General features: G+C 59.0%; 229 protein-coding genes and 2 tRNA genes (1 of these 231 only partly in view). 112 read left to right on the forward strand and 119 right to left on the reverse strand.

The window, feature by feature from the left end:
• Window positions 1-180: 180 nt before the first annotated feature.
• Together msrQ and msrP are read right to left on the reverse strand one after the other, a co-directional pair.
• On the reverse strand, window positions 181-795 hold the full coding sequence (gene msrQ, locus ACR0JA_RS12850) for a protein-methionine-sulfoxide reductase heme-binding subunit MsrQ (protein ID WP_480575158.1): 615 nt from the start codon (window positions 793-795) through the stop codon (window positions 181-183).
• 4 nt (window positions 796-799) lie between these two features.
• Entirely contained in the window at window positions 800-1,702 is a 903-nt protein-coding gene (gene msrP / locus ACR0JA_RS12855) for a protein-methionine-sulfoxide reductase catalytic subunit MsrP (RefSeq protein WP_480575161.1), read from the reverse strand.
• Window positions 1,703-1,923: 221 nt separating this feature from the next.
• Here msrP and ACR0JA_RS12860 point away from each other — a divergent pair, with 221 nt between their 5' ends.
• Complete coding sequence (locus tag ACR0JA_RS12860) at window positions 1,924-2,739, forward strand: cyclase family protein (protein ID WP_480575164.1); 816 nt, start codon at window positions 1,924-1,926, stop codon at window positions 2,737-2,739.
• 189 nt (window positions 2,740-2,928) lie between these two features.
• Window positions 2,929-3,903: a hypothetical protein gene (locus tag ACR0JA_RS12865; RefSeq protein ID WP_480575167.1), complete on the forward strand. Its 975-nt coding sequence runs from the start codon at window positions 2,929-2,931 to the stop codon at window positions 3,901-3,903.
• Window positions 3,904-3,962: 59 nt separating this feature from the next.
• Here the strand turns inward: ACR0JA_RS12865 and clpB are convergent, their stop codons facing one another.
• Window positions 3,963-6,581, reverse strand: coding sequence for an ATP-dependent chaperone ClpB (gene clpB / locus ACR0JA_RS12870; RefSeq protein ID WP_480575169.1), 2,619 nt, complete (start codon window positions 6,579-6,581; stop codon window positions 3,963-3,965).
• A 276-nt stretch (window positions 6,582-6,857) separates the two neighbouring features.
• On the opposite strand from clpB, the gene ACR0JA_RS12875 reads away from it, so the two are divergent.
• Window positions 6,858-7,370 (forward strand): isopropylmalate isomerase, encoded by a 513-nt coding sequence (locus ACR0JA_RS12875; RefSeq protein ID WP_480575172.1) that lies wholly within the window; start codon window positions 6,858-6,860, stop codon window positions 7,368-7,370.
• Here ACR0JA_RS12875 and ACR0JA_RS12880 read toward each other — a convergent pair.
• Window positions 7,349-7,654, reverse strand: coding sequence for a hypothetical protein (locus ACR0JA_RS12880; RefSeq protein ID WP_480575175.1), 306 nt, complete (start codon window positions 7,652-7,654; stop codon window positions 7,349-7,351). The genes ACR0JA_RS12875 and ACR0JA_RS12880 overlap by 22 nt on opposite strands.
• Before the next feature lie 113 nt (window positions 7,655-7,767).
• Between ACR0JA_RS12880 and pyrF the strand changes: the two genes are divergently transcribed.
• Window positions 7,768-8,472: an orotidine-5'-phosphate decarboxylase gene (gene pyrF, locus ACR0JA_RS12885; protein ID WP_480575178.1), complete on the forward strand. Its 705-nt coding sequence runs from the start codon at window positions 7,768-7,770 to the stop codon at window positions 8,470-8,472.
• Between the two features lie 354 nt (window positions 8,473-8,826).
• The gene (locus ACR0JA_RS12890) at window positions 8,827-10,080 is read left to right on the forward strand and encodes a DNA polymerase IV (protein WP_480575180.1); all 1,254 of its coding nucleotides are present in this window, start codon (window positions 8,827-8,829) and stop codon (window positions 10,078-10,080) included.
• A 3-nt stretch (window positions 10,081-10,083) separates the two neighbouring features.
• Here the strand turns inward: ACR0JA_RS12890 and ACR0JA_RS12895 are convergent, their stop codons facing one another.
• A complete protein-coding gene (locus tag ACR0JA_RS12895) occupies window positions 10,084-10,944 on the reverse strand; it encodes an N-formylglutamate amidohydrolase (protein ID WP_480575183.1) in 861 nt (286 codons plus the stop codon).
• 147 nt (window positions 10,945-11,091) lie between these two features.
• On the opposite strand from ACR0JA_RS12895, the gene ACR0JA_RS12900 reads away from it, so the two are divergent.
• Both ACR0JA_RS12900 and ykgO read left to right on the forward strand, forming a co-directional pair.
• Window positions 11,092-11,166: transfer RNA gene (locus tag ACR0JA_RS12900), tRNA-Val, on the forward strand.
• A gap of 95 nt (window positions 11,167-11,261) precedes the next feature.
• The gene (ykgO, locus tag ACR0JA_RS12905) at window positions 11,262-11,387 is read left to right on the forward strand and encodes a type B 50S ribosomal protein L36 (protein ID WP_005648635.1); all 126 of its coding nucleotides are present in this window, start codon (window positions 11,262-11,264) and stop codon (window positions 11,385-11,387) included.
• 78 nt (window positions 11,388-11,465) lie between these two features.
• On the opposite strand, the gene ACR0JA_RS12910 is transcribed toward ykgO, so the two are convergent.
• Entirely contained in the window at window positions 11,466-11,789 is a 324-nt protein-coding gene (locus ACR0JA_RS12910; RefSeq protein WP_480575186.1) for a SemiSWEET transporter, read from the reverse strand.
• A 300-nt stretch (window positions 11,790-12,089) separates the two neighbouring features.
• Here ACR0JA_RS12910 and ACR0JA_RS12915 point away from each other — a divergent pair, with 300 nt between their 5' ends.
• From ACR0JA_RS12915 to ACR0JA_RS12925, 3 genes are all read left to right on the forward strand, one after another.
• On the forward strand, window positions 12,090-13,106 hold the full coding sequence (locus ACR0JA_RS12915; RefSeq protein WP_480575189.1) for a Fe(3+) ABC transporter substrate-binding protein: 1,017 nt from the start codon (window positions 12,090-12,092) through the stop codon (window positions 13,104-13,106).
• 120 nt (window positions 13,107-13,226) lie between these two features.
• Window positions 13,227-13,781: a helix-turn-helix domain-containing protein gene (locus tag ACR0JA_RS12920; protein ID WP_480575192.1), complete on the forward strand. Its 555-nt coding sequence runs from the start codon at window positions 13,227-13,229 to the stop codon at window positions 13,779-13,781.
• Window positions 13,778-14,323 (forward strand): N-acetyltransferase family protein, encoded by a 546-nt coding sequence (locus tag ACR0JA_RS12925; RefSeq protein WP_480575195.1) that lies wholly within the window; start codon window positions 13,778-13,780, stop codon window positions 14,321-14,323. Before ACR0JA_RS12920 ends, ACR0JA_RS12925 begins: the two co-directional genes overlap by 4 nt.
• Here ACR0JA_RS12925 and ACR0JA_RS12930 read toward each other — a convergent pair.
• On the reverse strand, window positions 14,320-14,574 hold the full coding sequence (locus ACR0JA_RS12930) for a BolA family protein (protein ID WP_480575198.1): 255 nt from the start codon (window positions 14,572-14,574) through the stop codon (window positions 14,320-14,322). The genes ACR0JA_RS12925 and ACR0JA_RS12930 overlap by 4 nt on opposite strands.
• Before the next feature lie 107 nt (window positions 14,575-14,681).
• Here ACR0JA_RS12930 and ACR0JA_RS12935 point away from each other — a divergent pair, with 107 nt between their 5' ends.
• Window positions 14,682-15,308: a J domain-containing protein gene (locus tag ACR0JA_RS12935; protein ID WP_480575201.1), complete on the forward strand. Its 627-nt coding sequence runs from the start codon at window positions 14,682-14,684 to the stop codon at window positions 15,306-15,308.
• A 53-nt stretch (window positions 15,309-15,361) separates the two neighbouring features.
• Here ACR0JA_RS12935 and ACR0JA_RS12940 read toward each other — a convergent pair whose 3' ends face one another.
• Window positions 15,362-15,874, reverse strand: coding sequence for a carboxymuconolactone decarboxylase family protein (locus ACR0JA_RS12940; RefSeq protein WP_480575203.1), 513 nt, complete (start codon window positions 15,872-15,874; stop codon window positions 15,362-15,364).
• A 344-nt stretch (window positions 15,875-16,218) separates the two neighbouring features.
• On the opposite strand from ACR0JA_RS12940, the gene cobS reads away from it, so the two are divergent.
• The 6 genes from cobS (at window position 16,219) to ACR0JA_RS12970 (ending at window position 24,302) form a co-directional block, all read left to right on the forward strand.
• On the forward strand, window positions 16,219-17,205 hold the full coding sequence (gene cobS, locus ACR0JA_RS12945; protein ID WP_480575206.1) for a cobaltochelatase subunit CobS: 987 nt from the start codon (window positions 16,219-16,221) through the stop codon (window positions 17,203-17,205).
• A gap of 434 nt (window positions 17,206-17,639) precedes the next feature.
• Entirely contained in the window at window positions 17,640-19,517 is a 1,878-nt protein-coding gene (gene cobT / locus ACR0JA_RS12950; RefSeq protein WP_480575209.1) for a cobaltochelatase subunit CobT, read from the forward strand.
• A 301-nt stretch (window positions 19,518-19,818) separates the two neighbouring features.
• Window positions 19,819-20,982: an alpha/beta hydrolase gene (locus ACR0JA_RS12955; protein WP_480575212.1), complete on the forward strand. Its 1,164-nt coding sequence runs from the start codon at window positions 19,819-19,821 to the stop codon at window positions 20,980-20,982.
• Between the two features lie 80 nt (window positions 20,983-21,062).
• Window positions 21,063-22,853 (forward strand): aminopeptidase P family protein, encoded by a 1,791-nt coding sequence (locus tag ACR0JA_RS12960; RefSeq protein WP_480575215.1) that lies wholly within the window; start codon window positions 21,063-21,065, stop codon window positions 22,851-22,853.
• A gap of 63 nt (window positions 22,854-22,916) precedes the next feature.
• A complete protein-coding gene (locus tag ACR0JA_RS12965) occupies window positions 22,917-23,261 on the forward strand; it encodes a DUF427 domain-containing protein (RefSeq protein WP_480575218.1) in 345 nt (114 codons plus the stop codon).
• 54 nt (window positions 23,262-23,315) lie between these two features.
• Window positions 23,316-24,302 carry a glycosyltransferase family 2 protein gene (locus ACR0JA_RS12970; RefSeq protein WP_480575221.1) on the forward strand — a complete coding sequence of 329 codons (987 nt, stop codon included), beginning with the start codon at window positions 23,316-23,318 and terminating at the stop codon, window positions 24,300-24,302.
• 35 nt (window positions 24,303-24,337) lie between these two features.
• Here the strand turns inward: ACR0JA_RS12970 and ACR0JA_RS12975 are convergent, their stop codons facing one another.
• From ACR0JA_RS12975 to ACR0JA_RS12985, 3 genes are read right to left on the reverse strand one after another with little or no spacing between them, the layout of a single operon-like run.
• Entirely contained in the window at window positions 24,338-24,721 is a 384-nt protein-coding gene (locus ACR0JA_RS12975; RefSeq protein WP_480575225.1) for a carboxymuconolactone decarboxylase family protein, read from the reverse strand.
• Entirely contained in the window at window positions 24,718-25,818 is a 1,101-nt protein-coding gene (locus tag ACR0JA_RS12980; protein WP_480575228.1) for an aromatic ring-hydroxylating oxygenase subunit alpha, read from the reverse strand. The genes ACR0JA_RS12975 and ACR0JA_RS12980 overlap by 4 nt, the downstream gene beginning before the upstream one ends.
• Window positions 25,815-26,702 (reverse strand): MurR/RpiR family transcriptional regulator, encoded by an 888-nt coding sequence (locus ACR0JA_RS12985; protein ID WP_480575231.1) that lies wholly within the window; start codon window positions 26,700-26,702, stop codon window positions 25,815-25,817. Before ACR0JA_RS12985 ends, ACR0JA_RS12980 begins: the two co-directional genes overlap by 4 nt.
• A gap of 65 nt (window positions 26,703-26,767) precedes the next feature.
• Here ACR0JA_RS12985 and ACR0JA_RS12990 point away from each other — a divergent pair, with 65 nt between their 5' ends.
• Genes ACR0JA_RS12990 through ACR0JA_RS13015 form a run of 6 tightly spaced genes read left to right on the forward strand, consistent with a single transcriptional unit; the run spans window position 26,768 to window position 34,357 of the window.
• Window positions 26,768-29,221 (forward strand): FAD-dependent oxidoreductase, encoded by a 2,454-nt coding sequence (locus ACR0JA_RS12990; protein ID WP_480575234.1) that lies wholly within the window; start codon window positions 26,768-26,770, stop codon window positions 29,219-29,221.
• Window positions 29,218-30,300 carry an alcohol dehydrogenase family protein gene (locus ACR0JA_RS12995; RefSeq protein WP_480575237.1) on the forward strand — a complete coding sequence of 361 codons (1,083 nt, stop codon included), beginning with the start codon at window positions 29,218-29,220 and terminating at the stop codon, window positions 30,298-30,300. Before ACR0JA_RS12990 ends, ACR0JA_RS12995 begins: the two co-directional genes overlap by 4 nt.
• A complete protein-coding gene (locus ACR0JA_RS13000; RefSeq protein ID WP_480575240.1) occupies window positions 30,297-30,875 on the forward strand; it encodes a dimethylsulfonioproprionate lyase family protein in 579 nt (192 codons plus the stop codon). The genes ACR0JA_RS12995 and ACR0JA_RS13000 overlap by 4 nt, the downstream gene beginning before the upstream one ends.
• Window positions 30,872-31,978: a mandelate racemase/muconate lactonizing enzyme family protein gene (locus ACR0JA_RS13005; protein ID WP_480575243.1), complete on the forward strand. Its 1,107-nt coding sequence runs from the start codon at window positions 30,872-30,874 to the stop codon at window positions 31,976-31,978. Before ACR0JA_RS13000 ends, ACR0JA_RS13005 begins: the two co-directional genes overlap by 4 nt.
• Window positions 31,975-33,078, forward strand: a complete 1,104-nt coding sequence (locus tag ACR0JA_RS13010; RefSeq protein WP_480575246.1) for a mandelate racemase/muconate lactonizing enzyme family protein — start codon at window positions 31,975-31,977, stop codon at window positions 33,076-33,078. The genes ACR0JA_RS13005 and ACR0JA_RS13010 overlap by 4 nt, the downstream gene beginning before the upstream one ends.
• A gap of 1 nt (window position 33,079) precedes the next feature.
• Window positions 33,080-34,357, forward strand: a complete 1,278-nt coding sequence (locus ACR0JA_RS13015) for an aspartate aminotransferase family protein (protein WP_480575249.1) — start codon at window positions 33,080-33,082, stop codon at window positions 34,355-34,357.
• 12 nt (window positions 34,358-34,369) lie between these two features.
• Here the strand turns inward: ACR0JA_RS13015 and ACR0JA_RS13020 are convergent, their stop codons facing one another.
• Window positions 34,370-34,906: a ZrgA family zinc uptake protein gene (locus tag ACR0JA_RS13020; RefSeq protein WP_480575252.1), complete on the reverse strand. Its 537-nt coding sequence runs from the start codon at window positions 34,904-34,906 to the stop codon at window positions 34,370-34,372.
• Between the two features lie 219 nt (window positions 34,907-35,125).
• On the opposite strand from ACR0JA_RS13020, the gene ACR0JA_RS13025 reads away from it, so the two are divergent.
• The 6 genes from ACR0JA_RS13025 to ACR0JA_RS13050 all read left to right on the forward strand — a co-directional run bounded on the left by ACR0JA_RS13025 (window position 35,126) and on the right by ACR0JA_RS13050 (window position 40,863).
• The gene (locus ACR0JA_RS13025; RefSeq protein ID WP_480575255.1) at window positions 35,126-36,394 is read left to right on the forward strand and encodes an imelysin family protein; all 1,269 of its coding nucleotides are present in this window, start codon (window positions 35,126-35,128) and stop codon (window positions 36,392-36,394) included.
• 128 nt (window positions 36,395-36,522) lie between these two features.
• Complete coding sequence (locus ACR0JA_RS13030) at window positions 36,523-36,816, forward strand: (2Fe-2S)-binding protein (RefSeq protein ID WP_480575258.1); 294 nt, start codon at window positions 36,523-36,525, stop codon at window positions 36,814-36,816.
• Window positions 36,764-37,249 (forward strand): bacterioferritin, encoded by a 486-nt coding sequence (gene bfr / locus ACR0JA_RS13035; RefSeq protein WP_480575261.1) that lies wholly within the window; start codon window positions 36,764-36,766, stop codon window positions 37,247-37,249. The genes ACR0JA_RS13030 and bfr overlap by 53 nt, the downstream gene beginning before the upstream one ends.
• A gap of 16 nt (window positions 37,250-37,265) precedes the next feature.
• A complete protein-coding gene (locus tag ACR0JA_RS13040) occupies window positions 37,266-38,756 on the forward strand; it encodes a di-heme oxidoreductase family protein (RefSeq protein ID WP_480575822.1) in 1,491 nt (496 codons plus the stop codon).
• A 3-nt stretch (window positions 38,757-38,759) separates the two neighbouring features.
• On the forward strand, window positions 38,760-39,770 hold the full coding sequence (locus ACR0JA_RS13045) for an imelysin family protein (protein WP_480575264.1): 1,011 nt from the start codon (window positions 38,760-38,762) through the stop codon (window positions 39,768-39,770).
• Window positions 39,771-39,774: 4 nt separating this feature from the next.
• Entirely contained in the window at window positions 39,775-40,863 is a 1,089-nt protein-coding gene (locus tag ACR0JA_RS13050; RefSeq protein WP_480575267.1) for a DUF1513 domain-containing protein, read from the forward strand.
• A 54-nt stretch (window positions 40,864-40,917) separates the two neighbouring features.
• Here the strand turns inward: ACR0JA_RS13050 and lptF are convergent, their stop codons facing one another.
• Both lptF and ACR0JA_RS13060 read right to left on the reverse strand, forming a co-directional pair.
• On the reverse strand, window positions 40,918-42,045 hold the full coding sequence (gene lptF / locus ACR0JA_RS13055) for an LPS export ABC transporter permease LptF (protein ID WP_480575270.1): 1,128 nt from the start codon (window positions 42,043-42,045) through the stop codon (window positions 40,918-40,920).
• Between the two features lie 995 nt (window positions 42,046-43,040).
• Window positions 43,041-43,116 (reverse strand) — tRNA-Trp (locus ACR0JA_RS13060).
• 144 nt (window positions 43,117-43,260) lie between these two features.
• Between ACR0JA_RS13060 and ACR0JA_RS13065 the strand changes: the two genes are divergently transcribed.
• Window positions 43,261-43,965: a lysophospholipid acyltransferase family protein gene (locus ACR0JA_RS13065; RefSeq protein ID WP_480575273.1), complete on the forward strand. Its 705-nt coding sequence runs from the start codon at window positions 43,261-43,263 to the stop codon at window positions 43,963-43,965.
• Window positions 43,966-44,035: 70 nt separating this feature from the next.
• On the opposite strand, the gene ACR0JA_RS13070 is transcribed toward ACR0JA_RS13065, so the two are convergent.
• A complete protein-coding gene (locus ACR0JA_RS13070; protein WP_480575276.1) occupies window positions 44,036-44,785 on the reverse strand; it encodes a transferrin-binding protein-like solute binding protein in 750 nt (249 codons plus the stop codon).
• 315 nt (window positions 44,786-45,100) lie between these two features.
• On the opposite strand from ACR0JA_RS13070, the gene ACR0JA_RS13075 reads away from it, so the two are divergent.
• The gene (locus ACR0JA_RS13075; protein ID WP_480575279.1) at window positions 45,101-46,351 is read left to right on the forward strand and encodes a surface lipoprotein assembly modifier; all 1,251 of its coding nucleotides are present in this window, start codon (window positions 45,101-45,103) and stop codon (window positions 46,349-46,351) included.
• Window positions 46,352-46,379: 28 nt separating this feature from the next.
• Here the strand turns inward: ACR0JA_RS13075 and ACR0JA_RS13080 are convergent, their stop codons facing one another.
• The 5 genes from ACR0JA_RS13080 to parC form a co-directional block, all read right to left on the reverse strand.
• Window positions 46,380-47,177 carry a hypothetical protein gene (locus tag ACR0JA_RS13080; protein ID WP_480575282.1) on the reverse strand — a complete coding sequence of 266 codons (798 nt, stop codon included), beginning with the start codon at window positions 47,175-47,177 and terminating at the stop codon, window positions 46,380-46,382.
• The gene (locus ACR0JA_RS13085) at window positions 47,174-48,433 is read right to left on the reverse strand and encodes a hypothetical protein (protein WP_480575285.1); all 1,260 of its coding nucleotides are present in this window, start codon (window positions 48,431-48,433) and stop codon (window positions 47,174-47,176) included. Before ACR0JA_RS13085 ends, ACR0JA_RS13080 begins: the two co-directional genes overlap by 4 nt.
• Window positions 48,434-48,636: 203 nt before the next feature.
• Window positions 48,637-49,812, reverse strand: a complete 1,176-nt coding sequence (tuf, locus tag ACR0JA_RS13090; RefSeq protein ID WP_480575288.1) for an elongation factor Tu — start codon at window positions 49,810-49,812, stop codon at window positions 48,637-48,639.
• Between the two features lie 113 nt (window positions 49,813-49,925).
• The gene (locus ACR0JA_RS13095; protein ID WP_480575291.1) at window positions 49,926-50,519 is read right to left on the reverse strand and encodes a hypothetical protein; all 594 of its coding nucleotides are present in this window, start codon (window positions 50,517-50,519) and stop codon (window positions 49,926-49,928) included.
• Window positions 50,520-50,616: 97 nt separating this feature from the next.
• Entirely contained in the window at window positions 50,617-52,965 is a 2,349-nt protein-coding gene (gene parC / locus ACR0JA_RS13100; protein WP_480575295.1) for a DNA topoisomerase IV subunit A, read from the reverse strand.
• Window positions 52,966-53,166: 201 nt separating this feature from the next.
• Here parC and ACR0JA_RS13105 point away from each other — a divergent pair, with 201 nt between their 5' ends.
• From ACR0JA_RS13105 to ACR0JA_RS13130, 6 genes are all read left to right on the forward strand, one after another.
• Complete coding sequence (locus ACR0JA_RS13105) at window positions 53,167-53,781, forward strand: SH3 domain-containing protein (RefSeq protein WP_480575298.1); 615 nt, start codon at window positions 53,167-53,169, stop codon at window positions 53,779-53,781.
• 69 nt (window positions 53,782-53,850) lie between these two features.
• Window positions 53,851-54,678, forward strand: a complete 828-nt coding sequence (locus ACR0JA_RS13110) for an SDR family NAD(P)-dependent oxidoreductase (protein ID WP_480575301.1) — start codon at window positions 53,851-53,853, stop codon at window positions 54,676-54,678.
• Between the two features lie 78 nt (window positions 54,679-54,756).
• Window positions 54,757-54,960: a twin transmembrane helix small protein gene (locus tag ACR0JA_RS13115; protein WP_480575304.1), complete on the forward strand. Its 204-nt coding sequence runs from the start codon at window positions 54,757-54,759 to the stop codon at window positions 54,958-54,960.
• Complete coding sequence (locus ACR0JA_RS13120) at window positions 54,961-55,533, forward strand: cob(I)yrinic acid a,c-diamide adenosyltransferase (protein ID WP_480575307.1); 573 nt, start codon at window positions 54,961-54,963, stop codon at window positions 55,531-55,533.
• A 183-nt stretch (window positions 55,534-55,716) separates the two neighbouring features.
• Window positions 55,717-56,475 carry an electron transfer flavoprotein subunit beta/FixA family protein gene (locus ACR0JA_RS13125; protein ID WP_480575310.1) on the forward strand — a complete coding sequence of 253 codons (759 nt, stop codon included), beginning with the start codon at window positions 55,717-55,719 and terminating at the stop codon, window positions 56,473-56,475.
• Window positions 56,475-57,404: an electron transfer flavoprotein subunit alpha/FixB family protein gene (locus ACR0JA_RS13130; protein ID WP_480575313.1), complete on the forward strand. Its 930-nt coding sequence runs from the start codon at window positions 56,475-56,477 to the stop codon at window positions 57,402-57,404. The genes ACR0JA_RS13125 and ACR0JA_RS13130 overlap by 1 nt, the downstream gene beginning before the upstream one ends.
• A 48-nt stretch (window positions 57,405-57,452) precedes the next feature.
• Here ACR0JA_RS13130 and ACR0JA_RS13135 read toward each other — a convergent pair whose 3' ends face one another.
• Window positions 57,453-58,253 (reverse strand): DUF6473 family protein, encoded by an 801-nt coding sequence (locus tag ACR0JA_RS13135; protein ID WP_480575316.1) that lies wholly within the window; start codon window positions 58,251-58,253, stop codon window positions 57,453-57,455.
• A gap of 178 nt (window positions 58,254-58,431) precedes the next feature.
• Between ACR0JA_RS13135 and ACR0JA_RS13140 the strand changes: the two genes are divergently transcribed.
• The gene (locus ACR0JA_RS13140; RefSeq protein ID WP_480575319.1) at window positions 58,432-59,307 is read left to right on the forward strand and encodes a 3-hydroxybutyryl-CoA dehydrogenase; all 876 of its coding nucleotides are present in this window, start codon (window positions 58,432-58,434) and stop codon (window positions 59,305-59,307) included.
• A gap of 56 nt (window positions 59,308-59,363) precedes the next feature.
• On the opposite strand, the gene ACR0JA_RS13145 is transcribed toward ACR0JA_RS13140, so the two are convergent.
• The 7 genes from ACR0JA_RS13145 to ACR0JA_RS13175 are packed head-to-tail and all read right to left on the reverse strand — an operon-like array spanning window position 59,364 to window position 64,780.
• The gene (locus ACR0JA_RS13145) at window positions 59,364-60,263 is read right to left on the reverse strand and encodes a lysophospholipid acyltransferase family protein (protein ID WP_480575322.1); all 900 of its coding nucleotides are present in this window, start codon (window positions 60,261-60,263) and stop codon (window positions 59,364-59,366) included.
• A 41-nt stretch (window positions 60,264-60,304) separates the two neighbouring features.
• Window positions 60,305-60,574, reverse strand: a complete 270-nt coding sequence (locus ACR0JA_RS13150; RefSeq protein ID WP_480575324.1) for an HPr family phosphocarrier protein — start codon at window positions 60,572-60,574, stop codon at window positions 60,305-60,307.
• A 16-nt stretch (window positions 60,575-60,590) separates the two neighbouring features.
• Window positions 60,591-60,983 (reverse strand): PTS sugar transporter subunit IIA, encoded by a 393-nt coding sequence (locus tag ACR0JA_RS13155; RefSeq protein WP_480575327.1) that lies wholly within the window; start codon window positions 60,981-60,983, stop codon window positions 60,591-60,593.
• Complete coding sequence (gene rapZ, locus ACR0JA_RS13160; RefSeq protein WP_480575331.1) at window positions 60,980-61,861, reverse strand: RNase adapter RapZ; 882 nt, start codon at window positions 61,859-61,861, stop codon at window positions 60,980-60,982. The genes ACR0JA_RS13155 and rapZ overlap by 4 nt, the downstream gene beginning before the upstream one ends.
• The gene (locus ACR0JA_RS13165) at window positions 61,858-62,328 is read right to left on the reverse strand and encodes an HPr kinase/phosphorylase (protein ID WP_480575334.1); all 471 of its coding nucleotides are present in this window, start codon (window positions 62,326-62,328) and stop codon (window positions 61,858-61,860) included. The genes rapZ and ACR0JA_RS13165 overlap by 4 nt, the downstream gene beginning before the upstream one ends.
• Window positions 62,329-62,332: 4 nt before the next feature.
• Window positions 62,333-64,042 carry an ATP-binding protein gene (locus ACR0JA_RS13170; RefSeq protein ID WP_480575337.1) on the reverse strand — a complete coding sequence of 570 codons (1,710 nt, stop codon included), beginning with the start codon at window positions 64,040-64,042 and terminating at the stop codon, window positions 62,333-62,335.
• Between the two features lie 33 nt (window positions 64,043-64,075).
• Window positions 64,076-64,780 (reverse strand): response regulator transcription factor, encoded by a 705-nt coding sequence (locus ACR0JA_RS13175; protein ID WP_480575340.1) that lies wholly within the window; start codon window positions 64,778-64,780, stop codon window positions 64,076-64,078.
• A gap of 348 nt (window positions 64,781-65,128) precedes the next feature.
• Between ACR0JA_RS13175 and ACR0JA_RS13180 the strand changes: the two genes are divergently transcribed.
• The 3 genes from ACR0JA_RS13180 to ACR0JA_RS13190 all read left to right on the forward strand — a co-directional run bounded on the left by ACR0JA_RS13180 (window position 65,129) and on the right by ACR0JA_RS13190 (window position 68,040).
• Window positions 65,129-66,727 carry a phosphoenolpyruvate carboxykinase gene (locus ACR0JA_RS13180; protein WP_480575344.1) on the forward strand — a complete coding sequence of 533 codons (1,599 nt, stop codon included), beginning with the start codon at window positions 65,129-65,131 and terminating at the stop codon, window positions 66,725-66,727.
• 453 nt (window positions 66,728-67,180) lie between these two features.
• Window positions 67,181-67,471, forward strand: a complete 291-nt coding sequence (locus ACR0JA_RS13185; protein WP_480575347.1) for a hypothetical protein — start codon at window positions 67,181-67,183, stop codon at window positions 67,469-67,471.
• Window positions 67,472-67,578: 107 nt separating this feature from the next.
• Window positions 67,579-68,040, forward strand: coding sequence for a hypothetical protein (locus ACR0JA_RS13190; RefSeq protein WP_480575350.1), 462 nt, complete (start codon window positions 67,579-67,581; stop codon window positions 68,038-68,040).
• 4 nt (window positions 68,041-68,044) lie between these two features.
• Here the strand turns inward: ACR0JA_RS13190 and ACR0JA_RS13195 are convergent, their stop codons facing one another.
• Window positions 68,045-68,809: a sulfite exporter TauE/SafE family protein gene (locus ACR0JA_RS13195; protein ID WP_480575353.1), complete on the reverse strand. Its 765-nt coding sequence runs from the start codon at window positions 68,807-68,809 to the stop codon at window positions 68,045-68,047.
• A 144-nt stretch (window positions 68,810-68,953) separates the two neighbouring features.
• Between ACR0JA_RS13195 and ACR0JA_RS13200 the strand changes: the two genes are divergently transcribed.
• The 3 genes from ACR0JA_RS13200 to ACR0JA_RS13210 all read left to right on the forward strand — a co-directional run bounded on the left by ACR0JA_RS13200 (window position 68,954) and on the right by ACR0JA_RS13210 (window position 71,793).
• Window positions 68,954-70,645, forward strand: a complete 1,692-nt coding sequence (locus ACR0JA_RS13200; RefSeq protein ID WP_480575356.1) for an acyl-CoA dehydrogenase family protein — start codon at window positions 68,954-68,956, stop codon at window positions 70,643-70,645.
• Window positions 70,646-70,804: 159 nt separating this feature from the next.
• A complete protein-coding gene (locus tag ACR0JA_RS13205) occupies window positions 70,805-71,359 on the forward strand; it encodes a hypothetical protein (RefSeq protein ID WP_480575359.1) in 555 nt (184 codons plus the stop codon).
• A 41-nt stretch (window positions 71,360-71,400) separates the two neighbouring features.
• On the forward strand, window positions 71,401-71,793 hold the full coding sequence (locus ACR0JA_RS13210) for an META domain-containing protein (RefSeq protein WP_480575362.1): 393 nt from the start codon (window positions 71,401-71,403) through the stop codon (window positions 71,791-71,793).
• Here ACR0JA_RS13210 and recO read toward each other — a convergent pair.
• Entirely contained in the window at window positions 71,777-72,502 is a 726-nt protein-coding gene (gene recO / locus ACR0JA_RS13215; RefSeq protein WP_480575364.1) for a DNA repair protein RecO, read from the reverse strand. The two genes, ACR0JA_RS13210 and recO, sit on opposite strands and share 17 nt — an antisense overlap.
• A 186-nt stretch (window positions 72,503-72,688) precedes the next feature.
• Between recO and ACR0JA_RS13220 the strand changes: the two genes are divergently transcribed.
• Both ACR0JA_RS13220 and ACR0JA_RS13225 read left to right on the forward strand, forming a co-directional pair.
• Window positions 72,689-73,459: an FkbM family methyltransferase gene (locus tag ACR0JA_RS13220; RefSeq protein WP_480575367.1), complete on the forward strand. Its 771-nt coding sequence runs from the start codon at window positions 72,689-72,691 to the stop codon at window positions 73,457-73,459.
• A 133-nt stretch (window positions 73,460-73,592) separates the two neighbouring features.
• Entirely contained in the window at window positions 73,593-73,898 is a 306-nt protein-coding gene (locus ACR0JA_RS13225; RefSeq protein WP_480575370.1) for a hypothetical protein, read from the forward strand.
• A 2-nt stretch (window positions 73,899-73,900) separates the two neighbouring features.
• Here ACR0JA_RS13225 and ACR0JA_RS13230 read toward each other — a convergent pair whose 3' ends face one another.
• Together ACR0JA_RS13230 and era are read right to left on the reverse strand one after the other, a co-directional pair.
• Entirely contained in the window at window positions 73,901-74,230 is a 330-nt protein-coding gene (locus ACR0JA_RS13230) for a DUF1491 family protein (RefSeq protein WP_480575373.1), read from the reverse strand.
• Window positions 74,227-75,135, reverse strand: a complete 909-nt coding sequence (gene era, locus ACR0JA_RS13235) for a GTPase Era (RefSeq protein ID WP_480575376.1) — start codon at window positions 75,133-75,135, stop codon at window positions 74,227-74,229. The genes ACR0JA_RS13230 and era overlap by 4 nt, the downstream gene beginning before the upstream one ends.
• A gap of 162 nt (window positions 75,136-75,297) precedes the next feature.
• Here era and ACR0JA_RS13240 point away from each other — a divergent pair, with 162 nt between their 5' ends.
• Window positions 75,298-76,674, forward strand: coding sequence for a multicopper oxidase family protein (locus ACR0JA_RS13240; protein WP_480575379.1), 1,377 nt, complete (start codon window positions 75,298-75,300; stop codon window positions 76,672-76,674).
• Between the two features lie 88 nt (window positions 76,675-76,762).
• Here the strand turns inward: ACR0JA_RS13240 and rnc are convergent, their stop codons facing one another.
• From rnc to folK, 13 genes are all read right to left on the reverse strand, one after another.
• Window positions 76,763-77,443 (reverse strand): ribonuclease III, encoded by a 681-nt coding sequence (gene rnc / locus ACR0JA_RS13245; protein WP_480575382.1) that lies wholly within the window; start codon window positions 77,441-77,443, stop codon window positions 76,763-76,765.
• On the reverse strand, window positions 77,440-78,279 hold the full coding sequence (gene lepB / locus ACR0JA_RS13250) for a signal peptidase I (protein WP_480575385.1): 840 nt from the start codon (window positions 78,277-78,279) through the stop codon (window positions 77,440-77,442). The genes rnc and lepB overlap by 4 nt, the downstream gene beginning before the upstream one ends.
• A gap of 61 nt (window positions 78,280-78,340) precedes the next feature.
• Window positions 78,341-78,760 carry a holo-ACP synthase gene (acpS, locus tag ACR0JA_RS13255; protein ID WP_480575388.1) on the reverse strand — a complete coding sequence of 140 codons (420 nt, stop codon included), beginning with the start codon at window positions 78,758-78,760 and terminating at the stop codon, window positions 78,341-78,343.
• Complete coding sequence (locus ACR0JA_RS13260; protein WP_480575825.1) at window positions 78,757-79,206, reverse strand: ABZJ_00895 family protein; 450 nt, start codon at window positions 79,204-79,206, stop codon at window positions 78,757-78,759. Before ACR0JA_RS13260 ends, acpS begins: the two co-directional genes overlap by 4 nt.
• A gap of 90 nt (window positions 79,207-79,296) precedes the next feature.
• Complete coding sequence (locus tag ACR0JA_RS13265; protein WP_480575390.1) at window positions 79,297-80,274, reverse strand: NADPH:quinone reductase; 978 nt, start codon at window positions 80,272-80,274, stop codon at window positions 79,297-79,299.
• 88 nt (window positions 80,275-80,362) lie between these two features.
• Complete coding sequence (locus ACR0JA_RS13270) at window positions 80,363-80,797, reverse strand: ABZJ_00895 family protein (protein ID WP_480575393.1); 435 nt, start codon at window positions 80,795-80,797, stop codon at window positions 80,363-80,365.
• A 63-nt stretch (window positions 80,798-80,860) separates the two neighbouring features.
• The gene (locus ACR0JA_RS13275) at window positions 80,861-81,484 is read right to left on the reverse strand and encodes a LysE family translocator (RefSeq protein ID WP_480575396.1); all 624 of its coding nucleotides are present in this window, start codon (window positions 81,482-81,484) and stop codon (window positions 80,861-80,863) included.
• Window positions 81,481-82,101: a LysE family translocator gene (locus ACR0JA_RS13280; protein WP_480575399.1), complete on the reverse strand. Its 621-nt coding sequence runs from the start codon at window positions 82,099-82,101 to the stop codon at window positions 81,481-81,483. The genes ACR0JA_RS13275 and ACR0JA_RS13280 overlap by 4 nt, the downstream gene beginning before the upstream one ends.
• Window positions 82,098-82,844, reverse strand: coding sequence for a pyridoxine 5'-phosphate synthase (locus ACR0JA_RS13285; RefSeq protein WP_480575402.1), 747 nt, complete (start codon window positions 82,842-82,844; stop codon window positions 82,098-82,100). Before ACR0JA_RS13285 ends, ACR0JA_RS13280 begins: the two co-directional genes overlap by 4 nt.
• Window positions 82,837-83,535, reverse strand: coding sequence for a DUF2062 domain-containing protein (locus ACR0JA_RS13290; protein ID WP_480575405.1), 699 nt, complete (start codon window positions 83,533-83,535; stop codon window positions 82,837-82,839). Before ACR0JA_RS13290 ends, ACR0JA_RS13285 begins: the two co-directional genes overlap by 8 nt.
• Before the next feature lie 16 nt (window positions 83,536-83,551).
• Complete coding sequence (locus ACR0JA_RS13295) at window positions 83,552-85,684, reverse strand: RelA/SpoT family protein (RefSeq protein ID WP_480575408.1); 2,133 nt, start codon at window positions 85,682-85,684, stop codon at window positions 83,552-83,554.
• A 26-nt stretch (window positions 85,685-85,710) separates the two neighbouring features.
• A complete protein-coding gene (rpoZ, locus tag ACR0JA_RS13300; protein WP_008758344.1) occupies window positions 85,711-86,064 on the reverse strand; it encodes a DNA-directed RNA polymerase subunit omega in 354 nt (117 codons plus the stop codon).
• 94 nt (window positions 86,065-86,158) lie between these two features.
• Window positions 86,159-86,740: a 2-amino-4-hydroxy-6-hydroxymethyldihydropteridine diphosphokinase gene (folK, locus tag ACR0JA_RS13305; RefSeq protein WP_480575411.1), complete on the reverse strand. Its 582-nt coding sequence runs from the start codon at window positions 86,738-86,740 to the stop codon at window positions 86,159-86,161.
• A gap of 124 nt (window positions 86,741-86,864) precedes the next feature.
• Between folK and ACR0JA_RS13310 the strand changes: the two genes are divergently transcribed.
• From ACR0JA_RS13310 to ACR0JA_RS13335, 6 genes are all read left to right on the forward strand, one after another.
• Window positions 86,865-87,440, forward strand: a complete 576-nt coding sequence (locus ACR0JA_RS13310; protein ID WP_039532761.1) for a LabA-like NYN domain-containing protein — start codon at window positions 86,865-86,867, stop codon at window positions 87,438-87,440.
• A gap of 196 nt (window positions 87,441-87,636) precedes the next feature.
• Entirely contained in the window at window positions 87,637-88,587 is a 951-nt protein-coding gene (gene ispH / locus ACR0JA_RS13315; protein ID WP_480575414.1) for a 4-hydroxy-3-methylbut-2-enyl diphosphate reductase, read from the forward strand.
• Window positions 88,584-89,174, forward strand: a complete 591-nt coding sequence (locus tag ACR0JA_RS13320; RefSeq protein WP_480575417.1) for a class I SAM-dependent DNA methyltransferase — start codon at window positions 88,584-88,586, stop codon at window positions 89,172-89,174. Before ispH ends, ACR0JA_RS13320 begins: the two co-directional genes overlap by 4 nt.
• On the forward strand, window positions 89,167-89,634 hold the full coding sequence (gene rnhA, locus ACR0JA_RS13325) for a ribonuclease HI (protein ID WP_480575420.1): 468 nt from the start codon (window positions 89,167-89,169) through the stop codon (window positions 89,632-89,634). Before ACR0JA_RS13320 ends, rnhA begins: the two co-directional genes overlap by 8 nt.
• The gene (locus tag ACR0JA_RS13330; protein WP_480575423.1) at window positions 89,631-90,254 is read left to right on the forward strand and encodes a trimeric intracellular cation channel family protein; all 624 of its coding nucleotides are present in this window, start codon (window positions 89,631-89,633) and stop codon (window positions 90,252-90,254) included. Before rnhA ends, ACR0JA_RS13330 begins: the two co-directional genes overlap by 4 nt.
• 55 nt (window positions 90,255-90,309) lie before the next feature.
• On the forward strand, window positions 90,310-90,912 hold the full coding sequence (locus ACR0JA_RS13335) for a COG3904 family protein (RefSeq protein ID WP_480575426.1): 603 nt from the start codon (window positions 90,310-90,312) through the stop codon (window positions 90,910-90,912).
• A gap of 9 nt (window positions 90,913-90,921) precedes the next feature.
• Here ACR0JA_RS13335 and ACR0JA_RS13340 read toward each other — a convergent pair whose 3' ends face one another.
• Genes ACR0JA_RS13340 through def (ACR0JA_RS13360) form a run of 5 tightly spaced genes read right to left on the reverse strand, consistent with a single transcriptional unit; the run spans window position 90,922 to window position 93,372 of the window.
• Window positions 90,922-91,158 (reverse strand): GlsB/YeaQ/YmgE family stress response membrane protein, encoded by a 237-nt coding sequence (locus tag ACR0JA_RS13340; RefSeq protein WP_480575429.1) that lies wholly within the window; start codon window positions 91,156-91,158, stop codon window positions 90,922-90,924.
• A gap of 1 nt (window position 91,159) precedes the next feature.
• The gene (locus ACR0JA_RS13345; RefSeq protein WP_480575432.1) at window positions 91,160-91,396 is read right to left on the reverse strand and encodes a hypothetical protein; all 237 of its coding nucleotides are present in this window, start codon (window positions 91,394-91,396) and stop codon (window positions 91,160-91,162) included.
• Between the two features lie 6 nt (window positions 91,397-91,402).
• A complete protein-coding gene (fmt, locus tag ACR0JA_RS13350) occupies window positions 91,403-92,317 on the reverse strand; it encodes a methionyl-tRNA formyltransferase (RefSeq protein ID WP_480575435.1) in 915 nt (304 codons plus the stop codon).
• A 45-nt stretch (window positions 92,318-92,362) separates the two neighbouring features.
• Complete coding sequence (gene def, locus ACR0JA_RS13355; RefSeq protein ID WP_480575438.1) at window positions 92,363-92,857, reverse strand: peptide deformylase; 495 nt, start codon at window positions 92,855-92,857, stop codon at window positions 92,363-92,365.
• Entirely contained in the window at window positions 92,854-93,372 is a 519-nt protein-coding gene (def, locus tag ACR0JA_RS13360; RefSeq protein ID WP_480575828.1) for a peptide deformylase, read from the reverse strand. Before def (ACR0JA_RS13360) ends, def (ACR0JA_RS13355) begins: the two co-directional genes overlap by 4 nt.
• Window positions 93,373-93,466: 94 nt before the next feature.
• Between def (ACR0JA_RS13360) and ACR0JA_RS13365 the strand changes: the two genes are divergently transcribed.
• Together ACR0JA_RS13365 and ACR0JA_RS13370 are read left to right on the forward strand one after the other, a co-directional pair.
• The gene (locus ACR0JA_RS13365; RefSeq protein WP_480575441.1) at window positions 93,467-94,639 is read left to right on the forward strand and encodes a MalY/PatB family protein; all 1,173 of its coding nucleotides are present in this window, start codon (window positions 93,467-93,469) and stop codon (window positions 94,637-94,639) included.
• Entirely contained in the window at window positions 94,636-95,169 is a 534-nt protein-coding gene (locus ACR0JA_RS13370) for a L,D-transpeptidase family protein (protein WP_480575444.1), read from the forward strand. Before ACR0JA_RS13365 ends, ACR0JA_RS13370 begins: the two co-directional genes overlap by 4 nt.
• Here ACR0JA_RS13370 and ACR0JA_RS13375 read toward each other — a convergent pair.
• The gene (locus ACR0JA_RS13375; protein ID WP_480575446.1) at window positions 95,166-95,519 is read right to left on the reverse strand and encodes a hypothetical protein; all 354 of its coding nucleotides are present in this window, start codon (window positions 95,517-95,519) and stop codon (window positions 95,166-95,168) included. The two genes, ACR0JA_RS13370 and ACR0JA_RS13375, sit on opposite strands and share 4 nt — an antisense overlap.
• A gap of 204 nt (window positions 95,520-95,723) precedes the next feature.
• On the opposite strand from ACR0JA_RS13375, the gene ACR0JA_RS13380 reads away from it, so the two are divergent.
• The gene (locus ACR0JA_RS13380; protein ID WP_480575449.1) at window positions 95,724-96,713 is read left to right on the forward strand and encodes a glutathione S-transferase family protein; all 990 of its coding nucleotides are present in this window, start codon (window positions 95,724-95,726) and stop codon (window positions 96,711-96,713) included.
• On the opposite strand, the gene ACR0JA_RS13385 is transcribed toward ACR0JA_RS13380, so the two are convergent.
• A complete protein-coding gene (locus ACR0JA_RS13385) occupies window positions 96,695-97,057 on the reverse strand; it encodes a response regulator transcription factor (RefSeq protein WP_480575452.1) in 363 nt (120 codons plus the stop codon). The genes ACR0JA_RS13380 and ACR0JA_RS13385 overlap by 19 nt on opposite strands.
• Before the next feature lie 183 nt (window positions 97,058-97,240).
• Here ACR0JA_RS13385 and cobD point away from each other — a divergent pair, with 183 nt between their 5' ends.
• The 4 genes from cobD (at window position 97,241) to ACR0JA_RS13405 (ending at window position 100,913) form a co-directional block, all read left to right on the forward strand.
• Complete coding sequence (cobD, locus tag ACR0JA_RS13390) at window positions 97,241-98,206, forward strand: threonine-phosphate decarboxylase CobD (protein ID WP_480575455.1); 966 nt, start codon at window positions 97,241-97,243, stop codon at window positions 98,204-98,206.
• Window positions 98,203-99,123, forward strand: a complete 921-nt coding sequence (gene cbiB, locus ACR0JA_RS13395; RefSeq protein ID WP_480575459.1) for an adenosylcobinamide-phosphate synthase CbiB — start codon at window positions 98,203-98,205, stop codon at window positions 99,121-99,123. Before cobD ends, cbiB begins: the two co-directional genes overlap by 4 nt.
• 11 nt (window positions 99,124-99,134) lie before the next feature.
• Window positions 99,135-100,298: a lytic murein transglycosylase gene (locus tag ACR0JA_RS13400; protein WP_480575462.1), complete on the forward strand. Its 1,164-nt coding sequence runs from the start codon at window positions 99,135-99,137 to the stop codon at window positions 100,296-100,298.
• Window positions 100,299-100,427: 129 nt separating this feature from the next.
• Complete coding sequence (locus ACR0JA_RS13405) at window positions 100,428-100,913, forward strand: LysM peptidoglycan-binding domain-containing protein (protein WP_480575465.1); 486 nt, start codon at window positions 100,428-100,430, stop codon at window positions 100,911-100,913.
• 32 nt (window positions 100,914-100,945) lie between these two features.
• Here the strand turns inward: ACR0JA_RS13405 and ACR0JA_RS13410 are convergent, their stop codons facing one another.
• From ACR0JA_RS13410 to ACR0JA_RS13430, 5 genes are all read right to left on the reverse strand, one after another.
• Window positions 100,946-101,743, reverse strand: coding sequence for a class II glutamine amidotransferase (locus tag ACR0JA_RS13410; RefSeq protein ID WP_480575468.1), 798 nt, complete (start codon window positions 101,741-101,743; stop codon window positions 100,946-100,948).
• 128 nt (window positions 101,744-101,871) lie between these two features.
• Window positions 101,872-102,222, reverse strand: coding sequence for a hypothetical protein (locus ACR0JA_RS13415; RefSeq protein ID WP_480575471.1), 351 nt, complete (start codon window positions 102,220-102,222; stop codon window positions 101,872-101,874).
• 54 nt (window positions 102,223-102,276) lie between these two features.
• The gene (locus ACR0JA_RS13420) at window positions 102,277-105,732 is read right to left on the reverse strand and encodes a chromosome segregation SMC family protein (protein WP_480575474.1); all 3,456 of its coding nucleotides are present in this window, start codon (window positions 105,730-105,732) and stop codon (window positions 102,277-102,279) included.
• Window positions 105,733-105,859: 127 nt separating this feature from the next.
• Window positions 105,860-106,246: a hypothetical protein gene (locus ACR0JA_RS13425; protein ID WP_480575476.1), complete on the reverse strand. Its 387-nt coding sequence runs from the start codon at window positions 106,244-106,246 to the stop codon at window positions 105,860-105,862.
• Window positions 106,247-106,289: 43 nt separating this feature from the next.
• Window positions 106,290-107,483: an aminotransferase-like domain-containing protein gene (locus tag ACR0JA_RS13430; RefSeq protein ID WP_480575479.1), complete on the reverse strand. Its 1,194-nt coding sequence runs from the start codon at window positions 107,481-107,483 to the stop codon at window positions 106,290-106,292.
• A gap of 159 nt (window positions 107,484-107,642) precedes the next feature.
• On the opposite strand from ACR0JA_RS13430, the gene ACR0JA_RS13435 reads away from it, so the two are divergent.
• Both ACR0JA_RS13435 and ACR0JA_RS13440 read left to right on the forward strand, forming a co-directional pair.
• On the forward strand, window positions 107,643-108,413 hold the full coding sequence (locus tag ACR0JA_RS13435; protein WP_480575482.1) for a FadR/GntR family transcriptional regulator: 771 nt from the start codon (window positions 107,643-107,645) through the stop codon (window positions 108,411-108,413).
• Window positions 108,414-108,950, forward strand: a complete 537-nt coding sequence (locus ACR0JA_RS13440; protein WP_480575485.1) for a metal-dependent hydrolase — start codon at window positions 108,414-108,416, stop codon at window positions 108,948-108,950.
• Window positions 108,951-108,967: 17 nt separating this feature from the next.
• Here ACR0JA_RS13440 and ACR0JA_RS13445 read toward each other — a convergent pair whose 3' ends face one another.
• The 6 genes from ACR0JA_RS13445 to ACR0JA_RS13470 form a co-directional block, all read right to left on the reverse strand.
• Window positions 108,968-109,528, reverse strand: coding sequence for a F0F1 ATP synthase subunit B (locus ACR0JA_RS13445; protein WP_480575488.1), 561 nt, complete (start codon window positions 109,526-109,528; stop codon window positions 108,968-108,970).
• Between the two features lie 5 nt (window positions 109,529-109,533).
• Window positions 109,534-110,085, reverse strand: a complete 552-nt coding sequence (locus ACR0JA_RS13450; protein WP_480575491.1) for a F0F1 ATP synthase subunit B' — start codon at window positions 110,083-110,085, stop codon at window positions 109,534-109,536.
• An 86-nt stretch (window positions 110,086-110,171) separates the two neighbouring features.
• Window positions 110,172-110,396: a F0F1 ATP synthase subunit C gene (locus tag ACR0JA_RS13455; protein ID WP_005981269.1), complete on the reverse strand. Its 225-nt coding sequence runs from the start codon at window positions 110,394-110,396 to the stop codon at window positions 110,172-110,174.
• Window positions 110,397-110,444: 48 nt separating this feature from the next.
• The gene (locus tag ACR0JA_RS13460; protein ID WP_170673622.1) at window positions 110,445-111,203 is read right to left on the reverse strand and encodes a F0F1 ATP synthase subunit A; all 759 of its coding nucleotides are present in this window, start codon (window positions 111,201-111,203) and stop codon (window positions 110,445-110,447) included.
• A gap of 2 nt (window positions 111,204-111,205) precedes the next feature.
• Window positions 111,206-111,538 carry an AtpZ/AtpI family protein gene (locus tag ACR0JA_RS13465; protein ID WP_170673619.1) on the reverse strand — a complete coding sequence of 111 codons (333 nt, stop codon included), beginning with the start codon at window positions 111,536-111,538 and terminating at the stop codon, window positions 111,206-111,208.
• A gap of 184 nt (window positions 111,539-111,722) precedes the next feature.
• The gene (locus tag ACR0JA_RS13470) at window positions 111,723-112,634 is read right to left on the reverse strand and encodes a DMT family transporter (protein ID WP_480575495.1); all 912 of its coding nucleotides are present in this window, start codon (window positions 112,632-112,634) and stop codon (window positions 111,723-111,725) included.
• 83 nt (window positions 112,635-112,717) lie between these two features.
• Here ACR0JA_RS13470 and ACR0JA_RS13475 point away from each other — a divergent pair, with 83 nt between their 5' ends.
• Window positions 112,718-113,053 carry an ArsR/SmtB family transcription factor gene (locus ACR0JA_RS13475; RefSeq protein ID WP_480575498.1) on the forward strand — a complete coding sequence of 112 codons (336 nt, stop codon included), beginning with the start codon at window positions 112,718-112,720 and terminating at the stop codon, window positions 113,051-113,053.
• Between the two features lie 2 nt (window positions 113,054-113,055).
• Here ACR0JA_RS13475 and ACR0JA_RS13480 read toward each other — a convergent pair whose 3' ends face one another.
• From ACR0JA_RS13480 to ACR0JA_RS13490, 3 genes are all read right to left on the reverse strand, one after another.
• Window positions 113,056-113,469, reverse strand: coding sequence for a universal stress protein (locus ACR0JA_RS13480; RefSeq protein ID WP_480575501.1), 414 nt, complete (start codon window positions 113,467-113,469; stop codon window positions 113,056-113,058).
• Between the two features lie 121 nt (window positions 113,470-113,590).
• On the reverse strand, window positions 113,591-114,505 hold the full coding sequence (locus ACR0JA_RS13485) for a DMT family transporter (protein WP_480575504.1): 915 nt from the start codon (window positions 114,503-114,505) through the stop codon (window positions 113,591-113,593).
• Complete coding sequence (locus tag ACR0JA_RS13490; protein ID WP_480575507.1) at window positions 114,502-115,380, reverse strand: LysR family transcriptional regulator; 879 nt, start codon at window positions 115,378-115,380, stop codon at window positions 114,502-114,504. The genes ACR0JA_RS13485 and ACR0JA_RS13490 overlap by 4 nt, the downstream gene beginning before the upstream one ends.
• A gap of 121 nt (window positions 115,381-115,501) precedes the next feature.
• Between ACR0JA_RS13490 and ACR0JA_RS13495 the strand changes: the two genes are divergently transcribed.
• Both ACR0JA_RS13495 and ACR0JA_RS13500 read left to right on the forward strand, forming a co-directional pair.
• Window positions 115,502-116,083, forward strand: coding sequence for an FMN-dependent NADH-azoreductase (locus ACR0JA_RS13495; RefSeq protein WP_480575510.1), 582 nt, complete (start codon window positions 115,502-115,504; stop codon window positions 116,081-116,083).
• A gap of 66 nt (window positions 116,084-116,149) precedes the next feature.
• Window positions 116,150-116,893, forward strand: a complete 744-nt coding sequence (locus ACR0JA_RS13500; RefSeq protein WP_480575513.1) for an aspartate/glutamate racemase family protein — start codon at window positions 116,150-116,152, stop codon at window positions 116,891-116,893.
• Window positions 116,894-116,959: 66 nt separating this feature from the next.
• Here ACR0JA_RS13500 and ACR0JA_RS13505 read toward each other — a convergent pair whose 3' ends face one another.
• Complete coding sequence (locus tag ACR0JA_RS13505; protein ID WP_480575516.1) at window positions 116,960-117,490, reverse strand: prolyl-tRNA synthetase associated domain-containing protein; 531 nt, start codon at window positions 117,488-117,490, stop codon at window positions 116,960-116,962.
• An 88-nt stretch (window positions 117,491-117,578) separates the two neighbouring features.
• Here ACR0JA_RS13505 and ACR0JA_RS13510 point away from each other — a divergent pair, with 88 nt between their 5' ends.
• Complete coding sequence (locus ACR0JA_RS13510; RefSeq protein ID WP_480575519.1) at window positions 117,579-118,094, forward strand: hypothetical protein; 516 nt, start codon at window positions 117,579-117,581, stop codon at window positions 118,092-118,094.
• 3 nt (window positions 118,095-118,097) lie between these two features.
• Here the strand turns inward: ACR0JA_RS13510 and ACR0JA_RS13515 are convergent, their stop codons facing one another.
• Window positions 118,098-118,985, reverse strand: coding sequence for a sulfotransferase domain-containing protein (locus ACR0JA_RS13515; RefSeq protein WP_480575521.1), 888 nt, complete (start codon window positions 118,983-118,985; stop codon window positions 118,098-118,100).
• Between the two features lie 303 nt (window positions 118,986-119,288).
• Between ACR0JA_RS13515 and ffh the strand changes: the two genes are divergently transcribed.
• From ffh to ACR0JA_RS13570, 11 genes are all read left to right on the forward strand, one after another.
• On the forward strand, window positions 119,289-120,794 hold the full coding sequence (gene ffh / locus ACR0JA_RS13520) for a signal recognition particle protein (protein WP_480575524.1): 1,506 nt from the start codon (window positions 119,289-119,291) through the stop codon (window positions 120,792-120,794).
• 41 nt (window positions 120,795-120,835) lie between these two features.
• Window positions 120,836-121,348 carry a GNAT family N-acetyltransferase gene (locus ACR0JA_RS13525; RefSeq protein WP_480575527.1) on the forward strand — a complete coding sequence of 171 codons (513 nt, stop codon included), beginning with the start codon at window positions 120,836-120,838 and terminating at the stop codon, window positions 121,346-121,348.
• Window positions 121,349-121,356: 8 nt separating this feature from the next.
• Window positions 121,357-121,896, forward strand: a complete 540-nt coding sequence (locus ACR0JA_RS13530) for a GNAT family N-acetyltransferase (protein ID WP_480575530.1) — start codon at window positions 121,357-121,359, stop codon at window positions 121,894-121,896.
• Window positions 121,893-122,432 (forward strand): GNAT family N-acetyltransferase, encoded by a 540-nt coding sequence (locus ACR0JA_RS13535; protein WP_480575533.1) that lies wholly within the window; start codon window positions 121,893-121,895, stop codon window positions 122,430-122,432. The genes ACR0JA_RS13530 and ACR0JA_RS13535 overlap by 4 nt, the downstream gene beginning before the upstream one ends.
• Window positions 122,429-122,725 carry a chorismate mutase gene (locus tag ACR0JA_RS13540; protein ID WP_039541590.1) on the forward strand — a complete coding sequence of 99 codons (297 nt, stop codon included), beginning with the start codon at window positions 122,429-122,431 and terminating at the stop codon, window positions 122,723-122,725. The genes ACR0JA_RS13535 and ACR0JA_RS13540 overlap by 4 nt, the downstream gene beginning before the upstream one ends.
• Before the next feature lie 42 nt (window positions 122,726-122,767).
• Complete coding sequence (rpsP, locus tag ACR0JA_RS13545) at window positions 122,768-123,157, forward strand: 30S ribosomal protein S16 (RefSeq protein ID WP_170694628.1); 390 nt, start codon at window positions 122,768-122,770, stop codon at window positions 123,155-123,157.
• 12 nt (window positions 123,158-123,169) lie between these two features.
• Entirely contained in the window at window positions 123,170-123,805 is a 636-nt protein-coding gene (gene bluB, locus ACR0JA_RS13550) for a 5,6-dimethylbenzimidazole synthase (RefSeq protein WP_480575537.1), read from the forward strand.
• A gap of 143 nt (window positions 123,806-123,948) precedes the next feature.
• Complete coding sequence (rimM, locus tag ACR0JA_RS13555; protein ID WP_480575540.1) at window positions 123,949-124,452, forward strand: ribosome maturation factor RimM; 504 nt, start codon at window positions 123,949-123,951, stop codon at window positions 124,450-124,452.
• Window positions 124,452-125,267, forward strand: coding sequence for a hypothetical protein (locus ACR0JA_RS13560; protein ID WP_480575543.1), 816 nt, complete (start codon window positions 124,452-124,454; stop codon window positions 125,265-125,267). The genes rimM and ACR0JA_RS13560 overlap by 1 nt, the downstream gene beginning before the upstream one ends.
• The gene (gene trmD / locus ACR0JA_RS13565; protein ID WP_480575546.1) at window positions 125,264-126,073 is read left to right on the forward strand and encodes a tRNA (guanosine(37)-N1)-methyltransferase TrmD; all 810 of its coding nucleotides are present in this window, start codon (window positions 125,264-125,266) and stop codon (window positions 126,071-126,073) included. Before ACR0JA_RS13560 ends, trmD begins: the two co-directional genes overlap by 4 nt.
• Window positions 126,074-126,209: 136 nt before the next feature.
• Entirely contained in the window at window positions 126,210-126,635 is a 426-nt protein-coding gene (locus ACR0JA_RS13570) for a hypothetical protein (protein WP_480575549.1), read from the forward strand.
• Here ACR0JA_RS13570 and ACR0JA_RS13575 read toward each other — a convergent pair.
• On the reverse strand, window positions 126,632-127,435 hold the full coding sequence (locus ACR0JA_RS13575) for a glycoside hydrolase family 25 protein (protein ID WP_480575552.1): 804 nt from the start codon (window positions 127,433-127,435) through the stop codon (window positions 126,632-126,634). The genes ACR0JA_RS13570 and ACR0JA_RS13575 overlap by 4 nt on opposite strands.
• A gap of 380 nt (window positions 127,436-127,815) precedes the next feature.
• Between ACR0JA_RS13575 and rplS the strand changes: the two genes are divergently transcribed.
• Both rplS and rpmE read left to right on the forward strand, forming a co-directional pair.
• The gene (rplS, locus tag ACR0JA_RS13580; RefSeq protein WP_480575832.1) at window positions 127,816-128,199 is read left to right on the forward strand and encodes a 50S ribosomal protein L19; all 384 of its coding nucleotides are present in this window, start codon (window positions 127,816-127,818) and stop codon (window positions 128,197-128,199) included.
• A gap of 11 nt (window positions 128,200-128,210) precedes the next feature.
• Complete coding sequence (rpmE, locus tag ACR0JA_RS13585) at window positions 128,211-128,432, forward strand: 50S ribosomal protein L31 (RefSeq protein ID WP_480575555.1); 222 nt, start codon at window positions 128,211-128,213, stop codon at window positions 128,430-128,432.
• A gap of 214 nt (window positions 128,433-128,646) precedes the next feature.
• Here the strand turns inward: rpmE and ACR0JA_RS13590 are convergent, their stop codons facing one another.
• Window positions 128,647-130,236: an MFS transporter gene (locus ACR0JA_RS13590; protein ID WP_480575558.1), complete on the reverse strand. Its 1,590-nt coding sequence runs from the start codon at window positions 130,234-130,236 to the stop codon at window positions 128,647-128,649.
• Window positions 130,237-130,392: 156 nt separating this feature from the next.
• Window positions 130,393-131,280 carry an AEC family transporter gene (locus tag ACR0JA_RS13595; RefSeq protein WP_480575561.1) on the reverse strand — a complete coding sequence of 296 codons (888 nt, stop codon included), beginning with the start codon at window positions 131,278-131,280 and terminating at the stop codon, window positions 130,393-130,395.
• A 214-nt stretch (window positions 131,281-131,494) separates the two neighbouring features.
• On the opposite strand from ACR0JA_RS13595, the gene ACR0JA_RS13600 reads away from it, so the two are divergent.
• Window positions 131,495-132,304, forward strand: coding sequence for a division plane positioning ATPase MipZ (locus ACR0JA_RS13600; protein WP_480575564.1), 810 nt, complete (start codon window positions 131,495-131,497; stop codon window positions 132,302-132,304).
• Window positions 132,305-132,328: 24 nt separating this feature from the next.
• On the opposite strand, the gene ACR0JA_RS13605 is transcribed toward ACR0JA_RS13600, so the two are convergent.
• Complete coding sequence (locus ACR0JA_RS13605; protein WP_480575568.1) at window positions 132,329-133,354, reverse strand: LacI family DNA-binding transcriptional regulator; 1,026 nt, start codon at window positions 133,352-133,354, stop codon at window positions 132,329-132,331.
• Between the two features lie 80 nt (window positions 133,355-133,434).
• Between ACR0JA_RS13605 and ACR0JA_RS13610 the strand changes: the two genes are divergently transcribed.
• Complete coding sequence (locus tag ACR0JA_RS13610; RefSeq protein WP_480575571.1) at window positions 133,435-134,616, forward strand: phytanoyl-CoA dioxygenase family protein; 1,182 nt, start codon at window positions 133,435-133,437, stop codon at window positions 134,614-134,616.
• 31 nt (window positions 134,617-134,647) lie between these two features.
• On the opposite strand, the gene ACR0JA_RS13615 is transcribed toward ACR0JA_RS13610, so the two are convergent.
• Both ACR0JA_RS13615 and ACR0JA_RS13620 read right to left on the reverse strand, forming a co-directional pair.
• Window positions 134,648-135,874, reverse strand: a complete 1,227-nt coding sequence (locus ACR0JA_RS13615; protein ID WP_480575575.1) for an adenylate/guanylate cyclase domain-containing protein — start codon at window positions 135,872-135,874, stop codon at window positions 134,648-134,650.
• Window positions 135,875-135,934: 60 nt separating this feature from the next.
• Window positions 135,935-136,387, reverse strand: coding sequence for a MarR family winged helix-turn-helix transcriptional regulator (locus ACR0JA_RS13620; RefSeq protein WP_480575578.1), 453 nt, complete (start codon window positions 136,385-136,387; stop codon window positions 135,935-135,937).
• 57 nt (window positions 136,388-136,444) lie between these two features.
• Here ACR0JA_RS13620 and hmgA point away from each other — a divergent pair, with 57 nt between their 5' ends.
• The 7 genes from hmgA (at window position 136,445) to ACR0JA_RS13655 (ending at window position 142,679) form a co-directional block, all read left to right on the forward strand.
• Window positions 136,445-137,800 (forward strand): homogentisate 1,2-dioxygenase, encoded by a 1,356-nt coding sequence (gene hmgA / locus ACR0JA_RS13625; RefSeq protein WP_480575581.1) that lies wholly within the window; start codon window positions 136,445-136,447, stop codon window positions 137,798-137,800.
• Window position 137,801: 1 nt separating this feature from the next.
• A complete protein-coding gene (locus ACR0JA_RS13630) occupies window positions 137,802-138,425 on the forward strand; it encodes a LysE family translocator (RefSeq protein WP_480575584.1) in 624 nt (207 codons plus the stop codon).
• A 33-nt stretch (window positions 138,426-138,458) separates the two neighbouring features.
• Window positions 138,459-139,715: a fumarylacetoacetase gene (fahA, locus tag ACR0JA_RS13635; RefSeq protein ID WP_480575586.1), complete on the forward strand. Its 1,257-nt coding sequence runs from the start codon at window positions 138,459-138,461 to the stop codon at window positions 139,713-139,715.
• Window positions 139,716-139,718: 3 nt separating this feature from the next.
• Entirely contained in the window at window positions 139,719-140,075 is a 357-nt protein-coding gene (locus tag ACR0JA_RS13640) for a VOC family protein (protein ID WP_480575589.1), read from the forward strand.
• A gap of 260 nt (window positions 140,076-140,335) precedes the next feature.
• Window positions 140,336-141,946 (forward strand): FAD-dependent oxidoreductase, encoded by a 1,611-nt coding sequence (locus tag ACR0JA_RS13645; RefSeq protein WP_480575592.1) that lies wholly within the window; start codon window positions 140,336-140,338, stop codon window positions 141,944-141,946.
• A 4-nt stretch (window positions 141,947-141,950) separates the two neighbouring features.
• Window positions 141,951-142,148 (forward strand): DUF2783 domain-containing protein, encoded by a 198-nt coding sequence (locus tag ACR0JA_RS13650; protein ID WP_480575595.1) that lies wholly within the window; start codon window positions 141,951-141,953, stop codon window positions 142,146-142,148.
• Between the two features lie 189 nt (window positions 142,149-142,337).
• Window positions 142,338-142,679: a DOPA 4,5-dioxygenase family protein gene (locus tag ACR0JA_RS13655; RefSeq protein ID WP_480575598.1), complete on the forward strand. Its 342-nt coding sequence runs from the start codon at window positions 142,338-142,340 to the stop codon at window positions 142,677-142,679.
• Here ACR0JA_RS13655 and ACR0JA_RS13660 read toward each other — a convergent pair.
• Entirely contained in the window at window positions 142,676-144,301 is a 1,626-nt protein-coding gene (locus ACR0JA_RS13660; protein ID WP_480575601.1) for an acyl-CoA synthetase, read from the reverse strand. The two genes, ACR0JA_RS13655 and ACR0JA_RS13660, sit on opposite strands and share 4 nt — an antisense overlap.
• 222 nt (window positions 144,302-144,523) lie before the next feature.
• Here ACR0JA_RS13660 and ACR0JA_RS13665 point away from each other — a divergent pair, with 222 nt between their 5' ends.
• Entirely contained in the window at window positions 144,524-145,915 is a 1,392-nt protein-coding gene (locus tag ACR0JA_RS13665; RefSeq protein ID WP_480575604.1) for an aminotransferase family protein, read from the forward strand.
• A 65-nt stretch (window positions 145,916-145,980) separates the two neighbouring features.
• On the opposite strand, the gene ACR0JA_RS13670 is transcribed toward ACR0JA_RS13665, so the two are convergent.
• From ACR0JA_RS13670 to ACR0JA_RS13680, 3 genes are all read right to left on the reverse strand, one after another.
• Entirely contained in the window at window positions 145,981-147,246 is a 1,266-nt protein-coding gene (locus tag ACR0JA_RS13670; RefSeq protein ID WP_480575607.1) for an ABC transporter permease, read from the reverse strand.
• Window positions 147,243-148,049 (reverse strand): taurine ABC transporter ATP-binding protein, encoded by an 807-nt coding sequence (locus tag ACR0JA_RS13675; protein WP_480575610.1) that lies wholly within the window; start codon window positions 148,047-148,049, stop codon window positions 147,243-147,245. The genes ACR0JA_RS13670 and ACR0JA_RS13675 overlap by 4 nt, the downstream gene beginning before the upstream one ends.
• A 78-nt stretch (window positions 148,050-148,127) precedes the next feature.
• Window positions 148,128-149,135, reverse strand: coding sequence for a taurine ABC transporter substrate-binding protein (locus ACR0JA_RS13680; protein WP_480575613.1), 1,008 nt, complete (start codon window positions 149,133-149,135; stop codon window positions 148,128-148,130).
• Window positions 149,136-149,314: 179 nt separating this feature from the next.
• Between ACR0JA_RS13680 and ACR0JA_RS13685 the strand changes: the two genes are divergently transcribed.
• From ACR0JA_RS13685 to ACR0JA_RS13710, 6 genes are all read left to right on the forward strand, one after another.
• Complete coding sequence (locus tag ACR0JA_RS13685) at window positions 149,315-150,304, forward strand: LysR family transcriptional regulator (protein WP_480575616.1); 990 nt, start codon at window positions 149,315-149,317, stop codon at window positions 150,302-150,304.
• A gap of 544 nt (window positions 150,305-150,848) precedes the next feature.
• A complete protein-coding gene (locus tag ACR0JA_RS13690; protein WP_480575619.1) occupies window positions 150,849-151,922 on the forward strand; it encodes a hypothetical protein in 1,074 nt (357 codons plus the stop codon).
• On the forward strand, window positions 151,922-152,488 hold the full coding sequence (locus tag ACR0JA_RS13695; RefSeq protein ID WP_480575835.1) for a serine O-acetyltransferase: 567 nt from the start codon (window positions 151,922-151,924) through the stop codon (window positions 152,486-152,488). The genes ACR0JA_RS13690 and ACR0JA_RS13695 overlap by 1 nt, the downstream gene beginning before the upstream one ends.
• Window positions 152,485-153,789: an alanine racemase gene (locus ACR0JA_RS13700; RefSeq protein ID WP_480575621.1), complete on the forward strand. Its 1,305-nt coding sequence runs from the start codon at window positions 152,485-152,487 to the stop codon at window positions 153,787-153,789. Before ACR0JA_RS13695 ends, ACR0JA_RS13700 begins: the two co-directional genes overlap by 4 nt.
• Window positions 153,790-153,800: 11 nt before the next feature.
• Window positions 153,801-155,273 (forward strand): class I adenylate-forming enzyme family protein, encoded by a 1,473-nt coding sequence (locus ACR0JA_RS13705; RefSeq protein WP_480575624.1) that lies wholly within the window; start codon window positions 153,801-153,803, stop codon window positions 155,271-155,273.
• Window positions 155,274-155,287: 14 nt separating this feature from the next.
• Window positions 155,288-155,533, forward strand: coding sequence for an acyl carrier protein (locus tag ACR0JA_RS13710; RefSeq protein WP_480575627.1), 246 nt, complete (start codon window positions 155,288-155,290; stop codon window positions 155,531-155,533).
• A gap of 162 nt (window positions 155,534-155,695) precedes the next feature.
• Here ACR0JA_RS13710 and ACR0JA_RS13715 read toward each other — a convergent pair whose 3' ends face one another.
• The 3 genes from ACR0JA_RS13715 to ACR0JA_RS13725 form a co-directional block, all read right to left on the reverse strand.
• Complete coding sequence (locus ACR0JA_RS13715; protein ID WP_480575630.1) at window positions 155,696-156,490, reverse strand: ATP-binding cassette domain-containing protein; 795 nt, start codon at window positions 156,488-156,490, stop codon at window positions 155,696-155,698.
• Window position 156,491: 1 nt separating this feature from the next.
• Entirely contained in the window at window positions 156,492-157,607 is a 1,116-nt protein-coding gene (locus ACR0JA_RS13720; RefSeq protein ID WP_480575633.1) for an ABC transporter permease, read from the reverse strand.
• A gap of 80 nt (window positions 157,608-157,687) precedes the next feature.
• Entirely contained in the window at window positions 157,688-158,632 is a 945-nt protein-coding gene (locus ACR0JA_RS13725) for a sugar ABC transporter substrate-binding protein (RefSeq protein WP_480575636.1), read from the reverse strand.
• A 180-nt stretch (window positions 158,633-158,812) separates the two neighbouring features.
• Here ACR0JA_RS13725 and ACR0JA_RS13730 point away from each other — a divergent pair, with 180 nt between their 5' ends.
• Window positions 158,813-159,826: a LacI family DNA-binding transcriptional regulator gene (locus ACR0JA_RS13730; RefSeq protein ID WP_480575638.1), complete on the forward strand. Its 1,014-nt coding sequence runs from the start codon at window positions 158,813-158,815 to the stop codon at window positions 159,824-159,826.
• Here the strand turns inward: ACR0JA_RS13730 and ACR0JA_RS13735 are convergent.
• From ACR0JA_RS13735 to ACR0JA_RS13745, 3 genes are read right to left on the reverse strand one after another with little or no spacing between them, the layout of a single operon-like run.
• Window positions 159,817-160,977: a Gfo/Idh/MocA family protein gene (locus tag ACR0JA_RS13735; protein ID WP_480575641.1), complete on the reverse strand. Its 1,161-nt coding sequence runs from the start codon at window positions 160,975-160,977 to the stop codon at window positions 159,817-159,819. The genes ACR0JA_RS13730 and ACR0JA_RS13735 overlap by 10 nt on opposite strands.
• Before the next feature lie 11 nt (window positions 160,978-160,988).
• Entirely contained in the window at window positions 160,989-161,882 is an 894-nt protein-coding gene (locus ACR0JA_RS13740) for a sugar phosphate isomerase/epimerase family protein (RefSeq protein WP_480575644.1), read from the reverse strand.
• Between the two features lie 12 nt (window positions 161,883-161,894).
• Complete coding sequence (locus ACR0JA_RS13745; RefSeq protein ID WP_480575647.1) at window positions 161,895-163,010, reverse strand: Gfo/Idh/MocA family protein; 1,116 nt, start codon at window positions 163,008-163,010, stop codon at window positions 161,895-161,897.
• 122 nt (window positions 163,011-163,132) lie between these two features.
• On the opposite strand from ACR0JA_RS13745, the gene iolD reads away from it, so the two are divergent.
• From iolD to ACR0JA_RS13770, 5 genes are all read left to right on the forward strand, one after another.
• Entirely contained in the window at window positions 163,133-165,004 is a 1,872-nt protein-coding gene (iolD, locus tag ACR0JA_RS13750; RefSeq protein ID WP_480575649.1) for a 3D-(3,5/4)-trihydroxycyclohexane-1,2-dione acylhydrolase (decyclizing), read from the forward strand.
• Window positions 165,004-165,984 carry a 5-dehydro-2-deoxygluconokinase gene (iolC, locus tag ACR0JA_RS13755; protein ID WP_480575652.1) on the forward strand — a complete coding sequence of 327 codons (981 nt, stop codon included), beginning with the start codon at window positions 165,004-165,006 and terminating at the stop codon, window positions 165,982-165,984. The genes iolD and iolC overlap by 1 nt, the downstream gene beginning before the upstream one ends.
• A gap of 11 nt (window positions 165,985-165,995) precedes the next feature.
• Window positions 165,996-166,835, forward strand: a complete 840-nt coding sequence (locus ACR0JA_RS13760) for a 5-deoxy-glucuronate isomerase (protein WP_480575655.1) — start codon at window positions 165,996-165,998, stop codon at window positions 166,833-166,835.
• The gene (locus ACR0JA_RS13765; protein WP_480575658.1) at window positions 166,832-167,671 is read left to right on the forward strand and encodes a class II fructose-bisphosphate aldolase; all 840 of its coding nucleotides are present in this window, start codon (window positions 166,832-166,834) and stop codon (window positions 167,669-167,671) included. The genes ACR0JA_RS13760 and ACR0JA_RS13765 overlap by 4 nt, the downstream gene beginning before the upstream one ends.
• Before the next feature lie 192 nt (window positions 167,672-167,863).
• A complete protein-coding gene (locus ACR0JA_RS13770; protein WP_480575661.1) occupies window positions 167,864-168,739 on the forward strand; it encodes a glycosyltransferase family A protein in 876 nt (291 codons plus the stop codon).
• A 574-nt stretch (window positions 168,740-169,313) separates the two neighbouring features.
• On the opposite strand, the gene ACR0JA_RS13775 is transcribed toward ACR0JA_RS13770, so the two are convergent.
• The 4 genes from ACR0JA_RS13775 to ACR0JA_RS13790 are packed head-to-tail and all read right to left on the reverse strand — an operon-like array spanning window position 169,314 to window position 176,906.
• On the reverse strand, window positions 169,314-170,630 hold the full coding sequence (locus tag ACR0JA_RS13775; RefSeq protein ID WP_480575663.1) for an aspartate aminotransferase family protein: 1,317 nt from the start codon (window positions 170,628-170,630) through the stop codon (window positions 169,314-169,316).
• The gene (locus tag ACR0JA_RS13780; RefSeq protein WP_480575666.1) at window positions 170,627-173,005 is read right to left on the reverse strand and encodes a GcvT family protein; all 2,379 of its coding nucleotides are present in this window, start codon (window positions 173,003-173,005) and stop codon (window positions 170,627-170,629) included. The genes ACR0JA_RS13775 and ACR0JA_RS13780 overlap by 4 nt, the downstream gene beginning before the upstream one ends.
• On the reverse strand, window positions 173,002-175,377 hold the full coding sequence (locus tag ACR0JA_RS13785; protein ID WP_480575669.1) for a GcvT family protein: 2,376 nt from the start codon (window positions 175,375-175,377) through the stop codon (window positions 173,002-173,004). The genes ACR0JA_RS13780 and ACR0JA_RS13785 overlap by 4 nt, the downstream gene beginning before the upstream one ends.
• The gene (locus ACR0JA_RS13790; RefSeq protein ID WP_480575672.1) at window positions 175,377-176,906 is read right to left on the reverse strand and encodes a trimethylamine methyltransferase family protein; all 1,530 of its coding nucleotides are present in this window, start codon (window positions 176,904-176,906) and stop codon (window positions 175,377-175,379) included. The genes ACR0JA_RS13785 and ACR0JA_RS13790 overlap by 1 nt, the downstream gene beginning before the upstream one ends.
• A 69-nt stretch (window positions 176,907-176,975) precedes the next feature.
• Here ACR0JA_RS13790 and ACR0JA_RS13795 point away from each other — a divergent pair, with 69 nt between their 5' ends.
• The gene (locus ACR0JA_RS13795; protein ID WP_480575675.1) at window positions 176,976-177,950 is read left to right on the forward strand and encodes a LysR family transcriptional regulator; all 975 of its coding nucleotides are present in this window, start codon (window positions 176,976-176,978) and stop codon (window positions 177,948-177,950) included.
• An 82-nt stretch (window positions 177,951-178,032) separates the two neighbouring features.
• On the opposite strand, the gene tuf (ACR0JA_RS13800) is transcribed toward ACR0JA_RS13795, so the two are convergent.
• Genes tuf (ACR0JA_RS13800) through rpsL form a run of 4 tightly spaced genes read right to left on the reverse strand, consistent with a single transcriptional unit; the run spans window position 178,033 to window position 182,262 of the window.
• Complete coding sequence (gene tuf, locus ACR0JA_RS13800) at window positions 178,033-179,208, reverse strand: elongation factor Tu (RefSeq protein ID WP_480575288.1); 1,176 nt, start codon at window positions 179,206-179,208, stop codon at window positions 178,033-178,035.
• 60 nt (window positions 179,209-179,268) lie between these two features.
• Window positions 179,269-181,386, reverse strand: a complete 2,118-nt coding sequence (gene fusA / locus ACR0JA_RS13805) for an elongation factor G (RefSeq protein WP_480575678.1) — start codon at window positions 181,384-181,386, stop codon at window positions 179,269-179,271.
• 18 nt (window positions 181,387-181,404) lie between these two features.
• A complete protein-coding gene (rpsG, locus tag ACR0JA_RS13810; RefSeq protein WP_170446863.1) occupies window positions 181,405-181,875 on the reverse strand; it encodes a 30S ribosomal protein S7 in 471 nt (156 codons plus the stop codon).
• Between the two features lie 15 nt (window positions 181,876-181,890).
• A complete protein-coding gene (gene rpsL, locus ACR0JA_RS13815; protein WP_005621086.1) occupies window positions 181,891-182,262 on the reverse strand; it encodes a 30S ribosomal protein S12 in 372 nt (123 codons plus the stop codon).
• Window positions 182,263-182,659: 397 nt separating this feature from the next.
• Here rpsL and ACR0JA_RS13820 point away from each other — a divergent pair, with 397 nt between their 5' ends.
• Complete coding sequence (locus ACR0JA_RS13820) at window positions 182,660-183,466, forward strand: putative rhamnosyl transferase (RefSeq protein WP_480575681.1); 807 nt, start codon at window positions 182,660-182,662, stop codon at window positions 183,464-183,466.
• Here the strand turns inward: ACR0JA_RS13820 and ACR0JA_RS13825 are convergent.
• On the reverse strand, window positions 183,451-184,320 hold the full coding sequence (locus tag ACR0JA_RS13825; RefSeq protein WP_480575684.1) for a DMT family transporter: 870 nt from the start codon (window positions 184,318-184,320) through the stop codon (window positions 183,451-183,453). The two genes, ACR0JA_RS13820 and ACR0JA_RS13825, sit on opposite strands and share 16 nt — an antisense overlap.
• 527 nt (window positions 184,321-184,847) lie before the next feature.
• Here ACR0JA_RS13825 and ACR0JA_RS13830 point away from each other — a divergent pair.
• Window positions 184,848-185,612, forward strand: a complete 765-nt coding sequence (locus ACR0JA_RS13830; RefSeq protein ID WP_480575687.1) for a caspase family protein — start codon at window positions 184,848-184,850, stop codon at window positions 185,610-185,612.
• A gap of 178 nt (window positions 185,613-185,790) precedes the next feature.
• On the opposite strand, the gene rpoC is transcribed toward ACR0JA_RS13830, so the two are convergent.
• The 7 genes from rpoC to rplK all read right to left on the reverse strand — a co-directional run bounded on the left by rpoC (window position 185,791) and on the right by rplK (window position 197,867).
• Complete coding sequence (gene rpoC / locus ACR0JA_RS13835; RefSeq protein ID WP_480575690.1) at window positions 185,791-190,032, reverse strand: DNA-directed RNA polymerase subunit beta'; 4,242 nt, start codon at window positions 190,030-190,032, stop codon at window positions 185,791-185,793.
• A gap of 50 nt (window positions 190,033-190,082) precedes the next feature.
• Entirely contained in the window at window positions 190,083-194,219 is a 4,137-nt protein-coding gene (rpoB, locus tag ACR0JA_RS13840; RefSeq protein WP_480575693.1) for a DNA-directed RNA polymerase subunit beta, read from the reverse strand.
• Between the two features lie 250 nt (window positions 194,220-194,469).
• On the reverse strand, window positions 194,470-194,844 hold the full coding sequence (gene rplL / locus ACR0JA_RS13845) for a 50S ribosomal protein L7/L12 (protein ID WP_010441182.1): 375 nt from the start codon (window positions 194,842-194,844) through the stop codon (window positions 194,470-194,472).
• A gap of 79 nt (window positions 194,845-194,923) precedes the next feature.
• Window positions 194,924-195,442, reverse strand: a complete 519-nt coding sequence (gene rplJ / locus ACR0JA_RS13850; RefSeq protein ID WP_170714638.1) for a 50S ribosomal protein L10 — start codon at window positions 195,440-195,442, stop codon at window positions 194,924-194,926.
• 342 nt (window positions 195,443-195,784) lie between these two features.
• The gene (locus tag ACR0JA_RS13855) at window positions 195,785-196,564 is read right to left on the reverse strand and encodes a methyltransferase domain-containing protein (protein ID WP_480575696.1); all 780 of its coding nucleotides are present in this window, start codon (window positions 196,562-196,564) and stop codon (window positions 195,785-195,787) included.
• A gap of 153 nt (window positions 196,565-196,717) precedes the next feature.
• A complete protein-coding gene (gene rplA / locus ACR0JA_RS13860; protein WP_010440987.1) occupies window positions 196,718-197,416 on the reverse strand; it encodes a 50S ribosomal protein L1 in 699 nt (232 codons plus the stop codon).
• Between the two features lies 1 nt (window position 197,417).
• Window positions 197,418-197,867 carry a 50S ribosomal protein L11 gene (gene rplK, locus ACR0JA_RS13865; RefSeq protein WP_113791694.1) on the reverse strand — a complete coding sequence of 150 codons (450 nt, stop codon included), beginning with the start codon at window positions 197,865-197,867 and terminating at the stop codon, window positions 197,418-197,420.
• 295 nt (window positions 197,868-198,162) lie between these two features.
• Between rplK and ACR0JA_RS13870 the strand changes: the two genes are divergently transcribed.
• The 3 genes from ACR0JA_RS13870 (at window position 198,163) to ACR0JA_RS13880 (ending at window position 201,873) form a co-directional block, all read left to right on the forward strand.
• Window positions 198,163-199,032, forward strand: coding sequence for an alpha/beta fold hydrolase (locus ACR0JA_RS13870; RefSeq protein ID WP_480575699.1), 870 nt, complete (start codon window positions 198,163-198,165; stop codon window positions 199,030-199,032).
• Between the two features lie 247 nt (window positions 199,033-199,279).
• Entirely contained in the window at window positions 199,280-200,554 is a 1,275-nt protein-coding gene (locus ACR0JA_RS13875; protein ID WP_480575702.1) for a peptidoglycan-binding domain-containing protein, read from the forward strand.
• 128 nt (window positions 200,555-200,682) lie between these two features.
• Entirely contained in the window at window positions 200,683-201,873 is a 1,191-nt protein-coding gene (locus ACR0JA_RS13880; protein ID WP_480575704.1) for an adenylate/guanylate cyclase domain-containing protein, read from the forward strand.
• Window positions 201,874-201,919: 46 nt separating this feature from the next.
• Here ACR0JA_RS13880 and nusG read toward each other — a convergent pair whose 3' ends face one another.
• From nusG to ACR0JA_RS13915, 7 genes are all read right to left on the reverse strand, one after another.
• Entirely contained in the window at window positions 201,920-202,453 is a 534-nt protein-coding gene (gene nusG / locus ACR0JA_RS13885) for a transcription termination/antitermination protein NusG (protein WP_480575707.1), read from the reverse strand.
• A gap of 198 nt (window positions 202,454-202,651) precedes the next feature.
• Entirely contained in the window at window positions 202,652-202,849 is a 198-nt protein-coding gene (gene secE, locus ACR0JA_RS13890) for a preprotein translocase subunit SecE (protein ID WP_170460241.1), read from the reverse strand.
• A 68-nt stretch (window positions 202,850-202,917) separates the two neighbouring features.
• Window positions 202,918-203,076 carry a cbb3-type cytochrome oxidase assembly protein CcoS gene (ccoS, locus tag ACR0JA_RS13895; protein ID WP_480575710.1) on the reverse strand — a complete coding sequence of 53 codons (159 nt, stop codon included), beginning with the start codon at window positions 203,074-203,076 and terminating at the stop codon, window positions 202,918-202,920.
• A 5-nt stretch (window positions 203,077-203,081) separates the two neighbouring features.
• Window positions 203,082-205,259 carry a heavy metal translocating P-type ATPase gene (locus tag ACR0JA_RS13900; protein ID WP_480575713.1) on the reverse strand — a complete coding sequence of 726 codons (2,178 nt, stop codon included), beginning with the start codon at window positions 205,257-205,259 and terminating at the stop codon, window positions 203,082-203,084.
• Window positions 205,260-205,263: 4 nt separating this feature from the next.
• The gene (locus ACR0JA_RS13905) at window positions 205,264-205,722 is read right to left on the reverse strand and encodes a FixH family protein (RefSeq protein ID WP_480575717.1); all 459 of its coding nucleotides are present in this window, start codon (window positions 205,720-205,722) and stop codon (window positions 205,264-205,266) included.
• A 2-nt stretch (window positions 205,723-205,724) separates the two neighbouring features.
• The gene (gene ccoG, locus ACR0JA_RS13910) at window positions 205,725-207,152 is read right to left on the reverse strand and encodes a cytochrome c oxidase accessory protein CcoG (protein WP_480575720.1); all 1,428 of its coding nucleotides are present in this window, start codon (window positions 207,150-207,152) and stop codon (window positions 205,725-205,727) included.
• Between the two features lie 102 nt (window positions 207,153-207,254).
• On the reverse strand, window positions 207,255-208,130 hold the full coding sequence (locus tag ACR0JA_RS13915; protein ID WP_480575723.1) for a LysR family transcriptional regulator: 876 nt from the start codon (window positions 208,128-208,130) through the stop codon (window positions 207,255-207,257).
• Between the two features lie 99 nt (window positions 208,131-208,229).
• Here ACR0JA_RS13915 and ACR0JA_RS13920 point away from each other — a divergent pair, with 99 nt between their 5' ends.
• Complete coding sequence (locus ACR0JA_RS13920; protein WP_480575725.1) at window positions 208,230-208,388, forward strand: hypothetical protein; 159 nt, start codon at window positions 208,230-208,232, stop codon at window positions 208,386-208,388.
• A 139-nt stretch (window positions 208,389-208,527) separates the two neighbouring features.
• On the opposite strand, the gene ccoP is transcribed toward ACR0JA_RS13920, so the two are convergent.
• Genes ccoP through ccoN form a run of 4 tightly spaced genes read right to left on the reverse strand, consistent with a single transcriptional unit; the run spans window position 208,528 to window position 211,935 of the window.
• A complete protein-coding gene (gene ccoP / locus ACR0JA_RS13925) occupies window positions 208,528-209,391 on the reverse strand; it encodes a cytochrome-c oxidase, cbb3-type subunit III (protein WP_480575728.1) in 864 nt (287 codons plus the stop codon).
• Entirely contained in the window at window positions 209,388-209,573 is a 186-nt protein-coding gene (locus ACR0JA_RS13930; RefSeq protein ID WP_480575731.1) for a cbb3-type cytochrome c oxidase subunit 3, read from the reverse strand. The genes ccoP and ACR0JA_RS13930 overlap by 4 nt, the downstream gene beginning before the upstream one ends.
• 11 nt (window positions 209,574-209,584) lie before the next feature.
• A complete protein-coding gene (ccoO, locus tag ACR0JA_RS13935) occupies window positions 209,585-210,313 on the reverse strand; it encodes a cytochrome-c oxidase, cbb3-type subunit II (protein ID WP_480575734.1) in 729 nt (242 codons plus the stop codon).
• A gap of 14 nt (window positions 210,314-210,327) precedes the next feature.
• Window positions 210,328-211,935, reverse strand: coding sequence for a cytochrome-c oxidase, cbb3-type subunit I (gene ccoN, locus ACR0JA_RS13940; protein ID WP_480575737.1), 1,608 nt, complete (start codon window positions 211,933-211,935; stop codon window positions 210,328-210,330).
• Window positions 211,936-212,131: 196 nt separating this feature from the next.
• Between ccoN and ACR0JA_RS13945 the strand changes: the two genes are divergently transcribed.
• The gene (locus ACR0JA_RS13945; protein ID WP_480575740.1) at window positions 212,132-212,971 is read left to right on the forward strand and encodes a universal stress protein; all 840 of its coding nucleotides are present in this window, start codon (window positions 212,132-212,134) and stop codon (window positions 212,969-212,971) included.
• Window positions 212,972-213,005: 34 nt separating this feature from the next.
• Here the strand turns inward: ACR0JA_RS13945 and ACR0JA_RS13950 are convergent, their stop codons facing one another.
• On the reverse strand, window positions 213,006-213,251 hold the full coding sequence (locus ACR0JA_RS13950; RefSeq protein WP_480575743.1) for a GlsB/YeaQ/YmgE family stress response membrane protein: 246 nt from the start codon (window positions 213,249-213,251) through the stop codon (window positions 213,006-213,008).
• A gap of 44 nt (window positions 213,252-213,295) precedes the next feature.
• On the reverse strand, window positions 213,296-214,039 hold the full coding sequence (gene fnrL / locus ACR0JA_RS13955; protein ID WP_480575746.1) for a transcriptional regulator FnrL: 744 nt from the start codon (window positions 214,037-214,039) through the stop codon (window positions 213,296-213,298).
• A gap of 61 nt (window positions 214,040-214,100) precedes the next feature.
• Between fnrL and hemN the strand changes: the two genes are divergently transcribed.
• Both hemN and ACR0JA_RS13965 read left to right on the forward strand, forming a co-directional pair.
• Complete coding sequence (gene hemN / locus ACR0JA_RS13960; protein ID WP_480575749.1) at window positions 214,101-215,456, forward strand: oxygen-independent coproporphyrinogen III oxidase; 1,356 nt, start codon at window positions 214,101-214,103, stop codon at window positions 215,454-215,456.
• 190 nt (window positions 215,457-215,646) lie between these two features.
• Window positions 215,647-217,575: an elongation factor G gene (locus ACR0JA_RS13965; RefSeq protein WP_480575752.1), complete on the forward strand. Its 1,929-nt coding sequence runs from the start codon at window positions 215,647-215,649 to the stop codon at window positions 217,573-217,575.
• Between the two features lie 20 nt (window positions 217,576-217,595).
• On the opposite strand, the gene ACR0JA_RS13970 is transcribed toward ACR0JA_RS13965, so the two are convergent.
• The 5 genes from ACR0JA_RS13970 to ACR0JA_RS13990 all read right to left on the reverse strand — a co-directional run bounded on the left by ACR0JA_RS13970 (window position 217,596) and on the right by ACR0JA_RS13990 (window position 223,995).
• On the reverse strand, window positions 217,596-219,173 hold the full coding sequence (locus ACR0JA_RS13970; protein ID WP_480575754.1) for an ABC transporter ATP-binding protein: 1,578 nt from the start codon (window positions 219,171-219,173) through the stop codon (window positions 217,596-217,598).
• A complete protein-coding gene (locus ACR0JA_RS13975; RefSeq protein WP_480575757.1) occupies window positions 219,170-220,276 on the reverse strand; it encodes an ABC transporter permease in 1,107 nt (368 codons plus the stop codon). The genes ACR0JA_RS13970 and ACR0JA_RS13975 overlap by 4 nt, the downstream gene beginning before the upstream one ends.
• Window positions 220,277-221,362, reverse strand: coding sequence for a microcin C ABC transporter permease YejB (locus tag ACR0JA_RS13980; protein WP_480575760.1), 1,086 nt, complete (start codon window positions 221,360-221,362; stop codon window positions 220,277-220,279).
• Window positions 221,363-221,368: 6 nt separating this feature from the next.
• A complete protein-coding gene (locus ACR0JA_RS13985; RefSeq protein WP_480575763.1) occupies window positions 221,369-223,309 on the reverse strand; it encodes an extracellular solute-binding protein in 1,941 nt (646 codons plus the stop codon).
• Between the two features lie 176 nt (window positions 223,310-223,485).
• Complete coding sequence (locus ACR0JA_RS13990; protein WP_480575766.1) at window positions 223,486-223,995, reverse strand: c-type cytochrome; 510 nt, start codon at window positions 223,993-223,995, stop codon at window positions 223,486-223,488.
• A gap of 120 nt (window positions 223,996-224,115) precedes the next feature.
• On the opposite strand from ACR0JA_RS13990, the gene ACR0JA_RS13995 reads away from it, so the two are divergent.
• Complete coding sequence (locus ACR0JA_RS13995) at window positions 224,116-224,949, forward strand: prephenate dehydratase (protein ID WP_480575769.1); 834 nt, start codon at window positions 224,116-224,118, stop codon at window positions 224,947-224,949.
• A gap of 12 nt (window positions 224,950-224,961) precedes the next feature.
• Here the strand turns inward: ACR0JA_RS13995 and ACR0JA_RS14000 are convergent, their stop codons facing one another.
• Window positions 224,962-225,378, reverse strand: the 3' portion of a protein-coding gene (locus ACR0JA_RS14000) for a chloramphenicol phosphotransferase CPT family protein (RefSeq protein WP_480575771.1). The gene runs 114 nt beyond the window's last position; only the last 417 of its 531 coding nucleotides appear in the window; the start codon falls outside the window, past its right edge; the stop codon is at window positions 224,962-224,964.

Raw genomic sequence — 225,378 nt, forward strand, 5'->3', positions numbered from 1 at the left:
TAACCCAAACCACGCGCAAGTGGAAAAAACACAAAAATACAAAAAAACAAACAAATCAATAAAATCTAAATTAAATCATAATGTTAGGGGGTCTTTGCACCAGAACTCACCCAAGCTACCAGGCGCGCATGAAGTGACCTGGTCTTTATTCACACACTTACCCACAGACTCGGCGTGCGATTACACAGAGTCGGCCTGCTTATGACGATTGATCAAGTTTGGGATCGGCAGGCGAAGCGCAAGAAGCAGAAGAATGAGGGCCAGATAAACCAGCGGCTCAATCTGAAACCCTTTCGCCAGCATGATGTAGTGAACCGCGCCCAGAATCGCCGCCGGGAAAACAAGTCGGTGCAACTTGCGCCAACGTGGACCAAGCTTGCGCACAGACCAGTTGTTCGACGTTGCGGCCAGAGGCAGTAACAGCAAAAAGGCGGCCATTCCGACAGTGATGTAAGGGCGCTTGAGGATATCGGCCCAAATCTGACTGAGAACCTGAACGTCAAGCACAAGCCAAACCAGCAGGTGCAAGCCGACATAGCTGAACGCAAGCACTCCGACGGCACGGCGAAACTTCATCAGGTTCAGGTTGGCGAACCGCCGCAAGGGCGTAATCGCCAGACCGAACACCAGAAGTTGCAGCGCAAGCTCACCGTACCTGTGCTCAAGCGCCTCGATCGGTTCGACGCCCAGCCCACCGGTCAGCCCGAGGTAAAACAGCCAGGGCGCCGGAAGCGCTCCTAACAGATAGACAGCCCAAACGGGCACCATGCGAAGGATATGATTCACTGCTTGCACGTTGTCAGTAGAATTTGGTCAGGTCCATGCCTTCGTACAGACTGGCGACCTCTTCTTCGTAGCCATTGAACATCAATGTGGGGACGCGTTTGGCAAACAGACCGCCGCCGATGCGCCGCTCGGACGCCTGCGACCAACGGGGGTGGTCCACAGTTGGGTTCACATTGCTGTAGAACCCGTATTCACCCGGAATGGACATGTTCCAGCTTGTCGGCGGTTCAACATCCGTCAGCGTAATGCGGACGATCGACTTGATCGACTTGAACCCGTATTTCCACGGCACCACCAGTCGCAGCGGTGCACCATTCTGGTTCGGGATCGGACGGTCATAAATCCCCGTTGCCATGATGGTCAGGGGATGCATCGCCTCATCCAGTCGCAGACCTTCGCGATACGGCCATTGCAGAACCGGGAACTGTACGCCCGGCATTTCATCCGGGCGAAGCGCGGTCTGAAAGGCCACATATTTCGCCCCTGCCTGCACGCCCGCCATATTCAGCAGATCGGCAAGCTCAAAGCCATTCCACGGAATCACCATCGACCACGCCTCGACACAGCGGAACCGGTAGATCCGCTCTTCAACGGTCATCTCGGCCTTCACATCCTGAAAGTCGTAATCGCCGGGACGATCGACCATACCGTCGATCTTGATGCTCCAGGGCTCGGTCGTCAGGGCGCCTGCGTATTTGGCTGGATCGTCCTTGCGGGTCCCGAACTCATAAAAGTTGTTGTAGGACGTGATCTCTTCCCATGTGTTCGGCTCAAGCGCCTCCTGTGCGGCACCCGGTCGTGCGATACCCGCCAACCCGACACCAGCCAGCCCGGCCATCACCTGCCGCCGGTTCAGGAACGCCGCCCTCGGGGTAACGTCGGCACGTGTCAAAGTGTTGGTCCAGCGATGCGCCATTTGGGTCTCCGTCCTGTATAAGCGTCGTATGTGACGTAGTGCTCTGATAGCACAGAGCCAAGGAAACAGGCGTCACGTTTGAGCGAAGTCGCTGTAACGTTCGCCTTTGCCTGGCCTCTATCGCACAAGATTGAGGCCAGAATGCCAAGATTGGGTATAGTGGTCAGGTCGCAGCCAGATCTGCGGACCACAAAAAATTTAGCCGACAGGGAGAAGCAAAAATGTGTGACATCTGTGTAATGAATGCCGTCAAAGACAAAATGTTGTCGCGGCGAAACTTCTTCAAGGCTGCCGCTGCCACAAGCGTGGCTGCTGCTGCAACCGGTGCGAGCGCCCCGGCGGCACTGGCAATGGGTCACGGCGGGGTCGAGGATATGACCCATACGCTCAGCTCCGATTTTCCGACTTGGGGAGGTGAGCCCGGTATCTCGGCCGAGCAGGCGTTCAACTTCGCCGAACACGGCTTTAACCTGTTCAACCTGACGATCAATGAACACACCGGAACGCATATAGATGCGCCGCTACACTTCTCGGCAGATGGGGCATCCGTGGACGAGATACCGGTGAACGATCTCGTTGCACCGCTGTGCGTGGTGGATATCGCCGCACGCGCGGCCGAGGAGGCCGACACGCGCGTCACTCCGGATGACCTGAAGGCGTGGATCGCCGCGAACGGAGACATACCGGACGGTGCCTGTGTTGCCATGCATTCTGGCTGGGCTGGCAAAACAGCAACGGATGAGTTCCGGAATTTCGATGGCGAAGCGCAGCACTATCCCGGCTTCCATGTCGAAGCGGCGCAAATGCTGATGGAAGAAACCGGCGCACGGTCGATCGCGGTGGATACGCTGTCACTGGATCACGGCATGTCCGCCGATTTCGCCACCCACTACGCTTGGCTGCCATCGGGCCGGTTTGGAATCGAGTGTCTGGCCGGGTTGGACCGTGTGCCAGCGTCCGGCGCAACACTGGTGATCGGCGCGCCCAAGCACAAAGGCGGCACCGGGGGACCAGCGCGGATTTTTGCGCTGGTATGATCCGAAAAAGTATTCGCGACATTGGCCCACCCTTTCGGTGGGCCTTTTGGTTCGCTAGACATCCTGCCGGGTCGGTCCGGAAATGACACAATACCGATCTGCTTTTGCCACCTTCTCAGGAAAGACTGGCATCGCGGAGGCTGCTTAATTATCCGGCTCGCACAAGAACAATGAATACAGGACAACCCATTGCTTTTTTCCCAAGCCATTCCTTTGTCATTTTCCATATTCTGGCGCCTTGCGATGGTGTTTCCCGTCATGCTGATCGGACTCACGCTCTATGCCTTTGTCGGATTTCTGGTGGGATTCCTGATTGGCCTTCTGATACCAGCGCTGACTTTTATCGTGGCGTTTCTGATCATCGCCTCTTCGACCGCAATTCCGGTGTTGCTTGGAACACGCTTCGGACTGCAGGCCGAGGGCATGCGGCCAAGCATCCGGGTTTGGGGGCTGGTCCTGCCAGCAATCATATATGGTGCGGTTCAGGGCGTCGGAATGACTGTGGTGTTCGGTCTGATGGCTGCGTTTTCGGCGGTGATGATTTCGCCCGAGGTTCTGCAGCTTAACCAGACCGCCGAACAGGCGTTGGGGTATCTGGAGTCCGCCTGGGCGATACCCGCGTTGCTGGCGCTGATCGCGGTGTTTCTGTCTATGTGCTCGATTCGGGCCAGTATGCTGGTTCCGATTGCGTCCGCCTCGATCGGGCGCGATCCGGACGGCATGACCTATACGCCGTTTCGGCATTTCCGCGCGTCGTTTGGCCCGCTCTTTGCGCTGACCATTCTCAGCTATGTTGGGGCGAGCATCCTGTGTTCCGTCCTGATTATTCTGACCTTCGCGTCCGGCGTGGCCCAAGACCTGGCAACCGAGCTGCAGGAATTCGTGAACATGACCAGAGGCACCGCCCCGATCCGGCCGCTCTGGTCGCTGATCGTACTCTACGTCATCTATGTCCTGATCGGGGTTTGGACTTTCAGCCTGCAATGCGCCGGTGGCGTCGTCGGGTATCTGCATCTGAAAAACAAAGCCGAATCCAAACAGCCGTTAATGTATGCCCAGCCCAAGCCGCAACCGACGCCGCCGCCCATCGAAAAATCCGGTCCGAAACTGTCGTCGGATGAGTTACGGGCACTGCGCAAGAGCCGCGAGTTTGGCGGCGTCTAGATAGCCAGACACAAAAAAAGCCCGCCAATTCGGCGGGCTTCTCGGTTTTGAGTCTCAGATCAATGCACCACAGCATCGTCCGGTCTTGGGCGTTCGGACGTGCCCAGTCGATCGCCGATGATCAACCCTTCGGCACCGGCTGTCACTGGAACGGTTTCACCGTCCTTGATCTCACCAGCCAGCAACGCTTCGGCCAGCGGGTTCTGCAAGGCGCGCTGGATCACGCGTTTCAGCGGACGCGCACCAAAGACCGGGTCATAGCCTTCGTTGGCCAGCCATTCCTTGGCACCATCGTCCAAAGCCAGATCGATCTTGCGCGCGGCCAGACGTTTCTGCAAACGCGCCATCTGGATATCGACGATGCCATCCATATCGGCCCGCTTGAGCCGGTCAAAGATGATGGTCTCGTCCAGACGGTTAAGGAATTCCGGCCGGAAGTGCGCCCGAACCGCATCCATCACATCGCGCCTTGCCTGCGCGCTGTCCGCGCCTTCTGGCAACTGGCTGAGCGCCTGAGACCCAAGGTTCGACGTCAGGATGATCAGCGTCTGCTTAAAGTCCACGGTGCGGCCTTGACCATCAGTCAGCACACCATCGTCCAGAACCTGCAACAGTACGTTGAACACATCCGGGTGCGCCTTTTCGACCTCGTCAAACAGCACGACCTGATAGGGCCTGCGCCGCACCGCTTCGGTCAACACACCACCTTCATCATAGCCGACATAGCCCGGAGGGGCACCGATCAGACGGGCAACAGCGTGTTTCTCCATGAACTCGGACATGTCGATGCGCACCATCGCGTTGTCGTCGTCGAACAGAAAGTTCGCCACGGCCTTGGTCAGTTCGGTCTTACCCACGCCGGTCGGCCCAAGGAACAGGAACGAACCCAGTGGACGACCTTCGTCGTTCAGACCGGCTCGCGCCCGACGCACGGCGTTGGCCACGGCGGTCACCGCCGCATCCTGACCGATCACGCGGGAATGCAGATCGTCTTCCATCCGCAGCAGCTTCTCGCGTTCGCCTTCCAGCATTTTCGAGGTCGGGATACCGGTCCAGCGTTCGACCACTGAAGCGATCTGTTCCGGACGCACCGTTTCCTCGGCCATCATTGCGTTGCTTTCGGCGTTCTCGGCCTCGGTCAGCTTTTTCTCAAGCTCAGGGATGACGCCATAGGACAGCTCACCAGCTTTGGCGAGGTTGCCTTCACGCTTGGCGATCTCCAGATCAGCGCGCGCTTTGTCGAGCTGTTCTTTCAGATCACGGGCACCGGCCAGCTTGTCGCGTTCGGCTTGCCATTGGGCGGTCATCTCGGCGGATTGCTCCTGCAGATCGGCCAGATCCTTTTGCAAGGTTTCCAGACGATCCTTGGAGGCCGCGTCGTCTTCCAGCTTCAAGGCCTCTTCCTCGATCTGCATCTGCAGGATCTGGCGATCCAACTGATCCAGTTCTTCGGGCTTGGAATCCACCTCCATCCGCAACCGCGACGCCGCCTCATCGACAAGGTCGATGGCTTTGTCGGGCAGGAAGCGGTCGGTGATATAGCGATGCGACAGCGTCGCCGCCGACACCAGCGCCGAGTCCGAGATGCGCACACCATGGTGCAACTCGTACTTTTCCTTGATGCCGCGCAAGATGCTGATCGTGTCCTCGACGGTCGGTTCAGCCACCACAACGGGCTGGAACCGGCGCGCAAGGGCCGCGTCTTTTTCGACGTATTTGCGGTACTCATCCAGCGTCGTCGCACCGATACAGTGCAACTCACCCCGGGCAAGCGCGGGCTTGATCAGGTTGGCAGCGTCCATCGCGCCGTCGGACTTCCCAGCCCCGACGAGCGTGTGCATCTCGTCGATGAACAGGATGATCTCACCAGCGGCCTCGGTGACCTCGGTCAGAACGGCCTTGAGTCGTTCTTCGAACTCACCACGGTATTTCGCACCGGCGATCAGTGCGCCCATGTCGAGCGCGAGAAGCTTTTTGTCTTTCAGCGATTCCGGCACGTCACCATTCACGATGCGCAAAGCCATGCCTTCGGCAATCGCGGTTTTACCGACGCCAGGTTCACCGATCAGAACAGGATTGTTCTTGGTGCGGCGCGACAGAACCTGCATCGAGCGGCGGATTTCCTCATCCCGCCCGATGATCGGATCGATCTTGCCCTCGGCTGCCGCCTCGGTCAGGTCACGCGCGTATTTCTTGAGGGCTTCATAACCCTCTTCCGCCGATGCGGTATCAGCGGTGCGACCCTTGCGGATATCATTGATCGCCTCGTTCAGTTTCTGCGCCGATACGGCACCGGCCTCCAACGCCTCTTTGGCTTTGGATTTAACCATGCACAACGCCATCAGAACGCGTTCGACCGGCACAAAGCTGTCACCTGCCTTGTTGGCAATCTTTGCGGCCTCATCCAGAACCTTGGCGGTCTGGCCGTCCATGTAAATCTGGCTCGCGTCGCCGCTGACCTTCGGGATTTTGCCCATAGCGGCGTCCAAAGCCTCGACCACGCGGCTTGGCGCGCCGCCAGCGCGCGTGATCAGATTGCTTGCCAGCCCCTGATCGTCATCCATCAATGCCTTGAGTATATGCGTAGGCTCCAGCCTCTGGTGCCCCTCGCGCAGCGCAATCGTCTGCGCCGCTTGCACGAAACCCCGTGCCCGCTCGGTGAACTTGTTCAAGTCCATAGTAATCTCCTTCTATAAGCGCCCCTTGGTGATGCGCCCGCTAGGCGGCACGCGTCGGTTTGGGCCTCACATTCAATTTGGGTAATATCGACGTGTATTCAAGGCCATCTCGTCACAATAACGCAGTCAATACTCTGCGCTTGCAAATCGAAGGTGAATTGCCTCAAATCAACGATACCGAACCGGTATTGAGAACGCCACGCAATGGTTTCGTTAAATGGTCTGCGCATCTGTGTTTCTGAGCAATGGTCGCCTACTATAGGTGACCCCAGCCTGATGGGATGGGTGACTGTCGCTGCTTACGGCATCACCGCAATTTTGTGTCTGGGCGCAATGCGCAAACCTGCAGACCTGGCGGTCAGATCGTTCTGGCTGATCCTGTCGCTGCTGTTACTGGCGCTGATGATCAACAAGCAGCTTGATCTGCAATCGGCGTTGACTGCCGCCGCGCGCTGCCTGTCGCAGATGCAAGGCTGGTACGAGGATCGACGTTCACTGCAGATCGGTTTCATTCTGGTTGTCGCGTTTAGCGGCATCTGGATCGCGATTGTCAGCCTTTGGCTACTGCGCAGACATCTGGGACAGATTGGGTTGGCGTTGCTCGGGCTTATTGCCCTCATATGCTTTGTGATGATCCGCGCCGCCGGGTTCCATAACGTCGACGCGTTGCTAAGCGCAGATTTTCTGTCCATTCGGATGAACTGGGTTTTGGAACTGTCCGGAGTTCTTCTCATTGCGATCAACGCCATTTTCATACTTGCCAAAAGTCAACGCCGCGCAACTGTATAAACGGTGTACCCCCCTGTTTCCGCCAGTTCCCGCGCCCCATACATATCGACGAGAGATCGCGCCGCGTCGCTGCCGGTCGGGCAGGAAACCAAGTCTGCCGCATCGTCCAGAAAGTTCACGGTAAACGCTGTTTCTCCGGTCAGTTGGCAATCGTCATCGGTTGCGCGATAGCCCCCTACGAAACGCAAATCATCGTTGGGTGGAGCAACCGCAGTGACCGCAGACTCGGATGGTGTTTCCTGACACGCGGCCAAACCAACGCAAAATAGAACAAGTTTTCTCATGTCGGTCCCCTTTGGCTAATCCGGTGACCATAGCACAGGACACGCGCTGCGCATGGACAGACCGGCCCGAACCCGTTAGGACGCAGACGTTTGCCAAAAAGGAGCTTGCCCCAATGTCCGATGACCGTCTGATCATTGCCCTTGATGTTCCCAACGCCCTGCAGGGTCTGGCCATGGCCGAGCGGCTGGGAGATACCGTGTCGTTCTACAAGATCGGCCTGGGCATGCTGACCGGCGGCGGGCTGGCATTGGCCAATGAGCTGAAACAGGATCACGGCAAGCGCATCTTTCTGGATATGAAACTGTTCGACATCGGTAACACTGTGGAAAACGCGGTGCGTGGGTTGGCGCAATTCGATCTCGATTTCCTGACGGTGCATGGCGATCCGCATGTGGTCCGCGCCGCAAAAGAGGGGGCCTCGGGCAAAGATCTAAAGATTCTTGCGGTGACAATCCTGACCTCGCTAAACCGGGATGATCTGGACGCCAGCCTGCTGAAAGCGGGCGATGTGCAGGACCTCGTGGTCGAGCGCGCCGCCAAAGCGCTGGACGCCGGAGCCGACGGTGTTATCGCCAGCCCGCAAGAGGCTGCGCTGATCCGCGCCCTTCCCCAGGCCCAGGGCCGTCTGATCGTGACACCGGGCGTACGCCCCGCAGGCACAGCGCTCGGAGACCAGAAACGGGTGGCCACCCCGGCCAGCGCGATCGGTGACGGCGCCGACCATATCGTCGTTGGACGTCCGATCTACCAGGCCGAAAACCCCAAAGCTGCGGCCGAGGCGGTTCTGGCCGAGCTAAATTCTCTGAAACTGAACTGACCCGGTTGACGTGTTTCTCCACCGTTTTTGGTGCAGAATGCGCTGCAACCAGTTGACGTAACGTCAATTTTCGGGTTGCCCGCGCCAATTTGTCCCTGTGCCTGAAAACACACATGCAAAAGTCGAGTTTTGACAATGTCGCGTTCAGGCTATCGCGGATGCGTTTTTTGAACGATTCTAGCCTTGATACACTCCCCAACGGACCGCTTCTTCCTGAGGTCCGTTACCTCTCCCCCGCGCAAAGCGGGGGTCTTCTTTTGGACATACACGAACGGACCGCAGGGCCTTTGATCACGCGTAAGGGGTGATATAAGAAGGGTTCCAAATCTACTGCCCCGCTGCAAGAGGATGTGGATGCCCGGTCTTTGCCGAGATTGCCTGACCTCTTTGACCGACGAACGGCGTTGCCCGTCCTGCGGCAGTCCCCGCGTGACTTCCCATCCTGAACTGTTCGACCTGAGCATCGCCCATATGGACTGCGACGCGTTTTACGCCTCGGTCGAAAAACGCGACAATCCCGAACTGGCTGACAAGCCGGTGATCATCGGCGGTGGCAAGCGCGGGGTCGTCTCGACCGCATGTTACGTCGCCCGCATCCGGGGCGTTCGGTCGGCGATGCCAATGTTCAAGGCGTTGCAACTGTGCCCCGACGCGGTCGTGATCAAGCCGCGCATGTCGGTTTATGCCGAAGCCTCGCGCGCGATTCGCGCGATGATGGACGAACTGACACCGGATGTGGAACCTCTGTCGCTAGACGAAGCCTTCATGGACCTGTCCGGAACCGCACGGCTGCATGGCGCTCCACCGGCGGCGATGCTTGCACGGCTGGTCAAGCGCATGAAAGATGAACTGGGTTTGACCGGCTCGATCGGGTTGAGCCACAACAAGTTCCTGGCCAAGGTCGCCTCGGATCTGGACAAACCACGCGGGTTTTCGGTGATCGGAAAGGCCGAGACGGCCTCGTTCCTGCACGACAAGGCGGTGCGCCTGATCTGGGGAATCGGCCCTGCGGCACAGGAATCGCTCGACCGGGCAGGTATTCGCACTTTCGCCGATCTGCTGCGCTGGGATCAGGAGGCGCTGACCGCACGGTTCGGCGCGATGGGGTACCGGCTCTGGCATCTGGCGCGAGGTCAGGACAAACGGCGCGTTTCGGCGCATGAGCCGATGAAGTCGATCAGCAACGAAACGACATTTTTCGAGGACACGGCCTGTATCGACATTCTGGATGGGCATATCTGGCGTCTGTCAGAAAAGGTCGCAGACCGGGCCAAGGCCAAGGGATTGGCCGGGCGCGTGGTGACGCTGAAGTTAAAGAAAGCCAACCACAAGATTATCACCCGGCGCGTTTCGCTGCGCGATGCAACCCAGATTGCAGATCGGATCTATCGCACTGCCCGCGGATTGTTCGATCAAGTCGGCGATCAGGGGCCCTATCGCCTGCTGGGTTGCGGCCTGTCCGATCTGTGCCCTGAAGACCAGGCGGACACATCCGGCGATCTGCTGGATCCGGGTGCCGCGCGGCGGTCACAGGCCGAGCGGGCAACGGATGCGATACGGAAACGGTTCGGAACTGATGCGATCGTAAAGGGCCGCGCGCTGCGCTGATCCTTATTCAGCCGCCAAACGGGCCGGAAGCGCACCGATCGCGGCGATCTCTGATACAACTTCGTCCAAAATCTCGCGGAAAGACTGGAAATTCTCATTGGGCGCGATCCGGTCTTCATCCATGTACAGGGATCGGTCGATCTCGATCTGGACCGCGTGCTGATAGCGACCGGGCCGCCCGTAGGTCTGCGTCACATAGGCACCGGCAAAGGGCGCATTTCGCGCGACATTCAGCCCTGCCGCTGCAAACGCTGCTTCGATCTGATCTACGATCACGCCAGACGCCGACGCGCCAAAGCGATCCCCCAGGACGATATCGGGCCGTCTTGCTTGTCCGCTGCTGGTGGTCGCCACCGCCTCGTGCGGCATCGAATGGCAATCGATCAGGATCGCCTGCCCGAATTTTTCATGTGATTCAGCCAGCAGGGATTTCAGACGCGTATGGTATGGCCGCCAGTAAGTGTCGATCCGCAGGCGCGCTTCATCCATCGTCAGTTTCCCGTGATAGATCGACCGTCCGTTGGCCACGACGCGGGGAATCACGCCCAGCCCCGAGGCCACACGCGGATTGTGCCCCTGTCGGCGCGCGCCTTGAATCAGCGCCGGGTCCATTTCGTCGGCGCTGCGATTGAGGTCCAGATAGGCGCGCGGCATCGCGGCTTTCAGAAAAGGGGCACCATATCGCGAAGCCCCGTCGAACAGTTGATCAACAAACGCGTCCTCCGAGGATCGAATCACATTGCGATTCAGGACCGAGCGCTTCAAGAACGCCTCGGGGTAGTCCCGACCGCTATGGGGCGACGCAAAAACCACGCAAGAACTGCGGTTTTCAGGTAAGTCCAGATCATAAGCGGCGGTCGGCATGAGCACTCCTTGTTCATGTTGAACATAGACTGGAAAATAGTTCTGCCAAACCCCTTGATCCCCCCAACGACTCCTTTTATAGAGCCCGTCACCGGCGCGGAGTTCCGCGCCCCATTTCGTTATGGGGCTGGGCACGCAAAGGTTCGTGGGCGGTTAGCTCAGCGGTAGAGCACTTCGTTGACATCGAAGGGGTCACAAGTTCGATCCTTGTACCGCCCACCATCGTATCACTGTTTCGGGTCTGACCCGGGGCACCCGCTAACCCAGGCGCTGGCCAGGTCTTTTTGATGAAGGCGCCGCAAAATGGAGACAGACCCATGAAGGTCAAGAACTCGCTCCGCTCGCTCAAGAACCGGCACCGTGACTGCCGTGTTGTGCGTCGCAAAGGCCGCGTCTACGTGATCAACAAGACGCAGCGCAAGTTCAAAGCTCGCCAGGGCTGAGAACTGCACATAGCTGTTTGAAAAAACCGCGCCTCCCGGCGCGGTTTTTTTCATGTCCGGTAATCATTTTGGCGACAGTCAGAATGTCATCCCTGCATGGATCAGGATTCCAACGACCATCAACAGGTTGAGGACCATCGAAATCCCGTTTCCCACATAGATGGGCAATTTGCCGACGACCAAACCGTATGTGAACCAAAGCAGCGATAGCCCCGCATAAAGTGACCAGGACAGCAGGGATTGTCCGGTCGCGTGCTGCGAATGGGTGAAGTACAGCTTTACAAGCTGCGGCAACGTCGCAAACGGTCCGACCACGCCGACAAACACCATGAACCCTTCGAACCGCGCCATCCAGTGACCCAGATTCGACTTTTCAAGCTTTTCGGCCAGTGATTCTGCCATTGCGTCTTTCCCTTAAATTCAGACCTTGTACCGAGGTCTGCCAGCACCTCGACGACAGTTTATCTTTTTTGCAGCCCTGTGCCAGTACTCCGCCAGAATCCACGCAGCCGAAGCGGTTAAGACCAAACTTTGTTGCGGTGCTGAACAAACAAGCCGCGCCCAAGACCGATCAAATCCTCTCACGTCGCGGATTTAGGCAGATTTATTTCATGGATTCACTTGCAAAGCGGCTCACTTCGGTTAATTGAGAAAAACAATCAGGTTTTCCCTGTATGACCACACTCAACATTGGGATACATCATGCTGAAGTCCACGAGCTGCATCGCCTCTGCCCTTTCTGCTCTGATCGCTACGTCGGCCATCGCTGAAGGCGAACTGAACCTCTATTCGTCGCGCCACTATGACACCGACGAAAACCTCTATGCGGAATTCGAAGAGGCCACAGGCATCACCATCAACCGCATCGAAGGCAAGGCAGACGAACTGATCGCAAGGATGGAGGCAGAGGGCGCGAACTCACCCGCAGACATTCTGCTGACAGTCGATACCTCGCGGCTGTCGCGCGCCAAGAATGCGGGCATCCTGCAATCGATCGACAGCGATGTGCTGGAAAAGCGCATCCCGGCCAACCTGCAAGACCTCGACAATCAATGGTTCGGCTTTTCCCAACGGGGACGCATCATTTTCTTCGACAAGGAAAACGTCACCAACCCGCCGACCACCTACGCCGATCTGGCCAAGCCCGAATACAAGGGCATGATATGCATTCGGTCGTCCAACAATACGTACAACCAGACTTTGCTGGCCTCGATCATCACGCATGAAGGGACTGAGGCTGCCAAGGCCTGGGCCGAAGGTATAGTCGCGAACATGGCCCGCGCACCGCAGGGCGGTGACACCGATCAGTTGCGCGGCATTGTGTCGGGCGAGTGCGAGATTGCGGTTTCGAACACCTATTATTTTGCCCGCGCGATCCGCAAAGACGTCAAAGGATTATCGGCTGAACGCGACAAAGTGGGTTTCGTGTTTCCCAATCAGGACAGCTATGGCGCGCATATGAACCTGTCCGGCGCGGGCGTTGCCGCCAACGCTCCGAACAAGGAAAACGCCATCCTGTTCCTGGAGTATCTGGCCAGCGATAGCGCGCAGAAATATTTCTCGGGCGGCAATGACGAATTCCCGGCGGTTGCAAGCGTCGAGGTCGCGGACTCGGTCAAACAGTTGGGCGAATTCAAGGCGGACGATGTCAATCTGTCTGAGGTGGCCAAGAACCTGCCAGAAGCGCAGATGATCTTTAACGAGGTCGGTTGGAAGTAAAGCAACCGCTCTCCGATAGGTGAAAGAGCGCGGCATTGCCTGCGCTCTTTTTTTTCGTTGCGGTGTAATGAAAAATAATAAAGATTGACCGTATCAGAGAAACTTTCCCGGATATGATCGGTGCTGGATACGCTTTCAAACCGCCTAGCAAACCGCCTCAGTGAGTTGAGGACTTCGCGCGCGTGGTCCCTTGACCAACTTGCCGAACACAGCGGCATTAGCCGCGCAACACTGTCGCGCATGGAAAAGGGTGAGGTCAGTCCAACTGCTGAAACGCTCGGGCGGTTATGCGCGGCATTCGGTCTTCCAATGTCGCGCCTGCTGATGATGGTCGAAGACAGTTTTGACCCCCGCGTCCCGTTCGAGCGGCAACCGGAATGGCGCGACCCTGAAACCGGGTTTACCCGCAGATCGGTCTCACCCCCGGCCGCCGGTTTAAGCGGCGAAGTCTTGGAAGGGCACCTGCCGCCGGGCACTGTCATCGCCTATGACGCGCCGCCCAAACCGGGGCAGGAACATCACCTGATCATGCTGGACGGCTCGCTGACACTGACGGTGGATGGCACACCGCATGACCTGACAGGGGGTGATTGCCTGCGGTATCACCTGTCCGGGCCGACCCGCTTTGAAACCAGCGCCACCCGGGGCGCCCGTTACATGTTGTTTCTGATATGATCACACGCCTGACCGACACTTCCTTTGACGCGGCGCTAGAGGATCTGACAGAAATTCTGTACGGCTGCGTTCATGCCGGCGCCAGCATCGGGTTCATCCTGCCTTTTTCCAGGGACGACGCGCGCGCCTATTGGCAAAACTCCGTCCGAAAGGGACTTCGGCGCGGCACGCTGGATTTATTCGTGGCCCGTCAGGACGGACGCGTTCTGGGAACCGTGCAACTGATACCGGCGCAAATGCCCAACCAACCGCATCGCGCGGACGTGGCCAAGCTGCTGGTTCACCCCGACGCGCGCCGCAAAGGGCTGGGTCGCGCGCTGATGGCAGCACTGCAATCGCGCGCGTTCGAACTGCGACGGACGACGCTGGTACTGGACACGCGCAGCACGGACCCGTCGCGCATCCTATACCAAAGCCTCGGTTTTCAAATTGCCGGAGAAATCCCGAATTATTGTCGAAACCCTTTCGACACTCGGTTGGAGCCGACGACTTTCATGTTCAAAGACCTGACCTCGGACCAAGAAGGCCCAGCCACTCCTTAGATGTCGATATCAAGAGCCAGCGCGTGAATGCGGGGGACCACATCGCCCAGCGCCGCATGGACCGCCCGGTGGCGGGCGATGCGGGATTGACCTTTGAACGCGTCCGAGCGGATACGGACGTTGAAATGGCTTTCTCCGCCCTCGCGAAACCCTGCATGCCCTCTGTGACTTTCGCTATCGTCCACGACCTCCAGCTCACGCGGGGTGAATGCCGCCTGAAGGCGGTTACGAATTTCGTCAGACATGGTCATTTTTTTGCCCTGCGACAAAATTTTTGCCGCTTCCCTCTTCTACTCTGTGTCCCTTACGTTAAACTGCTGCCTCCGAGTCGAAAAGACGCGTTCGCAGGAGCAGGCAAATGGAAAAATCAGACCCGTTTGGATTCGATATGTCCGTATCCAGCGCCAAGAAAAAGAAACCGCGTGGGCGGCGGGGCATGTCGGGCGCGTCCGAAACATCTGTGCGTATCTGCGACCATCCGGGCTGTGAAGAGCCGGGCAAATTCCGTGCGCCCAAGGCGCCGGATGTGCTGGATGACTTTTACTGGTTCTGCCAGCAGCACGTGCGCGAATATAACCAGAAGTGGAACTTCTTCGACGGCACGACCGAGGCCGAGTTGAACGCACAACGCTCGAAAGACAAGGTCTGGGAACGCGAGACCAAACCGATGGGCGACCCAGAAGCCCGCGCCTGGGCGCGTCTGGGCATCGAAGACCCGCATCAGGTCCTGGGCTCGAACAGCACGCAGAACAAAGGCCGCACCTCTGGTGGTGGTGGCCGTCGCCTGCCCCCCACCGAACGCCGCGCGATCGAGATTCTGGAAGCAAATGACAGCTGGTCCAAGGCCGAGGTGCGCAAGGCGTACAAAAAACTGATCAAGGTTCTACATCCTGACATGAACGGCGGCGATCGCTCACAGGAAGAACAGCTGCAAGAGGTCGTTTGGGCCTGGGATCAGATCAAGGACAGTCGGAATTTCAAGTAAGCAACGCAAAAGCGTGGGCGGCCGCCAATTGTGGCAACCCGCCCGGCAAACTGCTACGCGGACAGAACGTCCGCGGTATCCGCGTAAAACCGCTCAAGACTTTCCAAGGTCGGGGCGGAATCCATGGGACCCTCGGGAACATTGAGGCCCGCGGCCAGGACGATCGTGTTAACAAAATCAAAGATGCCGCACACCTCGACCACTTCGTACATCGCCCTTTCGCTCCACCCCGCATTGCGGGCGGCGTTGCTGGCAATGGCAATCTCATCACTATTCCTGCCCCGCAAGCTGAGCGCATAACCCAAAAGCGGCTGAATTCGCTCATTGGTGGTTTCGATCGGTCCAGAAAAGACTTCGGCGAACATCGTGTGATAGAAGGTGCAGTAAGGGGTAGTGTTGTGATGTGAAATGAACGCGGCAATGGCTTCACGCTCGCCGCGTGTCAACTCACCCTCAGCGCACATGATGCTATGGAGCAGACGGACCAGCATTTCTGAATTGCGTGGAAACAGCTTCAATACCTCGGTCAGATCACTGCCTGACGTCAGGCCAACAAAGTTTGTCATGTTAATTCAACCCTACTAAAATCGGTCCGCGCGGAGTTCCACCTGACCTTCCTTCATAGCAACCTAGTCGCCGAATTCTCAAATGTCACGAACTCCTCTTGGTCGAGTTTAGTTGTCGTTATGCAAGCTGGAATTGTGCAACGGTTCCGCTGTTTCTTTCGCACCCCACGCCCCAGTTCTGATCGGGAATCGCCGGTCGACGCCACGTGCGATAAGGCCAGTTTCAAAGAAAAACCGGCTCAGCTTTTCTGGTCGGCGTCTTTCCCTTGCCCTTACCCGCAATATGTTGCACCACACACGGGTTCAAACCCGGCAATTCGGGCCAATTGATAAGGACAAGGCGCATGGCTGACGGATCGATTGATATCAACGCAAAACCAACCGAGGAAATCTCGGTCCGTGAAGTGTTCGGCATTGATACCGACATGGCCATCAAGGGCTTTGCCGAACGCAGCGACCGTGTGCCGGTGATCGACCCGACCTACAAGTTCGACCCGGAAACCACGTTGGCTATTCTGGCGGGCTTTTCGCACAATCGCCGGGTGATGATCCAAGGTTATCACGGCACTGGAAAATCGACCCATATCGAACAGGTCGCGGCCCGCCTGAACTGGCCTGCCGTGCGCGTGAACCTCGACAGCCATATCAGCCGGATCGACCTGATCGGCAAGGATGCGATCAAGCTGCGCGACGGCAAGCAGGTGACCGAGTTCCACGAGGGCATTCTGCCCTGGGCGCTGCGCAACCCTGTTGCGATCGTCTTTGACGAATACGATGCCGGCCGGGCGGACGTGATGTTCGTGATCCAGCGCGTGTTGGAGCATGATGGCAAGCTGACGCTTCTGGACCAGAACGAGATCATCACGCCGAACCCGAACTTCCGCCTGTTCGCCACCGCGAACACGGTTGGACTGGGCGACACTACCGGCCTCTACCACGGCACGCAGCAGATCAACCAGGCACAGATGGACCGCTGGTCGCTGGTCTCGACGCTGAACTACCTCAGCCACGATGCCGAGACGATGATCGTTCTGTCGAAAGCGCCTCTGTACAACACCGCCGAGGGCCGCAAGACCGTCAGCCAGATGGTCACTGTTGCCGATCTGACCCGGACCGCTTTCATGAACGGCGACCTCAGCACCGTCATGAGCCCGCGGACCGTGATCAACTGGGCCCAAAACGCAGAGATTTTCCGCGACGTCGGCTATGCCTTCCGCCTGTCCTTCCTGAACAAATGCGACGAGTTGGAACGCCAAACCGTGGCCGAGTTCTATCAGCGTTGTTTTGACGAGGAACTGCCGGAAAGTGCTGCGAGCGTCAGCCTGGGATGATAAGGTACTCTTAGCCACTTGCTTCTGTTTGGCCTTGCTTGCCGGCCCGAATATGGGTTCCGCAAAAACGTCAAACCAGAATGGCTTTGAAAGCCTGCGTCCAATATCTGCTAGCCCGAAAGGTGAAGACGAAGACTTCGTGAACAAGAGGTGTCTAGCATTTCTTGAAGCGATTTTTATCTACCGCATTATTCTTTCGAATCCTTTCGTATTCCCAGAGGGTGCGGCGGATGGGACATTCGATTGGGCGTTGGACTTACGAATGAGTAAAGACCCAAGGGAAGCGTCTGATTTGAGTTTCACGCCCGAAATTTGGGAATACACAACCCAATACACGGAAGAGTTTGGTCCAGTGACATACCCTTCTCCGGTACCTAATAAAGGTCTATATAGTTCGGATAAAGCGACATGCCTGAAAAGGTTCGGAAACAGCGATGAGTAAACCAAACGACAACCCCGCCGACCCGTTCAAGAAGGCCTTGGCCGAGGCCACCAAAGTCATGGCCGACGACCCGGAACTGTCGGTTAGCTACACCGTCGACCCCTCGGGCCTGTCGGGCGAGTCGATGCGTCTGCCGCAGGTCTCTCGCCGCATGACGCGGGAAGAGGTTCTGCTGGCGCGCGGCACGGCGGATGCTTTGGCGTTGCAGCGCCGGTATCATGACGATGCGACCCATAATCGCTATGCGCCTCCGGGAGATATGGCCCGAGATCTCTACGAAGCAATGGAGACCGCGCGGTGCGAGGCGATGGGCGCGCGGGATATGCCCGGCACCGCGTCCAATATCGACGTCAAAATCGGGCACGAAGCGATCCGGCGTGGGTATGACCAGTGCAAACAGCCCGCCGATGCGCCGCTATCTGTGGCGGCGGGTTATTTGATCCGGCATCTGGCGACGGGGCGGGACATGCCACCGGCGGCAGAAAATGTCATGAACCTGTGGCGCGGCTTTATCGAGGAACAGGCAGGCGGCGCGCTGGAAAACCTTGATGAGGTGCTTTCGGATCAGGCCGAATTCGCCAAGTTCGCCCGGCAGATGATCAAGGATCTGGGCTATGGCGACCAGCTGGGCGACGACCCTGACGAGCTGGACGACGAGCAAGAGGACCAAGCCGAAGAAGACGCCGATGAACAGCCTGATCCCGACAGCACCGGCCAGGATGATCAGGACGAACAGGACGCCGACGCGACCCCGGAACAGACTCAGGAAGAACAGCAGGATCAGTCTCAGGCCCAGGTCTCGATGGACGAGATGGCCGAAGATGAGATGGGTGACGAGGCTGAAATGCCCGAAGGCGAGGCCCCTTTGGAGCCCCCTGCCCCGCCGCCTGCCTCCGAGGCGGACCCGGATTACAAGGTCTATCTGAACACCCATGACGAAGAGATTGCCGCCGAAGATTTGGCCGAACCGGCCGAGTTGGAACGGCTGCGCGCTTATCTGGATCAGCAACTTGAACCACTGAAGGGCGCGGTGAGCCGGTTGGCGAACAAGCTGCAGCGTCGCCTGCAGGCGCAGCAGAACCGGTCCTGGGAGTTCGACCGCGAGGAAGGCATTCTGGACGCAGGCCGTCTGGCGCGCGTGGTGGCGAACCCGACCACACCGTTGAGTTTCAAGGTCGAGAAAGACACCGAGTTTCGCGATACCGTGGTGACACTTCTGCTGGACAATTCGGGCTCGATGCGCGGTCGCCCGATTTCCATCGCTGCAATCTGTGCGGATGTTCTGGCGCGCACGCTGGAACGTTGCAACGTGAAGGTCGAAATTCTGGGCTTTACCACCCGGGCCTGGAAAGGCGGTCAGGCGCGTGAGGCGTGGCTGAACGCTGGCCGTCCACAGCAACCGGGGCGTCTGAATGACCTGCGCCACATCATCTACAAAGGGGCCGACGCCCCCTGGCGGCGCGCGCGTCCCAATCTGGGGCTGATGATGAAAGAGGGCTTGCTGAAGGAAAACATCGACGGTGAGGCATTGGAATGGGCGCATCGCCGGATGCTGGCCCGGCGCGAAGCCCGCAAGATCCTGATGGTGATCTCCGACGGTGCGCCGGTTGATGACTCAACGCTCAGCGTGAACCCGGCAAACTACCTGGAGAAGCACCTGCGCGACGTGATCGCCATGGTCGAAAAGCGTAAGGCGGTGGAACTGCTGGCCATTGGTATTGGGCATGACGTGACCCGATACTATGACCGCGCCGTGACGATCACCGATGTAGAACAACTGGCCGGTGCTATGACTGAGCAACTGGCGGCCCTGTTCGACAGCGACCCGCGCGCGCGGGCACGGGTCATGGGGATGAAGCGCGCCAGCTGAACAGTGCCCATCTCGTGCGAAACTCGGTGCGCTGAACGGAACGCTTCGGCTTGTGTTCGGTCCCGGCATTCGCTTGCGCCTGCCGCGACTGCGGCGATTGCGGGCGAAGTTTGTCGGGCGGATAGCGCAGTAGCGTCGTATCGAAAGGAAGCATCATTGTTGGGTCCTCCAAGGCTGATGTTCTGATCTTCCTTTGTCCGGGCAGGCTTCGCTTGAAGAACATCCTGTGAATTTACTTAGAAAACCCTGATTTTGGGTGGCCACCTTGCCGTGAGTGCGTTTGGCGGGTGATAGTCCTTGAATGCGTTACGTGTTTGCAGATTATGTTTTGGACACTGAGGGCCACGTGTTGCTTTGCAATAATGAGCCCGTGGATATCGAACCTCAGGTGTTCGATCTGTTGCATTTACTGGTCCGAAACCCCGGCAGGCTGATGAGCCGCGACGACATTGTCGCGGATGTCTGGAAGGGCCGGATCGTTTCGGAATCAACCATAAGCGCACGTATCGCATCGGCGCGCAAAGCAATCGGAGATAGCGGCAGGTCGCAAAAATTGATCCAGACAGTCGCGAGGCGCGGTCTGAAGTGGGTCGCCGAGGTATCGACGGAAGAGAGAGTTTCTTCTGAACCATCGGTGGCAGGACAACGCATACGGTATGCCCAAACCCCGGAAGGCCAGTCACTTGCCTATGCGGTAACAGGTTCGGGACCCAATGTTTTGCGCGGCGGGTATAACTCAACTGATCTTGAGGCCGAATGGAACACGCCATCGGAACGCCAATTGTTTGAGACACTTGGCGCACGCTTTTCCCTGTTGCGGTTTGACCCGATCGGATTTGGCCGCTCGGATCGGTCCCTGAAACGCTTCTCGTTCGATTCTTCTGCCGAAAACATGATCCTGGCAGCAGATAGCGCCGGTTTCGAACGGTTTGCGCTCTATTGCGAATCCGGCGGCGTGCTGGCGGCGATACGCGTTGCTGCCAGATACCCCGAGCGCGTGACACGGCTGGCAATTGTGGGCGGCTATGCCGAAGGGCGCGGGCGCCGGGAGCCAAACGTTGAATCGGACGCTCTGCGGTCAATGGCCGCCGAGGGCTGGAACGCGCCGGAAATCAGTTTCGTGTCCGCGATGATGCTTAGCTATTTTCCTGAAGGGCCGTTGGACGCAGTACATAACATGGCCCGAAACCTGCTCAGTGCCTGCTCTCAGGATGTGATGCTGCAGCTGCGCGATGCAATCCATCAGGAGTCGGTGCTTACGCTCTTGCCGCAGGTCCAGTGCCCAACCCTGGTGATCCATTCGCGGCACGACAATGTCCACCCGGTTTCCGAGGCACAGAAACTGGCCGCCGGAATTCCAAATGCCGAACTATTGGTGTTAGAGAGCGCAAACCATATTCCATTACCGGGCAACGCCGTTTGGGCCGAATTCGTCGACGCTCTGATCGGCTTTCTGGACGAATAGCGCGTCGCCCAATTCAAGTCTGGACATTTCAGGTTGCGCGCATCACCTTTTCGCCGATCACCCCGGATGATGAGGCCGCAATGTTCCAGTCTTTCGAAGTCACCGCCCGCCCGGAACAGGGGCCTCCGCGACTTGCCGCGCTGCGCGCCGAAATGGCGCGCGAAGGGCTGGACGGTTTCCTGATCCCCCGGGCGGATGCGCATCAGGGGGAATATGTGGCTCCGCGGGATGAGCGGCTGGCCTGGCTGACAGGTTTCACCGGATCAGCCGGATTTTGCGCCGCGCTGACCGATATCGCAGGCGTCTTCATAGATGGCCGCTACCGCACGCAGGTCAAAGCGCAGGTTGCCAAGGATTATACGCCCGTACCTTGGCCGGACATTGCTCTGGGCGCGTGGTTGAAGACGCATTTGCCCCAGGGCGGTAAAGTCGGTTTCGATCCCTGGCTGCATTCTGCCGGACAGATCGCGGCTGTTGAAAAGGACCTGAGCGGAAGCGGCGTCGAGCTGGTGCGCTATGAAAATCTGATCAATCGCATTTGGTCGGACCAGCCCGACCCTCCGATCAACCCTGTCAAAGCGCACCCAATTGAATTTGCCGGAGAAAGCGCTGAAAGCAAAATCTCGCGGCTGTCTGAAACTCTCAAACAAGCCGGACACAAGTCAGCGGTGATTACGCTGCCGGATTCGATCATGTGGCTGCTGAACATCCGCGGATCGGACATCGCCTATAACCCGGTCGCGCATGGTTTTGCCATTCTCGACGCCGACGGGACGGTTGATTTGTTCATGGCTGAGGAAAAACTGAAGGACCTGCCTCAACCGCTCGGGTCAACCGTGAATCTGCGCCCACCCGAGGGCTTCCTGGATGCCGTCGCAAAGCTGAGCGGCAGTGTTCAGGTCGACCTGGCCACCGTACCGCAGATTGTAGCGGACGCGTTGGGCGAGCGCATGGTCGATGACGGCGATCCCTGTGCGTTGCCCAAAGCGCGCAAAAACCCGGCCGAGATCGAAGGGACCGCGCAGGCGCATCTGCGCGATGCAGCGGCTGTTGTCGAACTGCTGAGCTGGCTGGATGCGCAGCCCCCGGGCAGTCTGACCGAAACGCAGGTTGTCACCCGGTTGGAGGAATGCCGCCGCCGCGATAACGCCTTGCAGGATATCTCGTTCGATACCATCGCAGGCACCGGACCAAACGGCGCGATCATGCATTACCGGGTGACCGACGAGACCGACAGCCGCCTGGAGAACGGTCAATTGCTGGTTCTGGACAGCGGCGGGCAATATCTTGACGGAACCACTGACATCACCCGCACCATCGCGATTGGAGAGGTCGGGGACGAGGAAAAAGCCTGTTTCACACGCGTTCTGAAAGGCATGATCGCGATGTCGATGCTGCGCTGGCCTGTTGGCCTGGCCGGGCGCGACATCGAATGTGTCGCGCGGTTGCCCCTTTGGCTTGCGGGTCAGGATTTCAACCACGGTGTCGGCCATGGGGTCGGAACCTATCTCAGTGTTCACGAAGGCCCTCAGCGCCTGTCCCGCGTCAGCCATGTGCCGTTGGAACCGGGTATGATCCTGTCAAACGAACCGGGCTATTATCGCGAGGGTGCGTTTGGCATCCGGCTGGAAAATCTGGTGGTGGTCGAGGACGCCCCTGCCCTGCCCGGCGGCGACGACGACCGCGCGATGCTGTGCTGGCGCACCCTAACTTATGTCCCGATTGATCGTCGGCTGATCGTGTTGGATATGCTGACGCCCGAAGAATGCGCCTGGCTGAACGCCTATCATCGCGACGTTGCGGAAAATATCCGCCCGAGGCTGGGCGAGGACGCGCAACTGTGGTTGGATGCCGCAACTGCGCCGGTCTGACGCCGGACTGTTACATATTTTGGGCAAAGAAATAGCCCTGACAAGACGAGGGAAGGAGCAGACATGACTGATCACATCACCATCCGCAAGGCACCGGGCAAATGGAGCGTTCGGTCCGGTGGCGCAATTCTGGGTGAGACGACGGGTGCCTTGGAACTGCTGGAAGGCGACAAGGCCCCGGTGATCTATTTCCCTCGCAGGGATATTGCCATGGCGTTTCTGGACCGCACTGACAAGATCACCCATTGCCCCGGTAAGGGCGACGCCGCGCATTTTTCGATCGTCAACAAATCTTCGGTGACCGAGAACGCAGTCTGGAGCTATGAAGACCCGATCCCGGCGGTCTCGGAGATCAAAGAGTACATGGCGTTTTATCCCACGGAGTCCATAAAGGTCGAGCAGCTCTGACCAGTAACTCTAACCGGTCGGTCAGGACATCCACGCTCAACCAAAGGAACGCATATGAAAGTCGGGCTGTTTTCGTCAGCTAAGAACGAAGGTCCCTTTTTGCTGGAATGGGTGGCCTATCATATGCTGGTCGGGTTCACGGATATTGTCATCTACAGCAACGATTCAACGGACGGGACAACGGAACTGCTGGATGCGCTTGATGAAAGCGGCGTTATCTCCCACGTTTTGCAGGATCTGAAGCCGGATCAGGCCCCTCAGAAGCAGGCTGCGGAGACGGCCTTTGATCACGCGGCGTTCAAAGATGCCGACTGGCTGATGTGGCTGGATACGGATGAGTTCCTTTATTGCCAGAATCCCGACAACAACGTGATCGAACTGATCCGAAAAATTGAACCGAGCTGCACGGGAATAACGGCCAATTGGCTGAATTTCGGTGACGGAGGCCATACGTCCTGGTCCGACGTTCCGGTCACGCAGAAATTCGTACGGCGCGGCAACCCGGACCACGTCAGCATGGTCCAGTTCAAGACCCTGTTCAAGAAGACCAACAAAATCCGGGGCTTCGGGTTACACCGCCCCTGGTTCATCTGGGGTTACCAACCCGAAGACGGGCTGTTTGTGAACGCCGAAGGTGAGGACATGAACGAGGGATTCTACCGTGCGGGAGGTCGACGGAAACACAGGTTGGGTGAATCTCCGCCCGAGTTGGTGGCCCATGATTGGGTCTCCGTCTGCCATTATGCGGTCAAGACGCGCGACAGCTTTGAAATCAAGAAGCAGCGCGGTCAAGGAACCAAGAAAATCGGGGCCGATAACCGATCCTCCAGATTTCGAGAGAGGTATTGGGACCTATTCAACCGAAACGAAGTTTATGACCCGCGAATGCTGGAACTTGCAGACAGGTTGCGGGAAAAAATGGACGAACTGCAGGCAATCCCTGTGATCGCCAAGGCTCATCAGGATTGCCTGCAACGATACCGTGAGAGCTTGGCGAACCTACCGACCGAAAAGGCAACCAGCGGGTCAAACCCCGAGTGAGGCCCGATTCACGTGTAGCGTGGTGGGCGCCGCGCTCAGCCGGTTTCCTCCAGCACTTTGCGGGCCACGCGAAAACACTCCAACGCCTGTGGCACGCCGCAATAGATGCCGATGACGTGGATAATGGCGCGGATTTCATCGCTGGTGACTCCGTTGTTGATTGCGCCCCGGCAATGGATCTCCCATTCGTGCATTTTTCCCAACGCACCGATCATCGACAGGTTCATCATTGACCGCGTTTTGGCGTCGATCACATCGTCACCCCAGCCAAAGCCCCAGCACCAGGCGGTCATCGCCTCTTGAAATGGGCGCGTGAAATCGTCGGCGGCGGCCAGGTTTTTTTCGACGTATGCCGCGCCCAGCGTCGCCTTGCGCTGCTCTAGTCCTTTCAAGAACAGGTCTTCGTCAAATGTGCTCATGTGCCGGTCCTTCCGAGTTGCTCGTCAACAGCCTCACGCATCCATTTTTGCAGATGCATAACGGGGTGTTCCGAATTTACCCCGCCCTTGGGATCAATCACCAACGGGCCGGGTCGATACCCGCGCGAATGTAGGCCGCGCTGCACGGATTCAACCAAGCGGATATCCTCTTCCACCGTGGTTGCGCGATCCTGCGCCGCCAATTGCCGTATCTTTGGATCATCCACGCCGCCGACTGAGTACCAGCCGCGCCAGACGACCACATGATCCGCATCCACCGCGCGCCAGTGATAGGTGTTCAGCACATTGCCCGGATAGACCTGAAACGAGAACATCGGCCAGAGGAACCAGCTGGAATATTCGTCGAAATGCTCAAAGCCCGACTGAATGTCGTAGGTCATGTTCTCAAGGCTCTGGCATTCGGTCGTGTGACGCAGGCACATGCCCTGAGGCTGGATGTCGTAGGTTTCCGGCCTGACCACACCATTCGCGAAAGTCGGGTGGTTGAGCGAGCAGTGGTAACATTCCGAGTAATTCTCGACCGACACCTTCCAGTTGCACAGTTCCGGTATCTCGACCCATTCCAGTGGCTTCAGATCGGCCCAGTTGGGCACCCATTCCTCAAGCTCGGCGCGGGCGCGAGGGAACCAATCGTCCATAGGTGCCGCGTCTGGGTCCAGATTGACGAACACAAAACCCAGAAACTCTTCGCTGCGGACTTCGTTCAGACAGACGGACGACTTGTCGAACCCTTCAACAGCCTTCAGGTTTGGCCCGGCGCGCAGCTCACCGGTCAGTTCATAGGTCCAGGCGTGGTAGGGGCAGACCACGACGCGCGTGGTGCCGGTCCCCTCGACCAACTGATGCGCACGGTGCTGACAGACATTGTAGAACACGCGGATCTCGTCATCGCGCCCTCGGATGGCAAACAGATCCTGCCCGGCGACTTCAAAAGCCACGTATGCACCCGGCTCGGCAAGTTCCGAGGCGTGGCAGCCGAACTGCCACGTGCGCGCCAGCAGGCCGTCTGTTTCCATGCGAAAGATGGCGGGATCAGTGTAATACCGGGCTGCGAGAGATTGAATGGGGGCTGTCACGAGTCCTCCGCGTGGTAAAGGCCAAGCTGATGGCGACGTTTGTGAAAGGTCTCGACCCGTTCGACGATCTCATCGCTGGCGACGGCGATCACGAAGGACAGCAGCGTTTCCAGCAGGGCAACTGTGCTGACCGAAGATGGGAAAAATTGTGGCGTGTCTGCTGAGATGACAAAGCCATGGTCAGCCGCGCGCAGGATCGGGCTGGCAGGGCTGTCAGAGAGGCCTACGACCTTCAACCCCTGCTCGCGCGCGACCTGCACGGCCTCGACCACCTCATTGCGATAAGGCTTGCAGGTCATGGCAATCAGTACGTCACGCTTGTCCGCCCATGCCAGATCATCGATCGGGTTTGATCCGGGGCGCGGGATCGCGTGGAACTGCACCATCCCGGTCGATGCCAGATAGACAAAGTTCCGCGCGTTCGAGTTGTTCACGCCCACGCCCAGCACGAACACATTGCGTGAGTTCCAGATGTCCTCAGCCGCTGCTTTCAACTGCTCGGACGAGATATTGGCAAAGGTTTCCTCGACATTGCGCAGGGCGTCCTGAACCATATCGGCATAAAGCCCGCCCATATTGCCGGACTTGCGAATGTCCTGAAGCCAGCGCGCGCGGTCGGGGAAATCAGCCTGACCGCGCCGGATTGCCTCGCGGAAGGGTACGCGGAAATCTTCATACCCTTCAAACCCCACCTGCCGCGCCATGCGGACGATGGTGTTGGGTTTCACATTCGCTGCTTCGGCGATTTCGCGCACGGTCGAAACCCCCACATCGCGCGGGTTTTCCAGCACATAGGTCGCGGCTTTGCGCGCCTCGGGCGTCAGCTCGGACAGTTCATCCGCCAGCCGTTCGAGAATCGTATTTGATACATTTGTCCCATTCATGATTGACGATGGTACTTTTGTTTGCTTACGCTGTCGAGACAAAATCGACTCAGAGGATTGATCCGATGGCATCTGATTTCCCGACCCACGCACGCGTGGTTATTGTGGGTGGCGGAGTGATGGGCGTGGGCCTTGCCTACCACCTTGGGCACGAAGGCTGGGGCGCAGACACTGTGCTGCTGGAAAAGGCCGAACTGACCAGCGGCAGCACATGGCACGCGGCGGGGCAGATCACCCATTCGACATCCAGCTTTGGTCTGGGCAAATGCGTCGATTACAATATCGGGCTCTATTCCGGTGCTTTAGAAGCCGAGACCGGGCAGGCCGTAACATGGCATGGCTGCGGCTCATTTCGGCTGGCCTATACCGAGGATGAGATGGACTGGCTGCGCCACACCCTGTCGGTGGGCCGCTCTCTGGGCTTCAACATAGACCTGGTCGGCCCGGATCGCGTGGCCGAGTTGCATCCGTTCTATAATCTGGATGGTGTGTTGGGCGCGTTGCACACGCCTGATGATGGTCATGTGGACCCAACCAATGTGACCATGGCAATGGCTGCAGGCGCCCGGCAGAAAGGCGTTCGCATCATCCGGCAGTGTCAGGCGACAAACATCACGCAGTCCGAAACCGGCGAATGGGTGGTCGAGACGCCAAATGGCACGATCACCTGCGAGCATGTGGTCAACGCGGGCGGCACCTATGCCCGGCAGATGGGCGAATGGTCGGGCCTGCAACTGCCGATGACGTCGATGACGCACCATTACTTCGTCACCGAACCAGTGCCTGAATTCGAGGCTCTGGACAAGGAACTGCCGGTGATCCGCGACGACAAGAAGGTGTCGGGCTATATCCGGATGGAACAAAAGCGCGGCCTGATCGGGATTTACGAGAAAGAAAACCCCAGTTCCGTCTGGCACGATCATTGCCCGTGGGATTACGAGAACTGGCTGTTCGATGCCGATTACGACCGGGTGATGCCGTGGCTCGAGGAAAGCCTGAACCGTATGCCGATCTTTGCGGAGCTGGGCATTCAGCGAGAGGTACACGGCGCGATCAGCCATCCGCCGGACGGCAACCCGCTGATCGGGCCTGCGCCGGGCGTGCGGAACTACTGGTGCTGCTGCGGTACGCAGATCGGGATCGGCTGGGGGCCGGGTCTGACGCGCGAACTGGCGCGTTGGATGGTGCATGGGGCCGCGGACATCTCGATGCGCGAATTTGATCCGCGCCGGTTTGGCAGCTATGCCACGAAGGACTGGCAGGTGATCAAGGCCGAGGAGGACTATTGCCTGCGTCACGAAATCCCCTTCCCGCATTTCAACCGGCTGGCAGGACGCCCCATCAAGCCGTCCCCATTACATGAATTGCTGAAATCCAAGGGTGCGGTGCATGAGGAAGTCTACGGCTTTGAACGCCCGCGCTGGTTCGCCCGCGATGGCGTGGCGCAGCAGGATCACTATTCCTTTCGCCGAACGCCAACCGACGACATGGTCGCGCACGAGGTCAAAGCGGTGCGCGAACGGGTTGGCATCATGGACGTCACAGCCTTCACCAAGGTCGAGGTCTCTGGCAAAGGTGCCTATGACCTGCTGGACCGTTTGACCGCGAACCGGATGCCGCAGAAGGATGGCTCGATTACGCTGACCCACATGTTGAACCGCAGGGGTCGGATCGAGTTGGAAACGACCATCGTGCGCATGGCGCAGGATCGATACTACCTCGTATGCGCCGCGTTTTTCGAACAGCGCCTTTTGGATCATCTGGCACAGCAGCGTAACGAAGAAGATGTCACGATCACCGCCCTTTCCGCCGATTGGTCGGCGCTGTCGCTGAACGGGCCGAGGTCGCGTGACGTCCTAGGCGCTTGCACCGATGCGGACCTCAGCAATGCCGGTTTCCGATGGCTCTCGGCCCAACAGATCAAGATCGCCGGGCATGATGTCTGGGCCTTCCGCATGTCCTATGCCGGTGAGCTTGGCTGGGAACTGCATATGCCCAACGCCGCTTGTGTGGACGTCTACAATGCACTCTGGACTGCAGGTGAGGCACATGGGATTGCCGATTACGGGAGCTTTGCCATGAATGCCATGCGGATGGAGAAAGGCTTTAAAGGGGCCGGAGAATTGACCAATGAGGTGACACTCGCCGAGGCCGACGTGCTGCGCTTTGCCAGAACCGACAAGGATTATCTGGGCAAGGACAAGACCCTGAACACCGACCTGCCGTGGGTCTGCGCCTATCTCGAAATCGAACCGGACGGAAAGGTCGACGGCCATGGCGGCGAGGCGGTGTTGTTCGAAGGTCGCGTTGTCGGCTCGACCGCGTCTGTCGCTTATGGCCACAGCGTCGGCAAAATCCTTGCATTCGCCTATATCAAACCCGAGGCTGCCGTTGCGGGGACCAAGCTGGAGGTCATCATCCACGGAACGCCGAGGGCCGCAAAGGTCCTGGCTGAACCGGCCTACGACCCCGAAAGCCGCCTGCCTCGAACCGACGCTGTCATGGAGCCTGCACAATGACATTACCCGAAACAATGAAGGCCATGGTTACGATGGGCCACGGCGATCTGGACCAGATGGTGTGGCATGAGGATTGGCCACGCCCGACCCCCGGACCGGATGAAGTCCTGATCCGCGTCAAAGCCTGTGGGTTGAACAACACTGATGTTAACACGCGGTCGGGCTGGTACTCGAAAACCGTCAGTGACGCGACAACCGGTGGCGCGTTCGAAACCGTGGGTCAGGATGATCCCACCTGGGGCGGCGCGCCTTTGGTTTTCCCGCGCATTCAGGGCGCCGATGTCTGCGGCGAAATCGTCGGCGTCGGGCAGAATGTCGATGCCTCTCGTGTCGGTGAACGGGTGATCACCGAAGGCTGGCTGCGCGACGCCGATGACCCGCTAAATAAGGACAAGACGGGCTATTTCGGTTCGGAACGCGATGGCGGGTTTGCGGAATTCACCACGACCCCCGCGCGCAACGCAATTGCCGTCAACTCGCCACTGTCGGATGCCGAGCTTGCGACTTTCTCCTGTTCGTACTCCACGGCTGAGGGCATGCTGACACGTGCGCGTGTAGCTGCCGCCGACACGGTGCTGGTCCCAGGTGCCTCCGGCGGTGTTGGCGGGGCTTTGGTGCAATTGGCGAAACGCCGTGGTGCGCGCGTTATTGCGATGGCATCGGAAGCCAAACACGACGATGTGGCCAAACTGAGCCCGGACCGGATCATCCCCCGCGCCCCGAAAGACCTGCGTCAGTTGCTGGCTGACGAAAAGGTAACCGTTGTCGCCGATGTGGTCGGCGGGCCGGCCTGGGGCGATCTGATCGACGTCCTTGAACGCGGTGGGCGCTATACCTGTTCAGGCGCGATTGCGGGACCTATGGTCGAGTTTGATCTGCGCACGTTTTACCTGCGCGATCTGACCTTCACCGGCTCTACCGTCATAGATCCGGAAGTTATGCGAAACCTTGTGAAATACATCGAAGCGGGGGAAATACAGCCTGTGCTGGCGGCGACATACCCGCTGGACCAGCTGCGCGAGGCGCAGGCCGCATTCATTGCCAAGCAACACACGGGCAATATCGTGGTGATCCCATGACGCTGGATGATGTTCTGGAAGCCGCTCGTCAATTGCATTCCGCGCATCCGGATCTGGCGGCTTTCGCGGACTGGCCCACGGATCTGTCGCATGGCGGGCTGGACCCGGAACCGATTCCGGCCGTGGACCAGATCCGCAATCTGGCACTCCTCGGGTCACGGTTGACGCAAGATATGGTTTCCGCGGTGACCAGCACGGCCGAACTGGCCCAATGGAAAACAACCTATACCGAAGAGGAGGTCGGCGCGGATTTCCTGTCTCGGTATGGGTATTACGAACTTCTTGGCCCGACCGGCCACTTCCATTCGAACCAGTTGCGCGGCTATATCGCCTATTGGGGCGCGGGGCTAAGTTATGACTGGCACAGCCATCAGGCAGAGGAGTTGTATCTGACCCTTGCCGGCAGCGCGCTGTTCAAAACCGATGGGCAAGAGGTATTCGTTGGCGCCGAGGAAACGCGCCATCACGAAAGCTGGCAAAGCCACGCGATGGTGACCGGTGACCAACCCATCCTGACCTTTGTGTTATGGCGCGGAGAAGGCATGGATGATCTACCCAGAATGGACGCCGCATGAAGATCACGCGCATCCGCATCTTCCAGACCGGCCTGCCCTATGTCGGCGGCGCATATGTTTGGGGGGCCGGAAACGCAATTGAAACCGCGACCGCCTCGGTTGTCGTGATCGATACGGATGCGGGTCTTCAGGGATGTGGCGAATTCACGCCCTGTGGCGAAAACTACATGGTTGCGCATTCGCAGGGGGTACCTGCAATGGCCCGGCTTGTTGCCCCGTCGCTGTTGGGTGAGGACCCCCGGCAAGTTGCGCGGATCGAGCAGATTTTGGACCATCTTGTGCAGGGGCATGGATACGCCAAGGCACCATTCGACGCTGCCTGTTGGGACATTCTCGGCCAAGCCTGCGATCAACCGGTTTGGATGTTGCTTGGTGGCCAACTGACGGACGGGGCCCCGATGTATCGGGTCGCGCCGCAAAAATCGACAGATGAAACCATCGCCGAAATGAACACCTACAGGGATCAGGGCTATCGCCAGTTCCAGATCAAGGTTGGCGGAGACTGGGCCAGCGATATCGACCGCATTCGCGATACCGTGCCGCTGCTGAATCCCGAAGAAAAGGCAATGGCCGACGCCAACCAGGGCTGGCGCGTAGATAACGCGATCCGAGTGGCACGGGCGACGCGCGATCTGGACTTCATTCTGGAACAGCCCTGCCGCACTTATGAGGAATGCCAGCAGGTGCGCCGCGTGGCCGAGCAGCCGATGAAGTTGGACGAGTGCGTGACGGGTATGCACATGGCACAAAGGATCGTCGCGGATCGCGGTGCCGAGATTTGCTGTCTGAAAATCTCGAACCTGGGCGGCATCAGCAAGGCCAGGCGTGTACGCGACTTTCTGGTCGAAAACCGGATTCCGGTCGTCAGCGAAGACACCTGGGGCGGCGAGATCACCAGTTCTGTGGTCGCTCACTTTGCCGCCTCGACCCCGTCGGAGTATTTGCAGAACACGACCGATCTGATGAACTATAACGCCCGGTCGACAGGCACCGGCGGGCCCGTTGCGCGAGATGGCAAACTCTTTGCGCCTGACGTTCCCGGGTTGGGGGTCAAACCGGATTTCGCCAGCCTCGGCGCCCCTGTTTTGGAGTATGCGCAGTGAAGATCAAACGCCTGACTCTGTGGTCGGTGGACCTGACCAGCCTGGAAACCTACTACATGGCCGAGGGTAAGACCTGCGACACCGTCGAATCCCATGTGCTGTGCCTTGAAACCGATACCGGATTTGTTGGATGGGGCGAGGTCTGCCCGATCCCGCGCTATCTGCCTGCCTTCGCCAAGGGCGTGCCCAGCGCGGTACGCGAGATGGCCGAAGGGTTGCTGGGTGCAAGCCCGCTGGGGGTCGATGCGCTCATGCGGTCGCTGGATGCGCTGCTGCCCGGGCATGCCTATGCCAAGTCGGTCGTCGATATGGCGCTGTGGGACCTGTTCGGGCGCGCGACTGACCTGCCGCTCTATGCTTTGCTAGGGGGGCGCACGCAGCAGGACATGCCCGTCTATCATTCGATCACCTGCATCGCGCCGGACGAGATGGCGCGGATCGCCGCCACGGCTTACCAAAGCGGTGTGCGGCAGTTCCAGGTCAAGCTGGGCACCGACGGCGATTGGCAGGCGGATGCCGAGCGTTTGGCGAAAGTGCGCGAAGCTGTCGGCCCCGGCCCCTTGGTCTACGGCGACTGGAACTGCGGTGCGTCGCGCCTGCACGCCACACGCACCGGGCGCGCCGTGGCGCATCTGGACATCATGCTGGAACAGCCCTGCAAGACGCTGGAAGACTGCGCCGCAGTTCGCCAAGCCACCGGCCTGCCGATGAAGATAGACGAAAACGCGCATGACATGGCCTCGCTGATGCGCGCGCATGAGTTGGGCTGTCTGGACGCGGTCGCGCTGAAGCTTTCCAAGTTTGGTGGCCTGTCGGCGATGCGTCGCGCCCGGGATCTGACGGTTCAACTGGGCGCTGAAATCTGTGCCGAATGCACCTGGGGCTCGGATATCGTCACTGCGGCGTCGCTGCATTTTGCCGCCTCGACCCCGCGAGGATCCTTGCTGAACACCTGTGATTTGTCCTCTTATGTGTCACCCCGCCTCTGCCCCGATGCGCCGAACCGTGAAAATGGCCGGATTGCGCCGCCTGAAGGGCCGGGGTTGGGTGTGACCCCAGACCCGGATATCCTTGGTTCCCCGATTTTGGAGATCGTGTGAGATGCTGAAAATCAATACCCAGTCCGAATGGATCGCCCGCGCACAAAAGGTTCTTCCCGCCGGAGGGTTCGGCAACTTCGACCCCGGTATCATCATTGCACGCGGCGAAGGCAGCCGCGTCTGGGACGAGGACGGGAATGAGTATATCGACTATCTGATCGGGTCGGGGCCGATGCTGCTGGGTCACGGCCACCCCGAGGTGATGGAGGCCGTGCTTGAACAGCTGCCCAAGGGCATGACCTTTTTTGCCAATAACAGCAAAGGTATCGAACTGGCCGAAGCCATCATCGAGGCCGTCCCGTGTTGTGAACAGGTGCGCTTCGTCGCTTCGGGTGGTGAGGCCGATATGTACGCGATCCGGCTGGCGCGCGCCTATACCGGGCGCGACAAGATCCTGAAGTTCGAAGGCGGGTATCACGGCATGTGCGCCGAAGCGCAGATGAGCCTTGCGCCTGCCAAACGGGTCAACTTCCCCCAGGCCGTGCCTGACAGCGCCGGAATCCCGCAGGGCGTTGCCGATCAGATGCTGATCGCACCCTATAACGATCTCGAGGCGGTTGCCGCCCTGCTTGCGGAAAACAAGGATGTGGCAGCGATCATCGTTGAACCCTTGCAACGGATCATCCCCCCTGAACCGGGCTATCTTCAGGGCCTGCGAGACCTTTGCGACCAGCACGGTGTTTTGCTGATCTTCGACGAAATCGTTACCGGATTCCGTTTGGCCTATGGCGGTGCGCAGGAACGCTATGGTGTGACACCGGACATCTGTACGCTGGGCAAGATCATCGGCGGAGGGTTCCCGCTCGCGGCCCTGGGCGCAAGCGCCGAGATCATGAAACATTTCGACAAGGATCAGGTCGGGGCCGACCATTGGCTGATGCAACTCGGCACCCTGTCCGGCAATCCCATCGCCGCTGCGGCCGGTCTGAAAACCATGGAGGTGCTGGCGCGCGACGGTACCTATGACCGTCTGCGATCGATTGGCCGCGCGTTACAGGACATGCAATCCAAGGCGCTGGACGAAGCAGGAATTGCGCACCGGATTTGCGGTGACGAAACGCTGTTCGATATCTATTTCACCCAGCAGCCTTGCCGCGACTATCGCAGCGCCATCCATGACGATCCCGCCCGGTCTGCGCGGTACAACGATGTTCTGCGGTCGAATGGGGTATTCAAGTCACCGGGCAAACTCTATCCCTCGCTTGCGATCACCGAGGCAGATCTTGCGCAGACGCGGTCTGCGGTCCAGCTTGCTGTAGAGGCATTGCGCGACACCTAGAGAAAGTCACGCTTACTGTTCGTCCTGAAGGATCAGCCGCGGGGCGTCGCGGACGACCTCGACGACGCGTTCGTCCGACCCCTTGGTCAGACGAACGGTCAGACGCCGGGCCATCTCGAACCGGTCAAAATAGGGAAACTCCATGACAGACGCAGCACTGATATCCTCGCACTGAACCACATAGTCGGCGTGGAACTCGGTGTGGGACTCTTCGGCTGCATCAGTCTGCTGCTGAAAGCCGTCACCGACCAAAGCGACATTGGCCGACACCGCGGCGCAGCCCGCCTCGGGCGGCAGCACAAACAGCTCAAGCGGTTTGGACAAGTCCGAAACAGCCGCCGCCACGCGCGCGCGATCAGCTTCGGTATCTGCGGCTTCTTCGAACCCCACGACATCCGCGCCGGGCACCTGCAACATCAGCGTGAACGCGGTTTCAGACATGTCGATGGATAAGCGCCCCGTTCCATGAGTATGCGCACCCGCTGACAGGGCCTGCTGCGCCATCACGGCGGATGGCAGGATACACAAGGCAATCACGGCACTCTTCATATACGCACCAATACTCGAACACATCTTGGTTAAGTCTAGTGCATTTGAGAATCCACGCAATGCGGAACCCTGCGCAGTTAGCCCCCTATATATGGGGGAGCAATTACCCGACAATAAAACTCAGGTTGACTTAACTGACAAATTCACTCAGATAACGGCATGCCCGTGCCCGCGCTGCCGCAGGCACGATTCCGGTTCCAACAGGAAAGATTAAAACTCATGACCAGATTTTTTGCAGCGACCAGCGCACTCACCCTGTGCATCGCCAGTGCCGCCGTCGCCGACGCCCCGTCCAAGGCCGATGTCATCGCAAACTATGCCAATATTGCCGAAGCCAAATATGATGACAGCCTGATTGCGGCGAAAACCCTGCAAGCAGCCGTCAACGCGCTGATCGATAACCCGTCAGACGCGACGCTCAACGCAGCCCGTGCAGCTTGGATCGCGGCGCGTGTGCCCTATCAACAGACCGAAGTATATCGCTTTGGCAACGCCATCGTCGACGATTGGGAAGGCAAAGTGAACGCGTGGCCGCTGGATGAAGGTCTGATCGACTATGTCGACGCCTCATACGGCGGGCCCAGCGATGAAAACGAATTTGCCGTTCTGAACGTGATCGCCAACCCCAGCTTTGACCTGTCGGGCGAAACCATTGACGCCATCGAAATCACTCCTGAGCTGCTGGCCGAAACTCTGCACGAGGCGGACGGGATCGAGGCCAATGTCGCCACCGGGTATCACGCGATCGAATTCCTTCTATGGGGTCAGGATCTGAACGGCCATGGTGCGGGCGCGGGCAATCGTCCGTGGACCGATTATGCGCAAGGGGACGACTGCACTGGCGGCAACTGCGACCGTCGCGCCCAGTACCTGAGCGCCGCGACCGATCTGTTGGTCAGCGATCTGGAGTGGATGGCAGACCAGTGGCAGGAAGGCGGTGAAGCACGCGCGGCACTGTCCGAAAACGAAGCCGCAGGCATCAGTGCCATGCTGACCGGCATGGGTTCGCTGTCCTATGGCGAGCAGGCCGGAGAACGCATGCGCCTGGGTCTGATGCTGAACGACCCCGAGGAAGAGCATGATTGCTTTGCCGACAACACCCATAACAGCCATTACTACGATGGTCTGGGCATTCAGAACGTTTATCTGGGCAGCTATACCCGCATCGACGGCACGCCAGTTTCGGGCGCATCGCTGTCTGATCTGGTGATCGCGGCAGACCCGACTCTGGATACCGAAATGAAGGCTAAGCTGGCCACCACCATGCAGGCTCTGGGTCGTCTTAAGTCGACCGCCGAAGCAGGCTTTGCCTATGACCAGATGCTGGAACGCGGCAATGCTGGCGGCGAAGCGCTGATCATGGGTGGCGTCGACGGTCTGGTTGACCAGACCAAGACGATCGAGCGGATCGTGACCACGCTGGAACTGGACCAGATCGAGTTCGAAGGCTCGGACAGCCTGGATAACCCCAACGCGGTATTCCACTAATTGGCCTAGGTGAAAGCGCTGGTTCCGGCGCTTTCGCCACCCTCCAACGCCGAATTATGTCTTCGCGCTGGACCCCAAACCAATAACCTACTATTTACGTAAGAAATATCAGAGCAGACTGAGTCGTCATGATCGTATGCCACTGCACCAATATCTCAGACCACGACATTCGCGCCGCAATCGACTGGATGCGGACTGCGGATCCGCAGACGATTATTACTCCGGGTAAGATCTACCATGCCCTTGGAAAATCAGCAGATTGTGGTAGCTGCATGCCACTGTTTCTAGACACGATGCGATCAGACGATAATCTTGAAGTCCCCATGCAGCTTCGGGCCCTACGCGCCGGAGCAACACAGGAGAATGCTGATGAAGGGCGATCCCAAAGTAATCGAATATCTCAACAAATCACTGCGGCATGAGCTGACAGCGGTTAGCCAGTACTGGTTGCACTACCGGCTGCAAGAGGATTGGGGCCTTGGCCATATGGCCAAGAAAAGCCGCGAGGAATCCATCGAAGAGATGGAGCATGCGGACAAACTGATCGAACGCATTATTTTCCTTGAGGGTCACCCAAACCTTCAGAAGCTTGACCCGTTGCGGATCGGCCAAACGCCGAAGGAAACACTCGAATGTGATCTGGCGGCCGAGATTGATGCCCGGGCCTTGTACAAGGAAGCACGGGAATACTGCCGCGAGGCAGGCGACTATGTCTCGATGGGGCTGTTCGAGAAATTGATGTCGGATGAAGAAAGCCATATCGATTTCCTAGAAACGCAGCTTGATCTGTATGAAAGGATTGGCGAAGCCAACTATGCCCAGCTCAACGCCTCGAAAATGGACGCCGAAGACTAGCGTTCACTTGCTTGCGGTGACCGCCCTTGCGGCCACCCCGTCCCTTGCGCATCAGCTTGCGGACCCGCACCTGAATACCCTTTCCCGTACCGACGAAGAACGCACCCGGATCGAGGCAGCAACCGCCGCACCTGATGATTTCTCGGTTGCGCAGAAATTCGAACAGCTTAGCGCCGGGGCCGCGACTGTGCGCGTGCGCAACGACGCGGATGCGTTTTCGCAACCGTCGGCCAATATCAGTTTTGAACAGGAATTGGACTTCCGGGTCGGCAACGGGTTGTTCAAGAAGATCTGGGTCTCTTCTCCGTCCTCGACCCTGGCCTCTGACGGGTTGGGCCCGTTGTATAACGCCCGATCCTGCCAGCGCTGCCATATCAAGGACGGACGTGGGCATACGCCGAACGGGCCGGACGACAACGCAATTTCGATGTTCCTGCGCGTCTCGGTTCCCGGCCTGCCAGACGATGCCCCGAGCGAAATCGCCGACTACATCGCGACCCGGCCTGAGCCAAACTATGGCAGCCAGATGCAGGATTTTGCGCTGGCAGGTCACCCAGCCGAATATCGTCTGGACATCAGCTATCAGGAAGTCCCGGTTGCGCTGTCGGGTGGAGAAACCGTGTCTCTCAGGCAGCCGACCTATGCCGCGACAGAGCTCGGGTATGGTCCGCTGCACCCCGACGCGATGCTGAGCCCACGCGTCGCGCCGCAAATGATTGGCCTTGGGCTGCTGGAATCGATCCCGGTCGACGACCTGCTGGCGCGGGCCGATCCGGATGATCTGGATGGCGACGGCATCTCGGGCCGGGCCAATATCGTCTGGTCGACCGAGTTCGATCAACCCATGATGGGGCGCTTCGGCCACAAGGCCGGGATGCCGACGGTGATGGAACAATCGGCTGCCGCTTTTGCGGGCGATATAGGCATATCGAACCCCTATTTCCCCGACCCGCACGGTGACTGCACCAAGGCTCAGTCCAACTGTGTTGACGCGCCGCATGGCGACAACGACGTGCGCGGCTTCGAGATTGATCAGACCGGTATGGAGCTTGTCGCCTTCTACAGCCGCAATCTGGGCGTCCCGGCCCGGCGCGACGTGGACGACCCGCAGGTTCTGCGCGGGAAAGAAGTGTTTCACTCCACGGGCTGCGCCTCTTGCCACACCCCGGCCCATGTCACGCACCGGATGCCCGACCGGCCCGAGCACAGTTTTCAGCTGATTTGGCCTTACACCGACTTGCTGCTGCATGACATGGGCGAAGGCCTTGCAGACAACCGCCCCGAAGCCCGCGCGACAGGCCGCGAATGGCGCACGCCTCCTTTGTGGGGAATTGGCCTGACTGAACGAGTCTCGGGCCATACTCAATTTTTGCACGACGGTCGCGCCCGTTCACTGCTTGAAGCCATTCTTTGGCACGGGGGCGAAGCACAAACTGCCCGGGATGCCGTTGTTGCCCTGCCAAAAGCCGACCGCGATGCCCTTGTTCGATTTCTGGAGAGCCTCTGAGCTATGCGTTATCTGAGTTTTGTTGCGGCATTGGCGCCGCCTCTTGTCGCCTTTGCCCAGGATCGCGCACCGATCCTGATTGATATCACCCAATCCCATATCCTGCCCGGCTATGCGCGCCTGGTTGAAAATACTCAGGTACTCAACGAAACGGCACGTGCGGAATGCACACCGGGCTCCGAGGCCTTGCGCGCCGCCTATGGGGACGCGTTCGACGATTGGATTTCGGTCAGCCACCTGCGGTTTGGCCCGTCCGAGGTCGATGACCGCGCCTTTTCGCTTGCCTTCTGGCCCGACACCAAAGGTTTTACGCCAAAGGCGCTTTCCAATCTGATCGCGGATGAAGATGCCGCCGTTCGGAACCCAAGCGCCTTTGCTGAAACCTCGGTCGCGGGCCGAGGTTTCTTTGCGCTGGAGCAAATGCTCTACGATCCCACGTTTGGCGATCAAGGCAGCGCCGAATACCGCTGTGCCCTGATCCGGGCCATCGCGGCGGATATTGACGTGAACGCCCGAGCCATCGGCGCGGATTGGCAGACCTACGCGCAGCACCTGACGCAACCGGGCGGCGACAGCCCCTATCGCTCGACGGATGAGGCGATGCAGGAGCTGTTCAAAGCACTATCGACGGGGCTGGAGTTCACCGCCGACACACGGATCGGTCGCCCGTTGGGCAGTTTCGACCGGCCGCGCCCCAAGCGGGCTGAAGCCCGCCGATCGGCCCGGTCATTGCGCCATGTCGAGCTATCCCTGATTGCGCTGCGCGAACTGGCCCTGGGGCTGTCCGTTGACCACCCCGAGATCCAGGGGGATTTCGAAGCTGCCTTTGATCGCGCCTCTAAACGGGCGCAGAGCTTGGATGATCCGGATTTCTCGGGCGTCTCTACCCCTCAGGGGCGGATTCGGGTCGAGGCTTTGCAACAGTCCACTTCGGACATTCGCCAGATTGCCACGACCCGGCTGGGTCCCGCTTTGGGGATCGGTGCAGGTTTCAATTCGCTGGATGGGGACTAGCGCGATGACCAGTCGTCGCCAGTTCCTGACCTGCCTTGCTGCGGCCAGTCTGAGCCCCGTTTCCGGATGGTCGGCGGTCGGTGCGCCGGATTTTCTGGCAGCGGCTCTTTTTCCGGACGGCTCATACCGGATGGTGGGCCTGACTGCAGCGGGTCAGATCACGTTTGCGCGGCCGTTGCCCGGCAGAGGTCACGCTGCCGCTGCGCATCCACATCACGCCCAAGCGGTCGCCTTTGCCCGCCGTCCCGGCACTTTTGCCCTGATCATCGACTGTGCGACCGGTGCCGAAATCGCGCGCCTCGAGGCACCACAAGGGCACCATTTTTATGGTCACGGAAGCTTCTCGGCCGATGGCACTCTGTTGTTTACAACAGAAAACCGCTTCGAGCGCGGCCAAGGGATGATCGGCATCTGGGACGTGGCCAAGGGGTATGCGCGGCTCGGGGAATTCTCTTCGGGCGGGATTGGTCCGCACGATTTGCTGTTGATGCCCGACGGTGCGTCGCTGGCGATTGCAAATGGCGGGATCGAAACTCACCCGGACTCTGGCCGATCCAAGTTGAACCTGCCGACCATGCGCCCCAACCTGATCTATTGCGACTTGACCGGGTCGGTGCTGGAACAGGTGGAGCTGTCTGGCCGATTGCACAAGAACTCCATCCGCCATCTGGCGGTGCGCAAGGACGGGTTGATCGCCTTTGCGATGCAGTGGCAAGGCAGCACGTCGCAACATCCGCCACTGCTAGGCCTGCACCGCCGTGGCAGCGTACCTGTTCTGCTGGCAGCGGGCAAGAAGGATCAGAGCATCCTTCAGGGCTATGCCGGAAGCGTCGCCTTTTCGCCGGACGGGCAGGCGGTCGCGATAACCTGCCCGCGCGGCAATGCCCTGCACAGGTTTGATGTCCAAAGCGGCGCATTCAAGGGTGCATTTGATCTGGAAGACGTCTGCGGGCTAGCGACCGGCCCGGCAGGGCTGGTTTATACCACTGGAACTGGTCAGGTCGGGCAACTGAGCGAGGCGCAAGCCAAGGTGACAGCCCTGACAGAATGCAAATGGGACAATCATCTGGTCCGGATAAACGCCAGTGGATAACAATCTATCTCGGGGACATCTGCCTGACCTGAAGTTTCTGAGCCTTGGCTGGCCTCAGGCCGGGGTCGCCGTTGCCCTGCGTTTTCGCAGCAAAGGCCGCCCGGCTATCATCAGAAACAGTGCAGACAGAACAATCCCAAGCACTGACGGAAGATACAGCAAGGACCAAAGCTTTGGATCCGCGATCACGACGGGCGAGATCATTCCGCGAAACCCTTCGAGTAACACCAGCAACGTGAAGGCGACAAATATCTGCGGCCAGAGGCCAAAGCGCGAGAAACTGCCCAGCATCAGGGCAGAATACCCGACAAGCGCCACCGCGATATTGATGGCTATCCAGGAAAACCGCTGATGCAGCTCGTCGACCAGTTCGCCCTCGGTATGTCTTTCCTCTTTGGTCACCTTGTCACGATTACTCAACAGTTCGGATGTCGGGATCGCCTCGAGGCTGCGTCGCCCCATCTTGGTGTCGTCGGTCATGTTCGAGATGTCATAAGTCGCGTCCTGAAACAAGGTTGACGACATCCGGTTACCGTTCCGATCCAATCGCAGCGCAATCCCGTCCACCATGACCAGATTGACGCCGCTACCAGAGTTCACCAGGTACGCTGTGGCGCTGGAGTAGCTGGCCGGGTTCTCATTGTCGCGCCCGTCGGAAACAAAGACCTCGTGCAGCGTGCCGTCCAGATCCACCCGCCCGATATAGACGGTCACGCCGGGCGTGGGATGCATAAATTCGCCTTCGTTCAACAACTGTGCGGTGACGTCGCCCGCGACCTCGGCTTGTCGCCGCTCAAGCTGATCCAGCGAGGCAGGGCGCAGGAAAACGCTGATAACCGCCATCATAAGACCGGCGCAAAGGCCAAAGGCAAAAACCGCGCGCCCAAGCCGCCAAGGGCTGGATCCCGTCGCCAACATCACTGTCAGTTCACTTTCGCGGCTCAACCGGTTGGTTGCGTAAACCGCCGCTGCAAACACGGCCATTGGCATCACCGTGCGGATCAGCGTCGGCAGGGTCAGGGCCGTGAACTCCAGAAACACCAGCGCCGACTGACCGCCGCTGATCACCCGATCAAACAGGCTGACGGAACGAGTGATCCAGAAAACGCCAACCAGGACAAGCGTGAAGAAACCGAACAGGATCAGCAGTTGCCGCAGGAAATACCCATCGAATCGCGACATGTGACCTCTTTTCCGGCGGCTTGTGACGTGCGGCGACTTTAGGCCATTCAAAAGGCGGGGGAAACCGCGAATAGCACGGAAGCTGTCGTGTAACGCGCGTCAGGCATTGCCGCAGTGACACTCGGCAACCAACGCGCTTGATCTTCGCTTTTGTTGAAAAGGTAGGCGCACTAGGGCAGCGCGGACAAGGCGCTTGAGTTTCAGCGCGACAGGCTTGCTCAGGCGCCCGAAATCAACACGCTTGCGGCACCAATGAATCCGGCCACCGCGACAGAGCTTGCCGCCAATATGACTACGATTTCAAAAATGCTGAGTTTCATCTTGATCCCCGCTCGATTGGTTCGAACGGCATAGAACAACTTCTTTGCGCCGCAAACCGGGGTATTGCTTACGTAGCGGAAACTTGCTGCGAGGATGGCGTGTATTCGCGCAAATACTGCATTGCAGAACTCATGACCGCCTGCCCGTGCGAATTTGATGCTTGACCTGTTGCAGGTCTGCACTCCCATGGCACATCACCGACCTCGACGGGGTTACTTTCCCCCGCGACCTCGGCCCCGAGCCAGCCCCTGCCGTGAGTCTCGCAGGCCGCGCAGCATTTTCGGGGAATCAGCAGCGACGACCCCTGTTTCGCGTCAAACCTATGCCTAGTGGAGCCGGCTTAGATGTCTTCCAAAATGTGAGCGCCGCGCCAAAGGACAACATGACCTAGTTTTCGAACACCTTCGATGCCGAATTCTTGGACGAGATTGCCCTGACAATTCCGCCATGGCGTCCTGCAACCAGAACCCATTCAACGCTCTCTCGATCACCGCTTATGCTTTCTTCTCGGCCGGGGGTGCGGATGTCTCGGCCAGCAGCTTTGCCATCCACATAAAGTTACGCAGCCAATTGCTCTTGCTTGCGCCGACCGATTTGTGGTGCCTCACCAAAAGCTGCACATAACTCATTCGCTGCAAAGCGCTGTGTAACTGGCCAAACCTTTTTTGGAAGACTGGCAGGGGCAGCAGGGTTCGAACCCGCGACCTACGGTTTTGGAGACCGTCGCTCTACCAACTGAGCTATACCCCTGTGGTGCGCCCTCAGATATGCCAGCCGCGCAGCGGACTCAAGAGGCTTTTTTCAGAATCGGTCGCGCGGCGCAAAAGGACAAAACCATTGCGCCCGACGTCAGGTTCAGTAAGACATGCCTCGCCCGGTACAAAGGACAAAGCAGTGAGCCTCCGCAAGAAAATCGCCGACAGCGAAGCCGTTCTGAACTGGGTTGCCCGCCGCATCGCGTCCTATATTCGAATGGTGAATCGCAACACGCGTTGGCAGCGGATCGGGTATGAAGAGTTGGACCGGCTGGTCGAACAGGGCGAGCCAATCATTGTCGTCCTGTGGCATCAGCGCCTGGCGCAATCGCCGTATTTCTTTCCGTTGGAAAAGGGGCGTATCTGTTCGATTACCTCTTCGGCGCGCGCTGGCAGCATGGTGGGACGGGTACAACGCCTGTTTGGGATGGACACGATCGCCATGGCCAGCAAAAAGCGCCACGTGGCGCTGTCGCGCGAAGTGCTGGGCAAGATGAAGCAGGGGATATCGATCGGCATCGCCGCCGACGGACCGCGCGGGCCTGAGCGTGTGCTCTCGACGGTACCGCTGGTCTGGGCCCGTGCCTCGGGCAAGCGCGTGTTCGGGATTACCTTTTCCGCCCGCCATGGCCGCGAAGCCGGGACTTGGGATCGCCTGTTGATGCCACGCCCCTGGCGAAACCAAGGCGTCTTTCTATGCCGCGAATGGACCGAAACAGTTCCGCGTAAGGCCAGCGAGGACCAGACCGAAAGCCTGCGGCTTAGCCTTGAACAGCATATGAATGAAATCACGGCTGAGGCAGACGAGATGGTCGGGCGCGCGCCCTGGAAGCCCAAGAGCTAAACCTGGGCAAAACGAAAAGCCCCGCCATCGAAAAACGGCAGGGCCTAGGTTTTAAGTTCCGAGCCGGGCGTCAGTCTGCACCAAAGGACCCGATGTGGCTAACTCCACCCGCACCAGCCGCCTGAAATGTCCCGCCAACTTCTTCGGCATTCGGCCCGTAGAATCTGCCGTCTGCGGTGCCGCTGGTCCCGGTGCCAGCGATGTTGGCGCGGAAGGTATTTCCAGAAACATCGCCAGATCCTGAAAAGTCCAGGTTGGCCGCGTTTACGTTGGTGCCATCGGACAGCCGGGAAGCCACGGTGCCCGAGCTGGTGATTGTTGCGGTGCGGAAATTGGTTGTAACGTCGACTTCGGACGCGGTCAGATAACCATTCCCATCAGCAAGAATTGCAACGCCTGTGCTAACGCCTTCATAGCTTGCGTTCCGACCGGTCGGGATGTCGCTGGAACTCGTGCGATACCCGTAGGACCCGGCACCAGCAACTGCGACCGCCCGGTTGCGGTCTTCAAGCCAGATACCAAAAGTCTGGTGTTCAAACCGCGTTCTCGATGGATCGACCAATACCGCAGCATCGTTCAAATCCGGGGACTCGAACGCTAAAAGGACACCGCTGGAACTGCGAGTCAGTGAATCGCCTGAAGTTGAATCCAACGAAACACCCGATCCCGGCGCTCTGAAACGGGTTGCTACGATATCGCCGTCTTCGGTTGTCATTCTAAGAGTTGACGATTGCCGACTGGAAATGTTGGTCACGGTAGCACCGGTCACTTCGGCGGTGACTGCCTGCCCATCCAATTCGAGCGTTCCGTTTCGTGGCAAAGTGATCTCGCCAGTGGCGTTACTGCCGCCTCCCGAGGAGCCTCCGCTGCTGCTTGAACTACACGCACTTAATGAAAATCCAGTTATCAATGTAACGGCTAAAAGACTTATTTTCGTCGACATATCCCCTCCGACTGGTTTGAAATTCCAAGCCAAATTAATATTTGGCAAAGCGCGCACAAGTTAATTCCGAAATACAATCTGAGCGTGTCCGATCTGCCACATTGAACGCACTGCACAGCAGCGCTCTGTTCAATCCCAGAAACTCCACCTAAGAACGGCATTCATTGACCTGTTAAGCTTGGTGTACCCGCATTGTTTCGAATTCTGCTTCTGATTGCCTGCCTAATGGCGGCCTCCACATTTGGTCACAATGCATCGGCCCAAACCGAAATTGTCGCCAATCCCGAAACATCCGAACAGAGAATCGAGACCGTCTTTCTAAGCGGTTTGCGGGACATGCAGCTTGGGAACACGGATGCCGCGATCGAAAAGTTTTCGTCAATCCTTGCAGCAAACCCCAACCTTGTCCGCGTCCGGCTAGAACTTGGCCTTGCCTACTATCGCGCGCGACAATGGAACCGCGCGCGGAACGAGTTTTTCACCGCCCTGTCCGGTGATTTGCCTGATCCTGTTCGCGCCAAGGTTCTTGGTCTGATCCGCGATATCGACGCCCGTCGCGGGTTCGAATGGGATCTCAGCATCGGACTGACCGACGTAGGCGACCAAAGGGACTATGACACGGATGAGATTATTCTTGATTTCTCGGGCCTTAACCTGCCGTTTGTGTTGAACCGCGAGAAATCGAATGAGCTTGGCGTGCGCGTCACAGGATCTGCCAATTTTCGCAAGCCGCTGAACTGGAAACTGTTCGGTGCCGACACCGCCGCCTATGCCTCGGCATCGTTCGATGTGACCGAGGCCCGGACATCCCGATACGACGACTATATCTTCGGGGCGCGGTTCGGGGTGCGGGCATTTACACAGAACACGACAGCCTCTTTTGGTCCGCTCGTCTCGACCCGCCTGCTGGGCGGCAATGTTTATGAAAACCGGGTCGCGCTTCAGGCGGCAGTGGAACGGCGCAACCGGACCGGCGGTTCAATCTTTGCTCTGGTCAGCGGGACGAAACTGCACAACCCGACCTCAAGCCAGTTGGATGGGCACGAGTTTGACGCCGAGATCGGGTTGCGGCGCTCGTTTGGCGGCAAAGGGCTGATCGGCGCGAGTTTCTTCTACGAGGACAAGTCCACCGACGACAATTTCGAGAATTTCATACGCCAGCGTTTTACAATCTTTGGGCAAGTGGACATTCGCGGAGGCTTTACCCTCAGACCCGCCATATTCGCTGAGCACAAGAAATACAAAACCCCCAGCGTTTTGTTTACCGGCAACCCAAACGAGGACACCTGGGGCGCGAACCTAAGGGTCGAAAAGAACGATCTGTTCTTTGGAAATGGCTTTTCACCTTTCCTGATGCTCACTTACAAACGCACAAAATCCGGGATCGATGCGTTCAGCTATGCCGAATCCGGATTTGAGCTGGGCGTGGAAAGGCGATTTTAGCGACGAGGGCACACCGAATGGCCCGCGCCTAGTTCAACATGTGGTCGACAATCGCGTCCACCTCGGACTGAAGTGAGTCGCGCCGGTACTGAGTGCTGTCCGCAAAGACGCCAAAGCTTGCCGACGCCCTAAGCGTTTCGAATTCTCCGCGCTGACTGCTATCCAGCCGGACCGCCGAAACAGCGCAGTTCCCCACCAATTCTCGCAGCGCGGAGCAGATCTCCAAGGCGCGCCCAAAGGCGATGGCCCGGTTTTCCGGCGTGTTCCGCAAGTCGTGCTTATTGATAAGCTGCGCCCTAACCGACACAAGTTTGCCGTTGCTGACTGCCGAAGGATCTCCCAACTCATAACTTGGGACATAGTGCAATTGGCCTTTCAGCCGCGCCATACCGTCACGAGAAATGGTCGCGGTCGTTCCCGAAACATCGCATTTGACACCGAGGTGCTGCAGGACTTCGGGGCAGTATGCGATCAGTGTCCGGGGCGCGCGCGCACTGGCGTATAGCTCTCGGAACTCCGGGTCCGGCAACGCCTCGCCCGGTTGCATCAAATCCTCAAACGGCATTTCCACCGCATAAGATACGTAACGGTCGCGCGTCAGTTCGGTCGGGTTGAACATGCGGTTCAGGTTCTTGTTGCGCTTTAACCAAGCGATCAGGGGCGGTCCCTCGGTCAACTCGCCCAGAGCTTTGAAACCTTCGTCGTCACCGGCCTGAGCACGCGCCATTTCCCGGCTTATCTGGTAACCCCAATACATCGTCGGAAGGTACCAAACGGCCAACAACGCCAGAATCGCCAAAGTCAACGCGGTCCCGATTATTCTCATTGTTCGGCCCTCTCTTGCGGCGCGGGATCCAGCAGTCCGGGATCGCCGCCGACGGCGGCTGCCAACAACGCGTGATGTGCATTCTCGAACGCGTCATCGCCGATGACGGCAAAGTCGTTCTGGGAAACATAAGCATCGCGTCCAGCGAGACCGGCGTACTGGATCCTTTGCTCGGGAACCTCGCCCACCAGAACATGGGCCGCACTATGGGGGGCTATGACGTTGGTCGCAGCGGAAACACCCATTGTCGGTTCGTACCAGTCACCAAACGCCCGGTAGCCGGTATTGAAGCTGTAAATCTGGTTCTTGTAGAGGTCATTGCCATCATTGGCGTAGACTTGCGCAGGCCAATGTGGCTGCGGTTCGCGCCAGGGAGCTACCATACAGGGTTGCGGTTCATCATTTGCGCCAAATTCGAAATTGGTCACAAAGTCGCTGATTCTGATGGCTTCGAATGAAACGTCCGTTTCCGGAACGGCAAGCCCCGAATTCTCTCCAATCATCGCAACATGTGCCACCGTAACGCCCTGAGCCAGTTGCAGGTTCCAGATAACGTTCTGGCGAAAGCTTTGAAGAACCAGATAAACTGGTGCCGATGTGTCGGTGACAAAGACGTCTACTGCGAACATCCGCCCCCTGGCGCGGGAATCCAGCAAATAGGCCTTCGACGATGACGTCACCGCCTCGACATGATCCTCAAGTGCGTGTGCAATCGCCTCATTGGAAAAGACATGGGTTGTGGTGGGCAAGGTGCCCGTTTCCATCCGTACGTTGTAGACGACTTCGTCTGACCTGGGCTTTCTGAATGTACAGGTGTCGTTGACCAGAAAGGGTTTCAAAGACTGAGGGGCGCCAGGCTGGATGGTCGCGTCAAACCCATCTGCGATATCCGACACCGTCAATTCTCGGAGATCAACTGTTGCAACCCCAGGGCTTGGAATCACCCAGCCCTGATCCGTGATCTGCCTTGCGATCTCGGGTTGCTTGGCCTCTGCGACCGGCACGGGCGCATCGGTGGTTGAGGTCAGTTGCAACTGCGAACGGAAATTTTTCAGCTCCTTCAGCGCAAAAAATCCGCCAGCGCCTGCCGCAACGATCAACACCATCCAAATCGCGGCGTTTCGCGCACCCTGCCCTTTTGGGCGAGGCATCGGGTCATCCGGCTGGGTTTGGTGAGCCTGAGACGTGCCACCATGCTTTTCCTGAATACGTTGAATGCGCGCGGAAAAATCTTGTTTCTGCTTCGAATCGGTCATTATTTTTCTCTTCAAACGAAGTGGAACCTATGCGATCCAAACAACTTTGACGAGAAAGCTCAGTGCCGAAACTATTGTGTTTTCCGGACTTTGTTGCAGGAAATCCCGAGCTATCCCAAGCCACGCCACAGCCAAGACGCCATGCAACAAAAAAAGGGCACCCGTTGGGGTGCCCTTTCTGTCGCGTCATTCGCGGGTGCGAATTATTCGATGATTTTCGACACAACGCCGGCGCCGACGGTGCGGCCGCCTTCGCGGATCGCGAAACGCAGGCCGTTTTCCATCGCGATCGGTGCGATCAGCTCAACGCCGAACGACACGTTGTCGCCGGGCATGACCATCTCGGTGCCTTCGGCCAGGGTCACGGTGCCGGTCACGTCCGTGGTGCGGAAGTAGAACTGCGGACGGTAGTTCGCGAAGAACGGGGTGTGACGACCGCCTTCTTCCTTGGTCAGGATATAGGCTTCGGCTTCGAACTTGGTGTGCGGGGTAACCGAACCCGGCTTACACAGAACCTGGCCACGCTCAACGCCGTCACGATCCACACCACGCAGCAGGGCGCCGATGTTGTCGCCTGCTTCACCGCGGTCCAGCAGCTTGCGGAACATCTCAACACCGGTGCAGGTGGTTTTGCTGGTGTCGCGGATGCCGACGATTTCGATCTCGTCGCCAACGTTGATCACGCCACGCTCGACACGGCCGGTCACAACGGTACCACGGCCCGAGATCGAGAACACGTCTTCGATCGGCATCAGGAACGGCTGGTCAACAGCACGCTCGGGGGTGTCGATGTAGTCATCAACAGCCGCCATCAGTTCCTTGATCTTCTCTTCGCCGATTTCCGGGTTGTTGCCTTCCATCGCGGCCAGAGCCGATCCTGCGATGATCGGAATATCGTCGCCGGGGTATTCGTAGCTGGACAGCAGTTCGCGAACTTCCATCTCAACCAGTTCCAGCAGCTCTTCGTCGTCAACCTGATCCACTTTGTTCAGGAACACGACCATCTTCGGGATGCCAACCTGGCGGCCCAGCAGGATGTGCTCACGCGTCTGCGGCATCGGGCCGTCAGCAGCGTTCACAACCAGGATCGCGCCGTCCATCTGAGCGGCACCGGTGATCATGTTCTTGACGTAGTCGGCGTGGCCGGGGCAGTCAACGTGTGCGTAGTGGCGGTTGTCGGTCTCGTATTCCACGTGGGCGGTCGAGATGGTGATGCCGCGCGCTTTCTCTTCCGGCGCACCGTCAATCTGGTCATACGCTTTGAAGTCACCAAAATACTTGGTGATCGCTGCGGTCAGCGTCGTCTTGCCGTGGTCAACGTGGCCAATCGTGCCGATGTTGACGTGCGGTTTTGTACGCTCAAACTTTTCCTTTGCCATTCCTCAGGCGCCCTTTTGCGATTTGGGGGACCCTTGGTCCCGTGGTTACATCTGCGCGCGCGAGATATTTGGTTCAAAGGTGAAAATCAAGCACATCCTGCGTGAAAAGCAGGTTAGGACGCCGGATTTTGCGTGACAGTGCCAGAATCGAGCGGCTGGATCAGGTCCGGACGGCGATCAAACCAACCGTTGTCCTTATGCTCTTCTGCCAACCATTCCTCGACCCGGTCGGCAACTTTCAATGCAAGCCCATTCATTTGCTCTTCTCTGGTGCGCGAATGGCCTGATCCGGCCAAGGCGCTTTCACCCGTTGTGTCTTCGAGAACCTGAAACTGCTTTTTCTTGGCTACGAATTCCTTTTTGCCAACGTCATAGACATTGACCAGAACGATTGCGGTGCTTTTCGGATTATAGATCACAGGGATACCCGGCGGTGCCAGCATGTAGCCTTCGAGGCTGATGCCAATGTCGTATTCTTGCGCTCCCTCGTAGCGGCCCAGCCGAATATCGACCGCATTCTGGATCGCATCTTCCCATTCCTTGGGTGTCGCATCTCGGGAAACGGGTCCCTGTTTGGCTTTTTCGGCGAAGGCATAGTTCACGCGAAGTTTGAACTCGCCCAGGCTTTCGGGCTCCTCGTAAACCTGCGTTTGCGTACACGCGCCCATCAGGGCCAGTCCGGTGATCAGGGTCAGAATGCGCAACATGTCTCTCGTCTCGATAGGCCGTTTTGCTTTGATCTAGCGCACCAAGGCGTCTTGTGCCAAGGCGCATCGGCGAAATTCCACTTTCCCGGCGGCGCGATCACGAGAATTTATAGTCGCGCGGGAAGCCGTAGGGCGGCTTTTTCCCGACGCTTGCGCGTTTGGACAGCCATTGGGACATGTCCGCCTCGTGCCGCGTCTTGTCACCACCCATGGACCATTTCAGGCCTTCTTCCCAGTTGAAGGTCGTGATGTCGGACAGACCGCCATCCAGTTCCAGCGTCCCCTGCCGCCCGCGCGCCATGTTGTATTTCTGAAGGCGCACACCCTTGCCGCGCGTCATCTCGGGCAGTTCTTCCGCCGGGAAAACAAGGAACTTGCCGTTCTGCGACACCACGGCGACATGGTCGCCCTCGACCGGTTTGCAGATCATCGCTGTTTCATCACCTTTGACGTTCAGCACCTGTTTGCCGTTGCGGGTCTGCGCCAGCACGTCATCTTCGGGCACCATGAATCCGTTGCCCGCGTCCGAGGCCACCAGCAGCTTGCGCCCCGGCTTGTGGATCAGAATGTCGATGATCTGCGCCTCGTTCGGCAGATCGACCATCAGGCGCAGCGGTTCACCCATGCCTCGCCCCCCGGGCAGGTTGGCAGCGCTGACAGTGTAGAATCGTCCGTTCGAGGCAAACACCAGCAACCGGTCGGTGGTTTCTGCGTGGAAGATGAAACGCGGGCCGTCGCCGTCCTTGAACTTCAGCTCTCTCTTCAGGTCGATATGGCCCGTCATGGCGCGAATCCAGCCCATCTGAGAGCAGACGACTGTGATCGGCTCCTTGTCGATCATAGCCTCAAGAGGCACTTCTTCGACCTGCCCGGCCTCGGCGAACTGTGTCCGGCGCGCGCCGCCCTCGTAGTCTTTGCCGAAGGTCTTCTTGGTCTCTTTCAGCTGCTCAGCGATCTTGGCCCATTGCAGGGCAGGATCGGCCAGCAGGTCTTCGAGGTTGGCGCGTTCCAGCATCAGTTCATCGCGTTCGCGGACCAGTTCCATCTCTTCGAGACGGCGCAGGCTGCGCAGGCGCATGTTGAGGATGGCGTCGACCTGAACCTCGGACAGTTCGCCCTCGCCCGGTTTGGGCGAGACGTAGTCGGTTTCATCTGTCGCGCGCACGTGGTCGATACCCCAATCCTCGCGCATCAGCGCGGCTTTGGGGTCATCATCGTAACGGATAATATCGATGACGCGGTCGAGGTTCAGGAAGGCAACGATAAAGCCTTCCAAAACTTCCAAGCGATGGTCGATCTTGCCCAGACGGTGACGTGACCGGCGCAGCAGCACCTCTTGCCGGTGGTCGAGGAAGGCGCGCAGCACTTCCTTCATCGAGCAGACCTTGGGTGTTACACCGTCGATCAACACGTTCATGTTCAGGCTGAACCGCACCTCAAGGTCCGAGTTGCGATAGAGCATGCCCATCAGCACCTCGGGGTCCACATTCTTGGACCGCGGCTCAAGGATAAGGCGGATGTCGTCGGCAGATTCGTCGCGCACATCGGCGAGGATCGGGATTTTCTTGGTCTGGATCAGCTCGGCGATCTTTTCGATCAGCTTAGATTTCTGAACCTGATAGGGAATCTGGGTGACGATGATCTGCCATTGACCTCGGCCCAGGTCCTCGACTTCGTATTTGCAGCGCAGCCGGAACGACCCGCGACCTGTGCGATAGGCCTGTGCGATGTTCTCGGGCGGTTCAACGATGACACCACCCGTTGGGAAGTCGGGGCCGGGCACATAATTGAGCAACGTGTCGTCGCGCGCATCGGGCGTTTTGATCAGATGCAAACAGGCGTCACACAGCTCGGCAATATTATGCGGCGGGATATTCGTCGCCATCCCCACCGCAATACCACTGGCACCATTGGCCAGCAGGTTCGGAAACTGGGCAGGCAGCACAACCGGCTCGGTCAGCGTGCCATCATAGTTGTCGCGAAAATCAACAGCGTCTTCGTTCAGACCCTCTAACAGCGCTTCGGCCACGATAGTCATCCGCGCCTCGGTATATCGCGAGGCCGCCGGGTTATCGCCGTCGATATTGCCAAAATTGCCCTGCCCATCGACCAGCGGGTAGCGGACGTTGAAGTCTTGAGCCAGACGCGCCATCGCGTCGTAAATCGCGGCGTCGCCATGCGGGTGGTAGTTACCCATCACGTCGCCGGAAATCTTGGCAGACTTCCGGAAGCCTCCGGTTGCGCTGAGTCGCAGCTCGCGCATGGCATAGAGGATTCGCCGGTGCACCGGCTTCAGCCCGTCGCGCGCGTCCGGCAGGGCGCGGTGCATGATGGTGGACAGCGCATAGGTCAGATAGCGCTCACCAATTGCGCGGCGCAGCGGTTCGGCTACCTCGCCCCCACCTTCGGGAGCCTCCATATTGGGGTCGTCGATCGTGTCGTTCATATATGATGTGATACGACGCAAGAGCGCGCGGGTAAAGCAATCGCCGCATATTTTGCTGGGGACAAGTCGCGCTTTTTGCAACAGGGGGACGCAAGTCCCCGTTTTCCCCGGTTTTTCGACTCGTTGCCCAAATTATGCTAAGATTTCCACGATTGAATTGCTGCCAGATTTAGTTGTTACGATTGACCCGGGGGGAGCGCCATGACGCGCCTTATTGTTATTACTTTCGCTGCACTTGGATGGACATTCTACGTCATGAGCGGCGGGCCCGATTTTGAGCCGCGCGGTGAGCGCGCGTCACAACCGGACCGTGTGGCGTCCATTTCGAAACCCGAACCCGTACCTGCCGACAGGGCGCAAGATCTTGTGACCAATGTCGCCGTGCGTGCGGTTCCTGTACGCGTCACACCCGAACCGGTGGCCTCCACTCAGGAAGTTGTTGCTGTCGCGGATGAGGTCGAAGCAAATTCTTTGTCCGGGTTTTCCACTTTCGCCAATCAGGGCGCCAATCTGACGCTGGCATCGCTTGAGGATGGTGCGACCGGGCTTCGTCAGGTTGCTGCCACCACCCAAACCGACGCCGCACCGGAACCGGCCCTGCCGGAACCGGAAAAGGACATTCGTGAAATCTCGGGCACACGCGTGAACATGCGCGATGGACCGGGAACAATCTATCCGATTATTGCAAAGGTCACGCTTGGCCAAAAGGTCGAGGTCCTCAGCGAATCGGGAACCGGCTGGCTGCGCCTGCGCGTGTTGCCTGCGCAACAGATCGGATGGGTTTCGGCCTCGCTGGTCCGCAAATCCTCATTTTGACGCGTCTGTATCATTGCCCTGACCGGGTACGCACCCTAGCAATAAGCCGGGGACAGATACGGAAACGCGATGCAAAAAACGATTCTCATCACCGGCTGCTCGTCGGGCATAGGGCTTGACGCTGCACACGGTATGCGTGCGCGGGGATGGCGTGTCTTTGCATCGTGCCGCCAGCAACGCGATTGCGACCGGCTGCGCGCCCAGGGGTTCGAAAGCCCTCTGATCGACTACACCGACGCGGGCACCATCACCTCGGGTCTGGCACAAGTGCTTGAGGCCACGGGCGGCACGCTGGACGCTTTGTTCAACAATGGTGCCCATGGCATGCCCGGTGCGCTCGAGGATGTTCCCACGGAAGGTTTGCGCCTGATCTTTGAAGCCAATGTCTTTGGCTGGCACGAACTGACGCGCCAGGTGATTCCCGTCATGCGGGCGCAGGGGCATGGGCGAATTGTCCAGAACTCGTCGGTTCTCGGCCTGGTCGCCTTTCCCTGGCGCGGGGCCTACGTGGCGACAAAATATGCAATCGAGGGTCTGACGGACACGTTGAGGCTGGAACTGCGCGACACCGATATCAAGGTCATCCTGATCGAGCCCGGACCGATCACCAGCAAGATTCGCGAGAACTCGATCCCCATGTTTGAACGCTTCATCGATTGGCAAAACTCGGCGCTGCGTCAGAAATACGAGAAGACGTTGCTCAAACGGCTCTACGAATCCTCCGGGCCCGACAAGTTTGAGTTACCGGCCTCGGCGGTGACAGAAAAGCTGGCGCATGCGGTGGGCGCAAAACGTCCGCGGGCGCGCTATTACGTGACGACGCCAACCTATATTGCCGGATACCTGCGCCGTATTTTGCCGACCCGGTCAATCGACCGCATCCTGTCGGATATCTGAGACGAAATTAACCGTTCGCTTTTGGGTCCTTTGGGGCTAGATGAGAGCCAGCGAAACAAAAACATGGACGGTATAGTCATGGACCTGTTGATGGTCGTCCTGCTGTTAGCCATGGCGGCTGTGGTCGTCGTGCTTGCAATTGGCATCTCCAATTTCGGCAAACCCGGTACGGATGCCGCGATGAAAAGCAACAAGATGATGCGCCTGCGTATCCTGTTTCAGTTCATTGCCGTGGTGCTGATCGTGCTCTACGTCTGGCTGCGCGGACAAGGGGTGCAATAGATGGTCGTTCTCAACAAAATCTACACGCGCACCGGTGATGACGGCAAAACCGCACTGGGCAATGGCGAACGCGTCGCCAAATATTCCGGCCGTGTGACGGCCTATGGCACGGTGGACGAGTTGAACGCCTTTGTCGGTGTTGCCCGCACCCAGGCGACCGGCGATGTCGAGGCCGCGCTGGCCCGTATCCAGAACGATCTGTTCGACCTTGGTGCCGATTTTTGCCGTCCGGACATGGATAAGGACGCCGAAGCCGATTATCCGCCGCTGCGGATCGTATCCGCGCAGATCGACCGGCTTGAGGCCGAGATCGATGTGATGAACGACACTTTAGAACCTTTGCGCAGCTTTATCCTGCCCGGCGGGTCTCCGCTGGCGGCGCAATTACATGTCTGCCGGACCGTTTCGCGCCGGGCCGAGCGGCTGGCGGTGGAACTGACCAACATGGAGCCCGTAAACGATGTGGCGGTGAAATACCTCAACCGTCTCAGCGACTGGTTCTTTGTTGCCGCCCGATGCGCCAACAACGACGGGCGCGACGACGTGTTATGGGTTCCGGGTGCGAACCGCTGAACCCCGCCTCTGCAGCCAATTTTTCCCAATGACTCAGGCGAAAAACGCGAAACGCGACGTCTCAACGACATGACGTGACGATTTTGCCCTGTTGCGGCCCGGATTGAGTCGCTATTGAAACCTCCGAGAGCATTGGTGGAGTCGCTTCGCGGCTTACCGTTTTTTTGAGGAGAAAGCGCCAAAATGAAGGTACTCGTGCCTGTAAAGCGCGTGATTGACTACAATGTGAAGGTTCGCGTCAAAGCGGACGGTAGCGGTGTTGATCTCGCCAATGTGAAAATGTCGATGAACCCGTTCGACGAGATTGCCGTGGAAGAGGCGATCCGCCTGAAAGAGGCTGGCAAGGCTGACGAAGTCGTTGCCGTTTCGATCGGCGTCAAGCAGGCGCAGGAAACCCTGCGCACCGCGCTGGCAATGGGTGCCGACCGTGCGATTCTGGTCGTCGCCGCCGATGACGTCCACACCGATATCGAGCCTCTGGCCGTTGCGAAAATCCTGGCCAAAGTGGTCGAGGAAGAACAGCCAGGCATCGTCCTGTGCGGCAAGCAGGCCATCGACAACGACATGAACGCGACTGGTCAGATGCTTTCGGCCCTGCTGGGCTGGTCGCAAGGCACCTTTGCGTCCGAGCTGGACATCGAAGGCGACAGCGCCAAGATCACCCGCGAAGTTGATGGCGGTCTGCAGACCATCAGCGTCAAGATGCCGACCATCGTGACCGTTGACCTGCGCCTGAACGAGCCGCGCTATGCGTCGCTGCCCAACATCATGAAGGCGAAGAAAAAGCCGCTGGATGAGAAAACCGCCGCCGATTACGGCGTCGACGTCACCCCGCGTCTGGAGATTGTCAAAACCGATGAACCGCCTGCACGCGCTGCCGGTATCGTGGTGGGCTCGGTCGACGAGCTGGTCGAGAAACTCAAAGAAGCGGGGGCTGTATAATGGCTGTTCTTCTTCTCGCAGAGGTTAACAATGGCGAGCTGTCGCTGGACGCCACCGCCAAGGCCGTCAATGCCGCGAAGGCTCTGGGCGATGTGACCGTTCTGGCAGCTGGTGGCTCGGCCGCCGCTGCCGGTGAGGCCGCCGCCAAGATCGAAGGTGTGTCCAAGGTTCTGGTGGCCGAGGATGCGTCGCTGGGCCACCGCCTGGCGGAATCGACCGCCGCGTTGATCGTGTCGCTGGCCGATGGGTACGAACACATCGTGGCCCCTGCGACCACCGACGCCAAGAACGTCATGCCGCGCGTTGCCGCGCTGCTGGACGTGATGGTGATCTCGGATGCATCCGGCGTTGTTGACGGCTCGACCTTCGAGCGTCCGATCTACGCGGGCAACGCGATCCAAACCGTAAAATCGAACGACGCCAAAAAGGTCGTCACCCTGCGGACCGCCAGCTTTGACGCGGCGGGCGAAGGCGGTTCGGCACCGGTTGAAACCGTTGCTGTTCCAGGTTCCGAAGGTCTGTCGTCGTGGGTCGAGGACAAGGTGGCCGAAAGCGACCGTCCGGAACTGACATCGGCGGGCGTTGTTGTTTCGGGCGGCCGCGGTGTCGGCTCGGAAGAGGACTTTGCCCTGATCGAAAAGCTGGCCGACAAGCTGGGCGCAGCTGTTGGCGCATCGCGTGCCGCAGTCGACTCGGGCTATGCCCCGAACGACTGGCAGGTGGGTCAGACCGGCAAGGTTGTGGCCCCGGACCTGTATGTCGCTGTCGGCATCTCGGGCGCGATCCAGCACCTGGCGGGTATGAAGGACTCGAAGGTCATTGTTGCGATCAACAAGGACGAAGAAGCGCCGATCTTCCAGGTCGCAGACTTCGGACTGGTCGCCGACCTGTTCCAGGCGGTGCCAGAACTGACAGAAAAACTCGGCTAAGACCTTTCGGCAAGAACCTTCCAAAAGGCCCGCAATGCGGGCCTTTTTTCATTCCAAATTCTGAATGGCGGACGACAGGGTATCGGCGATCTTTTGATGTGTTGCCGGACCCAACATATGTTCCGCCAACGGCTGCTGGAGCGTTCCGAACAGAACATCTTCCAGTTCATTGGATTCGCCCGCTACGCGCACGTTCAATCGGATCGTGTTGGCACAATGTGGGTGCAAGGCGTCCAGCATCGCGGAGTCGATCTGTGCGGGGTCAAAATACCCATCGCTATCAGGATTTCGTTCCACGCTCAGCCAAAGCAAAATGACCGGCGACGTGATGGAGTTCAGAAAGCTACTAAGTTTTTGGGTCCACCCCTTGCGCAACTCTTGCATGACCGTTGAAAATCGCCTTTCCGACACGCTGTGCAAACGCTTCAGCAAATGCCGAACAAAGTGAATTTCGGTAAAGTCCACTTCCGGAAAGAGCGACCTCAGGTCATGCGTCGGGGCAACAAACCTGTCATTTCGGCGCGCGTGCACACGATAGAACCGGTTGTTCTGCCCTGCGATATCCGGCAACTGCAGCACATACAAATTGGCCTCGTTCGCCAGATCCCGAAGACCCATGTCACGACAAAGCGCCTCGACTCCGCAAAACAGGCTGCCAAGGCTCAGGCACCGCTTGCTCAGGCGCTCCTCTAGACGGGCCGCATAGGGCGCCTCGACAAAACGGCCAAATGTCTCCTCACCCCCAATGCAGGCAATAAAGGGCCGCTCTGGCGTTTGGTGCGGTCCGCGAAACCACAGGTCAGATTGACCATACCGGCAAAACGACTCGGCAGCGCTTACCGCTGTCATGGATTGATAGCTCATCACTCACACACAGATATTTTCACCCAATCGTCACTTTGCCGCCCAAGGTCTTACGAAAACCCTAATGCGCGCATTTGAAGCGAATTTGACGGGCTTGATCCCCTTGCCGACTGCCTTGAAACGCCGATAAGGTCGGCACAATCAACAGCAAAGGCAGCTGAGTATGGACGTAAAATCTGTCGGAGTAATCGGGGCGGGTCAGATGGGCAACGGAATTGCCCATGTCATGGCACTGGCGGAATATGACGTTCTGCTGACCGACGTCAGTCAGGACGCCCTGAGCAGCGCCTTGTCGACGATTGAGGCTAACCTGTCCCGGCAGGCAGCGCGTGGAAAGATCTCCGATGATGCCGTGAAGGCAGCATTGGGTCGGATCAACACCACCCTAAACCTACCGGATCTTGGCCAGACCGATCTGGTGATCGAAGCCGCGACCGAACGTGAGACGGTGAAACAGGCGATTTTCGAGGACCTTCAACCGCATCTGCAACCCCATACGATCCTGACGTCGAACACCTCGTCGATCTCGATCACGCGGTTGGCAAGCCGAACGGACCGGCCCGAGCGGTTCATGGGGTTCCACTTCATGAACCCGGTTCCGGTAATGCAACTGGTCGAATTGATTCGCGGTATTGCGACCGATGAAGAGACCTTCAAGTCCTGCAAGGCCGTGGTGGACCGGCTTGGCAAAACCGCGGCTAGTGCCGAAGATTTTCCCGCTTTTATCGTCAACCGGATTCTGATGCCGATGATCAACGAAGCGGTCTACACGCTGTACGAAGGTGTTGGAAACGTTCAATCGATCGATCAGTCGATGAAACTGGGTGCGAACCATCCGATGGGGCCCTTGGAATTGGCCGACTTCATCGGGCTGGATACCTGCCTTGCGATCATGAACGTGCTGCATGATGGGTTGGCAGATACCAAATACCGGCCCTGCCCATTGTTGACGAAATACGTCGAAGCCGGGTGGCTGGGTCGCAAGACCGACCGTGGATTTTATGATTATCGCGGCGAAGTCCCAGTTCCGACGCGATGAATGTGAGGGGGCTAACCCCCTCACCCCAGAATATTGTTGCCCGATGAAGAGGCGGATCAGGGTTTCGGCGATTGACCCAGCGCCATCGTGTGTTTTCTGAGCCAGGCCATAAAGCCGCGCGGGTCGCGTTCCAGCAGCGCCATATCCTCAGCCGAGATCGGATCGCCAATCACCGGACCTAGCGGTTTGTTGCATGAACGCACGATTTCATGCAGCAGCAGTCCCTGGCGCAAGATCGGCGACAGACGGTTGGCGATCTGGTACCAGCGCGAATTGCTGCCGGGGAAAAAGATCGGCACCACCTGCGCACCGGACCGGCGGATCATCTTGGCGGTGAATACGTTCCATTCCCTCTCCTGCGCCGGGCCGAACCAGTCGTCGGACGACATCACCACGCCCGAGGGGAACAGGGCGACAACGCCTCCATCCTTGAGGTGATCCATGGATTTTCCGCGCATTTCCAGCATCTTGGCTTGCGCCTCGGGGTCGTGCGGAAAGGGGACCGGGATCATGAAAGAGGTTGCAGCCTCATCCAGACCAGTCAGCACCGAACGGGTGAGAATGCGATAGTCGCTGCGCACGCGACCGATCAGTTCGGCCAGGATCATGCCGTCGACCATACCGTGCGGATGGTTGGCGACAACAACCACCGGGCCGTCCTTGGGGATGCGCGCGATCTGCTCGGCAGGTGTGGTGAGGTCGATGCCCATGATACTGAGCGCCCCACCCCAGAACTTCTGGCCGCGATACTGTTCATTTTGCTTTTCAAACTTGTTGACCATCCGCAATATGGTCAGCTTGCCTGTCAGCCACTCGATCGCGCGGATCGCGTTTGCGGTCCAGGCATCGTCGAACGAGTTCGCGTAGGTCAGCGTTCTGCGGTCATAGATCTCACCCTGTTCAGGTGTATCGCCCGCTATGGGACCTGTCTTGGTATCGTGCGTGGTTTCCGCCAATTCCTGGTCTTCCCATCCTTCGTATCGCGGCGATTTCGGGCCTAGTAACCCTCTCCAAACTTGTCATTGACCAGGGTTTCCAAAGCTTCTGCCAACGCCTCAGCATCCGGGCCGGACGTCTCGACGTCAATAGTGGTTCCGCGCGACGCTGCCAACATCAAAAGGCCCATAATACTGTCGCCTGATGCAGAAAGGCCCTCACGCGAGACTTCGGCACGTGCATCGAATCCTTCAACCACCTCGACCAGCTTGGCCGACGCGCGGGCGTGCAAACCCTTTTCGTTGATTATTTTCAAGCTTTTGTTGGCCATATTCAAATATTCCAGTTCAATCCAATGTCACATTCTGCGCATTGATGTATTTTCGTCCAGCCTCGAGTGCGAGACGCACCGCCTCGGGCACCGGCAGGTGGCGGCTTTTGGCCAATTTGATCAGCATCGGAAGGTTGGCACCATACAGGATTCGCCGATCCTGTGGCGCGCAGGCACGCAGGCTCAGGTTGGACGGGCTGCCGCCGAACAGGTCCGTCACCACGACAACCCCGTCGCCCACGTCCACCTCATCGGCGACGCGACATATTTCTGACTGCTTTTCCTCGCGGTTGTGATCTGCTTCGATCGGTACGGCGACCAGTCCCGGCTGCTTGCCGACCACATGCTGCGTGGCAGACAGGTATTCCTGCGCCAATCCCCCATGTGCAACGATTACGATCCCGATCAATCCGGCCTCACATTCAACGCGCGTCGTTCCATTTCGCGGTGCCTAATTGCCACCTGCTGACCCCCTTCCGCAAGGGCCTTTGCAACCGCCTCTGCGACAGCAACCGATCTGTGTTGCCCTCCGGTACATCCGAAGGCCACCGAAAGGTGGGCTTTACCTTCGGCTCGAAACGCAGGCAGCAACGCAACCAGCAGGTCCACGACCCGGTCAAAGAAGACGGAATAGTTCCTGTCGGCCTCAATATAGGACGCAACATCTTGGTTTCGACCGTCTTCGTCACGCAGGTCCGCACGCCAGTAGGGGTTAGCCAGAAACCGGCAATCGAACACCATATCCAGCCCACGCGGCAAGCCGCGCTTGTACGAGAAGGACTCGACCGAAACCGCCAGATGCCGTCCACTTTTTGGGGCAAACCAGCGATCTACTTCCGCGCGCAACTGGTGGACGTTCAGGGCACTGGTGTCGATCAGCGTGTCCGCAATCTCGCGAATCGGTTGCAGCTGCTCCTTTTCGCGCGCGATGCCGGTCGCGGGGCTGGCATCGGCCGCGACGGGGTGCCGACGACGGGTTTCCGAAAAACGGCGCAGCAGCACGTCGTCGTTGCAGTCCAGATACAGGATCGTCAGATCGACCTGTTCCATGCGGCCAAGCCGGGCAGCCAGTTCGATAAACCCGATGGTCGAGAAGTCGCGGTTGCGTGCGTCGATGCCCAACGCCATCGGCTGAGCCGAGGCAGAGCTGTCCAGAAGTCGCATCAACAAACCCATCGGCAGGTTGTCGATGGCCTCGAACCCCAGATCTTCGAGCACGTGGATCGCAGTGGAGCGGCCTGCGCCGGATGGGCCAGTTACCAGTACGATACGCTGTTGCGGGCTCATGTGTTTGGCCATTCCGGATTCACGCGTCCCATTTTCGCGAGTTGAATCAAAGCTGCTGCCAAGTTGGGCACACCTGCGCCGCGAAGCAAGGGAACAGATTGCCTCAGAACCAGAATGTCTGCCGGATCAGGCAGGCGCGCGGCTTCCTTTTGGTCAAGGTCTATCGCAAAAGTCACCGGCGTCGGTCCGACAGGTGACGCCCGCAACAACCCTATCCCGCGCGCTTCGATCAACCCGTAGATCGGTGGTACAGCATCTGCGATGACCTGCTCATTCTGCATGCTCAAAGCGACCCGGTCATCCGAGACCAGATCGGCCCCCAGCGCCATCATCTGCAAGGCCAGCGCGGATTTGCCCGCGCCCGAGGTCCCGAGGATCAGAACGCCTCGGCCTTCGACAGCAACGCAGCTTGCGTGGATACAAGCCTGCGTGTGGCCTGCTATGTCTGACAGTGTTTTTACGCTCATACGCCTAGATCGGAAGTCCGACGACAAACCGCGCGCCCAGCGGGTCCGACGTGATGTCAGCTTCGGTCGGACGGATATTTTCGGCCCAGATCACGCCGCCATGCGCTTCGACAATCTGTTTAGAGATGGCCAGGCCAAGGCCCGAGTTATTGCCAAAATGCTCTTCGGGGCGTTGCGAGTAGAACCGTTTGAATACTTTGGTCAGTGCCTGATCCGGGATGCCTGGGCCGGTATCCTCGACCACCACCAGGACGCGGTTGTCGCGTTGGCGCACCCAGACGCGGATGGCATCGTTTTCCTCGCAGAAGGAAATCGCGTTGGTGATCAGGTTTACGAACACCTGCGCCAGTCTCGCTTCGAGGCCGTTGATCACGATCGGGCCTTTCGGCAAGTCGGTGATATAGTCGATCCCCTTCGACCGCGCATCTTCGCCCAGAAACTGGCCGATATTGTTCAGCAGGTTCAGAAGATCAAAGGGTTGCTCTTGCTCTTTGACGAGTTCCGCGTCCAAGCGTGAAGCATTCGAGATATCGCTGACCAGTCGATCCAACCGGCGCACATCATGTTCAATGACACCCAGCAACTTTTCACGCTGGTCGTCGCGTTTGACCATCCGCAGGGTGCCCACGGCAGATTGCAAGCTGGCCAGCGGGTTCTTGATCTCATGCGCCACATCCGCCGCGAACTGCTCGTTCGCATCAATGCGGTTGTACAACGCCGTCACCATGCCTCGCAAAGCTCTGCTGAGGCGACCGATCTCATCCGGGCGCGCGCTGAGGTCGGGAATGCGAATTCGGCCGGGATTGACCCCCGCACCGCGATCCTTGCCCATCTCGGCGGCTGAGGCCAGATCGGCCAGCGGGTTGGCAATGGTCGAGGCCAGAACCAGGCTCAGCCCGATCGATACCAGCAGAGCTACGACGAACATTTGCAGGATGCGCTCCTGTTCCTGGCGCGCCAGCGCGTCGACCTCGCCCGCCGGGCCCGCCATGGCCACCGCCCCAACGGGATCACTGTCCAGAATGATCGGGGCCACGGCGACGATCACTGTGGCCCCGGTGTCGTCCTGAACCGCCTGGACAGTCAAACCTCCGCCAAGGGCCTGAGGTACCATGTCCTGCACCCGTTGCGCCAGCGTGGGCGCAGCTTCGGTAGAATTACCGCTGAAGATCGATGACACGCCGTTCCAAACTGCCGTCAGCGCATCGCTGATCAGCGTACCGCCACCCTGAACGTCGCTGTCAGAGCGCAAAAGGCTTGGCAGGTCCGACAAGGGGGACGCGCCGCGGGTCCAACCGATCAAAGTGCCCGATCCGTCATAGACAAACACCTCGCCACCTTCCGGCAAGCTCAGGCCGGACAAGGTATCCCGCACGTCCAGACCGCCGGCACCAACAACGCCGGGCTGGCGCAGCTGGGTCTCAAAGACGTTGCTGACAAGCTGGGCATCACCGATCAGGTTTTTGGCCGTCTGCTGAACCCGTTCCTTACGCGTATCGTCCAGGTACAAAAGTCCAGCCACCAGAAGGACCAGCGCGATGACGTTGAAGGTGATGATTCTGCGCGCCAAGGGCGAGCCGCGCAGCGAAAACAGGCTGCGCCGCGATCTTTCTTCGCGCAGCTCGGCGGAATCGGGGTCCTGTGGGATAACCCAATCGTCCCCCAATACGACGTCGCCGTCGCGAAGTTCAGTGTCTTGTTCGGTATCTCGCACGAGACCCCTATTACCACTTAAAGACGGTCGCGCCTATTCTTCGTTATACCGGTAACCGATGCCGTAAAGCGTCTCGATCGCCGAAAACTCGGGGTCAGCGGCACGCATCTTCTTGCGCAGGCGCTTGATGTGGCTGTCGATGGTCCGGTCGTCCACATAGACCTGATCGTCATAGGCCACATCCATCAACTGATCGCGGCTTTTGACGAAGCCCGGACGCTGTGCCAGCGCCTGAAGCAACAGGAACTCGGTGACAGTCAGCGAGACATCGTTGCCTTTCCAAGTCACTGCATGGCGCAGAGGGTCCATGCGAAGCTCGCCGCGCTCCATCACCTTTGCGTCACCCGTGCTGGCACTGGAAACGTCACCTTCTGTGGCTTCCTGTCGGCGCAGCAATGCACGGATGCGCTCGACCAGCAGACGCTGCGAGAACGGTTTCTTGACATAGTCGTCCGCGCCCATGCGCAGGCCCAGAACCTCGTCGATCTCATCGTCCTTTGAGGTTAGGAAAATCACCGGCATCTGGGTTTTCTGCCGCAGTCTCTGCAACAGGTCCATGCCGTCCATCCGGGGCATCTTGATATCCAGAACAGCCATGTCCGGCAGCTTTTTGTTGAACGCGTCCAGCGCGGCCTGTCCGTCGTTGTAGGTTTCGACCTCAAAGCCTTCGGCCTCGAGCGTCATGGATACTGACGTCAGAATGTTTCTATCGTCATCCACCAGTGCAATCTTCGACATCGGGTTCACCCCTATTCCTGCTCACATACGCAATAATACGCTTTTTTATGCGGTATTGTTGGCGATTTTGAGGCGCCGAATCAATCCGTAACTACGAATCGTGCCATTGTTGCGGCAGTTCTGCGGCAAAAATGCCTTGTCGCTCGCAAATTGTTGCCCGCTTTTTCGACAGGAATTTTCTGGTGGCGCTAAACTTTGCCTTGGTTGCGCTAACTGCGCCAAACCGTCCTGTTCATGCCCCAAATGACCATGATAAGAGGCCTCTGTCCGCCGGAATTCCCCGGCATGATTGCCCCAAGAGCGCATCTTGGCCCAACAGCCGTCGCGCCGCCACAGGAGAAGACACACATGACATCTGGACGGGTTAACCCGCAATTCCGCCTCGAAGATCAGGGCATCGAGGGTCTGGGACATGTCTATTACAACTTCATGGAACCAGCGCTGATTGAAGAGGCGTTGAAGCGCGGCGAGGGAACCCTGGGCAATGGCGGTGCCTTTCTGGTCACCACCGGCAAATTCACGGGCAGGTCGCCCAAGGACAAGCACGTCGTCAAGACCGACAGCGTGGCCGACAGCATCTGGTGGGAAAACAACGCCGCGATGAGCCCCGAAGGCTTTGACGCGCTTTACCAGGACATACTGGCCCATATGAAAGGCCGCGATTATTTTGTTCAGGATCTCGTCGGCGGGGCCGATCCGGCCTATTCCATCAACGTGCGTATGGTCACCGAACTGGCCTGGCACAACCTGTTCATCCGCCACCTGCTGCGCCGTCCGGATCGCGAGGATCTGGACGAATTCACCGCAGATTTCACGATCATCAATTGCCCCAGCTTCAAGGCCGATCCAGCCAAGCACAACTGCCACAGTGAAACGGTGATCGCGCTGAACTTTGACCGCAAGCTGATCCTGATCGGCGGAACCGAGTATGCGGGCGAGAACAAGAAGTCCGTCTTCACCCTGCTGAACTACATGCTGCCGGAAAAGGGCGTCATGCCGATGCACTGCTCGGCAAACCATGCCGTCGGCAACCCGGTCGACACTGCCGTTTTCTTTGGCCTGTCAGGTACCGGCAAGACCACCCTTTCGGCGGATCCGTCCCGGATTCTGATCGGCGACGACGAACATGGCTGGTCTGATCGCGGCACCTTCAACTTTGAAGGCGGTTGTTATGCCAAGACGATCAACCTGAATGCCGAGGCCGAGCCGGAAATCTACGCCACAACCAGCAAATTCGGCACCGTGATCGAGAACATGGTTTTTGATCCGGAAACCAAGGAACTGGATTTTGACGATGACTCGCTGACCGCCAACATGCGCTGCGCGTATCCGCTGGAGTACATCTCGAACGCATCCAGCACCGCGCTGGGCGGGCATCCGAAGAACATCATCATGCTGACCTGCGATGCGTTCGGCGTACTGCCCCCAATCGCGCGCCTGACCCCGGCGCAGGCGATGTATCACTTCCTGTCCGGCTTCACCTCGAAGGTGGCAGGCACCGAACGCGGTGTGACCGAGCCGCAGCCGACATTCTCGACCTGCTTTGGCGCGCCCTTCATGCCGCGTCGCCCCGAGGCGTATGGCAATCTGTTGCGGGACAAGATCGCGCAGCATGGTGCGACCTGCTGGCTGGTCAATACCGGCTGGACCGGCGGCGCCTATGGCGTTGGCAGTCGGATGCCTATCAAGGCCACCCGCGGTCTGCTGACTGCGGCGCTCGAGGGGTCGTTGGCAGATGCGGAATTCCGGAAGGACGCGAATTTCGGCTTTGATGTGCCGGTCTCGGTTCCCGGCGTTGCCGAAGTTCTGCTGGACCCGCGCCGCACCTGGGATGATCAGGCTGCGTTTGACAGACAAGCCGAAAAGCTGGTGCAAATGTTCTCGGAGAATTTCGAGCAATACCTGCCCTTCATCGACGAAGACATCAAAGCCGTCGCCATCGGGTAAGCGCCACAGGACAGATTGCCAAAAACGGCCAGCGGATACCCTGCTGGCCTTTTTTTGTCTCGGTCTGGACTATTTCGGGCTAGCAGATCTGCGCCGAAAGGCGCTGGCACGGCCTTGAAACAGAGGCAGCAATGGATGCCTTGTACTCGCAACCATGGGTTGAAACACAGACTCGTGTGGACAAACGCGTTGCCCAAATCACCAGATTAGGATATCTCGGGAAGTCGAAATGACAAAAATTGCCCGGCGCATAAACGCCGGGCTTTGACTGAAAATACCTTTGGGCAGCTCGAGGCGAAACCACTCACACGCGTTCTTACGGGCTACCTAATTGATAAGGAAGACTACTAGAAGGGGAATTGGTGTCAATATGATACCTAACGGCAAGCGGATTGGTTTGCCGTCATATCGCCGAAACTACCCGGCAATTGGCACCACTGAGATGGGTATGTAATGACTGAGATTTCAAAACTAACCGAATTGCGTAAACTGATGCAAAGCATGGAGCGTACGCTGGGGCTCGAAGAACTCTCTCCGGTTGAGCGCGACATCTATTACGCCGCCGAGGAGCTTTCAAAAACCGACCACGAAGTTCGCACTTTTGGTCTGATTGAGCATACGCTGGTGTCAAGCGTCTCTCGTCCGACCTTTTTCCGCGCCCTGAAATCGCTGGTGCAAAAGGGATATATGTCGCAAAGCGGCAGTGCCAATCGGGGACGGTATATCGTACATGCCCCCAAGTAGCGCGTATCAGGCGTAGACGCGCCGTGCAGTTGAAAGGTTGGGCCCTTGATACGGCACTGGCATCGTCTGCGTATGTCGCGGCGTCGATATTGACATTTGAAGTGCTGATGCCGCTTCAAAACGTGTTCTTCCCAGAATACCCCAGTCATGCAAGCCTGCTATTTCTGCCCCACGGCGTGCGGGTTCTCGCAGCGTGGCTGTTGGGGTGGCGTGCGATCATTGCCTTACTGCCGGGTGTCTTTCTGGTCTTTGCAATGGTCGGAGGCTGGGACGTCTTCCTGCCCAACCGACTGCTGGCAATTGGCATCGCCGTAACAACGGTTCCTGCCGTTTTCTATGCCTGCAAATGGGCTGGCTGGGATCTGTTCCCCGATCCCGCGCGCAAACCCTGCTGGCTGTGCATCATGGGTGTCGGCATTGTAACGTCATTTCTGGTCTCGGCCCTGACGAACATGGCATTCGGAAGCTCGACAGTGGAATATATCGCCTTTCTGATCGGCGACATATCGGGCCTGTTCTTTCTGATGCTCGGACTGCACTACACGTTCCGCGTCCTCGACAGGCGCTGATCCCTCAGCCCAGCATACCGCGCCGTACCAGATTCAGCCCCGCGATCAGCAGGACCACCAAGGTTAGTTTGCGGAAGGCCGCCTGATCTATGCGGTCCTGCAACTGCATACCGCACCACATACCCACCATGGCCGGAAGAACCAGTCCGGCCGAGAATATGGCGGTTTCCGTCCGCAAGATACCCGACCCCAGATGCGCCGCACCAAGCGCCAACGCGCCCAGCCCATAAATGACGCCCTGCACCCTCATCTGAACCCGTTTCGGCGTGTTCAGCGCTGTCAGATAGGCAACGGTGGGTGGCCCCCAGACGCCTGACACACCGCCGATGAACCCAGCCACTGCGCCAAAAGCGGCTTCGACCCGGGCCGATGGCTTATGCAGGGACAGCTTTAATCCCAAAAGCTGGATCAGGGCAAAGAACGAAACAGGTATCCCGATCATCAACAGAAAGCCGGAGGCAGGCAGAATGCTCACCAGTTGCGCCGCTGCCAACAGACACACAAGGCCGACCAATAGAAACACCCGAAACTGCTTGATCGAATCCATTGCGGCAGGTGCGCCTTCACGCAATGCCTGTATCCCGTTTGTCGCCAGTGTGGGCAGGATCAGCCCTGCCAGCGCCAGATCAGGCGACAAGAACATGCTGAGACCCGAGACCGTAATCATCGGCATCCCGAACCCAACCATTCCTTTGATCCATCCGGCGACAAATGCAACCGATAGCGCAAAGAACAGATCGTTCGGAGACAGAAACGAGAACAGTGACATGCCCCTTCATATCACTGGGAAAATTCTCTGCACTGCCAAAATCATCGCGTAATTTTCGAACTTTTTGCCTGCTTTTGGCGCATTTTTGTTGCGCTGCACGTGCAGCATGATATGACCGGACCGACTTTTAGAAGGACCTGATTCATGGCCCATGATGGACAAGATGTGACCAATATGACGCAAACAGCAGTTCTGCCTGATCTCCTCGACCTGACGGGCAAAGCCGTGCCTGCCGTCGAAGCTGTGTTTGACCGTGCCCGCGAATCCGTACGGGCGATGGTCACCAGCGATGGCCGGATATCGGGGGCGCTGGTCGAGGCCCATCAGACAGCAGCACATGGACTGGCGTGGTTTGCGACCTATCACCAGTCTCTGCAGCAGATGCAGCGCTGGGCCGAGGCATTGTCTTCCGAAGGTAAATTCGGAGAGATTGAGCAGCTTTTGCACCAGATCGCCTTTGGTGAATACCTGCATCAGGTTGCAGGCGGCATCCCGATGAACCAGGGCGAGGTTGTGCGCTTGCAGGATCTGGGTCTGGGTTGGGACGCCCTTTCGGGCTTCCAATGCGCCGAGGTTCAGACCTTGATGGCGCAGGCCAATTCTCAGGCCGCGCGGACGCGATTGGTTGAACTGATGCAGGATCAGGCCGGTGCCACCATGTTCGGCGCATCGGGCCTGGACGAAGAGCTTGAGATGATCCGCGACCAGTTCCGCCGTTATGCACAGGAAAAGGTTGAACCAAACGCCCATGAGTGGCACCTGAAAGACGAGCTGATCCCCATCAAGATCATCGAAGAACTGGCTGAGATGGGCGTCTTTGGCCTGACCATCCCCGAAGAATTCGGCGGTTTTGGTCTATCCAAAGCTTCGATGTGTGTCGTCTCGGAAGAACTGTCCCGTGGTTATATTGGTGTCGGTTCGCTGGGCACCCGCTCAGAGATCGCCGCCGAACTGATCATTGCGGGCGGTACGGATGAGCAAAAAGCCAACTGGTTGCCAAAGCTCGCCAGCGCCGAGATTCTGCCAACGGCCGTGTTCACCGAACCCAACACCGGATCGGACCTGGGCAGCCTGCGCACCCGCGCGGTCAAGGACGAGAACGGCGATTATCAGATCACCGGCAACAAAACTTGGATCACCCATGCGGCCCGTACCCATGTGATGACCCTGCTGGCGCGTACCAATCCCGACACCACCGATCACCGGGGCCTGTCGATGTTCCTGGCGGAAAAAACGCCCGGCACCGACGAAAACCCCTTCCCCACGCCCGGCATGACTGGCGGCGAGATCGAGGTTCTGGGCTATCGCGGCATGAAGGAATACGAGCTTGGCTTTGACGGCTTCCAGGTCAAGGGTGAGAACTTGCTGGGCGGAGAAGAAGGCAAAGGCTTCAAGCAGCTGATGGAGACCTTCGAATCCGCCCGCATCCAGACCGCCGCCCGCGCCATTGGTGTGGCGCAATGCGCGTTGGATATCGCCATGCAATATGCGCAGGACCGCAAACAATTCGGCAAGTCTCTGATCAACTTCCCGCGCGTTTCGGGCAAGCTGGCGATGATGGCGGTCGAGATCATGATCGCGCGGCAGCTGACTTATTTCTCGGCCTGGGAAAAGGATCATGGGCAACGCTGCGACCTTGAGGCAGGTATGGCCAAACTTCTGGGTGCCCGCGTGGCCTGGGCTGCGGCCGATAATGGCTTGCAAATCCATGGCGGCAATGGCTTTGCGCTGGAATATAAAATCAGCCGCGTTCTGTGCGATGCGCGCATTCTGAACATTTTCGAAGGGGCTGCCGAAATTCAGGCACAGGTCATCGCGCGACGTCTGCTCGGGTGACCGTTTCGGCATTCCTGTTTCCCCAACTGACCCGGTCCAGCGCCGGGTCTCTTTTCTTGTCGCTGGCGGATATGATCCGCCCGGGCGCAAACTTCCCCTTTGATCTCGGGCGGGAACCCGGTTAAGGCACCCTGCGCGTCGAAACCAAGGGCAGCCGGAATGACCAGACGACTATTCGTATTGTGGGCGATCCTGACCGCCCTTGCCCTCGGTGGCTGCGCCACCTCGGTGCCCACCGCCAGCCAGACCGAGATCGACGATCTGGCCCGGGCGATCCAGGCCCTTGGGCCGGATGTCGACCCGGCTGAGGCGCGCCGGGCCGCCACCATCGCCTATCAGCATTCCGAACAATTGGCGCGGGTCTGGAACGTCACCGACGCGGCCATTATCCACAATGCCAAAGTCATCAACGGCTTTCGGGAGTTTGGCCTATGCAATGACTGGGCCCAGGCCATGACCACGCGCTTGCGGCAGGAAAACTTCCGCACTCTGGATTTGCATTGGGCCACCTCTCCGCCGACAGCACTGCGGATCATCCACCATTCGGCTCTGATCAGCGCCAAAGGGGATTCGATGTATGACGGCATCATCCTTGACCCCTGGCGCAACAGCGGTGCGCTGTTCTGGGCGCCGGTACGCGAAGACACAAAGTACAACTGGCGCCCGCGACTGGATGTGCGGGCAGAGCTGCTGAGCGGCGAGAACCCCTATTGATACCGGTTTTGTCCGACACGTTGTTGCGCTAAGTCCCAACCATGCTACGCCTGATCCTGACGCTGCCCCTACTGACCCTGTTGCAATGCAACAAGGATGAAACCGTCGCGGCCTATGGCGCCGCGGACCAGATCTGGGCGTTGCAGGAAATCGACGGACAGCCCTATGAGGCCCGTGCCCTGTTGCAGTTCTCCGAAGAAGGCAAGATCGCTGGAAACGCCCCCTGCAACACCTATAGCGGTACGCTGAACGCGCCCTATCCGTGGTTCGAGATCCAGAACCTGACCGCAACCCGCGCCGCCTGCGCCGGGCTTGAGGCCGAAGGGTTTTTCTTTGCCGCCCTCATGACCATGACCCAATCCGAAGTTTCAGGCGGTGTCCTGATCCTGCGCAATGATGACGGACACGAGATGGTGTTCAAAGCCCACGAGTAAACCGTTCGACAAACCGCGCCCTCGCCTCGGGCAGTGGCGTGTGGCCCAGCGAAGGTGCGACCCGGTGATGTAGAAAATAACCGGTGGTGTGCAGCGCCTGCGCAATTTCGGTATCCGGCGCCTGCCCTTCGCCCCGCAGACAGGGTGGTAATGGTAGCAACTTATCCGCCCACTCCCCGGCCCCTTCGGCGCTGACCGCACGTCCGGTTCTGGGCGAGACATAAATCAGACCGGTCTGCGCGCCGGTCACAGCGCAAGTGGCCAGATCGAGGCCGAAACCCAGCTCCTCCAGCAGCGCCAATTCCCACCGCATATAGGCCAGCGGCCAGACCTCATCCTGCCCCAGCAGGTCCATCAACTGTTCGGTCTGCTTGTAGATCGCCGGATGTGGCTCGCGTTCGGGTAGGCAGAATGACAGCAGCGCCACCACAGCGTTCAACCCGGCCAGCGCCAGCTTCCCGGAAAACGCAGCCGCCGCGCGTGACCGCAGTGGCTCGACCTGAAAGGTTCCAAGATGTTCTTCCAGCCGCGCATGCCATGACACATCCAGTTGCGCGCCCGGTTGCAACAGGGGGGCAACCTTGCGACTGGCGCCGCCACGCACAATCCCGGAATGCCGTCCGTGGCCTTCGGTGAACACCTCAATGATCGCCGCAGCCTCGCCATGCCGTCGGGTGCTCAGCAATATGCCGTGATCGCGCCAGTCCATTCTCAGCTTTACCAGATTTCTCCGCACACCTTGATCTGAATGGCGACGGTGACGCAAGAACAGATACCGACATGCCGCGCGTTGCTTGACCCCAAAGCGACATGTTCAAGAAATTGGTTTCCCAAACCTGCGGACCTGCTAAGAGTTCCCTATTCATCGACGTGTGACAGAACGAGACAAGACCGTATGGAATGGCCCCATGACATGCTCAGGCAGATTTGCAATGACAGGGACACACCCAGGAAGATCAGGCGGCTCATACGGCAAAACCTGAAGCCAACCGAGGTCGACTATAAAGGGTGCCGGATGCTGGTGCATCCCTCGGACAACCATACCGAATTCATGATCTGGCGAAAAGGACGCACGCAGGAAGAACGCGCCCTGTCTCACATCCTGAGTGGCCTGAAAGACCGCCCAATCGTCGCCTATGACATCGGGGCAAATGCGGGCGTTTACAGTCTGCGGATTGCCGCGATTGCTGGTTCCGGCTCGGTCATTCATGCGTTCGAGCCGAACCCGGTCATGCGCGACAGGTTCGAAAAGAACATCAGCCTGAATGCGTACGAGAACATCCAAGTCCATCCCTATGCGATTTCCGACAGCGAGGGAGAGCTGGATCTCTATGTGCCGGTCGGTCGAAATCTGGGCGAGGCCAGCCTGAACGAGCCGGTCAAAGGGGCGACGCCGACCCGGGTCCAAGTGCGCAAGCTAACCGATTTTCTGCCATCAGACCCAGACACTGCGGTGGACTTCGTGAAGGTTGATGTCGAAGGATTGGAAGATCGGGTTCTAACACCCTTGTTGACCGAGACCGCAGCTACGCAACTGCCCAAATCTCTGTTTTTCGAAGTCGAGCACAGCAACGTCTGGGCTTCCGACCTCGAAGGGTTGTTGGCCGATGTAGGCTATGTGCTGGACGCTAAGTTCGGACGCAATTCTCTGTATCGTTTGCACTAAGGCTAACCACAAGAAACTCCATTTCATAAGTGGCTGGAACGGCGGCCCGGCGGCCCGTTCACAGTCAACCCTTGCCTTGACAAAGGACGGTCAGACTACCTTAATTAACACAATAGTTAAATAGGAGGATCTCATGCGCGGAATTACCATCACCTACAGTTACGAAGGCGACGAGGCCGACTGGCAGGCGACCACCAGTGCCTTCATTGCAGCCATCGATGCCGACCCAGAGGCAAAAGGAAAATTCGCTTATCAGGTTGCAACCGCCGATGACGGCAAGTCCCGGTTCCATTGGGGTCGCTGGGACAGCGCAGAAACTCTGACACATGTACAGTCCCAGCCCTATTTCAAAACATTTGCCGCCAAGGTGCGCGAATTTGCAGGTGGCAACCCCAGCGCGACGGGGCATGACGTCAACGGGAAAACCGGTGGCTGGTAGGGCTAGTCCAACCCTTCTTCACCCAGCAAATGCCGCCCTTGCCTGTCCTCGACCTCGATCACCCAGAGGTCGGGGTCAAAGCCGCGCTGGCGCTGGATAGCTACATCCACGTCCGCCTCTGATCCGCTGGACAACTCGATCCACTTGCGCTCACCACTCATCAAGTCAAAGCTGCGCTGAAAGGCAACCGCCTGCCCGTCCAATGTGTTCAATTTAACCAGTACTGCGCCTGCCGTGTCATCTCCGTGCGCCACAATAAAAGCCGGGATTTCCTGAAATCGCAGCCGCGCCAGATAGGCTTGGACCCAGAATTCGGCCGTCAGACGGGTCATGCGTTGCCGTCTTTGAAGTCCAGACCCATTTCCGAATAACGTTCGGATTCCTCAAGCCAGTTGGGCCGCACCTTGACCTGCAGGAACAGGTGGACCTTGCGGTCTAGAAACTCCTCCAGCTCAGCGCGGGCGGCCTGGCTGACCGCCTTGATTGTCTCACCGCGCTTTCCCAGAACGATGCCCTTGTGGCCGTCACGCATGACATAGATGACCTGATCAATCTTGGCCGAGCCATCCTTGCGCTCTTCCCAGTTTTCCGTCTCGACCGTCAGTTGATAAGGCAATTCCTGATGCAGGCGCAGGGTCAGCTTTTCTCGCGTCATCTCTGCCGCGATCATGCGCAGTGGCAGGTCGGCGATCTGGTCCTCGGGATAGAGCCAAGGGCCTTCCGGCAGTTCCGAAGCGAGCCAGTTGCGCAGATCGTCGACGCCGTGGCCTTTTTCGGCTGAGATCATGAAGGTTTCGGCAAAAGGATAACGCGCATTCAGATCGCTAGTCAGCGCAAGCAGTTTCTCGGACGGCACCTTGTCGATCTTGTTGATCGCCAGCGCGATGGTGCGACCTTGCCCGATCTCTGCCAACCCTTCGAGAATACGTTCCACGCCCTCGGTGATGCCGCGATGCGCTTCGACCATCAGCACGACCACATCGGCATCCGCAGCCCCGCCCCAGGCAGCAGCAACCATCGCACGATCAAGACGGCGGCGCGGTTTGAACAGGCCCGGTGTATCGACAAAGACCAGCTGCGCATCGCCTTCCATGGCGACGCCGCGAATGCGCGCACGGGTGGTCTGCACCTTATGGGTCACGATCGAGACCTTAGCCCCGACCATGCGGTTCAGAAGGGTGGATTTGCCCGCGTTGGGCTCTCCGATCAGGGCGATAAATCCGGCGCGTGTGGTCATGTATCCTGCGATCCTGTTTGCAAGTGCGCATCCCTATAGCAGAATGCCCAGCCGGACCAGAGGGATTTGTCGCATTGCCGCCATGCGCCGGCCGTGAGAAAATTGTGACCGGAGCCAAGCCAATTCCAGCCCGGCTGCATTCCCATCCAGATGAGGTTTGACATGAAACGCCGCGAGTTTCTTATGGGCAGCGCTGCCACCGCCGGAGCGTTGGGATTGGGCGGGTTCGGCTTGGCCAATGGCGCGCAGGCGCTGACGATACAATCGGCTGAATTCGTGCTGCGCGATCAGGCCACAACCGGCATGGTCAGCCTGTCGCCAAACGCACCTCCGCCGGTTCTTTACGGGCGGCAGGGCGAGGAGATGCGTCTGGCGGTGCGAAACACTTTGCCTGACTATACGGCCATGCATTGGCACGGGTTGCGTATCGACAATGCGATGGACGGGGTTCCCTATCTGACGCAGATGCCGATCGGAGAAGGCGAGGTGTTTTCTTACGCATTCACCCCACCTGATGCTGGTACATACTGGTACCATCCGCATTGCATGACGATGGACCAGATGGCTCATGGCTTGACCGGCGTCATGGTGATTGCCGAGGCGGAAGACCCCGGCTTTGACAGCGAACAGATCATCAACTTGCGCGATTTTCGGTTGGGTGAAGATGACGCGCTTCTGCCCGCTTACACCCCGCGTGGTGCCGCGCGCGCCGGGACATTCGGCAATGTGCACACAGCAAACTGGCTGAGTGCTCCGGTCTACGATCACGACGCTGGCAGTCTGGTAAGGCTGCGCGTGGTCAACACCGACACAACGCGCATCTACAAACTGCATCTTGAGGCCGCCAAAGCGAAAATTCTGGCCTGGGACGGTCATCCGGTCGAGATCGATATGCCCATGCCCAGCGCCGATGCGCCGCTACTGATTGGGCCGGGCCAACGCGTGGATTTCGCTGTGGCCTTGCCTGTTATCGAAGGTCAGCGCATTGAGTTGATGGCCAAACTGCCCGGTCAACCGGTCCGACCCATGGCAGCACTACGCGCCACCGGGTCAAATCTGTCCCGCGACTTGCGCGACCTTCGACCATTGTCGCTGAATCCTGTCACCAAACCAGATCTGACAAATGCGGAGCTTCACGAGTTCGTCTTTGGCTGGACCCCGGAAGGTGGTCAACCAAACAACGGGTTCTGCGGCTCGCTCGGTTATAACTTCTGGTCGATCAATCGCAAACCGTGGCCTGGGGACGCCGCTAAAGGCGTCGGCCCTCTTGCAACGTTGAAACAGGGCAAAAGCTATGTCCTGCTCCTGCGCAACGAGTCCCCCAACTTGCACCCGATCCACCTGCACGGGTTGGCCTTTGTTCCGCTGCGGTCGAATCTGCGCAAACTTCCTCCGTTGATCACCGATACGATGCTGTTGCTGAAAGACGAGGTGGCCGAGATTGCCCTGGTCGCCGACAATCCGGGCGACTGGGCATTTCACTGCCATGTGATCGAGCATCAGAAAACCGGGCTGACCGGATTTATCCGCGTCGTTTAGGTGACGAATTGGCCGCGCTAATCCGACCGAGGAACGTCAGCCCCCTCGCCCCTTATATTTTGGCCAGAGGAAGCGCGAAACCGGGCGATTAAGACGGCAACCTGTCCAACAACGCTTTGGCGGCGGCTTGTTCCGCCTGCCGCTTGGACCCGGCGGTCGCTTGTGCCTCGGTTCCGTCCTGTAGGCGGGCAGCGATGGTGAAAACCGGCGCGTGATCCGGACCGCTGCGCTTGATTTCGACATAGGCGGGCGGTTTTTGCCCCCGTGCCTGCGCCCATTCCTGAAGCGAGGTTTTGGCGTCCCGCGCGTCGGCTTCAACATTGTGGATGCGGTTGCCCCACAGATGAAGAATGACGTCGCGCGCCGCCTCAAACCCGGCATCGCGATAGATCGCGGCAATCACCGCCTCCATCGCGTCGCCCAACAGGGCTTGTTTGCGGCGGCCGCCTGACAGCATTTCCGACCGGCCCAGCTTCAGAACGGCACCCAGGTCGATCTGACGAGCCACATCGGCACAGGCCTCTTTCCGCACCAACGCGTTAAAGCGCGGGGCCAGCTGTCCTTCGGAGGCTGTCTTGTCGGCTTCTAGCAGCGCGGTGGCCATCACCAGTCCCAGCACGCGGTCACCCAGAAACTCAAGCCGTTGGTTGTCGGGCCGGGTCGGCGAGGAAACAGAACCGTGGGTCAAGGCGCGCAGCAGCAGTTCCGGGCTGTTGAATACATACCCCAACCGGTGCTGGAACGCCATTATTTCGGCTGAAAACTTCAATTGACCGCCTTGAAGAACCGGTCGCCGCGCCATGTCCAGAAATACAGCATGGATCGGCCCGCAGACGAGAACATGATGCGATCCGCGCGACCGATCAGGTTTTCGTATGGCACGTAACCCACACCCCCGACAGATTGCGGCAGACGGCTGTCGGCCGAGTTGTCGCGGTTGTCGCCCATGAAGAAATAGTGCCCTTCGGGGACGACATAGACGCCAGTATTGTCCGAGCCCTGATTGCCAATATTGAGGACTTCATAGGATACGCCATTGGGCATCGTTTCGATATAGCGCGACTTCTCACAGGTGCCGCCAAATCCAACCGCTCCGTTTTCGCAGCGCGGACGCAGACCCTGAGGTCCCTGTGGCTCGGCGGCCTCGGTAAACTTGCCATCGGGTTCCTGTGGAAGCGCGGTGCCGTTCAGGATCACGGTACCGTCGCGCACCTGGATACGGTCGCCGGGCAGCCCGATCAGGCGCTTGATGTAATCCCGACCCGTCACCGGGTGGCGGAAGACGATGACATCGCCGCGTTCGGGATCGCCGCCCCAAATGCGGGTATCCCCGTCACCCTGCATCCAGCCACAGATGTCTTCGGCATCAATGTTCAGGCCGACGCTGGGGATGATCAGGCTGGGGCACGAGGCATAGGAGTAGCCATAGGCCATCTTATTGACGAATAGGAAATCACCGATCAGAAGCGTGGGCTTCATTGAGCCGGACGGAATCCAGAACGGCTGAAAGAACAGTGTTCGAAACACGCCCGCGATCAGCAGCGCATAGACGATGGTTTTGATCGTCTCCCAGACACCACTTCCTGATTTGGCTTCTTCGGCCATACTGCTCTCTCCAGCTCACTCTCGTCTTTGGGGTGCTACATGCGGGGCCGGTGGGGGCAAGTCAAGGCTGCGCGGGCGCTTCTTGAAGCGGGCGCGCCTCGATCAGCACAATGGCCTGTGCCCAGGGGTGATCGTCGGTCAGCGTGACGTGAATGATCGCCTCATGCCCCGGAGGCGTCATCTGGGCAAGTCGCTCTGCCGCCCAACCTGTCACATGCATCACCGGCTGACCGGTGCGCAGATTGGTGACGGACATATCCTTCCACGCGATGCCCATCCGCAGGCCGGTGCCCAGCGCCTTGGAACATGCCTCTTTCGCGGCCCAGCGCTTGGCATATGTACCTGCGGTGTCGTGCCGTCGTTCGGCCTTGCGCTGTTCGATATCGGTAAAGACGCGATTGCGAAACCGGTCGCCAAACCGGTCCAGCGTACCTTGGATACGGTCGATATTCGCGAGGTCGGTTCCGATGCCGAGGATCATGCGGTGTTCTCTGTTTTGGCGCGTCTTGCCAAGGCCTTGAGTTCTATCTTTGCGCTGGTCGGGAATAGTACTGCATTTGATACCAACGCCACAGCGGTCAGGAATGTCATCAATCCAACGATATGACCATGCATATGCCATCCTACGAGATGACGCATGTAAATTGGCCCGATGCCGGTCAGCGCCAAAAGCAAGTAGGCAACATAATTTATGACAAAGAATATGAGTGTCGACAGAAATGCGAAGGCCACCAATTCGCGCCAGTTCGGCATGCGCCCGAAGGCACGCGCAGCGATGCGTCCGGCAACGGCCGCCGCCAATAGTGCCGACGCAACGGGAATCCCGGCATTCGTGAGATCAACGCCCGCAAATTCTCTGAGTACGACCAAAGCAACTGGAAGCAGCATTCGGATCACAACCAGCCATATTGTATAGCGCCAAAGCATCGTTCCAATCACAGAGGCTTCCTTTCAAACTTCCGTGGCAGGGCCAAGCTCTCCAAGCCTGAACGGTAGTGCCCGGCTAGTCGGAGCAAATCAAACCTCCAGCACCACCGTACCCAGCTTTTGCCCCGCCTCAACCATCTGATGCGCGGCGACGGCGTCCTCAAGGCCACCGGCCGAGACGACCGCGTGGCTGAGCGCGCCCTGTTCCAGCCATGCGCCCAGTTGGGCCTCGCCTGCTCGGCGTGCGGCAGCGTCCAACATGTAGACGATTAGCATATGCAGCCGGATGTTCTTGAACATGAAACCATAGAAATCCAGTTCTGGCCGCATTTGCGAGGCTGAGGCATAGCTCGCGATGGTGCCGCCGGGTCGGATCAGCGACAACGAGGCGCTTTGATTGGCGGCGAAATCAACCTCGACGATCCGATCCACACCCGCGCCTTGGGTCAGGTCCATCACCGCTTGGGTCACGTCTTGTGTGCGATAGTTGATCCACTCGGACGCGCCGGAATGGGCGGCTTTTTCCTTGGAACTGACGGTGGTGATCACCCGCGCGCCACCCAGGGCTGCCATCTGGCAAGCATAGCGCCCGACAGTGCCCGCGCCACCAGTGACAAGGACGGTTTTGTCGGTGATCGGGCCATCGTTGTAAAGCGCGGCCCAGGCGGTCATGGCCGGTATGCCGAAACAGGCACCTTCGGCAAAGCTGGTGGTGTCGGGCAGGTGAACGGCCTGTTCGGAGGGCAGCGCGATATATTCCGCCCCGGTTCCGAAGGCGCGCTGCCATTGGCCATTCCAGATCCAGACCCGCTGGCCGACACGTGCCGGATCGACTCCCGACCCAACAGCTTCGATGACACCGGTCCCGTCGGAATGCGGCGTCACGACCGGGTAAGGCATGACCGCACCTGGCCGCGCGCCAGCCCTCAACTTGACGTCCGACGGATTGATACCACTTGCATGGACACGCACCAGTACCTCGCCCGGGCCGGGGTCGGGCGTGGGCAGTTCGATGAGTTCCAGCACATCCGATGCGTGACCAAAACTTCGATATGCTATGGCTTTCATTGTTCCCTCTCTATGCCTCTCTGACCGCGGGCAAACAACAGGCTGCCATGTCGCGAAAATCTGGGCGGCTGCCAGACCCTCTTCGCTTTTACCGGCTCACGCGTCGTAGTCTTTTCATGGCCCCTCGGGCGCCAGACCAAACGAACACGCGGCACATCAGGATTGCAAGGGCCAGCATCGTTCCGAAACCAACAGCCAAGAAAGTCATAGGGACCCCAGCGACGATCTCTGCCGAGCCGGGTATCACCAGAAACGCAACCACCGACAGTCCGCAACCGATAAGCATGCCGACGACTCCCATGATCAGCGCGGCAAACCACATTTCACCACCGCTAGGCATTGCGCCGAAGCTCTCTACGTATTTCTTACCCTCATTTATTGCACCGGCGAGAAATGGCACGAAGGGGATGAAACTGCTGAAGAGGTTGATCTTGAAAACGGCCTCAATCGCGAACAGGGCCAACGGAACCGCGATACTTGTCGCCAGAAACACCAGTGAAAACCTAAGGCTGCTTGCGCCCATCTCATTGTTTCCTTTCAATAAATTCGCTCAAATATTTAGTGCCAAGTCTTTTCTATTTCGCTCTTAGCCAAGACGCACGGTAAGAATCTTGTAGCTCGCCACGCCGAAGAACCCAGCAAATGCAAAGTCGAACCAGCGCCGCGCGCGGCGGTAGGCGGCAACCATTTTCTCTGACGAGAACAGAAACGCGTAGCCGATGAAGATTATCAGCGATCCGGCATAAAGCAGTCCGAAATACCCCAACAGCATGGTCAGGCTGGCGTCATTTGGTGCGACGATCGCGTAGATGGAGCCCCAGCTCAGGATCGCCTTAGGGTTGGTCAGGTGAATGGCCGCGCCTTTGGCAAAGATCGACGGCAGCGAGCCTTTGACCGGGTTGCCCAGCGCAACCTCATCCGAGGACATGGCGCGACGCAGGGCCTTCAGTGCCAGCCAGCCCAGATAGGCGACGCCGACATATCGGATCACTTCGAACACCCAGACATTGGCCAGCATGATCGCCGACAGGCCCAGCGCTGCCGCGATTCCCCAGGCGGCAGACCCCGCGCAAATGCCCAACGCAAAGGCCAGCCCAGCCGTGCGGCCCTCGTTCATGGCAGTTCCCGCGATGCCCATTGTGGCAGGACCCGGAGAGCCCCCGGCCATCAGCCATGCGATCCAGATGGCAACGAAACCCGAGGTGATCATCGCGCAAAGGCCGATCTGATCAGGCCGAGACCGGCGACCGCGAACAAACCGGCGACAACGCCATCAATCCAGCGGCGAAACCGGCGGTATCCGGCCATCATACCGCTGACTGAAAACAGCATCGAATAGAGAAAGTTGTTGATAAAACCCGCGAGGATGCACACGGCGGTGGCGGCGGCAACGGCAATCAAGCCGTCATCCGGGCCAAGGCCAACCGACAGGGCTGCCATCCATGCGATCACCGATTTCGGGTTGGACAGGTTGAGGATCAGCCCACGCAAGAACCACCTGCCCCTGGCGGGTACTGAGACTTTGTCGGCGTCTGATCGCATCGCGGAACGACCGGATTGCCACGCCAGCCAAAGCAGATAGAGGCCACCAAGCATCTTGAGCACCATGAGCACGTAAAGGGAACTTTGCAGCACCGCCCCCATTCCGCTGGCGGCAACCAAACCCCAGAATACCAAACCGCAGGACAAGCCTGCTCCGTAGATGAGGCTGGTCTTGCGCCCAAAGCTCATCGCAACTGCTGCGTTGGAGATATTTGCAGGCCCGGGCGAAACTGCAACCACAAAGAAGGCAAGCGCGGTGACTGCAAGAGATGTCAGGTCGATCATGCCCGTGCCGCATCCATCAAGCGACGCATTTCCTGAATTGCCGGGGTGAGGCCCAGAAAGATCGACTCGCCAATCAGGAAATGACCAATGTTCAGCTCTTTCACCTCGGGGAACGCTGCAACAGGTTGCACCGTGTCATAGGTCAGCCCGTGGCCCGCGTGCACTTCGAGGCCAAGCGAGTGGGCATAGTTGGACATGGCACGCAGAGCCTCCAGTTCCTGTGCGGCATCTTCCATGCGGCCTTCGGCATGGGCGTCGCAATAAGCGCCGGTGTGTAATTCGATCACCTCGGCCCCGATCCGATGGGCGGCTTCGATCTGGCGCTGGTCTGCGGCGATGAAGATCGACACGCGGCATCCGACCTCCCGCAGTGGCGCGATGAAATGCGCCAGCTTGTTTTCTTCGCGCGCAACTTCCAGCCCGCCTTCGGTCGTGCGCTCCTCGCGCTTTTCGGGGACAATGCAGACCGCGTGCGGCTTGTGGCACAGGGCTATTTTCTGCATCTCTTCGGTTGCGGCCATCTCAAAATTCAGCGGAACTGACAGGACTTCCATCAGCCCGTCGATATCGGCATCCGAGATATGACGGCGGTCTTCGCGAAGATGCGCGGTAATGCCATCCGCACCCGCCTCTTCCGCCAGTTTGGCGGCGCGCAAAGGATCGGGATAGGCCCCACCCCGCGCATTGCGCACCGTCGCCACGTGGTCGATATTCACACCCAGACGCAGATAAGTGTCAGACATCCTTCGAATCCTTCATATGGTCTTGGGCCGAGCCTAATTCGTTTACCACCGAAACGGCAGTCTCTGACTGTGCCAATCGCTTGATTTCTTCGAATTTCGCTTTGATCCTGGCCCGGCGTCGTTTTTGATAGGTTCGGATCACGGGCAGGCTGAGATAGGCACAAATGATCCCCGCCACGATCCCTGGCAGCACCCCGCCAATCATATAGGGAAAGAACACTTCGTCATAAAACACCTCAAGCCCGTGCCAGTCGGCCACGCGGTCGGTGAACATAGCCAGAAAGTTGTTCTTCAGATCCCCGATCGCGTCTGCAAACTTGCCCATAAGCCCGTGGGTGTCGCCCTCTTTGAACGTGGTACCCAACAGGAAATGCCCGGTTTGCAAACTGATCACGCCGATGGGCACATAGGTCAGCGGGTTACCGAAGAACGTCCCCGAAAGCGAAGCCAGGATGTTGCCGTTGAAAAGTCGGGCAAGGACGGCGGCCACGACGAAGTGCAGGCCGTAAAAGGGCGTGAAGGCGGCAAAGACCCCGGCGCCGATACCGCGTGCAATACGTTCCGGAGTGTCCGGCAGCCGACGTACGCGGTGTTTGACGTAATGAAAGGCCCGGGTCCATCCCCCGCGAGGATAAACCAATTCTGAGGCGATCTGGACAGGCGAGCGTCGATCTCGGCGCTTGAAAACCACTCCTGATCACCCCTTCTCAGCTTGCCGCAACCGTGGGCCTCGCCCGGTCCCGATACCTTTCAACCGCAGCGACATCGCTTTCCGCCTCAAGCATCAGCATCAGCGAATGCAACTGTTCAAGGTCGCGCAGTTCGACGCTGATCTGCAAACGGTAAAAGTCCGGTTTACGGTCAACGAATTCAAGGTTCGAGATATTGGCCTTTTTCTCGCCGATCAATGTGCAAATACGCCCCAGCACACCGGCATCGTTGCCGATGGTCAGGTCCAGCGTCGCGCCGTAAACCGCAGGGTGCGTGCCAGAGTGCCAATGCAGATCGACCCAGCGTTCGGGCTCTTCTTCGAATTCGGACAGGCGGTCACAGTCGATGGCATGCACCACCACGCCCTTGCCGCGATAGGTGATGCCAACGATGCGCTCACCCGGCAGCGGTTGGCAGCACGGGGCGCGATCAAAGCTTTGGCCCGGTTCCAGACCAATGACCGCGCGACGCATCGGGATGGCATCGCCTTCGTCTTTCGCGAGTTCGGGGTAAACAGCGTTCACCACATCATGCGCCGTCAGTTCGGCGCTGCCCAGACGGGCAAGCAACTCTTGCTGATCCTTCAGGCGCAGGTGTTTGGCCGCCGTATCCAGGGCCTTATCGGTGGCCTTGCGGCCAACGTTTTCGAACCCGGCGCGGGCCAGCTCTTTGCCCAGCTTGATGAACCGTTTGCGGTCAACTTCGCGCAGAGCACGGCGGATCGCAGTGCGGGCCTTGCCGGTGACTGCAATCTCAAGCCATGTCACCTGCGGTGTCTGGCCATCCGCGGTGATCACATCGACCGACTGTCCGTTTTTCAGCCGCGTCCACAGAGGGACGCGGATTCCATCCACCTTGGCCCCCACGCAGGCATGGCCGATGCGGGTATGGATGGCATAGGCGAAATCGATCGGCGTAGCCCCGCGCGGCAATTTCACCACATCGCCTTTGGGGGTGAAACAGAACACCTGGTCGGAATACATCTCCAGCTTGACGGCTTCGAGGAAGTCTTCGTGATCATCCTCGCTGTCGAACTGTTCGGTCAGGTTGGCGATCCACTTGGCGGGGTCCACCGCAAAGGGGTTTTCCGAGCGCACACCGTCCCGATAGGACCAATGCGCCGCAACGCCGGTTTCGGCCACGTCATGCATCTGGCGGGTGCGGATCTGAACCTCGACCCGTTTACCGTCACGGCCCGAGACCGTGGTGTGGATCGAGCGATAGCCGTTCGATTTCGGCTGGCTGATATAATCCTTGAACCGCCCCGGCACCGCGCGCCAGCGCTGGTGAATCGCACCGAGGGTGCGATAGCAGTCTTCTTCGGTCCGGGTGATGATGCGGAAACCGTAGATGTCGGACAGGCGCGAAAAGCCCTGATCCTTTTCCTGCATCTTGCGCCAGATCGAGTAAGGTTTCTTGGCACGGCCAAAAACCTCGGCCTCAATGCCAGCTTTCTCAAGTTCATGCCGCATGTCGCCGGTGATCCGGTGGATCACATCGCCGGTTTCGCGTTGCAGGGTGATAAAGCGGCGGATGATCGACTGGCGGCCTTCGGGGTTCAGGACGCGGAAAGCGAGGTCTTCCAACTCTTCACGCATCCATTGCATACCCATCCGGCCCGCAAGCGGCGCATATATGTCCATTGTCTCGCGCGCTTTGACCGCCTGTTTCTCGGGCCGCATCGCCTTGATGGTGCGCATATTGTGCAGACGGTCGGCCAGTTTGACCAGAATGACCCGCAGATCCTTGGACATCGCCATGAACAGCTTGCGGAAGTTCTCGGCCTGTTTCGTCTCGCGGCTGGACAGCTGCAGATTGGTCAGCTTGGTGACGCCATCGACCAGCTTGGCGACCTCTTCCCCGAACAGCTCGGACACCTTGCCGTAATTGGCTTTGGTGTCTTCGATCGTGTCGTGCAGCAAAGCGGTAATGATCGTCGCATCATCCAGACGCTGTTCGGTCAGGATGGCGGCAACGGCAACAGGATGGGTAAAATAAGGCTCGCCCGAGTGGCGGAACTGCCCCTCATGCATCTGCTGCCCGAACTCATAGGCTCGGGCGATGCGCTCGGCATTTGTCTTGGGGTTGTAGTTGCGGACCAGCGCAATCAGGTCGTCTGCAGAAATCATCCGGTCCGCACCTTCGTCGTTGGGGCTTACCCCTGGCCCTGAGCCTCCATCAGCGCGCGCAGGAGCTTTTCTTCGGACATGTCGTCATCGGCAGGCTTGTCCGATTCGGCACCCATCAACAGCGCCATCTGATCTTCTTCAGGCTCATCAACCTCGATCTGAGTTTGGTTGGCCTCGATCAGACGTTCGCGCAAATCGTCCGCGCCCTGCGTCTCGTCGGCGATTTCGCGCAGCGAAACAACGGGGTTCTTGTCATTGTCGCGGTCCACGGTGATCGACGCACCCGCGGAAATCTCGCGCGCCCGGTGGGCGGCAAGCATCACCAGTTCGAACCGGTTCGGAACCTTGTCTACACAGTCTTCGACCGTAACGCGGGCCATGGGGCGCTCTCCGTATTTGAATCCGTGACAGGAAAACGATTATCTAAGCCCGTTTCGCTGCCTTGACAAGCAGGAAATGCAGCAAATGCGCGTATCAAACAGGTGTAACCGCGGCGATATCCGCGTCAGGCAAATCGGTCAGCATCTCGCGCACGGTTTTGCGCAGCACCGGATGCTGCCAGTCGGCTGCCACGTCGGCCATCGGAACCAGGACAAAGGCGCGGTCCTGCATGCGAGGATGTGGCAGAATCAGCTGATCCGGGGCCTGCTGCGCCTGCGCCTGCGCGGGCAAGGTGCGCCAACGGTCATATTCGGCCCGATCCGGCAGCACGACATCGTCCCAGCACACCAAATCCAGATCCAGCGTGCGCATGCCCCAGCGCTGCACACGCTCGCGCCCGAAATCCCGCTCGATCCGGTGAAGAATTTCCAGAATGTCCGCCGGGGACTTGGGTGTTTCAATCAACACCGCAGCGTTGACGTAATCCGGACCAGCACCGGCGGGAAAGCATGGCGTGGCAAAAAAACGGCTTTGCGTGCGAATCACCAAACCAGCGTCGCGCAGCGCAATTAGCGACTGCTCAAGCGTCACCTTGGGACTGTTTCCTCTCAGACTGAGATTTGCTCCCAGCGCGATAACTGCTTTTGCGCATGTTTTTTCCAAATTTGACCCCACATTCCATACACAGCATACTTGCCATAAAGGCCAGAACACTTATTTTGTAGTCACCATTGCTCCGACTTATTTTTCACACTCACGAATGCACAGGTGCAGTGGTTTATACCGGAAGGGACTATTTATGTTTTATAAGGACGAACGGCTAGCGCTGTTCATCGACGGCTCGAATCTTTATGCAGCCGCAAAAGCACTTGGGTTTGATATAGACTACAAGCTGCTGCGTCAGGAATTCATGCGCCGGGGGAAGTTGCTTAGGGCTTTCTATTACACAGCGCTACTGGAAAATGACGAGTATTCTCCGATCCGCCCATTGGTTGATTGGCTGCATTACAACGGCTTCACCATGGTCACGAAACCGGCCAAGGAATACACCGACAGCATGGGGCGTCGGAAAGTTAAAGGAAATATGGACATCGAACTGACGGTAGATGCCATGGAACTGGCACCGCGCGTCGATCATATCGTGCTGTTCTCGGGCGATGGGGATTTCCGCCCGCTGATTGCCAGCCTGCAACGTCAGGGCGTCCGCGTTTCGGTTGTCTCGACCATTCGCAGCCAGCCGCCGATGATCTCGGACGAACTGCGCCGTCAGGCCGACAACTTCATCGAACTGGAAGACCTGCGCGACGTTATCGGCCGCCCTCCGCGTGAGATGCCGGCCGAAACCCGCAGCGTTATGGCAGCGGGCGGCAAGTAAACCTGCGTCGATTGCAACAGATTTGATGGGCAAATAGCGGCCAGATTCCGGGGAGAATCTGGCCGCCTTGTTTTAACGATGACTGCGTTCTCAAATACCGGTTTTGTACCAACCGTCTATGTCAGTTAAATGACACTGTCTGATCACTGGACCCGCGTCCGCAAAAGCCTTACCTGTCCCTGTTAAGGAGACAGCCATGACCAAGCCCCCACTCACCCTGTATCTCGCCGCCCCGCGCGGGTTCTGCGCTGGTGTCGACCGCGCCATCAAGATCGTCGAGATGGCGTTGCAGAAATGGGGCGCGCCGGTCTATGTGCGTCACGAGATCGTCCACAACAAATTCGTGGTGGACAGGTTGCGGGCCAAAGGTGCGGTCTTTGTCGAAGAATTAGACGAATGCCCCGATGACCGCCCGGTGATTTTCTCTGCCCACGGTGTCCCCAGATCCGTCCCGGCGACAGCAGCGCAGCGCGAGATGATCTATGTCGATGCCACCTGCCCGCTGGTGTCCAAGGTCCATGTCGAGGCCCAGCGCCACGCGGATGCCGGGCTGCAGATGATCATGATCGGGCATAAGGGTCACCCCGAAACCATCGGCACGATGGGTCAATTGCCCGATGGCGAGGTGCTGCTTGTGGAAACGGTCGACGATGTGGCCAGCGTTCAGGTGCGTAACCCGGATAAGCTGGCATTTGTTACGCAGACCACGCTCTCGGTCGACGACACCAAGGACATAATCGCCGCGCTCGAAGCACGGTTTCCCGCCATCGTCGGCCCGCACAAGGAAGACATCTGTTATGCGACGACCAACCGGCAAGAGGCGGTGAAGGCCGTCGCCCCGATGTCGGATGCCCTGCTGGTGGTTGGCGCGCCCAACTCTTCGAACTCGCGCCGCTTGGTCGAGGTCGCCTCGCGCGCAGGGTGCAATTATGCGCAACTGGTGCAGCGCGCGACCGATATCGATTGGCGTTCGCTGCAAGGGATATCCAGCATCGCCATCACCGCCGGGGCGTCGGCCCCCGAAGTGCTGGTCAACGAGGTGATCAATGCGTTTCGCGACCACTTCGACGTCACTGTCGAAATGGTCGAAACCGCGGTTGAGAACGTCGAATTCAAGGTACCCCGCGTATTGAGGCAACCCGCATGACACAAGATCAACGTACGATCGACGCCTACACCGCGCGCGTGGCGCAGTATCTGGAAGTACCCATGCCCCCGGAACAATCAGAGGCGCGACAAGACTTTGCCGACGCCGTCGGCACGGGTGGTTACGTGCTGGATCTGGGCTCTGGCCCCGGATCCGACAGCAGTTTCCTGATGCGTCAGGGGTTGAAAGTCCGGGCGTTGGACGCCACCCCGGCCTTTGTCGAACATGCACGAGACAACGGCGTAGACGCGCATCTGGGCACTTTCGACGATCTGACCGAAGCGGGTGAATACAATGGGGTCTATGCCAGCTTCTCGCTACTGCACGCACCGCGTGCCGATTTTCCGCGCCATCTGGCCGCAATTCACCGAGCCCTGAAACCGGGTGGTCTGCTTTTTCTGGGTATGAAACTGGGAACCGGCGAACACCGCGACGCGCTGGATCGCTACTACACCTATTATTCCCAATCCGAGATCGAGGATGCACTGACCGCAGCCGGTTTCACGATCGACCGTCATGTCAAGGGTGTGGGCGCGGGGCTGGCCGGGTCCTATGACGGGTTCATTCTGGTCTTCGCCCATGCCTGACCTCTACGCCTATACCGACGGTGCCTGTTCCGGCAATCCCGGCCCGGGAGGCTGGGGCGTGCTGCTGCGCGCGATGGACGGGGACACCGTCCTGAAAGAGCGCGCGTTGCAGGGCGGCGAGGCCGAAACAACCAATAACCGCATGGAATTGCTGGCCGCTATCAGCGCATTGGAAACACTGGATCGGTCGTCGAAAATCACCATCGTCACCGACAGCGCCTATGTCAAAAACGGGGTCACTGGCTGGATCTTCGGGTGGAAACGGAACGGCTGGAAAACCTCGAACAAAAAACCCGTCAAGAATGTCGATCTCTGGCAACGGCTGGATGAGGCACAAACCCGCCATGATGTGACCTGGGAATGGGTCAAGGGCCATGCGGGCCACCCGGAAAACGAACGCGCGGACGAACTGGCGCGGGCGGGCATGGCACCCTTCAAACCCAAGAAGGCCCAGGCGTGATCTGGCTTGATGTTCTGGACTATGCCTCGGTTCTGGTTTTTGCCCTGACCGGCGCGCTGGTCGCCAGCCGGGCGCAGCTTGATCTGGTCGGGTTCGCGTTCATGGCCTGCCTGACCGCAGTCGGAGGCGGAACTGCCCGCGACCTGCTGCTGGACCGACACCCGGTCTTCTGGGTCGATCAGCCAGCCTATATCCTGATCGCCTGCGCCGCCGCTGTTCTGGTGTTCTTTACCGCGCATCTAGTGGAAAGCCGGTACAACTGGCTGATCTGGCTCGACAGCTTCGCCCTGTCCATCGCCGCCGCCGCCGGAAGCGGCGCGGCGCTGTCTGTCGGGCAAACGGGTGTGATCATCGTTCTGATGGGGGTCACGACCGGCTGTCTGGGCGGTTTGATGCGGGATGTGGTCTGTAACGAGGTGCCTCTGGTTCTGAAGCAGGGCGAGCTGTATGTTTCCTGCGCCTTTGCCGGATCGTTAAGCGCGGTCGTGACCAATCAACTGGGGTTCGAGGTTCTGCCTGCTCTGGCGCTATGTGCCATTGTGTGCTGGGCGCTCAGGGCCGGGTCATTGCTGTTTGGTTGGAAATTGCCGGTCTACAAGGCGCGTCCGCCGCGCCGGTAGACGGAAACCGCAATCATTGGTATCACTTTGCGATCAACGTTTTGCGAGGCGTCCGATGAAACACCGCATTCCTTTCCTTGTAATTGGCCTGTCCCTGCTGACTGCTTGCGCCGAGCAATACACGCCTGTCAGCTTTGTGGCCGAGGGCGATCAGATCATCGCAAACGGAACGATCGACCACACCACCTTGCAATCATTCCTCGAGGTCACGTCCGACAATCCCGATGCCAAGACACTGGTGTTGCAGAATATCGAAGGCTCGGTCGACGACGATGCCAATGTCGTGTTCAGTCGCGTTGTACATGTCAAAGGGTTTGATACCGTGGTTCCCTCGGACGGGCTGGTCGCCTCGGGCGGGACCGACCTGTTTCTGGCAGGCAACCAGCGGGTTCTGAACCCCGGTGCCTGTGTCGGCGTCCACAGTTGGAGTGGATCAGGTATTGTTGCAACCGAACTGGATGCGACCGACCCCGAGCATGGCAGGTATCTGGAGTATTTCCGCGATATCGGTGTCGAGGACGAGTTCTATTGGTTCACCCTCGCCGCCGCCCCAGCGGATGACATGCATTGGATGACCGCAACCGAAGCGGATCAGTTCGACATGACAACGCGTGGATCGCCACAACTGGGGACCGCGGCTGTTTGCGATGAACGATAATACGGCGCGTTACCGGCGTATGTAGGTCTGCCAGATCCAGATCACCAAAAGCGCGCCAAGCACCGCGCCGACAAAGCCTGACAGCCAGCCCATAACCGCCAGCAACGTGCGTAGGACCAATCCACCGACAAGGGCACCAACGATGCCGATCAGCATGGTGGTCGGGATATCTGCCTCGATCCGCATCAAGCGGGTGGCCAGAAACCCGGCAGCGGCACCAATGATGATCAGTGCGATCACGGACATCCTATTTCCTCCAATGTGTCGGAACGATGATCAGCGCGCCGATCGATGAGATCACCGCATTCAGACCCGGTGCGCCAAAGCTGATGCCAAACATGATACGGACGAAATAGAACAGAAACGCGCCACCAACGCAGATGATGATGGATTGCAGATACCCGTTATGGGTAAATCCCGTCTTTTCGGACAGGTAACCGACGATCCCGGCGATGACGACGGTGCCCATCAGGATCATGAACATAAGGCGTTACTCCACAGACAAGCGACTGCCGGCCGGAATGGGCCAGCCCCGCAGAAAGGTTGCCTTATCCTGCGCGCCTTTGCCTGCCCGTTGCAAGCGTAACAGGTCAACCGCCCCTTCGCCGCAGGCCACAGTCAAGGCGTCGTCCAGAACTTCGCCCGGCGCGCCCTGTCCTTCCGCCATGCGCGAGGCCAGCAGCTTGATGCGCTCGCCAGTTAGTTCGGTCCAGGCGCCGGGAAAGGGTGAAAGGCCACGGATTTGCCGGTCAACCTCGGCGGCGGGGCGCGACCAATCGATCCGCGCCTCGGCCTTGTCGATCTTGGCGGCATAAGTGACGCCGTGCTCGGGCTGAGGCGTTGGCACCAGTTCCAGCAAGCGGTCCAGCGCCCGGACGATCAAGTCTGCTCCCATTCCTGACAGGCGGTCGTGCAGCTGCGCTGTGGTCTCTTCGATCCCGATTTCAGTCGCCTGACGCATCAAAACCGGCCCGGTGTCCAGCCCGGCTTCCATCTGCATGATGCAAACTCCGGTCTCCGCGTCACCTGACATGATTGCCCGATGGATGGGCGCGGCCCCACGCCAACGCGGCAGCAGGCTGGCGTGAATGTTCAGACAACCTTGAGCGGGCGCATCCAGAATGGCTTGTGGCAGGATCAGGCCATAGGCCACGACCACCGCGACATCAGCGTTCAGGGCAGCAAATCTTTGTTGTTCGTCCGGCGATTTCAGCGAGACCGGATAGCAAACCGGAAGACCCAGCGCCTCGGCCCGTGCATGAACTGGCGTCGGCCGCTCTTTCTTGCCGCGACCGGCCGGGCGCGGAGGCTGGCAGTAGACTGCGGCAATCTCGTGCCCGGCATCGACCAGCGCGTCCAGCACCGGCACCGAAAAATCGGGGGTTCCCATGAAGATGATACGCATTTGCGGCTCCGGCTGGGGGTGCCGGGCTGAAGCCCGGCCTACGGATCAGGGTTGCTTTCTGGCTTTGCGCAGCAGCATGTCGCGTTTGACCTTGCTGAGCCGGTCGAAATACATCCGCCCGTTCAGGTGATCGATCTGGTGCTGCACGCTGGTCGCTTCGATCCCGACAAAGTCCCGGCGATCGATCATGCCGTGCGCGTTCAGAAACTTTACCGTCACCGCGCGCGGGCGTTTCACCTTGGCCGAGACACCCGGCAGGTTCGGGCTGGCCTCGTCATGCTCGCGCAGCTCGACCGAGGCGTGCAGGATTTCCGGATTGGCCAGACGCACCGCCTTGCCCCGTTGGGTCGAGCCATCAACGACCGCCAGCCGCAGCATGACGCCGATCTGCGTCGCGGCAAGGCCAACGCCCGGCATCGCCTCCATCGTGTCGATCATATCGTTCCAGATGGCGCGGATATCGTCGGTGATTTCGGTGACGTCTTCAGCCTTTGTCCGCAGGCGCTTGTCTGGCCAGGACAGGCAGGTGCGCACGGTCATGTGCGGGCCTTCTCGCGCTTGAGCTTCTGCATCTTGCGCGTGATCATCTGGCGTTTCAGCGGCTTGAGGTAATCGATGAACAGCTTGCCGTTCAGGTGATCGATCTCATGCTGAACACAGGTGGCCCACAGCCCGTCAAACGTCTCTTGCTGCGCGTTCCCGTCGCGATCCACCCAAGCCACATCCACCACTTTGGGGCGCGTCACCTCGGCATATTGCTCGGGGATCGACAGGCAGCCTTCCTCATAGACGTTGGTTTCGTCCGACGAGGCGATGATTTCGGGGTTGAACATGATCAGCGGGCGTGGTGCCTGCCCTTCTTCCTTGATGCAATCCACAACGATCAGCCGGTCAAGCACCCCGACCTGCGGGGCGGCAAGGCCGATACCCGGCGCGTCATACATGGTCTCAAGCATGTCGTCGGCCAGCTCACGCAGCGCGTCCGACAGGTCAGCCACCGGGGCACAAACCTTTTTCAGCCGAGGGTCGGGATGGATCAGAATATTGCGTTTCATGAGGCTGATGTATGACATCGCGCAGCGCACCGCAACGGCCCCCTTGCACCCGCCGCAATTGTGGCTAGCTTTCAGCGCGACAGATGGAGACGACATGACGTTCAACGAACAGATCGACCGCCGAGGCACCCAAAGTTCAAAATGGGACAAGATGGAAAAGCTGTATGGCGTCTCGCCCACGGACGGGCTGGCCATGTGGACGGCAGACTCGGATTACCCGACGGCCCCTTGCGTAATCGACGCGGTGCGGCAGGCGGCAGATCATGGCGTGTTCGGCTATTCCTGGATGCACCCGAACTATCTGAACGCGATCCAGTGGTGGATGAAGACCCGCCACAACTGGGAGATCGACACCGATTGGATTCTGACCTCGCAAGGGTTGGGCAACGCGATTGCCCTGTGTCTGGATGTCTGGAGCGAACCGGGCGACGGCGTGGTGATCTTTACACCTGTCTACCACGAGTTCGCCCACAAGGTGAACAAATCGGGCCGCCGCGTGGTCGAATGCCCGTTGATGCGCGACGGCGACACGTATGCGCTTGATCTGGAAGACGCGCAATCACGGCTGGACGGATCCGAGAAGATGTTGCTGTGGTGCTCGCCCCAGAACCCCTCGGGCCGGGTCTGGACGACCGAGGAACTGCGCGCGGTCGCGGCCTTCGCCGACCGTAACGGGCTGATCCTGGTGTCGGATGAGATTCACCATGATCTCGTTTATCCGGGCAATACCTTCGTACCGATGGATATCGCTGCCCCTGATGCGCGACCCTGGACCGTTACGCTTACGGCGGCCTCCAAGACGTTCAATATCGCTGGTCAGCGCACCGGGAATATGATCATTCCCGAACCCAAGCTGCGCGAAGCCATGCGGCACCGGATACAAACACTGGACTATGACCCCAGCGCACTGGGTGTGGCGATGATCACCGCCGCCTACAGTCCGGAAGGTGCCGACTGGGTCGATGCGCAAATTGCGCATCTGGACGGCAATCGCAAAATGTTCGACGCCACGATCGCAGAAATTCCCGGCCTGTGGTCGATGCCCTTGCAGGCCACCTATCTGGCTTGGGTCGACTTTTCCGGAACCGGAATGAACCACGCCGAATTCGTGCGTCGCCTGCGCGAGGATGCCCGCATTGCAACCTCTCCAGGCCCCGGGTTTGGAGCGGGCGGTGAGATGTTTGAGCGCTTTAACCTGGCCACGCAACGCAACAAGGTCGAAGACGCCTGCGACAGGCTAAAGCGCGCCTTCAGCGACCTGCAATGATCTTGCGGCGGATTGCGCTGATCGGTTTGATCTTGGCGATGGGTCTGGCGGGCTGGTTCGGCTGGCACCGGTATGGCCCGCGGCCGCCTGCGCCGCCGATGGCAACCGAGGCCGATCGCATTGATCACATCCTGATCGAAAAAGCCGCCCGCCGTCTGACAGCCACCCGCAACGGCGCGGTGGTCATGCAGGCCGACATTGCACTTGGATTCGAGCCAGAGGGTGACAAGATGCGCGAAGGCGATGGCAAAACGCCCGAGGGTCTTTTCACCATCAACCGACGCAATCCGCAAAGTGCGTTTCACCTGTCTCTGGGGATCGACTATCCGCAATCCGATGATCTGGCGCGGGCGCAGACTGGCGGCTATGACCCCGGTGGGGATATCTTCATCCACGGTCAGCCAAATGGCGTAGCGGGGGTTACTTTGCCCGGCGATTGGACGCTTGGTTGTATCGCGATTTCGAACGCTGAAATGGTCCACCTGTGGCGCCTTGCAGACAATGGTACGACGGTCGAAATCAGGCCCTAGTCCTCGTATCCCAGCAATGCGATCGGAGCATCTGGCGGGCGGTAGAAGTCCAGCGGAGCCTTGTCGGCAGCAGCGGTGCTGCGCTTGAAATCGTATTTCATTTCGCTGGCGTCTTCTTCGGCTGCGACGATCAGGCATTGGTACAGATGGTTTGCGCCATCGAAAATATCGACAAGGCCACGCAGTCGCGGTGTTTCAGCAGCCTCAACCGCAAAGCCGTCACGCCACAATCTGAGAATTTTAAAGCTATTGTCGCCCATTTCGACACGCAGACGACTCGCTTTCTTGAGCGTAGCGATTCGCGCTGCATCCAATTCAGCGCGTATTTCCCTTGAAACATAAGTACTCATCAAACAAACCTCCCACCGGTTCCCCTCTATTTTGAACCTATAATCGTAAAATTCCAGTGAACCGCGTCACATGGCCCCAGATTCAAGGCGATCTGCCGGCCAGACGGGCCTGTGCATCGACGCAGGGACCATGCGCGCACTGGCCCGTAGGCAGCAGAACCGTCCCGTCCTATCTTTACCTCAAGCAAAGACGGAGGAACCGAAATGGGGCTGCTGGTAGACGGCACATGGCACGACACCTGGTATGACACCAAATCCACCGGCGGGGCCTTCAAACGCTCGGCCGCGCAATTTCGCAACTGGCTGACAGCTGACGGCGGCCCCGGCCCTTCGGGCAAGGGCGGATTCACGGCGGAAAGCGGACGCTATCACCTTTATGTCAGCCACGCCTGCCCCTGGGCCCATCGCACGTTGATCTTTCGGGAACTCAAGGGGCTGACAGATCACATCTCGGTCTCGGTCGTGCATCCCGACATGCTGGACAAGGGGTGGACCTTCGAAACCGATGACAGGGGTGCCACCGGCGATACCCTTTACGGTCTGCAATTTGCGCATCAGGTCTATACCAAGGCCGATCCAACCTATTCGGGCCGCGTCACGGTGCCCATTCTGTGGGACAAGCAGCAGCAGACGATTGTTTCGAACGAAAGTTCGGAAATCATCCGTATGTTCAATTCGGCCTTCGACGGGATCACGGGCAATACAGATGACTACTGGCCCGCGCCGATGCGCGACGAAATCGAAGAGGTCAACGCCCGCATCTATTCCGACGTCAACAACGGGGTCTACAAATCCGGCTTTGCCACCACGCAAGAGGCCTATGACAGCGCGGTCGGCCCGCTCTTCGACACGTTGGACTGGCTAGATGATCGGCTGGCAACAAACCGTTACCTTATGGGCGATCGCGTGACCGAGGCTGATTGGCGGTTGTTCACCACGCTGATCCGGTTCGATCCGGTCTATCACCTGCATTTCAAATGCAACCGCCGACGGCTGATCGACTATCCGAACCTATGGGCCTATACGCGAGAGCTGTATCAATGGCCGGGCGTTGCCCAGTCGGTTAACATGGATCACATCGTGCGGCATTACCACTACAGCCACGAAAGCATCAATCCGCACCGGATTATCCCGACAAACCCGGCGCTTGATTACGCCGAGCCGCACCGGCGCGATCAGCGACCCGCCGCGTAATGTTCTACCATCGCCGCCAGGTCTTCTGGCGGCGTACCGCTTTGCACATAGGCACAGGCATTGGGGCTGTGCGCAAAGATCGACCCGTCCGAGAAGAACGTGGTGTTGGTAACAAAGATCACCCGCGCCTCGGGTCGGCGATAGCTGGCAAAATCCGCCACAGCCAAGGCGCTGCCGGTTTCCAGAACCAGATCCAGCACAATGATATCAAAGGCCGTCCCGTACAGCGCAAGAATCGCCGCTTCCTGGCCAGCAACCAAGGTGACCTCGGCGCCTTGCCGTTCCAGATGCCTTTGCCAGACCCGACCAAGGTCGGGGTTACTCTCAACTATCAGAACTTTCATTTGCAACAACCTCGGCACTTGATAGAGTGAGTGGTGCCGACCCCCGTATTCCGTGATCCCCCGATTTCCTTAACAAAGTGTTAACGCTGACTGGCGGGTGCCCCGATCACGCGGATTTGCTTGTGTAACCGGCATAAATCCGCTTGAACCGGGCAAATCACGGCGAATCCGGCAGAGGGGCCAATGGCTGATCCGACAGAAAACCTGAATCCGCGCGCCACCCGCGACCATGGTGGCGGGCTGGATGCGGCCATTCGCACGTATGGCGGGGCTCGCGCGGACTGGATTGATTTGTCGACCGGCATCAATCCGCATCCTTTTGGCATTACCGGTTTGCAGCCCTCGGATTGGACCGAACTGCCCGACCACGGCGCGTTCGAGCGGTTGACCGATGCGGCCAGATCCTTCTGGTCCGTACCTGCCAGTGCCTCGATCCTGCCCGCGCCCGGGGCCTCGGCGGTTATTGCCCGCATGCCCTCTCTCGCCGCGCCGGGCCGGGTTCAGATCACAATGCCCACCTATAACGAACACGCTGCCGCCTTTTCGGCACAAGGTTGGACGGTCACCGATAGCGGCCCGGTTGAGGCCCGCGTCATCGTAAACCCCAACAACCCAGATGGTCGTTTTTGGCAGGCGCAGGACGCCGACGCGCCGTTGACCGTGATCGACGAAAGCTTTTGCGATGTCACACCAGACGCCTCTCTGATTCATCTGGCTGAGCGCCCCGGCGTGATCGTGCTGAAGAGCTTCGGCAAATTCTGGGGTCTGGCCGGTTTGCGGCTGGGCTTTGCCATTGGACAACCTGATCTGATCGGACGCTTGAATAATCTGACCGGACCCTGGGCCGTGTCCGGACCAGCGCTGCGGGTTGGAGAACGCGCCTTGCAAGACAACGAATGGGCACAAGCCACACGGTCGAGGCTTGCCGGTGACGCTGACCGGCTGGATCGACTGGTTACGGCCAAAGGGGCGCAACTGGTTGGCGGAACAACCCTGTTCCGCCTGTACCGTGTCGATGATGCCCTCGCGTGGCAGGATCGTCTGGCCCGCGCCCATATCTGGAGCCGCATCTTCCCCTATTCCACCACATACCTGCGTCTGGGCCTGCCCCCAATGGCCGGATGGGACCGGCTAGAGGCCGCCCTGTGAGTACGCCATTATTGCTGATCTGCGCCATGTGCCTGGACGCGGCCCTGGGGGAACCGAACTGGCTATGGTCTCGCGTCCGCCACCCAGCGGTGGTGACCGGAAATGCGATTGGCTGGCTGGATACCCGCCTGAACACCGGCCCAAACCGGCGCGCCAAAGGTGTTCTGGTGCTGGTCGTGCTTGTTGCTGCCGCAGTTTTTCTGGGTTGGCTCCTGTCGCTGCTTGGGCCCGTTGTTGAAGTCATCGTTTGCGCCATTCTGCTGGCCCAGAAGTCTCTGGTTTCGCATGTCCGCGAAGTTGCAGACGGTTTGCGAGCGTCCTTGCCCCAAGGCCGCGCCAGGGTTTCCATGATCGTCTCGCGCGACACACGCGACATGACGCAGGCGCAAGTCGCCCGGTCCGCCATCGAAAGCGCCGCCGAGAATCTCAGCGACGGGGTCATTGCACCCGCCTTCTGGTTTCTGGTCGCGGGCCTGCCGGGGCTGCTGATCTACAAGGCGGTCAACACTGCCGACAGCATGATCGGTTACCGAAACGAGACTTATCGAGAGTTCGGCTGGGCCTCGGCCCGGTTTGACGATCTGCTGAACCTGATCCCTGCCCGGCTAACCTGTCTGATGATCGTGGCGCTGTCGGGCCAATGGGCCCGCTGGTCCGAGATGATGGCAGATGCCCGCCGCCATATTTCCCCGAACGCGGGCTGGCCCGAGGCCGCAATGTCGCGCGCCCTGAACGTCGCGCTGGCAGGTCCACGCAGCTATGACGGGCAGGTCCGTGATCTGGCCTGGGTCAATGGCGACGCCCCCCGTGAAATTGGCGCGCCAGAGGTTTTCCGCGTATGCGACATGCTTTGGCGCGTCTGGGGGCTTGCGCTTGGGCTCGTCTCGGTGTGGGTTGGGCTCAACTTTATTCTTTGACGGACCCGACCATGCGTATTCTTTCCGGCCTTGCGGCTGCCGCCTTGCTTGCCTCACCCGCCTTCTCTGAATGTGGGGGCGGTTTCAATTCCTTCGTCAAAGGTCTGAAAGCCGAGGCCGTGCAGAAGGGGATGGACAAATCCACCGTCAATGCGTTCTTCAAAGGTGTCCAGCAGGACGGCGCTGCGCTGAAAGCCGACCGCGCACAGGGCGTGTTCCAGAAACCGTTCATCGAGTTTTCGCGCCGTCTGATCTCGCAAAACCGTATCGACCGTGGCAAGGCCATGTCGCAAAAATACGATGCCGTGTTCGATCGGATCGAGCGGGAATACGGCGTTTCACGCGGAGTTCTTCTGGCTTTCTGGGCATTCGAAACCGACTATGGCGCAGTACAGGGCGACTTCAACACCCGCAACGCGCTGGTGACGCTGGCTCATGATTGCCGCCGTCCGGACCTGTTCCGACCGCAGGTCTTCGCAGCCATCGAGCTCTACAGCCAAGGCAACTTCGATCCTGCCCGCACGACCGGGGCCTGGGCCGGGGAAATCGGCATGGTGCAAATGCTGCCGCAGGATATTCTGGACAACGGCGTCGATGGCGATGGCGATGGTACGGTGTCGCTGAAAACCTCGGCCCCGGACGCGCTGGTGTCCGGGGGCAAGATGCTGTCGCATCTGGGCTGGCAACCGGGTCAGCCCTGGTTGCAAGAGGTTAACGTGCCTGCGCAGATGGACTGGTCCCTGTCTGGCCCGGGCAAACCACGCCCGATCTCGGATTGGCAGGCAATGGGCGTTCAGGCACGCAGCGGATCGCTTGCCGATCTTCCCGCATCGCTGATCCTGCCGCAGGGGCACAAGGGCCCCGCATTTCTGGCCTACCCGAATTTCGACGTCTATTTCGAATGGAACCAGAGCTTTGTCTATGTCCTGACCGCTGCCTATTTCGGCACCCGGCTTGAAGGGGGCCAAATCTACAACGCGGGCAACCCCGCACCGGGCCTGTCCGGCGCCCAGATGAAACAGCTGCAAAGCAAGCTGCAAGCGCGCGGGCATGACGTCGGCAAGATCGACGGCATTCTGGGGGCCGGAACGCGGGCAGCAGTTCAGGCAGAACAGGTGCGGCTGGGCCTGCCCGCCGATGCCTGGCCAACGGCGGAACTGTTGAACCAACTCTAGGCAAACACCGTCTCGCTCCACTGACCGGTGGTTCCGAGCAGCGGTGACCGGCTGATTTCCACCAGCGCGATTTGGTCCGTTGGCCTAAACAGGTTATGAATTCCTCATTCAATCCGAAGGAGTTCATCCATGAATATCGAGATACTTCAGCCCAAACCCTTCGATCTTGTTGGCCAAACAATCATGATTGCCGGTAATGCGGTTGGCTTCGAGGGTCATCTTTCGCTCTCGGTCACCGAAGGCCATGTGGAGTTCAGTGGCGCCGCAAGTGCCGGGGCCATCGCGCTGCGCCAGTTTCAGGCGACGCTCGAGATTCCGGCGAACCCGAATTTTCAACTCGACCGTCTGTTTGTAACGGTTACGGACGACAGCGCCGGTGGTGAAGGGACAATTCCGACCGTGCATGTTCCGGTCTTTTTCGGACCGCGGATTTTGCCGGGATATGTCGGGTACCGGAACTATACGGTAGCACCTGGCGATACGCTGACTTCGATCTCGGTGTCGCAATACGGCAATCCGGGGCAAGTCTCGGTTATTCAACGCGCAAATGCGCATTTTATCAGCGATCCGAATGTAATCTTCCCGGGGCAGGAGTTGCGTATCCCAATCGTTTAAGCGATTGGACGTCGCAAAACCAGATAGCTGACCTAGGCTACCTCGGTCCGAGCAACCGCCAGTTCGGGCTCGAATGCGTGGGTTCTGATGCCTGTTCCCTCGGTCGCGATCGCGGTGTTCGGTTGAATTTCAACCCAGTCCTCGCTGTCGCCGTCCAGTGGTTCGGACGAGATGATGATACCGTCTTTGCAGCGTCGGTAATGCAAGCTGGGTGCGTATCGGTCCGACGCATACCGCGCCGCATATATGCGCGCTCCATCCGACCAACAGGCCGCAAACCGAAGATACGGAAGTACGCCACGCCGTCTTGAAACCGCCTCCACGCGCGCGACCGCCCGGGCCATGGCACCGATCGGATCGGCATCCAGCCCTTCGCCGTGAGCAATCAGAAAAATCGCCTCACTCTCGGTTGCGCCAAACCGCTGCCCGTACAAACCTGCTGGGATCATCCCGTCCAGTTCTTGTCGGATCAGGTCATGTCCCCCGGCTTGTCCGTTGTGCATGAAACTCCACTTGCCGACCCCAAAAGGGTGACAATTGTTGCGCGAGGTGGCCGTCCCGGTTGAAGCCCGAACATGGGCAAGGAAAAGCCGCGATCTGGTGTGATGCGCCAGTTGCTTCAGGTTTGCATCCGACCAGGCCGGGTGCGTGTCTTTGTAAAAACAAGGTGTCTCGCGATCAGAATACCAAGCCAGCCCAAAGCCGTCAGCATTGATCGGTGTCTTTCCGATCAGCGCGTTACGGCTTTGGATGATCAGAGATTGCTCTTGTTCCAGCACCAATTCGTCAAGATACCGCTGACTGCCTACCCAGGCCAAAAACCGACACATCTGCCCGCCCAATATTGCTCTACCGATGTGTGTATATCAGCGATCGGTGGATAATTTGGCCCTGATTTTCCTCGCGTTTCGAGCATTATTCGATCAAATGACCTGAATTTCAGCTCTTTTTCGCTCATCTACTCCGGTCGCACTGGATACCGATGACCCTTTTGGTCGATCAGAATCAGCCGCTCGCCACTGCGCACATAGAGATCACAGCGGCTGAACCCGTTGCGATAGGCGATGCAGACGCTGCCATCCTCGGCAATGGAATAGGTGCCAAAGGCGGATTCCCCGCTGGCGTAGGTATAGGAATAGGCCCCTCCGGCCGAGTATTTGGATTGTCCGTCATCGTAGAAGGTCAACGTGCGGCCAGCCAGCTCGGCCAGCTCTTCCGGGCTAAGCGGGACGTCGCCGGGTTTGGTGGGCCAGTCGGCAGCCCAGGCCGGACTGACGGACAACAGCGCAATGATCAGATACCGGGTCATGCTGCTACCTTAGCCCGACGGGTCGTCACAGTGTCATAACGTTGCAGTGAAGGGTCAGGCGACCATCTGCTCGGCCTTTTTCAAGTCGACCGAAACCAGTTGGCTGACGCCTTGTTCCTGCATGGTCACACCGAACAGCCGATCCATCCGCGCCATCGTTACCGCATGGTGGGTGATGATCAGGAACCGCGTGTCGGTCTGGCGGCACATCTCGTCCAGAAGGTCACAGAACCGGGTGACGTTGGCGTCGTCCAGCGGTGCATCGACCTCGTCCAGCACACAGATCGGCGCGGGATTGGCGAGGAAAACGCCAAAGATCAGCGCGGTTGCCGTCAGGGTCTGCTCACCGCCCGACAACAGGCTGAGGGTCGAGAGTTTCTTGCCCGGCGGTTGGCACATGATCTCGAGGCCAGCATCCAACGGATCGTCGCTTTCGACCATCACCAGATTGGCCTCACCGCCACCGAACAGGTGCTTGAACAGCATCGCGAAGTTCGAGTTCACCTGTTCGAACGCGGTCAGCAGACGCTCGCGCCCCTCTCGGTTGAGGCTCGCAATACCGCTGCGCAGCGCCTTGATCGCCTCTTCCAGGTCGCCCTTTTCACCGTTCAGCGTGTCGAATTCTTCCTGAACTTCCTTGCTGTCTTCCTCGGCCCGCAGGTTTACCGCACCCATCGCATCGCGCTGGCGCTTGTGGCGGTTCACTTCGGCCTCAAGCGCATCGGCAGCGGGCATCTGATCGGGGTTCGTGTCCAATTGGTTCAGCAGCTGGTTCGGGGTCAGTTGCTGATCCTCAGCGATACGCTCTGCCGCAGCGACAACGCTTTCCTTGGCCGCGTCACAGCGCGCCTCAGCCGCCGCGCGGCTTTCGCGCGCTTCCGAGGCCAGGCGTTCAGCCTCGCGCTCGGCCAGAACGACCTCACGCTGCTGGGTTTCGGCTTCGGCCAGCTTGTCGGCGGCTTCGGCGCGGCGGGCTTCGGCTGTTTCGATCAGTTCGTTCAGTTCCTCGCGGGCCTCGGCGATCTCGCCGGGGGCGGCCATTGCCTCGCCCAGCTCCTCTTCCGAGCTTTCCTTGCGCTCGGCGAGTTCTGCAATCCGCTTTTCCGCCGTTTCAAGACGGTGTTTCCAGCCGCTGAGGTCCTTCGTCACTTCCTGCGAGCGGCGGGTGCGCGCCTCGCCCTCACGGCGCAATTCATCATGGGTCGAACGGTGGGTCAGCATCGTGATCCGCGCCGCCTCGACCGTCTGTTTGATGTCTTCGACCTGCGCGCGTGCACTGTCTAGGTCGCCAAGTCCAGTCAACGCGCTTTCGGCCTCGCGCAATTGCGCACGAGCAGACATCGCGTCTTCCTTGTGGCGGTCGACGGCAAGAGACAGCGTCTCCAGCTTGCCTTCGGCCAAGTTGCGATCTGCCTCTGCCCGGCTGAGCATCCGCGCGGTTTCTGCCATCCGCTGATCAGCGGCGCGTCGGGCTTCACGTGCGCGGCGGTCGGCTTCGGTGACATCGGCCAATTGCTGCGACAGCGCCTCATGCGCGGCGCGCGCACCATCGGCCTGCGCCTCAATCCGGGTCAGTTCCTGCTTGAGCGCTTCCAGCTTGTTGAGCTGCTCCAGGCGCAGCGCTGCCGCACTTGGCGCATCTTCGGCCCAGGCCCGGAACCCGTCCCAGCGCCACAGGTCGCCTGATCGCGACACCAACCGCTGCCCGGGCTTCAAGGCAGCTTGCAACCGTGCGCCCTGATCCGCGTCGATCAACCCGATTTGCGCAATCCGACGGCTAAGGCGATCCGGTCCCGAGACATGCAGCGCCAACGGCTCGGCCCCGTCGGGCAGCGGCTGGTCGCTGTCGTAGCCTGCAACCTGTACCCATCCCGAAGGCCCGTCGCCCTCGACCAGCGGCGCGCGCAGATCGTCAGCAAGGGCCGCCCCCAGTGCCTTTTCATAGCCCGGGGCCACCCGCAGCAGATCCAGCACCTGGCCGCCTTCGGCGGTATCACGTTCAACCAGTTTGGCGAGTGCTGCGGTTTCGGCCCGGATGGCCCCCAGCTCACCTTCAGCCTCAGAGCGTTGTGCCCTTGCTTCGGCCTCGCGCGCCTGCGTTTCATTGCGCAGTTCGTCAGCGGCAGCCAGCGCTTCCTCGGCGGCCTCGGCGGCTTCGCGGGCTTCTTCCTCGCCCTCTTGCGCGGTCTCGAACGCCTCACTGGCGCGCGTCAGGGCCGACTTGGCTTCATCCACCGCAGCGCGCGCTTTTTCCTCTTCGTTTTCCGAGCGCGTCAGAGTCTTGCGACTGTCCTCGACCAGTCGCTGCGCCGATTGGTGGCGGGCGACAAGCCGCGCCATGTCCTCGGTTTCCTGCGACAGATGATCTTCGCGATCCTGCAAGACCGACGCGGCCTCGCGCGCGACCTCGGCGGCCTCGGTCAGTTTTTCGTCGTGACCCTCTGCAGCCTTGGCCAACTCACGGGCTTCCCATTCCAACCGCTCGATCATCTCGCCGGCATCGCGATTCAAACCGGATTCGCGTTCGATATCGTTGCCCAGCTGCTGAATGCGGTTGGTCAGTGTTTCGATCGTTTGCCGCGCGCGGGTTTCCTGATCGGAAAGCTGGTCGCGCTGCACCTGCTGACGTTGCAAAACGGCGGCGGCGATAGCCTCTTCCTCGCGCAGGGGCGGCAGGGTTTCTTCGATCTCGGCACGCTTTGCCGCGGCGGCGCGTGCGTCTGCCTCGGCGCGCGCGGCTTCGGCCAACCGCTCGCGCAATTTATCTTCGGCCTGTTGGCGGGCCATGTCGGCCTCTTTCCAACGACGATACAGCAGCATCCCTTCGGCCTGCCGCAGTTGCTCGCCAATCTCGCGATAGCGGGCGGCCTGACGGGCCTGGCGGGCCAGTTGCGCCAATTGACCGCCCAACTGCTCCAGCACGTCATCAACACGGGTCAGGTTGGACTCGGTGCCTTTCAGCTTCAACTCGGCCTCATGCCGCCGCTGATAGAGACCCGAGATACCGGCCGCCTCTTCCAGAATCCGGCGACGGGCGCGGGGTTTGGCATTGATCAGCTCGGCGATACGGTTCTGCCCCACCAGAGCAGGCGAATGCGCCCCGGTCGAGGCATCCGCGAACAGCATCTGAACATCGCGGGCGCGGACGTCCTTGCCGTTGGTCTTGTAGGCACTGCCCACGTCGCGCGTAATGCGGCGGACGATCTCAAGCTGGTCGCTGTCGTTGAAGCCCGAAGGTGCCAATCGTTCCGAGTTATCCATGGTCAGGACCACTTCGGCAAAGTTGCGCGCGGGCCGGGTGGCGGCACCCGCAAAGATCACATCCTCCATCGCGCCGCCGCGCATGGATTTGGGCCGATTTTCACCCATCACCCAACGCAACGCTTCCAGCAGGTTGGACTTGCCGCACCCATTCGGCCCCACCACACCGGTCAACCCGTCCGCGATGATCAGATCGGTCGGGTCAACAAAGCTTTTGAAGCCGGTCAGTTTGAGTTTGCTAAAGCGCAATGGCGGCGGGTCCCGTGATTCCTATACCCTCAAGTCTGCGCAACCGAGGGGCGGGGTGTCAACGTGATTGCGCAGGATATGGGAGATCGCGCCGAGTTATCCACAATATCTTGCAAAAACCCGCCACTCAATACGGTGAACATTCAAACACCGCGTAGTCGGATCCGCCGTAGTTTATGCATTCGTAATTCGGACGAGAGATAACGGCCAGCAACAGACGCTCTCCCATCTCCTGATCGCAGCCTAATACCCCAACGGTCACCGCTGCATCGCCCAAAACATCTATGATGGGGCAGCCCGAAACCTGCGCCATTGCCAGGGCCGCGCGGTCACGGATCGGCCCCAGACGCGGGGCGTATTGTGTGTTGATCCGCACAGCCTCGGCCAAATCCCCGCGCACGCGAACGTCGAATACGCTGCCGTTGACCGCCACCCGCGTCGCGGGCAGGCCCTGAAAATGGGGCGTTCCCGCCGAACAGGCGGCGAGCAACAGAAGGCAAGCCAAGCGTATCATGCCGCAGCTTTGCCGCAGAATGGTTAACATAACCTTTCGGCTGTCAGGCGCGCAGTACTGCACCCAGTCGGCGGACGCCTTCCTCAATGGTTTCTTCATCCGAGTTGGAGAAGCTGAGCCGGATGGTGTTTGCCCCGGTATCGTCAGGGAAAAAGGCCTGCCCGGGCACAAAGGCCAGCTTGACCGTCTCAAGCGCACGCGCCAGCAGATCGGCCCCGTTGGTGCCTTTAGGCAAGGTGACCCAGACGAACATGCCACCTTCGGGCTTGGTCCAATGAACACCTTTGGGCATATGCCGATCCAGTGCCGCAAGCATCGCGTCGCGTCGGGCACCATAAGCAGCACGCAACCTTGGAATATGCGTTTCGAAACAGGTTTGCGCCACCTGATGCACTGCCATTTGGTTGATCGTCGCCGAATGCAGATCCGCCGCCTGCTTGACCAGCACCAGTTGCGAGATCACAGGTTTACGCGCAACGACCCAACCGACCCTCAGACCGGGTGAAAGTGTCTTTGAGAAACTGCCGCAATAGATCGTCCGGCAACCTTCAATGGACCCCTTGCGGGCCTGCTCCAGCGCAAGGATTGGCGGGATCGGCTCTCCATCATAGCGCAGGGCTTGATAGGCGCCATCTTCGATCACGGCGCAGTCCAGATCTTCGGCAAGATCGAGCAGAGCCTCCCTGCCCCGCCGATCCACGGTCTCGCCTGTTGGGTTGGCGAAATCGGCGGAGAGATAGGCGAATTTGATCGGACTGCCTGCGGCGGCGGCCCGGTACTCCGCAGCTCCGCGGTTGCCGTTGACGCTCAGCTGATCAAATCGCGGCTCATAGGCGTCAAACGCATTGAGCGCGCCCAGATAGGTGGGCCAACCGACCAGAGCCGTATCGCCTGGGGACAGAAACAGTTTGCCCAGATAGTCCAGCGCCTGCTGCGAGCCGGACGTGATCAGGATGTTGTCGATGTCGCACTCGACCCCAATGCTGTGCATATGGTCGACCAGCCACGCGCGCAAAGGCTCAAAGCCTTCGCTGGTGGAATATTGCAGCGCTTGCGACTTCTGTTCCGAGCCGAGCGCATTCTGAAACGCCTCGGCAAATGCCTGTGCGGGAAACAGCGCCGGATCGGGAATGCCGCCCGCAAAGGAAATGATCCCGGGCTTGCCCAACAGCTTCAGCAACTCACGAATTTCCGAGGCTTTCATCCGCGATGCCCGCGTGGCGTATAGCTGATCCATTGGCTGCTCCTCTACTTGCCCGGATTTGCAGGCAGGCTAAGGGCGCGCGAATTAAAGTCAACAATGCTGACCTAATGTTTCAGCGAATGTGATTGCGGTTTCTTGAATGGGGGATGGATACGTGGTCATATTAACTGACCAATTTCATGACGAGCTGCGATGCCTTTCCACAAAGTCCAGACCCAGAAACTGTCCAGCGCTGTGGTCAGCCAGATCGAACTGCTGATCTTGCGGGGCATCCTGCGCCCTGGCGAACGTCTGCCCCCCGAGCGGGAACTGGCCGAGCGGCTGGGCGTGTCCCGCCCATCCCTGCGCGAGGCAATCTCGGACCTTCAGGATCAAGGGTTGCTGACCGCCAAGGCCGGATCGGGCATCTATGTGGCCGAGGTATTGGGTTCGGCCTTTTCACCTGCGCTGATCCGGCTGTTCGGCAGGCATGACGAGGCGGTGTCCGACTATCTTTCCTTTCGGCGCGACCTGGAAGGGTTGGCCGCAGAACGCGCCGCGCGACTTGGATCGGACAGTGATCTGAAGGTAGTGCAGGCCATCTTCGACAAGATGGAGGCCGCACACAAACGCAACGCCACCGAGGACGAGGCCCATCTGGACGCGCAGTTTCACATGGCGATCATCGAGGCCAGCCATAACGTCGTCATGCTGCACATGATGCGATCCATGTTTGATCTGCTCAGACAGGGCGTCTTCTACAACCGGCAGATCATGTTCCAGCAGCGCACCACGCGCGACGCCATTCTCGATCAGCACCGAGCCATCAATTCCGCCCTACAGGCGCGCGACCGCAAAGCGGCCCGGCAAGCGATCGATAAGCACCTCAGCTTTGTCGAGCGCTGCATGGCCGATCATCAGAAGGCCCGGCGCAACGAAGAGATCGCGCAGCAGCGGTTAAAGCATGAAACGGGGCAACTCTGAATGTTCATCGGCCATCTACCCGGCGCTTACCTGATCTTTCGCGCGGCAACCCCCAGCCTCGGCAAACTCGCCCTCACGGCAGCATTGATCGGTTCCGTGGCACCGGATGTTGATATTTTGTGGTTCTATCTGATCGACAATCGGGGACACCACCATCATTCCTACCTGACACATCGTCCGATCATCTGGGCGGGCTTCCTGGTGGTCGGATTGTTACTCCGGCATTGGGCTCCCAAATGGGGAACCGCGATACAGTTCTTCGGGATCGGCGGACTGGTTCATCTGGTTCTGGATTCGATCACCGGGCAAGTCGCCTGGCTATGGCCGATCTCGGATACCACCTATCCATTGGTCACGGTGCAACCCACGCATTCACACTGGATATTGTCTTTCCTCAATCACTGGACCTTCAAGGTCGAGATCGCGATTGCGGTGGTCGCCTTGATTGTTTTGTTCATTGGATGGCGCCGATCTAGCAAAAGGTACCTGAGCCTGCGAAACAAAAAACCCGAGGGCCTACGACCCCCGGGTTCTTAGATCATATGATCCGGCAATCAGTGCAGCTTTTCGCCCACATCGGAAATTGCCGCGTCAATCAGCTTGTTGGCGTGGGCCGCCGTCATCTGTTTGGCCAGCACAGCGTTTGCTGCTGAAACCGCAACGGTCACAGCCTGATCGCGCACTTCTTTCACCGCCGAAGCTTCAGCCGACGCGATCTGATCCTGTGCAGCCGCCAGACGGCGTGCGATGGACTTTTCCAGATCAACTTTGGCCTGCTCAGCCGCAAGCGCGGCATCGTCTTTGGCTGCAGCGACGATGGCATCAGCCTGTGTCTGCACTTCGCGCTGCTTGCGCTCGTACGATGCCAGCAGGCTGCGCGCTTCTTCGTGCAACGCGCGGGCTTCGTCGAGTTCCGACTTGATGCCTTCGGCGCGGTTGTCCAAAGCGCCACCGATCATGCCGGGGACCTTGAAGTAGAATAGGACCGCGATGAATACGATGAAGCCTAGCGTGACAACAAAGTCGGTATTTCCAAGCGAGAAGAACGGCCCGCTTGCGGCCAGCGCGGGGCTGGCTGCGCCGACGGTCAGGATAAGAGCAAGAGTGTTCCGCATGTCACTTATCCTTTCATCTGCGCGTCGACGGCACTGTCGATGGCTTTGGCATCCGCCTCGCCGCCGAGTGCGGTGACCAGTTCAGCCGCCGTATCCTTGGCAACCACTTGAATGCTTTCCAGCGCACCGGCACGAATTTCGGCAATTGCCTTTTCCGATTCAGCCGCTTTTGCAGCGATTTCCGCGTCCGCCTTGGCAATTGCGTCATCCAGACCGGACTGGATTTCCGCGCGGGCTTCCGCTGCGATACGCTGTGCCTCAGACCGGGCATCGGCCAGCGCCTTGTTATAGGCCTCTTCGGCCTCGACCGCCTTGGCCTTCAGATCTTCGGCCGCAGCCAGGTCATTTGTAATGGTCCCTTGACGTTCAGCCAGGATTGCCGCGATGCGCGGCAAGGCCACGCGGGACAGGACCAGAAAGATGACGACCAGCGTGATGACCAGCCAGAAAATCTGGTTGGGGAACCAATCGAAGCAGAGCTGCGGCATCCCGATCGCCGACCCATAAGAGTCAACGCAGGTGCCAGCTACCTCTTCTGTAAGGGGTTCAGTCGCCATGATATCCTCCGTCGGAAACTTGTCTTTACAACAGGTGGGCCACTATGGCTTGGACCCACCTGCGCGTAAGGATCAGGTTCCGCAGATTATACGGCGAACATCAGCAGCAGCGAGACCAGGAATGCAAAGATGCCCAGCGCTTCTGCGAATGCGATACCGATGAAGAGGGTTGCGGTCTGCGAAGCAGCCGCCGAAGGGTTGCGCAGGGCGCCGGCCAGGAAGTTGCCTGCAACGTTGCCCACCCCGATTGCGGCTGCGCCGGAACCGATTGCTGCCAGGCCTGCGCCGATGTGTGCGAGATCGCCTTCCATGATGTTTCTCCTTACGAATTGGAAGTTTCGATGTTGGGTGTTCGGACCTTAGTGCGACGGATGCAGCGCATCTTTCAGATAAACACAGGTCAGAATGGTGAATACGTAGGCCTGGATAAAAGACACGAGGACCTCAAGGCCATACATTGCGGTAATCGCCAGAACGGACACGGGCGAGATCGCGGCAATCGCGGCAAAGCCCGCGAACACCTTGATCACGGCGTGGCCAGCCATGACGTTACCGGCAAGACGAATGGAGTGGCTGACGGGGCGCACAAAGTACGAGATCAGCTCGATAATCGCCAGAACCGGGCGCAGCGCCATCGGTGCGCTGGAGACCCAGAACAGGCCCAGGAAGCCAGCGCCGTTCTTGACGAAACCCAGAACGGTCACGGTCAGGAACACGGCCAATGCCAGCGGGATGGTCACGGCGAAATGCGATGTGGTGGTAAAGGACATGGGCAGCATGCCCAGGAAGTTCGCACAGACGATGAACATGAACAGGGTCATGACATAGGGGAAGTATTTGACGCCTTCCTTGCCGCAGATGTCTTCCAACATCTTGTAGATGAAGCCATAGGCCAGCTCGGCCACCGACTGCATCCGGGTCGGAACAATCGCGCGCTTTGAGGTGCTGAGAACCAGCAGAGCAAAGATCGCCGCAATCGCCAGAAACAGCCACAGGGTCACGTTGGTGGGCGTGTACCATGCAATCGCACCGTCGCCGAACAACGGCTTGACGATGAACTGGTCCATCGGGTGGAATACCAGGCTGCTGCCTTCTGCTGCGGTGGTCTCGGTCGCCACGTTCAGTCCCTCTCGTCCTTCTCGGCCGCGCTTGCAGCCGCTTGTTTCTCTTGAACCTCTTTCGCGCTGCGGAGCATAACCTTCACGCCCGCGACAAGGCCCAGCAATGTGAACAGCACCAGAAAGATCGGGATCGTCCCGAGCAGGCTGTCCAGCCCGTATCCGATGCCAAATCCGATCCCCAGACCGGATACCATTTCGATGACCATCCTCCAGGCAAGCTCGCCCCCGGACACGTCAGCATCTGCGCGGGGCTTGGGCGCTTTGGCCTTTTTCGCCGCTTCGATCTTGGCCTCAAGCTGCGCCATACGCTGCTTTTGGTCGTCATCGGTCACGGGCGCTTCCCTCGCACAGTCTTGGGTAGGGTGCTAAGGGGCAAGGGGCGCAGAGTCAACGGGGTTGAGGTCGCACTTATGGTGCGGTTAGGACTATGATTTTTATGATAAAAATTTCAGACGGTCGGAGTTGCGGCGATGTGCGGGGATGGCAGATCAAGCGAATTGGGTTGAATCCGTATATTCAACCTTTTGGTTGATCTTTGTTCCCCCTGTCCTCTTGCCAGCGTCTGACGATGCGCCCATCGATCAACAGCAGGCCCACGAAAATAGCCGCCATGCCCAGCAGATGCTCGGGCAGCAGAACCTCGTCCAGAACCCAAGCACCCAGTACCAACGCCGACACCGGGGCGATCAGGGTCGGGGTCGACATATTGGTCGGCCCTGCCTTGGGCAGCAGCCAGTAAAAGACGATGAACGCCGCCGAAGTCAGGACAAATCCAATCATAAGAAGTGAGGCCCAGGTCTCGGCCCGGGTGATATGCGGCAGCCCGTCCTGCCACAACGCCAGCGGCGCAATCGCCAGCGTTGCGCCTGTCATGGCCAGCGCCACCAGAACCACCGGCTGCATATCCCGGAATGCACGGGCGAAGTTGAGAGAGAAGGCATAGCAGACCGGTGCGAGCAGGATGAGCAGAACAGCCCAGAACTCGGACGTCGCCCCCGATTGCAAAAGCGGCAAGGATAACACGACGATACCCGCAAATCCGCAGATCACGCCGAGTGATTTGAGCAGCGTGGCCCGCTCGCCCCCGGGCCAGAAATGCGCGACGATGACGGCAAAGGCCGGTGTTGTGGCGTTCACGATCCCGGCGACACCCGCTCCGATATGCTGCTGGCCCAGCGCGTAAAACGCAAATGGCCCCGCGTAGCTGAGCGCGCCAAAGCCCAACAGCCCCGCGGCCCGGCCCAGGGTCAGATGGACAGGCAGACGTCGACCCAGCACGTAGATCCAGCACCCGAGCGCCCCGAAGCCAACGCGGCCCATCGAAACAGACAGCGGCCCAAGCTCCCGCAGCAAAATTGCGTTGAACATGAAAGACATGCCCCAACCGATGCCGAGGATGCAGATCACCATCCAGTATTTCAGCGGCATCGTCACGCCCCTTGCCAGTTTCGGCGCAGCATGGCGTGGGTACGGAAATTGTCAAACCGGTTCCTGCGTATTAGGAAAGAGCCATGTCCAACGACCTCGACACCGTGTTCGCGGCCCTCGCCGACCCCACCCGCCGCGCCATCCTTGCGATGCTGCTTGAGGATGACATGGCCGTCACAGATGTGGCCGAACCGTTCGAGATGTCTCTGGCAGCGATCTCGAAACATCTGGTTATACTGACAAGGGCCGGGCTGATCTCTCAGGAAAAGCGTGGGCGGGTAAAGTGGTGCAAGCTGGAACCCGACGCCCTGCGGGCGGCATCGGTGTGGATGCAGGGGTTTGGACAGTTCGAGCCGGTCAATCTGGACGCGTTCGAGCGGTTCCTGGAAACCGAGTTGCCATCCCCGGACGAAGCCTGAGCCTATCTGACAACAAAGACCGAGACTTTGGCGTGTTTGGCCAGATAGCCCGCATGGCTCGAGAAAATGTGGTCCGTTATGCGCGGCGCATGTGTTCCGACCACGATCAGATCCGCACCGATCTCCTCGGCGGCGCGTGTCAGATCGCCATCCACCTCTGCGGCTACATCGACCGAATGGATGTTTCGGACGGCAACCTCTGCGCCGCTGCTTGCAGCAATTTCATCGCCAACCTCGTGCAATTTCGCCGCGACGGCAGAATCTGAATATGTGATGTCACCGCCTTGCGTTCCGGTGACGCTGACAATTGTGATTTTCGCCTTTTGCCACGCGGCCATCTTTGCCGCGACATCCATCGCTTTCCGAATTTCTGGCGGCAGATGGATATCGACCGGGATCATTATGTGATTGAACATGGCTCTCTCCTCCTGACTGCAAGGCTAATACATTCAGGAATTGGAAACTTTGATCTGCCTCATGATCCAGGCACCCACCAAGAGGGTGTCGACAGCGATTCTGCTCCGCCGAATTCGAAAGTCATTCGGTCAGTGAAGCGGGCTCGGTCGGCACTGGCTCTTCAGATTTCAACAGCAGTATCAACGCAACCGCCGTCAAAACGACGCCGACTAGCACCATCGCAGGCGGGGCCGGACGCCCCAGCGCTATTTCCCACAGGATAACCCAGCTGGGGATCAGGTAGGTATACGCCATCACCTTTGCCGAGGGCAGACGCAAGGCCGCGAACTGCACCAGCACAAAGCTGGCTGCCGTGGCGAAAACCGCCAGATACAGCAGACTGATCCAGACGATTGGGGCCAGGTTTGCCCAATCGGTATTGCGAATGTCGGACCAGCCAACGATCGTGACGATCACGCACCCGGCCACAAGCGTTCCAAACGCAAACACGACAGCCGACTCACCACGATTCAGCTTGCGGACCATTGGCGTATAAATCGCATGCATAAGGCAGCCCCAGAAGTATACGATCTCGCCCTGTCCGACCTCAAAGGCACGAAAGGCAAGCCAATCCGCGCGAAAGATCACCCACAAAGCTCCGGCAGCGCCGACTGTCAGCGCCAAAGCCATGCGCGGCGTCGTGACCTGGCGCAGCAACAGCCAGCCGGCAATCGCAGACATGACCGGGGTCAACGTGAACACGGCAGACGTGCTGACCGGGTCGGCAGTCTTCAGACCATAAAACATCAGCACGAAATACGCCGAGAACAGCGCGCCCAGCACCAAATAACGCCAGGGGGCCTGCGCCGCGCTGCGCGGCAAGCCGGTGGTGACCACCGCCGCAACACCGATGATTACAGCGGCGATAAAGAACCGCCCTGCGGTGATGGCCATAGGCGCGATCTGATTGGCCACGATGGACCCCAACGAGAAACTGCCGGCCACCAACACCGAAAAAATTATCATGGCCAGATGGCCACGGGCGTGCGGCGTCACGGGTTCCAGCCTTTGGATTGTTCCTTGAGAAATGACAGGAAAGCCTGAACCTTGGTCGTGCGATGCAGGTCCACATGCGTCACAAGCCAAAGCTTGCCGAACCACTCGGGCAAGGGATCGATGATCTCGACCAGATCAGGATCGCGTGTGGCCTCCTGCCGCGTCAGAAAGCCGATCCCGGCCCCGGCCAGAACTGCCTCGCGCATGCAGAAGTTGTTGGTGCAGCGGAATGCGATGGCCGTGTCAGGCACATTCGCTCGCAACCAGCGGGAAAACGGGGCCCGGCTGTTTTCGTCATCGGTGCCGACGAACAGATGATCGGCAAACTCGTCGATGCTTTTGGGCTTGCCGCGCCGCTTGATGTACGAGGTGCTGGCATAGAGCCCGATCTCTTGCTGTATGAAGGGCTGAACAACATTGTCAGGTTGATCCGGTGCTGCACCTGCCCGAAGGGCCACATGCGCCTCACCATATTCGAGCCTGAAAAGACGATCCCCGGTCAGGTATCGCACGATCAAACCGGGATGCATGCTTTGGAATTCCGACAAGACGGGCACAACCAACGGCGCCAGAGAAGCCAGTGATGTCACGACCAACTCGCCCGCGACATCGTCGCCGCGCCCTTTCATGCGGCCCACGAGCTGATTGAACTGATCCTCGGTCGCCTGCGCCACCCGCAAAAGATCCTCACCCGCATCGGTAGCGGTATAGCCACGGGCGTGGCGTTGAAACAGCTTCACGCCCAACCTTGCCTCGATCGCGTCGATGTGGCGAATAACCGTTGCGTGGTGCACGCCCAGAACCTCTGCCGCGCCACTGACAGTTCCCATTCGGGCCACCTGATAGGCGGTGCGCACTTCATCCCAATTGTCCATTGCATCTCTTTCACTGTGCAAATTCTAACAATGCCTGTTGGTATATCCGAGTTTTGTTCACATTCGCAATATTCATATTGGAAGCAGGAACAGACTCACACGGAACAAAGGAAACCTTCTCATGACCAAAACCATCCTGCATATCGACGCCTCGGCCCGTCGAGCCGGCTCTGCCACACGCGAGTTGTCGGATCGTATCGTCAAACACCTTGGCGCATCACGCATCATCCGTCGCGATCTGGCATCGCCCCTGCCGCTGCTGACCGAAGACTGGATCAACGCCAATTTCACCCCTGCAGACCAGCGGGACGAAGTTCAACGCGATCGGCTGTCCTTGTCGGACGAGCTGGTTCAGGAACTGCAGCATGCCGATACGATTGTCATTGGCCTACCAATCTACAACTTCTCGGTCCCTGCCGCGTTCAAGGCATGGATCGACCTTGTCGCCCGTGTCGGAATGACATTTGCTTACTCAGAAGCTGGCCCCAAAGGCTTGCTGGAGGGCAAACGCGCCGTTCTTGCCATCGCCTCGGGCGGTACCGCCGTTGGATCGGAAATCGACTTTGCAACCAACTACGCCAAACATGTTCTGGGATTCATCGGCATTACCGATGTTGATGTTGTCGCCGCCGACCAGATGGCTCTGGACGCCGAAGGCGCGCTGAGCAAAGCACAAAAAGCGGTGTCCCAGCTGGCCGCCTGATTGACCTGCACCCGCTGAAACGTTCAGTCTGTACTGAAACTGGTTTGGACAGGCTGGACGTTTTCGATGAAGAAAATTGGAATTCTGGGCGGTGTGGGTTGGGCCTCGACCGTCGACTATTATCGGGCAATCGCCGAAAGTGCGGGGCACTATTTCGCCGAACGCGGTCACGGCTCGCCGCTGCCCATTCCCCCGATGACAATCGAATCCGTCACCCAGGCCAGAACCCGCGCCCTGCGCGGCGTGGCTGGTGACGAGGCCAGCTGGGCCGATTTCGACGCTGTGTTCCGCGACGCGCTATTAAACTTAGAAAACGCAGGATGCGATTTCGGTATCATCGCGTCCAATACGCCACACGCGCGCCTACATGCGATCCGCCAGGGCGTTTCCTTGCCGATCCTCAGCATCTTTGACGCAACCGCAGAGGCAACGGCCAGCACCCATGCCTCAACGGCTCTGGTCCTTGGCACAAGCGTAACGATGCAAGCCACCAATTATGCCGACCGGCTTGCGGACGAGGGTATCCGCGCAAATGAACGCCTTCCCGAAAGCGAGATCGCCGAGATGCAGGCGATGATCGACAGCGATTTCTATGGCGGCGCGTCCGAGAAAGCGCGCGACCGGCTTTTGTCTTTCTGCAACAAACACGCCGCGCCCGGCACCGCGATCCTCTTGGCGTGTACCGAACTTCCGCTGGCTTTCCCTGACCATCTGGACGACCCGGTGTTCGAGTCCCAAGGTCATCTGTTCATCAACCCTTCCGCCGCTCATGTGGCTGCCGCGCTGAAACAGGCACTCGCAGAGCCATAAAGCGCCCGCCCCTTCTTCTGTTCAAAAATACCTCCGTCGGAGACACGCGCCGCAAGGCGCGTTCATTTATGCCAACCAGCTGACCTCGCACCCGATCCGGTCTAAAAACGCGATCAAATCAGAACGCGCCAAGGCCACGGTCCGATCATTGACCAGCGGGTGCATGTAGATCACATCCGCCTGCTGGGCCGCAGTGTCCATGAAGAACCGCACATCGTTCTGCACCCCGTTGATCATTGCCAACGGGCTGACCGCGCCTGGGCGAATGCCGAGGTTCTGCATCAGCCGGTCTGCCGAGCCGAAGGAAAGGTTCCCGATCCCCAGCTCTGTGCCCAGCGCCTTGAGGTCGATCTCGCGGCTTTGTTCCAGCGTCACCAGATAATTCCGCTTTTTCTTGTCCCGCAGATACAGGTTCTTGAGCCGCAGCGCGTTTTCGCCTGGGACCATGAACTGATCCTCCACCGCCTTGGACTCCTCGACGGTGCGCAATGGCACATGGGTGTGCAGGCGATAAGCCAACCCCCATTCGTCCAGTTGCGCCAACAGCGCATCCGAGCTGAGCGGTAACGTATCCTGAAAGGCGGATGATGCGTCCATGAGAACCTCCTGTGTGTCGCGCTCATCGCGCAACGGGCGCGCAAATTCAAGCCACGACAGGCGCGGTATTCGGTGCTAGCGTGCCGTCATGAAAGTCACGCGCAATACCCCGAACCAACTGATCCTGTCCGACACGCCGTGGTTCATCGGCATCATGCTGGTTTTCTTCATTCTGGCCTTCGTCGGAGCGGGGCTGTTTCTGGCCAGCGAGGGTGGCGAGGGTATTTGGTTTGGTATCTTCTTCGCTCTCTTTGGTGGCGGGATCGGGGTCGGAGCGTTCTGCGCATTTGTCCGGCGCGTACAGGTCATACTGGACCGCAGCAAAGGCAGCATCGTAATCCGCAGGCAATCGGTCTTTGGCTATGACGTGGTCGAACATGATCTGTCGAATCTGTCCCATGCCGAGATCGAAAGCACAGTATCGCGCAGCGACAAAGGCTCATCGACCCTCTATCGCCCTGTCCTGATACTGGATGAAGGTATGAGCGCCGGGCGGCATCCGATCGTCGAGGCATTTTCGAACGGACGCGGGGCACATGAATTGGTCGATGCGGTCAATGGCTGGCTTCCTGCCCGACAGGACAAAGCCCAGATACAAGCCTGACGATCACAATATCCGACCATGTTCCAGCCAGCCCCTTTCGGTCGGTGTCACCATCGCCGAAAAGCAAGCGTCATATCGAGCCATGTCTTCGGTGGTCAGCTTGCCCTCCCACTTGTTGCTGGTACCCGACGCGAAGAAATTCGCATAATCCTGAAACGCACTTTTGAACCCGGGGGCCCGTGACGCGCGCCGCGCGTTTTCCTTCATCGAGCTAAAGCTTCCGGCCTCTGCGATATCTTCAATCAATGCTGGCTCGATCTCGGTCTCCATAATCCCGGCGAGCCGCGCCACCTGCCCCGGCAGATCGCGGCTAAGTTCGGCGTAATGCAGGAAATGGATATTAGGAAGGTGCCGATACTCCCAGAACGATCGGTAGTGATGGACAAATGAGGCCAGCGTCAGATCGTCGGTGCCTTTGGATGATGATGGTCGGTCAAGGAACATCGCGAAGGCTTCTGACATGTCCTCGGGGAACAGGTAATCCAGCCAGTCATCCTTCATGTTCGCTACGTGGCTGCGCATCGAGAAATGCACGTCAATCGGATGCCTATGGACCACAAGATAGGTTGCGTCTGGCGAATACGTGATCCCGTCGAGAGGTGTGTGGGTTTTGATGCACCGCCTGTGCGTCTGTGCGACCAGCAACTTGTACTGCTTTTCCCGGTCTCGGAATCCACAATCCAACCAGGGCGAGACCTGATTGTCGTACACCCCAGGATCGGCAGTTTTGGTGATCAACATACGCACCAGGGTCTGCGTCCATGTGGTTCCGCATTTGGGCGGCGTACAGACAAAGATGTCTTCCGGGCGAACATCAAAACAGGACCAGATGTCGGTGTTCGTGACTTCACCAACATAGTCGTCGTTGCGCTGCGGCAATGGCTGACTCATGACCAATCTCCAAACCTGACCCCGATCTCAGGACGCTACACCACCCGGCCTTTTGCTCAAAGCGCCTGCCTTGACTCATGGGACCCGTCAGCGTAGATGACGCCCAAACATCCGGAAGAGACCATCCTTCCGGTCCCTTGAGTCATTCAGGGATCGCCCCCCACCAGCGAGTTTCGCCCGTGGGGGCAATGCCATTTGGCATTACCCCCACGTCTAATTCAGTGGGAGGGGGCAATTGTGAATTTAACCGGTGTTTCTTATCTGAGAAGTGCCACCAGATAACCGGCTAAGGAGGCCGAAGGCATGTTTGAAAATCTATCCGAACGCCTCTCTGGCGTCTTTGACCGGCTGACCAAACAAGGCGCGCTGTCCGAAGAGGACGTCAAGACCGCCCTGCGCGAAGTCCGGGTTGCTCTGCTTGAGGCCGACGTCTCGCTGCCGGTTGCCCGCGAGTTCGTCAAGAAGGTGCAGGAACAGGCGACCGGCCAAGCTGTCACCAAATCGATCACCCCCGGTCAGCAGGTTGTCAAAATCGTGCATGACGCGCTGGTTGATACCCTGCGTGGCGAGGATGACCCCGGCGCGCTGAAGATCGACAACCCGCCTGCCCCGATCCTGATGGTCGGTTTGCAGGGCTCGGGGAAGACGACCACCACCGGTAAACTGGCCAAGCGCTTGAAAGAGAAAGAGGGCAAGAAGGTCCTGATGGCCTCGCTGGACGTCTATCGCCCGGCGGCGATGGACCAGCTGGCGGTTCTGGGCACGCAGGTCGGCGTCGATACGCTGCCGATCGTTCCCGGCCAGAAACCTGTCGATATCGCCAAGCGTGCCAAGCAGCAGGCAACGCTGGGCGGCTATGACGTCTATATGCTCGACACCGCGGGCCGTCTGCACATTGACGAAGTCCTGATGGACGAGGTCGAGCAGGTCCGCAATGTCGTTGACCCGCGCGAAACCCTGCTGGTCGTCGACGGCCTGACCGGTCAGGTCGCCGTTGAAGTGGCCGAGGAGTTCGACGCCAAGGTCGGCATTTCCGGCGTGGTCCTGACCCGGATGGACGGTGACGGGCGCGGCGGTGCGGCGCTATCGATGCGTGCCGTCACTGGCAAGCCCATCCGCTTTGTCGGTCTGGGCGAGAAGATGGACGCGCTTGAGACCTTCGAGCCGGACCGGATCGCCGGTCGTATTCTGGGCATGGGCGACATCGTTGCTCTGGTCGAAAAGGCCCAGGAAACGATGGAGATGGAACAGACCGAGCGCATGATGAAGCGCATGGTCAAAGGTCAGTTCAATATGAACGACCTGAAAATGCAGCTGGAGCAGATGATCCAGATGGGTGGCATGCAGGGCATGATGGGCATGATGCCGGGCATGGGCAAGATGGCCAAGCAGATGGATCAGGCCGGGCTGGACGACAAGATCCTGCGTCAGCAGATCGCCATGATTCAGTCGATGACCAAACGCGAACGCGCCAACCCGCAGTTGCTGCAGGCCAGCCGCAAGAAACGCATCGCGGCAGGTTCGGGCATGGAAGTCAGCGACCTCAACAAGCTGCTCAAGATGCACCGGCAGATGTCGGACATGATGAAAAAGATGGGCAAGATGGGCAAAGGCAAGATGCTGAAACAGGCGATGAAGGGCATGTTCGGCAAAGGCGGCCCCTCGCCCGAGGAAATGGCCGCAGGCATGGACCCCAAGGCGCTGGAACAAGCCGCAAAGGCGATGGGCGGCAAGATGCCCGGCATGCCCGGAATGGGCGGCGGCATGGCGCTGCCTCCGGGTCTGAGCGGATTCGGGAAGAAAAAGTGACGCCAGCACGCTGCACCCAGCCCCCGTCCGGAAAGGCGGCGATGGCAGCAGCGCAGTATCGCGCGGCCCTGCCGGTCATTGAGACCCGGCGGCTGGTCTTGCGTGCGCCCACTCTGGACGACCTGCCGGTATGGACGTCGATCTGCAAGGACAGCTTTGGCGATACCGAACAGGACGCCTGGACCGAGTTTTCCTATTATACATCCGGCTGGCTTTTGCACGGTCACGGTCTGTTTGCGGTCACTCTGGCTGAGGGTGGCGAAACCGTTGGGTTCGTCATTCTGGGGCTGGAATGGGACGATCACGAGCCCGAGCTGGGATATTTGTTCAGCGCCCAGCATCGCTTGAAGGGTTACGCCACCGAAGCCTGCGCCGCCGTGCGTGACTTTGGCTTCGAATTGCTTGGGTCTGGCCAGTTCGTAAGCTATGTGTCGAAATCCAACACGCGCTCAAACGCTCTGGCTCAACGCCTGGGTGCGTCGCGCGATACTGTCGCCGAATCCGCGTTTGGTCCGGACCAGCATGTCTGGCGCTACAACGAGGCGCCGTCATGAATCTCGCGATGTCCATCCCAACCCTTGAGACCGAACGCCTGATCATGCGCGCACCGTCCGAGGCTGATTTCGACGCAGAAGCCGAGTTCTTCGCCAGCGACGCCTCGCATTTCGTAGGCGGGCCAAAGCGCCCGGACGAGACCTGGCGCGCGATTGCAATGCTGCTGGGGCATTGGGCGATGCGTGGTTATGGGTTCTGGGGGGTCGAGGAGAAAGATACCGGAACGTATGTCGGGCGTGTAGGTCTCTGGTTCCCGCACAGCTGGCCCGAGCCGGAAATCGGCTGGACCCTTATGAACCACGCAACCGGCAAAGGCTATGCGACCGAGGCTGCACTGGCAGCGCGTGCCCACGCTTATGACGTGCTAGGCTGGGAAACCGCAATATCGCTAATTGATCCGGAAAATCTGGGCAGCAAAGCCGTTGCTGAACGGTTGGGTGCCCGGTTCGATTACACCTACGAACACCCCGCATTCGGAACGATGCACGTCTGGCGGCACCCGGCGCCAAGCGATTTGGTGAATGGCGGGATGGAGGCCTATGCATGACCTCGTTCACGATCCCCACTGTCGAAACCGACCGCCTGATCCTGCGCGCGCCGCATCTGGACGATCTGCCCGCGATGACCGCGTTCTTCGCGACCAAGCGCAGCCATATGGTGGGTGGACCTAAAGACGCCCTTGAAAGCTGGAACTCATTGTCAAACCGGTTGGGTCATTGGGCGCTGCGCGGCTATGGCCTGTGGCACTTGACCGAGAAATCCAGCGGCGCGTTTGTCGGTTGGGCCGGCATGATCTACGTTCCCGGCTGGGCTGAACCCGAACTCGGCTGGACGCTGATGGAAGAAGCCGAAGGCAGGGGTCTGGGGTCCGAGGCCGCCGCCGCCGCACGTGACTATGCAGCCCGGCATCAGGGTTTGAATGGGGTGATTTCGTACATCGCCCATGCAAACGATCGCTCGCGCGCGTTAGCAAAGCGCATTGGCGCAACGCTCGAACTTGAGAATGCCGAGCTGTTGGGAAAACACGCCCAGATCTGGCGCCACCCGCAGATCGACTTGACCACCGAAAGGACCGGCCAATGACCAACCCCGTGACCCAGGCCGCCGCGCTGTTGAAAGACCACCGCGAAAGCATCGACCGGCTGGACGCGATCCTTGTCTACACGCTGGGCGAGCGGTTCAAGCACACGCAGGCTGTGGGCAAACTCAAGGCCGCACACGACCTTCCCCCGTCCGATCCCTCGCGCGAGGCCGCGCAGATCGCACGGTTAGAAGACCTGGCGAAAGAGGCCGATCTGGACCCCGATTTCGCCAAGGCTTTCCTGAACTTCATCATTCAGGAAGTCATCCGACACCATAAGAAACACCAGAACTAAACCGGCACCACGCCGGATACGCCATTCAAAGGAGATACCACCATGGCAATGAAAATTCGTCTCGCCCGCGGCGGCTCGAAAAAACGCCCCTTCTATCGCATTGTTGCGGCTGACAGCCGTATGCCCCGCGATGGCCGTTTCATCGAGAAACTGGGCACCTACAACCCGCTGCTGCCGAAAGACAGCGAAGAGCGCGTGAAAATGAACATGGAGCGCATCCAGTACTGGCTGGATCAGGGCGCTCAGCCGACCGACCGTATCGCGCGCATGCTGGAAGCTGCTGGCGCACGCGACAAGGCCGAGCGTAACAACCCCAACAAGGGTACCCCGGGCAAGAAAGCTCAGGAACGCGCGGAAGAGAAAGCGGCCAAGGCTGCTGAAGCTACTGAGGCGGCGGCTGCACCGGCTGAAGAAGCTGCGGCAGAAGAATAAGCAGGCGGGCGCGTGCGGGATCAGACTTTTTCCGACGATTTTCGCACGCAGTTCGATCTGTTGATGCGGCTCCGGCGCGATGTGCGCCGGTTTCGCACCGACCCTGTGGACGAGGCAGTGCTGACGCGCTGCCTCGACGCGTTTCGACTGGCCCCATCGGTAGGGCTGAGCGAACCCTGGCGCGTGATCCGCGTCGAAAGTGAGGCCGCGCGCGACGCGGCACTGAAAAATTTCCAAACCGCAAACGAGCAGGCGCTGGCCGGATATTCCGGCAACAGGGCGCAGCTGTACAGCCAGTTGAAATTGTCGGGCATGCAAGAGGCCCCGGTTCAGCTCGCCGTGTTCTGCGATGATGCCACCGATAAGGGACAGGGTCTGGGTGCGGGCACCATGCCCGAGATGCGGCGCTATTCGGTCGTCTCGGCCATCACCCTATTCTGGCTGGCGCTCCGGGCCGAAGGGTTGGGGCTGGGCTGGGTGTCCATTCTGGACCCCGCTCAATTGGTGCGGGATCTGAGCGCACCGGACGACTGGCACCTGATCGGCTATTTCTGTGTTGGTTGGCCCGAAGACCTGTCAGACACGCCAGAACTGGAACAGGCAGGTTGGGAAAACCGCAACGACACTCTGACAATCGAGGTGCGATAGGCGGATGTTCGGGCTAATTCGACTTCCCATCCTGTTGCTGATCGCCTTTATTGTCGGCGTGTTCTTTGAACGTTCAAATCAACGCGAAGCGTGCGAGGCACGCGGGCAATGGCAAGATGGGCTATGTGTGACGGATGAGCCAAATGAGTGATCTGATCTGCGTCGGCAGCATTGCAGGCTCTTACGGCGTGCGTGGCGAAGTTCGTCTGAAAAGCTTTTGCGCCGTGCCCGAAGATATCGAATCCTACTCGCCCCTGACTGACGAGAAGGGCAGCGAACGCTACCCTGTGGTCCTGACCCGCCCGATCAAGAACGGCTTCGCGGCGCGGCTGGGGGGTATTGAGACCAAAGAAGAGGCTGACGCCATCAATGGCCTGCGCCTCTATGCGCGGCGCGATCAACTGCCGTCTTTGCCCGATGACGAGTTTTATCACACCGACCTGATCGGGCTTGAGGTTTACGACACTGGCGGCACGCTGTTGGGCCGGGTGAAAGCGGTACAAAATCATGGCGCGGCGGATTTGCTGGAACTCCATGGGCCCGGGCTGAAATCAACCGTTCTGCTGCCCTTCACGCTTGAAGTTGTGCCAACGGTCGATCTGGAACAGCGTCGCATCGTCGCCGACCCGCCTGAGGGCCTGATGTAATGCGAAAGGTGTTGCTGCATCTGGGTCTTCACAAGACCGGCACGACGGCAGCGCAGTCCTTTCTGTACGAAAACCGCCAGCTCATCTGGCGGCATCATGCGCTTGTCCTGCCCTTTCGGACCCGAAAACTGGGCCTGTCGGATGCGGCAACCCGGTACTCGGTCTATGGCACGCACAGTACGCTGACCGAATTTGCCAACCGTACACGCAACCTGCTGGCAGATCTCGATTTCGGTGAAAAGCGTGGACTGATCCTGAGCGAAGAGAACTTCTCGGGCCTTCGACCCAGCCGCAATGTGGCCGTAGGCTACGAGGCTGCGCCCGAGTTGGCGGCCTGTCTGGTCAGCCTGATCCGCAACCGGTTTGTGGACGAAGAGCTCGACATCACGCTGTATTATTCTCTGCGGCGGCGGACCGAGTGGTTGCGCAGCCTTTGGGCTCATGACCTGCAACGCAGCCGGCTGTTGCAGGATTTCGACGCGTTTCAGACCCGGATGCGCTCCGTCCCATCGCCCGAAGACGCCGTCGAGGCGATCCGCGATCGCCTGCCAAACGTGCAGGTCCGGTCTGAATGGCTGCACGACCTGCAACAACATCCGCTTGGACCGGGCGCGCCCTTTGCCGCGTTTCTGGACCAGCCGGACCCTGAAGCGCAGGAATTGGTCAGGCCCATACGCAGGAATTCGGCCCTGCCCGTTGAGGCGTTGGCCGAGATATTGGCGTTGAACCGATCCAATCTGGACGAACCCGAATTGATCCGGCAAAAGCGTGCCCTTGTTCAATCTGCCCGGAAAGACCCGATCGGCATCACATGACAGACCAACCCGGAAAATCACACGGCCGCAAGGCGATCCGCCCGACGCTGAAACCGCGCGAGTTGATGACCCCGACACCCGATCTGCATGGTGTCTGGAAGGCCAAGGTCATCACGCTGTTTCCTTCGGCCTTTCCCGGCGTCTTGGGCGAGAGCCTGACCGGTAAGGCGCTTCAGGACGGGTTGTGGCAGTTGGAAACCGTCGACCTGCGGCCGTTCGGTATCGGCAAGCACCGCAATGTTGATGACACGCCCGCAGGTGGCGGCGCAGGAATGGTTTTGCGCGCGGATGTTCTGGGCGAGGCCATCGAACACACGATGGCAGGTGTTCGCGGCAATTGGCCCTTGATCTATCTCAGCCCGCGCGGGCGGCCCATGAACCAGCAGATGATGCAAAACCTGGCGCGTTGCGATGGTATGACCCTGCTGTGCGGTCGGTTCGAAGGTGTTGATGAGCGCGTGCTGGACCATTACGGCGTTCAGGAAGTCTCGCTGGGCGATTTCGTCATGACTGGCGGCGAGATTGCAGCGCAGGCGCTAATCGACGCCACGGTGCGACTGATCCCCGGTGTCTTGGGCAATCAGGCATCAGCGGAAGACGAGAGCTTTTCTTCCGGACTTTTGGAGCATCCGCAATATACGCGGCCCGCTGACTGGAAAGGGCGCGCGATACCAGAAGTCCTGATGTCGGGCCATCATGGGCGCATCGCGGAATGGCGACACGAAATGTCCGAACAGATCACCCGTGAACGGCGGCCGGATCTGTGGGAATCCTACGTGAACGCACGCGACAAAGCAGCGGACTGACCCAGTTTCGTGTGGCCGACAAGTCGCATGTTGAGGCTTTCTGATCGCACCGCTTGAAGCTGATCGTTTCCGAAAATACTCGTCTATTAGATGTTGCCGTGGGCAATTTGAGTATCAACGCATAACAGGCTGCAAAATGAAAAAAATCTTGTGCTTGGCAGTGCTTGCCGTTTCGGCGTGCACCACCAAACCCCTTGGAATGTCGGTGCCTACCCAGGCTGGCCACAATCTGCACTCGGCCCGCGTTGCGGTTCAGTCTTGCTCGACCGAGGCGGATATCGGCGGCGACAGCGCAGTGATCGGTGCCTACGCAACCGGCATCCTTCTGACGACGCCACTGATCGGTGCCATCGTCGGTTACAACACAAAGGACTCGGTGCGCGCGCAGGGCGAGATCGACCAGGTCGACCGCTGTATGACCCGGCAGGGCTTTGAGCGCCGCAATCTGACGGATGGCGAGCAGTTCTGGCTGAACGATGCCCACGGAGAAGAGCGTGTCAGAAGGCTGGATCACCTTGTTGGTGGCGGCACGATTGAATCCTATGGTGCGCCAAGGGCCTAAGAGGCCCCGGCCTTCCATCGCGCCCAAATCTCGGGCGAGCCGTTAAAGGTGTTGATGTCAACTTTCCCCTGCACGCCCGGCACCAAACCGGTGCCGGTATATTGCCAGAAGCGCCAGACGGTTCGGGGGTAGACCTCGCGCGGATGACCCGCGACCGAGCGCAGCCAGAATTCGGTTTTCGGCAAACGACCGATATCAGTATCCTCGAAGAAATCGACCGTCGTGTAGACAATCGGTCGACGACCGTAATGGCGCTCAAGAATGTCCAGGAACCGCTGCGCCTCGGCCCGGATTGTTCGGCCATCCGGGCGTAAAGTGCAGGTTTTGGAATGCGGCGTCCATTCCATGTCCAGAACATGTGGCAGATCTGCCCCCCTGGGCACGTTCTGGATGAACCACCGCGCCTGCTCGGCGGCCGGTCGGCAGAAATAGTAATAGTGGTATGCTGCCCAAGGCACCCCCGCCGCCTGCGCGCCCCGGCGATGTTCTTCGAACAGCGGGTCGGAAAAGTCGCCGCCTTCGGTGGCTTTGATGAAGGCAAAGCTGACCCCCGACGCCTTGGCCTTGCGCCAGTCGATCGGACCCTGCCAGCGCGACACGTCCAGCCCATGGACCGGGTAGAGCCCGGGATGCCGCCCCTCCCACTCATGCGGGTCCGCGTCTCCGAAATCGGGATAGATCACCGATGGCGCGGTTGCATCGGCGAACGCCAGCGGATCAACGGCCTGCGGTTGCGGCCCGCGCCGCCCGCAGGACACCAGCGCAATGGCCAAAAGGGCCAGCAACATAGCTTTGTGCATCATCTGTTCCTGTATCTGAAATCTGCTCTTGTAATTGCTCTCAGAATGCCTGATTGGCGGCGCAAGGCAACGGTGCAATTTTCAGACGGCAAAAACCCACCATCAGGCACCGATGTTATTGGCAAATTGGGCTTGATCCCTGTCCGTAAATTCCTTAAACGAGCGCAATCCGGTGCCGCACAGTGCGACTCCGGTGTTTTGGTTTGCATCATGGCGAGACGCCAGGCTTTCTTCTGCAGGGGCGCGGCATGTCAGACCGGACCAAAGGAACATTCGATCTGACCTCTGGCGGGCTGCACGCAGGACCCGGTGAAGACCAAGAGCTCTCAGGCCGTGCCCAAACTTCGTGGACCAACCACGAGCAGATAGGAGTAACTGCGATGGACCTGATCGCACAGCTTGAGGCGGAACAGATTGTCGCCCTGGGGAAAGACATTCCCGATTTCAAAGCCGGAGACACCATCCGTGTCGGCTTTAAAGTGACCGAAGGGTCACGTACCCGCGTGCAGAACTACGAAGGCGTCTGCATCGCGCGCAAAGGTGGCAGCGGCATCGCCGGTTCGTTCACCGTTCGCAAGATTTCGTTTGGCGAAGGCGTGGAGCGTGTGTTCCCCCTGCATTCGACCAACATCGACAGCATCACCGTTGTCCGCCGTGGCCGCGTCCGTCGCGCCAAACTGTACTATCTGCGCTCGCGCCGCGGTAAATCCGCACGTATCGCAGAGGTTACCAACTACAAGCCCAAAGCTGGCGCCGAAGCGTAAGGAACGGAAAGATGAAAAAAGACATCCATCCCGATTATCACGTCATCGACGTCAAAATGACCGATGGCACCGTTGTGCAGATGAAATCCACCTGGGGTGCCGAAGGCGACCAGCTGGCTCTGGAAATCGACCCCTCGGTGCACCCTGCGTGGACCGGTGGTTCGTCGCGTCTGATGGACACTGGCGGCCGCGTGTCGAAGTTCAAAAAGAAATACGAAGGCCTGGGTTTCTGATCCTGAACCCTTCGAATTGGAAAAGCCGCCCACCGGGGCGGCTTTTTTCTTGGCTGGGGGCTCTTGTGCAAACCGCGCCACACGAACTTGGCAGGCGGTTTGAAACCGGGGCTTTTGCTCAGCGGCCAATTAAACCAGCTTCGCCGTTTTTGCCCGATCAAATTGCATCGGCCTAGACCCTGCCCTTGAGGCTAAACCAACCGCAACTCAAGCCTTATTTCCGTGTCAGTTTTGCGGCCTCATGCAGCGGCGGAACAGGTCCGCGCAGCAGGAATAGCGACAACACCATCGCGGTCAGCGCGGCCAACGCCCCGACCAGCATGGCGCTGTCAAAGGCGTTGTCTTGCAAATCGCGCAACGCCTGTGCCAAGGCGGCCCCGGATTGCGGATCAAGTTCGGCGATCAAACCCTGAATCTGGCTGGGCGTTCCATGTGTCAGCGCATGGGCCAGATCCTCGCGCTGCGTTGATCCGTCTGGCAACGCAGCAATCACTTCGGACAAGCCAGCGCGGATGGTTCGGGATTCAGCGACACCTCCAACAACTGCGCCAATGGTTGCCCCAAAGTACAGGAAGGCGTTGATGACGCCCGAGCCCTGCCCCATATGCTCTTCCGGCAACAGGCGCAGGCCCAGCCTTGGCAGCAAAGAAAACCCGATGCCCAGCCCGATCCCGACGATCACCAGTTTCCACCAGAATTCCGCATAGCCCGTGGTCGACGTTGTCGTTGTCAGCAGCAAAAGGCCGCAACCCATGAACCCCATACCCAACAGCACAGGCCATCTGAAGCTGTACGGCGCCAGAAAGCGCGGTGCGGTGACCGACACCACAAACATGCTGAGGCTCAATGGCATGATCGCGGCACCGGCGGTCACAGACGAATAGCCGAACGCATCAGGCGACTGCACGAAGGTGTTGAAATAGACAAAGAAGCAGAACAGCGTGAAGCCGGTAAAGAACATTCCGGCCGCCGCCATAAAGTACCGTGGGTGGCGGAAATATCGCAATTCGATCAACGGATCATCGCTGCGGCGCGCGGTGATCACCAACGCGACGGCTGCGATGGCCGATGTTCCCAAGGGCACAAGCGTCAGCGCACTGCCCCATCCCTTGCTTTCTCCATTGCTCAGCGCAAAAGACAGCGGCCCCAGTAGCAGAACCAGCGCGATTGCCCCCGGAAGGTCGAATTCGGCGCCGCTTTGGCGCGTGTCCGGCACATAGCCACGTTTATGCACGCGCAACCCGATCACAAAGGCGATCACCAACAGCGCAATGTCGGTCGCGAACACGCCGCGCCAGCTGAGGTAATGCGCGAACGAACCGCCAACAATAGGGCCGACCCCGATGGCAAGCCCGACGATGGCGCCCCAGGCACCGGTGACGCCAGCCCGTTTTTCCTCGGGCGTAGCGGCGGTCAGCAAGGACAGCGAGGTTCCGAACAACGCAGCCGCCCCCGCACCCTGCGCACCGCGACCGATCAAAAGCATCGCCGTGTCCTGCGACAACAGGACCGAAGTCGAGCCGATGGCAAAGACGATCATTCCAAAGAAAAAGACACCCATCTTGCCGGTTATGTCGCCCAACCGGCTGACAATGGTGACCAGCGCCGCACTGACCACGGTGTAGATCGCCATCACCCATTGCAACCCTGAAGGGGTCAGGTCGAACTCGGCCTTGAGATTTGGCAGAATGGTCGCGACCGCAGTTGTGTTGAACCCGACCACCATCATGCAGATTGCAGTCATCGCCAGGACAACTCTGGCCCCTTTCATGTCGGATGTATCTTTGGCGCTTGCTGTTGACATCACCTCACCTTCGGAAGCGTTTTGCGTTCCTTGATCTGAATGAACCCCGGCACTGCTTGTCGTCGCCAAGTGTCCCTTTCGCGTAACATATAGACGACGCAGCAAATTTTGTCGCCGTCATCTGGCGCAGAGCGATCAAAAATCACGCGCAGCACCTCAAATCCAGAAGGTCAAAGCCAACGGCAACACTACAACCGTCGCCAGGGTCGAGACCAGAATGAACCCCGCCACATCCGGTCCGTATTCCGGCACGTGCTGGTCGATGAACAGATAGGTCGCCACTGATGACGGCATCAGGCAGCACAGGATCAATGCGCCCCGCTCTGCACCGGTGAACCCGAACAGCCACACAAGTACGCTGGCGATGACAAGCGCCATGACAAGGTGCAAAGCGGTCAACAGCACGGCCCGCCCAAGGCTGCTTATACGCAAGCTTGCCAAGGTGTGGCCGAGCGTCAGCAACATCAGCGGGATCGACAGGCCACCTAGGATATCAAAAGACTTGGCAATCGGCTGCGGCAGGCTCTGCCCCGTGGCCATAAGGATCAGCGACAGGATCACCGCATAGATGATCGGCGAGGTTGCCAGCTTTCTGGCCGAGAATGAACCTGCCGGGATCCACATCCCCAACGTGAAAATGCTGATCAGAACAACCACCACGAATGCCATCGTATAGGCCATTCCAGCGTCGCCCAGCGCCAGCAATGTGATTGGCAGTCCGATATTGCCCACATTGCCATGCATCAACGGCGTCAGGAATGCGCGAACCGGTAAGCGCAGCGCTTTAAGGGCCGCGAATCCGAGCACCCCGAATCCTGCAACGGCCAGCGCAGCAGCGCTCATCATGTCCAAAAAGGTCCCGACCGCCAGATTGGTTGTGGATAAGTGCGAGATGATCAAGGTCGGGTAACCGACCTTCGACACGATGCCGCCAATCACCTTGTTGTCGAAGGGGGCCTTGGTCACGGCCAGGCAGTATCCGACGCCTGCACAGATCAAAACCGGCAGTACCACGTTCAGAACATTGAGAAACAAGTGATCCACGTAACGCCTTTCCGTTGCCTGCGCTCAGACTGAGCGGTCGTCTCGAATTTGACAACCGCCGGATTTCGGCACTAGCTGCACCGCAAAACCCCGGGCCGCAAAGGTGGATATTGCCACAATCGTAGGCTCAGAGTTCTTCCCTTCCCACCCGACACAACATATAGTGGGTCGCAACAACGTGTGGGGAAGCACGGCGGGACTTGGGAATACAGGCATGGCACATATCATCGTAGTGGGGAACGAAAAGGGCGGCGCGGGAAAATCGACCGTTTCAATGCATGTTGCAACCGCACTGGCGCGTCTGGGCCACAAGGTCAGCACGCTGGATCTGGACTTGCGCCAGCGCAGCCTGGGCCGGTATTTCGAGAATCGCGGGAACTTTCTGAATGGCTCTGAGGTTGCGCTTCCCAGCCCCCGCCACCATGACCTGCCCGAAATCGACGCCAGCAAGCTGGGGCCGGGTGAAAACATCTATGATCACCGCCTGTCTGCCGCCGTGGCCGAACTGGAAAGCGACAGCGACTTTATCCTGATTGACTGCCCGGGATCACACACGCGCCTGAGCCAAGTGGCGCATTCCCTGGCCGACACGTTGATCACCCCGCTGAACGACAGTTTCATCGATTTCGACCTGCTGGCACGGATCGACACAAAGGGTGAGAAAATTCTGGGCCCGTCGGTATATTCCGAGATGGTCTGGAACGCGCGGCAGTTGCGCGCTCAGGCCGGACTGAAACCCATCGATTGGGTCGTTGTGCGCAACCGGGTCGGTACCCAGCGCATGGTCAACAAGGAAAAGATGCAACGCGCCATCGAGATGCTGTCGCAACGCATCGGCTTCCGCGTGGCCTCGGGCTTTTCCGAGCGAGTCATTTTCCGCGAACTCTTCCCGCGTGGCCTGACCCTGCTGGACCTCAAAGATATCGGGGTCAAGCAGCTTAACATCTCGAACATCGCGGCGCGTCAGGAACTGCGCGATATGATGAAAGAGCTGAGCCTGCCGGGCGTTGAAATCGATTTTTGATCTGAACAAACACCTTCAGACACATCACCTTTGGGGCGGGACATTTTCTGGTGTCAGCACCTGAACCGTCGAGATCGGTGTTTCTATTTGGCTGGATGAAAGTTGATGAAACTCTAGGAAAGCGTCAAAGGCGTTTCTTATGTCCAGCTTCAGATCGTGATGCAGAACAAAGTCCAGCTGCTGCCTTCGGATCAGTTCCCGATTTTCCTGATCAAGATCGTGGGCCACGTAGACTTCCGGCCTAAGCCCGTTGTCATCAAGCGCTTTCAAGATTGATCGGTTGCCACCGCCCATCGAATAAACGGCGCGCAGATCAAGCGCGCTGTTTAACGCGGTCGACAAGACTCTGGAGGTTTCAAAATCGACGCCACTGCCGCCTTGTACCGAAACAATACGCAAACGCGGACACTGGACTGACAAGGCGTCGACAAAGGCTGTCTCTCGCTCTTCTTCTCCGAGAAAGCGTTCATGGCTGCGCGTGGCCAAGACAGCTCCAGACACGTCGCCAACTGACTTGGCAACAAGGTACGCCGCCGTGCGTCCCGCGCCAGCGTTGTCCAATCCGGTATATGCTACCCGGTCGGTTTCGCAGATATCGGTCACCAATGTGACTACGGGAATGCTGGCCGCCGACAGTCGGTTCACCATCGCTCTGATCTTCGGGGTGTCCCGCGCCTTCAGGCACACGCCTTGGCTGCCGCGTTTCAAGATACGCTGCAAGGCACCAACAACTTCGTCTTCTTCCATAATTTCCTGCTGCAGAAACCGAGGGCGGCAAACCGCGATTCCGATCTGAGGAAGAATTGCTTCTGCTGCGGCTTTCACTTCGCTGCTAAATCGGCGCGGTGCTTCCACGACAAAATCAAAAAACAGGCGTCTCCCTCGGGCGGCAAGTTGAGCTTCTTGTGCAATCAACTCATTGACCGCCGCTGTCACCCGCAGCTTTGTCTGCGGACTTACATGCGCCCGGTTGTTGAGGACACGGTCAACCGTTGCGGTCCCCAACCCGGCCTGTCTGGCAATTTCTTTAATTGGAAAACGATGTGTCATTTGATGTGTTTCTGATGTGTTTTTGCGCTCAAATCAATCGGTGTACCGCTATTCTGATCGTAACCGAGGAAGGAGCCGCCATGGATAGCACCAACTGCAACAATATTCGCTACTATGACCCAGAGGCCTGCGATCTCAGCGAATTCGCAACACTTATAGACCAGCGCGTTGCGCCTGAATCCGTTCCCCATGCTGCTGCGATCGAAAAGAACGTGCCGATCTATCATGTGGAGGACATTCAACCCTTGTTGAATGACCCTTCTAAACGCCGAGCCATTCTGGGTGAATGGGCGCAGGTTTTTCAAACAGGGGCCGGGGTTATTGCCCTCAAGGGTGCCTACGCAGATACGAGCGTGATCGATGAGGCGACCTCAATTTTTGAGGACGTCATCGCCAAAGAGAAATCGGCCGCGCTGGGCGGCGGTGATCATTTTGCAGCGTCCGGAGCAAATGACCGGATCTGGAACTCACTCCAAAAATTGTGCGAGTTCGCACCGGGCGTCTATATGCGCTACTTCGCCAACACCTCGATCGCAGCGGTTTGCGAGGCATGGCTTGGCCCCAACTACCAGATGACGGCGCAGGTCAATCTGGTTCATCCCGGTGGTGCAGCGCAGCAAGCGCATCGCGACTATCATCTGGGATTTCAGACCGCCGCGATCAGCGCCAGCTATCCAACCCATGTGCACGACCTGTCGCCTGCATTGACCCTGCAGGGTGCGATTGCGCATTGCGATATGCCGGTCGAAAGCGGGCCGACAAAACTGCTGCCATTTTCACAAGCCTACAAACCGGGATACGCAGCGTGGCGGCGCGATGATTTTCGCGTTAAATTCGAAGAGAACTGCGTTCAGATCCCGTTACAGAAAGGCGATGCTGTTTTCTTTAACCCGGCGCTGTTTCACGCTGCCGGTGCCAACACGACGACGGACGTGCACCGAATGGCGAACTTGTTGCAAGTATCCTCGGCCTTTGGGCGCGCCATGGAATCCATTGATCGGGATGCAATGTGCAGGTTGATTTACCCGCAACTGGTCCAGGCGCAGAGCGACGGTTCTCTCAGCCCTGCCGAAACCAGCGCCGCCATTGCTGCAACCGCCGAAGGGTATTCGTTTCCGACGAATCTGGACCGCGATCCCCCAAAGGACGGATTGGCGCCCGAGACACAGGCGGCGTTCATGCATCGTGCATTGGCCGAAAACATGAGCCCATCAGAACTGGCCGTCCATCTGGATGAGATGAAGGTGCGGCAATCGCCCTGATGCCGCTTTGCCCTGCATCGGTTATCCAGTTTCAGGTGTAGACCGTGAACAACTCTTTCGGCTCAGCCACACCGCGCAGCATATATCGGCCAACCGATACCAGATCATGCGCACAAGGCCGCGCCGCGCGGGCCACGTCATCGGACAACAGGATGCGCTGTCCCAGCGAACGGTGCATCCCGGCGATCCGCGCGGCCTGGTTTACGGCCGGGCCGATGACTGTAAAGTCCAGTCGGCTTTCAGCACCGATATTGCCGTAAAGGATCTCTCCGGCGTGCAGGGCAAGAGTATAGTTAGTCACCCGCTGCCCCTCTGCCGTGCGCCGTGCGTTCAACTCGGACATACTGTCCTGTAAAGCTGCAACAGCATCCAACGCTGCACGGGCGTCGGCGTCGATCTCGCCTACGTCAAAGATGGCCATCAGACCATCGCCCATGAATTTCAGGATGCTTCCGTCGAATTTGTGAACAACTTCCACGGCAACCGCCAGATAATCGTTCAGCATGTCGATGATCTCGGCCCCGGGAAGCTCTTCTGAAAGGCCGGTGAAGCCTTCGAGGTCAAAGTTCCAGATGACAGCGTCGATCTGCTGCAAAGAGCCGCGCCGGATTTCGCCGGACAGGACGCGCTGACCGGCATCGCGGCCCAGATAGACGCGCATCAGGTCGCGGGCGATGGTTTCGCCGGTTGCTGATTTCAGCGCCAGGCCCAGATGCGGCAGCGCGCTGTTGATCAGGTCTAGATCCGCGTCCTGAAACCCCGCGGGTGCATTGCTTGTCCAGGACATCAGCACGCCATCTATGCGCTTGTTGGCGCCCGTATGGTCAGGCCGTGACGGGGCGTTGAAATGAACACCGGTCGCGTAATACTCGGTGGCACCGATTTCCCGTAATTCGTTGATCATGGGGTAACGGCTGGGCGTATTCTGATCCACGATCCGTTCATGCACCACATCCAAGCCGTCGTTCAGGATGGCGTATAACGGGCTGAGCCGCCATTGATCGCTTGGCGTCTCGGTATAGTCAAAGGTCACAAACTCTCCGCCGCGCCCTGTGTACCAGCTGTACCCGGTGCCACCATAGGCGGGATGCAAGGCGGGCTGGGCCGCGTGGAACCGCATCAGCGGCACCTCCAACTCCAGCAATTTATTGCAATAGCCGTCCAGCAGATCCTGCTCGCCCGCACCTTCAAGGCCGCGTGTCACCAGCCAGTCGATAAGCTCGTATGATTTTGCCGCGTTGGGGTCCGAGGCCATCATGTCACTTTCCTGTGTCGTTCCATGACCCATCTGGGGGTTCGCACCGGCAAATACCAGTGGTCATTCAAATCCAGCCAACCGCCTCAGCATCATGCGCAACAAGGCCGCCTCACCCGTTGTGAACTGTGCCGCAAGTCGGGCATCGTATTTCTCGGCGATCGGTCGAAGCTGGCGATAGGCGGTCTGGCCCGCAGGCGTCAGAGACAGGTGTTCGACCCGCCTGTCGCTTTCGTCCCGATTTCGCCTGAGGAACCGGCGCTGTTCCAGTTTGGCGACTGCGCGGCTGATCTTGGTCTTGTGGACCTTGGCCCGCAGGCCAATTTCCTTGGCTGTCATCTCGCCATAATTTCCCAAGTGAAACAGCACGCGCCATTCTGTGCGCAGCATCCCATAGCGATTCTTGTAAAGCTGCTGAAACTCCAGCGAACTGGCCTCCGCCGCCTGATTTAACAGGAAAGGCAGGAAATCCTGCAGATCAAAGTCATCTTTTTTGTCGTTACCGGGCTTTGTCATCCTTGTTAGTTACAAAATCAACTATTATTCGACAAGTAGCAAAGAGAGGAAAGTGTCATGAACCGCCCCACTACTCCGCATCAATTGACGCAGGCAGCAACGCCTGTTGGTACGCAAGCCGGCTACATGCCCGGCTTTGGCAACGATTTCGAAACCGAAGCGCTGCCGGACGCCCTGCCGCAAGGCATGAACAGCCCGCAAAAGTGCAACTACGGCCTTTACGGCGAACAGCTGAGCGGCACGGCGTTCACCGCCCAGCACCCCGAGCGAACGTGGTGCTATCGCATCCGCCCTTCGGTGAAACACTCGCACCGGTATGAAAAGATCGACCTGCCCTATTGGAAATCAGCGCCCTGTGTCGATCCGGATGTCATCAGCCTGGGCCAGTATCGCTGGGACCCGGTGCCTTATTCCGACAGCGGCCTGACATGGCTGACCGGCATGCGCACAATGACCACGGCCGGTGACGTCAACACGCAGGTCGGCATGGCCAGCCATGTCTATCTGGTCACCGAGTCGATGACGGATGACTATTTCTTCTCGGCCGATTCCGAATTGCTGGTTGTCCCGCAAGAAGGTCGGCTGCGCTTTGCCACCGAGCTTGGGATCATTGATCTCGAGCCGAAAGAAATCGCGATTCTGCCGCGCGGGCTGCTGTACCGTGTCGAGGTTCTGGAAGGACCTGCACGCGGGTTTGTCTGCGAGAATTATGGCCAGAAGTTCGAGCTTCCCGGTCGCGGACCGATTGGTGCGAACTGCATGGCCAACCCCCGCGACTTCAAGGCACCCGTGGCGGCGTTCGAGGACCGCGAGGCCCCCTCGACCGTCACGATTAAATGGTGCGGCCATTTCCATACGACAAAGATCGGGCACAGCCCGCTGGACGTGGTGGCATGGCACGGCAACTATGCGCCCTACAAATACGACCTGCGTACCTACTGCCCGGTCGGCGCCATTCTGTTCGATCACCCCGATCCGTCCATTTTCACTGTCCTCACCGCACCATCCGGGCAGCCGGGCACTGCGAATATCGACTTCGTCCTGTTCCGCGAACGCTGGATGGTGATGGAGGACACTTTCCGCCCGCCGTGGTATCACAAGAACATCATGTCCGAGCTGATGGGGAACATTTACGGCCAGTATGACGCCAAGCCGCAGGGCTTTGTGCCGGGCGGAATGAGCCTGCACAACATGATGCTGCCCCATGGGCCTGACAAGGAAGCGTTCGAGAAAGCCTCGAATTCAAACCTTGGCCCGGACAAGCTTGAAAACACCATGTCCTTCATGTTCGAAACCCGCTTTCCGCAACATCTGACCGCGTTCGCCGCAGACGAAGCGCCATTGCAAGATGACTACATCGACTGCTGGTCGGATATCGAAAAGAAGTTCGACGGCACGCCCGGAAAGAAATGACATGAGCGCGGATACCTGGATCACCTATGTTGTGACGGTCCTGGTACTGATGAGCACGCCCGGGCCAAGCCAGTTGCTGATGCTGTCGAACTCGGCTGCAAATGGTCTTGGGCGTGGCCTGTTCACCGCCGCCGGAGACCTGACTGCAAACCTCTTGCAGATGTTGGCTGCAGGTCTCGGGCTGGCCGCATTGATTGCGACCTCGGGCATCGCGCTTTCGGTCATCAAGTGGCTTGGCGTTGCTTATCTGGTGTTTCTTGGCGCTCGGACCCTCATTCGGGCCGAGCGCAAAACAACAGATGTCGCCACGACCGCCAGCCGCAAGGCGCTTTGGCTGCAAGGATTCATCACATCGGCCGCCAACCCGAAGGCCGTTGTGTTCTTTGCGGCCCTGTTTCCGCTGTTCATCGACGGCGCGTTGCCGTTCTGGCCGCAATTCGCCATCCTTTCGGCCACCTATCTGATCATGGATGGCCTGTTCCTGACCGCCTATGGCGGCTGCGCCAGTTGGCTGGCGACGCGGCTGAAAGGCCCGGCGCGGCTTTGGCTGGACCGGATCGGTGGCAGTTTCATGATCCTGGCCGCGATCCTGCTGGGGCTAAAATCCATTCGACCGGTATCGTAACCGGAAATCTCTGAGACACATGAAGGACAAGTAATGACTTTGAAAACATCCTGGGTGACCTCGGCCAATGACGCCAACCACCCGTTCCCGCTGAACAACCTGCCCTACGGGGTGTTTTCGACCGAAGACAGCGACCCCCGCTGCGGTGTCGCGATCGGCGACATGATCCTGGACGTATCGGCAGCCGAAGCCGAAGGGCTGATCTCGCTGGCCGACGAGCCGCTGTTCGACCTGCCATTCTGGAATCCGCTGATGGAGGAAGGTCCCGCGGTCTGGGCTGCGCTGCGAGACCGGCTGACCTCGCTTCTGTCCGAAGGGTCAGACGAGCAGGCAGCGGTCGAGCCGTTTCTGGTGGCACAAAGCGACGCGGACATGCACATGCCGTTTGCGGTCAGCGAATACACCGATTTTTATGCGGGCCGAAACCACGCCTTCAACGTGGGCACAATGTTTCGCGGTCCCGAAAACGCGCTGCCGCCGAACTGGCTGCACATCCCGATCGGCTATAATGGGCGCGCATCCTCGGTCGTGGTCTCGGGCACGGATATTCGCCGCCCCTGGGGCCAGCTGAAATCTCCGGATCAGGACAAGCCCGCATTTCTGCCCAGCCGTCGTTTCGATATCGAACTTGAAATGGGTGCCATCGTCGGGACGCCGTCGGACGGCCCGATCACGGTGCAGGAGGCGGATGACAACATCTTTGGCTATGTCCTGCTGAACGATTGGTCGGCCCGCGATATTCAGGCTTGGGAGTACCAGCCGCTGGGGCCATTCCAGGCCAAGGCGACCGCCACCTCGATCAGCCCGTGGATCGTGACCAAAGCCGCGCTGGAGCCGTTCCGCTGCGATGCGCCCGCGCGCGAGCATGAGTTGCTGGATCACCTCAAGGATTGCGGACCGATGCTGTATGATATCGACCTTTCGGTCACCATGGCGCCCGAAGGCAAAGCAGCAACGACCATTACCGAAACCAACTACAACCGGATGTACTATTCGGCAGCTCAGCAACTTGCGCACCATACCACATCGGGTTGTGCGATGAATGCAGGCGACCTGCTGGGATCCGGAACCATATCCGGCCCGACCAAACCGGAACGCGGATCGTTGCTGGAACTCAGCTGGGGCGGGAAAGAGCCTCTGACGCTGGACACCGGTGAAACCCGCAGCTTCATCGAAGATGGTGACACGCTGACCCTATCCGGGACTGCCAAGGGCGACGGTTACACGATCGGCTTCGGCGATTGCGTGGGCGCTGTGCTGCCTGCACTAAGCGATCCCTACGCCCGCTAGCCGTTGTTCGGCATCGACCATATCCAGATCGCAATCCCGCAAGGCGGTGAGGCCGCCGCGCGGGCCTTCTGGGTCGATGCACTGAGGCTTGCCGAGTTACCAAAGCCTGCACCCTTGCGCGCACGCGGCGGTCTGTGGTTGTCGCTGGGTCAGTGCGAATTGCATCTGGGCGTTGAGAAAGAGTTCTTCCCAGCGCGCAAAGCGCATCCGGGTTTCGCTGTCGATGATCTGGATGCGGTCGCGGCACAGATCGAAAACTACGGCCAGACCTTGCGCTGGGATACAACACTGAAGGACCGCCGCAGGTTCTTCACCGAAGACCCGTTCGGAAATCGGCTGGAGTTCCTGCAAAGGAACTGAACCAGCCAAGGCACCCGCCTCTCGGGGTGCCCGCGGGCGCGGAATATTTGTCCTGTCGAAGTGCAAGAAAGCCTCAGGCGCAGATGCCCGAAGGCTCGGAATGCCAGCATGGGTCAGTGTAACAATGGATTTCCCGCCCGAACTTGATCCAGATCGTTTTCCACCTGGCAAGACAATGAGACGATGGGCCAGAACTTCTGGCGATACGCGCCGAAGACTCGTTGCGGTGCGCCCATGCACCTGTGAAGAGGAGAAAGCCTGTGAACAAGATTTTCGAAGTTCCTCTCTATGCCTATCAGTCCAGTCCGGATCAAACGGCCTCGACACCCGCACGCCATAAGGTGATCGTTGTCGGTGCAGGTCCCGTCGGGCTTGCGGCGGCCATCGACTTGGCCCAGCAAGGGATCGAGGTGGTCGTGCTGGATGACAATGACAAGGTCAGTTTTGGCAGCCGCGCCATCTGCTTCGCCAAACGCCCTTTGGAAATTCTCGATCGATTGGGATGTGGCCAGGAAATGGTCGACAAAGGCGTTCTCTGGAACAAGGGCCAGGTGTTTTTCGACGACCGCAAGGTCTATGACTTCGATCTTCAGCCCGAGACAGGTGATCAACGCCCGGCCTTTATCAACTTGCAGCAATACTATCTGGAACAATATCTGGTCGAGCGGATCCGTGCCCTGCAAGACGAAGGCGCGCCCATCGAGATACGAGGACGCAACAAGGTCGAAGCCGTTGGTACCCACCCCGATCATGTCAGGCTGGAAGTGGAAACGCCCGAAGGTTCGTACATTGTCGAGGCTGACTGGGTCATTGCCTGCGACGGCGCCAATTCCCCAATGCGCACAATGATGGGCAAGGATTTCGTCGGGCGCGTGTTCGAGGACAACTTTCTGATCGCCGATGTCCGCATGGAGGCCGATTTCCCGTCCGAGCGCTGGTTCTGGTTCGATCCGCCGTTCAACAAGGGTCAGTCCGCCCTGTTGCACAAGCAGCCTGACGGGGTCTGGCGGATCGATCTGCAACTGGGTTGGGATATCGACAAGGAACGCGAAAAGCGCCCCGAGAACGTGATCCCGCGCCTCAAGGCAATGCTGGGCGATGATGTGTCGTTCGAACTGGACTGGGTCAGCATCTACACATTCCAGTGCCGCCGGATGGAACAGTTCCGTCATGGCCGCGTGATCTTTGCCGGCGACAGCGCCCATCAGGTCAGTCCTTTTGGCGCGCGCGGCGCGAACTCGGGCCTGCAGGACACCGACAATCTGTGCTGGAAGCTGAAGATGGTGCTGGATGGAAAAGCACCGGACAGCCTGTTGGACAGTTACGATATCGAACGGATTCACGGTGCCGACGAGAACATCCTGAACTCCACAAGATCCACCGATTTCATCACGCCGAAATCGCAAATGTCGCGCGTCATGCGCGATGCGGTTCTGGACCTGAGCGAACACTACGACTTTGCCCGTCCGATGGTAAATTCAGGTCGGCTCAGCACGCCCTGCACATATGACGGCTCGCCCCTGAACTCGGCCGATGGGCTGAATGGTCCGTCCATCACGCGGCCGGGTTCGGCATGTCCGGATGCTTCGCTTGGGGATACCTATTTGCTGCCAAAGCTGGCAAACCGGTTCACTTTGTTGACTATCGACACCGACGCTCCGGACGAAATCGAAGTGGATGGCGTTCCGGTCAAGCGGCTGGCGTTGTCGGTCAAGGACGACCCTTCACTGACGTTGAAACGCCGGTATCTGGGGGATGCCACAAGCGCCGTGTATCTGATCCGTCCCGATCAGCACGTCGCTGCCCGGCGCGACACATACGAAGAGAACGCCTTTCGGCAAGCCGTTCGCCGCGCCACAGGAAAGGAGTAAGCAAATGGACGATCTGATCCTTTCGCCCAACTTTGATGACGCCGACGACTTCTACGCCGATCTTCTTGAGGCGCATGAAGGTTTGGACAAATCCGAAAGCGACGCGCTGAACGCGCGGTTGATCTTGGTGTTGGCCAACCATATCGGCGACAAAGGCGTTCTGAAACAGGCGCTGAAAGCCGCAGCGCGAACCAAAGGGTAAGGCGGCAAAGTCCCGGCGCGCGGGCTATCCCAAAACGCCGGGCATTTCCCGCTTGCGCGCTGATTTTCGGTCCTGGCAAGGCATCGCACGAGCAGCCAAAGCAGCCGGCGCACAGATGGTGTTCACCTGCGTGGGTGTGACAAAGCCACAAGGCGCATTAAGGTCATTCAAAGACCAACGGAGGCCCACATGCCCGAGATCACCGGCTATCACGCCCATGTCTATTTCGACGCAGATACGCAGGACACCGCGCAGCGGCTTTGCGAAAACGCCGCGCGTTTGTTTCCCGTCCAGATGGGTCGATTGCACGCCCGCAATGTCGGGCCGCACCCGCGCTGGAGCTGTCAGCTAGGGTTTGCGCCAGATGCGTTTGAAAAAGTCATCCCCTGGCTGATGCTGAACCGGCAGGGGCTGACCGTGTTTACCCACCCCGAAACCGGAGACCACCTGGCGGACCACCGGGACCATGCCATCTGGATGGGCGAATTGCTGGAGCTTGACCTGTCGATCTTTGACAAGGCGGACGCCTAAAGCGCCCTTGCCTGATCCCGCAGTTTGAATTTCTGTATTTTCCCGGTCGAGGTCTTTGGCAAGGCCCCGAACACAACGGTTTTGGGCGCTTTGAAATGGGCCATGTTATCGCGGCAAAAGGCGATGATATCGGCCTCGGTTGCGGTTCCGTCCGGCTTCAACTCGACAAAGGCGCAGGGCGTTTCACCCCATTTGTCATCCGGGCGGGCGACCACGGCGGCCTCCATCACGGCGGGGTGTTTGTAAAGAATATCCTCAACCTCTACGGATGAGATATTCTCACCCCCCGAAATGATGATGTCCTTGGACCGGTCTTTCAGGGCGATATAGCCATCCGGGTGCATCACACCCAGATCACCCGAAGCAAACCAACCTCCGTTGAACGCCTTGTCCGTCGCCTCGGCGTTCTTGAGGTAACCTTTCATCACCACGTTACCCTGCATGAAAATTTCACCCATTGTCTCGCCATCCGCCGGAACCGGCTCCAGCGTTTCGGGATCTGCCACCATCAGCCCCGACAGCGCGGAATAGCGCACCCCTTGCCGAACCTTCAGCGCCGCGCGATCCCCGGCCGCTCTGTCGTTCCATTCGTCTTTCCAGGCGCAGACTACCGATGGACCGTAGGTTTCGGTCAGCCCATAAACATGCGTGACCTCGATCCCCATCCCTTCCATCTTTTCAATCACCGCAGCCGGTGGTGGTGCGCCGGCGGTCATCACTTTGATCTCGTGATCGAAATCCTTGAGTGCATCGGGCGCGTTGGCCAGCATGTTCAGAACAATCGGAGCGCCACAGAAATGGGTCACCTTTTCGTCCCGGAAAGCGGCGTAGATCGGCTCCGCGCGTACGGCCCTTAGACAGACCGAGACCCCGGCATTTGCCGCCATCGCCCAGGGAAAACACCAGCCGTTGCAATGAAACATCGGCAGGGTCCAGAGGTAGACCGCGTGTTTTGGCATGTTCCAGTCCAGAAGGTCCGACTGCGCATTCAGCGCGGCCCCGCGATGGTGATAGACAACCCCTTTCGGATTGCCGGTTGTGCCAGAGGTGTAGTTCAGCGTAATCGCATCCCATTCGTCGGCGGGCAACGACCAGGCAAAATCCGGGTCTCCTTCGGCCAAAAGCGCGTCATAGGTCAGTGCCCCCAGCCTTTCACCACCTTCAAAGCTGGGATCTTCGATATCGATGATCAGCAGGTCGTGATCCACATGCGGCAGGGCCTCTTTCACCACTTCGGAAAACTCGGGGTCGACCAGCAACACCTTGGCTTCTGCATGGTTCAGAATGAATGCGATGATCGGCGCATCGAGCCGCGTGTTGATGGCGTTCAGAACCGCCCCGGCCATGGGCACTCCAAAATGAGCCTCGTACATTTCGGGGATGTTGGCAGCGATGATCGACACGGTATCACCTGCGCCCACGCCGCGCGCCGACAAGGCTCCGGCCAGTTGACGGCAGCGGGTGTAAGTTTCAGCCCAGCTGTAGCGGCGCGCGCCATAGACCACAGCCGGATAGTCAGGATAAACCTGCGCCGTGCGTTCGATGAAGCTCAGCGGTGACAACGCCGCATAATTTGCAGCGTTTTTTTCCAAATGGCGTTCGTAGATATTGGATGCTGTCATCTGCCGATCCTCCCCGATCCCGACAGGCGCGACTTGATCACAAAGTTTGCGATCTGACAAATCCGTAGAAATACGCCACGTTGCGAGTCTGGCGATACCCTATCATGGAATCTGGCCCTATTGTCGCACTGTCATTCGCGGTGATCTGAGGTCTTAGACATTCATGCTGGCGTGAGGCAGACCTCACGTTGGGAACATCGCATCTGACTGAAAGGACATGTCATGGACGGCACGTTCAACGAAAACGATCTATCGCGTGTGGTCGAGGCCGATCGCGCCCATATCTGGCACCACCTGATCCAGCACAAACCCTTTGAAACCAATGATCCGCGCATCATTGTCGAGGGCAAGGGCATGCGCGTCTGGGACCAGAACGGCAAAGAGCATCTGGATGCTGTGTCCGGCGGTGTCTGGACGGTCAATGTCGGCTATGGTCGCGAATCGATCTGCAAGGCGGTTTACGACCAGCTGATGAAGCTGTGCTATTTCGCAAACTCCGCGGGCTCGATCCCCGGTGCGATCTTTGCGGAAAAGCTGATCGAAAAGATGCCGGGCATGAGCCGGGTCTATTACACAAACTCTGGTTCGGAAGCGAACGAGAAGGTGTTCAAGATGGTTCGCCAGATCGCGCATAAGCGCTATGGCGGCAAGAAGACCAAGATTCTGTACCGCGACCGCGACTATCACGGCTCGACTCTGGCGACGATGTCGGCAGGCGGTCAGGACGAACGCACCGCGCAATATGGTCCTTTCGCGCCCGATTTCATCCGTGTTCCGCACTGCATGGAATATCGCAAGCACGAATTGGACGGTGCACCTGTCGAGAATTTTGGCGTCTGGGCCGCTGATCAGATCGAAGAGGTGATCCTGCGCGAAAGTCCCGAGACTGTCGGTGCCCTGTGCCTTGAGCCTGTGACCGCAGGCGGCGGCGTGATCGAAGCACCCGAAGGATATTGGGAACGCGTGCAGGAGATTTGCAAAAAGTACGATGTCCTGCTGCATATCGACGAGGTCGTCTGCGGCGTGGGTCGTACCGGCACCTGGTTCGGCTATCAGCAATACGGCATCAAACCGGACTTCGTGACCATGGCCAAAGGCGTGGCCTCGGGCTATGCGGCGATTGCCGTTATGGTCACCACCGAGGAAGTCTTTGACATGTTCAAGGACGACGCCTCGGACCCGCTGAACTACTTCCGTGACATCTCGACCTTTGGTGGCTGCACCGCCGGTCCGGCTGCCGCGATCGAGAACATGCGGATCATCGAAGATGAGAACCTGCTGCAGAACTGCACCGACATGGGTGATCGCATGATGGGTAACCTGCATGCGCTGATGGAGAAGCACAATGTGATCGGCGACGTACGCGGCAAAGGCCTGTTCCTGGGCGCGGAACTGGTCTCTGACCGCGCCACCAAAGAGCCGATGGACGAGAAAAAGGTTCAGGCGGTTGTTGCCGATTGCATGGCGCAGGGCGTCATCATTGGTGCCACCAACCGCTCGATCCCAAGCCGCAACAATACGCTGTGCTTCTCGCCTGCGCTGATTGCCTCTGCGGACGACATCGACCAGATCACCGATGCGGTTGACGGCGCGCTGGGACGTGTTTTCGGTTAAGCTGAAACCTTAGTCTTTCTGAACAAAAAACCCCGGGCACTGCCCGGGGTTTTCCGTTTCCGCAATCAGCTGCGGCCTTTCCAGGGGACCAGCCAGTTCTCGGCCTTGCGCATCAGGATATCGATGCCATAGCCGATGATGCCGATCATCACGATCCCCATGATCACGATATCTGTCAGCTGGAACTTGGACGCCGCGATGATCATCATCCCGGCACCCTTTTGCGCCGCGACCAGTTCCGCCGCAACAACAGTGCCCCAGCACACGCCCATGGCCACACGCGCACCGGTGAAGATTTCCGGTAGCGAGTTTGGAACGATCACGTGACGCATAATCTGCCATTTCGACGCGCCAAGCGAATAGGCCGCGTGGATCTTCGAGATATTCACGCCCGAAACCCCGGCCCGCGCCGCAATTGTCATAATCCAAAGCGCCGCCAGGAACAGCAGAACGATCTTGCCGGTCTCCCAGATGCCGAACCAGATGATGACCAGCGGGATCAGCGCCAGCGGTGGTACTGGCCGCATGAACTCGACAATCGGGTCGAACCAGCCGCGGAACCAACCCGACAGGCCCATGGCATAGCCAAGCGGAATGCCGACAATCGCGCCGGCGACAAAGCCTGCGATCACCCGCAGCAGCGACCACCCCAAATGTTGCCAGAGCGAGAAGTTCTGATAGCCCTCGCTGGCGATTTCAAAGAACCGGGCAACAACCGTCTCGGGCGCGGGTAGCCAGATGGGGTTCATCTGCAGACCCTGCTTGGGTGTAAAGCTGATCGCGCCTTTGCCAGTCAGCGATACCGCGCCATCGCCCGTGTCCACGGTATCTTCCGGCCCAATCGCGGTGCCGTTGATTGCGATGATCTTGGCGCCTTCCTTGCGGGTCACCTCGTCATTCTTGTCAAACAGAATGGTCGAAGACCGGCCAGCAGGTGCGGCAAAAGCCACGTCCTTGGCAAACCCGGCTCCGGGCTCGACCTCGAAGCTTTCTGCTTCTTCACCAAAGGCCGGGACACGAACAAACACGGTCGCGTCGTCGGTGCTGCCATCCGGGTGCTCGAGCGTGTAGGTGAACTGAGTTTCACCCACAAACGGGCCGGGCACATGGATCGGCATGATCTTGGACCCGGTGAATGCGCCCCAGATCAGAAAGATCACCACGACCGAGATGATCGACGCCGCCCGGTCAGCCCGAACCGCGCTTTCGTCCCCGAATGTCACGGTCTTGAGGCTGGTTAAGTCCTGACGCGCGTTCAGGCCACGACGCAGGGCGTAGACGATGAAAAAGGCCCCGGCAAAGAGCCCGATATAGAAGATAAGTACAATCATGCGACCTGCTCCGTCCGACCCATGATTTCCTCTTCCATCTCCCAGATCATCGACAGGATTTCGTCGCGCTTTTCGGCGAATCCTTCGGATTTTTTGACGTCCCGCAGATCGGCGTTCACACCGCGTTCAGCGAAAGGAAGATTGTATTCCTTATGAATGCGACCCGGGCGCGGTGCCATCACGATCAGGCGTTCGCCCAGCAGCAGCGCCTCTTCAACCGAGTGGGTGATCAGAATAATGGTCTTGCCGGTCTCTTTCCAAAGCTTCAGCACCAGACCCTGCATTTTTTCCCGTGTCAGCGCGTCCAACGCGCCCAAGGGTTCGTCCATCAGGATCACGTCGGGTTCGTTTGCCAGACAGCGCGCCAGCGCTACGCGTTGCTGCATGCCGCCGGACAGTTCGTAGACGGCCTTTTCCTTGAAGTCCTGCAGGCCCACAACTTCCAACAAATGGTCCGAGATCTTTTCGCGTTCCGCCTTGGCCATTCCCTTCATGCGGGGGCCAAATTCGACATTGTCGCGCACGTTCATCCATTCAAACAGCGCGCCTTTCTGGAATACCATGCCGCGCTCGGCGTCCGGACCTTCGACCACATGGCCGTTCAGTTCGACCTTGCCCGACGTCGGCGCCAGAAACCCCGCGAGGATGTTCAGCAAGGTTGTTTTCCCGCATCCTGACGGGCCAAGCACTGACATCAGCTCGCCTTCTTTCAAACTCAGCGACACGTCCTTGAGCGCCTGCACCGAAGACCCGTTCGGCAAATCAAAGCGCATGGACAAATCAACAATGTCCAACTCGGGCATTCTGCTTCCTTCCTGTTCTTATCATAAATGGACCGGCCCAGAGCCCGAGCCGGTCTATCTCGCTGTGTTTTCAGCGGATTAGTTGGTCGCAGCCGACTGAGCAGCCGTCAATGGCGCCGCGTTCACCGCACCATCATAGGAATCCAGCGCAGATTCGATGCTGCCTGCATCAACGAACACCGTCGCCACCCCTTTCATGAAGTTCTGAGCGCCACCGCCCAGCCACTTGTCCGAAAGTTGTTCGTCTACCGACGGGAAGGTGAAGGTTGCGATCGTGGCCTCGGCATCTGCCGGGTCCATACCGGCATCCTTGGCAATCACCGGCAGCATTTCGTCCTTGCTGTCACCCGCGTTCCACTTGGCGTTCGCATCTGCGGTCACCTTGAGGAATTTAGACAGCAACTCGGGCTCTTCTTCGATAAAGCCGGACGGGGCGCTCGTGACGTCAAACACCAGAATTCCAAGCTCTTCCTTCTCAGCTCCGGTCAACAGGATGTTGCCGTGCTCGACCATGCGGCGCAGCGCGCCGCCCCAACCGCAGACCATGTCCAGGTTGCCTTGGGCAAACGCGGCAGCGCCATCGGCCGGTGCCATATCGACGATCTCCATCGAGCCGATATCAACCCCGAAATGCGCCATTTGCGACAGGAACCCGTAATGCGCGGCGGTTCCGATCGGCACGCCAACCTTCTTGCCGTTCAACTCGCCGGCGCTACCCTTGTCGATCTCCAGCGCTTCGGCAACGACACAGTTGTCATTGTCGGAATAGCTGACTGCCACGTCGACGATTTGGATATCCTGCCCTGCCGAAGTGGTCACAACGAAGGGCGGCACACCCTGGCTGACGGCAATCTGCACATCGCCCGAGGCCATGGCTGCCGACATCGCGGTACCAGTGTCGAACGAAACCCAGTTGATCTTGACGCCAAGCTCTTCTTCATAAGTTCCGTTTGCCTTGGCATATTGGAACGGCATTGGCCATTCCAGGAAATAGGCAACCGTGATCTCATCCAGCGCCGCAGCCTGCGATGCAGTCAGGGCGGCAATACCGGCAAATGCCGATGACAACAGTTTTTTCTTGATCATTATGAACTCTCTCTCCGTGCTGGTCTAACCGGTCCGTTTTTTGTGAGGTTTCGAACTCGGCCTTAGTGAGCAAACCATAATCTGCGGGCGAGTAAAGGGTGAAACGTAAAAATAATTTGCGAAAAAACCTAAACTCTGTTTCGGTTTCACCGAAACCGTACCACGGCCAGAGGTACCGCATGCCAGAAAAGTCACTCAGCCTCAGATGGCTGGAAATTTTCCAACTGATTTCAAAACTCGGTTCGATTCAAAAAGTGGCGACCGAAACCGGATTGTCGATCAGCACTGTCTCGAACCATCTGCGCAGTCTGGAAAAGGCGCTGGGCGTTGATCTGGTCGATCACAGCCACCGGCCGATGGGGCTGACCCCCGCTGGCACCGTTTATGCCCGCCATGTCTACGACGGAATGACTGCGCTCAAGCGTGGCGAAGCAGAAATCAGATCCGGCAGCTGGCAGCACGCAACGGACCTGCGGTTGGCCCTGATCGACGATTTCGACAATCAGATCGCGCCCGAAATGTTCAGCGCCTTGTCGACGGCCCTGCCCCGATGCAGTTTTCGCCATTTTGCGCGTCCCAGCCATGAGATCATCGAGAAATTGCAGGCGCAGAAACTGGATGCCGGTATTGCGACGCGACCTGCGGAAAATGTCGAAGGGCTGTTGGAATACCCCCTTATGCGCGATCCGTTCATCGTGGTCCTGCCGCCCGATTTCAAAGGTAAGCTTCAGGACCTGATCCGTTCGGTATACCCGCTGCCCTTCCTCCGGTACTCGCGCGATCACACGATCGGCAAGCTGATCGAGATGCAGTTGAACCGCAGCAAGATCAGCCTACCCAACAAGTTCGAACTGGAATGCAACCAATCGATCATCGGCCTGGTCGCTGACGGCAGCGGCTGGACCGTTACCACGGCGGCAAGCTACTATCGCGCTCAAAGGTATCATGACGCCACCCGCGTTTTGCCCTTTCCAGGCAAAAGCTTTGTACGCACCGTGTCTCTGTATACCAGTAACGTTCACCCGGTCGCGACTTCGCGCCTGATCCACAACACGATGCAGGAGTTGATGGAGCTTCACTTTGTCGAGCCGATGACATCGCGTTTTGACTGGTTAGAGCGCGCCTTTCGAACGGTCGCCTTTCCTGACACTGACCAAGAAACGCGCTAAGCCGATCCGTCGCGCATCTGACCCTCAGCATTTGCACCCTGCTGCGTCTAAGCTGCGCGGCCCCACGTTCCGTTCCCTTTGAGGCAAAAAACCAGCCGGAAGGGGGAAACCGTTCCGGCATTGGAAACACCGCCTTGGCAACCATGGCGCGGGGTCGAAAGCACTGATCAGCCTGAACCACGAAACCACACCCCAAATCTTTGCCCAGACCCCAAAAAAATGAACAAAGACTCAAGCGGTTCGCCGACCGTTTGCCAAATCAGCTTGACCAAAGGTCAACATTGGCCAAAATCTGTTCGTTGACCAACGAAATTTGATTCACTAATTGGTTGCAAAGCAGCTTTAGGTTCCGCAAGGTACCAACGTTAAAAAAGGGGTTTCCGGCGGTTTTTGCCGTAAATTTATTGGATCGGCATGGCTGCCCGTATTGTGACGATAGATTTGCGTATTTTAGAAACGACGGGATCTTCGCGAAGTTTTTTGTGTGACGAGAAGTGGGAACTTCCGTCACAGTGTAGTGTAGACGAGTTTGAGGAGAGGTAATTTGTCCTTAGTTCAATCCAACAACGAATGGGACCAGTTGGAAGAGGTCATCGTCGGCAATCTCGACGGAGCTGCCAATTTGACCTGGGAAATCGGCTTTGAAGCCGTGACAGCGGTCGAGCATCTGGACCGGTCCAGAAGTTTTCACCTGCAGGCAGCAGGCCGACCGGTATCGCTGATCGCCGTCAACAAGGCCAAACAAGAGTTGGACGGCTTCATCAATGCCCTGAAAAACGAAGGCGTCACGGTTCGCCGCCCCGACACCGTTCAGCACGCTCGCCCGATTGTAACCCCGAACTGGACCAGCATGGGGGGCAATTGTCAGGCCAACCCGCGCGACGTTCTGATTGTTTTCGATGACGAAATCCTCGAAGCCCCGATGGCCTGGCGTTCGCGCTACTTTGAGTTTTGGGCCTATCGTTCGCTTGTCAAAAAGTACTTCGAGTCCGGTGCGCGCTGGACGGCGGCCCCCAAACCCGAGATGTCGGACGCCTCATATGACACCAATTGGGTGCGGGGCGAAAGCTATGTCACGCGCGAGTTTGAGCCGTTGTTCGACGCAGCCGACATCGCACGTTGTGGCCGTGACCTGTTCATTCAACGCAGCCATGTGACGAATGACATGGGTATCGAATGGCTGCGCCGCCACCTCGAGCCGCGCGGCTATCGGATTCACCGCGTGGAATTCGACGACTACCGCGCAATCCATATCGATGCGACTTTTGTACCGCTGGCACCCGGCAAACTGATGGTGAACCCGGATCGCCCACTGAAGGAAATGCCCGAGGTCCTAAAGAACTCGGACTGGGAAATTCGCGAGGCTCCGCGTTCAACCTTGCCGGAAAGCCATCCTTGGTATCATTCGTTCCGCTGGCTTTCGATGAACGTTCTGAACATCAGCGAAACCAAGGTCATTGTTGAGGAAAGCGAGGGGCCGATGCAGGATTTCCTGTCCGACTGGGGTTTCGAGCCCATTCCTGTCGCCTTCCGCAACAACTATTCGTTTGGTGGCTCATTTCATTGCGCCACCGTTGATATACGTCGGCGCGGAGGGCTAAAGAGCTACTTTGCGTGATGGAACCCTCTGAACACACCGAAACCGAACGCCCCCAGTCGGCGCTGCGCGTCTTTCTCGACGATTGGGAAAGACACAAACCTTCGGGTCTGCGCGTCATGTGGGCACTGACGGTGTATCGCTTTGGCCGATTTGCCGCACGGCAGAGGAACTGGCTGGTTCGCAAGGTGCTGGGTCTGATATATGTATTGACGCAACCCGTTTCGGCGCTGTTGGGCGGTATGCACCTGTACCGGGATACGGGGCTGGGTGAAAAGCCGCATTTCATCCATGGTGGCAACATCCAGATCAATCCGGGCACGGAAATCGGTAACCGGGTTGGAATTATGCATGGCGTAACACTGGGTACCAGCACAGACCGGGAAAATCAGGACAGGAACACCCCTGTTATTGGCGACGATTGCTTTCTGGGATGCAATTGTTCTGTGCTGGGCGGCGTGACAATCGGGGACCGCTCGGTCGTTGCCGCAAACTCGCTGGTGATTTCCGACATTCCGCCGGATTCAATGGCGATTGGCGTGCCAGCCAAGGTTGTCCCCAAAGCCCTGCTGGGAGGCAAAACATGACCTCTGCAAATCTGGGCGGGAGCACCGATAAGAACGTGGCAGAAACGGATCGTGCCGGCCAGTTCTGCGTTGGTGATATGCCACTGTCGTCGGTCGCTGAACGATTTGGAACGCCCGCCTATGTCTACGACGCGCAGGTTTTCAGAGACCGGGTTCAGCTTGTTCAAGAAGCGCTGGGACCAGATGTCGATATTCTGTTCGCGCTTAAAGCGAATTCCAACGCCATGGTGGCCAAAACTCTCAGGCTCGCGGGCACCGGCGCCGAAGTCGCCTCGGCCGGAGAGATCGCTGTCGCCAAGGCCGCCGGGTTTGACCCATCGCAAGTGCATTTCGCAGGTCCAGGCAAATCGACGCTTGATTTGGAAACAGCGGTTTCAGCGGGGGTCTCTTGCATCAACCTGGAATCCGAAGGCGAGGCGCGCAGGCTTTCCGAAATCGCGCGCAAAGCCGGACGTAAGCAGGGTGTGGCAATCCGTGTCCAGACCATTGGCGGCCTGAAAAGCGCGAGAATGCGAATGTCAGGCAGCGGGTCGCGGTTCGGCGTTCCCGCGGCGGACGTTCCCGCGCTGGCCCGCTGGCTTACCCAAAATGACGCATTGGAGTTCAAGGGGCTGCACACATACGGCGGCACACAATGCTTCGACCCCGACGCCTGGAGCACAGCGGCGGCCGGTCTGGCAGAGCTTGCCGACAGTCTGGAGCGCGACCACCAGATCACGGTAGGTCACCTGAACTTTGGCGGTGGCTTTGGCGTGCCACTGTTCGCCGGCGATGCCGAGTTCGACCTTGCTCAGGCGGGCGCGGCCCTTCGTGAGATCATCGCTTCCGGGTCCGGCGATCGTAGACATTTTGTCGAACTTGGCCGCTTTCTGACTGCCCCCGCAGGCACGTATGTTGCGCGCGTGACAGACGTTAAGACCAGCGATCAGACGCATCACCTGATCCTCGACGGCGGGATGCATCATCACGCAGCAGCCGCCGGAATTGGATCAGTAATCCGCCGCAGCTTTCCCATCGTTGCACCGGAACGCATGAACGAAACGCCGGAAATCGACTATGCCATCAGCGGACCTCTTTGTCTGCCGCTGGATGAATTTGCATCCAAACAATCATTGCCCCGTATGTCCCCCGGCGACCTTTTGGCCATAACCTCGAGCGGGGCTTATGGCTTGTCGTTCAGCCTGGTACTGTTTCTGGGCCACCCGCTGCCGGCCGAGGTTCTGATCGACGGCGACAGAGCCGAACTGATCCGCCAACGCGGGCGACCCGAAGACGCCCTGTCCGGCCAGTTGGTCAGCTGATGGAAACCGGTATGGACGCGCGCGCGCAGCTGATTTCCAAATTCGAAGCTTTGGCCTCGGATCGCGCCAATGATCTGGCGGTCATGAACGACATCGACTCGGTCTCATACGGCGCGCTGATGAGCCTTGTTCGGAAGTACCGCAGCGAATTGCGGGCGTTGCCGACAACCGAACCAATGATCATCGGACATGCGGTTGCCAACGGGCCGGACGCCGTGGCAATCGAATTGGCGGTTTGGGCCGAAGGCCACACTTCCCTTGCCTTTCCGCAGCGTGCCACGATGCGCGAGTATCAAGAGATGCTCTCGGCAGTGACACCCGCATTCGTATATGTCGACACTGACGAGTCGGCGCTCGCTTCTCTGGGCGCGACAACTCGTGTGATCGGTGCCGCACTGGACACAAACGGATGGTCGCTTCAGAGCCAGACCGAACTTCCCGCGCCAGATACCCTGCAACTACAGTTCACATCGGGTTCGACGGGCATGCCCAAGGCTGTTTGCATGAGCGCCTCGGCTGTCCTCGCGTCTTTGACAGCGAGCGCATCCTGGATCGACAGTTTTGCGGATGCCCCTGTCTTTTCGATCCTGCCGCAGAACCACGCTATGGGGCGTGCCTCCGTCCTCGAAGTTCTCTGGTCCGGGCGTGGCGTCGTTTGCAGCGCCAAGAAAACGCCAGGTGAACATCACGCCCATATGCGTGCAACCGGGTGCCGCACGTTGCTGTGCAATCCCACCTATGCGCGGCTTGGACTTGCACTGGGCATTCTGACACAGGACAGCCAGCTAAACCGGCTGGTTATTGGCACCGCGCAAGTCGATGCAGGTCTGGTATCGGAATTGCAGGACAAGGTGCCTCATCTGGGTATCGACATTCGCTACGGCGTCAGCGAGGCGTTCGGCGCGCTAACAGTGAACTGCATCGCGCCGGGCACCGCGCAACCGGAAACCGGCAATGTCGGGCATCCCCTACCAGGGGTCGAGATTGCCGCGCCTGATGACGACGCAGGCCCAACCCGTGCGCGGGCGCCCTTTACCGCTTTTGCCCAGCTGGATGCGCATGGGCTGACCTACCTCAGAGATCCGCAAGGCTTCATCACGACGGGTGATATCGGTCGCCTAAACACGCAGGGTGAGCTGTGTCTATCGGGCCGCACCAATCTGAGCATCAGCCACCGCGGACACAGGATCGACCCGATTGAAATCGAAACCGTCGTCAAGGAAACAGGAGCGATCGTCGAAGCGGTCGTGATCGGCATACCCGACACAATGAGTGGCGAAAAAATCGCCGTCGCATTTGTATCGACGGCACCTGACAGCATCTCGGCCGATCAGATCAAAGACCATTGCAATCGCGAACTTTCCGCTCACAAGGTCCCCCACTGGGCCGTAGAGCTGCAAGAAATCCCCATCAAGGCATCGGGCAAGCCCGACCGTCTGGCAACGCGCAATCATATTCTCGAGGCGCTCGGACGGAAAAACTAGGACAGGAGTTCACCATGGCTGAAAAATCTGAACTGATCGATAGCATCCGCAGTATCGTGCAGGAATGCATCGGCTCACAGGACGATATCGACCCCAAGCACCCTTTGCTGCAATCCGGCATGATCGACTCTCTCAGCTTGCTGCAAATCGTCATGGGAATTCAGACCGAGCTTGGCGTGAATGTAGAACTTGAAGATATCAACGAGCAGAACTTTGCGGATATCGACAGCATCGCCGAGTTGGTCGCGCTGAAGGCCTAAGCGCACAAGGCACCGATGACCCCGATTGACGGGCAACGGCCACCGTTTTCACCGGCAAAGATCTAAAAAAGCCGCCCCACATTCCCGGGGGCGGCTTTCCTCGTTTCGAACAGGCGGTCCGTCAGAACACGCGTTCCGAGCCGACCGTATCTGGTGGCAATGTCACACGGTCCCGCCCAACGATCCTTCGAGCGTGGCCAGTTCTTGACCGCCTGCCATCATGTCCTGCAACTCATCCGGTGTGATCTGACCGCGTTGCGCAGTGCCCAGCGTCTGACCTCGGTTCAGCACCGTGAACCTGTCGCCAACGGCCATGGCGTGCCGCACGTTGTGAGTGATGAAGACAACAGCAATGTCCTGTTTTCGCACACGGTCAATGGTCGCCAGAACATTTGACGTCTGACGCACGCCCAGGGCCGAGGTCGGCTCGTCCAGAATAAGTACCTTGGCGCCGAAATAGACTGCGCGCGAGATAGCGACGGTCTGCCGCTCACCGCCCGAAAGCGTCCCCACTGCCTGGTCCGGGCCGCGCAGGTTGATGCCCATCTTCTTCATTTCTTCCATGGTGACGCGGTCTGCGAAGTCATGGTCAAAGAACGACATGCCGAACTGCTTTTTGGTCGGCTCGTTGCCCATGAAGAAATTGCGGCTGACCGACATCAGCGGGATCATCGCCAGATGTTGGTGCACCGTGGCAATCCCCGCCGCGATCGCATCACGCGGGTCTTCAAAGTGCATCGGTGCGCCTTCAAAGATGATCTCGCCCTTGGTCGGTTTGTGAACGCCGGACATCGTCTTGATGAAGGTCGACTTTCCGGCGCCGTTATCGCCCAGCAGGCAATGGCATTCACCGGGATAGACATCGACTGACACCCCGGCCAGCGCGATAACGCTGCCAAAGTGCTTTTCGATGTTCTTCATCTGAATGATCGGGGCGTGGTCGCTGCGTGTGTTCATCTTAGCGCTCTCCCGTAATCATGCGGCGAATATAGGTGTTCAAAACCACCGCGCCCAAAAGGATGACCCCAAGGAACACGCGGAACAGGCTGGATTCGACGCCTGCAAAGAACAGGCCCTGCTGGACGACGCCAAAGATCAGCGCGCCCAGAGCAGCCCCGATGACCGAACCATAACCGCCGGTTAACAGCGCACCGCCGATAACCACGGCAATGATCGCCTCGAATTCCTTCAGCAGACCACGGTCCGCACCGGCCGACCCAAACTCCATCACCTGACAGGTCGCAAAGACGCAGGCGCAGAAGGCGGTGAACATGAACATCGAAACCTTGACCCGGTTCACCGGAACACCCGAGTTGCGCGCGGCCTCGGCATCGCCGCCTGCGGCAAAGATCCAGTTCCCGAACCGCGTACGGGTCAACAGGATATGGCCAAAGATGATCAGTGCTATCGCCCAGACCACCAGCATCGGCAATCCATCGACAACCGGCTGACCTTGGCGACTGCCGCGCGAGAAGACCTCGATCACGCCCATATCGCCCAGCCATTGGAAAAAGCCCTGCCCGATCTTGCCGCCAAAAATCGGGGCAAGCCAATCGCCTTCAGCCGCGTCACGAATGCCGCCGATGATCGTTTTGCTTTCCACCTTTTGCGGGATGTAGATTGTAAACCCGCGCAGGATGAACAGCGAGGCCAGCGTCACGATAAAGCTGGGCAAACCGGTACGGATCACGATGAACCCGTTTATCGCGCCAATGATCGTGCACATGACAAAGGTCACAATGATGGCCAGCCACATGGGCCACGCCAGAACGACACCAAAGACCGCGATCATCATGCCCGCAAATCCGATCATCGAGCCGACGCTCAGGTCAAATTCTCCCGATATCATCAGCAGGCACGCCCCAACGGCGATGATCATGAATTGTGCCGACACCACGGTCCAGTTCATGATGCCTTGCGGCTCGAACATGCCGCTGTCGAAGGCGGTCAGCAAAAAGAAAGTGAAGACAAGTGCGGTGCCACAGATTCCACCCAGTTCGGGTCGGATCAAGGCGCGGCGCCAGGCAGGAAGTTCTTTGACCCGCTCGTCCCCGGATGCGGCGGTCTCGGCCATCTCTGGTTCTCCGGTATCGTGTTGTGTTAGGTGGGTTGCGCCGGGGCGGTCGCAGTTTCAGCGCCGCCCCGGTCGTGAGGTCAGCGGTATTCGCCCGCGAACGCTTCTACTTTTTCAAGTCCGGACGCGGTGACAAAGCCGGGACCCGAGTTGATGTTGTTGCCCGGCAGCACGCCATAGCGGTCCCAGTTGGTCAGAATGATCACCGGCATATAGGCCTGCAGAAACGGCTGCTGGTCGATACCCCAGTTGATCGTTCCGCCCTTGATGCCTTTGACGATTTCTTCACCCAGATCGAAGGTGCCAAAGTGAATGTCACCGGCCAGGCCCATCTCATCCAGCGCTGCGATTGTCGGATCAGCAGAAACCGGACCGAGGGTCAGGATACCGTCCACATCCTCGTTGGCGGACAGGTAGGCCATGACCTTGTTCTTGATTTCCGCCGGGTCAGTGCCCGAGTCCATCATTGCATCGCCCAGTTCGATGCCCAGGCCATCTGCGTAACCACGGCAGCGCTCGCCCACGGTGGGCTGCTGAATTGCATGGTTCACGCACAGGAACTTGGTCACGCCTTCGCCCTTGGCACGCTGGCCGGCGGCAAAGCCTGCATCATATTCCGGCTGCCCCACATACATCAGCGCGCCGACTTCACGTGCCTGATCCGGGGTGCCCGTGTTCATGATGATTACATCAATCCCTTGGTCGACCGCGTTCTGGATCGGGCCTTTCAGCACATCGTAATCCGCCAGCGTGGTGATGATGCCGTCGGGGCTGGACGCGGCGGCCTGCTCGATGATTCGCGCCATGTCGGCGATGTCGCCGGTTGGCGGGTTGCGATACTCGACCTCGACGCCCATCTGATCGCCTGCAAGCGCGATGCCGTTCTTGATCGTATTCCACCAGGTGTCGCTGTCTGGCGCGTGGCTAACCAGAACATAGCTCAGCGACTGATCCTGAGCGACTGCGGTGACCGGTGCCGCCAGCGCGCCCACGCCGATCGCGACAGATGCAATAAGTGACTTCATGATATCCTCCCAATTCTCAGACAGGCTTTTTTGGGACAGGCCCAGTGCCTCGTGCAAAACGGTAGCGCCGATCCATTCATTTTGCAACCGGTTGCAATTTTCAATGTTTGAACGCAGTCTGTAAGCCGGACGCGGCGTGTGTTAGATCATGCCGTCAACAGGCTAAAACGTAGGAAAACCATGGCAGTCACCCTGAAGGATGTCGCAAAGCGGGCGGGCGTATCGCGTTCGGCAGTTTCGCGGACATTCACCGAAGGGGCCTCGGTTTCCGACAAGACTCGCAGCAAAGTAGAACGCGCGGCGGCCGAACTTGGCTATAGCCCGAATGCGCTGGCCTCAAGCCTGACGACCGGGCGTACGAAACTGATCGGATTGGTGTCGAACAACTTCCACAACCCTTTGTTGCTGGAGGTTTTCGATCTGTTTACCCGCGGCTTACAGGATCGCGGACTGCGCCCGTTGTTGGTCAATCTCACAGACGAAACGGACCCGCTGAACTCGATTCGCATGCTGCGTCAGTATTCAGTCGATGGTGTGATCGTCGCGTCCTCGACCCTGCCGCCCAGCTTTGCCGAGGCATTCCGGAACGCCGGAATGCCGGTCGTCCATTCCTTTGGGCGCTTCACGCCTTCGCCCTACGTCCACGTGGTCGGCATCGACAATGTCGCCTGCGGGCGCATGGCCGCCGAGGTTCTATTGGAGCGCGGCTACCGCAAGGTTGCGTTCCTGGGCGGGCCGGATTCGGCCACGTCAACTCAGGACCGCGCGCGGGGATTCGTAGAATCACTCAGCAATCGGCCAGATGTCGAAGTCAGCGTCAGCTGCGCCTCAGCCTATTCCTTCGAGGCAGGGCGCGTCGAGATGACCAAGCAACTGATTTCGGACCGGGCCGATGCGTATTTCTGCGGTGACGATGTGATTGCCATAGGCGCCCTAAGCGCCGTGCGCGATGCGGGCCTGTCCGTACCGGACGATATTGGCCTGATCGGGTTGAATGACATGGAAATGGCAAGCTGGCAGAACATTGACCTGACCACCATTCGTCAGCCTGTGTCCGAGATCATCCGCGCCTCGATCGAGCTTGTGATCGACACGATCAAGCAGCCAGACCGCCTTGCCGAGACACGGTTGTTTCCCTGCCGCGTGATCGAGCGGCGGACTCTGCGCCCGCCGCCCGAAACCAATCAGGTCTGAAACATCGGCGGGCGCGCATCCAGCCAGGCGCCATCCTGCTTTCCGCTTTCCGCCACAGCATAAACAGCAGCCATCGACCGCAACCCATCTTCGGCGCGCGGATACAGGTCCGCTGCGGTGTCAGGATCGACCCCGGCATTCACAGCGCCGATGACGTCCGCCAGATCCTTGTAGATATTGGCAAATGCCAGCGGCATACCCTCAGCATGACCGATGGTGACGCGTGTGGTCCGGTCGGCCTCGGGGCTCAGGTTGGCCTCGCCCCGCTCCAGCACCTGCAACCGCTCGCCCAGCGGCATCCAGTACAGCTGGTTCGGATGCTCCTGCGACCAGCGTAGCCCGCCCTTTTCGCCGAACACTTGCAGCGTCAGACCATGCTGCCTGCCGATGGCAACCGAAGAGGTCCACAACCGCCCGACCGCACCGCCGTCAAAGCGTAGATTGACCTGCGCATCATCCTCGAGCACGCGGCTTGGGATGCACGAGGCGATGTCCGAGGACAGTCGCGTGACCTGCTGGTTGATCACGAACGACGCCATGTGCAGCGCATGAATACCACAATCGGCAAACTGCGCCGAAACGCCGGCCTGCGCCGGATCATACCGCCAGCGCACGCGGGGATTGTCTGCGTCCGCGGCATCTGCGTGATGGCCATGTGCGAACTCGGCCACGACCAGACGGATCGCCCCCAGATCGCCGCGTGCCACCATGGCTCGCATATGGCGCACCAGCGAATAGCCCGAATAGCCATAGTTCACAGCGCAGATACGTCCGGTTGCCTGTGAGATCCGCACGATCTCTTCGCCTTCCTCCACCGTCATGGTCATGGGCTTTTCGCACAGCACATGGAACCCGGCCTCAAGATAGGCCTTTGTGATCTCGAAATGCGTCGCGTTCGGCGTTGCGATCGTCACAAGATCAACGCGGTCGGGCCTGTTGCGTTCGCCATCCAGCATTTCGCACCAGTCACCATATGAGCGATCCGCCGCAAGCCCCAGGCTCTGACCATAGGCGCGCCCGGCGTCCGGCCGGTGGTCCAACGCTCCTGCCACAAAGTCGAACGCACCATCCAACCCGGCCCCAAGGCGGTGCGCCGGTCCGATCTGGCTTCCTTCGCCGCCTCCGATGAGGCCCCATTTCAGCTTTGCCATCGCAGTAATCCTTAGTTGAAACCGATGGATTCAAGGTATTCGCGGTTCGCACGCGCGTCGTCCATCGGCCTGACATCCAATGTCGGGTCACAATCCTGCTCGACCGTGCACCACCCCTTGAAACCTGCATCCAGAAGGACCTGACGCACATCGGGAAACTCTACGTCCCCCTGTCCGAGATTGCAGAAGATCCCCTGCCCGCAGGCATCGTAGAACCCGGTGCCCTTCTCGATCACGTCGGCCTTTACTGCCGGGTCGATATCCTTGAAGTGCATATACGAGATGCGATCAATGTTGCGTTTCATGAAGCTGACCGGATCGAAGCCGGCATAGGAATGATGGCCGGTATCGAAACAGATCTTCAGGATGCCGTCATCGACCTCATTCAACAAGCGGTCCAGTTCCGGCTCGAAGTCCATGAACCCGGCGGCATGTGCGTGGATGCCAACGGTCAAACCGTATTCCTCGGCCCCCATTTTGGCGACATGGGCAATCCGGTCCCGGTAAGCCTCCCATTCCTGCTTGTCCATCTGCTCTGCCGCATCCGCCCGACCCGCGGTTGGCGCGCGACGGGGCGAAATCGAGTCGATCAGAACCAGGTGCTGGGCGCCATGCGCGGTCAGGGCCTTGCAGGTTCGGACTGAACCATCAAGCACATCATCCCACTGATCCGCATCGTGAAAGGCGCGGAACACCACGCCGCCGATCAGTTCCAGATCATGTTCCGCCAACGCGTCTGACAGAATCGCGGGATCTTCGGGCATGAAGCCGACCGGCCCCAGTTCGATGCCCTTATAGCCAGCGTCCGCGCATTCTTTCAGAACGGTACGCCATTGCGGATTGCGGGGGTCATTGGCAAATTCAACGCCCCAAGAACACGGCGCATTGCCGATTCGGATCGTCATATCCGGGTCCTTTCAACCTTGTGGTACAGACAGCCAGCGGCCCGTTTCAGCCGAGGCAAAAGCGGTGTCAATGACGCGCGAAACAGCCAATCCATCACGGAAAGTCGGCCATACCGGCGTATTCGTTGCGATGGCGTGCAGAAAATCGCGCGCCTCGATGATGATCTGATCCTGATACCCGGTCCCATGCCCGGGACCCTGGCAGAATGGCAGGTAGTCCGGGTGTTCGGGGCCTGTCAGAATCTTGGTGAATCCCCGCGTCGCATCCGGTCCTTCGGCCTTGTAGAGCCAGACGGCATTCTGATCTTCCTGATCAAACCGGATCGCGCCTTTGGTGCCGTGAATTTCGTAGGCATAACCCATCTTACGCCCGGTGGCCGTCCGGCTGAAATGCAGATGCCCGGATGCACCGCTTTCAAAGCGCACCATCATCTGCCCCTGATCGTCATTGTCGACAGATACCGGCCCATCGCTGCCCGGTCGGGTTGCGTGTATCGTTTCGATCTGGGCCGAAAGCGCCTCGATCGGACCCATCAGCGCCATTGCGCAATTGACCATATGCGGCGCGAGATCTCCCATCGTGCCATTCGCACGGCCCGAGGTGCGCCAGTTCGCGGCCAGCTGGGGATCGGCCAGAAAATCCTCGGTATGTTCGCCGCGAAACCAGGTCACATCCCCGATGACCCCATCCGCCAGCAACTTGCGCACAAGCTGCGTTGCCGGGGTGCGGACATAGTTGAACCCGATCATGTTGGTCAGGCCCGAGGCTTCGGCTGCGGCAACCATGGCCTCGCCATCTTCAATCGAAGCGCCCAGAGGTTTTTCGCAAAAGACCGGCTTGCCCTTGGCAAAGGCAGCCTCTGCAATGGCGCGATGGGTGTTCTGCGGCGACGCGATAACGATGGCCTCAACAGCCGGATCGGCCACAACCTGCTGCCAGTCATCGGCGGCGCGGGCGAATCCATAGGCTTTGCGGTAACGCTCTGCCGATTGGGGGCTGGATGCAGCGATCATCTCGAGCCGCGGTCGCAGCTCAGTGTTGAACACCGCACCAACGGCGGCCATGGCGACGGCATGGGCCTTGCCCATATAGCCACCACCGATCAATCCGATCCCGATTTCAGTCATGACGCGCCCTCCCTTCATCACCCTGTTGCAACCGGTTGCAAAAGTCGTATCCTGTGCGCGGGCGCTTCGCAACTGCCAATCGACAGCACCACGTCTCAAATTCGGCGCATCAAGGAGGTGGCATGACCACGTCAGGTAAAACAGTCCGGCTGACGACAGCTCAGGCGATCGTGCGGTATCTGGTCAATCAGTTCATTGAGATAGATGGCGTAGAAACCCGCATATTCGGCGGTGGTTTCGGCATTTTCGGTCACGGCAACGTCCCCTGTTTGGGCGAGGCGCTGTATCCGGTTCAGGATATCCTGCCGCTGTATCGCGGACAGAACGAACAAAGCATGGGATTCGCCGCCGCGGCCTACGCCAAGTACCACCTTCGCCGCCGAATCATGTTCTGCACAGCCAGCGCCGGACCAGGCACCGCGAATCTGCTGACCGCCTCGGCGTTGGCCCATGCCAACCGTCTGCCGATGCTGATGCTCTGCGGCGACACCTTTCTGACCCGCCTGCCTGATCCGGTCCTACAACAGCTGGAGCATTTCGGGAACCCGACGCTGGGCGTGAACGACGCGTTCAAACCCGTGACCCGGTTCTGGGACCGCATCACCCATCCGGCGCAGGTCATTCAGTCCCTGCCTGCGGCGCTGGCCACGATGCTGGACCCCGCCGATTGCGGCCCCGCCTTTCTGGGCCTGCCGCAGGATGTGCAAGGCTGGACCTATGACTATCCGGAAGAATTCTTTGCCCGCCGCGTTCACCGTATTCGGCGTCAGGCACCGGATGTTGCCGAAATCGCCGATGCAGCCGCGCTGCTGCGCAACGCCGAACGCCCGATGATCATTGCGGGCGGCGGGGTGCAATATTCCGGCGCGGTCGCGGAACTGACCACATTTGCCGAAACACACGGCATCCCGGTTGTCGAAACCATCGCCGGGCGCGCCAATATTCTGGCGGACCACGCCCTGAACATCGGCCCGATCGGCGTCACCGGCTCGGACAGCGCAAACGCGATTGCAGAACGCGCAGACGTCGTTCTTGCAGTGGGCACAAGGTTGCAGGATTTCACCACCGGATCGTGGACCGCCTTTGCCAAAGATGCGGCATTCATCGGGATGAACGTGGGGCGGCATGATGCGATCAAACACCTGTCGCATCCCGTAGTCGGCGACGCCAAGCTGGCGCTTTCCGCACTGCAAACCGTAATGGACGGCTATCGCGCCCCGCAAAGCTGGACCGCACAAGCGCAGGCCGAGCGCAAGACATGGGACGCCTATGTCGAGGAAAACACATCCTACGGCAACCGGCCCAATTCCTATGCGCAGGCCATCGGTGTCGTGAACGCCCTGTGCGACCCGCGCGACCGGGTCGTTGCTGCGGCGGGCGGATTGCCCGCCGAGGTCACGGCCAACTGGCGCACGCTGGATATCGGAACTGTGGATGTCGAGTTCGGCTTTTCGTGCATGGGATACGAAATCGCAGGCGGCTGGGGCGCGCGCATCGCGCAAGCCGAAGGCGAAGCGGATCAGGACACCATCGTCTTTACCGGCGATGGCAGCTATCTGCTGATGAACTCGGATATCTATTCCTCGGTGCTTTCGCAGAAGAAACTGATCATTCTGGTGCTCGACAATGGCGGCTTTGCGGTAATCAACAAGCTGCAGAACAACACCGGGAACGAAAGCTTCAACAACCTGATCAAGGATTGCCCGACTATCCCCGAGGCTTTTGCCGTTGATTTTGCCCAGCACGCGGCCTCGATGGGCGCGAATACTGAAACAGTCGCCAATCCGGCGGAACTGGGTGAGGCGTTCAAACGCGCCAAAGCCTCGGACAAGACCAGCGTCATCGTCATGAATGTTGACCCGTATGACGGGTGGACAACGCAAGGGCATACCTGGTGGGAGGTCGGCACGCCGGAAGTATCGGAAAACCCAAATGTCCGCGAAAAGCACGCCGAGATCGAAGCCGAGCGCGCCAAGCAAAGGCAGGGTGTGTGATGGCTGATCTTTCGCGATTGTCGGGCAAGAATTTTGTCATCATCGGGCGGGCAGGCATGGACCTCTATCCCGATCCGCCGGGTACCAAAACCGAAGAGGCGACGCAGTTCTTTTCCTGTCTTGGCGGCTCGTCGGCCAATATCGGCGTCGCCCTGACCAAATTGGGTGCAAGGGCCGATCTGGTCACCTGCGTTGCGGATGACGCCATCGGACGGTTTGCCCTGAACGAGTTGGACAAATACGGGATCGGGCGCGCCCATGTGCGGTCGGTCGGGGGCGAGGCCCGGAATTCACTGGCGGTTGTAGAAACCCGGATCGAAGACCACCAGTCGGTGATCTACCGCAACGGCGCGGCTGACTTTGAGATGACCGAAGCGGATGTGGCCTCAGTGGACTACAGCGCCTATTCGGCGCTGATCACCACGGGCACCGTGCTGGCTGCTGAACCCTCTCGCAGCGCTGCATTTCACGCCTTTGACCTGGCGAAACAGGCCGATCTGCCACTGATCTTCGACGTCGATTACCGACCCTATTCATGGCCGTCGGCACAGGTCGCGGCGGATGTCTATTCCCGCGCCGGGGCCATGTGCGATGTGATCGTCGGCAATGATGTCGAGTTCGGCTTCATGGCCGGTGACTATGATCGCGGACTCGACAAGGCGCGCGAACTGGTCGCCGATGGTGCCGCCATCGCGGTCTACAAAATGGGCGAGAAAGGCGCGATCACGATCACGGCTGAAGGCGAGATCGAAACCGGCATCTATCGGACCGAAGCCCTGAAACCCACCGGCGCAGGCGACAGTTTCATGGGCGGGTTTGTCTCGGGTCTGGCAGATGGCCTTTCGGTGCGCGACGCCGTTTTGCAAGGCTCGGCCAATGCCGCAATGGTTGTTGCCCGCGTCGGCTGCGCCCCGGCGATGCCCGCACGCGACGAGCTTGACCAATTCCTCGCCCAACATGCTGGCCCGAACGCGGCCTGAAAGGATACCCCATGCATATAGCCCCCTTCGACAACCAGCAGGCCCCTATCGTTGACGTGGATGACGCACATGTTCCGCTGGTCTATTTCAACATCGTCAAACTGAAAGCCGGAGAGCATTTCGACTATCGCGTCGCGGGGTATGAAACCTGCATTGTTCCCGCGACGGGCACGGTCACCGTGGAAACGGCGGGTGAAACCTATGCCGACATTGGCAACCGGGGTGCCGATGTCTGGGATGGCGAACCCGAAGGGGTCTATGTTCCCACTGACACCGGTGCGCGGATCACCGCGCGAACTGATACCGAGGTGTTCATCGCCGGGGCAAAGTTTGCCGAAACGCTCACACCCTTCGCTGTGCGACAGGCCGAGTTGGACCTTGTCCAATACGGCTCTGACGACACCAAAACCCACCGCAAGATCAAGCATATCCTTGGCGCGGCGCATCATGATCGCGTCGGACGTCTGTTGGTTAGCGAGTTGTTCACAGTCGGTGCGGGCGGATGGTCCGGCTTTCCCAGTCACAAACACGACACGGACCGTTTACCCGAAGAAAGCCGTCACGACGAATGCTACAACTTCCGGTTCAAGCCGAACTACGGCTCGGGGCTGCAGATGCTTCAACGGGTCGATAACGAGCCGGGGGATGCCTATCACATCGTCGATGGTTCAACGATCCTGATCGACAAGGGCTATCACCCCTGCTGCGTTCTGCCGGGATATGAAATGTACTATTTCACGATCCTAGGCGGGCAAAGCCAGCGCAGTCTGAAACAGTATTTCCAGCCCACTCATGCCGAGCAATTGCACACCATCCCCGGCATCATGGACATGGTGGCCAAGTTCAAATGACATTGGCGACACTTTCTGAGGTTCTTCGGCCCGCGATGGCCGGAGGCTATGCCGTTCCCGGATTGGTTTGTCTGGGTTGGGAGGACATGCGCGCCTTTGCGATGGCTGCACAGGCTGAACGCGCACCCGTTATCCTGCAGGCCGGTCCATCCTGCCGGGCGCATACGCCGCTGCCGGTTCTGGGGGCAATGTTCCGCAACCTGGCCGCATCTGTCGACGTGCCGGTGGTCGCGCATCTGGATCACGGCTACACGCTGGATGAATGCCGCGAGGCGCGGGATGCGGGCTTTACCTCGCTCATGTATGACGGGTCGCAAAAGCCCCTGCAGCAGAATATCGAGGAAACCGCCACCGTCGCGCAGATCGCGGCCGAGGCCGGTATCTCCTGCGAAGGTGAGATCGGCTTTGTTGGCTATTCCGGAGGTAAAGCGTCCGCTGGCACCGATCCGGACGAGGCCGCCAAATTTGCCCGCGAAAGCGGCGTCGATGCGATGGCCATATCGGTCGGCAACGTGCACCTGCAACAAAACAAAGAAGGTGGTCTGGACGTAGACCGCATCCGCGCCATCGAGGCAAAGACGGACATCCCGCTGGTCATCCATGGTGGGTCAGGCGTGCCGCTGACCCAGCGCGGCGAATTGTCGGCTCATTCGAAGATCTGCAAGTTCAATATCGGTACCGAACTGCGAATGGCCTTTGGTGCAGCGCTCAGGCAGGCGGTTTTGGCCGATCCAGATCGTTTTGATCGCGTGACGATCCTGAAGGACACCCATGACCCGGTTGAAGCCGCTGCCCGCACCGTCATTCAGGGTTTGGGAGCCTCGGGACGCGCCTAGGGTCAGCCGCCCGGCGCACCGGCTTGAAAAGTCAATCGCAGCCCAATAGGGTCCAGTCGAGCCGCGCTGCCAATGCATGGCACGACACGGATATGTTTTCCCGACCCACTGTGCAGAAAAGACCGCTCAATGCCCCTGACCGCCAAACAACGGGTCCGTTGTAAATCAAAAATTGAACCGTGGCGTACCACCATGACGAAAGAACCAGTCTCGGGCACTCCGACTGTGATCTTTTCAATCCCCCTGATCTCGCGCGACAGGGCGCGAAACTGGACGCAGGTCTGCGCCAATCTCGACCGCACAATCGACACCCTGCGCAGACAGACCAATCCAAACTGGAAAGCCATCATCTGCTGCCAATCCCAACCCGACGGGATCGACTTCGATGACCGGGTTCTGTTCTTGCCATTCCACGAACAAGTCGAAGGCAACGACAACCACCAAAAACGCAGGGCGATCACGCAGCATTGCAATGAAACGCAATCAGGTGACATCTATCTGTTCAAACTGGATGCGGACGATTTTGTCCATCCAGCGCTTGTAGGGCACATGATCGATACACGTGCGCCCGAAGGGTATCTGCTGGATCGTGGTTATATGTTCGACACCACCTCGCACAGGATCGCACCGCTGAACCGCGCGTCAAAAGAAGCGATACGTGCGCAGGAAGGCCCGTTGGGGATGGCGCTGATTCCCAGACGCGTAAACGACCTGTTTCACCGGATCACGGGCCGGAATCTGGCCAAATTCCCGCCCCGCCTGTCCAAAATGCGCGACTTCGGGTCGACATGCGGCTCCTGTGTCGCGTGGCGATACCGTTGCGGCGGCGAAAACAGCGCGAACGTCGCCATGCCCGAGGTCAATCACACGCTTATCCTTTCCGCCAATCAGGAAGAACTGATGCGCCTGAGCCCCGTACCATTCAACGCCATGGTCTACGTGGTTGGTCATGGTGAGAATATTCAGGAAACAAAAGGGCGTATGCCCTACAAAATCAGATACATAGACGAATTCGCGTTACCCGAACGCGAGGCGCAGCACGTGCTTGCCGAATTTGGCCTTGCATAGCCAAGCCGCTTCTATTGCAAACCGCTAGACGCGCACGCAGGACCAAAGTCTGCCGCGCACGCAACTCATTGCACCCAAAGTCAGTTGAATTATGGGATCAATCCTACCTAAGGCGCCAAGTACAGCGAATTGACCGAGGTCTGTCGACACGGTTTTTTCAGACGCTACGGGAAAGCCCCAATTACGTGATGTGATGAGATTCGCTATCTTGGCTTTAACGGAACACTTTCTCAGGTCCGTGTACCCCCTTGAGAGAGAGGGGCTGGCTAAGACCCCCTCGTCCAGCCCCTCGCACCACCTTTCACTCTCGATCATTTGTGAGACAGTGGATTTCTCCCCTGCTGCCAGCGCTCGGCAGCCGCCAATAGTGTAGCACAAAAACCCGCCAAAATCTCCCCGCTAAAAATGGGGGGTAAGTGCATGAAATGGTGAAACGATCACGGAAGAATTGTATCCCGTGGTGCGGCGCTCCCCTCCGCCCAGAGATAGCTCGGACAGGGGGGGCTGATCCGGATCCGCGCCAGATTCCTTACTGCCCTAACACCATCAGGCCCGAGCCGAGGCGATTCGTCCGCTATGTACCCGAAGCGTCCTGAAGCGCCCGATCCAGACCCGTTGCGACCTGATCGACATCTTCAAGCGTCAGACACAAGGGTGGCACCATGCGCAGACAGGACTGGAACGGTCCGGATTTCGACAGGATGATCCCTTGCGCTCGGCAGGATTCGAACACCTCAGTGGTTGTATCCTTGTCCGGTGTCTTGGCGTCGCGGTCGCTGACGAACTCGATGGCCAGCATCAGACCCTTGCCGCGCACATCGCCGATCGCTTCGTACTTGTCTTTCAGATCATGCAAACGCTCGAGCAGCGCTGCACCGACGGTTTGCGCGTTCTGTTGCAAACCCTCGTCCCGCATCACAGCCAAAACGGCGCGGGCTGCTGCGGCTGAGGTCGGGTTTGCCCCATAGGTATGGAACATGAACTTTTCGGCCATGGGCTCGGCAATATGTTTTCTGGCGACCACGGCACCGATTGGAAAGCCATTCCCCAACCCTTTGGCCATCACAACGATGTCGGGCACAACGCCGTCTGCCTCGAACCCCCAGAAGTTGGCACCGGTGCGACCAAACCCCGATTGCACTTCGTCCGCGATATAGAGACCCCCGGCTGCGCGAACACGGTCCGCAGCGCCGGACATATAGCCGGGCGGCATTTCGATGATGCCGCCATAGCCCTGAACGCTTTCGACGAACATTCCAGCGACCTTGCCGGACGTTGCCGAGGCAATCGTGCGGTCAATTTCGTCGAGATAGGGCTGGGTGCCGGCGCCAAATATCCCGCGATACTGGTTCGGTTCGGCGACGAAGGCGACATTCCCGGGCATACCCGGATGGCGCCAGCCCGATATGCCGGTGATCGACTGCGCCGCAGCTGTTGGACCGTGATAGGCAGTGCGCAGAGCCAGCAGGTCCAGATTACCGGTATAGGTGCGCGCCATGGTCATGGCGAGATCAACCGCTTCGGACCCCGAATTGGTCAGGTGCACCACCCAGTCATGACCTTTTGGCATCGTCGCCGCCAGCTCTTCAGCCAGATGGGCGGGCGTCGGATGGTAGAACATCGTTGTGCAATGAGTCAGCTCCTGCGCCTGCGCAATCGCGGCTTCGACCACGCGCGGGTGCGAATGCCCGACCGAGATGCAGACGTTCATACCCAACAAATCCGTGTATTGCTGCCCGTCGCTGTCCCACAGATATTGCCCCCGGCCCTTTTGGAACACGATCGGCTCTCTGAACGGAGTGAACCGGGTCAGCGAGGCGGCATAAAACTGGTCTCGACGCGCAGCGGTGCTGTCAAAGTTCCAATCGGTGTGCAGAGGATGCTCGGTCATGTGGAGGCTCCGGGTTTCATACGCGTGTTGTCGGGGTCGAATGGTGGCTCTGGCAGGATGGTCGCGCGGCGCATCTCGCCCAGTATTGATACGGTCAGCGGGTCGCGCGCCGTGGGGTCGCGCAAATAGGCCCAAGCCAATACCTTGCCGGTCCGATGACCATAGGCCCCAGAGGTGACGATCCCGACAGCTTTGTGCGATTGCCATACCGTATGGGCATAGAACGGGTCGACCTCGCCGGCATCGATCTCGAGAAGAACCATGTCCCACGCATTTTCACGGACAAGACCCTGCCGCAGCTCGGGACGGACAAAGGCGGTCAACCCGGCCTCTAACGGGCTGCGTTCGGTGGTCAGGTCGCTGCCCCATCCACGATAGGCTTTTTCCAGCCGCATCGAATTGGCAGCATAGGCCCCATAGTAGCCGAGCCCAAACGGGCGCGCGCAATCTTCCAAAAACCTGAACAGTTGGGCAGCGTCGCGTGCCGGTACATGCAACTCCCACCCAGCCTCACCGATATATGAGACGCGCAGCGCACGGACGGCAGTACCGGCAATTTCCGCGTCGCGGGTCGTTAGCCAACCCATGTCAGACAGGCTGGGCAATACCTCGGGTGCTTTCGGGCCCATCACACCAATGACCGCATAGTCCTCGGTGACATTCGCAATCTCAACGTCAAAACCCGCCGCACATCGACGTAGCAGGTCGAGGTCAATCTCCTCGGCCGCAGTGGCGGAATTCATGTAGGCCCGCTCGGGCGACAGACGGGTGACAGTGAATTCCGACAAAACCCCACCCGCTGGCGTCAAAGCGTGGGTCAAACCAACCCGGCCCGGCCCCGGTGCGCGGTTCGCGCCAAGGTTTTCGAGAAACGCGGTGACGTCCGGGCCGGTCACCTCGAACTTTGAAAACACCGACAGATCGGCCAGGGCGACACGGTTTGTCGCCGCATCGACTTCGGCTGCGACGCGGTCGAACCAGTTGGCCCGGCGGAAGGTTTCATCCCCCGTTGTGTCCGGGCCGTCCGCAAACCAGTTGGGGCGTTCCCAACCGTGCGCGGCACCCATGACCGCGCCGCGCTCGATCATCAGATCATGCAGCGGAGAAAAGCGCAGGCCGCGCCCGGCGGGGCGTTCCTCGTGCGGGTAATGCACACCGAATTGCAGACCGAAACATTCGATGGCTTTTTCGACGCGATAGCCTCGATCCGCCCAAGCGCCAAAGCGTCGGCTATCGACTGCCAGCGCGTCCATCGGTGGCGCACCGTGGGTCATCCAATGGGACAGAAACCAGCCCGCGCCCCCGCCTTCCATCACGCCCATCGAGGACCCGGTCAAAAGCCAGGCGTTTTCGAACCCATGCGCCGGACCAATCAGCGGGTTCGCATCAGGAGTGAAGGTGATCGGACCGTTGATCACGGATTTTACGCCACCGGTTTCCAGCGCTGGGATACGCTCCATGGCGGCCATGATGATATGTTCGACCCGGTCCAGATCGGGCGGCATCAGATCGGCCCCAAACTCGGGCGGCACACCATCGACAGACCAGACCTGCGCCTCTTTTTCATAGGGACCCAGGATCAATCCATCGCGTTCCTGCCGAACGTACCAGCTCTCTTCCGGGTCGCGGATGATGGGCAGTTCCGGCAGACCTTGAGCAATGCGCTCATTCACCGCGCCAACCGTGTCCGTCACCAGGTATTGGTGCAGCACCGGGACCGAGGGGATGTTTAGCCCCATCATCTTCCCAATCTCCCATCCCCATGTCCCGGCTGCGTTCACGATGTGCGTGGTCGTCACTTCACCTTTCGGCGTCTCGACCACCCAGTGCGCGCCATCGCGGCGGAGGCCCACGACCGGGCAGTTGCGCCAGACCTGCGCGCCGTACCGGCGGGCGACTTCGGCCATCGCCTGAGTTGCAAGTGTGGGATCCACATGGCCGTCGTCAGGCTCGTAGATGCCGCCAATCAACCCGTCTAACCTGGCCAGCGGATGCAACTCAGCAATGCGCTGGGGTGTCAGGATCTCCAGCGGGTAGCCGGTGAATTCAGACAGCCCGGCCACATGACGGAATTCGTCCATCCGGTCCGGGTTGCGCGTGATCCGCATGGCGCCTGAGCGATGAAAGCCACAATCCCGACCGGTCTCTTCCGGCAGAATGTCCCGATAGAGGCGCACCGACGCTGCGCGGAGTTCCTGAATGGTCGGGCTATGGGCGAAATGCGTACACAAACCAGCTGCGTGCCAGGTCGAGCCATGTGTCAGGTCGTTCTTTTCCACCAAAAGAACGTCGGACCATCCCGCCTTGGTCAGGTGGTACATCAGCGACACGCCCATGGCCCCGCCGCCGATGATGACGACCTGCACTTGCGTCATTTGCGCATCCTTTCGTTCTTGGGGTCATAGGGCGCGCGGCGCAGCGGATGTGCCGCATAATCCTGCCCGGCAACGCGGATTGTGAATTTTCGTTCGCAGGTTTCGTCCAGGGTCTCACCCAACCGGGTCGAGACAAGTGCAAAACACAAGTTCAGCCCGGTGCGCGGGCCGCGCGCGCCCGAGGTAGTGTAACCGATGTGCGTCTCGACTTCGAAAACCGGCTCATCATGCAACAGCAGGGGGTCGCCTTCGACTTGCAACAGGATCAGGCGTTGTTGGACGCCGTGGTCCCGTTTTCTGGCAAGGGCGTCTTTGCCGACAAATTCCTTGCTCCAATCGATGGTGAAGCCAAGCCCGGCCTCGATCGGGGTAATCTTTGGGCCAATATCGTGCCCCCAGTGCCGGAACCCTTTTTCGATGCGGCACCCGTCCAGTGCAAAGTGACCCAGCGGGCGCGCACCGGTTGCACAGAGCATTGCAAAAACCTCGGGTGCGACCGCGTTGGGGATTGTCAGTTCCCAACCATATTCGCCAACAAAACTGATGCGCGTGGCGCGAATGTCGTTTTGGCCGTGTGTCAGAGTTTGAACACGCCCCAAAGGAACAGCGGACCAAGACGTCGCCGGGAACGCTCTGGACAGCGTGCTTGCCGCGCCAGCCCCCATGACGCCTACGGTACAATAGTCTTCGGTCACGTCGCCAAGGTGCAAGGTTCCGGGCAAATGGCGGCGCAAATACGCCAGATCACGGGCCCGCGTGGCCGCCCCGGACGTGAGGTGGAAGTGCTGCGGGCCAAGCCGGGAAATGGTGACGTCCATCTCGATCCCGGCGTCAGGGTTCAGTACTTGCGTGTAGATGGCGCGCCCGTCAGGGATATCCAGCTGTGCCGTGCAAATCCGGTTCAACGCGGCGCAGGCCCCCTCCCCGCGAATGTCGATCTTGGTAAATGGGCTCAGGTCAATCAGGGCCGTGCCATCGGCCATAACCGCTGCCTCGGCCTGCGCATTCGGCCACCACCTCTGAGCGGCCACCGAATAGGCATATTCGTCGCCGTACCAAAGGCCCCTCTCCCACCCGGCGGTCTGGCCGAATTGCGCGCCCAGCTTTGCCCACTGCCCATGCAGCGCCGAGGTTCGTAGACCCCGCCCTGCGCCGGGCTGTTTATACGGCCAATGCAACGCAAAAAGGTCGGCTACGGCCTCGTTCATGCGCGCAGCCATGTGGCGGGGCGCTGCGGTTGCAGGATCAACACGGGCCACATCGACCTCCCACATGTCCATCGGCGGCGTGCCATCCCGCATCCAATCCGCCAGCGCACGGCCGATCCCGGCCGACGACATGATGCCAACGGAGTTCATCCCTGCCGCTACAAAAAGCCCGTCGACAACCGTCTCTCCGACCAGTGGGCGTGTGTCTGCAGTAAAGCTTTCGGGGCCATTCATAAAATGCTGGATGCCAACTGTTTCGAGCGCGGGGCAAAGCGCCAGCGCCGCCTCCATGAAGGGGGCGAACTGGTCCCAATCCTCTGCCATCTCAAGAAAGGCGCGATTGCCTTCGGGGCCATAGGGGTCCCAGCATTTTGCGTTGGGCTCGAACCCGCCAATGACCAGCTTGCCTGCATCCCCCTTGATATAGATACCCCGATCCAGGTCACGGATGAAGGGAAACGGGTCAGGCAAGTCGGGAATTGGTTCAGTGACCACATACATATGCTCGACTGCCTGCAAGGGCAGCGCGACACCTGCGGTCGCCGCCAGTTCGCGCGACCACGCACCGGTTGTGATGACAACCTGATCGGCCTCGATCACCGTGCCATCGGCAAGCGACACGCCGCTAACACGGTTGCCCCGGGTCAGGATGCGCTCGACCTGAACGCCTTCCCTAAGCGTGACCCCACGATCCCTGGCCCCGCGCGCGTAGGCCATGCACAGATCAACAGGATTGACGTTGGCATCTTCGGGCACATGCAACGCGCCGACATGCGAGCTTAGATCCAGCATGGATACAGGCACATCCCCGGCGGCGATGACCTTGGGTGTCAGGCCCTGCGTTGCGCCCAGATCCGCAATGCGATGCAACTCGTCCAGTCGGGCAGTTTCGCGCGCCAGCCAATAGCCGCCGGTACGCTTGTACCCGGTGGACATGCCCGTTTCTGCCTCAAGCTGCGGAAAGACCTCTAGCGCGGCTGAGGCAAGGCGGGTCATATTCGGCGTCGCCCTGAGCGGCCCGACGATGCCAGCCGCATGCCACGAGGTGCCCGAGGTCAACTGATTGCGCTCTAGCAGCGTCACGTCGTCTGCGCCGCGCTTGGCAAGGTGGTAGGCTAGGCTCAGCCCGATGGCACCGCCGCCGATGATGAGAATTCGCGCCATCAGAAATAGTCCTGATCCGGCTTTTCGGATTTGCGTTGCGCGATGTAGTCCTGAAGGGCTGCATCAATGTCGGGGTCAAGGCCAGGGTCCTGATAATCCGCCAGTTGCTGTTTCCAGATCGCCTGCGCCCTTTGGGCCGCGTCCTGCGCTCCGCCCGCGTGCCATTGCTCGAACGAGTTGTCATCGGGGGTCCAGGGCCGGAACAGCGCAGACATGAAGTTGGCCTGTGTATGCTCGGACCCAAGAAAGTGCTGCCCCGGTCCGGTGCTTGCAATCGCCTCCATGGCCTGTGCGTTCTCGCTCATGTCGATGCCATCGAAGAACCGGCCCACCTTGCCGCACAGATCGTGGTCGATGATGGTTTTTTCGAACGAGGTCACCAGACCGCCCTCAAGCCATCCGGTGGCGTGGTTGATCAGATTGGCCCCCGCGAACATGGACATCAACAAGCCCCATGCCGCCTCTTGCTGGCATTGCGCATCCGGCAGTTTCGATGCGCTGAGCGTACCGACCGTATGCAGCGGCACCCCCAATCTGCGGGCCAGTTGACCTGCCGCCAGAACCATCAACCCGGCCTCAGGCGTTCCAAAGGTCGGCGCGCCGGATTTCATCGACATGGTCGAGGCAAAACTGCCCATCAGACAGGGTGCGCCGGGGTTGACCAACTGAGTCAAAGTCATCGCAGCCATGGTCTCGGCCAGAACCTGCGCCAAGGTGCCTGCGACCGTGGCCGGTGACATGGCTCCGGTCAGAACCCAGGGCGTGCAGGCAACCGGCTGACCTGCCCGCGCATAAGTCTTGAGCGCGCCAGACATGTGGCTGTCCATCACCAAGGGGGCGTTGGTGTTGGACACGCAATACAGCACCGGATTGCTGGCCACGAACTCGGCACCAAATAGGATACGCGCCATATCGATGGCATGCCCCGCGCGCTCGGCGCCGATAAAGGCCCCCATAAAAGCGCGGTCCGAATGGCGGATATGGGCATACAACATGTCCAGATGCCGTTTGTTCGCGGGCAGGTCGACCGGTTCGCACACCACTCCGCCCGAATGGTGCAACCACGGCAACGTATGGTGCAGCTTTACCAGATCCGTGAAATCGGCGTAGGACGCGTACCGCCGTCCACGATCCAGATCATGAACAAACGGCGGTCCCCAGGCCGGACACAAGACCGAAGCATCTCCGCCAAGCTGCACGTTATTCGCCGGATTACGCGCGTGCTGGGTGAACTGCGCCGGGGCGGTCGCTGTAATCGTCTTTCGACAGAACCCTGGAGCAAAGCGGATACGGGTGCCGTCCACATCGCATCCCGCGCGCGCAAAGATGCCGAGTATCTCCGGGTCGTCAGGAAACTCCATCCCCGTCTCGGCTAGGATGGTGTCTGCATTTGCCTCGATCTGCTCGAGCCCGGCCTGGCTGAGTACGTTGAAGGTGGACAGTTTGCGCAGGATGAACGGCGCCCGAGGCTCGCTGGCGATGCGATCCGCAACGCCTTTGCGTCGCCTCTGGGTACGGGTCCGTGTCATGGGCAAAGTCTTGCAACGGGACTTGACGCACACCAAGAAAATTCGATTAGTATAATCGAAAATTATACTATGGATCATCCCGTGCTCGACAGCCGAACCCTGTCCCCCGGCCTCATTCGCTCGTTAGAGGTCTTTGTCGCGGTCGCAGAAACCGGTCAAATGCGATCCGGCGCGAAAATGCTGAACATATCGCAACCCGCAGCGTCCCAGCATATCGCGTCACTTGAAAAAGCCTTTGGCGCTGTGCTTCTCGATCGCGGTTCGCGTCCGGCAAAGCTGACCTATGCTGGCGCGCGATTGCATGGAAAAGCGCAAAAGATTCTTGATGCCCTGTCGGATATGGAGACCGAACTTCGCCATGTGGGGCAGAAGTCCCTGTCGCTGCTGCGGGTCGGCATTCAAGCCTCGGTCGCGACGACACTGACGCCACCCTTAATCGAACTGGCGCAGACCAAATTTGGGGTCGAAGACATCACCTTGCATGCCGGGCAAAGCGGAAATCACGAACACCTGCTGCGCACCAAACAGGCGGATCTCGCCATCACGTCGAACCCGTTTCTCGACATGGATGGTCTAGAACGTCACCACATCCTGACCGAAAAATACCTGCTGGTCCTGCCGCTGGGTTTCGATGGCCCCACCACCAGCCTCGACGCAATTCAGGAGCGACTGCCGCTTGTCCGATTTGGCGATACGACAAATGCAGGGCGCCAGATTGCCCAGCATCTGCGCCGCCTCAGGTTCGAACCGGAAAAGGTCATTCAGGCTGATCGTTCCAGCATGGTGACATCTTGCGTGGCGGCGGGGCAAGGGTTCAGCCTGCTAACGCCAACCCTGCTGATCGACGGCTTGGTCGAGAACATGCACCTCAAATTGACGCAATTGCCGATTGCCGGGCTTTCCAGAACCCTGACAGTTGTGGCGCGCGAGGGTGAGTTGCAGAGCCTGCCCAAAAGCGTGGCCCGTCTGGCCAAAGACACCCTGAACAATCGCATAGAAGCCTTCGTGGGACCTGTTGGCTCGGCCAGTGTCGATCTTCTCTGATCCGCCACAGCCAAGACGCCATGCAACAAAAAAAGGGCACCCATTGGGGTGCCCTTTCTGTCGCATCATTCGCGGGTGCGAATTATTCGATGATTTTCGACACAACGCCGGCGCCGACGGTGCGGCCGCCTTCGCGGATCGCGAAACGCAGGCCGTTTTCCATCGCGATCGGCGCGATCAGCTCAACGCCGAACGACACGTTGTCGCCGGGCATGACCATCTCGGTGCCTTCGGCCAGGGTCACGGTGCCGGTCACGTCCGTCGTACGGAAGTAGAACTGCGGACGGTAGTTCGCGAAGAACGGGGTGTGACGACCGCCTTCTTCCTTGGTCAGGATATAGGCTTCGGCTTCGAACTTGGTGTGCGGGGTCACCGAACCCGGCTTACACAGAACCTGGCCACGCTCAACGCCGTCACGATCCACACCACGCAGCAGGGCGCCGATGTTGTCGCCTGCTTCACCGCGGTCCAGCAGCTTGCGGAACATCTCAACACCGGTGCAGGTGGTTTTGCTGGTGTCGCGGATGCCGACGATTTCGATCTCGTCGCCAACGTTGATCACGCCACGCTCGACACGGCCGGTCACAACGGTACCACGGCCCGAGATCGAGAACACGTCTTCGATCGGCATCAGGAACGGCTGGTCAACAGCACGCTCGGGGGTGTCGATGTAGTCATCAACAGCCGCCATCAGTTCCTTGATCTTCTCTTCGCCGATTTCCGGGTTGTTGCCTTCCATCGCGGCCAGAGCCGATCCTGCGATGATCGGAATATCGTCGCCGGGGTATTCGTAGCTGGACAGCAGTTCGCGAACTTCCATCTCAACCAGTTCCAGCAGCTCTTCGTCGTCAACCTGATCCACTTTGTTCAGGAACACGACCATCTTCGGGATGCCAACCTGGCGGCCCAGCAGGATGTGCTCACGCGTCTGCGGCATCGGGCCGTCAGCAGCGTTCACAACCAGGATCGCGCCGTCCATCTGCGCCGCACCGGTGATCATGTTCTTGACGTAGTCGGCGTGGCCGGGGCAGTCGACGTGCGCGTAGTGGCGGTTGTCGGTCTCGTATTCCACGTGGGCGGTCGAGATGGTGATGCCGCGCGCTTTCTCTTCCGGCGCACCGTCAATCTGGTCATACGCTTTGAAGTCACCAAAATACTTGGTGATTGCTGCGGTCAGCGTCGTCTTGCCGTGGTCAACGTGGCCAATCGTGCCGATGTTGACGTGCGGTTTTGTACGCTCAAACTTTTCCTTTGCCATGATGGCCTCCTTTGTCGGTAATGAAGGGAGCCCGCTAATCGAGCTCCCTCAAATCTTCGCTTATGCGTATTTCGCCTGGATCTCGTCCGAGATGTTCTGCGGAACCGGATCGTAGTGGTCGAACTGCATGGTGAACTGGGCACGGCCCGACGACATCGAACGCAGGGTGTTGATGTAGCCGAACATGTTCGCCAGCGGAACGAACGCGTCAATCGCGATCGCGTTGCCGCGCGGTTCCTGACCAGACACCTGGCCACGACGCGAGGTCAGGTCGCCGATGATACCGCCGGTATATTCTTCCGGGGTGATCACTTCGACCTTCATGATCGGTTCCAGCAGCTTCGCGCCAGCTTTGCGCATGCCTTCGCGCATGCACATCCGCGATGCGATTTCGAACGCCAGAACGCTCGAGTCAACGTCGTGGAACTTACCGTCCAGCAGGGCAACCTTGAAGTCGATCACGGGGAAGCCAGCCAGCGGGCCGCTATCCATGACCGAATTGATGCCTTTTTCAACACCGGGGATGTATTCCTTCGGAACGGCACCACCAACGATGCGGCTTTCGAACGAATAGCCCTCGCCCGCTTCGGTCGGCTGGATCTCCAGCTTAACTTCCGCGAACTGACCCGAACCACCCGACTGTTTCTTGTGGGTGTAGGTGTGTTCAACCGGCATCGAGATGGTTTCGCGATAGGCCACCTGCGGTGCACCGATGTTCGCTTCAACCTTGAACTCGCGCTTCAGGCGGTCAACCAGGATGTCCAGGTGAAGTTCGCCCATGCCCTTCATGATGGTCTGACCCGATTCCAGGTCGGTTTCCACACGGAAGGACGGGTCTTCGGCGGCCAGACGGGCCAGACCCTGGGACATCTTCTCTTGGTCGCCCTTGGTTTTGGGCTCAACCGCGATCTCGATCACCGGATCGGGGAAGGTCATGGTTTCCAGAACCACCGGATCCTTCGCGTCACACAGGGTGTCACCGGTGGTCGTGTCTTTCAGACCCGCCAGCGCGATGATGTCGCCTGCAAACGCTTCTTCGATCTCTTCCCGGTTGTTCGAGTGCATCATCATCATACGACCGATGCGCTCTTTTTTACCTTTGGTCGAGTTCAGGATCGAGTCACCCTTGTTCATGGTGCCCGAGTAGATCCGGGTGAAGGTCAGCGAGCCAACGAAGGGGTCGTTCATGATTTTGAACGCCAGACCCGAGAAGGCCATGTCGTCGTCTGCACGACGTGCGATGTCGCGAACTTCTTCCTCGTCGCCGGGTTTGAAGCCCATGTAATCAACAACGTCCAGCGGGCTGGGCAGATAGTCGATCACAGCGTTGAGCAGCGGCTGAACGCCTTTGTTCTTGAACGCAGACCCACCCAGAACCGGAACGAACGCGATCTCCAGAGTACCTTTGCGCAGCAGGGCGCGCAGGGTCGGAACGTCGGGCTCATTGCCTTCCAGGTATTCCATCATCGCGTCGTCGTCCATTTCGACGGCCGCTTCGATCATCTTGCCGCGCCATTCGTCAGCCATGTCTTTCAGGCTGTCGCGGATCGGAGCTTTGATCCAGCTTGCGCCCAGATCTTCGCCCTGCCACAGCCACTCTTCCATGGTGACCAGGTCGATCAGACCTTCCAGCTCGGACTCGGCGCCGATCGGAATGCCAACCGGAACAGCGCGTGCGCCAGTGCGGTCTTCGATCATGTTGACGCAGTTGAAGAAGTCTGCGCCGATCTTGTCCATCTTGTTGACGAAAACCATACGCGGAACCTTGTAGCGGTCAGCCTGACGCCACACGGTTTCGGTCTGAGGCTCAACACCGGCGTTTGCGTCCAGAACGCAGACGGCACCGTCGAGAACCGCCAGCGAGCGTTCGACTTCGATGGTGAAGTCAACGTGGCCGGGGGTGTCGATGATGTTCAGGCGGTGCTTGGGGGTATCGGCGGTCTGACCGTCTTCGGTGCGTTCCCAGAAGGTGGTGGTCGCAGCCGAAGTGATGGTGATGCCGCGTTCCTGCTCCTGCTCCATCCAGTCCATGGTGGCTGCACCATCGTGCACCTCACCGATGTTGTGGGATTTACCAGTGTAATACAGGATACGCTCCGAGCAGGTGGTCTTACCTGCATCGATATGCGCCATGATACCGAAGTTACGGTATAGTTCGAGAGGATATTCGCGTGACATGTGTCTAAGCCTCTGGGATTACCAACGATAATGGCTGAAGGCTTTGTTCGCCTCGGCCATCTTGTGGGTGTCTTCGCGTTTCTTGACGGCAGTACCGCGGGACTGAACGGCGTCCAGCAGCTCGCCTGCAAGGCGCTCTTCCATGGTGTTTTCGTTGCGGCCACGGGCAGCGGTGATCAGCCAGCGGATGGCCAGAGCTTCGCGGCGCTCGGGGCGGACTTCGACCGGAACCTGATAGGTTGCACCACCAACCCGGCGCGAGCGAACCTCGACCGACGGTTTGATGTTGTCGAGCGCTTCGTGGAACACTTCGACAGGAGCGCGCTTGATCTTGGTCTCAACGCGGTCAAACGCGTTGTAAACGATGCGCTCTGCGACCGACTTCTTGCCGTCGATCATCAGGTTGTTCATGAATTTGGTCAGTACCTTGTCGCCAAATTTGGCGTCAGGCAGGACTTCGCGTTTTTCGGCGGCGTGACGACGTGACATATCAGCCTCTCCTTCTTACTTGGGACGCTTCGCGCCGTATTTCGAACGGCGTTGCTTACGGTCTTTGACGCCCTGAGTATCCAGAACACCGCGCAGGATGTGGTAACGCACACCGGGAAGGTCTTTCACACGGCCGCCACGGATCAGAACAACCGAGTGTTCCTGCAGGTTGTGGCTTTCACCGGGGATGTACGAGATGACCTCGAACCCGTTGGTCAGGCGCACCTTGGCAACCTTACGCATAGCCGAGTTCGGCTTTTTCGGTGTGGTGGTATACACGCGGGTGCAGACGCCACGTTTCTGCGGGCACTGCTCCAGGTGCATGGACTTCGAGCGTTTTACTTTGGGCTGCCGCGGTTTGCGGATCAGCTGTTGAATAGTTGGCATTCCGGTTTCTTCCCCGTTTTGCAACACACATGACATGCACGCGGGTTGCGTGCGGTTAAACTTCGCTGCGCTCATGCGTCCACAAGCGCAAAACCCACGAGCGCTCCCATTCCGAGGTGAACGTCGCGGTTGGTTATCAGAGGGCGCGAACTGCAAAATTGTCCGGGCCTTGACCAGTTCATTACTGGAATCGGTTTTGGGGCGGCCCCCGGCACCGAGATGACGCGCGTATAGGGGGAGTCGGCCCAAGTGTCAACAGCACAGCCCCAAATGTGCTCTGCCGGCCGAATTACGCTGTGTTATCAGCCCTCGCACGTCATTTCCAGGGTTTGCGCGCGTTGCGGCCCATCCCTCACGCGGGCATAGTCTGCGGACCACGAAACGCAACGGATGCACCATGCAAGTCATCGGCCTGTGCCGCTTTTCCTACCCAGCCATCGGAGGCTTTCAGGTCGAGCACGACACGATCGAGGATCGCCGCCGCTACCTCTATGCGACCGAACGGCTGGAGGAACGTTTCCGGCTTTTTGAAACCATCACGCTGCCCGGTTTGCGCGCGCAATCGGACGGCGCTTTCGATTTCGTCATCGTAATCGGGGATTGCCTGCCGAAAGACGCGAATGACCGGTTGAACGATCTGATCGCAGGAACGCCTCAGGTCCGGATCATGACCCAAGCGCCGGGTGAACACCGCGCGGTGATGAAGTCCGTTCTGAACAAGGCCCGCCACGATCACGCCCGCCCCTGCCTGCAATTCCGACTGGACGATGACGACGGCGTTGCGGTGGATTTTGTTGAAAGGCTGCGAACGGCTGTGGACGATTGCGCAGGGCTGGCCAACGCAAACGAGACGGTCGCGATTGACTTCAACCACGGCTATCTGGCCGAGATCAAGGCCGGTGATGTCAGCGCGGCACCTCTATTCCGACCTCTGATCACCGCTGGGTTGGGCATGTATGTGGCTGCCGGATGTGACCTGACGATCATGAACTTCGCGCACCAGCGGATGGGGCGGTTCATGCCGGTTGTCACCTACCCGGACGCACCGATGTGGGTACGTACGCTGAACGGTTTCAACGACTCTCCCAAAGCCCGCAAAGGCAAGCAGACACTCAAGGCACTGACCCGCGACCAGAGGGCCGTATTTGCCGAACGGTTTGGGATTGACGCCGAAGCGATCCGCCAGATCTATTCCGACGTTTGAACCGCCCGCTCGCGGAAGAGCGTGAATAGCCCTGCACCAACGACCAGCGCCGCGCCTGTCATCGTAACCGAATCCGGCCAGTCGCCGAATACAAGCCACCCCAGCGCCAGCGCCCAGATCAGGCTGGAGTATCGGAACGGAGCGACAAAGCCGACCTCTCCTACGCGCATAACCATGACGCTGAACACATAGCCCATCAGCACGAACACGGCGGCGGAACCCAACATCAGGCCAGACATCGCCGGGACCGGCACCCAACCTTCGGACACAGATGCTACAGCAGCGGTCACGGTGATCGAAAAGGATGTGGCCAGCGTCACCACCATGGATGGCACCTCGGGCGACATGCGGCGGGTGATCAGATCGCGGACCGTGACTGAAACAACCGCAACCAGGGCGTAAATCGCAAATATGCTGAACCCGTCCGGACCGGGCCTGACGATCAGCAACATACCCGCGAACCCCATTCCGATCGCCAACATCCGTCGCCAGCCGATGTGCTCACCAAAAAACAAGGCTGCGCCCAGCGTCACGGTCAAGGGCAGCACCTGCAGCACAGCGGTGACATTCGCCAAAGGCATATGCATCAGCGCGGTCAGGAAAAAGAAAGTTGCAGAAAGTTCCGCCAGACATCGCCACGCGATCAACCACTTGTCATGACGCGAAAAATTCAGATGAAGCGCACCCAGATGCCGGGCCAGAAGGTAAATCAGGCAAGTGGCCAACGCCCCACGCATGGCTACCAATTGAAACAGGGGCATATTCTGACCGACAATTTTGACAAGCGCATCATTGACGGTAAATGCCGCCATGCTCCCCATCATCAAGAATGCCCCGCGCATATTAGGTGTCATAACCCACCTGCACAGACTTAAACCAACATCATGCCATTGGCCCGAAAGCCGTGCGGTTTGTCAATGAAGCAAAAGGCCGGGCGTCGGACAACCGGCCTTGGTCGCCCTCAGACACCAACCCGACTCAAGTTCCAATGCTTCGTGGTGGACCCATCGCAGGTATCGTTTTGGAGGTGCCGAAAATGGGCATTCGCCGTAACAAAGCTAAGGCTTACCGAAGCGTCGTCGGCTCAAACGGCGGGGACTGAAAACGCAACTCGCGGTACGCGGTTGATAAAGACAGCAACGAGAAAGGACCGAGGCTGCTCGGAAAACAACATAGGCAAGACAATAGGCACGCGGGAATTGGCATCCGGACGCCAAATCAGTGGCTGCTCAGCCAAGATTGCTGCCATTTACATTCATACTTTGGATGCTAGTTGGTTTTACTGCTTGTCATGATTGAACGGCCCCACAACAGGTCGCGGACACAGCGTCAAGCATGGGGGTCAGTAAGCGCCTAGGGGTTGAGATTTTTGGAGACACAATTGACACGTATTTTTGCACCACTTTCCATCCTAGCCGCCCTGCTAGCCGGACCGTCAACTGCGCATGAACGGTTTGCTTTGGTAATTGGGAATGCCGGGTACACCAGTGTCCCAGCGCTCGACAATCCGGTAAACGATGCGCGCTTGATCAGCGCTGAACTGCAAGGTGCTGGCTTTTCAGTCACGACGCTGACAGATGCGAACCGCGCAGAAATGATGCGAGAAGTTGAGACTTTTGCCAGCGAGGTCCGCGCAGCGGGCTCTGAGGCGCTGGCTGTGTTTTACTTCGCAGGTCATGGTGTGCGTAGTGACGAATTCAACTATCTTCTTCCGCTAGGCGTAAATATTCGGGCCGAGGCTGACATTGCGGGTGAAGCAGTTCCAGCGGAATGGATATTGGATCGCATTCACACGCCACAGGCAGTTAGCGTCATGATCTTGGACGCTTGCCGCGACAATCCATTTGACAGTCAGTCAGACGTGATCGTCGATGTGGGCGACGGGCTTGCGCGTATGACGGCACGCCCGAACAACCTGATCGCCTACGCAACAGGACCCGGCGAAGTTGCACTGGATGGGACTGGAAGCAACAGCCCCTACACAGCGGCGATCGCGCGCACGATTGCGGCCTCTGGCCTGTCGCTGGAGCAAATGTTCGAGCAGGTGCGATCAGATGTGATCAGCGAAACAAATGGCGTCCAGTCCCCGTGGGCGCGGTCGTCGCTGAACATAAGGATTGGCATGAAGGACCCTGCAATGAATTGACAGGGGTCAGCCTGATAGCAGCCTCGTTGACGGGCTAACGAGTGTAGCAGCGAGCAATTTGGGCCCATTGAATTCATCAGGGTTGGACAACGCTCCGCAGCAAATCCTCATTTGAAGCTCGTCCACAAAAAAAGGCCCCGCGAATTTGCGGGGCCTGTTCTTTGGGTTTGGTGCGATTTTATTCGCGGCTTTCCGGGGTTTCCACCAGAACGTCAAGCTCGTCACCGACCATGTCGTCGTCGATCATCGGCGCGGCCAGGGCAGCGGCGGCTTCGGCCTCTTCCCGGCGGGCTTCGATCACGACGTTGTCGCGCGACTGGGCGACCTGACGCACAGCCTGCGTGGCTCCGCCGGTACCGGCCGGAATCAGACGGCCGACGATGACGTTCTCTTTCAGGCCCACCAGCTTGTCCTTCTTACCCTGAACCGAAGCCTCGGTCAGAACGCGGGTGGTTTCCTGGAACGACGCTGCCGAGATGAACGAACGCGTCTGCAGCGAGGCTTTGGTGATCCCCAAGAGGATCGGCTCGCCCTGAGCCGGACGTCCGCCACGCTCGAGGGTCTTCTCGTTGGCCGCGTCGAACTCTTGCTTGTCGACATGCTCGCCTTTCAGCAGGGTGGTGTCGCCTGAATCCAGGATCTCCCACTTCTGCAGCATCTGGCGCACGATAACCTCGATGTGCTTGTCGTTGATCTTCACGCCCTGCAGACGGTACACGTCCTGCACTTCGTCAATCATGTAATCCGCCAGCGCTTCGACACCCATGATGGACAGGATGTCATGCGGAGCCGGGTTACCGTCCATCAGGTATTCACCCTTCTGGATGAAGTCCCCTTCGGCGACCGGGATGTGCTTGCCCTTGGGAACCATGTACTCGATGGTCTCCATGGACTCGTCAGCCGGTTCGATGCTGATGCGGCGCTTGTTCTTGTAGTCGCGGCCAAAGCGCACGTAACCATCGGCTTCGGCGATGATCGCGTGATCTTTCGGACGACGGGCTTCGAACAGTTCGGCCACACGTGGCAGACCACCGGTGATGTCCTTGGTCTTGGCACCTTCACGCGGGATACGTGCAACAACGTCACCGGCTTCGATGGTCTGACCATCTTCGACCGACAGGATGGCATCAACCGACATCGGATAGTGAACCGGGTTGCCCGCATCGTTGCGGACCGGCTCGCCATCTTCACCGACCAGAATGATCTCGGGCTTGAGGTCGCTGCCTTTGGGCGCGGCGCGCCAGTCGATCACGATCTTCTGGGTCATACCGGTTGCATCGTCGGTTTCATCCCGGACGGCGAGGCCCGAGACCAGATCGACATATTTCGCGGTACCGGCTTTCTCGGCGATGATCGGCAGGGTGTAGGGATCCCATTCGAACAGCTTGTCGCCACGGGCCACCTTGGTGCCGTCCTTGACGAACAGCTTGGAGCCATAGCCCAGCTTGTGGCTGGCACGCTCTTCACCATGCTCGTCCTTGATCACCAGCTTCATGTTCCGACCCATGACCAGGCTTTCGCCTGCGGCATTGACCAGAATCTGCGGGTTCTCGAAGGAAACGACACCTTCCTGGCTGGCTTCCTGGAACGACTGCTGACCACCTTGCGCAACACCACCGATGTGGAAGGTCCGCATCGTCAGCTGTGTACCGGGTTCACCGATGGACTGCGCAGCAATGATGCCGACAGCCTCACCTGTGTTCACCATGGTACCGCGTGCAAGGTCACGACCGTAGCAGGTTGCACAAACACCTTCCTCGGACTCACAGGTCAGAGGCGAGCGGATGCGCATCGACGCAACACCGGCCTCATCAATGGTGTCCGCCATGCGTTCGTCGATCAGCTGACCGGCTGCGACGATCACCTCATCTGTACCCGGACGCAGTACATCGTCTGCGGCCACACGACCCAGCACACGTTCGGCCAGCGAGGCGACAACCTCACCGTCGTTTACGGCAGCTTCGGCAGTGATCGCACGCTCGGTGCCACAGTCGATCTCACGAACGATGCAGTCCTGCGCCACGTCCACCAGACGGCGGGTCAGGTAACCCGAGTTCGCCGTCTTCAGAGCGGTATCCGACAGACCCTTACGGGCACCGTGGGTCGAGTTGAAGTACTCGAGAACCGTCAGACCTTCTTTAAAGTTCGAGATGATCGGCGTCTCGATGATGTCACCGTTCGGCTTGGCCATCAGGCCGCGCATTCCGCCCAGCTGTTTCATCTGAGTGACCGAGCCACGCGCGCCCGAGTGGGCCATCATGTAGACCGAGTTCGGTTCCTGCTCAGACCCGTCCTCTGCCCGATCCGACGACGAAATCGTCGACATCATGGCTTCGGTGACGCGGTCGTTACACTTCGACCAGGCATCGACAACTTTGTTGTACTTTTCACCCTGGGTGATCAGGCCGTCCATGTACTGTTGTTCAAAGTCTTTCACCTGACGGCGGGTGTCATCGACGATGCCCCACTTGTCATCTGGAATGACCATGTCGTCCTTGCCGAACGAGATGCCCGCCTTGAACGCCTCTTTGAAGCCCATCGACATGATCTGGTCGCAGAAGATGACCGACTCTTTCTGGCCGCAATAGCGGTAGACGGTGTCGATGACCTGCTGCACTTCTTTCTTCCGCAGCAGGCGGTTGACCAGCTCGAACGGCGCCTTGTTGTTCATCGGCAGCAAGGCACCCAGACGCAGACGGCCCGGAGTGGTTTCATAACGCTTCTGAACTTCGTTGCCTTCGTCGTCGATCTGCGTGATCCGCGCGGTGATCTTGGTGTGCAAATGCACTTCACCGGCGTCCAGCGCGTGCTGAACTTCTTCGATCGAACCAAAGACCTTGCCTTCGCCGGGCATGCCTTCGCGTTCCAGGGTCACATAGTACAGACCCAGGATCATATCCTGCGACGGAACGATGATCGGAGCGCCGTTTGCAGGCGACAGAACGTTGTTCGTCGACATCATCAGAACACGGGCTTCCAGCTGCGCTTCAAGGCTCAGCGGGACGTGAACGGCCATCTGGTCACCGTCGAAGTCAGCGTTAAAGGCCGAACAGACCAGCGGGTGCAGCTGAATCGCCTTACCTTCGATCAGAACCGGTTCGAACGCCTGAATCCCAAGACGGTGCAGTGTCGGCGCACGGTTCAGCATGACAGGGTGTTCGCGGATCACCTCGTCGAGGATATCCCACACTTCGGGGCGCTCTTTCTCGACCAGTTTCTTCGCCTGTTTCACGGTCGAAGACAGACCCTTGGCTTCAAGGCGCGAGTAGATGAACGGCTTGAACAGTTCCAGCGCCATCTTCTTGGGCAAACCACACTGGTGCAGCTTGAGTTCCGGACCGGTCACGATGACCGAACGGCCCGAGAAGTCGACGCGTTTCCCCAGAAGGTTCTGACGGAAGCGGCCTTGCTTACCCTTCAGCATGTCCGACAGCGATTTCAGCGGGCGCTTGTTGGCACCGGTGATCACGCGGCCACGACGGCCGTTGTCGAACAGAGCGTCAACGGATTCCTGCAACATCCGCTTTTCGTTGCGGACGATGATGTCAGGTGCGCGCAGTTCGATCAGACGCTTCAGACGGTTGTTCCGGTTGATGACGCGGCGATACAGATCGTTCAGATCCGAAGTCGCAAAACGACCACCATCCAGCGGAACCAGCGGACGCAGTTCTGGCGGAATGACCGGGATCACGGTCATGACCATCCACTCAGGCCGGTTGCCCGACTCGAGGAAGGATTCAACAACTTTCAGACGCTTGATGATCTTCTTGGGCTTCAGCTCGCCTGTTGCTTCGGCCAGATCAGCGCGCAGCTGCTCGGCTTCGGCTTCCAGATCGATCTGTGCCAGCATCTCACGGATGGCTTCAGCACCGATGTTCGCAGTGAACGCGTCCATGCCATAAGCATCCTGCGCGTCCATGTACTCTTCTTCGGTCAGCATCTGGCCGTAGGTCAGGTCGGTCAGACCGGGCTCGATAACGACATAGTTTTCAAAGTACAGCACGCGTTCCAGATCGCGCAGCGTCATGTCCAGCATCAGACCGATGCGGGACGGCAGCGATTTCAGGAACCAGATATGCGCAACAGGCGCGGCCAGTTCGATATGGCCCATACGCTCGCGGCGGACTTTCTGCAGGGTGACTTCCACGCCACACTTTTCGCAGACAACGCCGCGATACTTCATCCGCTTATATTTGCCGCACAGACATTCGTAATCTTTGATCGGGCCAAAGATACGCGCGCAGAACAGACCGTCACGCTCGGGCTTGAACGTCCGGTAGTTGATGGTTTCGGGTTTCTTGATCTCGCCATAGGACCAAGACAGAATCCGCTCGGGCGACGCCAGCGAGACCTTGATCTCGTCGAAAACCTTCGGGGGCGTCAGCGGGTTGAACGGGTTGTTGGTGATTTCCTGGTTCATTTGTTACCTCAAATCTTGCGGAAGGGGGGACGGGAGAAAGGGCAGCACCCTTACTCCTCAACCTCCGCATCCAGGAGTTCCATATTCAGGCCGAGGCCACGGACTTCTTTAACCAGAACGTTGAACGATTCCGGTACGCCCGCTTCAAAGTTATCCTCGCCCTTGACGATCGACTCATAGACCTTGGTCCGGCCGGCGACGTCATCCGATTTCACGGTGAGCATCTCCTGCAGGGTGTAGGCGGCGCCGTAAGCTTCCAGAGCCCAGACTTCCATCTCACCAAAGCGCTGACCACCGAACTGCGCCTTACCACCCAACGGCTGCTGGGTGACCAGCGAGTACGGGCCAGTCGAACGCGCGTGGATCTTGTCATCCACCAGGTGGTGCAGTTTCAGCAGGTACTTGATGCCCACGGTCACCGGACGTGCAAATTGCTCACCGGTACGACCGTCGAACAGAACCGACTGACCGCTTTCCGAGAAGCCCGCACGCACCAGCGCGTCGTTGACGTCAGCCTCTTTGGCACCGTCAAAGACCGGGGTCGCGATCGGAACACCGCGGGTCACGTTGCCCGCAGCCTCGATCAGGCCATCCTCGTCCAGACCGGTGATGCCTTCTTCGTAGACATTCTCGCCATAGGCCAGTTTCATCGCTTCGCGCACAGGGGTCAGGTCGCCGGAGCGGCGGTATTCACCCAGAGCGTCGTCAATGTTCAGACCCAGACCGCGTGCGGCCCAACCCATGTGGGTTTCAAGGATCTGACCGACGTTCATACGCGACGGCACACCCAGCGGGTTCAGACAGAAGTCAACCGGAGTACCATCGGCCAGGAACGGCATGTCTTCCATCGGAACAACCTTGGAGATCACACCTTTGTTCCCGTGACGACCGGCCATCTTGTCGCCCGGCTGCAGCTTGCGCTTCACGGCGATGAAGACTTTGACCATCTTCATTACACCCGGCGGCAGGTCGTCGCCACGGCGGACTTTCTCGACCTTGTCTTCGAAACGGGCGTCCAGAGCACGCTTTTGCACTTCGTACTGCTCGTTCAGAGCCTCGACGATCTGTGCGTCCTGCTCACCTTCCAGCGCCAGTTGCCACCACTGACCACGGGTCAGGGTTTCCAGCAGATCCTCGGTGATCACCGACCCTGCCTTGACGCCTTTCGGGCCTTTGACAGCGGTTTTACCCAGGATCAGGCCTTGCAGACGCGCATAGATGTTGCGGTCAAGGATCGCCAGTTCGTCGTCCCGGTCACGGGCCAGACGTTCGACTTCCTCACGCTCGATCTGCAGCGCACGCTCGTCTTTCTCGACGCCGTGACGGTTGAAGACGCGAACCTCAACGACCGTACCGTAATCGCCCGGCTTCACGCGCAGCGAGGTATCGCGCACGTCAGATGCTTTTTCACCAAAGATGGCGCGCAGCAGCTTTTCTTCCGGAGTCATCGGGCTTTCGCCCTTCGGAGTGATCTTGCCGACCAGAATATCGCCCGGCTCAACATCCGCGCCGATGTAAACGATGCCCGCCTCGTCGAGGTTGCGCAGCGCTTCTTCACCGACGTTCGGAATGTCGCGGGTGATCTCTTCCGGGCCCAGCTTGGTGTCACGGGCGGCGACTTCGAATTCCTCGATATGGACCGAGGTAAAGACGTCGTCACGCGCGATACGTTCCGAGATCAGGATCGAGTCTTCGTAGTTGTAACCGTTCCACGGCATGAACGCGACGACCACGTTCTTACCAAGCGCCAGTTCACCCATGTCGGTCGACGGACCGTCGGCAATGACCTCGCCCTTCTGGACGGTGTCACCCACCTTGATCAGCGGACGCTGGTTGATGCAGGTGTTCTGGTTCGAACGCTGGAATTTGCGCAGACGATAGATGTCAACGCCAGCGTCACCCAGTTCCAGATCCTCGGTGGCACGGATAACGATACGCTGGGCATCGACCTGGTCGATGATACCGGCGCGTTTCGCCTGGATCGCGGCGCCCGAGTCGATCGCAACCTTTTCCTCGATGCCCGTCCCGACCAGCGGCGCCTCGGCGCGCAGCAGCGGAACCGCCTGACGTTGCATGTTCGAGCCCATCAGAGCGCGGTTGGCGTCGTCATTTTCAAGGAACGGGATCAGCGATGCAGCGACTGATACCAGCTGTTTCGGCGACACGTCGATCAGGTCCACATTCTCGCGCGGGGCAAGGGTGTAGTCACCGGCCTGACGGGTCGAAACCAGATCGTTGATGAACTTGCCATCCGCATCCAGCGTCGCGTTCGCCTGCGCCACGGTGTGACGCATTTCTTCGGTCGCGGACATGTAGTGAACCTCATCGGTCACCTCGGCGTCTTTGACGACGCGGTAAGGTGTTTCGATGAAGCCATACTTGTTCACGCGGGCAAAGGTGGCCAGCGAGTTGATCAGACCGATGTTCGGACCTTCGGGCGTTTCAATCGGGCACATCCGGCCATAGTGGGTCGGGTGTACGTCGCGCACCTCAAAGCCCGCACGCTCACGCGTCAGACCGCCGGGGCCCAGCGCCGAGAGGCGGCGTTTGTGGGTGACTTCCGACAGCGGGTTGGTCTGGTCCATGAACTGCGACAGCTGCGACGAGCCGAAGAATTCACGAACAGCAGCCGCAGCCGGTTTCGCGTTGATCAGGTCCTGAGGCATGACCGTGTCGATCTCGACCGACGACATACGCTCTTTGATCGCGCGCTCCATGCGCAGCAGACCGACGCGGTACTGGTTTTCCATCAGTTCGCCGACCGAACGCACACGACGGTTGCCGAGGTGGTCGATATCGTCCACGTCGCCTTTGCCGTCGCGCAGTTCAACCAGCGCCTTGATGCAGGCCACGATGTCTTCGCGGTCCAGCGTGCGCTGTGTATCGGGCTTGTCCAACGCCAGACGCATGTTCATCTTCACGCGGCCAACGGCGGACAAGTCATAGCGCTCACTGTCGAAGAACAGAGTGTCGAACAGCGCCGACGCGGCCTCGACAGTGGGCGGCTCGCCCGGACGCATGACGCGATAGATGTCCATGAGCGCGCTTTCGCGGTTCATGTTCTTGTCCTGCGCCATGGTGTTGCGCATGTAGGGGCCGACATTGACGTTGTCGATGTCCAGAACCGGAATGTCAGTGACGCCCGCGTCGATCAGGTCCTTCGCGGTACCGCCGATCAGATCGCCGTCCTTGTCGTATTCCAGCGTCAACTCGTCACCAGCCTCGACATAGATCGCGCCGGTTTCTTCGTTGATGATGTCCTTGGCGACGTACTTGCCAACGATGTGATCGAACGGAACCAGCAGGTCTGTTACGGCACCTTCGTCGATCAGTTTCTTGACCGCGCGCGGGGTAACTTTCTTGCCCGCTTCGGCAATCACTTCACCGGATTTTGCGTCAACCAGATCATAGGTCGGACGGGTGCCGCGCACACGTTCCGGGAAGAACGGCGTGACCCAGCCTTTCTTCTTGTCCAGCTTGTAGGACACGGTGTTGTAATACGCATCCATGATCGCTTCCTGATCCAGACCCAGCGCATACAGCAGGGTTGTCACAGGCAGTTTGCGGCGACGGTCGATACGGGCGAACACGATGTCCTTGGCGTCGAACTCAAAGTCCAGCCAGCTGCCGCGATACGGGATGATGCGGCAGGCAAACAGCAGCTTGCCCGAGGAATGGGTTTTGCCCTTGTCGTGATCAAAGAACACACCGGGCGAGCGGTGCATCTGGGACACGATCACACGCTCGGTGCCGTTCACGATGAAGGTACCGTTCGGCGTCATCAGGGGCATGTCGCCCATGAACACGTCCTGTTCCTTGATGTCCTTGACCGATTTCGCACCGGTATCCTCATCGACATCAAACACGATCAGACGCAGAGTGACCTTGAGCGGCGCGCTGTAGGTCATGTCGCGCTGCATGCACTCTTCGACGTCGTATTTCGGCTTTTCCAGATCGTATTTCACGAACTCCAGAACGGAGGTTTCGTTGAAATCCTTGATCGGGAAAACCGACTGGAACACACCTTTGATGCCTTCGCCATCTGCGGGCTGCTCTGCATCGCCGGAGCGCAGGAAAAGATCATAAGAAGATTTCTGCACCTCAATGAGGTTCGGCATTTCCAAAACTTCGCGGATTTTGCCGTAATATTTACGAAGACGTTTCTGGCCAAGGAACGTTTGAGCCATGTCAGATGTCACCTTTCGATGTTCTCAGCGGGCAAAGACACCGTCGGGCCCCGGCATCTTGCACATTCGAGACGACACGTCCGGATCAATTCGTGGCCACCGTCCCGAAGGCGGCCTCCCGATCCGAAAACCGTGTCTTAGAAAACGCCCCAAACCTTGAGGCCCTTTCTAAGACAGGTTCGGCTGGACCCGGATTTCTCCGGACCCAGCCAAATTTTGTGGCGCATCAGCGATGCACCTGTCGGTTGGCTTAGGCCAGCTCGACTTCGGCGCCAGCTGCTTCCAGCTTGCCTTTGACTTCTTCGGCTTCGTCTTTCGACACGCCTTCTTTGATCTTGCCGCCAGCTTCGACCAGCTCTTTGGCTTCTTTCAGGCCCAGACCGGTGATGCCGCGAACTTCTTTGATCACGTTGATTTTCGAAGCGCCGGCGTTCTTCAGAACGACGTCGAATTCGGTTTTCTCTTCCTCAGCTGCGCCACCGGCGTCGCCACCGGCTGCGACCATTACGGCGCCGCCAGCTGCGGGCTCGATGCCGTATTCGTCTTTGAGGATGGTTTTCAGTTCTTGTGCTTCCAGCAGGGTCAGACCCACGATGCTTTCTGCGAGTGCTTTCAGATCAGCCATTTTATCAGCTCTTTCCGTTTACAGTGTGTGTTCCAACGTCAGGGGCAGTCCCCTACGCAGATCATTCAGTGCCAACCGCTTACGCAGCTTCCGCCTTCTCTTCGATGGTGGAAAGGATGCTTGCGATGTTGCTTGCAGGTGCGCCAATCGCGCCGGCGATGTTCGAAGCAGGTGCGCCAATGCAGCCCACGATCGAAGCAATGAGCTCCTCGCGAGACGGCATTTTCGAAACTGTTTCGACGCCTTTGCGGTCCAGAGCGTTCTCGCCCATTGCACCGCCAAGGATTTCGAACTTCTTGTTCTCCTTGGCGAAGTCCTCGGCCACCTTGGCTGCTGCCACGGGGTCCTCGGAATAGGTCAGAACGGTCATCCCTGTCAGCAGGTCGGCCATGCTTTCACACGGCTTACCCTCAAGGGCGATTTTGGCGAGCCTGTTCTTGGCAACACGCACGGAGCCACCCGCGTCACGAGCACGTGCGCGAAGGTCCTGCATCTCGGCAACTGTCAGACCGGCGTAGTGAGCAACCACTACGACGCCAGAGCTTTCGAAGATTTGGCCGAGTTCCTCGACCACTTTCTCTTTCTGGGCTCTATCCACAGTTCTCTCCAAGTTAGGGGCGATACCTCACCCCGGCTCATATTTGCCGAGGGGTTAACCCCGGCGTTCAGGTCCGTTGTTACGGGATTGGCCAAAATGCGCCCGAGGATCGTGACCCTCAGAATTCTTTGGTCTTACCCGTCTCAGGCAGGGAATTAAGGGGCCATATGGCACCACCCACCGTCTTGGACGAAACAAAATAAAGCGCACGACGAATCGCACGCTTTATTCCGTGGCTCTACTTAGGACAGATGGGCCGGGTTTCCAAGGGGTAAATCACCCGCGAAATCAGTTTTCACGGTCATAGATATTGACGCACCAAAACTCAAAAGCCCCGCTACTTTACCCCGACTTTATTGCAACGACGACATACTGAGTGATTGAGAAAAAGAATTGCCCCTTCTTGGCAAGATCATGCTGTTCGTCGAACCATGCCTGTGCAATCTCTGCGTCAGCATGACCATTTTCCACGACGAAGTGCTTCATCAGGTGCATCATCATCATTGCGATTCCGTCAGGTTTCAACTGATGATCTGTCATCGTGATGGGCACGATTTCATCCACTTGATGACCGTAAGACCTAATTAGGCCCGGAAGCCGTTCTGGAACAGAACCACTGGCAAAGTGCTGATCCCAACTCGATAGCATCGACCGCATTCTTTCCATCTCGGTGCTGAACCAAATCAGACTGTCAAAATGCAGATCGCTTACAACCAGGCGGCCCCCGGGTTTCAAACAACGCATCGCCTCGTTCAAAGCGCCATCAATATCTTCTAGATATTCGAAAACCTGCACCGAAGTTGCCTTTTCGGCAGAGCCATCTTCCACCGGTAATGCATTTGCGAAACCAGCGCGCAGTTCTACACATTCATAACCGCCGCAACGTTCCTTGGCGGCTACCATCATGTCTGAGCTAGGATCAATGCCGATAATACGACCGCTTGGCCCGACCGCCCGCGCAAGCTCGGCGGTCAACAGCCCGTTTCCACAACCGATGTCCAGGATCGTTTCTCCCGGCGCGGGCTTCAGAGCGTCAAAGGTCGCTTGCCGCCTCCGAGTTATGTCGGCCCCCTGATAGGCGATGTCGAGTAACTTGGCCGTTTCTGCATCAAACTTGAGCATTTCGCCCCCTTTTCCACGCGGGAATTGCGCCCGATACTATGGGAATTTGCGAGCAAGCGAAACTTAGTGAACGGTACTGAACCGGTTTATCAAAGAAAAATCCCGGGCAGTTCGCACCACCCGGGATAAATTCTTCAAAGCTTTGTCTAAGGCTTATTCGCCCGCAGCAGCCGCCACGTCCAGCGTCACGCCGGGGCCCATGGTCGAGCTCAGCGCGATTTTCTTCATGTAGGTGCCTTTGGCGCCCGACGGCTTGGCTTTGGCCACGGCCGAGATAAAGGCGCGGACGTTTTCGACCAGCTTGGCTTCGTCGAACGACGCTTTGCCAACACCGGCGTGCACAACGCCGCCTTTTTCCGCCTTGAACTGAACTTCACCGCCCTTGGCTGCTTCCACGGCCGCTTTCACGTCCATGGTCACGGTGCCGACTTTGGGGTTCGGCATCAGGTTGCGGGGGCCCAGAACTTTACCCAGACGCCCGACGATCGGCATCATGTCCGGGGTGGCGATGCAGCGATCGAATTCGATGGTGCCGCCCTGAATGGTTTCCATCAGGTCCTCTGCGCCGACGATATCCGCGCCTGCTTCTTTTGCTTCGTCAGCTTTCGGGCCGCGCGCAAAAACCGCAACACGCATCGCTTTGCCGGTGCCGTTCGGCAGGCCGACAACGCCACGGACCATTTGGTCCGCGTGACGGGTGTCAACGCCCAGGTTTAGAGCGATTTCGATGGTTTCGTCGAATTTCGAGGTCGCGTTGCCTTTGACCAGGGAAACAGCTTCTTCGACCGACAGGTTTTCCTTGCCAGCGACAGCTTCGCGCGCAGCGCGGGTACGTTTACCGAGTTTTGCCATCTTACTTCACCTCGATGCCCATAGAGCGGGCCGAGCCCAGGATGATCTGCATTGCGCCTTCAACGTCGTTGGCGTTCAGATCTTTCATTTTGGCTTCGGCGATTTCGCGAACCTGCTTGGTGGTTACGGTGGCCACGGTCTCGCGACCTGGGTTTTCCGCACCACGGGGACGGTTCCGCTTGCCAACCGGCTTCAGACCAGCCGCTTTTTTCAGGTAATAAGACGCGGGCGGCGTCTTGATGTCCATGGTGAAGGACTTGTCCTGATAATAGGTGATCACGGTCGGGCAAGGCGCACCCTGCTCCATGTCTGCAGTCTTGGCGTTGAACGCCTTGCAGAATTCCATGATGTTGATGCCGCGCTGACCCAGCGCCGGACCAACTGGCGGCGACGGGTTCGCCTGACCTGCAGGAACCTGCAGTTTCATTGTACCAGCAAGCTTCTTGGCCATTTGGTTTCTCCTTTTCCAACACCCTGTGGACGCGTCCGCAGGGCCATTTCGATGGGGTTACCCATCCAAGTTGTGTGGTCTGGTCTGCGTATCGCGATACGCGCGCCTCCCACGAGAATCTGCCGAATGATCGACAGAGGCGCGCATTACACCCAATTGTGCCGCGTGGCAAGCCGCTTTGGGCATCCCGTTTCGCAACACCGGACCGATACAAAGTCTTTGACGTAAACGGAAGCGCATAGTCTTGTTAAGCCAGCCTAGCGCGAAAACATGTACCAGCGGAGGATCCAGTAAGATGATTGCACTCAGAACCCTGACTGTTGCGGCACTGGTTGCAACAAGCGGCCACGCCTTTGCCGAGACCGCCGAAATCAACGGAGCCGACATCTATTATGAATCTATCGGAGAGGGCCCGCCGATCCTGATGATGCACGGAGGGCTGGGCCTGAGCCATGACTACCTGAGGCCGTATTTCGACACATTGGCCGACTCTCATACGGTCGTTTATTATGACCACTTCGGCAATGGCCGGTCAGCCAAGCCCGACGACTATGCCGAAATGTCGTTTGATCGACTGGTTTCGGATGCGGCCACGCTTATGGACCATTTGGGCCATGAGACGTTCACGCTAATCGGCCATTCCTATGGCGGCTTTATCGCGCAGGAATTTGCGGCTCAGAACCCTGATCGCCTTGATGGGATTGTTTTGATCGACACAATTCCGGCGCTGGATTACCAGCCGACGATTTCCGGCCCGGATGAGTTGATGGCCGCGTTCGGCAAGCTGTTCAGTCAGCCGATGGCGGATGACGAAGATTGGCGCGACACCTGGGGTCAGGTGGTGCAATTGTATTTCAAGGAATACCCCGAAGACATCGGCGCGGATCTGGATGCGCGCACGGTTTATGAACACCGGGCCTGGAACGCCGCCGGGGCATTGCTCGGATCATTCAACACGTTGGAAAAGCTGCCTGGAATCGACGTGCCGGCGCTGGTTTTGGGTGGACGGCATGATGGCATTACGCCGCCGGGACCGGGCGCTGAGCGGATTGGCCAGCTAATGCCAAATGCAACAGTCGTGATCTTCGAGGACTCGGCACATTATCCGTTTATCGAAGAGCAAGACGCTTTCTTCGACAGCCTGACCGGCTGGCTGGATCGCTGACGCGGCATTGGGTCGGCCAAAGGTGCCATCCCAAAGCCCGGAATATCGAATCGACAGCGGGCGCAGACTTCCGTCGCCCGAGGTTTGCTCATCGCGTCAAGTAAGCTGGCACAGGCCAGCAACTGCCTAAAAACACAGCAAAAACACAAACTTGGCGGCGCGTCGCTCATGCCATTGGCGCTTGTGTCACAATATTTCGTGGCTGTGATATACTCGGGAAAATTAGGAATTTTTGTGGAGGTTAATTATGATCATTCGTTTCATCCTAACTATTGGTGTCGCGCTCTCTCTTGCTGCGACTGCGCCTCAGACGGCCCGAGCCGACGCTGGTGATTTCATCGGTGGTGCGGTTGTTGGCGGGGTCTTGGGATACGCGATCGGTAAAGACCAGCAAAAGAAAAAGACTGCGCGGTCATCGACTTCAACCCGAACGTATCGACAGGGAATACCCTCGACCACGCAAGGGGCGCAAACCCAAACGGCGCTGAATTACTTTGGTTACAACGCTGGCCGCGTTGACGGACAAGTCGGAAGCGGCACCCGTTCGGCTATCGAACGCTACCAGGCGTCAATGGCCTATCCCGTCAACGGCCGCGACTTCCAGCCGTATCAGTACGACTTTCTGATGCAGGCCTACTATTGGGCGACAAGCGGTGGACAGGCGGCAACGCGCCTCACAGGTCAGCCCCTTTTGATGGAGTACCGTCGTCAGGTACAGACGGGTTCAACCCTGGCTGCTGCGCCTCAGCCCCAGGCCCAGCCACAGTTCCAAGCCCAGACGCAGCCCCAAGCCCAACCCCAGGCACAAGCCATTCCGGTTCTCAAACCCAAAGAGCCCGAACCTGCGCCCGAGTTGGCCACCACGGAAACAGCATCCGCTAGTCTGCCAAGCCTGTTTTCCGGCGGCACCGGTGGCCAGTCGCTGGCCAATCGTTGTAGCGGTGTCATGCTGCAAACGTCGACCAATGGCGGCTACATGACATTGGCGAACATGTCCGATCCAGACTTTGCGCTCAGCGAACAGTTCTGCCTTGCGCGCAGCTATGCGATTTCGCGCGGCGAGGATCTGATGCAGGACATTCAGGGTCTGACCCCGGATCAGGTCGCCGCCCAATGCGACTCGTACGGAGAAATGCTGGCACCGCAAGTTGATGCCCTGTCTCTGAGTGCAAAATCAGAAGCGGAAACCAAGATGCGCAAACTTGCGCTGGAGTCCGGCCTGAGCCCCGAAGATCTTGCCGCGACAAGCAAGGTTTGTCTGGCGATTGGCTACCGTCAGGACAACATGGATGCTGCAGTGGGCTCGGCCCTGATGCTGGTCGTGACGGGTGAGCCCGCCTACGGAGAGCTGATTGGCCACCACCTGCGCGAAGGCTTCGGTGTACAAAAGCGCCGCGACCTTGCCATGCAATGGTACGACGCCAGCCTTTCGGCACTGGACGCCGGATCGCAGGCCGTCTTCCTGCCATCCCAGACCGACCGGCCGCAACTGTTGCGTGCAGCAATGGTTCAGACGCAATAAGTCGACGCGGGCATTCGTTTCGACGCCTGCCAATATGGGAAAAGACGCCGCGTTGCTGGTAGCACCGCGGCTTTTCCATCTAATGGACGACAGAGCTACCTGACCCGGCAATTGAGCGCGTGAATTCTATGTCGCACCCCTCATCCGAATCCGACCAACACCAAAACAAGGTTGATGCCCTGATTGATTGGATGGTCGACGGGGCCCGTTCTGCGGGGAATGCCATCGATATCATCGAAGGTATCTGTACGCGGCTTCTGGATGCAGGCGTCCCGATCGACCGGTTCGGATTATTTATCTGGACGCTGCACCCCAACCTGAAGGGCCGCCGCTTCATCTGGAAAGCCGGAGAAGGCGTTGACCGGATTGACGCACCGTCGCAGCTGTTTTCCACGGCGATCTACACCGATAACCCCCTGCCCCATGTGATCGAGCGGCAGGAACCGATCCGCCGACATCTGGAGGACCCCAATTGCCCCGAGGACTACATCATCGTGGGTGAGCTGCGCGAGCAGGGATTCACAGACTATCTTGCGCAGCCCCTGATCTACCTCAACGGTGACACCCATGTCTGCACCTGGTCCAGCGCAGCGCCTGGCGGCTTTTCCGATCGTGACCTGACCATTCTCCATAGGGTTCGCGGACCCCTCGCACGGCTGACGGAAACCTACATGCTGCGCCTTGATGCGACCTACCTTCTGTCCACCTATGTGGGCCGCAACAGCGGGGCGCATATCCTGGACGGAAAGGTCCATCGCGGCGACGGTGACGAGATCGAAGCTGTCATCCTGTTTGCAGATCTCAAAGGTTTCACCCGGCTATCAAACTCGGTCTCGGGCGATGCACTGGTCCGGCTTCTGAATGACAGCTTTGATTGCCTTGTTCCTGCGGTAATGGACCACGGTGGCGAAATACTGAAATTCATGGGGGACGGGTTCTTTGCGATCTTCCCAACCAGCGATCAATTGCCCCCGGAAGTCCAGATCAAAGCCGCAATCGCAGCCGCGCGTGATGGCTGGGCGTCACTGAGCGCTGCCGAGTTCGACAACAAGATCGGCGTCCGAACGGCAATCCACTACGGCCGCTTTCACTACGGCAATATTGGCGGCGGTGATCGTCTGGATTTCACCGCCATCGGCCCGGACGTAAATTTAACGGCCCGATTGGTCGCGGCGGCGACGGATTTGAAACGCGACAACATCCTGTCGGACGCGGCGGCGGCGATTCTGCCTGAGCTTTGCGAGCAGGTCGGAACTGTATCCCTCAAAGGCTTTGGCGCAGACCAGACAGTTTGGCAGATCCGCGATCCACAAATGTAAAAGGGCGCCCGCAGGACGCCCCGTGTGCCTTGTTTGCCGATTGCAATCAGCTCTGCTTGGTCACCTGCGTAAAGTCCAGTTCGACCGGTGTCTCGCGGCCAAAGATCGAAACCGAGACTTTCAGTTTCTGCGCTTCGTCGTCCACGCCCTCGACCATACCGTCGAAATCCTCGAACGGGCCGTCGTTGACTTTGACCTTTTCGCCAACCTCGAACGAGATCATCAGTTTCGGCGCTTCTTCGCCTTCCTGAACGCGGTTGAGGATCTGGTTCACCTCGGCATCACGCATCGGCATCGGACGACCCTGGGGGCCAAGGAAACCAGTGACGCGGTTGATCGAGTTCACAAGGTGATAGCCCTGATCGGACATCTCCATATGCACCAGCACATAGCCGGGCATAAAGCGGCGTTCGGTAGTGACCTTCTTGCCGCGGCGCACTTCGATCACCTCTTCGGTGGGCACCAGAACTTCGTCGATATCGTCCTCAAGGCCATGTTCTGCCACCGACGTGCGGATCTGCTCTGCGATCTTCTTTTCGAAATTCGAAAGAACGCTGACCGAGTACCACCGTTTCGCCATGAACCTGTCGTCCTTGTTTACTTTCGGGCGTCCTGCTTTGCGGACCCGCCGTCATTGAAATCCTGTTACGCTATCCGGAATAAAAAGCGGCGCGCAGCCCGAATCGCCGCACGCCCATTCCGATTAGTTCCGCGTCAACTACTCTGACACGACGCTCTGTGCAAGGGGGCAGTCGCGTTTCCGCGCGCCCGAATCGCCTTAGCTGAACGCGCCGAGGACCAGTTGCAGACCGCCGCGAATACCCAGATCAACCAGCGCGAAGAACACGGCTGTCAGGGCTGCCATGATGAACACCATGACCGTAGTCAACAGCACCTCACGCCGGGTCGGCCAAACGACCTTGGAAACTTCGGCACGGACTTGCTGAATGAACTGGATCGGATTTGTGGTGGCCATTTGGCTTTGTTCTCTCTGCTAGCGGATGGACCGCACATAACCGGGCAATGCGGCAATTTCAAGGGCTGTCAGGGCCTGGGGTGATCATCCCACTCATCGTTCAGAATACGGCGCGCATCGCCTTCGGGGTCTTCGTATTGGTTCGAGCGGACAGTGTAGATGAATGCCACAAGCCCAACCCCGCCCAGAAACAGGGAAATCGGGATCAGGTAGGCCAATACTTCCATCTACGTTACCTCAGCCTCAGGGCGTTGAGCGATACGGTGATCGACGACGTGGACATCGCCAATGCCGCAATCAGCGGGGTGGCAAGCCCGGCGACCGCAAGCGGAACCGCAACCACGTTATAGACAGTCGCGATCCGGAAATTTTCGCGAATCCGCCGAGTCGCCTTGACTGCAGTATCGCACGCACCTGCGATCGGGGACAGATCATTGCCGAGCAGAACGATGTCCGACGCAACCCGCGCCGCGTCCAGCGCCGAGGCCGGAGAAATCGACACATGCGCTGCAGCCAGCGCGCCCGTGTCGTTCAAACCGTCCCCAACCATCAGAACGCGGCGGCCCTGTTCACCAAGCTCAGATACCCGCGCGGCCTTTTCCTGCGGCAAGGCCTGTGCTGTCCAGTTCTCGATGCCCAGCTTGCCCGCAAGAGCGCGCACCGCAGCTTGCGTGTCGCCCGAAATCAGAATGACCTCTTTGCCCGATGCTTTTAGCGCGGCGACGGCATCGGTCGCACCCGGGCGCAGGCTGTCGGCAAACAGAAACGGGACCGGCGGGCGCTCTCCGATCGCCAACCACGCTGCGGTCTGCTCGGTTTCTTCACCGCCGATCCAGGTCGCGCGACCCAGTCGCACGCGCTGGTCCGCAAAGGTCGCCTGGGTGCCATACCCAGGAACTTCGCTAATCTCTTGCAGATCCGCAGGTTCGACCCCGGCATCGCGCGCCGCGCGCGCCAGCGCGACCGAGAGCGGATGCGCCGAAGCCTCGGCCAGCGCCAGCGCCACTTCCAGATCGGTCCGGGAATGGTCGCCCAAGTTGGTCAGGTCTGGCGTCCCCGAGGTCAAGGTACCGGTTTTGTCGAACACAACCGTATCGACCTCGGCCAGCCGTTCCAGCGCCGTGGCATGTTTGATCAGCATACCGTTTCGGAACAACCGTCCCGAGGCCGCCGTGGTCACCGCTGGTACAGCCAGACCCAACGCACAGGGGCAGGTAATGATCAGAACCGCTGCGGCGATATTCAAGGCTGTGCGGATGTCTCCGGAATAGATGTACCAGCCAACAAAGCTGAGCGCCGCAAGGATATGTACCCCCGGCGCATAGAGCTTGGCCGCCTTGTCGGCCAGCGAGGTATAGCGCGAGCGTCCGGATTCCGCGATGGCCACCAGATCGGCCATGCGATGCAGCGATGTGTCCTCTCCAACTGCGGTGGCGCGAATGGTTAGTGGTCCAGTCAGGTTCACTTCGCCTGCGCTGACCTCAAGGCCTTCCTGCGCAAAAACCGGTAGGGTCTCGCCGGTCAGCAGCGACCGGTCCAGTTCGGATTGCCCCGATACGATCTGCCCATCCACCGGCATGCGCCCGCCGGGACGTACCAGGATCAGATCGCCCAGGTTCAGCGCGGAAACGGCGACCTCTTCCTCGATGCCATCGACAAGCCGGACAGCGCGCGGAACCTCAAGCGCGGTCAGCTCTTCGGCCGCCGACCGGGCGGCCGCGCGGGTGCGATAGTCCAAATACCGCCCGGCCAGCAGGAAGAATGTCAACGTCAGCGCGGCGTCGAAATAGGCATGTTCGCCGCTCAGGGCGGTTTCCCAAAGGGACGTTACAAGCGCGAGCAGGATCGCCAGCACAATTGGCACATCCATGTTCAGGCGGTGCACGCGCAGGGCACTCCAGGCATTCGCAAAGAACGGCTGCGCCGAAAAAGCGATGGCTGGCAGCGCAATGGCCGCCGAGATCCAGTGGAACATGTCGCGTGTCGCATCTGCGGCACCCGACCAAACCGAAACCGACAGCAACATCACATTCATCGAGGCAAAGCCGGCGACCGCCAGACGCATCAGCAAATCGCGCCCAGCCTTGTCTGATTGAGTGGCCGACAGCGCACCGGGGTCCAGCTCGTGCGCCTCATATCCTGCGCGTTCCAGGACCGGGATCAGATCGGCGGCGCGCAGGTCAGGTGCAGCGTTGATCATTGCCCGCTTGAGGGTCAGGTTTACCCGCGCATCCTCAACCCCGGGAATGGCATTCAACGCACGCTCGACCGTGGCGATACAGGCAGAGCAGTGGATACCCGGCAAAGACAGCGCGATCTGCGCATCCTGCGGGATCGGGCGCGCAGCCTCGGCCGGAGATGCAATGCAGCCGGGACAGGCGGCCGCGCTGCGGGTGATCTGCGCTGTCACCGGGCTAGCCTTTCACATAAAGCGGGATACGTTGGGCAAACTCGGCCCCATCCACATCCCGCGCAACAAGGCGGATGTTCCAGTTCCCCTCACCCAACGAGGCCGGCGCGGCATAGGCGATGCCGTCAAAAGTAAAGTCAGGCGAAAAATCCTCTTTCACATGGGTCGCCCGTCCCACCACGGCCTGAAGGTCGGCAACCTTGACCGGGGCACCGGTCTGGTCCGTGATATGCAGGATCAGCAAGCCGCCGGTCAGCTCGGCTTGGATATCCCAGCCGAGCGCCTGTTGTTCCTTGAGACGTTCGTTGAATTCCTGGCTGGCGACATAGGAATTTTTGACCTCAAGCCCCGGAAAGGTTTTGACCGCATTATAGGCCAACACCAAGTTGACGGTGATAATCACGCCAAACGCTGCAACAAAAACCGCCAGCGCGTGTTTCCCGGTGAATTGACGCTCTGCCATGATCAGTTTCCTCGTCCGTTGAACGTGGTGTCCTTGTAGGCCCGTTCGTCGTTTTCAACGTCCTCGACCCAGATCCTGACTGCAGTTGAATCGGCAGCGGCCGGGGATGTGTCCTTTTCAGCAAGGATGTAAACGCGGGTCAATTGTGCCGTATCTGCGGCCACATTTACAATATCCCCTTCGACGCCTTCGATTTCGATCCGCATCGCCGGATCGCCGACAAGCGACAGGCGGAACGGCCGCTCTTCGCCATGTTTGTTGCGCAGGCGCACGTCATAGGTGTTGCGAATGGTCCCGTCCGACAAGGTCACAAATGTCGGATTGCGCACCGGTGCGACCGTCAGGTCGATATCCGAGCGGATGAACAGCGCGAACAGCAGTGCAACGCCAACCAGCGACCACAGCACGGTGTACATGAGCGTGCGCGGCCTCAGGATGTGTTTCCAAACGTTTGTCGGCGGTTCCCCGGCCCGCTCGCGGGTTTCGTCGCTGAGCGCCATGTAGTCGACCAACCCGCGTGGTTTGCCGATCTTGGCCATCATGTCGTCACAGGCATCAATGCAGAGCGCACAGGTGATACATTCCAACTGCTGCCCGTCGCGAATGTCGATACCCACAGGGCAAACGTTTACACAGGCCATGCAGTCGATGCAGTCGCCCAGTTCGGAATCCGCGGTGCGTTTACCCTTGCCGCGCGGCTCACCCCGCCATTCGCGATATCCGACGACCAGTGTGTCCTCGTCCATCATTGCAGCCTGAATACGCGGCCACGGACAGGCGTAGATACATATCTGCTCGCGGGCGAACCCGCCAAAGAAAAAGGTCGTAGCCGTCAGGATCAGCATCGTCGTATAGGCCACCGGATGCGCATTTCCGGTCACCAGATCGCGCGCCAGAGTCGGCGCGTCGGCAAAATAAAATACCCAGGCACCTCCAGTCGCCATACCGATCACAAACCAGACGACCCATTTCGTTGCGCGCAGCCGGACTTTGCGGAAATCCAGCTTTTTCTGACGATGCAAACGCAGTCGGGCATTCCGGTCCCCTTCGATCCAGCGCTCGACCAGAATATAAAGATCGGTCCAAACCGTCTGCGGGCAGGCATAGCCGCACCACACGCGCCCAAGGGCCGAAGTGAACAGGAACAGCCCAAGCCCCGCCATGATCAGCAGCCCGGCGACAAAATAGAACTCGTGGGGCCAGATCTCGATCCAGAAGAAATAGAAACGTCGGTTCGCCAGATCCAGCAGAACCGCCTGATCAGGCAGGCTTGGCCCCCGGTCCCACCTGATCCACGGCGTGACGTAATAGATGCCCAACGTCACCGCCATTATGATCCATTTCAGATTGCGAAACGGACCTGAAACCCGTCTTGGAAATATCGGCTCTCTGGGAGCATAAAGACTGGGGGCGGGGTCAGAATCGCTCACGGGGTTGGCTCCGGATATGGCTGTTTTGCAGGCGACTTTTTCCAGATCATACACCGGTCAACTTTGATTTGGGTCAAAAGCGTATCGAAAAGGCACCTTTTGTCACACCTGACGCGCCTGCCGCCTGAGCCAGCCCAGAAAGGTCTTTACCGCAGGTCTTTGCGGTGTTTGTGGCGTTACGATGTGGTATCCTGCGGCATCGGGCTCGGAATGAAGTTCGACGATACGCCCGCTGAGGATATCCTGCTCGACGAAATGTCGCACGGTCACAGTCACGCCCTGCCCCGCGCGCAGCCCGTCCAGAACCAGATTGCCCGGCATTGCAATCCGTCCGGCCCCCGGCTGCATTTCCGCCCCACGCCGGGATAACCACGCGGACGCCTCGGTGGTGCCGATTTCCTCGAGCCACGGCAATTGCGCCAGTTCTGCCGGGGACCAGTTGGTTTTGCCGCCAAGCAGTTCAGGTGCCGCCACGATGACCATCGGGGTCTGTACCAGCATCTGCGCATCGACGCCGGGCCATCCGCCGGCCCCATAGCGGATGGCAATATCCACCCCGCCGGGGCGCAGATCGACAACTTCGGGCGACGGGTCCAGAATAAGGTCGATCTCGGGGTGTTCGGATCGGAAGGCCGGAAGCCGTGGCATCAACCAGGACGCCGCAAAGGACGGGGTCAGCGATATATGCACAGGCCGGTCCGAACCGGTGCGCACCAGCTCGTTCACCGCCGCCCCGATCGATCCGAAACCCAAGAGCAGCGCGCGCGCCAGATGTTCACCCTCGGCCGTTAGGGTCAGGGTCTTTCCGCTGCGGTCCAGAAGCGCGACGCCCAGATGCGATTCGAGCGCGCGCAATTGCTGGCTGATGGCAGCGTGGCTAACATTCAGCGCAGCACCGGCCTGGGCCACATTTTTCTTTTCGGCGAAAGCTGCAAACGCCCTGAGCGAGGCCAGAGGTGGCAAAGACAACCAGTCCATATGTAATCCTGACTTACATATAAACAGAGTAATTGAGTCGCAATTCAGCCGTCAACTGTCAATTCTAAGGGCAATCGTCCAATCGGAAAGGAGACCGTCATGCTTACGATTTATGCCAAGTCCTTCATGACCGCGACCAGACTTGATGCCCCGCATATCCGCGACGCGCCCAAGCCGAGTGCCCCCAAACGTCGTTGGCTGCCAGTCGGTCATTGGTGGTTGCAGAATAAGCGCGATATCGATTTGTGCGATCTGTGATAAGGTGCACGTCACCGAAACAGGGCCTTGGCCCAATCCGGGAAAATCGGCACCGGCTGTTCAGGAAACGCGCGAACAGATGGAACAGCCGGTGCCGCAGCCTTCGGGCGGCAAGCCGCCCGAAGGTTTTCTTTGACCGTTACTGGCCGCCACCCAACTGGTGGACATAGGCGGTCACCGCACGGATTTGCGCCTCGGTCAGACGGTTTTCCCAGGACGGCATGACACCAAAGCGACTGTATGTGACTGTCTCGGTCAATGCCTCTTCGCTGCCACCAAATAGCCAGATCGCATCAGTCAGGTTGGGCGCACCCTGGGTGACGTCACCCTGTCCGTTGTCGCCGTGGCAAACTGCGCAGTTGTCTTCGAACACAACCTTGCCCGCCTGTGCGGCCGCGTCATCGGTCTGCGCATTGGTCAACGACATGACATATTGAACCACCTGAGTGATCTCGTCATGTTCAAGGATCTCGCCAAAGGCCGGCATCTCGGAATAGCGCGCATCGTCGCTTTCCTCGTTGCGGATGCCGTAAGCGACGGAATACTCGATGTCTTCCATCGTGCCGCCCCATAACCAGGCGTCATCCAGCAGGTTCGGGAAGCCCGGCGCACCCTGCGCACCCGACCCGTGGCACTGTGCGCACCAGGTGCGGAACACCGCTCCGCCCGAGTTGACAGCATATTGCTGCAGTTCGGCATCCTTCGAGATGTCTTGCAATGAGGTTTCGACCAGCTTGGCGTTCCAGGGCGCGTTGGCCTCTTCGAAGGCGACCATTTCATCTTGCACCAGCTCCCGCGAGGACCAGCCCAGGACCCCGGCGGTTGCCGAATGTACCAGCGGCCAGGCCGGGTACATGATCGTATAGATCACGCCCCAGAAAATCGTGGCATAAAAGGTCCACAGCCACCAACGGGGCATCGGGTTGTCGAACTCTTCGATGCCGTCCCAGCTGTGGCCCGTTGTGTTCGGATCCCCCGGCTGTTTATCAGGTGTCTTGCTCATTTCCGCGCCTCCTTGAATTCGGCGGGTTTGTCTTCATGACGGAACGGAATGTTTGCCGTGTCCTTGTATTCCTTGCTGGCCCCAGGGCGAAATACCCAGATGACGATGCCAACGAAGAAGGCAAAAAGCAGCAACAGCATCCAGCTATCCGCGAACTGCCTGAGGAGAGTATATTCTTCCATCACACCCCCCTTTAGCGGTTCGAATCCGGGGTGAAGGTCGAGAAATCGACCAGCGTTCCCAGCATTTGAAGATAGGCGATCAGCGCGTCGGCCTCGGTCACCTCGGGCTGTCCGTCAAAGTTGCGCACGTTGACCTTGTCGCCATAGCGTTCAAGCAAGCCGTCATAGTCGCTGTCCGGGTCAGCCTGCGCCCGGAAATCCGCCTGCGCGTTTGCAAGCATCTCTTCGGTATAGGGCGTACCCACCACGGCATTGGCCGCCATGATGTCGCCGATATACTTGCCGTCGAGCTTGCGATTTTCGAGGAAACCATATTTCGGCATCACCGATTCCGGCACCACGGATTGCGCGTCGCGAAGGTGGCGTACATGCCAATCGTCCGAGTAACGACCACCTACCCGCGCCAGATCCGGCCCGGTACGCTTCGACCCCCACTGGAACGGGTGATCGTACATCGACTCGGCCGCCAGCGAGTAGTGGCCATAGCGCTCGACCTCGTCCCGCATCGGACGGATCATCTGACTGTGACAGACATAGCAGCCTTCGCGGATGTAGATCTCACGCCCCGCCATTTCGAGCGGGGTATAAGGGCGCATGCCCTCAACCTTCTCGATGGTGTTCTCAAGATAGAACAGCGGGGTGATCTGCACGATGCCACCGATGGTCACGACCAGAAAGCTGAAGATCAGCAAGAGGGTCGCGTTGGTCTCGAGGACTTTGTGTTTGTCGAGAATTGCCATTGCTCCGACCCCTCTTATTCAGCCGGGACCGCGACGGTCAGGCTGGCCTCTTTGGCCGGCGCTTTCCGCACAGTCATCCACAGGTTGTAGCACATGATCACCGAACCAGCGAGGAACAGGACCCCACCCAGGCCACGCACCACGTACATCGGGAACTTGGCGGCCACCGTGTCGGCGAACGAGTTCACCAGGAAGCCGTTGGCATCCACTTCACGCCACATCAGGCCTTCCATGATACCGGTCACCCACATCGATGCCGCATAGAGAACGATGCCGATGGTGGCGAGCCAGAAGTGCCAGCTGACCATTTGCAGCGAATACAAGCGTTCACGCTTCCACAGGACCGGCACCAGGAAATACAGCGCACCAAAGGTGATCATGCCGTTCCAGCCCAGCGCGCCAGAATGCACGTGACCAATGGTCCAGTCGGTGTAGTGGCTCAGGCTGTTGACCGCGCGGATCGACATCATCGGACCTTCGAAGGTGGACATGCCGTAGAAGCCGACCGAGATCACCATCATGCGGATAATCGGATCGGTGCGCAGCTTGTCCCAGGCGCCAGACAAGGTCATCAGACCGTTGATCATGCCGCCCCAGGACGGCATCCACAGCACGACCGAGAACACCATGCCCAGCGTCGAGGCCCAATCCGGCAGCGCGGTATAGTGCAGATGGTGCGGACCGGCCCAGATATACAGGAAGATCAGAGCCCAGAAGTGGATGATCGACAGCTTGTAGCTGAAGACCGGACGCTCGGCCTGTTTCGGGATGAAGTAATACATCATGCCCAGGAAACCTGCGGTCAGGAAAAAGCCAACAGCGTTGTGACCGTACCACCACTGGATCATGGCGTCTTGCACACCCGACCAGACAATGACCGATTTCGAACCCCAGATGCTGACTGGGATGGTCATGTTGTTGACCAGATGCAGCATGGCGACGGTGACAATGAACGCCAGATAGAACCAGTTGGCCACATAGATGTGGGGCTCTTTCCGTTTGATGATCGTACCGAGATACACCGCCAGATAGGCCACCCAGACGATGGTCAGCCAAAGGTCAACATACCATTCCGGCTCGGCATATTCCTTGGATTGAGTTCCGCCCAGAACATATCCGGTCGCCGCCAGCACGATGAACAGCTGATAGCCCCAGAACACGAACCATGCGAGATTGCCGCCCCATAGGCGCGCGGCACTGGTGCGCTGTACGACGTAGAATGAAGTTGCGATCAGTGCGTTGCCGCCAAAGGCGAAAATCACTGCCGATGTGTGCAGCGGACGCAGCCGCCCGAAGTTCAAGTATCCCTGCGCCCATTCAAAGTTGAGCGTCGGAAAGGCCAACTGGAACGCAATAAAGGTCCCTGCAAGGAACCCGACCACGCCCCAGAACGCGGTTGCAATCACGCCATAGCGGATCACGTCATCCATATACTCGGCGGAGCGATCAACAAGAATATCTGGCTCATCGGTGTTTCGAAGCGTCCAGATGAACAATCCTGCGGCGATAATCATCACCAGAATCGCATGCACCTGATACGCCAAATCCCGCGCATAATTGGACCCTATGGCGGCAAACAGCACCACAAGACCAAGCGCGATCAGCTTGATGTAATTCGACATATTGCGTCCCTTTGCGATGCCTCACGCGATTCTTGTGTCGCGCGAAGCCCTTATTGACTGGCTGCCGTTGTGTCGAACAACGGTCAGCGCTGCTTTGATCTGTATCAAGACAATAGCCCGTTTTCTGTGACAGGCATAAGGAATTGAATGTGTTGCCCGGTCGCACCGGGTTCACCTCAGAAAGCATGAGTCCAAAATGTCCTACAAAACTCTACTCACAGTCATGACCGAAACGGACAAGGCAAAGGTCGCGCTGGATCAGATGGCGGCGCTGGCAGATGCGCAGGATGCCCATGCCGAAGCACTGTGTCTGGGCGTCGATCGCAGCCAGACGGGGTATTACTACGCCGGGGCCAACGCCTTGATCCTCCAGGAAACGCTGACCCGCGCCAATGCCGAGGCCGACGCGTTGCTGAGTTTCGCCAAGGACTTTCTGGGCAAGTCGGGCGTTCGCTGGTCAGCGGAAAGTGGCGTGGCCCAGATCGCCGATATCGGTCGGCACGTCGCCCACCGTGCGCGGTTTTCGGACCTTGTCGTGCTGCCGCAACCCTATGGTCAGGATCGTGCCGCCGAAGCGGAACCGATCATCGAAGCGGCGATGTTCGAAGGCCACGCCCCCGCCCTTGTTGTGCCTGACGGGCGCGCACCCTTTTCGACCCCGCACACTGTCCTGGTCGCCTGGAACGAAAGCGTCGAGGCAATGCGCGCGATCCGCCGCGCCCTGCCGTTTCTGCAACAGGCCGAACTTGTGCGGATCGTGGTGATTGATCCGCCGCGCCACGGGCCTGATCGCTCGGATCCCGGCGGATTGCTGTCGCAGATGCTGGCGCGGCACGGCGTCAAATGTGAAATCGATGTTCTGAGCAAGACCATGACCCGCGTGTCGGACATCCTGAACCGGCACGCCGCAGATACCGAAGCGGACATGATCGTCATGGGCGCCTATGGCCATTCCCGCTTTCGCGAGGCGATTCTGGGCGGTGCGACCCGGAACATGTTGGAACAGGCCACCGTTCCGGTCTTTCTGGCGCACTAGGCTGAAGCACTGAGACGCCTGAGCCCGCTTGGGCTCAGGCCTTTCGAACCAACCCGATCAGGAACAGAAGGATCACGGCGCCCAGTGTCGCAAAAAAGATTTGCGATATCAGGCCGCTTCCAACTGTTAAGCCAAGCGCCGGAAAGATTGTGCCGGCCAGGAATGCGCCAACGACGCCGACAACGATGTTGCCAATCAGGCCAAAGCCGCGCCCTTCCATAATCTTACCGGACAGCCAACCGGCAATCGCGCCGATAAGCAACATGAACAAAAAACCCATAATCTTCTCCTAGCTCAATATCACCGCGTCGTCCGGATCATCGCTCAGACCAGAAACCCGCCATCAGCGTCATCGCCCGCCTCTTCCATCAGACGGCCCATGTCGGGAATGGTGACATGGCGCTTGCCTTCAAGCGTAATGATGCCGTCCTTTTTCAAGGCCGAGATCTGACGGCTGACGGTTTCCAGCGTCAATCCCAGATAATCGGCCATCGCCTCACGCGTGAGGGGCAGATCGAACACGATCGGACCGATCATCCCCGCCTTGTTGATCGAGGCATCGCGCCGGGCAATGATCGACAGCAGGCTGGCGATTTTTTCGCGCGCAGTCTTACGCCCCAGAACCAGCATCCATTCGCGCGCGGCGTCCAACTCGTCCAGCGTCATTTGCAACAGACGATGCGCGATATGCGGTGTTGTCACCATCAGCTTTTCGAACGGCTTCTTGCGAAAGCAGCACATCACCAGGTCGGTCGTCGCCTGTACATCATAGGGCGCTTCTTCGCGCCCGGGACGACCGACAAAATCGCTGGGCAGCAACAGGCCGACCATCTGGGTCCGCCCGTCCTCCATGGTCTGGGTCAGGGATGCGATTCCCGACACCACCGAACCGACAAAGCTCATCTGGTCGCCGGACCAGAGGATCGTCTGACCCGCCTCATAGCTGCGATAATATTTGATCTCTTCCAGCAGCTCGAGCTCGTCCGGCTCGCAATGCGCACAAACCGCCCGGTGCCTGATGGGGCATTCATCGCAATTCGAGTGCTCGTAAAGTGCTTTGAGTGTCATTCGCGTTTCCATTTGATCTCGGTCAATGTCCCCGAGCGGCCCCCGGTATAGCCGTATCGATATGATAGCAACACAGCAATTGGCAAAGCTTGGACTATTTGACGCGAAAGTCCCGCGTTACACAAGCTATCCAACCGCCCCGCATTTCAGCAATGACGTGGGGGCAAGTCTTTTTGGTGACTGGATTTCCGGCATTCGCCCGGGCAGCGAGATCTCGCTGTATATTCACGTGCCGTTCTGTCGAAGACTGTGCTGGTTCTGCGCCTGCCGAACGCAAGGCACGCAGACGGACAATCCCGTCATCGCCTATGTCGATGTCCTGAAGGCCGAGCTTGATTTGCTGGCCGCGCGCCTTCCTGACCGGGTAACACTGTCGCGCTTGCATTGGGGCGGCGGAACGCCGACGTTGCTGAACCCCGATCTGATGCGGGATCTGGCCGCGCGCATCTTTGAGACCGTGCCCCTTGGTCCCAGTGCCGAGTTTTCTGTCGAGATCGACCCCAACGAAGTCGACGAGGCGCGCTTGGACGCGCTGGCCGAGGCCGGAATGAACCGCGCGTCAATCGGGGTGCAGGATTTCGATCACGAAATTCAAAAGACCATTGGCCGCATTCAGGGCTATGACACCACGCGCGAGGCTGTCGAGATGATCCGCGCGCGCGGAATCTCCAGCCTGAACGCCGATATCCTGTTTGGGCTGCCGCACCAGACCCAATCGCGGATGACCGAAAGCGTCCAGAAACTATTGTCGCTGGCGCCTGATCGCGTCGCACTTTATGGCTATGCCCATGTTCCCTGGATGGCAAAACGGCAGCAGCTGATCCCTTCGGACGTGCTACCCACGCCCGAGCAGCGTCTGGCGCTGTTCGAAACTGCGCGGCGACTGTTCATGTGGGACAATTACGCCGAGATCGGCATCGACCACTTCGCCACGCAGGATGACGGGCTAACGCACGCACTGCGCGCCGGGCGGCTTAAGCGGAACTTTCAGGGATACACCGACGATCAGGCGCCGGTGCTGATCGGTCTGGGGGCCAGTTCTATCTCGCGTTTTCCGCAGGGCTATGCGCAAAACGCACCTGCGACCTCGGCCCATATCAAGGCCATTCGCAACGGTCAGTTCTCAACGTCGCGCGGACATGTTTTCAAGGATCAGGACATTCTGCGCGCCCGGTTGATCGAGGCGCTGATGTGCGATTTCCGAGTCAATGCAGCCGAAATTCTGCGGGATCACGACGTTACCCGTACGGAACTACGCCAGATGTTTGATACAGCCAACGCCACCTTCGACGGGTTGTTGCAGGTGACCGATGACGGCCTCTATGTTCCGCCCGAGGCGCGCGCTCTGACCCGCATGATCGCCCGCAGCTTCGATGCCTATGACCTCAGCAAAGCCGGCCACAGTTCGGCGATCTGAGCGGGATTTGGAGGACACGGCGCAGTGGGGCTTGACGGGAGCCTTCGGTTTTTTCCAAACTTAAAGGGCGAAGCAACACAGCGCTTCCTGGCTTGAGGCAGGCCAGCTTGCAGACATTTCCCGCCGGCGCCGCAGCGTCGGGCAGCCCCTTTCGCGCAGCCAATTGCAACCTGAAAGAGGGACAGCACCTATGCGCGTTTTCACCGTCCTCGGCCCCACCCAATCGGGCAAATCAACTTTGGTCGAGGCCATCAGCCGCCTCGACGGGCGACCGACCACATTCGATGTTTCCGGAACCGTGCATTTGCACGGTTTTTCTTATTTGGACGAGTCCTGGTGCGCGATAGACGTGGACGGAGGTGGCGATTCCCTGGCCTATGTCGGCCCCGCCATGGCGATCTCGGACGCGGCGGTCGTGGTGGTTCCGCCCGACCCGGACGCTGCCGTCCTGTGTGCGCCCTACCTGCGTCTGGTCGAGGAGGCCGGCATCCCGTGCTTCCTGTTCATCAACCGGATGGACAACCCCGGCGGGCGCATTCGCGACATCATCGCAGCATTGCAGACCTATTGCACCCATCACATCGCCCTGCGTCAGGTTCCAATCCGCGAGGGTGATACGATCATCGGGGCGGTCGATCTGATCTCGGAACGGGCGTGGAAGTATCAGGAGGGCCAGCCCTCGGCCCTGATCGAGCTGCCAAAATCTGTTGAGGACCGGGAGCAGGAGGCGCGCACCGAACTGCTCGAGACATTGTCGGATTTTGACGATCACCTGCTGGAGCAACTGATCGAAGACAAGCAGCCCCCCAGCGCCGAGGTCTACGATCTGGCCGCACAGGTTCTGCAGAACCACCAGCTGATTCCAGCCTGCCTGGGCGCGGCCAGCCACGGTCATGGGCTCACACGACTGATGAAAGCCCTGCGCCACGAAGCGCCCGAGTTCGATATTGCCGCCGGGCGGGATGAGGCTGAAGGCAGCGCGCGTGCCATCGCTGGTTTTGCGGATGTGAAGAAACATATCGGCAAGATCATCGTGCTGCGCGGACTGGGGGACGGCGTCAAAGCGCATGAACCACTGGGCGGTGAAACCGTCGGCAACCTGACCGGACTGGACGCGAAAACCCAGATCAGCGCGCTGGAAGCCGGGCAGATCGGGCTTGCGGTGAAATCGGATCACCTCAACCCCGGCAATCTCTATGACAGCAGCAACGGTTCGCCGCTGCCAGAATGGGCATCGTCGCACCCCGTCGCGCATCGCCAGATCGTGTCACCCGCGCATGAGCGCGACGATGTGCGTCTGTCGAATGCACTTGGCCGAATGAACGAGATTGATCCGGGCCTGCAGCTGTCACAGGACGAGCTTAGCGGCCACGCGGTTCTGGGATCGCAAGGTCCACAGCACATGCGTCGGATCTCGGCAAAACTGGCCGAGGATTTTGGCATCGAGATCGTCGCCGAACCGGTCGAGACCGCCTATCGCGAGACCATTCGCGCGCCCGTCGAACATCGCCATCGCCATCGCAAGCAATCCGGCGGGGCGGGACAGTTTGCCGACGTGGTGATCTCGGTCGCACCGATGCCTCGCGGGTCGGGGTTCAAATTCGAAGAGATCGTGAAAGGGGGCGCCGTTCCCAAGAACTACATCCCCTCGGTCGAGCATGGTGCCAAGGATGCGCTGGCGCAGGGTCCCGAAGGGTTCCCGGTGGTCGATGTCAAAGTCACGCTGAGCGACGGCAAACATCACAACGTGGACAGCTCGGACTTTGCCTTCCGCACCGCTGGAAAAAACGCGGTGCGCGAGGCGCTGCCGCAAGCGAAACCCGTGGTTCTACAGCCGATCCTGAGCGCAGAGATACACCTGCCCTCGGATTTCGTCGGCGATCTGGTGCCCACGATCAGCTCGCTGCAAGGTCAGGTTCTGGGCTTTGAAGGCAATCCCAATGCCTCGGGTTGGGAGATTTTCAACGCCCAGCTTCCCGCCGTGGCCGAAGACGAATTGCACCGCAGCCTCGCCAGCGCCACGCGTGGCACCGGTTGGGTCAAGTTGAGCTTCGATCACTATGAAGAACTGCGTGGTCCGGTGCCAAAAACGGCGGCCAAGGAAAGCGCGAACGCCTGACGTGGTGGCGAGGGCTGATCTCAGCCCGCCGCCGCAATGAGCTCGCGGGTGTAGTCGGTCTGGGCGTTCTCGAACAACGCCTCGGCCGTCCCCATCTCAACCACGTCACCGTTGCGCATGACGATCACGTTGTGTGACATGGCGCGGACAACTTTCAGGTCATGGCTAATGAACAGATAGGCCAACCCGTATTTGCGTTGAAGATCGCGCAGCAGATCTACGATTTGAACTTGAACCGTCATGTCCAGCGCGCTGGTGGGCTCGTCCAGAACCAACAGCTTGGGCCGTAACACCATGGCGCGCGCAATGGCAATACGCTGGCGCTGACCGCCCGAAAATTCATGCGGGTAACGGTCCATCGCCTCGGGGTCCAAGCCCACCTCGGTCATCACTTCGGCCACAAGTTCACGCGGCGCACGGTGAGGGTCGACTTTGTGGATCGCCAGACCTTCGGCAATGATCTGCATGCAGGTCATACGCGGGCTGAGACTGCCGAACGGGTCCTGAAACACGATCTGCATGTCCTTGCGCAGACGTCTAAGTTCCCGCGTGGACCAGCGGCGCACATCCTGATCGCGGAAGGTGATCCCGCCCTCAGACGCAATCAGCCGCATGATGGCCAGCGCCAGCGTGGTCTTGCCCGATCCGCTTTCGCCAACAATTCCCAGCGTTTCGCCGGCACGCACGCTCAGCGTCGCGTCATTGACCGCTTTTACGTAGCCAACGGTGCGTTTCAGGAACCCCCGCTGGATCGGAAACCAGACCTTCAGGTGATCTGTGCGCGCAACCTCTTCGGCGTTTTCGGCCACAGGGTCGGGCTCGCCGGACGGTTCCGCCGCCAGCAGCTTGCGCGTGTAGGGATGCTGTGGGTTGTCGAAAATCTCGGCGGTTACGCCGGTTTCGACAATCTCTCCGTCCTTCATCACGCAAACCCGGTCGGCAATGCGACGCACGATGCCAAGATCATGGGTGATGAAAAGCATCCCCATATTTTCGGATTTCTGCAACTCGGCCAGCAGTTCGAGAATCTGCGCCTGAATGGTCACGTCCAGCGCTGTGGTCGGCTCGTCCGCTATCAAAATGTCGGGCTTGTTGGCCAGCGCCATCGCGATCATGACCCGCTGCCTCTGCCCACCGGACAATTGGTGTGGATAGCTGTCCAGCCGTTCTTCGGGGTCGCGGATGCCCACCTTGGTCAGCAGTTCAACAATTCGGTCCCGGGCCGCTGCGCCGCTCAGACCCTGATGCAGTGCCAGTGATTCCGCCATCTGTTTCTGGATCGTGTGCAGCGGGTTCAGCGATGTCATCGGCTCCTGAAAGATAAAGCTGATGTCATTGCCGCGCACATCCATCAACTTGTCCTCTGACGCACCGATCATCTCAGCCCCGTCATAGGTGGCCGATCCCTCGACAATCGCGCTTTCGCCCAGCAGCGACACAGTGCTCAGCGCGGTCACCGATTTGCCGGAACCGGATTCACCGACAAGAGCGACGGTTTCACCGCGATCCACCGTGAACGACACGCCCCTGACCGCTGCCGAAACCTGCCCGTCCTGCCGGAACGAGACCCGAAGGTTTTTCACATCCAGCAGGCTCATGAGAAGGTCTTTCTTGGATCAAACGCATCGCGGACGCCTTCGAAAATGAAGACCAGCAGCGACAGCATGATGGCAAAGGTGAAAAAGGCGGTGAAGGCCAGCCACGGCGCTTGCAGGTTCTGTTTGGCCTGCAAGGTCAGCTCCCCCAGCGACGGGGCCGAGGACGGCAGGCCAAAGCCAAGGAAGTCCAGCGATGCCAGCCCGCCGATCGTGCCCGTGACGATGAACGGCATGAAGGTCAGCGTCGCAACCATCGCGTTGGGCAGCATGTGGCGGAACATGATCGTCATGTTGCCGACGCCCAGCGCCCGTGCAGCGCGGACATATTCAAGGTTGCGCGCCCGCAGGAATTCAGCCCGCACCACGCCCACCAGCCCGGTCCAGCCGAACAGGATCATCAGCGCGACCAGCAGCCAGAAACTTCGCCCCAGTATGGCAAACATGATGATGATGACATAGAGCGAGGGCGTCGCTGACCAAATCTCGATCACGCGCTGAAAAATCAGATCCAGCCAGCCGCCAAAGAAGCCTTGAATAGCCCCGGCAAAGATACCGATCAGGCTGGCGGCACCTGTCACGACCAGAGTGAACAGGATCGACAGCCGGAAACCATAGATCACCCGCGCAAGCACATCGCGTTTGGTGTCATCGGTGCCCAGCAGATTCTGTCCGTTGGGCGGCAACGGGGCAGCTCCGGGCCGATCGACGCTGGTGTTGTACGAATACGGAATCAACGGCCAGATCGACCAACCCTGCTCGAACCCTTCGGCCTGAAATGTGCCCGCCTCGATCTCGTCAATGATACCCTCGGGGTCGTCGAAACACTGTTCAAGACCACCACTGTCTATCAGGCAACGGACCTCGGGGTCGCGATAGATCGCTTCGGTCTGGAAATCGCCACCGAACTGGGTTTCGGCGTAGAAGTTGAACACCGGCATGTAAAACTCACCCCGGTATTTCACGAGGATCGGCTTGTCATTGGCAACGAACTCGGCGAACAGAGACACTCCGAACAGGATCGAAAAGATGATCAGCGACCAGAAGGCGCGTCCATTGCGGCGGAAATTGCGCCAGCGGCGCTGGTTGAGAGGGGAAAGCGCCATCTACCCCTCCCGCTTTTCGAAATCGATACGCGGGTCGACCAGCACATACATCAGGTCGCTGATGATACCGACGACCAGTCCCATCAGGCCAAAGATGAACAGCGTGCCGAAGATCACCGGATAATCGCGCGCCACTGCCGCCTCAAACCCCAGGCGGCCCAGACCGTCCAGCGAGAAGATCGTCTCGATAATGATCGAACCGCCAAAGAACACACCGATGAACACTGCCGGAAAGCCCGCGATCACGATCAGCATCGCGTTGCGGAAGACGTGACCATAAAGCACCTTGCCTTCGCTCAGGCCCTTGGCCCGGGCGGTCATGACGTATTGCTTTTTGATCTCATCCAGAAACGAGTTCTTGGTCAGCAACGTCAGTGTCGCAAAGGCCGAAATTGTCAGCGCAATGATCGGCAGGGCGATGTGCCAGAAATAGTCGGCGATCTTGCCCAACAGGCTGAGGCTTTCCCAATTGTCCGAAGTCAGGCCTCGCAGCGGGAAAATCTGCCAGTAGGACCCACCGGCAAACAGCACCAGCAACAGGATTGCGAACAGAAAACCCGGGATGGCGTAGGCCACAATGATGGTTCCGCTGGTCCAGGTATCAAAGGTCGAGCCATCCTTGACCGCTTTGCGAATGCCCAGCGGGATCGACACCAGATAGGCGATCAGGGTCGACCACAGACCCAGTGAGATCGACACTGGCATCTTTTCCAGCACCAGATCGATTACACTGATGGACCGAAAATAGCTCTCGCCGAAATCCAGCGTCAGATAGTTGCCCATCATGGACAGGAATCGCTCGACCGGAGGCTTGTCGAAACCGAACTCTTTCTCCAGTTCCTCAATGAATTCCTTTGGAAGCCCGCGCGCGCCGATGTATTCGCTGTCAGAGCCGAATGTCTCTTCCGTTTGAACATTGTCGCCACCGGCAAAACCGGCAAAGACATCGCCTTCGCCCTGCATCTGGGCCAATATCTGCTCGATCGGACCGCCGGGCACAAACTGTACCAGCGTAAAGTTCACGATCATGATGCCAAGCAGCGTCGGAATTACCAGCAAAAGCCGGCGGAGAATGTATGCTCCCAACGGTCTTTACCTCACCGCGCCTGCGGATTTCAGCTTCTGGTATTTTTCTTCATTGAACCACCAGAAATCGAACTGTCCGACAGCCAGCGGGGGCAAAACCTCGGGATGTTCGTACATGTCGTAATAGGCCACCCAGGTTTCGGCGACATAGCCTGTCGGAACTTGAATGCGCAGATGCCGCAGGACGCGATCCAGGGCTTGAAGGGCTGCGACCTCTTCCTCGCGCGATTTGGTCTCGAGCGCGGCGTCGATGATGGCATCCACCAGCGGGCTTTGCAGCGACTGCGGGTTATAGGACGACACGACCGCCGTTTCCGCGCCATAGGATTGCTTGAGGCCCGTTCCGGCCTCAAGGAAACTCTGGTTGCGGAAAAAGATCATATCAAAATCTTTGTCGTAGTAGCGTTGGATCCACTGGGCGCTGTCGATCTTTTCAACGGTAACGTTGATGCCAAAGTTCTCGAGATTGGCGGCGTAAGTGGTCACGATCGCCTCGGCAGTATCCGAAGACGCGGCGCTCAGCATGATGGTGATGGTCATCGGGTTGCCGTCGGCATCCTTGAGCTTGCCATCACTGGCAACGGTCCAACCCGCCTCCGAGAACAGTTTCAGCGCGGTTCTCTTGTTGCCGCGGTCCACGGTCCGGCTGGCGTTCGAGCTGTGCGCGCGCACAGCTTCCTGAGTGAAAACTTCGGGCGGCACGAGATCGCCCAGTGATTCCAAAAACGTCTTCTCCAACCCTTCGGGCACACCGTTTGCGGCAACTTCGGAGTTTTCTGCAAAAGAGTGCCGCTGTTCGGTCAGGCCATATTGCAGCGATTCCGAGGTCCATTCGAAGTTGTAAGCCAACCCCAGCGCCTCACGCACCTTGATATCGTCAAAAGGCGCACGCTGCATGTTGAAGATGAATCCCGACGGAGACGGCGGTGTCATCACCGGTATGCTTTCGCGTTTCACGTATCCGTTCTGAACAGATGGGAAATCGTACCCGGTCGCCCATTTCTTGGTGCTGCCTTCGGCGCGGAACGTGTAGACCCCCGCCTTGAAGGCTTCGAACTCGGCCGCGTCATCCGCAAAATACTCAACCCGGACCGTTTCAAAATTGTGGCGGCCGACGTTGATCGGCAGGTGCCAGCCCCAATAATCGGGATTACGGCGATAGACGATATAGCGATTCAGCTCGAAATCATCGACCACATAAGGTCCGCTGCCCATGGGCGTCTTGAGGCTCTGTTTATCCAGGCGCTCGCCGGTTTCCTCGTACCAGGCCTTTGAAAAGACTGGTGTCCCGCCCACTTGCGAGATCAGCGAGCGACGCGAAATTCCGTCTACGAAATTGTACTTGATGGTATGGTCATCGATGATCTCATAGCCTTCGATACGCTGCTTGACCGCGCGCGCGTAACTGCGGATGCCCTGGTCGAGGAACAGATCATGAGTGAAGGCCGCGTCATGAGCGGTCAACGACGTGCCATCCGCAAAACGCGCCTCGGGCCGCATGTAGAAAATGCACCATTCCTTGGTACTGGGATATTCGACCGCTTCTGCAAGCAATCCATAAGCCTCGGTGATCGAGTCAGCTGGCGTGGCGGATCCAAAGGGGCTGTCGCCGAACATGCTTTCGGCGATCAGGCCCGAATAGCGCCCCGCCTTACCCTGCCAGTTGAACCGGTTCATCCCGTCGAAGGTTCCCCGGGTCGAGACCGAGATATGACCCCCAATCGGCGCATCGGGGTTCACATAGTCGAAATGCGTGAAATCCGGCGGGTATTTCAGATCGCCAAAGAACGAATATCCATGCGCCTTGATGATCGTTGCGTCATCGCCCGAGGCAAAGGCGCGCGGAACGCCTGGCAATGCCGCGGCAACGGCACCTCCTCCCAACAATTGCAAAGCTGTCCGCCGCTTGATGGCGGTTTGCGTCCGCTTTGTGCGATTCTGGGTCATGCTCGCCTCTCCTACACCGTTCTGAACGTCTTAATGCGCCTTAACCTAGCTAAAGGTCCAGCACTGTCAGTTGCAAGTTTAGAATGCGTGAGCACAATGTGAAGATTTCCTCAGACAAAAAATTAAGGCCGCAGCGGGATACTGCGGCCTTGAAAATCTACGGTCTGACCGGGTGATCAGTTGCCGATTGTCTGAAGATAGGCAATCAGATCGGCGCGGTCCTGCGGTTTTTTCAGACCCGCAAAGCTCATCGATGTGCCCGAGATATAGGAGCTCGGGCGCTCAAGGAACGCATCCAGCGCTTCGGGCGTCCAATTGCCGCCATGGGCCTGCATCGCGGCCGAATAACCGGTGAAGCCGTTGGCCGAAGCGACCGGGCGATCCACAATCGCATACAGGTACGGGCCTGTGCCGTTTGCTCCGTCTTCCAGCTTGTGGCACGCGGTGCACTTGCGGAACACTTTTGCACCTTTTTCCGGGTCGGCTGCAGCCAGCATGTCTTCGAATACGACCTCTTCGCCGTCAGCGCTTTCACCTGCGCTTTCGGTTTCGATGATATAGGCCGCCTCGGCGCTGTGGCCGCCGACGTGATACAGGATGTCGCCACCCCATTTGGCCAGAAGAAGCACAAGAAAGGTTCCAAACAGGCCAGCGGCGGCCTTGGTAACTGTCATCGTGTCGAACATTTTGATCGCGATCCATTTCAGCTGTCTGCGGGGTGTCTAAGGCTTCCCCTCGCAAGAGGCAAGGTATAGACACCGCGACGAAACGCCCAATGTCGGAACTTGTTGCACGGAATCGACCAAATGACCAAACGCATCGCTTTTCAAGGGGAACCTGGCGCCTATAGCCACGAGGCCTGCCGCAATGCGCGGCCCGAAATGGACGCCCTGCCCTGCCGCACGTTCGAAGACGTGATCGAATCGGTGCGCTCTGGCGAGGCGGATCTGGCCATGTTGCCGGTCGAAAACTCGACCTATGGCCGGGTTGCAGATATTCACCGCCTGCTGCCCCATAGTGGGCTGCATATCATCGAAGAAGCATTTGTACGGGTCCATATCAACCTGCTGGCGGTTCCGGGGGCCACGCTGGAAGATATTCAAGAGGCGCATTCACATCTGGTTCTGCTGCCTCAATGTGCGGGCTTCCTCAAGGAACACGGCATTCGTGGCCGCGTCAGCCCCGACAATGCCCGCGCTGCACGCGAAGTGGCCGAGGCCGGAGACAAACACTCGGCCGCGCTGGCCAGTGAGCTTGCGGGCGAAATCTATGGTCTGAACGTTTTGGCCCGCCATATCGAGGATCAGGGCGACAACACCACCCGCTTTTTGGTGATGTCACGCCAGGCCGATCTGAACCGCCGTGGCGATCATGGCATGATCACAAGTTTTGTCTTTCAGGTCCGCAACATCCCCGCTGCGCTGTACAAGGCGATGGGCGGGTTTGCGACAAATGGCGTCAACATGACCAAGCTGGAAAGCTATATGATCGATGGCTCGTTCACAGCCACGCAATTCTATGCCGATATCGTTGGCCACCCCGACGACCGAAACGTTCAGCTTGCCATGGAAGAGCTTGAGCACTTTACGACCAATGTCGAGATTCTGGGGGTCTTCCCGGCGGTGCGTCCGCGCGGTTGACGACGCGCGCCGTCAATTGAACTCTGATTGGCGCAGGCCGCTGCGCCAAGCGAGCAGGATGAGGTCGACATTCGCATCAACGCCATTTTCGGAATCGATTTCCAGATCATAGACTTGCCCCGCGTGAATACTGCGCTGATCCTGTATCGCGCTACCGATGCGGCGGTCTGCCCTTTGTGCTTCTCGTTTGGCCAGTTCAGGCAAAGCGCAATGAACGGCCACAAAAAGGACGTCATGTTCTCGAAAGAGCGCGCGTAGCACGTCGGCCCATCCTGGGGTGTCCAGAATATGCTCGACAATCAGATTGTTCCCGGCGTCTGCATAGGCCGCCAGGGATTGATGAAACCCGTCAAAGACGCGGTCACGCGACTGACGGCAATCGAATGCGCCGCTGCGAAACCGATCCATCGGAAGAACGCCTGAATCGCG

It is taken from the genome of Ruegeria sp. AM4, assembly GCF_056540665.1.

Coding starts and splice junctions, on each gene's coding strand:
- msrP (WP_480575161.1), bottom strand. CDS start 1,702: ATGGCGCATCGCTGGACCAACACTTTGACACGTGCCGACGTTACCCCG.
- ACR0JA_RS12860 (WP_480575164.1), top strand. CDS start 1,924: ATGTGTGACATCTGTGTAATGAATGCCGTCAAAGACAAAATGTTGTCG.
- clpB (WP_480575169.1), bottom strand. CDS start 6,581: ATGGACTTGAACAAGTTCACCGAGCGGGCACGGGGTTTCGTGCAAGCG.
- ACR0JA_RS12875 (WP_480575172.1), top strand. CDS start 6,858: ATGGGATGGGTGACTGTCGCTGCTTACGGCATCACCGCAATTTTGTGT.
- ACR0JA_RS12880 (WP_480575175.1), bottom strand. CDS start 7,654: ATGAGAAAACTTGTTCTATTTTGCGTTGGTTTGGCCGCGTGTCAGGAA.
- pyrF (WP_480575178.1), top strand. CDS start 7,768: ATGTCCGATGACCGTCTGATCATTGCCCTTGATGTTCCCAACGCCCTG.
- ACR0JA_RS12890 (WP_480575180.1), top strand. CDS start 8,827: ATGCCCGGTCTTTGCCGAGATTGCCTGACCTCTTTGACCGACGAACGG.
- ACR0JA_RS12895 (WP_480575183.1), bottom strand. CDS start 10,944: ATGCCGACCGCCGCTTATGATCTGGACTTACCTGAAAACCGCAGTTCT.
- ykgO (WP_005648635.1), top strand. CDS start 11,262: ATGAAGGTCAAGAACTCGCTCCGCTCGCTCAAGAACCGGCACCGTGAC.
- ACR0JA_RS12910 (WP_480575186.1), bottom strand. CDS start 11,789: ATGGCAGAATCACTGGCCGAAAAGCTTGAAAAGTCGAATCTGGGTCAC.
- ACR0JA_RS12915 (WP_480575189.1), top strand. CDS start 12,090: ATGCTGAAGTCCACGAGCTGCATCGCCTCTGCCCTTTCTGCTCTGATC.
- ACR0JA_RS12925 (WP_480575195.1), top strand. CDS start 13,778: ATGATCACACGCCTGACCGACACTTCCTTTGACGCGGCGCTAGAGGAT.
- ACR0JA_RS12930 (WP_480575198.1), bottom strand. CDS start 14,574: ATGACCATGTCTGACGAAATTCGTAACCGCCTTCAGGCGGCATTCACC.
- ACR0JA_RS12935 (WP_480575201.1), top strand. CDS start 14,682: ATGGAAAAATCAGACCCGTTTGGATTCGATATGTCCGTATCCAGCGCC.
- ACR0JA_RS12940 (WP_480575203.1), bottom strand. CDS start 15,874: ATGACAAACTTTGTTGGCCTGACGTCAGGCAGTGATCTGACCGAGGTA.
- cobS (WP_480575206.1), top strand. CDS start 16,219: ATGGCTGACGGATCGATTGATATCAACGCAAAACCAACCGAGGAAATC.
- cobT (WP_480575209.1), top strand. CDS start 17,640: ATGAGTAAACCAAACGACAACCCCGCCGACCCGTTCAAGAAGGCCTTG.
- ACR0JA_RS12955 (WP_480575212.1), top strand. CDS start 19,819: ATGCGTTACGTGTTTGCAGATTATGTTTTGGACACTGAGGGCCACGTG.
- ACR0JA_RS12960 (WP_480575215.1), top strand. CDS start 21,063: ATGTTCCAGTCTTTCGAAGTCACCGCCCGCCCGGAACAGGGGCCTCCG.
- ACR0JA_RS12965 (WP_480575218.1), top strand. CDS start 22,917: ATGACTGATCACATCACCATCCGCAAGGCACCGGGCAAATGGAGCGTT.
- ACR0JA_RS12970 (WP_480575221.1), top strand. CDS start 23,316: ATGAAAGTCGGGCTGTTTTCGTCAGCTAAGAACGAAGGTCCCTTTTTG.
- ACR0JA_RS12975 (WP_480575225.1), bottom strand. CDS start 24,721: ATGAGCACATTTGACGAAGACCTGTTCTTGAAAGGACTAGAGCAGCGC.
- ACR0JA_RS12985 (WP_480575231.1), bottom strand. CDS start 26,702: ATGAATGGGACAAATGTATCAAATACGATTCTCGAACGGCTGGCGGAT.
- ACR0JA_RS12990 (WP_480575234.1), top strand. CDS start 26,768: ATGGCATCTGATTTCCCGACCCACGCACGCGTGGTTATTGTGGGTGGC.
- ACR0JA_RS12995 (WP_480575237.1), top strand. CDS start 29,218: ATGACATTACCCGAAACAATGAAGGCCATGGTTACGATGGGCCACGGC.
- ACR0JA_RS13000 (WP_480575240.1), top strand. CDS start 30,297: ATGACGCTGGATGATGTTCTGGAAGCCGCTCGTCAATTGCATTCCGCG.
- ACR0JA_RS13005 (WP_480575243.1), top strand. CDS start 30,872: ATGAAGATCACGCGCATCCGCATCTTCCAGACCGGCCTGCCCTATGTC.
- ACR0JA_RS13015 (WP_480575249.1), top strand. CDS start 33,080: ATGCTGAAAATCAATACCCAGTCCGAATGGATCGCCCGCGCACAAAAG.
- ACR0JA_RS13020 (WP_480575252.1), bottom strand. CDS start 34,906: ATGAAGAGTGCCGTGATTGCCTTGTGTATCCTGCCATCCGCCGTGATG.
- ACR0JA_RS13025 (WP_480575255.1), top strand. CDS start 35,126: ATGACCAGATTTTTTGCAGCGACCAGCGCACTCACCCTGTGCATCGCC.
- ACR0JA_RS13030 (WP_480575258.1), top strand. CDS start 36,523: ATGATCGTATGCCACTGCACCAATATCTCAGACCACGACATTCGCGCC.
- bfr (WP_480575261.1), top strand. CDS start 36,764: ATGAAGGGCGATCCCAAAGTAATCGAATATCTCAACAAATCACTGCGG.
- ACR0JA_RS13045 (WP_480575264.1), top strand. CDS start 38,760: ATGCGTTATCTGAGTTTTGTTGCGGCATTGGCGCCGCCTCTTGTCGCC.
- ACR0JA_RS13050 (WP_480575267.1), top strand. CDS start 39,775: ATGACCAGTCGTCGCCAGTTCCTGACCTGCCTTGCTGCGGCCAGTCTG.
- lptF (WP_480575270.1), bottom strand. CDS start 42,045: ATGTCGCGATTCGATGGGTATTTCCTGCGGCAACTGCTGATCCTGTTC.
- ACR0JA_RS13080 (WP_480575282.1), bottom strand. CDS start 47,177: ATGAGAATAATCGGGACCGCGTTGACTTTGGCGATTCTGGCGTTGTTG.
- ACR0JA_RS13085 (WP_480575285.1), bottom strand. CDS start 48,433: ATGACCGATTCGAAGCAGAAACAAGATTTTTCCGCGCGCATTCAACGT.
- tuf (WP_480575288.1), bottom strand. CDS start 49,812: ATGGCAAAGGAAAAGTTTGAGCGTACAAAACCGCACGTCAACATCGGC.
- ACR0JA_RS13095 (WP_480575291.1), bottom strand. CDS start 50,519: ATGTTGCGCATTCTGACCCTGATCACCGGACTGGCCCTGATGGGCGCG.
- parC (WP_480575295.1), bottom strand. CDS start 52,965: ATGAACGACACGATCGACGACCCCAATATGGAGGCTCCCGAAGGTGGG.
- ACR0JA_RS13105 (WP_480575298.1), top strand. CDS start 53,167: ATGACGCGCCTTATTGTTATTACTTTCGCTGCACTTGGATGGACATTC.
- ACR0JA_RS13110 (WP_480575301.1), top strand. CDS start 53,851: ATGCAAAAAACGATTCTCATCACCGGCTGCTCGTCGGGCATAGGGCTT.
- ACR0JA_RS13115 (WP_480575304.1), top strand. CDS start 54,757: ATGGACCTGTTGATGGTCGTCCTGCTGTTAGCCATGGCGGCTGTGGTC.
- ACR0JA_RS13120 (WP_480575307.1), top strand. CDS start 54,961: ATGGTCGTTCTCAACAAAATCTACACGCGCACCGGTGATGACGGCAAA.
- ACR0JA_RS13125 (WP_480575310.1), top strand. CDS start 55,717: ATGAAGGTACTCGTGCCTGTAAAGCGCGTGATTGACTACAATGTGAAG.
- ACR0JA_RS13130 (WP_480575313.1), top strand. CDS start 56,475: ATGGCTGTTCTTCTTCTCGCAGAGGTTAACAATGGCGAGCTGTCGCTG.
- ACR0JA_RS13135 (WP_480575316.1), bottom strand. CDS start 58,253: ATGACAGCGGTAAGCGCTGCCGAGTCGTTTTGCCGGTATGGTCAATCT.
- ACR0JA_RS13140 (WP_480575319.1), top strand. CDS start 58,432: ATGGACGTAAAATCTGTCGGAGTAATCGGGGCGGGTCAGATGGGCAAC.
- ACR0JA_RS13150 (WP_480575324.1), bottom strand. CDS start 60,574: ATGGCCAACAAAAGCTTGAAAATAATCAACGAAAAGGGTTTGCACGCC.
- rapZ (WP_480575331.1), bottom strand. CDS start 61,861: ATGAGCCCGCAACAGCGTATCGTACTGGTAACTGGCCCATCCGGCGCA.
- ACR0JA_RS13165 (WP_480575334.1), bottom strand. CDS start 62,328: ATGAGCGTAAAAACACTGTCAGACATAGCAGGCCACACGCAGGCTTGT.
- ACR0JA_RS13175 (WP_480575340.1), bottom strand. CDS start 64,780: ATGTCGAAGATTGCACTGGTGGATGACGATAGAAACATTCTGACGTCA.
- ACR0JA_RS13180 (WP_480575344.1), top strand. CDS start 65,129: ATGACATCTGGACGGGTTAACCCGCAATTCCGCCTCGAAGATCAGGGC.
- ACR0JA_RS13185 (WP_480575347.1), top strand. CDS start 67,181: ATGACTGAGATTTCAAAACTAACCGAATTGCGTAAACTGATGCAAAGC.
- ACR0JA_RS13190 (WP_480575350.1), top strand. CDS start 67,579: ATGCCGCTTCAAAACGTGTTCTTCCCAGAATACCCCAGTCATGCAAGC.
- ACR0JA_RS13195 (WP_480575353.1), bottom strand. CDS start 68,809: ATGTCACTGTTCTCGTTTCTGTCTCCGAACGATCTGTTCTTTGCGCTA.
- ACR0JA_RS13200 (WP_480575356.1), top strand. CDS start 68,954: ATGGCCCATGATGGACAAGATGTGACCAATATGACGCAAACAGCAGTT.
- ACR0JA_RS13205 (WP_480575359.1), top strand. CDS start 70,805: ATGACCAGACGACTATTCGTATTGTGGGCGATCCTGACCGCCCTTGCC.
- ACR0JA_RS13210 (WP_480575362.1), top strand. CDS start 71,401: ATGCTACGCCTGATCCTGACGCTGCCCCTACTGACCCTGTTGCAATGC.
- recO (WP_480575364.1), bottom strand. CDS start 72,502: ATGGACTGGCGCGATCACGGCATATTGCTGAGCACCCGACGGCATGGC.
- ACR0JA_RS13220 (WP_480575367.1), top strand. CDS start 72,689: ATGGAATGGCCCCATGACATGCTCAGGCAGATTTGCAATGACAGGGAC.
- ACR0JA_RS13225 (WP_480575370.1), top strand. CDS start 73,593: ATGCGCGGAATTACCATCACCTACAGTTACGAAGGCGACGAGGCCGAC.
- ACR0JA_RS13230 (WP_480575373.1), bottom strand. CDS start 74,230: ATGACCCGTCTGACGGCCGAATTCTGGGTCCAAGCCTATCTGGCGCGG.
- era (WP_480575376.1), bottom strand. CDS start 75,135: ATGACCACACGCGCCGGATTTATCGCCCTGATCGGAGAGCCCAACGCG.
- ACR0JA_RS13240 (WP_480575379.1), top strand. CDS start 75,298: ATGAAACGCCGCGAGTTTCTTATGGGCAGCGCTGCCACCGCCGGAGCG.
- lepB (WP_480575385.1), bottom strand. CDS start 78,279: ATGGCCGAAGAAGCCAAATCAGGAAGTGGTGTCTGGGAGACGATCAAA.
- acpS (WP_480575388.1), bottom strand. CDS start 78,760: ATGATCCTCGGCATCGGAACCGACCTCGCGAATATCGACCGTATCCAA.
- ACR0JA_RS13260 (WP_480575825.1), bottom strand. CDS start 79,206: ATGCTTTGGCGCTATACAATATGGCTGGTTGTGATCCGAATGCTGCTT.
- ACR0JA_RS13265 (WP_480575390.1), bottom strand. CDS start 80,274: ATGAAAGCCATAGCATATCGAAGTTTTGGTCACGCATCGGATGTGCTG.
- ACR0JA_RS13270 (WP_480575393.1), bottom strand. CDS start 80,797: ATGGGCGCAAGCAGCCTTAGGTTTTCACTGGTGTTTCTGGCGACAAGT.
- ACR0JA_RS13275 (WP_480575396.1), bottom strand. CDS start 81,484: ATGATCACCTCGGGTTTCGTTGCCATCTGGATCGCATGGCTGATGGCC.
- ACR0JA_RS13280 (WP_480575399.1), bottom strand. CDS start 82,101: ATGATCGACCTGACATCTCTTGCAGTCACCGCGCTTGCCTTCTTTGTG.
- ACR0JA_RS13285 (WP_480575402.1), bottom strand. CDS start 82,844: ATGTCTGACACTTATCTGCGTCTGGGTGTGAATATCGACCACGTGGCG.
- ACR0JA_RS13295 (WP_480575408.1), bottom strand. CDS start 85,684: ATGATTTCTGCAGACGACCTGATTGCGCTGGTCCGCAACTACAACCCC.
- rpoZ (WP_008758344.1), bottom strand. CDS start 86,064: ATGGCCCGCGTTACGGTCGAAGACTGTGTAGACAAGGTTCCGAACCGG.
- ACR0JA_RS13310 (WP_039532761.1), top strand. CDS start 86,865: ATGTTTTATAAGGACGAACGGCTAGCGCTGTTCATCGACGGCTCGAAT.
- ispH (WP_480575414.1), top strand. CDS start 87,637: ATGACCAAGCCCCCACTCACCCTGTATCTCGCCGCCCCGCGCGGGTTC.
- ACR0JA_RS13320 (WP_480575417.1), top strand. CDS start 88,584: ATGACACAAGATCAACGTACGATCGACGCCTACACCGCGCGCGTGGCG.
- rnhA (WP_480575420.1), top strand. CDS start 89,167: ATGCCTGACCTCTACGCCTATACCGACGGTGCCTGTTCCGGCAATCCC.
- ACR0JA_RS13335 (WP_480575426.1), top strand. CDS start 90,310: ATGAAACACCGCATTCCTTTCCTTGTAATTGGCCTGTCCCTGCTGACT.
- ACR0JA_RS13340 (WP_480575429.1), bottom strand. CDS start 91,158: ATGTCCGTGATCGCACTGATCATCATTGGTGCCGCTGCCGGGTTTCTG.
- ACR0JA_RS13345 (WP_480575432.1), bottom strand. CDS start 91,396: ATGTTCATGATCCTGATGGGCACCGTCGTCATCGCCGGGATCGTCGGT.
- fmt (WP_480575435.1), bottom strand. CDS start 92,317: ATGCGTATCATCTTCATGGGAACCCCCGATTTTTCGGTGCCGGTGCTG.
- def (WP_480575438.1), bottom strand. CDS start 92,857: ATGACCGTGCGCACCTGCCTGTCCTGGCCAGACAAGCGCCTGCGGACA.
- def (WP_480575828.1), bottom strand. CDS start 93,372: ATGAAACGCAATATTCTGATCCATCCCGACCCTCGGCTGAAAAAGGTT.
- ACR0JA_RS13365 (WP_480575441.1), top strand. CDS start 93,467: ATGACGTTCAACGAACAGATCGACCGCCGAGGCACCCAAAGTTCAAAA.
- ACR0JA_RS13370 (WP_480575444.1), top strand. CDS start 94,636: ATGATCTTGCGGCGGATTGCGCTGATCGGTTTGATCTTGGCGATGGGT.
- ACR0JA_RS13375 (WP_480575446.1), bottom strand. CDS start 95,519: ATGAGTACTTATGTTTCAAGGGAAATACGCGCTGAATTGGATGCAGCG.
- ACR0JA_RS13380 (WP_480575449.1), top strand. CDS start 95,724: ATGGGGCTGCTGGTAGACGGCACATGGCACGACACCTGGTATGACACC.
- ACR0JA_RS13385 (WP_480575452.1), bottom strand. CDS start 97,057: ATGAAAGTTCTGATAGTTGAGAGTAACCCCGACCTTGGTCGGGTCTGG.
- cobD (WP_480575455.1), top strand. CDS start 97,241: ATGGCTGATCCGACAGAAAACCTGAATCCGCGCGCCACCCGCGACCAT.
- ACR0JA_RS13400 (WP_480575462.1), top strand. CDS start 99,135: ATGCGTATTCTTTCCGGCCTTGCGGCTGCCGCCTTGCTTGCCTCACCC.
- ACR0JA_RS13405 (WP_480575465.1), top strand. CDS start 100,428: ATGAATATCGAGATACTTCAGCCCAAACCCTTCGATCTTGTTGGCCAA.
- ACR0JA_RS13410 (WP_480575468.1), bottom strand. CDS start 101,743: ATGTGTCGGTTTTTGGCCTGGGTAGGCAGTCAGCGGTATCTTGACGAA.
- ACR0JA_RS13415 (WP_480575471.1), bottom strand. CDS start 102,222: ATGACCCGGTATCTGATCATTGCGCTGTTGTCCGTCAGTCCGGCCTGG.
- ACR0JA_RS13425 (WP_480575476.1), bottom strand. CDS start 106,246: ATGATACGCTTGGCTTGCCTTCTGTTGCTCGCCGCCTGTTCGGCGGGA.
- ACR0JA_RS13430 (WP_480575479.1), bottom strand. CDS start 107,483: ATGGATCAGCTATACGCCACGCGGGCATCGCGGATGAAAGCCTCGGAA.
- ACR0JA_RS13435 (WP_480575482.1), top strand. CDS start 107,643: ATGCCTTTCCACAAAGTCCAGACCCAGAAACTGTCCAGCGCTGTGGTC.
- ACR0JA_RS13440 (WP_480575485.1), top strand. CDS start 108,414: ATGTTCATCGGCCATCTACCCGGCGCTTACCTGATCTTTCGCGCGGCA.
- ACR0JA_RS13445 (WP_480575488.1), bottom strand. CDS start 109,528: ATGCGGAACACTCTTGCTCTTATCCTGACCGTCGGCGCAGCCAGCCCC.
- ACR0JA_RS13450 (WP_480575491.1), bottom strand. CDS start 110,085: ATGGCGACTGAACCCCTTACAGAAGAGGTAGCTGGCACCTGCGTTGAC.
- ACR0JA_RS13455 (WP_005981269.1), bottom strand. CDS start 110,396: ATGGAAGGCGATCTCGCACACATCGGCGCAGGCCTGGCAGCAATCGGT.
- ACR0JA_RS13470 (WP_480575495.1), bottom strand. CDS start 112,634: ATGCCGCTGAAATACTGGATGGTGATCTGCATCCTCGGCATCGGTTGG.
- ACR0JA_RS13475 (WP_480575498.1), top strand. CDS start 112,718: ATGTCCAACGACCTCGACACCGTGTTCGCGGCCCTCGCCGACCCCACC.
- ACR0JA_RS13480 (WP_480575501.1), bottom strand. CDS start 113,469: ATGTTCAATCACATAATGATCCCGGTCGATATCCATCTGCCGCCAGAA.
- ACR0JA_RS13490 (WP_480575507.1), bottom strand. CDS start 115,380: ATGGACAATTGGGATGAAGTGCGCACCGCCTATCAGGTGGCCCGAATG.
- ACR0JA_RS13495 (WP_480575510.1), top strand. CDS start 115,502: ATGACCAAAACCATCCTGCATATCGACGCCTCGGCCCGTCGAGCCGGC.
- ACR0JA_RS13500 (WP_480575513.1), top strand. CDS start 116,150: ATGAAGAAAATTGGAATTCTGGGCGGTGTGGGTTGGGCCTCGACCGTC.
- ACR0JA_RS13505 (WP_480575516.1), bottom strand. CDS start 117,490: ATGGACGCATCATCCGCCTTTCAGGATACGTTACCGCTCAGCTCGGAT.
- ACR0JA_RS13510 (WP_480575519.1), top strand. CDS start 117,579: ATGAAAGTCACGCGCAATACCCCGAACCAACTGATCCTGTCCGACACG.
- ACR0JA_RS13515 (WP_480575521.1), bottom strand. CDS start 118,985: ATGAGTCAGCCATTGCCGCAGCGCAACGACGACTATGTTGGTGAAGTC.
- ffh (WP_480575524.1), top strand. CDS start 119,289: ATGTTTGAAAATCTATCCGAACGCCTCTCTGGCGTCTTTGACCGGCTG.
- ACR0JA_RS13525 (WP_480575527.1), top strand. CDS start 120,836: ATGGCAGCAGCGCAGTATCGCGCGGCCCTGCCGGTCATTGAGACCCGG.
- ACR0JA_RS13530 (WP_480575530.1), top strand. CDS start 121,357: ATGTCCATCCCAACCCTTGAGACCGAACGCCTGATCATGCGCGCACCG.
- ACR0JA_RS13535 (WP_480575533.1), top strand. CDS start 121,893: ATGACCTCGTTCACGATCCCCACTGTCGAAACCGACCGCCTGATCCTG.
- ACR0JA_RS13540 (WP_039541590.1), top strand. CDS start 122,429: ATGACCAACCCCGTGACCCAGGCCGCCGCGCTGTTGAAAGACCACCGC.
- rpsP (WP_170694628.1), top strand. CDS start 122,768: ATGGCAATGAAAATTCGTCTCGCCCGCGGCGGCTCGAAAAAACGCCCC.
- rimM (WP_480575540.1), top strand. CDS start 123,949: ATGAGTGATCTGATCTGCGTCGGCAGCATTGCAGGCTCTTACGGCGTG.
- ACR0JA_RS13560 (WP_480575543.1), top strand. CDS start 124,452: ATGCGAAAGGTGTTGCTGCATCTGGGTCTTCACAAGACCGGCACGACG.
- trmD (WP_480575546.1), top strand. CDS start 125,264: ATGACAGACCAACCCGGAAAATCACACGGCCGCAAGGCGATCCGCCCG.
- ACR0JA_RS13570 (WP_480575549.1), top strand. CDS start 126,210: ATGAAAAAAATCTTGTGCTTGGCAGTGCTTGCCGTTTCGGCGTGCACC.
- ACR0JA_RS13575 (WP_480575552.1), bottom strand. CDS start 127,435: ATGCACAAAGCTATGTTGCTGGCCCTTTTGGCCATTGCGCTGGTGTCC.
- rplS (WP_480575832.1), top strand. CDS start 127,816: ATGGACCTGATCGCACAGCTTGAGGCGGAACAGATTGTCGCCCTGGGG.
- rpmE (WP_480575555.1), top strand. CDS start 128,211: ATGAAAAAAGACATCCATCCCGATTATCACGTCATCGACGTCAAAATG.
- ACR0JA_RS13590 (WP_480575558.1), bottom strand. CDS start 130,236: ATGTCAACAGCAAGCGCCAAAGATACATCCGACATGAAAGGGGCCAGA.
- ACR0JA_RS13600 (WP_480575564.1), top strand. CDS start 131,495: ATGGCACATATCATCGTAGTGGGGAACGAAAAGGGCGGCGCGGGAAAA.
- ACR0JA_RS13605 (WP_480575568.1), bottom strand. CDS start 133,354: ATGACACATCGTTTTCCAATTAAAGAAATTGCCAGACAGGCCGGGTTG.
- ACR0JA_RS13610 (WP_480575571.1), top strand. CDS start 133,435: ATGGATAGCACCAACTGCAACAATATTCGCTACTATGACCCAGAGGCC.
- ACR0JA_RS13615 (WP_480575575.1), bottom strand. CDS start 135,874: ATGATGGCCTCGGACCCCAACGCGGCAAAATCATACGAGCTTATCGAC.
- ACR0JA_RS13620 (WP_480575578.1), bottom strand. CDS start 136,387: ATGACAAAGCCCGGTAACGACAAAAAAGATGACTTTGATCTGCAGGAT.
- hmgA (WP_480575581.1), top strand. CDS start 136,445: ATGAACCGCCCCACTACTCCGCATCAATTGACGCAGGCAGCAACGCCT.
- ACR0JA_RS13630 (WP_480575584.1), top strand. CDS start 137,802: ATGAGCGCGGATACCTGGATCACCTATGTTGTGACGGTCCTGGTACTG.
- fahA (WP_480575586.1), top strand. CDS start 138,459: ATGACTTTGAAAACATCCTGGGTGACCTCGGCCAATGACGCCAACCAC.
- ACR0JA_RS13650 (WP_480575595.1), top strand. CDS start 141,951: ATGGACGATCTGATCCTTTCGCCCAACTTTGATGACGCCGACGACTTC.
- ACR0JA_RS13655 (WP_480575598.1), top strand. CDS start 142,338: ATGCCCGAGATCACCGGCTATCACGCCCATGTCTATTTCGACGCAGAT.
- ACR0JA_RS13660 (WP_480575601.1), bottom strand. CDS start 144,301: ATGACAGCATCCAATATCTACGAACGCCATTTGGAAAAAAACGCTGCA.
- ACR0JA_RS13665 (WP_480575604.1), top strand. CDS start 144,524: ATGGACGGCACGTTCAACGAAAACGATCTATCGCGTGTGGTCGAGGCC.
- ACR0JA_RS13670 (WP_480575607.1), bottom strand. CDS start 147,246: ATGATTGTACTTATCTTCTATATCGGGCTCTTTGCCGGGGCCTTTTTC.
- ACR0JA_RS13675 (WP_480575610.1), bottom strand. CDS start 148,049: ATGCCCGAGTTGGACATTGTTGATTTGTCCATGCGCTTTGATTTGCCG.
- ACR0JA_RS13680 (WP_480575613.1), bottom strand. CDS start 149,135: ATGATCAAGAAAAAACTGTTGTCATCGGCATTTGCCGGTATTGCCGCC.
- ACR0JA_RS13685 (WP_480575616.1), top strand. CDS start 149,315: ATGCCAGAAAAGTCACTCAGCCTCAGATGGCTGGAAATTTTCCAACTG.
- ACR0JA_RS13695 (WP_480575835.1), top strand. CDS start 151,922: ATGGAACCCTCTGAACACACCGAAACCGAACGCCCCCAGTCGGCGCTG.
- ACR0JA_RS13700 (WP_480575621.1), top strand. CDS start 152,485: ATGACCTCTGCAAATCTGGGCGGGAGCACCGATAAGAACGTGGCAGAA.
- ACR0JA_RS13705 (WP_480575624.1), top strand. CDS start 153,801: ATGGACGCGCGCGCGCAGCTGATTTCCAAATTCGAAGCTTTGGCCTCG.
- ACR0JA_RS13710 (WP_480575627.1), top strand. CDS start 155,288: ATGGCTGAAAAATCTGAACTGATCGATAGCATCCGCAGTATCGTGCAG.
- ACR0JA_RS13715 (WP_480575630.1), bottom strand. CDS start 156,490: ATGAACACACGCAGCGACCACGCCCCGATCATTCAGATGAAGAACATC.
- ACR0JA_RS13720 (WP_480575633.1), bottom strand. CDS start 157,607: ATGGCCGAGACCGCCGCATCCGGGGACGAGCGGGTCAAAGAACTTCCT.
- ACR0JA_RS13725 (WP_480575636.1), bottom strand. CDS start 158,632: ATGAAGTCACTTATTGCATCTGTCGCGATCGGCGTGGGCGCGCTGGCG.
- ACR0JA_RS13730 (WP_480575638.1), top strand. CDS start 158,813: ATGGCAGTCACCCTGAAGGATGTCGCAAAGCGGGCGGGCGTATCGCGT.
- ACR0JA_RS13735 (WP_480575641.1), bottom strand. CDS start 160,977: ATGGCAAAGCTGAAATGGGGCCTCATCGGAGGCGGCGAAGGAAGCCAG.
- ACR0JA_RS13740 (WP_480575644.1), bottom strand. CDS start 161,882: ATGACGATCCGAATCGGCAATGCGCCGTGTTCTTGGGGCGTTGAATTT.
- ACR0JA_RS13745 (WP_480575647.1), bottom strand. CDS start 163,010: ATGACTGAAATCGGGATCGGATTGATCGGTGGTGGCTATATGGGCAAG.
- iolD (WP_480575649.1), top strand. CDS start 163,133: ATGACCACGTCAGGTAAAACAGTCCGGCTGACGACAGCTCAGGCGATC.
- iolC (WP_480575652.1), top strand. CDS start 165,004: ATGGCTGATCTTTCGCGATTGTCGGGCAAGAATTTTGTCATCATCGGG.
- ACR0JA_RS13760 (WP_480575655.1), top strand. CDS start 165,996: ATGCATATAGCCCCCTTCGACAACCAGCAGGCCCCTATCGTTGACGTG.
- ACR0JA_RS13765 (WP_480575658.1), top strand. CDS start 166,832: ATGACATTGGCGACACTTTCTGAGGTTCTTCGGCCCGCGATGGCCGGA.
- ACR0JA_RS13770 (WP_480575661.1), top strand. CDS start 167,864: ATGACGAAAGAACCAGTCTCGGGCACTCCGACTGTGATCTTTTCAATC.
- ACR0JA_RS13775 (WP_480575663.1), bottom strand. CDS start 170,630: ATGACCGAGCATCCTCTGCACACCGATTGGAACTTTGACAGCACCGCT.
- ACR0JA_RS13780 (WP_480575666.1), bottom strand. CDS start 173,005: ATGACGCAAGTGCAGGTCGTCATCATCGGCGGCGGGGCCATGGGCGTG.
- ACR0JA_RS13785 (WP_480575669.1), bottom strand. CDS start 175,377: ATGGCGCGAATTCTCATCATCGGCGGCGGTGCCATCGGGCTGAGCCTA.
- ACR0JA_RS13790 (WP_480575672.1), bottom strand. CDS start 176,906: ATGACACGGACCCGTACCCAGAGGCGACGCAAAGGCGTTGCGGATCGC.
- ACR0JA_RS13795 (WP_480575675.1), top strand. CDS start 176,976: ATGGATCATCCCGTGCTCGACAGCCGAACCCTGTCCCCCGGCCTCATT.
- tuf (WP_480575288.1), bottom strand. CDS start 179,208: ATGGCAAAGGAAAAGTTTGAGCGTACAAAACCGCACGTCAACATCGGC.
- fusA (WP_480575678.1), bottom strand. CDS start 181,386: ATGTCACGCGAATATCCTCTCGAACTATACCGTAACTTCGGTATCATG.
- rpsG (WP_170446863.1), bottom strand. CDS start 181,875: ATGTCACGTCGTCACGCCGCCGAAAAACGCGAAGTCCTGCCTGACGCC.
- rpsL (WP_005621086.1), bottom strand. CDS start 182,262: ATGCCAACTATTCAACAGCTGATCCGCAAACCGCGGCAGCCCAAAGTA.
- ACR0JA_RS13820 (WP_480575681.1), top strand. CDS start 182,660: ATGCAAGTCATCGGCCTGTGCCGCTTTTCCTACCCAGCCATCGGAGGC.
- ACR0JA_RS13825 (WP_480575684.1), bottom strand. CDS start 184,320: ATGACACCTAATATGCGCGGGGCATTCTTGATGATGGGGAGCATGGCG.
- rpoC (WP_480575690.1), bottom strand. CDS start 190,032: ATGAACCAGGAAATCACCAACAACCCGTTCAACCCGCTGACGCCCCCG.
- rpoB (WP_480575693.1), bottom strand. CDS start 194,219: ATGGCTCAAACGTTCCTTGGCCAGAAACGTCTTCGTAAATATTACGGC.
- rplL (WP_010441182.1), bottom strand. CDS start 194,844: ATGGCTGATCTGAAAGCACTCGCAGAAAGCATCGTGGGTCTGACCCTG.
- ACR0JA_RS13855 (WP_480575696.1), bottom strand. CDS start 196,564: ATGCTCAAGTTTGATGCAGAAACGGCCAAGTTACTCGACATCGCCTAT.
- rplA (WP_010440987.1), bottom strand. CDS start 197,416: ATGGCAAAACTCGGTAAACGTACCCGCGCTGCGCGCGAAGCTGTCGCT.
- rplK (WP_113791694.1), bottom strand. CDS start 197,867: ATGGCCAAGAAGCTTGCTGGTACAATGAAACTGCAGGTTCCTGCAGGT.
- ACR0JA_RS13870 (WP_480575699.1), top strand. CDS start 198,163: ATGATTGCACTCAGAACCCTGACTGTTGCGGCACTGGTTGCAACAAGC.
- ACR0JA_RS13875 (WP_480575702.1), top strand. CDS start 199,280: ATGATCATTCGTTTCATCCTAACTATTGGTGTCGCGCTCTCTCTTGCT.
- ACR0JA_RS13880 (WP_480575704.1), top strand. CDS start 200,683: ATGTCGCACCCCTCATCCGAATCCGACCAACACCAAAACAAGGTTGAT.
- nusG (WP_480575707.1), bottom strand. CDS start 202,453: ATGGCGAAACGGTGGTACTCGGTCAGCGTTCTTTCGAATTTCGAAAAG.
- secE (WP_170460241.1), bottom strand. CDS start 202,849: ATGGCCACCACAAATCCGATCCAGTTCATTCAGCAAGTCCGTGCCGAA.
- ccoS (WP_480575710.1), bottom strand. CDS start 203,076: ATGGAAGTATTGGCCTACCTGATCCCGATTTCCCTGTTTCTGGGCGGG.
- ACR0JA_RS13905 (WP_480575717.1), bottom strand. CDS start 205,722: ATGGCAGAGCGTCAATTCACCGGGAAACACGCGCTGGCGGTTTTTGTT.
- ACR0JA_RS13915 (WP_480575723.1), bottom strand. CDS start 208,130: ATGGACTGGTTGTCTTTGCCACCTCTGGCCTCGCTCAGGGCGTTTGCA.
- ACR0JA_RS13920 (WP_480575725.1), top strand. CDS start 208,230: ATGCTTACGATTTATGCCAAGTCCTTCATGACCGCGACCAGACTTGAT.
- ccoP (WP_480575728.1), bottom strand. CDS start 209,391: ATGAGCAAGACACCTGATAAACAGCCGGGGGATCCGAACACAACGGGC.
- ACR0JA_RS13930 (WP_480575731.1), bottom strand. CDS start 209,573: ATGGAAGAATATACTCTCCTCAGGCAGTTCGCGGATAGCTGGATGCTG.
- ccoO (WP_480575734.1), bottom strand. CDS start 210,313: ATGGCAATTCTCGACAAACACAAAGTCCTCGAGACCAACGCGACCCTC.
- ccoN (WP_480575737.1), bottom strand. CDS start 211,935: ATGTCGAATTACATCAAGCTGATCGCGCTTGGTCTTGTGGTGCTGTTT.
- ACR0JA_RS13945 (WP_480575740.1), top strand. CDS start 212,132: ATGTCCTACAAAACTCTACTCACAGTCATGACCGAAACGGACAAGGCA.
- ACR0JA_RS13950 (WP_480575743.1), bottom strand. CDS start 213,251: ATGGGTTTTTTGTTCATGTTGCTTATCGGCGCGATTGCCGGTTGGCTG.
- fnrL (WP_480575746.1), bottom strand. CDS start 214,039: ATGACACTCAAAGCACTTTACGAGCACTCGAATTGCGATGAATGCCCC.
- hemN (WP_480575749.1), top strand. CDS start 214,101: ATGATAGCAACACAGCAATTGGCAAAGCTTGGACTATTTGACGCGAAA.
- ACR0JA_RS13965 (WP_480575752.1), top strand. CDS start 215,647: ATGCGCGTTTTCACCGTCCTCGGCCCCACCCAATCGGGCAAATCAACT.
- ACR0JA_RS13970 (WP_480575754.1), bottom strand. CDS start 219,173: ATGAGCCTGCTGGATGTGAAAAACCTTCGGGTCTCGTTCCGGCAGGAC.
- ACR0JA_RS13975 (WP_480575757.1), bottom strand. CDS start 220,276: ATGGCGCTTTCCCCTCTCAACCAGCGCCGCTGGCGCAATTTCCGCCGC.
- ACR0JA_RS13985 (WP_480575763.1), bottom strand. CDS start 223,309: ATGACCCAGAATCGCACAAAGCGGACGCAAACCGCCATCAAGCGGCGG.
- ACR0JA_RS13990 (WP_480575766.1), bottom strand. CDS start 223,995: ATGTTCGACACGATGACAGTTACCAAGGCCGCCGCTGGCCTGTTTGGA.
- ACR0JA_RS13995 (WP_480575769.1), top strand. CDS start 224,116: ATGACCAAACGCATCGCTTTTCAAGGGGAACCTGGCGCCTATAGCCAC.